We start from the raw sequence: 230686 nt of genomic DNA, 5'->3' as shown, positions 1-230686 counted from the left end.
TTAAGGGTTAAAGCAGTAACCTTGGCTTACAATCTTCCAGCTTCAGTGCTTAAGAAAGTAAAAATTGAAAGAGCAAGATTTTATGTAAGGGCACAAAATTTATTTACTATCACCAACTATAAAGGATGGGATCCTGAAGTAAATGCCGATTATTCTGCTTCCAACATTACACAAGGTGTAGATTTCTATTCTGCCCCTCAGTTAAAAACAATTGTATTTGGCTTTAGCCTTGGTCTGTAACCCTTATACACAACTAAAATCTATTACACATGACACGAAAAATAATTAATATATTATTGCTTACGGCCACCATTAGTGCACTTAGCTGTAGCAAAGAATTAGATACTACTCCTACCCAAAGTATCGATACCAAAGATGCTTTTAAAACAGGTAAAGATGTAGAAGTAGCACTGGTAGGAGCCTATTCTCATCTTGGTGCTTCAAACCTCTATGGTGGCACCATGTTTGTTGCTGCTGATTTATTGGCCAATACCACAGAAATAAGCTGGTCTGGTACATTTGAACAGTTAACACAAATGAAAAATAAAGCTATTCTTATAGATAATAGCTTTGTTGCAGGCACCTGGTTAAGCGGCTATACAGCTATTAACGATGTTAATAATGTGCTTAATCACCTGGATGTGGTTGCCGATGATAAAAAAAACAAAGTAGAAGGCGAATCTAAATTTATCCGGGGCTCCGTTTTGTTCGATCTGGTAAGACTTTTTGGTAAAGCATGGAATGATGGCGACCCCGGCTCAAATGCTGGTGTACCCATTATACTAACTCCAACAGTAGAAATCAATGCAGAAAGCCAGGTGCCAAGAGCAACCGTAGCTGCAGTATATACTCAAGCTATTGCAGATCTTACAGATGCTGAAAGTAAATTACCCGATGAGAATGGGTTCTTTGCTGATAAATCTGCTGCTGCTGCTATGCTGGCACGTATTTATTTGCAAAAAGGCGATTATGCCAATGCAGCCGCCGCAGCCACCAGATCAATTGATTATGCATCAGCAAATGGCAAATTTCTAATGAACCCTTATGCAGATGCTTTTCCACTAACCGATGGTAATACAGATGAAGATGTGTTTGCTATACAGGTTACATCCAGTTCAGGCACTAACGATTTTCAAACCTATTATTCTGCCGATGGTCGTGGCGATATTCAAATTGAACAGGAACATTTAGATTTATATGAGGCCGGCGATGCCAGACTGGATTTGTTTTACAATTCAGGTGGCTCAATATATATCGGCAAATTTGATTATATCTATGGCAATGTGCACCTTATTCGTTTGGCCGAGTTATACCTGATACGTGCCGAAGCTAATTTTCGTTTAGGTACTGCCAATGGTGCTGAGCCGTTGGACGATATTAATGTTATCAGAGAGCGTGTAAATCTTACACCTTTAGGTAGCGAAGAATTATCACTCGATGCTATTTTAAAAGAGCGTAAGCTTGAACTTGCTTTCGAAGGCAATGCCCTGCACGATGCAAAACGCCTGGAGCAAAATGTAGGCTTAATATCCTGGAACGATCCTAAATTGGTTTTCCCAATCCCTCAAAGAGAGTTAAGGGTTAATGCCAATCTAACGCAAAACCCAGGTTACTAAAATACTGGTTTAAAAATTTCAAAAGCCCCGTACCACAATACGGGGCTTTTTTATGGCAGCAAATAATGCAATAAGGGCGTGCCCTTGCAGGTCGGGCTATTCGCTGCAAGTCCTCGCTGCACTTCGTTTCGCTGTGGGCTTTCCGCTGTTATCCCTCACGCAAAATACAGGTGGTAATAAGTTAAATTAATGCATGCGGTTAAACTGCTATTACAAAAGTGCATCCTATGGTGAATAAACATTAACACTCAAAAAAATAGAGTAAGCGTAGTATTGTTTAAAACCACACCATGAAAACACAAATAACCGCCTTATTCATTTGCCTATTTGCTGTAGCGCAGGCACAAACCAAATATGGGGTGCTGGTAAATGGCGCATTAAGCTTGCCCGATAAAATTGCAGTAGCCAAAAAACTGGATGTTCCAATTGTTCGCGATGCCATTATAATGCAAAAGTGGAATGGTCATGATGAAAGCTATAGTAAGTTTTTAGAAGCTGGTTTTACAGTAATACCCAATATAAACTGGGGTGTTGCGCAAAATAGAGAGGGCGGTAAAACCCCCGTGCCCTACCCAACAGATACAGTGGTGTACAAAAAAATACTCAGTAATATTTTACAAACCTATCATCCACCCTTAATTGTAATAGAGAACGAAGAGCTTATAAAAAAATACCATAGCGGACCGGTAAGAGATTATATCAATCAGCTTTCGGCAGCTATAAGTGTTGCGCATGCAAATGGAGTTAGAGTAACCAATGGAGGTTTAACCAATAAAGAACTTTGTTTATTGGTGTACAAAGATTTTTTGCAACGCGGTATGCCGGCGCAGGCCAATACATTTGCCGGTTTATGCATAAAACCAGCCATATTAAAAGCCGTCCAACACCCAGGTTCCAATCCCGAAGTAGATGGCTTAATAGCAAGGGCTGATAGTTTAATAAAGGCATACAAAATTTTGCCACTGGATTATGTAAATATTCATATTTACGAGCCCATTAAAAACAGCGATGGCGGTACCGATGAGTCGGTCGTGAACATAACGCCAAATGCTATTGCAGCCATAATTGATTTTGTAAAAAATGCCACCGGTAAAAAAATTATTTCTAACGAGAGTGGCACCCGAAGCAGTTCTGCGGCATTAACCAAAGCCATGCTAAATGCTTTTAATACAGCCGGCCTGGAATATTGTATTTGGTTTAGCGGCGATGGGGAAGGTGGCGCAAAAGCACTGCAAAATACAGATGCAAGTTTAAGAGCCAATGGTGAAGTGTTTAAACAATTTATGGCCCAACAAAAGCAACAGTAGCATGTTGAAAATCAAAACTGTACTTGTAATTAGTGCATTGAAATAAGGGCATAAATACAATGCGATTTAAAAAGTGAAACTGCCACTTGATATGGTAAATAAAAAACACTGCATCATTCAGTTGAAAATTGAACAGAACGATGCAGTGTGCGACGCAAGTAAAGCTAAATAGTAAGTTATTGCCCGGCTAACAAATTTGCCTTTATTTATTGCCCATTATTTTATGACCCATTTTATCACGTTTGGTTTGCAGGTATTTTTCGTTGTGTTGGTTGGATTTTATTTCTATGGGTACCACATCCACAATTTCTATTCCGTGGCCACCAAGTCCGGCCCTTTTCTTGGGATTATTGCTCATTAATAATAATTTGGTAGCGCCCAAATGCCTTAAGATTTGTGCACCCACTCCATAATCTCTTTCATCCATTCCAAAGCCAAGATGTAAATTAGCTTCTACGGTATCCATGCCTTCTTCCTGCAATTTGTAGGCCCTTAGTTTATTAAACAGGCCAATTCCGCGGCCTTCCTGGTTCATGTATAGAATAATGCCCTTGCCTTCGGCGTTTACCATTTGCATGGCTTTGTGTAACTGATCACCGCAATCGCACCTTAAGCTACCCAATATATCACCGGTAAAACAACTGCTGTGAACGCGTACCAATACTGGCTCATTGGGTTCCCATTCGCCTTTTATCAGGGCCAGGTGCTCTGCACCAGTGGTTTTTTCTTTAAACGCAACTAATTTAAAATGGCCATACTTGGTAGGCATATCAACACGTACCTGTTCATCAATTAATGATTCTGTCTTAAGCCTGTATTCAATAAGGTCTTTAATGCTAATTACCTTAAAGTCGAACTTTTTTGCAATTTCCATCAATTCGGGCAGTCGGGCCATGGTGCCATCTTCGTTCATTATTTCAACAAGCACACCTGCTGGCTCAAAGCCGGCTAAGCGGGCAAGGTCAATAGTAGCTTCTGTATGCCCGGATCTTCTAAGTACGCCGCCTTTTACGGCACGTAAGGGAAATATATGGCCGGGTCTGCCCAAATCAGCAGGTGTTATAGCCGGATCTATCAATGCCTGAATGGTTTTAGACCTGTCCTGGGCACTGATACCAGTAGTACAACCATGACCTAACAAGTCTATGCTTACAGTAAATGGGGTTTCGTGTAATGCGGTATTATCTCGAACCATTAAACCAAGTTGTAGTTCCTGGGCCCTTTCTTCAGTAATGGGCGCACAAATTAAACCACGCCCGTATTTACTCATAAAATTAATTACTTCAGGTGTGGCATTGGCAGCGGCAGTAATAAAGTCGCCTTCATTTTCCCTGTCTTCATCGTCTACCACAATTACCAGTTTCCCTTTTCTTATCTCCTCAATTGCACTTTCTATGGTATCAAGCATAAATTTTATTTGAAGTGGCAAAATTACAGTTTAATATCCTTTTTTAACCAATGTGAATTTGTACAATAGTAATGCATGTGTAATTTTCTCAGGCTGCTACCATGGTCAGGTTGATTATTTAGTATTTAAACATCCTGATATTGCCTATTGTTTATTATTTAAATCGGTAGTTTATAGGTCAGGTAATTTTATTATAGAATAGTTAAAACAATAAGCCAGCAAAGGTTAATGGATGCTTTTTTATAAATGGTGTTTTTCAACTATATCTTGGCGTTATCTTCGCCCAACGCAATATGCTGATATGAGAAAAAATATACTTACCCTGTTACGCTGTTTTTTATTCGCCTTAATAATTGCCGCTATTGGTAGTAAAACCTACGCCCAAACACCGGCCACTTATAGTAGCGCAGACATTTACCTGCAATTACAAAAGCTAAATGTATTGGGTAGTGTATTATACATTGCTGCACATCCTGATGACGAGAATACGCGTCTTTTGGCCTATCTGGCGAAAGAAAAACAATACCGCACCGGTTATTTAAGCCTTACCCGGGGCGATGGTGGACAAAACCTGATTGGCGATGAGCAGGGCATTGAGCTGGGATTAATTCGTACACAGGAATTACTTGCTGCCCGCCGTATAGATGGTGCAGAGCAGTTTTTTAGCAGGGCCTTTGATTTTGGCTTTTGCAAAACAGCAAAAGAAGCCATGGATACCTGGGGCCACGATAAAATATTAAGTGATGTGGTTTGGGTAATTCGCAAGTTTCAGCCAGATGTGATTATTACCCGGTTTCCAGGCGATGAAAGGGCAGGGCATGGGCATCATCAGGCATCTAATTTATTGGCAGTAGAAGCTTTTGCCGCCGCCGCCGACCCCAATAAATTTCCCGAACAACTGCAATACGTGCAGCCCTGGCAAGCCAAAAGAATTCTTTGGAACACATTTAATTTTGGCACTACCAATACAACGGACAGCACGCAGTTTAAAATGGATGTAGGTGTTTATAATAACCTGCTGGGCAAAAGCTATGGCGAAATTGCCAGCGAAAGCCGCAGCCAGCATAAAAGTCAGGGTTTTGGTGTTCCCCGCCAGCGTGGGCAGGCAATGGAATTTTTCAAGCCATTGGCCGGCGCCCCCATTCAAAACAATTTAATGAATGATATTACCACTACCTGGCAAAGGGTTGCCGGTGGCGATGATATACAAACTCAAATCAATCAAATTATTGCCGGTTATAGTTTTGAACATCCTGAAAACTCCGTTGCTCCTTTAACTGCTTTGTATAAAACCTTGGTAAATGGTACTGCAGGATATTGGCAACAACAAAAAGCCGAGGAAGTAAAAAAACTCATTATTGCCTGTAGCGGCATTTTTGCCGAAGCTACTGCCAATGCAGAATATGCAGTAATGGGCGATAGCATTAAAGTGCAGCTTTTTATAAATAAGCGAAACAATGTTCCGGTTACCCTAACTGCAATTAAATTAAATGATTTTGATTCCAGTATTCAATTGGCTTTGGAAACAAATAAGAACAATAGCTTTAATAAAACTATTGCTACCACCAACCAGGCTACACAGCCTTACTGGCTGGCAAAACCGATTGAAAAGGGCAGTTACGATGTAGAAAACCAGGAACTGATTGGTAAAACTGAAAGTGATGCGGCTTACAATGCAATATTTACCTTTTCGCTGAATGGTACGCTGCTACCACTAAAAGTGCCGGTAAAATATAAATACACCGATCCGGTTAAGGGAGAATTATACGAGCCTGTAGTTAATATTGCCCCTGTTATTGTATCTGCAATGCCGGCAGTAATGCTTACCAATATATTACCCGGTACCGCAGCTACTGCCAACCCTATGATGCAGGTAAAATACAAAGCCAATATCAATGCCGCTGATGTAAAACTGTCTATTCATATAAATCAGGGTACAACAATAGTATATACAAAAGATACCACGGTAAATTTTGAAACTGGTAAAACTTTTACCAATTCCATTGCTGTTAAAAAAATATTTAAGCATAGTCTTTCTCAGCAATTAACGGTGGATGTAACTACCACCATTAAAGGTGTAAGTACAGTGTATAGCAGTTTTCTGCGTACTATTCAATACGATCATATTCCCCATATTAACTACACATACCGCGATAATGTAAAAGTGATAAACGATACCATTAAAACCACAGGTAAAAAAATTGGCTATATTACCGGTGCCGGAGATAAAGTGCCGCAGGCCCTTACCCAAATGGGGTATATTGTAACCTTGCTAAACGAAGCCGCAATTACACCAGATAACCTAAAACAATTTGATGCCGTAATTGCCGGCATACGGGCCTATAATACACAGGATTGGCTTACTGGCAAATACGATATTCTTATGGCGTATATAAAAGCCGGTGGTAATTATATAGTGCAGTATAATACCAATAATTTCATCAGTAATGTATCAGATAAAATTGGTCCTTACCCTTTTACTATAAGCCGTACAAGGGTTACTGATGAAAATGCAACAGTGCAAATACAAATTCCCAAACACAGTGTATTGCATTATCCCAATACTATTGGTGATAAAGATTTTACTGGCTGGATGCAGGAACGCAGTATTTACCATGCAGAAAAAATAGACAGTCGTTACGAAACACCTTTTGTAATGAACGATGCCAACGAACCCGCTTCCAACGGCAGCCTTATAATTGGCAAATATGGCAAAGGAAATTTTGTATATACCGGGTTGGTGTTTTTTAGAGAGTTGCCAGCCGGTGTGCCGGGTGCCTATAAATTAATGGCCAACTTAATTGCCTTGCCCAAAACCAAATAACCCAATGAGTGAGTATAAAAAAAAGCGCAGAAAGGTTAGCATTTGGTTTTTGGTAATACTGGGTTTGGCAATTGGACTGTTGTTAAGAAATGTGCGTTTGGGTTTAATTATTGGCTTAATTATTGGGCTAATGGCAGGGAGTTTATCGGGTGGTAAAAAGTAGTGGTAATAAATAAATAGTTGCTATTTTTTTGGCCCGGCCAAGTAACCAATATTAAGCATCCGTTGCGTCGCACACTTCAGGGTACGGTACTATGGTCAGCTTTTTATAATTGCAAAATGGATAACCGATTTTATTACTTTATAAACTGTATTCATTGGCCGGGGTATATTCCAGCCGCACAAGAGTGCGACGCAAGTAAAGCCATATAGCAGTGCAATTGCCAGGTTAAAAAAAAATTGTCTAACGATGATGAAAGAAAACGAACATATACCACTATTTAAAAAATGGAGCTACTGGTACCTGTTGGTATTTTTAGTATTGCTGGCATTAATTATTTTCTTTTACTGGTTTACAAAATATTTTGCATGAGCAGTATTGATTGGATAGTACTTGTGCTAACACTGGCAGGCATTGTAGCTTATGGCTTATACAAAAGCCGTACGTCAAAAAACTTGGAAGGTTATTTTTTAAGTAACCGCAGCATGCCATGGCACCTGGTATTGTTAAGCATTATGGGAACACAGGCCAGTGCCATTACTTTTTTATCGGCACCCGGACAAGCATTTACTGATGGGATGCGATTTGTTCAATATTATTTTGGCCTTCCGCTGGCAATGATTGTTATCAGCATCAGTTTTGTGCCGCTGTTTAAAAAATTAAAAGTATTTACCGCCTACGAATTTTTAGAACAGCGCTTTGATGTAAAAACCAGAACTTTTACCTCCTTCTTGTTTCTGTTATCCAGGGGTTTTTCTACTGGTATTAGCATTTATGCCCCTTCTATTATTTTATCCTCCTTACTTGGCTGGGATATTTTTTGGACCAATATAGTAATGGGTGGTATACTAATTATTTATACCGTAAGCGGGGGCGCCAAAGCCGTTGCATATACACAGCAACTGCAATTGTTTATTATATTTTCGGCCATGTTTATTGCCGGGTATTTTATTGTACACAATTTGCCGGCCAATGTAAGTTTTACTGATGCACTAAAAGTAAGTGGCGCATCGGGTAAGTTAAATGTAATTACTACAGGCATTAACGAAAATGGCTTTGAATGGAAAGACCGCTATAATCTGATCAGCGGGCTTGTTGGTGGTTTCTTTTTATCCCTCTCATATTTTGGTACCGATCAATCTCAGGTGGGCCGTTACCTTACTGCTAAAGACAATACCGAAAGCCGCATTGGCCTGTTAATGAATGGGCTTGTAAAAGTACCTATGCAGTTTTTGATATTATTGTTGGGTGCATTGTTATTTACCTATTACCAGTTTAATACAGGTCCTGTGTTTTTTAACAAAGCAGTAGATGAAAAAGTATTTACCTCCACCTACGGCGATAGCCTCAAACAGGTACAGGAACAATATAACAAACTTTCAGCCACCCAGTCCAACACGGTACAACACTATGTAGATGCTGTGCATGTAAATAATACAGCTGCTATGGCATTGTTTAAGGATAGGTTACAGCGCAATAATACCAGCATCAATGCATTGCGTAATCAATACAAAACCTATTTACAAAAAGCAGATAAGGGCACTGATACCAATGATACCAACTATATATTCATAAGGTTTGTGGTAGATAATTTGCCGGTTGGGCTGGTAGGATTATTAATTGCCATTATTTTTCTGGCCTCCTGGGGTTCTATAGCAGCAGCACTTAATTCACTGGCATCCTGCACCATGATTGATTTTTACCTGCGGTTTAAAAAGCACCATGCCCACCCCGAGCCACAGGATATTGCCGATCTTAAAAAATACAATCAATCTAAATGGGCCACATTGGGCTGGGGTATTTTTTGTATTATAGTGGCAGAATTTAGCACTAACCTGGGTAGTTTAATACAAGCCGTAAATGTATTTGGCTCATTATTTTATGGGGTAATTCTGGGCATATTCTTAGTTGGGTTTTATATAAAAACTATTGGCGGCAATGCGGTTTTCTGGGGTGCCTTACTCGGCGAAGCTTTAGTAATATTATTGTTTGTGCTGGATAATAATGGCACTATTGGCCTTGGCTTTTTATGGCTAAATGTTGCTGGTGCTGTGGCGGTGGTTACTCTCAGCTTGTTAATACAGGCTATATTACCCAAACGGGCCTTGCATTAGCGGCAGTTTTTTATTGAGTACTTTTACTATTACACAAATTGAACTAGGTTTGCACATTATAAAAAAACGTTATGATCGAAATAAAAGTTCCGGCCATTGGAGAATCTATAACTGAGGTTACTTTACTTAAGTGGACAAAAAAAGAAGGTGAATATGTAGACCGTGATGAAGTGATTGCAGAATTGGAAAGTGAAAAAGCCACTTTTGAAGTAAATGCTGAACAGGCCGGCACACTTAAGCGTATTGCTACAGAAGGCGATGCATTATTAATTGGTGCTGTTTTGGCACATATTGATGAAACAGCCGTTAAGCCAGCCGCAGCACCTGTTGCTGAAAAACCTGCGGCTGCTGCACCTGCAGCACAACCAGCCCCTGTGGAAGCACCAGTAACTGCCGTGCCAAACGATATTAAAGCCACACCTGTTGCATCAGCTATTATTGCAGATAAAAAAGTAGATCCCAGCAGTATAACACCATCCGGCTTTGGTGGTAAAATAATGAAGAACGATGTAATTGAAGCACTTGCTCACCCGGGTAAAAAAGCATTTGCCGGGCAGGAGCTATTTACGCGTAATGTGCGTAAAGAAAAAATGAGCAACCTGCGTAAAACCATTAGCCGCCGTTTGGTAGAAGCTAAAAACACCACTGCTATGCTTACCACTTTTAACGAAGTGGATATGACACGCATTATGGAAATAAGAAAGCAGTATAAAGATAAATTCAAAGAATCTCATGGTGTAAACCTGGGCTTTATGAGCTTTTTTGCCAAAGCTTGTGCCATTGCACTTAGCGAGTGGCCTGCTGTAAATGCCTATATTGATGGCGATGAACTGGCTTTTCACGATTATGCCGATATTAGTATTGCTGTAAGTACCCCGCGTGGTTTAACTGTACCAGTAATACGCAATGTAGAAAGCCTTAGCATGGCCGATGTAGAAAAGAAAGTAATAGAACTGGCCGGCAAAGCAAGGGATAATAAACTAACCATGGACGAATTGCAGGGTGGCACCTTCACCATTACCAATGGTGGTGTATTTGGCAGTTTAATGAGTACTCCCATCATAAATGCGCCGCAGAGTGCTATTTTGGGTATGCATAAAATTCAGGACAGGCCAATGGCCATAAACGGTGCAGTTGTAATACGCCCCATGATGTATCTGGCACTTAGTTACGACCACCGCGTAATTGATGGCCGCGAAAGTGTTAGTTTTCTGGTACGCGTAAAAGAATTGCTTGAAAGTCCGGAGTTATTGCTTATTGGCAAAGACCCCGTAAAAAGCTTACTGGAACTTTAAATAAAAAACTATGCATAAAAAAAGCCCGTTATAATTACGGGCTTTTTTATTTGTAGCCAGGCAAAATACCAATTGCTATTTGGCTTTACTTGCGTCGCACACTTGTACGGTAGAATGTTTTATCAGCAGTTAAATACCAGAAAAAAATAAGGCAACTGTTAAGCTGCCTTATTTTTTAAAATTAAATACTAATGCTGGTGATACGATTGGGGGCTTTCTTTTTCTTTTTCCCTTTCGTAAGCTTTAATAATGGCTTTTACCAGTTTATGACGCACCACATCTTCCTCGTCTAATTCTATATGCGCAATGCCATCAATATTTTGTAAAATACGAATGGCTTTATCCAAACCACTACGCTGGTTTTTGGGTAAATCTATCTGCGTAGGGTCGCCGGTGATAATAGCTTTTGCATTGGCACCAATACGTGTTAAAAACATTTTTAACTGCAGGTCGTTGGTGTTTTGTGCCTCGTCTAAAATAATAAACGCATTATCCAGTGTGCGGCCACGCATATAGGCCAATGGCGCAATTTCAATAGTGCGGGTACTCATATAATAGCCCAGTTTATCTGCAGGTATCATATCATCCAAAGCATCGTATAATGGCCGCAGGTAGGGGTCTATTTTTTCTTTTAAGTCGCCCGGTAAAAAACCAAGGTTTTCGCCAGCTTCTACTGCCGGCCGGGTTAAAATTATTTTTTTAACCAGCTTGTTTTTTAAAGCACGAACTGCCAATGCTACAGCGGTATAGGTTTTACCAGTACCGGCGGGGCCAATAGCAAAAACGATATCGTTTTTATCGCTGGCGCCTACCATTCTTTTTTGGTTGGCCGTTCTTGCCCTTACGGTTTTGCCATTAGGGCCAAAAACCAATACATCATTGGGATTGCGCTCTACAAAATTGTCGATTGTTTCTGCATCGTCACCACCTAAAATCTGTTCAAAATAATTAGCACTTAAGTCTCCGTTACGCTCCATGTATTGAATGATGAGTTCAATTTTTTCACGGGCGTTTTCAATATGTTCCGGGGCACCACTTATTTTTATTTGTGTGCCGCGGGATAAAATTTTAAGCAAAGGAAATCGCTTCTTCAGCAAGTCGAGTTTTCTGTTATTTACCCCAAAAAATTCTATTGGGTTAACAGAGTCGAGGTTAATAATTGTTTCAGTCAATGCTTTTCTTTTTAGGTGAATAATATGGTTATTTTTTACGCACGTTTAACTACTCACAATTTAATTTTTAAATGGGCGGGGCAGCATGTTTATTATTAACAATGTGTGGATATATTTTTACCATGTAGCACAATGCCAACTGCCGCTTACCGCGTTAGGGATTGCAGCGGAAAACCCGCAGCGCAGCGAGGACTTGCAGCGTAAAGCCCGGCCCGAAGGGAACGCCATTAATTTACTGTTATTTATGTAGCAGTAAGCACTATGTATTAACGTTAACCATTAAAGCTTATACAACAGCAGTGGCAAATTTACGTTCGCCTATTTGCTGGCGCCACATGGCATAATACAAACCTTTTTCGGCCAGTAATTCCTGATGCGAACCGGTTTCTATTACCTGGCCTTTTTCTAAAACATAAATGGTATCGGCATGCATAATGGTACTAAGCCTGTGTGCAATTAAAACGGTAATTTGTTCCCTTTGAGCTGATATATTTTTGATGGTGCTGGTAATTTCTTCTTCAGTAATAGAATCGAGTGCAGAGGTGGCTTCATCGAAAATAAGCAATCTGGGATGTCTTAATAAACTGCGGGCAATGCTGATGCGTTGTTTTTCGCCACCACTTAGTTTTAGTCCGCCTTCGCCAATAACTGTTTCTATGCCTTTTTCGGCACGGGATAACAGCCCTTCGCAACTGGCTTTATGCAATGCATCGGTAAGGTCTTCTTCTGAGGCATTGGGGCTTACAAATGTGAGGTTTTCTTTAATGGTGCCGGCGAATAACTGTGTGTCTTGTGTTACAAAGCCAATCTGGCTGCGCAACTCGTCAAAATCTATTTCCTCGCAATCGATATTATTGTATTTAATGGTGCCGGTTTGCTGGCGGTACAAACCTACCAACAACTTAACCAATGTGCTTTTACCCGAACCAGAAGGGCCAACAAAAGCAATGGTTTCGCCGCGTTGTATAGAAAAATTAATATTGTCTAATGCTTTAAAATGCGCAGTTTGGTGTTTAAATGATACATTGGAAAAATCGAGTGTTTCTATATTGCCTACTTTATGTGGAGCAGTAGGTTTTGGTTCTACTGTGCGTTGCATTAGGTTATGGAAATTATTTAAGGAAGCTTCTGCTTCGCGGTAGGCGAGTATGATATTGCCTATTTCCTGCAATGGACCAAAAATAAAGAAGGAGTAGAATGTAAGTGTCATTACTTCACCTGCGGTTAACTCACCACTAAATACCAGCCACAATAAGGTGAACATAATTACCTGCCGTAAAAAATTTACAAATGTGCCCTGAATAAAACTTAATGTTCTAAGACTTTTTACCTTACGCAATTCAAGGCCCAATATTTTGTAAGTGTTTTTATTAAGGCGATCAATTTCCTGAGTAGTTAACCCCAGGCTTTTTACCAGTTCTATATTACGCAGAGATTCTGTAGTAGAACCAGCCAATGCAGTTGTTTCTTTTACAATATTCTTTTGAATTATTTTTATTTTCTTACTAAGTAAACTGGTTAATACACTTAAAAAAACTATGCCTGCCACATAAATGGGCATAATACTCCAATGCAGGTTAAATGAATATACCGTAATAAACACAACACCTACAATAATGCCAAACAGCACATTGATAAAGGAAATAATAAAACGTTCTGTATCACTGCGCACTTTGGTTAAAATAGAAAGTGTTTCGCCACTGCGTTGGTCTTCAAAATCCTGATAGGGCAATTTCATTGAATGCCTAAGGCCATCAGTAAAAATTTTTGCACCAAATTTTTGCACAATTACATTGCTGAAATAATCCTGAAATGCTTTGGCAATACGGGATACCATGGCTACACCTATCAGCATCAATAAATACCACAGTACGCCGGTAATATACTCATGCTCGCTGCGATCGGCAATTTTTATAAATTGTTTATTGTTATCAAAATGGCCGTACTCGTGTGGGTGGGTAATATATTCATCAAATAGTTTCCCAAAAAAATAGGGGTCAAGCATTGAAAATGACTGGTTAATAGCTGCCAGCAATAAAGCAAGTACTACCAACCATCTGTAAGGTTGCAAATAATGTAAGAGTATTTTCATATATCCGGTTTCTGTAAAAAATAAAGTATAAAGAAAGTCAATAATTATACAAAGAATGGTAAAATGACATAATTGCAGTATATAATAACATTAAAAATGATTAATGTTTATTGTGTACCCGTTGCAAGCTGCCTATTATAGCATAGCTACTGCTGCCAATACAGGTAAACAGGGTTGTTTTATTAATTATACCTAGCATATTTGTCTATCATTAGCACATTCTGGCTGAACTGAATTAATAGAAACCTGGTGTAAACGGTAAAAACGCGGCTTATTTCATCATTTGCTTGTAAATTACAAATCCAAAAGTTATTGCATGAACAAAGAAATTGCCAACGCCGAAAAAGCAATATCTGCAGCCATAAAAAAGGCAGATTTTAAGAAATACCTGATAGCGTATGCCATTGTAAATCTGCTTTTATGGATAATTTGGTGGTTTGCCGAAGGTGATAATAAGGAAGCGCAATCCTCTCCCTGGCCTTTATGGATTATGTTGGGTTGGGGCCTGGGTATGGTGTTTAAATTTATTGATGCCTATACCGGGCATAAATCTTTGCCAAATAATACTGTTACACCAGAAGTAAAAAATGAAACGGCAGAATAACCATCTTTCTTTTCCTGTTATATTTGTTTATTGATAGTTCACCCCAACGATTGCATATTATGAATAAGCCTACACGACTGTTTGACTGTATAGAATATCAGGTTCAAGCATTTGGAGAAAAAACCATGTTTGCTGCCAAAGAAGGCGGGCAATGGAGAAAATACAGCACTACCGAAGTAAAAGCAACCGCCAATAAATTTAGTGCCGGACTTTTACAACTGGGTGTAGGTGCTAATGAAGGCACAGATGAAGGCTGCGATAAAATTGCCATCATCAGTAATAACAGACCTGAATGGCTGTTAACAGATTTTGCCGTACAACAAACCGGGGCTGTTTTGGTGCCTATTTATCCTACTACTAACCCAAATGAATTACAGTTTATTCTAAGCGATGCTCAGGTAAAATATATTTTTGTAAGCAACCGCGAATTATACGACAAAGTAAAAAGCATTAGTGGCTTTGTTACTTCTCTTAAAAATATATATTCCTTTGATAAACTGGAAGGTGTAGACCATTGGACAGATGTGCTGGATATGGCCAGCCCCACCAAAATAGCCGAGTTGGCAGAAATTAAAGCCAATATCAGTGAAACTCATTTGGCTACCATCATTTATACATCGGGCACTACTGGCACACCAAAGGGTGTAATGTTAACACACAAAAATATTTGTACCAATATTCAGGGTACTATTAAAAGCTTTCCATTTAACGACAGGCCCGATTATAAGAGCCTAAGCTTTTTACCACTCAATCATATTTTTGAAAAGAATGTGGTATACCTGTTTATGACCGTGGGTGTGCAGATTTATTTTGCCGAAAGCTTAGAAACCATTGGCGATAATTTGAAAGAAATTAAACCGGATGTATTTACCACCGTGCCACGCTTATTGGAAAAAGTATACGAGAAAATAATGGCCAAAGGCATGGAGCTGGAAGGCATAAAACGTAAACTCTTCTTTTGGGCCGTTGGTTTGGCACAGCGGTACGATACGGTAAAAAGTGGAGGTGCATTCTACACTATGCAACTGGCTCTGGCCAATAAAATAATTTTTACTAAATGGCGCGAAGCATTGGGAGGTAATATAAAGGCTGTAGTTACCGGAGGTGCTGCCTGTCAGGAAAAACTATTACGCACTTTTAATGGTGCAGGTATTCCCGTATTTGAAGGCTATGGCCCTACCGAAAACAGCCCTGTAATATGTTTAAACCGTATGGAACCAGGTGGCAATGTTTTAGGTACTGTTGGCCCCACTATTGAAGGCGTGGAAATAAAACTGGAGGCCGATGGAGAAATATGTGTGCGCGGCACCAGTGTGATGAAAGGCTACTACAAACGCCCCGATCTTACTGCAGAAACCATCATCAACGGATGGTTGCATACTGGCGATATTGGTACCTGGGTAAACGATCGCTTTCTTAAAATAACCGATCGTAAAAAAGAATTGTTTAAAACCAGTGGTGGCAAATATGTGGCGCCGCAACCAATAGAAAACAGGTTAAAAGCCAGTTCTTTTATTGAGCAGGTAATAGTGGTTGGTCCCGAACGTAAATTTGTTGGTGCACTTATTGTGCCCTCTTTTTCCAATTTAAAAGCATGGATGCACCACCACCATATGGATGAATTGAGCAATGAAGAATTGATACATCATCCCAAAGTGCTGGAGAAATACAAACACATTGTAGAAGAAATGAACCAGCAAATAAATCATGTAGAGCAAATAAAAAAATTCGAATTGCTACCCCGCGAATGGAGTATTGAAAGTGGAGAAATGACACCCAAAATGAGCCTTAAGCGCAAAATAATTATGGAGAAATATAAAGATGCCATTGAGCGTATTTATGCCTGATAAACACTTCTGCATTAGTATAAGGCCGTTTATTTATAAAGCTGTACGGGCAATATAACTGCTGATATTTTATGATGCTGGCAATAGTACAATGCCCGGCAGCAGTTGTGTCACTCACTTTTACGCCTGTAATGCTATTCGGCATAAAACAGTTTATTTATTTGAAGGCATTCACTTTTTTAAATACTGTTATTATGTAGGCAAAAATATTGGGCGTCCATACTAAAATGCAAACTGTAGCAGTTGTCTCTTCCGGTATTGGTAAGCAGCCCAAAGTATCTAACCGTACAAGTGAGTGACACAAGTACTGTTGCCTGCTGTTACCATAGCCGGTCCCCACAAATTTTCACTCCCCCCTTTCCAAATGTGCTTATGTTGTGTATGCAAAAAGCAGCATTTAATATACAGCACTTATCTTTGCGCAAAATTTTTAGTTCATGCAGAGAGATACGTTGGTCTTCGACCTTATTCGCCAGGAGCTGGAACGCCAGCGCCACGGTATTGAATTAATTGCCAGTGAAAACTTTACCAGCTTGCAGGTAATGCAGGCCATGGGTAATGTAATGACGAATAAATATGCCGAAGGCTACCCCGGCCGCCGCTACTATGCCGGTTGCGAAATTGTGGATCAAACCGAACAATTGGCCATAGACCGCCTGAAGCAGATTTTTAATATTGAATATGCCAATGTGCAACCGCATAGCGGGGCGCAAGCCAATGCAGCTGTAGCTTTGGCCGTATTACAACCCGGCGATGCTACCCTGGGTTTAGACCTTAGCATGGGCGGCCATCTTACCCATGGCTCGGCTGTAAATTATAGCGGCAAAACCTACAAACCATATTTCTATGGTGTTACCCGCGAAGAAGGTTTGGTAGATTATGAGATGCTGGAAAGCCAGGCACGTACCATTAAACCAAAACTTATTTATTGTGGTGCCAGTGCTTATAGCCGCGACTGGGATTATGCACGAATAAGAAAAGTAGCTGATGAAGTGGGTGCTTTGGTTATGGCAGATATTGCACACCCTGCAGGTTTAATTGCCAAAGGTTTACTTAGCGATCCGTTTGATCATTGCCATATTGTTACCTCTACTACACACAAAACCTTGCGTGGCCCACGTGGTGGTATTATTATGATGCGTAAAGATTTTGAAAATCCATGGGGGTTGAAAGATGTAAAAGGCAATATACGCATGATGAGCAATGTGCTGGATATGGCTGTTTTCCCAGGTATTCAGGGTGGTCCGCTGCAACACGTAATTGCTGCCAAAGCAGTGGCATTTGGTGAAATTTTAAGCGATGATTTTACAGCATACGCCAAACAGGTGCAATTAAATGCACAGGCATTTGCAAAAGCACTGGTAGAAAAAGAATATCAAATTATTAGCGGCGGTACCGATAACCACCTGGTATTAATTGACCTGCGTAATAAAAACATCAGCGGTAAAAAAGCGGAACAGGCGTTGGTAGCAGCCGATATTACAGCCAATAAAAATATGGTGCCTTTTGATGATAAAAGTGCATTTGTAACCAGCGGTATACGTTTTGGCGTGCCTGCTATTACAACCCGTGGATTGGTTGAAAGCGATATGCAATTTGTGGTAAATGTGATTGATAATGTGTTGATGAATGCCGATGATGCCAATGTGATTAGCGCTGTAAAAAAGCAGGTAAATGATTTTATGAGTCAGTTTAAATTATACCCTGAAATGGGTTAAAATAACCGGATAAATTAAAAAAGCTGCAGCCTAGGTTGCAGCTTTTTTAATTTATGTTGGGCCTGTTTTGTTACCGGCAAGGGTTTTTTATGGCAGCATCCTTGCGTCGCATTACGTTCATCTCCATCACTTCTATTGGGCTGAATAAAATAGAGTAACAGCCAAGGCAAATAAGAAAATACGGGTAGGTTTTAAAAAAAAGCCGGCATTTGCCGGATGGATGAGGTATTAATTTCTGTTATTGATAAATACAAAAGGCTTTGGATTTTTCTCACGCAGAAATTGCTTGATAAAGAGTGGTTTTTGAATAATCTTGTATTTGTTAAGGTCAATAATCTCATTGGCCACGCAAAAAGCGTCCAGGTTTTCAACATGAAATAAAATGTCTACCAGTAGCTCAACCTCATGTTCAAGCTCTTCGGGATTCATTGAATCCCGTTTGGTTAGTACTAGTAAATCCCTGTTTTGATGGCTCATAACAAATGTTATTTTCAATCGCTCATTTACTTATTAAAAGGCATTGTTTATAATTTAGGGCATTTACATTTGCCCACGTTTACATCACTGGCATGCCTGTTTACTCCACAGGATGCACACAATGCACAAACTAATAACAATAAAATAATGGTTTGGTTTATCTTTCGCATTAGAAAAAATGTTTTTAAAATTAAAGGAATTTTATATAACAAAACTTTTTAAACGCACATTGATTACAAAATTTAATACAGGTAAAAAAGTACTTATCGCTCCGCTCGATTGGGGTTTAGGCCATGCTACGCGTTGTATTCCCATCATTCGGTTGCTATTGGATAGTGGGTTTGAGGTAATTATTGCTGCTGGCAATGCACCCAAAGCGTTGCTGCAACAAGAATTTCCAGATGTACAATGTGTTGATTTGCCGGGCTATAACATCGAGTATACCAAAGATAAACGCTTACTTCCCTTAAAAATTTTATGGCAGGCACCAAAAATATTGATTAATATTTACAGGGAACAGCGCTGGCTGCAAGGGTTTATTACCACTTACCAGCCAGATATAGTTATTGCCGATAATCGTTTTGGGCTTTACAGCAAATTGGTGCCCTGCGTTTTTATTACGCATCAGCTGTCTATTTTAGCCCCCGTAAAATGGATTCAGGTATTTATTCAAAAAATTAATTACCGCTGCATAAACAGGTTTACCGTTTGCTGGGTGCCCGATTTTGAAGATGCTAACAATAATATTGCAGGCCAATTATCCCATCCAGCCATTAGGCCTGCCATACCTGTAAAATACATGGGTATGCTCTCCCGTTTCAAAAAAGACCAGCCGGAGATTAGCCACAAATTTAAATACCTGTTTTTGCTTTCAGGTCCCGAACCACAACGAACATTACTGGAGGAAAAAGTGATGGGAGTTTTGCCTTTTATACAAGAGCCATGTAGTATTGTGCGTGGTTTGCCAGCTATACAAAATACAATTGAAGTTCCAGATAATTGCGTAGTATATAATCACCTCGCAACCGATGCGCTGGAACAGCTTATTCTGCAAAGTGAATTAGTTGTTTGCCGTTCTGGATATACTTCTGTTATGGAGTTGGTGGCATTGCATAAAATGGCTTTATTAATACCAACACCCGGACAAACCGAACAGGAATATTTGGCCAGAAATTTACAGGAACAGGGATGGTTTGCTACCTGCAATCAGGATGATGACCTATTAAAAGCTATTCATATTGCGCTTTCAAAAAATTACCATTTGCCACGAATGCAGCACCATCTTTTTGAAGAGAGCATTCTTACATCCGTTAACACATTAATAAAGCAGCGCTTGCATTAATTTAGTTGATTCATCAAAGCTAAACTGGATTGCATATTTAGCATAGGCAGTCCTAAATGCCCGAAAAAAAATGTTTTATGATGGGTTAAAGAGTTTCTTATAAATGGCCTGTTCGGATAATTCTTTTATTTCTCCGGGTTGCAGGTTTTGCAGGGAAAGATGTTCAATATTAATGCGCACCAATCGTAATGTGGGGAAGCCAACTTTTGCAGTCATTTTTCTTACTTGTCTGTTCTTTCCTTCGGTTAGGGTTAGTTGTATCCAACTGGTAGGAATTTCCTTTCTAAACCGTATCGGCGGTTTTCTATCTGGCAGCAATGGTGCATCATTCAACAGCTGAGCAACGCATTTTTTTGTGGTATACATTTTACCATCAATATTAATCTCCACACCATTCTCCAATTGTTGCAATGCCTCTGTTGTAATTGCACCATCCACTTGTGCAAGATAAGCTCTCTTGTGTGCAAAGGAAGGGTTAAGTAAGCGATGATTTAATTGTGCATCATTTGTTAATATCAACAACCCTTCACTGTCTTCATCAAGCCTGCCAACAGGATATATATCTTTCGGAACCTTAAAAAAATCAGCCAGTGTTTGCTTATTGTTTTGAGCACTAAATTGAGATAGAACTAGGTAAGGTTTGTATATGATAAAATAGCGCTTCATCATTAAAACTAAAATCCCGCCGAAGCGGGATTTTGTATATAGATGGGTTAGTAAGTAATGGGAAAAAAATTCCCATCACAATATTATAAATAGTTTTTTCTAACACAAAAAAAAATTACAACTATTTTATTCACATTTTATTTGCCAATGTGAATTACCTGCATACAAGTAGAGTAACTGATATTACAAATTAACTATGTGCACTCAATAATTTCGCAACTTATGTATTTGTTTATATATTGATGAATGTATTGCAAACACTGTGTTCTAGCTATATACTGTAGATTTAATTGCAGCAATTCTTTTTTGAACTTGCTGCATAATAACTACAGTAATCAACAATAAGTACAGGCACAATAAAAAAGGAGGAGCCCAAAAATAATTGAGCAGTTTTACTAAGCATAAGCATATTGTTCCTGCTAACAGCAGGGTAATACCTAAATGTGCAATTATATCTGTTGCTTTCTTTTTCTTTGTCAATGCGGTTGCCGTTAAAGGAAGCCATATCCAATACAGTACATTTAATGCAGGTATGTTAAAATGGTAGGTGTTACAAAGTTGTACAATAGCTTTATCAAATATATAGGCAGATAAACTGTATGTAATTATAATCAGTATCAAACGCCAAAAAAAACTGTAATCGGGTGTACAGTCAAAACTTGTAGAATTTGCATGTTTTGAAGCAGCAATTATTTTTCTGTTGTACGAGATCAGTTTATACAGCCATTTAAAAAATAGATTAACCATTTTCACCTCCAACAATGGTTTTATCCATCTCCATTTTTTAGACAATATGTTTACCAGTGCTTCTACACCATAGCTTACCTCTCCTGTTTGTAAATTAATCAATGGTATTTCATGTCTTGCTTTATTCCAGTCAATGGAAAACTGCTGCATATTTACTTCAGAGAAGGAAATCCTGCCTTCCTTTTGTAATAAACCTCCTTTTACAAAGGCAGTTGTGTATGCACTGCATAAGGGGCAATTATCATCGTATATCAATGCATTTTCGGTTAGTGGTGACATATGTACATTGTTAGATAACAAAAATACTTAAATTTATTATATTTTCAATAAATACTGAAAAGAAGAAAATAAAACAGCTTCTTTTTCTGGGTTTACATTTGCATAAATTTATTTGTATGCGGTTTCCTCAACCATTAACCATAGAATGGGTAGCCAACCTTATAGGTGCAACAGTAATTGGTAATACTGCTGCATTGGCAACAGGCATTAACGAAATTCACAAGGTAGAAACAGGTGATATTTGCTTTGTAGATCATCCCAAATATTATAATACCTGTTTACAAAGTGCCGCCACACATATCATCATAAATACAGGCGAAGTAGAAGTACCTGCGGGTAAAACCTTATTAATTGTTGCAGAGCCTTTTGAAGCCTACCTTACTATAGTTAACTATTTCAGGCCTTTTAATGCAGCTGCCGCTCCTATTAGCCAGTCGGCAGTAATTGGGCAGGATACTATTATTATGCCCAATGTTTTTATTGGTAAGGATGTTGTTATTGGCAATAACTGTGTTATTCATCCCGGGGCCTGTATTATGGATTATACTACCATTGGCAACAATGTAGTAATACAGGCGGGTACCGTTATTGGCAGCGATGCATTTTACTATAATACCAAAAAGAACAGGGAGGTTTGGTACAAGCGTATGCAAAGTTGCGGCAATGTTATAATAGAAGATTTTGTTGAAATTGGTGCCGGCTGTACCATTGATAGGGGAGTTACTGCCAGTACACGTATTGGCATGGGCACCAAAATTGACAATATGATTCATATTGGTCACGATAGCGATATTGGCCGCAATTGTTTAATAGCTGCCCAGGTAGGTATAGCAGGCGCTGTTATAATTGAAGATGGTGTAACTATTTGGGGGCAGGTAGGTATTAGTAAAACACTTACCATTGGTGCCAATGCGGTTATATTGGCACAGGCCGGAGTGCCTTCTTCGCTGGCAGGAGGCAAAGTTTACTGGGGTACTCCTGCCGAAGATGCACAGCAAAAACGCAAAGAGCTGGTTTGGATAAAGCGTATTCCCGAACTATGGAAAAAAGTGATGCAGCAATAATTGTTATAGGCCCGGCTGTAGGCTGTTAATGTAGCTTTACTTGCGTCGCACACTTCAGCTGTTGGATACTATGTGGAGCCAACGCGTTTAACCAGTTGTATACCATTCAGATTTTAGATTGTATTTCCTCACCTGTTGCATAGGGTTATACCGCACAAGAGTGCGACGCAAGAGGAGTTGAATAGTACTCGTATTGTTGGGCTTATAATACAAATATGAGCAGTTGGTGTGGCTAAAATAAATATTTACTGCTATTAAAAATACCTGCAATTAAAGCTTTGCCGACTTTAAGTAAGCTGATATTTTTGTTTAAACTCATTACATATTCGCTGCACTGTTTCGGGTATGCTTCGATAGGTAAAAGCAGGTAAATATTGCAGCAATTTACTGTTGTTAAATTCAACTTTTGCCTGCGCTGTTGCACTTGTTTCTTTGGTTAATAAAGGATTACTGCCCGTAACCATGGCTTTAATGGCTTCAACACGCCAAACCAATTTTGCCATTAGTGGACTCACTTTTTTATGAGGTTGTTTTTTACCAAAAGCAGTGGCGGCCAGGTTAAACAATTGCCTGTAGGTAATATTATCTGCACTTACAATAAAGCGTTCACTGCTAATATTGCTATGCATCAGCGCTACCATGGCATCAACTACATCGGCTACATCAACAAAGCCGGTTGTGCCTTCTGTATACCAGGGAAATTCGTTATAAACATTTTTAAAAATAGCTGCGGAGCCTTTATTCCAATCGCTGCAACCTAAAATAATGGTGGGGTTTACAATAACTATATTTAATCCTTCACCCGCACCACGCCATACTTCCATTTCGGCCAGGTATTTTGTTTTGCCATATTCGCTGTTGCTCGTGTCGGCAGTCCAATGCATTTGCTCTGTAATGGGCGCTCCTTCGCGAATACGCCCCAAGGCTGCTACCGAACTTACGAATAATAATTTCTCAATGCCTGCATCAATACAGGCATTCACCACATTGGCGGTACCTTCTACATTGGTTTTATATAAAATATGTTTGTGTGCCGGATTAAAAGACACCATTGCAGCGCAATGATACACCTGACTAACACCTGCTAAAGCATCTTCCAGGCTTTGTATATCCAGTATGTCTCCTTTTACCCATTGTATCTGTGCTGCATGTTGTATGTCAGGTATTTGGCTACGGTATAATGCTTTTACCTTTTTGCCCTGATTAACCAAATTGGCAATTAAATGACTGCCCACAAGGCCAGTTGCCCCTGTTACTAAAATACTGCCTGATTCTTTAGTTGCAGCAGCAGAATTAAAATCTTGCATGAGTATATTATTTGCTTAAAGCTTATCCACGATAGCTATAAAATCCTTTACCTGTTTTTTTACCCAAATCTCCTGTATCAACTTTTTGTTTTTGCAATGCAGATGGGGTAAGTCTTTTTGGCTTTCCTAAAGACTCCCATACAATGTTACTCACCGCATAATTAATATCCAAACCAATTAAATCCATTAAAGCAAAGGGGCCCATTTTAAAGCCTGTGGCTTCCATAATGGTATCAATTGTTTTCATATCTGTATGTCCTTGTTCTACCAATAACATTGCTTCCAAATAATAATGCCTGGCCACCCGATTCACAATAAAACCGGGAGCGTCTTTGCATAATACCGGTGTTTTGCCCATTTGCTTTGCCAGACGTAACAATGTATCGGTTACCTGGGTATTAATAAAGGTAGTTTGTACAATTTCTACCAGTTGCATGATAGGTGCGGGGTTAAAAAAATGCATGCCTGCCAATCGGGAAGGCATAGCCGTTTTTTCAGCAATGGCAGTTACAGATATAGAAGAAGTATTGGAAGCATAAATAGTAGCAGGCTCATTTACTAACATAAGTGCATTGAATAATGCAACTTTATGATCCAGGTTTTCTACAATGGCTTCAATTATCAGGTTGCCGCGGCAATGGTGTATTTCGGTGGTATAAGTAATGCGGCCTGCAATGGAATCTTTTTCCTCAGTGGTAATTTTTTGTTTGTTTACCAGTTTGTCTAATGCAGCGTTAATATGATCCCTGCTTTTATCCAGCATGGCTTGCTGCACATCAAATTGTATGGTGGTAAAGCCTGCCATTGCCGCCAATTGTGCAATACCACTACCCATGGTGCCGGCCCCACAAACGCAAATAGTTTTAATTTCAATATCAGGCATTGTGCAAACTTACATGGTTCCTTATAAAACAACATATCCTGATGCAAGAATTAATGGTACAGGTTATTTTTATTATATATGTCAGTATATCAAATGTCTACTGTTGCAACGGATAATTTAAAGCACATAAATTATTTAACTGGCTGATGCATGATAAGCTGCTCAATAGTATTGGCAATTGTTTCAGGTGTTTGTTTAAAACCCAGGTAAGTGATTTTATCGCCGGGTATCAAAACATTTTTACCATCGGCTTCTACATCAAAATGTAGCTGCCGTGTATTAAACCAGGGTTCTATTCCACGCACTGCCACCAATACGGCGGTTTCATCCCAGCTATTACGTCCAAGTGTATTATTGTCTTTTGTAAGTGCTACAGTAAATGCATCTTTAACCGGACTGTGCTGAATAGCTGCATTATGGATAAGCGGAATACCGGTAAGGATTTTTTCGCCAATTTCAAAGCCGCTCATTACTATTTGGGTGGGCCAGTTTGCAAAAACTTTTTTAGAGGCTGCCGCATCTACCATTACATTAAATTCATAACCTGTTTTGCCATCGTCTCCTATTCTGGCTGCCATGGATACCAGTTTTTTTACTTTTTTCTTTACCAGCGTGGTACCATCCAAAGGTGAATATGTATCTGCAGATGAGCCCAGTAAATTGGCCAGATTGGTAAAAAAGCCTACAGAAACAATGGTTACACTATTGTCGGGTTGCGCTGCCAGTATTTTACGGTATAATGTAACCGCATCGGTTGCCATGCTATTTGATGTTATGACGTGTGGGTAGCTGGCAATAATGGCCTGTGCCCACTGCTGAGAGCAATCTTTATTTGGAAAATGTCCCTGTACTATGCCTATCGGTATTTCGGGTCTGTTAAAGTAGGTGTTTAATACACTAAGGGTGGGTACCGTAGTTTCAAAAGCATTACAGGAAATGGTAGCCAGTATTTTTGCTTCTCCCATATCGGCAAATGCATGTAATAAAGCCATGGCGCCTACATCATCGTAATCGGGTGCAATATCTGTATCAAATATAATGGCAACAGGTTTTTTGGGGCTGGTGTATGCACCAAAAAATATCATTAAAGCGCAACAAACAAATATTCTTTTCATAAAGCAGGTATTGATAAATAATTGCATTGAATGTAAGTCAATTTTTTTAACTACTATCTAAATACCAATGGCTGCCATTACTGCAGCCATTGGTACAATCTTTATTATGGAAAGCCGTACATAAAGTGTAAATGTTTTGATTGCTAAAGAGAGATTTACAAACTGTTGGCCTCAAAAATTCTAATGAAATTACCGCCCAGTATTTTATAAACATCCTGCTTGCTATAACCACGGCGTAACAACTCTTTTGTAATTAGCGGAAACTTTGTTACATCATCTAATTGTTGTGGGGGAGATTCTATACCATCAAAATCTGAACCAAGGCCAACATGGTCTACGCCAATTAGTTTTACTATATAATCCAAATGATCAAACAGCAGGTTAAAAGGTGCCCGTATTTCATTGGTTTCGGCAGCATATTTTTTAAACATATATTCTTCCACCAAATAAGATTCTTTCATAACCGCCAATAATGAGTCTGTTTCAGCTTTATGGCGTTGAGTAAATGCATCACTTTTTTTGTGATAGTTGCCATCTAAAAATCCAGAATAAAAATTAAGGTGTATTACGCCGCCATTTTTGCCAATGGCTTTAATCTGATCGTCTTTTAAATTGCGAAAAGCCGGACATAAATTATACACACAACTATGCGATACAATCACTGGTTTTGTGGTGGTATTAATTGCATCCCAAAAAGTTTTTTCGCCTACATGCGATAAGTCTACCAGCATACCCAGTGCATTCATGCGATGCACCACTTGCTTGCCAAAACTACTTAATCCTTTAGGTTGGTGTAATAAGGTATCATAGGTTTCTTCCATGGCAGAGGTTGCCCAGGGGTTAGAGTTGTTCCAGGTAAGTGTCATATAACGTACGCCACGGTTAAAAAGGGAATCTAATTTATCCAGACTATTCTCTATCATATGGCCGCCCTCAACGCCCATCATGGCGGCAAGCTTTTTGCCTGCAACAGCCTGCTGAAGTTGGTCAGGCGTTTTTACAATCATCATATTATTGGGGTTTCGGGCTACGGTAGCATAAAGTGTATCAATTTCGCGATTGGCGAAATTGTATGGATCTTTTTGTTCCCCACCGCAGAAAATAGAAAATATTTGTACATCTATTCCCCCTTTTTTCATGCGATAAACATCTGAGTGTGTTTTGCCATCGAGGTGTTGATCGAAACTGTACCCGTTACCAATCAGCGTACTTAATGCATCGTTATGCGTATCTACTACAATGGCTTTATTGTGTATTTTTTTATACGATTGGGTTTGGGCAGTTGCAGTATGCAGGAGGAATAAAACTAATATACAACATGATATGAAAAGTCGGCTGTGAATGGGTAGCTTCATGTATTTATTTTTTGTGTGCAAGAGTAGTATTTATTTTTTATTAGTTTCTGTTTTGCTGAAACAAGATATGCAGTACAAGTGAGTGACACAAGGAACGCTATATGCTTGCACAACTGCTAAGTGCCCATTATTCTTTTTTGCCTGCACCATATAACACTTTGCCATTGCGTAGCTGCGTTTGTTTGCCATTGTATAAGGCAATAGCGCCATTTACAAGAATATACTGAAAACCCGTTGAATATTGATGGGGCTTTTGATAAGTAGATAAATCACTAACCGTATCGGCATTAAATACTACAATATCTGCGGCAAAACCAGTACGTAATAGGCCCCGATTGGTGAAATGATATTTTTGTGCCGGCAGGGATGTCATACGGCGGATCGCTTCCTCCAAGGTGATTATTTGCTGTTCTCGTACATATTTACCCAATACCCTTGCATTGGTGCCGTAACCACGGGGGTGTGGTATGCCTGCATATAATATGCGTATACTGGCATCGCTGGCAAACATATTAAAAGGGTACTGCATTATGCGGTTAATATCTTCCTCACTCATGCCATGAAAAACCATGCCGGCATCGCTTTTTAGCAGGAGGTCTATTACCGTTTGTGCCTCGCTTATAGCCGTATGTTTGCGATGCCATAACAGATTAATGGCTTCTATGTTTTTGCCATTGAGTGTGGTATCGGGCGGGTAGTTGGCCACAAAGGCATAACTGTAATGCGCCAGTTTTCTTTTTTGCAAAGAGGCCAGCATTTGTTTTTTTACCATAGCTGCTATGGTAGGGTTTTGCAAACGTGTTCTTAATGAGTCTTCTCCGTCAGACTGCACCCAATCGGGCAATAATGTGCTTAGCGAAGTGCTGCTGGCGGTATAGGGGTATTGATCAATGGTTACATCAATGCCCTCCTGCCGGGCTTGTTGAATAAGGGCCAGCGTTTCTTTACTGCGGCCCCAGTTATTTTGTCCGCTTACTTTAAAATGCGAGATTTCAACGGGTATATTGGCGGCTTTGCCAATGGCCAATGCTTCCTGTATGGCGTATAATACGCTATCGCCCTCATAACGCATATGGGTGGTATACACGCCATTGTATTGGGCGCAAACTTTGGCAAGTGCAGTAATTTCAGCAGTGCTTGCATAAGTACCCGGAATATAAATTAACCCGGTTGATAAGCCTACGGCGCCACTTTGCATGGCCTGTGTAACCAATTGCTCCATTTGTGTTAATTCATCTGCGGTGGGTGGGCGGTTGGCACGGCCCATAACTGCTTTACGAATATCATTATGCCCAATTAGGGTAGCGGAATTTACGGCTAGATGCAAACTGTCTAAAAAATACAGATAGGCTTTTGTGTCCACTTTTGATAAACCGCAATTGCCTGTAATTACAGTGGTTACGCCATCGTATATAAAGTTAGCAGCAAGGGGGTTTTTAACTTCATCTCCCTCAATGTGGGTGTGCACATCTATAAAACCGGGTGCAATGTACAGTCCTGTAGCATCAATAGTGGTGGTGGCGGTGTAGTCCGTAAGCTGGCCTATATCGATTATAATGCCATTTTTAATGGCTATATCTCCATAAAACCAGGGATTGCCGCTGCCATCAATAATTTTGCCATGGGTAATAAGTATATCTGCCAGCTTTTGTGCAGGTAACGATGTGGTAAAAAGCAGAACTATTAACCAGCCATATTTCATAGTGTTAAGTTAGGTAAACTACCAATAGTAAGTACTTTATTCAGTTAATGTATAAGTGGAATTATAATGAAGCGCACCAGTTTTATACTTCTTTTGGGGCTATCTTCATTATTAGCCCAACAATTGTACAGCCATTAAACCCGCTTGCGTCGCACTCTTGTACGTTCTGTTCGCTACCCGGCAAATAAGAAATATTTTTTTATTAAACCATCTCAATTAACAACTGTTGATAATTTCAGCATTAGTTTACCAATATGCACGGGAATGTTCTATTTTTATTATTAGATTTGTTTCAGTGGTTTTTTTGTACTTTAGATTTTACGAAAAATAGCATTTAGCAGTATATTAAAGAAATTTATACATAAAGAATAAATAAATATGAAGACCATTATTGTACCAACGGATTTTTCTGATACTTCTAAAAATGCAGCACGTTTTGCGGCAGGTATTGCCTCGCAGGCGGGTGATGTGGAAATTATTTTATATCACGCATTTGAAGAAAAATATGAAGACCGTATTACTACAATGGAAACTGCTTTAAATGAAATAAAAGATGAATTAATAAGCAAAGCAGCTTACCTGAATGTAAGCGTACTTGCTGTTGCTGAAGATTCTTTTACCGAAGGACTGGAAAGGGTAATACGCCATCGTGAGGCAGATTTGGTGGTAATGGGTACCACCGGTGCCACCCCCCTGCAGCAATTATTTGTAGGTAGTAATACACTTACTATGATTGATAAAAATATTTGTCCTATTATGGTAATACCACCCGATGCAGCTTATTCAAATATTAAAAAAGTAGCTATTACCTGTGATTATAAAGATGTATATAAAACCATTCCTGTAAAGCCATTGCATAAAATACTTGATTTGTTTAATCCTTTTGTACATGTTATCAATATTGATACAGAACATTATGTAGAACTAACCGAAGAGTATAAAGCAGAGAAAGAAAAACTGGAAGAAATATTAAAAGATTATAAACACGACTTTAGCTTTATAAGGCTTTATGATTTTATTGAAGCCATCGATTCTTTTACTGAAGATTACAATATTGACCTGATTATTACATTCCCTAAAAAGAACTCATTCTTTGGTGGATTGTTTAAAGAAAGTACTACCAAAAAATTAAAGTATCACACAGATATTCCCATGATCACTATTCATGAATAGCTGAATAGTGTTGTTTTTTTAAGTGAAAGGCGCTTCTAAACAGAAGCGCCTTTTTTTATTGATGCCATTTATACTTGCGGTAATACAGGTTTTTTACATCAATAATCCATAAAACCGTATCCGCTGTATTTACTTTTTCTGCATTGGTACTTATTAACGCCACCTGATTGGCATTTAGCCAACAACTGTTTATCAGCGTGGCTGCAGACCCTAAATATAATAACCTAGCTTTTTGTTTGGTGGCCGGGTTTAATAAAGAAACTTCAGTATCAATATCTCCATCGGCAATGATGGTTACCCCGTTTTTACCGCGCAGTAATACCGCATTTAAGCTGCCTTTATCCAGAATATAACTGCTATCCGGCGACCATTGTAATAAAAGCTGGTATTGCTTATAAAAATTATTGTTGGCAGTGTAAGCTATGGTGGGTAAGCTATCCTCGTACCAAAAAGCACTAAGCGAAAAATTACTCCACTTTAAGTTACTTGCTGTTACGTTGTTTTTAAGTAAGGTATCTGCCTTATATGTATAAATTAGGGCGCTATCTTCAAAAGCAATGCTTTTTTCAGCGGTTAAGGTATCTGTTATTTCAACAGGGGTATCTTCTTTTTCTGTTGCATCGTTATTACATGCTGCCAATAGTATCGTAAAAAATGCCAGCATGATTCCTGGCATAAAATAATTGCGTGTTATTGTATTTTTCATGGTAACATAGGTTTTAGTAGTTAATGAATAAAGGTACTGCTTACCATGCAGTATATTTTGCCGCCATAAAACCGGAACCCCGAACCGAGCATGGCAAGAGGCGATGCCATATGGCCCAAATGCCTGGCTCATAAAAAATAGTAGCAAATACTTAGCCAGTTTAAGAATAAATTTGCTGGCATACATGGCAGTTATCAAATTAACAATTGAAGATTTTTTGCAAAAAGCAGCTTACAGCCCCGTATTGGATGTACGCAGCCCCGGCGAATTTGCCCATGCCCATATACCTGGGGCACACAGTTTTCCCTTGTTTACTGATGAAGAACGGAAAGTAGTGGGCACGGCTTACAAACAACAAAGCAGGGAAAAAGCCATTAAAATTGGCCTGGTATATTTTGGCGTTAAAATGGAGCCCATGGTTACGGCTGCAGAAAGCATAATTGCTGAGGCCCATAAAAACAATCCGCAAAACGCTAAAACAGTATTGGTGCATTGCTGGCGCGGTGGTATGCGCAGTGCTGCCATTGCCTGGTTATTAGATTTATATGGCTTTAAAGTATACACGCTGGCAGGCGGTTATAAAGCATTTAGAAACTGGGTATTGCAGCAATTTCAGTTAAATTATCCTTTTAAAGTATTAGGCGGGTTTACCGGCAGTGGTAAAACAGAAGTATTGCAGCAAATGGCGCAGCATAAAGCCATTGTAATAGACCTGGAAGCATTGGCGCATCACAAGGGTTCTGCCTTTGGTAGTCTTGGTCAGTTGGTACAACCCTCGCAGGAAATGTTTGAAAATAAACTTGCCCTGCAATTGTACTCTGCCATGCAGCAAATAACCGAAAATCAAATGGAAAGCGCTGACAGGTTTATTTGGTTAGAGGATGAAAGTCAGCGTATTGGCACCGTAAACTTAACTGCCCATATATTTCAGCAAAAGCAGGCGGCGCCGGTGTTTTTTATAGATATACCTTTTAATGAAAGGCTGGATTATATACTAAGCGGTTATGGCAAATTTGATAAGGAGCAACTGGTAAATGCCATTATTCGCATCAAGAAAAGATTGGGTGGTTTAGAAACAAAAAATGCCATCAATTTTATACTGGAAGACGATATAAAAAGTGCTTTTGCCATTTTATTAACTTACTACGATAAACTATATACAAAGGGCTTGCACCAACGCAATAATTTAAACGAGTTGTTACATAAAATTAACTGCCCAATGGTAAATGCAGCAATCAATTCAAATGCGGTGTTACACCATAATGCCAGTATGGGCCAGGCTGCCACTCAGCCATAAGACCCGGTTGCGTCGCACTCTTGTACACCATAACCGGTGGCAGCAAAAAATATACATTGCACTTAAAATATTAAGCATACAAATAATGGAAACCAATTCTATAAAACTTACCCAATACTCACATGGCGCAGGTTGTGGTTGTAAAATATCGCCAAAAGTGTTAGATCAAATTTTATCTACCAGTCTTGCCATGCCCGATAACGATAAACTTATAGTAGGCAACCATAGTAAAGATGATGCCGCTGTTTATGATATGGGCAATGGTACCGCACTCATTTCTACCACCGATTTTTTTATGCCTATTGTAGACGATCCCTACAATTTTGGCCGCATTGCCAGCGCTAATGCGATTAGTGATGTTTATGCCATGGGTGGTAAACCCATACTGGCCATTGCTATTTTGGGATGGCCCATCAATGTGTTGGCGCCGGAAGTGGCCCAAAAAGTAATAGAAGGCAGCAGAAGCATTTGTATGGAAGCTGGGATACCATTGGCCGGCGGACATAGCATCGATTCCCCCGAGCCTATTTTTGGCCTTGCTGTAAACGGTATTGTTGCTATTGATAATATAAAACAAAACAATACAGCACAGGAAGGCGATGTATTGTTCCTTACCAAAAAACTGGGTGTAGGTATTTTAACCACAGCCGAGAAAAAAGGTATTTTAAAAGAAGCACATGCTGCACTTGCCCCCAACCAAATGATGCAGTTAAATAAGGCCGGTGAAATATTGGGTGCATTAAACACCGTGCATGCCATGACAGATGTTACTGGTTTTGGTTTATTGGGCCACCTTACAGAAATGGCCGAAGGAAGCCATCTAAGTGCTACTGTTACACTTGCCAATGTACCGCTGATTACGCCTGAACTGGATGCCTATATTGCGCAAAAATCCATACCGGGTGGTACCGGGCGTAACTGGGAAAGTTATGGCCACAAAATTGAATTTGCTGCAGGTATAGATATTAACAGGGCCAAAGCTATTTTAGCCGACCCGCAAACCAGTGGCGGCTTATTGGTGGCTGTTGCCAGGGATGCAGCAGATGATATAGCCCGTTTGTTAAGCGATTTGGAATTGTACGCCGTGCCAATTGGCACTATTGGTGCTAAAAATGATTATGCTGTACTTGTAAATTAGATTTTAATGGTGTTAACAGTAAACGACTATATTGGTTTTGCAGGTGTATTTATTTTATTAATAGCGTTTTTATTAAACCTGGCTAATAAAATTGATAAGGATAGCTTGCCATATATTGTAATGAATATTATTGGTGCCGGACTTGCCTGTGCTGCATCCTGGTTAATACATTATATGCCTTTTGTTTTGCTGGAAGCTACCTGGACATTGGTTTCGATAGGTGCTTTAATATCACAGATGCGCAAACCTAAGTAGTGGTATTTTGCTGCCACAGGTTATGCAGTACAAGTGTGCGACGCAAGGGAAGTATTATTTATTTACTGCAGCCTGGTTCATAATAATTACAACTTTTTATAATGAAAAAGACCGGACAATCAACTGTCCGGTCTTTCTTTTTATTGGGAGTAATATACTACTGAGGCTTTTTTCTTAAGAGGCTATCGGCCGGGTAATTGGCTTTAATAGTATCTCTTAGAGCATTGCACCAGTTGGTAACAGCCTGTTTTTCTTCATCAGTTAAAATGGCATTTCTATGAATGATGGTGTAAGAAAACAAAGGCATTTCACCTTCATCCAACTGCTCGGTTATTTCCTCCAGTTTTTTGTATTTTCTGCCAATGGTATAGCTAGCAAATTCATCAAAATTTAATTCATCCTTGCCCTCAACTACATGGTCGTTTAACCACCAGGCCACCGGTTGTATATTGGCATACCATGGGTATACGGTGTTATTGCTATGGCAATCGTAACAGGAACGAACGAATACATCACTCACCTGTTTTGGCGGATGGTATTGGTTGTTAATATTATTTACCATTGGCCCGGCAGCTATATTTTTTTCGGGTTTAAAGAATTGTATAATTACCAGCAGGGCAATTAATACAATCAGGATTTTCTTTTTCATGATGGTTGTTGTATTAGGATTTTATCAAAATATCCCCGGTCATTTCTTTTGGTATATCAATGCCCATCATGGTTAAAATGCTTGGAGCTATATCGCCCAGTTTACCGGGTAATACGGTGCCATGCCAGGCGTTGTCTATCACAAAAAGAGGAACCAGGTTTAAAGTGTGTGCTGTATTGGGTGATCCATCTTCATTAATCAGGTAATCTGCATTACCATGGTCTGCGGTAAGAAAAACAGTGTAATCATGGGCCAATGCTGCAGTTACTACCCTGTTAACACAGGCATCTACTGTTTCAACGGCTTTTATAACTGCCTCCCAAACACCTGTATGGCCAACCATATCGGCATTGGCATAGTTAAGGCAAATAAAATCGGCTGTTTCATTTTCAATTTCAGGTACCAGTTTATCGGTTAATTCTACGGCGCTCATTTCGGGCTGCAAATCGTAGGTGGCTACTTTGGGAGATGAAGCCATAATACGGCTTTCCCCTTCAAAAGGTAACTCTCTGCCACCGCTAAAGAAAAAAGTAACGTGCGGGTATTTCTCGGTTTCTGCAATCCTGATTTGTTTTTTACCATGCGCTGCCAACACCTCGCCCAATGTATTGTTAAGATTATCTGTTTCAAAAACTACATGCACATTTTTAAAGGTTTTATCATACTCCGTCATGGTAGTATAATGCAGGTCAAGAGTATGCATGCCAAAATCCGGTTTGTCGGCCTGGGTAAGTACATCGGTAATTTCACGGCACCTGTCTGTACGGAAATTAAAGCAAATCACTGCGTCACCGTTTTTAATGGTTGTGTCGGCAATATTGCTGTTTATTATGGGTTTAATAAACTCATCGGTAACACCGGCTTCATAAGAATCGCTAACTGCCTGTAACAGGTTATTACTTTTTGTACCAATACCTGCGGTTAATGCATCATAGGCCAGTTTAACACGCTCCCAGCGCTTATCCCTGTCCATGGCATAATAACGCCCTGTAATGGTAGCAATTGCGCCTACAGAGCCATCTAAATGTTGTTGCAGACTGCTTAGGTAGCCATGACCGCTTTTGGGGTCGGTATCCCTGCCATCGGTAAAAGCATGGATTAAAACTTTTGTTAAACCTTGTGCTTTGCAAACATCGCAAAGGGCTTTTAAGTGGCTGGTGTGGCTGTGTACACCACCATCGCTTACCAAACCCAGTAAATGCAGTGTTTTATTATTTTGTTTGGCATATTCAATTGATGCCAGTAAAGCTTTATTAGTAGCAAAAGAACCATCTCTTACTGCCACATTAATACGTTGCAATTCCTGGTATACTATGCGGCCCGCACCCAGGTTTAAATGGCCTACTTCGCTATTGCCCATTTGCCCATCGGGTAAGCCTACTGCTTCGCCGCAGGTAACCAGAGTGGTATTGGGATATTTGCTGTATAAAGAACTTACAAAGGGAACGTTGGCGTGTTGAATTGCATCAGAGGATTGTACCTTGCCCAATCCCCAACCGTCCATAATTACGAGGATTACTTTCTTATTTTTCATGGCATAAAGTTACATTAATTTGGGTAGTTAACAGAACATGCTATTTTTACCAAATACATTCAACACACAGATTGGCATACTTTTGGCGTAATAACAGTTAAATCACAGGATATGAAAAAGATTATTTTTTTAATGGGCTTGATGGCAGCGGTAGCAGTACCCGCTTTTGCAGGCGATAACGACAATATCATCAGCGCATTAAAACAGGGCAATGCAGCACAGTTTACCGCCTATCTCGACAATTTTATCGATCTTAAACTACCCGGAAAAGAGGAAATAAAAAATATAGGTAAAACTCAGGCTTCCATCACCGTTAAAGGTTTTTTTGATGATAATAGTATTAATGGGTTCGACCTTAGTTCTCAAAGAGAAATGGGCGGTACCAGCTATTTAACCGGTAAATTACAAGGTGCCGGAAAAACCTATAATATAACCGTGTTAATGAAGGCCAAGGGCGATAAATTGTCTATCATCACCGTTCGTATAAATTAGTTGTAATTATATGTTTTACAAAGCCTGGCTATTGGCCGGGCTTTTTTTGTATATGGTAGTTTTATGGGCCAGGCTTTAGTACAATGGTGATGCTTTACTTGCGTCGCACACTGGTACTGTATAACACAAGGCAACTATAAATACACGCAAAATCTATTCCTTTTCAAAAGTAAAATAGGGTGTTTTTACATCGTGATAGAATAAAAAGGTCCAGCCTTGTTCCTTACCCTGCTGCCACCATAATTGTCTTAACTCCATACATTTTTTGCCATCAAAATCGTATTTGGCAATAAACTTGTTTTTCATTTGCTGCAGTTGTGGTGCATCATCGCCGCCAAAGAAAATGGTTTCATTATTTTCTTTTATCCAGTACACCTGGTGGTATTTACTATGTGCGCCGGTAATATGGTAATGTATATAATCATCAATAATGCCATCGCCATTAAGATATACTACCTGTTTATTGTTTTCCAGTACAGAAATTTCTTCGGCCATATACGATGGAAAGCCAATATCCATGGCATATTCCAATTCCTTTTGTTGTACATAATACCTAGCATTGGGAAATGCCAGGTGGTAATTGCCCAGTTTGTCTTTAATACTAATACCGCCGGCATGGTCTTTATGCAAATGTGTCATTAACACTTTTGTTATATCGCCGGGTGCTATACCATTGGCCTGCAAATTGGCATATAATTGTAATTGCCCGTTGGTAGAAAAGCCCAGACCGGCATCCAGTAGCAAAATATCTTTTTCGGTTTTTACAACAAAGGGTTGTACTTCTACCAACAGGCTGCCAACGGCCCGTTGCTGTAAATCATCGGTTGCCAGGTTAAAGGGAACAAATATTTTGGTTTTATCTATGGTAAATACACCTTCTGAAAGCGGAATAATTTGCATGCTTGCCTTTTAACAATGAGGCGCAAAAATAAACGCTATTGCGCAATTAAGCCGCTTTCTGTTTGCTGTTATGGCTGTAATTGATTTGTACAGCCTTACTAAGACACACATTCTAATGATGCTTACTGCCTTTTTCCGACCTGGTTGCAGGTGCACAAGAGTGCGACGCAAGCGGTGCTGCTTTTTGTAACAATGCCTGGCCAATACATATTACTACAGTTTTCAACGGCAAAGTATTAATTGGCTATTAAAAAGGATTTATAGGGTATAATATTTTATTCGGGGTGTCTTATACATACTAGGATTGCATGCATATCTATTTTCATTGTGCAGTTAACTGATACCACATCCTCACTACCGTATCAATATTAGCCGTAAGATGGAGCACCATGAAAAGCATGTAAAGGCATTTTCACCAAATAATATTCCTGCTTTATGAATGAACTTTCGCGTTATACCAACCTTCCCAAAGGAAGATTGAAGCTGGCACTGGCTATTGCTGCTGCACTATTTTTCTCGTGCCTGCTTACTGCAAGGGCGCAAACACTTGTTTGGCAGGATAATTTTGATTCGCCTGCAATTAACGGCAACAGCTGGACATATGATTTTGGCGATGGCTGCGAAAGGGCATTGTGTGGCTGGGGTAATTCGGAACTGGAGTATTATACCAGCCGGCAGGAAAATGTACGTGTAGAAAATGGTAGCCTGATTATTGAAGCCAGAAAGGAAATGTTTGGTAATAGTGCTTTTACATCGGGGCGTATTAAAACAGAAGGCCGCATACACTTTACATATGGCACTATTGAAGCAAGAATAAAAGTGCCCGATATTAAAAATGGCCTTTGGCCTGCTTTATGGACATTGGGAACCGTAGGTGGCGTATGGCCAAATATTGGTGAAATTGATATACTGGAAATGGGCGCCCAGGCTGCATTACAAGCCAACCTGGCCAATAAAAGAATTAGCGCTGCCGCGCATTGGGATAATGCGGGTACCAAGGGTGATACTGTAGCCGCATATGATAATGCCACTGATTTATCAGCTGATTATCACCTATATAAAATGGTATGGACAGCACAAACCATTACCATGTTTATTGATGATATTCAATATTTTTCTTTTGACATAAGTAACCCCAATAATAGCCGGGAGGAATTTCATAACCCGCATTTTTTATTGTTAAACCTGGCCGTGGGTGGCGCTTATACTGGTATATTTAATACCAATGCCATCACTGCCCCTTTACCGGGTAAAATGTATGTTGATTATGTAAAACTGTACCAGAATAGCGGTGATGAATTGTATATTGGCACCGATCATGCCCCCGCCGGCAATTTTGGTGTTTTAACCGAAACAACACCTGTTACCGATTCTTTGCATTTTGGTACTGAAGCAACTTTGTATTACTGGAATAATTTAACCAATATTACCAATCCGGCACCCACACCTTTTGAAGGTAATAGCCTGCTGGCCGTGCATGCTGCCGCCAACGACTGGTTTGGTATGGGTATAGATAACAGGTATGTTAACCTTACGAATTTTGCTACCGGCTCATTAAAATTTCATTTTAAAACCACTTATGCAGGCCAGTTTAAAATAGGTATTAAGACCGGTCATGGAGAAACCTGGATGAACTTTGCCGCCGGCACCCAAAAATATGGACTGGTAAGGGATGGCAGCTGGCATGAGATAAGCATACCGCTTGCCGATTTTAGCAACCCTGATTTGGGTATGAACATCGATTTGTTCTCCATAAAAAGTGCATTTATGTTTGCGGGAGACCCGGCCGCAGGAAATGCAGATTTTTACTTTGATGATATTTATTACACGGGTGGCGTTTCGCCAAATCCGCCGCCAACGGTTGCCATAGATGCACCACTTAACAATGGCATTATAAATACCCCTGCGAATATTACCATTAATGCCACCGCTGCAGATGAAAATGGTACAGTAACAAAAGTAGATTTTTATAGCGGCAGTACATTATTGGGTACCGATAACACCAGCCCTTATAGTTATACCTGGAACAGTGTACCAGCAGGTATTGATACCCTTACCGCCAAAGCCACCGATGATGAGGGTGCAGTAACTACTTCGGCAGCTGTGATTGTATTTGTAGCAGCACCTGGTAATATAGCACCAACTACAAGTATTAGTCTGCCTGCCAATAATGCCACCTATCTAACCCCTGCTGCAATAACCATTAATGCTACTGCTACTGATGGTGATGGCAGCATTTATACAGTAGCTTTTTATAATGGGAATGTTTTATTGCATACCGCCACCAGCAGCCCCTATACCTATACCTGGACCGGCGCCACAGCGGGTAATTATGCACTAACTGTAAAAGCAACTGATAATGGTGGATTAACCACTACATCGGATATTATCAATATTACGGTATCAGATCCTGTTGTGCCGGCGGTAAGTATTACTTCGCCTGCTACCAACAGCAGTTTTTCACCACCAGCTACTATTACCATTAATGCTACAGCCACAGATGCTAATGGCACCATCACCAAAGTAGATTTTTACAATGGCGGCTTATTATTGGGAACTGATAATACCAGCCCCTATAGTCTTATCTGGAGCAATGTAACCTTAGGTAATTACACCTTAACAGCAAAAGCTACCGATAATGATAACAATGTAAGTACCTCCACGCCTGTGGCTATTTCTGTAAAACCAGTGGCTTGTACCGGTGTGGCCGTAAGTGGAGACTATAGTTATGAAGTGTATACCGCTTCTGGGACCGTGTATTATACTTTTCACCCATTAGCACCTATTGCAGGTAGTTCGTCTGCCATTATTTATGTAAGGGAAGGTGCAGGATCCGGTGCCTATCCCGGTTATAATATGACTGCTTCAGGTGCTGATTTTACCTTTAGCAAATCCATTACCGATGGCACACTTACCAGTTTTTATTTTTCGTATAATGTGCCAAGCGGTGGTGAAAGAAATTCCAGTGCCGACCCACACTCGTATATTACAGGTACTGTATGTGTGGCAGGCGCACCAACGGTTTCAATTACTTCGCCTGCAGAAGCAGCCAGCTTTACAGCGCCAGCCAGCATTACCATTAATGCCAATGCATCTGATGCTGATGGTAGTATAACCAAGGTAGATTTTTACAACGGCGCTACCCTCATTGGCACCGATGTAAGCAGTCCCTACAGTTTTACCTGGACCGATGTTGCTGCCGGCAATTATGCATTAACGGCAAAAGCTACCGATAATAGCAGTCTTGCTACCAGCTCAATACCTGTAAATATTATTGTAAATGTGCCTAATACCAATGGCTATTGCGGCACCGCATTTAGTGGTGATTATGAATACAAGGCAGAAACCACTGGCGGCATTGTTACATTTACTTTTCATCCTTTGGCGCCTATTGCAGGTAGTGCCTATGCCCTAATTTATGTGCGGGAAGGGTTAACCGGTGGTTACCCCGGCTATAGCATGACAGCATCCGGCAGCGATTTTATTTTTACCAAAACCATTGCCAATGCAACACCTATAAGTTTTTACTTTACTTATAATATTCCAACAGGTGGTGAAAGAAATAGCAGTGCCAACCCGCATAGTTATATCGTGGGCGATAATTGCACCGGCATTACCGGTACGCCGCCATCGGTAAACATTACATCCCCAGCCAATAATGCCATTTATACTGAACCCGCTACCATTACTATAAATGCCAATGCTACAGATGTGGATGGCACCATTAGTAAAGTAGAATTCTATAACGGTGCTACTTTATTGGGTACGGATCTTAGCAGTCCCTATAGTTTTACCTGGACAAATGTGCCGGCCGGTAATTATATTATTACCGCCAAAGCCACTGATAACAGTGCTTTTACCACTATTTCTTCCATTGTAAATGTGGTGGTAAATATTAATAACGAGGCAGGTTTTTGTGGTACTGTTGATAATGGCGATTATAGTTATAAAGTAACTACGGTGGGCGAAAATGCAGTATTCCAGTTTCATCCTTTATCGCCTATACAAGGCTGCTCCTATGTGTATATTTATGTACGCGAAGGCCTTACCGGTGGCTACCCCGGCTATGCCATGACGGCCATTGGTGCAGATTTTACATTTACCAAAGCCATTGCCAATGGCACACCGCTTAGCATTTATTTTACCTATAACGTACCATCTGGCGGCGAAAGAAATTCCAGTGCTACACCACATAGTTATACCGTGGGTACAATTTGCAGTGGCTTATTGCCTGTTAACCTGTTGCAATATGCTGCGGCATTGCAATCCAATGGAACGGTAGCTATTACGTGGACAACCTCTGCCGAAATAAATAACGATCATTTTATAATTGAGAAAAGTATAAACGGCAGCCAGTTTACGTTGTTGGCAAATGTAGCAGCACGGAATGCAACAGCCAATATGGCTTCCTATTCCTTAACCGATCAGCACCCGGTAAATGGACTTAATTATTACCGCCTAACACAGGTAGATAAAGATGGTCGTTTTACCATTTATGGGGTAAAAACCTTACAGGTGCAGGGCAAAAATGCTGGTATTATTGTGTATCCAAATCCGGTAAAAGGCAATATTGTACAGGTGGTATTACCAACAAATGCCGTACAGGCATTAAAGGTGCAGCTATTCAATATTACCGGTAAACTGGTGTATAGTGGCAACCTGTTACCAACTGCCAATACCTTGCAACTTAGCTTGCCGGCAAAACCAGCGGCTGGCGTGTATATGCTATCGGTAGAAGGGTATGCGCCTGTAAAATTAATTGTACAGTAAAAAAATATCATGCTCTAAAAGCCATTGATCATTTGGTCAATGGCTTTTTTTATTGGCCCGGCTCTAAACCTGTTATCCCGCAGCCGTTGCGTCGCACACTTGTACGGCTGGATCATTTATGCAGCTAAACAGAATATTGGTATTTGGTAAAATATATTTGCAGGTAATATTTATAACCTATTTTTAAAAAGTGCAGCACTATTCATGTGTAATTGCACCTATATTCACCAGTATAAACACCAGCAAAATGGCAACCAATATTTCAGTTATTCATATCAATGCATCAAAAGAAAAAGTGTGGCATACCATTACCCATCCTGCCATGGTAAAACTTTGGCAATATGGCAGCGACCTGATCACTACCTGGCAAGTGGGCAGCAGCATACGCTTTAGTACCGAATGGCAGGGTAAGTTATTTGAGCAATGGGGGCAGGTGCTGGAGCTGGTGCCCAACCAACTGGTAAAATATAGTTTGTTTGCACCCCGGCCAGATTTGGAAGACAAACCCGAAAATTATTTTATCATGCATTATGTGTTAACGGGCGAAAACGGTATCACCACACTTACTATTATACAGGAGGATAATCGACCCAATGCTGTACAGGAAGCACCTCAGGGTGAAGAAAATCCCGTATTGCAATTGTTAAAACAGATTGCAGAAACGGCAGATTAAGCCGTTAAATGGTTCAGACAAAATGAAGTTGCCGCTACTAATTATCATGCATGTCATTTTATAACACAACACCATGTATCATCCAGTTAAAGGTTATGTTTTGCTTACGCAAAAAAGCTTTACCCTAAAGTTTAAATTACCGTATTGCCCACCTCGAACTACAAACTATTCTTTAGCTTTTAGTACTTTAATCAACAATACCTATTTTTAGTATAAATAGCATTCATGAATGAAAAAGCAGGTGCAACTAAAGGACTAAAAAAAGCATTAGGATTTCCCTCATTGTTTATAATAACCATTGGCATAGTTGTATCTCAAACCTCTGTTGTTTCCATATTGCAGGGTGCAGGCATGGGTGGGGGCGCTTTTTTTATCGCTATTTTCATTGCTTTCCTCATCGCCTTATGTTATATTTCAACTTATTCTGAGTTGGCCTTAATGATGCCAAAAGCAGGAAGTATTAGTACGTATACTGCCGTTTCCATAGGGCATTTTCCCGCTATTATTGCTGCGCTTTCGGCCTATGTGGCACCCGCTATCTTTGGCTCACTGGGAGAATTACTGTTGTTGCAAAATGTAGTTGATACCATTTCTCCCGACACGTTTACGCATGTTGCCCTGGTAGTGGTATGGATATTTACCTTACTTAATATTTTGGGTATAGATCTGTTTGCTTCTGTACAAAGTATCGTATCCTTTATTATGTTGGTAACCCTGTTAGTGATTGGATTTGCGGGCTTATCAACAACTACTAATGAGGGCACCGCCCCGGCGGAAATATGGCAACAGCTTACCTATCCTGATAGTGCTGTATTTACGTTAATCCTGGTAGCACTCTGGCCTTTTATTGCATTTGAAATGGTGTGTGATTTTATAGAAGAGGCAAAAAATCCCGCAAAGCATATTCCTAAAGCCATGTTTAGCGCATGCATTGTTTTAATGTTTGCATATAGTTTGGTAGCATTTGTTGCCATGAAATCAGTGGCAGCAGATCAACTTGCCGGCTCAGCAATCCCTCATCTGGTTGTAGGAAAAATGATTTTTGGTGATGCCGGAAAAATGGTGGTTTTAATTTTATCAATCACCACTACTTGTGGGTTTATCAGTACAGGGTTTGCTACAACACCCAGATTATTATATGGTATGGCACATCACAAGCAGTTACCACCCATATTTATGCGCTTGCATCCAAAATGGCGCACACCATGGTTTGGCATATTGTTTCTGGCAACAATCATCACCATTGCCCTTTTATTGATTAAAAACAATACAGATGGCTTATTGATGCTGGTCATTTCAGGGGCAAGCTGTTATTTGCTGGCTTACATTATTACCCATATAGATGTAATGGTATTGCGAAAAAGATATCCCAATTATCCGCGGCCGTTTACATCTCCCTGGTTTCCTTTATTGCAAATTATTGGCATATCCGGAATGGTGTATGCGTTTATCAATAATTCTCCAAGTCCTGAATTAAGAGCAGAGGTTTTTATCAATGTAGCCTTGTTTATTGGCCTGTCAGGGGTATTTGCTTTTTGCTGGGTAAAATTTAAAATGAAAAAGGGACTGTTTCAACCTGAAGCAATTGAACAAGCCATTAAAGATTAGCTGTAAATATTTGCAGCTTTACTTACCTAAAAGCGGCAATCATTACCAATTGTAGAATTGTATCATATTGATAAAGTGACAGGTTGTATATTTTTTTAGCCATGCAGCATAACAGCTATCCCGCATCCGTTGCGTCGCACTCTTGTACGGCTATAACTTAATGGGGCTTTTTTGTTTTGGGGTTTTAAGAATAATATACTTTGTGTACAGGAAACAAGGCAAAAAAACTGTGGGCATGAAAATTTTATTTTAAATTGTATTGCTGCTGTTAACAACACAAAATGCTGCTTTGATACATATCAATAGCTTTCCAGAGTGCCGGTTAATAGCATACATCTTTGGGGTTGCAGTCATTAGAAAGTCAACACCCAAACCAGCAAGAAGCCGACAAATACCAATAAATTTTTAAATCCTGGAAATGAAATCAGCAATTCTATATTTTTTATCTGTGCTTTTTTTGTTTACAAATTCAGCATTTGCCCGGGACGGGGTAAAATTAATTAAAGCCAATTCCCCTAAAATATCCATCAGGGATGGTTCGGAGGGTAAAACGCGGTATTGGAATCATCTAATAAAATCCCAGTCACCCATTGTATATCATTTGGCTAAAAATGGCAAAATGAGGCAGGTTGTTTTCTATACCGATGTTGATTCCATCTCTATGCAGGTAGAAGCAGAAGCAGATTATTCTTTTAAAGTATTATTAAATGAATCAGATACATGTACAGTGATTTTAACCACAAAAAATCATCAATATGTAAAACAGAACAACCCTCAAAATGAAACAGACACAATACCTTTCACATTAAATCAAAACAAGCAAATAATCATAAAAGGGAGTATCAATAATAGCCCCAAAATAGATTTTTGTTTTGACTTGGGTGCCAGGGTTGCTTATGTTATTGGTAAGAATTTTGACAAACCGAATAAATTGGTCCTTGATGGATTAATGGAAGATGAAAGTGTTACCGGGCTATCTACTGAAAAAACAAGTAGCAATAATACTCTTCAATTAGGTAATTTGAATATCAGCAATATGCCAATATGCTATATTGATGAAGCAGGATTTCTTGAAAACGGAGGCGCCCTGGTTGGGTTTAATGTATTCCAAAACAAAATTTTAGAAATAGATTTTGACAATAAACGGTTGATTATACATAATAAACTACCTGAAAAAATCAATACGTATACACAAATAGAATTTAAACAAACCACAGGTGGCTTATATGTACCAGTTACAATTTCTAACGGCAAAAAAATAATTACGGGTTGGTATTTTTTTGATACCGGAGCTGACAATGCTTTAACTTTTGATTCAAGATTTGCAAAAAAGGAAGACCTGTATAATACCATGGCCGTAATTGGCAAGGCCGGAATTGCATCAAGTGAAAACAGGGTTGTTGAGGCAGAAATTTTGGAAGTGCCAACAGTATCAATTGCAGGTTTTACAGTAGAAAATGTACCTGCTTTGTTAGCAAATGAATCCAATGCAGAATCGGCATTTGAAGATGGCGTAATTGGTATTGGTCTGCAATCCAGGTTTAATTTCATAATAGATTATCCAAATAGTAAAATGTATTTACAAACTAACAAATACTTTAATGACTCATTTCTAAATAAAGACGACAGACCAATTAATTTAATTATAGGTATTTCAATTGCAGTATTACTTTCAGCTGGATTTTTCTTCTGGTTTAAAAGAAGAAATTCAAATAAATTAAACAAATAAAATGAAGCATTTAATCGCCGGTATATTCATTATCTGTTGTATAAAAAATGCTACTGCACAAGAAGGTAATCTGATATCTCCCAATATTGAAAAAAAATATTCCCTTTCCTACAAAGAATTGAAAGAATACGAAGGACTTTATCAGTACATTAATAACACAACGCTGAAAATTGCAGCTTCACCAATTGACACTATTTTGCTTTGCATTATTAACGAGAGCAGATACCCATTTACAACAATAGGCAAAGACATATTTTTAAATGCAGTAAAAGATAGTGTGGTTTTTTTAAGAAATAGTGAAAATAAAATTGTTGGCATTAAATCAGGCAAAGACACTTTTAATGCATTACCACAAAAAGTAAGTTTTCCAAAACAAATGTGGTATGCAAGACCTGATATTCCTGCAAATTTTACCTATGTATACCAGCAACCCGAGGATGACAATGACGGATTGAAAACAGGTAATTTAGTTAACACGGGATTAGACAAGGCGCTGCTCAGCGAAATGGTAAAAAAAATTGTTGATGGCACTTATCCTAATGTTCATAGTGTGTTAATAATCAAAGATGGCAAGCTAGTGTTTGAAGAATATTTTTACGAACACAATAAAAACAAGCTACACGAACTTCGTTCTGCCACCAAAAGTTTTATTTCGGCACTCACTGGTATTGCCATTGAAAAGGGTTATATCAAAAGTAAGGAGGAAAAGGTACTTCCCTTTTTTCCTGAATATACTTTTAAACATAATACAGATGCAAAAAAGCAAATCACAATTGAAAATTTGTTGACCAATAAAAGCGGATTAGATTGTGATGTGTACAATCCAAAGGCTGTGGGTAATGAATCGCAAATGGCATACGAGAATGATTGGATTCAATATTCACTTGACTTGCCTATGGTAGATAGTCCAGGCGGCATTGGTCAATATTGTTCCAGTAATCCAATCATTATGGGACGTATTATTGAGAAAGCAACCAAAATGACCTTGCCCGGATTTGCAGCACAAACACTTTTTAAAGACATTGGAATTAAACATTTTGAATGGAACTTTAAACCAGATCCATCAAGTGGAGAAACATTTTGTCAATTAAATATCCGATCAAGAGATATGGCAAAATTTGGTTTGTTATATCTTAACAATGGCTTGTGGAATGGCAAACAGGTAATCCCAAAACAATGGGTACAGCAATCATTAGATAAACATTCCGTAGTGGCAGGGCTTGATTATGGTTATTTATGGTGGACTAAATATTTAGATGCCAATGGAGTGAGGTATTACGGGAAATTGGCGCAGGGTAATGGCGGTCAAAAAATATACATTTTTAAAGAACTAAATTTGGTAACGGTAATTACAGCAGGGCATTACAATATGCAATCCTCAAGCAACGAACTCAATGCAAAGTATATTTTGCCTGCATTTAACAAGAAGTAGGCCATAACCGTTAAAGCAACAAACCGCTAACATGTGGTTTGTAAAAAGCAGGAAGGATGGAATACCACGCAATATTTGTATATCCTGTCCGGAAGTAGATTTACTATAACCTAATTGAAATAGACAATAAAGGGCGGCCAATTACAGCAGTATTTTATTAGCCGGGCAGCATAACTGCTATCTGGCATCCGTTGCGTCGCACTCTTGTACGGTTGGATTATATACGCAGCATGTACTGAGCAATAAAATTGATTATAGGAGTTGAATACGGTTTACCTTCAGCGGAGACACTGATGGTTGAACTGTTCAAACACCAGCTGCAGCCAGATGCTATTATGTTGCAAAACCAACCAAAATATAAATGAAGGCCTTTAGGATTATTATTTATTGCTGGTTCCAATAAACACCCACAATAATTTCATTTCTTCTTCCCCAAAACTGATAGGGTGCATTGTAACCCAAAAAGCGAAAGTTTCCGTAATGCTCAATTCCTTTTGCCGTTAAAGCAGTTGCTAATTTGGCGGCATATGTTTTAATCAACTCATCATTGGCATAACCACCAAACCTGATGGCCGCAACATATTCTTCAGCAGTGGTTTCAATGGCTATAGTTGCATCATTTGGTTTGGGTAAATTATCTTTATTATAGTTCGATGGCATTACAAAACTCATGGAGGATTGCGCTTCATTGATGTTCATATGTACAGGCGTTGTCATGGCAATATTTTTATTGGCATTATTCCCTCCAAAAATAAATGAAGCTAATTTTCTAAATCCCGGAGAGGATAATTCCTTATATGTTTTTGCGGCCATTGAAATGGTTGCCATGGTAGCCGGAGGATACAGGCGTATTTCAAAATCTTCTTCCCTTTTAACAACCTGGTACGGCTGTGTTTCTGTATTTGCCATGGTAAAATAGATGTAAGATGAAATAAATAGAGCCGCAAAAAATACAACGATCAGTAAAATTTATTTTGTGTTAAATTATTTTGCAACCAGCATAAATGTCATTCCAAAAAAACGATGTAACAATACATCAACGTCAATTTTTCAATATTGTTAAAGGTAACTGTTACCAAAGTGAATAAATGGATTATAGTAGTTTAATTTCGTTTGCCGTTGGCGGGAACGCCTACGGAAGCACAGCGGACACCAACAGCAGGAAAGTCTTTGTTGGACAGGCGACCAACAAAGGCGAAGAGCAAAACGCAGACACCAACAGCTGGGAATATTCCGTTGGTCAGGCGGCCAACAAATGCGTAGTGGTGTGCAATTCAACTTTGGGCTTTTGTTCTTAACTTCATCATAAACATCAAAACCTGGCTTTATTCGCAGGGAAATGCTTATAAAATTCCAGCCTTGCAGTAAGCCTTTTTTCGTTGGCTGAAATTGTTAGCTGAGCACGCTTAAATAAATAATAAACCCATAAAAATAAAGCAAGCTATCAGTTCAACTTAAACTTATTATATTTCCTCTTAAAAGTGTGTATGGCCACAAATTTAAAAAATATTATCCTAACAGCACTGGCAATTTGCGTAGTAACTATACTACCCCATCTTGAAATAATTCCACTTCCTTTTGGTTATGTAATTCCGATTCTTTTATTTATTTGGCTGTACCTTAAATTTGATAAAAAGAACTTCTCTTCTTTAGGATTTAGCTTTAAGACATTCAATCTGAAAAGTTTTTTAATTGGTACTATAGCCGGAGTATTAATTTTCTCCTTCCTATATTTTATCTTTTTCCCTCTTTTAAATTATATAGTAGAACTTCCTGATACCAATGTAGAATTATACGACAATTTAAAAGCTAATACAGGATTATACATATTTCTTCTTATTATGGGTTGGCTGGTTGGTGGTATATATGTAGAAATAGTTTTTCATGGTTTCATATTTACTTATATAGAAAAATTACTGCCACGGAGAATTTCACTTACTGTTGGTTTTCTAATTACAAATTTAATTTTTGCACTTTATCATTTTCAACTCGGATATGATGGTGTTATAAATGCATTTTTAGCTGGCATCGGTTATCATATTGTAATACTCATGAATAAGAAAAATTTGTGGTATGGGATAATTTGCCATGCCATATTTGATACAATTGCATTAACATTTCTTTACCTGGGATATATTTAAATAGATAATCGCAAATAATTTTTATTTAACTTCCATTAAAAGCAATTTCAGCCAACATGGGTATTACTGGCAGGAAATGAATAAATGAATTATAGAAGTTTAATGTCGTTTGCTGTTGGCTGGGGCGCCACCGGAAGCTCAACCCTTACAAGAACAGCATTAGGAAATTCTTTGTTGGGCAGGCAATCAACAAAGTCGAGTACAGTGGACACCAACATCAGGTATTTCTTTGTTGGTCAGGCGACCAACAATGGCGAGGCTTTTTTAATACAACCCTAAAGGAAAATGCAACGGATATGGATTTATTGTTGTCAAATATTCATACAACATAAAATTACGCTTATGAAACCTTGGTTATTTATTTTCGCAATGCTGGCCATAACAACTATTGCATCTTGTAAAAAAGCAGATATTATTGAAAATGTTGGCATAGTAGGAAAATGGCAACTGATAGAAGTTTTTAATGGATATGCTAACGGTGGAGATTTTACGTGGAGCCCTGTTTCAATTGATAATGCTCATACCATCACATTTACTCAGAATGGAGAATATAATAAGAAAGAAAATCTTAACGGTAACAATCAGGAATGTATTGGTACATATAGCTTTCAAACTTCAAATAATTTAGAAGTAAATTCTAACTGCAATACAATCACAGAAAAAATGTTTGTTAGTGAGTTGTCAACAAATTCACTTATACTTGACCAATCGGTAATTGAAGGGAAAATTAGATACAAATATTCAGCTTCAAGATGAATACACAACACACAATAAGGGAACGCCAATAGTGGGGCTGGATGGAAGTACAATCATCGGTAGTTCCGGGTTAACGGAATACTAATCCTATCACCATAGGATATACCTACTCGATGATGGCAATTTTAAGCCGCATTTGTTAAGAACAAAAAAGAAACACAAAAAATACCCTTTTGCTTTTGTTGGCGTCCCCGCCAACAAGTTCTTTTTTATCGGTATTCACAAGTAGAATATATGTTTTGGGGGTGCAGTAAACAAGGCAAATAAAACTGACCGCATGCTATTTTTTTATACATTGTATCTACTGATAAACTATGCAAAATGTATATTGCTGGTTTCTTTATTTTCAATAGCTTTCTATTATACAGTTTAACGCCTGATAATTTCAATAAATGAGTTGGCAGTAATTTTATGAAGACCCTACTAACTATAATTGTTTGTTTTTACTACAGCACTTTGTTCGCACAAACAAAGAGGTTTAGCAATGTAACCTATTCAGATGGCGACACTACTATTTGGTATCATATTACACAAAACCTGGTTAAAGACTTGTCACTTATTCGAATTGACACATCATCATCTACTTACTATTTTAGGCTTTGGAATACAACTCAGGTACTTGAAATTTGGAAAAATATTGACAGCTCCTTTTCTGGACAATTAACTACCTGGGTGAGGGAACTTACTCCTGCTAATGAAAAACCTACAGGCCGTATTCAAATATCCAAAAGAATATTACAGGTTGACACGGTTAAGCTAATGCACAATTTAATAGAGGAATCTCAAATGGTATATTTACCTACCGAGGATTCAATTAAGGGTTGGAGACAGGGATTTGACGGCATTACTTACAAAACTGAGTTTGCATCCAAAACTAGCTATGACTTTAAAACATATTGGACACCAAAGGCCCAGGATTCAACTTTACAGGTGGCAAAATTGGTTCAATCATTTGTTGACACTTTATTTCAATCATGTAATGCAAATGCTATATGGAAAGAATTTAGGAAGTCGATTCCATTTGAGAGTTATAGATATGGAATTACAAATGTTAGTAAAGTAGTAACAAAAAAAGAGAGGAGGAGATTTGCAGCAGAACGTAAAAACTACCGCCAACAAAAGTATTTGCAATAGCAGGGCTTCCTCTGCTGCAAAGTAAACTACTATAACCATTGTATTGCACCAGCAATTCGGTTGGTGGCAGCAAATGTTCTTTTGTAACATTTGTTACAATAAGAATATTAATTTTTCAGCACTTTTATATGATGGATAATACATTGCAACATCATTGGGATACAGTTTACAAAACTAAAAACCCGGATCAGGTAAGTTGGACACAGGAAATGCCCAAAACCTCATTGGATTTTATCCATTCATTTGGTATAACAAAAACCGCAAAAATTATCGACATTGGCGGCGGCGATAGTAATCTGGTAGATTATTTACTAAACGAAGGCTTTGAAAACATTACCGTACTCGATATTTCCTCTCAGGCACTGGAAAAAGCAAAAAAGCGTTTGGGTAGCCAGGCAGATAAAATAAATTGGATTGTAAGTGATATCACCGAATTTAAACCAACCACCACCTTTGATATCTGGCACGACAGGGCAACTTTCCATTTTTTAACCACCGCCGAACAGGTTGCAAAATACCTGGAGCGGGCAAGAAACGCTGTTTCAGGTTTTTTAACTATTGGTACATTTTCAAACAATGGTCCGGAAAAATGTAGCGGTTTACCCATTACACAATACAGCGAAGAAAATTTAACCACAGCACTTCAAAACGGGTTTCAAAAAATACGTTGCATAACGGAAGACCATATAACCCCGTTCGCTACCACACAAAATTTTCTGTTCTGTAGTTTTAAGCGGCAACAAAATTAACTGGCACAACTATACGCAGGGTATAATACAACCCATACAACCCCGGCTCATTCTCCAACCACCCAGTAAATCCCGGGTGGGAAAATATAGCAAAATCAACCACCAAAAACCTAACATTTTAGGTTATATAACCTAAACGTTTAGGTTTGGTAACCTAAAATCTCCCGTCCTTAACCCAACAGCTTCGGTGTATAACCCAACAGATTAGGTGTTTAACCCAAAAATTTGGGTCAAATACCCAACATTTTAGGTTGGGTAACCTAAAGTTTTGGGTTGGGTAACCTAAAAATTTGCGTTATTAACCCTAATTCTCTTGTTAAAAACGCAACGTTTTCCCACTTTATCCAAAAAGCATTCGTTTTTAGAGAAATAAGGGGCTGCCAACCAAAGTGGTATTTTTTTGGGCCAGGCAGGGTAGCTGCTATCCCGCATCCGTTGCGTCGCACACTTGTACGGTTGGATATGCTATTGGGCTTTTTTGGGTGGGGGTTATCTAGAATAATTTTATTTGGGTGCAGTAAACAAAACAAAGAAAATTGAGCGTATGATATTTTATTATAAATTGTATTGCTGCTATAAAACAATAGAAAATGTATAAAGCCAGATTGTTGATTATCAATAACTTTCCATTATACAGTATAATGTCTAATGGCATCAATCCTTGAGTTAGCTGTAATTTCCCCTTACTGCTTAATATACATTACATGAGTAAAACCCTAATAAAAATATTTTCATGCAAATTTCAATATTATTCCCTCTAATCATATTATTTTATAATTACAAAAACTCAATATGAAACTTTTTAATTTAACAATACTATTATTCCTGTATATAGGAATTTTATCAGCACAAAATAAAAGTAGTAATGTCAAGAACGAAAATGTAATTAAACTAACTACTAATAAAGGTATCGTTCTTATAAAACTATACGATGGTACTCCACTACATCGAGATAATTTCTTAAATCTTGTCAACAAGGGATTTTATAATGGTCTAACATTTCATCGTATAATAAAAGGCTTTATGATTCAAGGCGGAGACCCTAAAAGCAAAAATGCAACCAACGAAACAATATTAGGAGAGTCAAGTAATGATACAGTTAGAATTCCTGCGGAATTAAAATTGGAATATTTTCATAAACGAGGAGCATTAGTTGCAGCGAGAGACTTTAATCCAGAGAAGGCAAGCGACCCTTATCAATTCTATATTGTACAAGGAAAAATCTATACCGATTCTGAAATTGATAAAATTGAAAGTCAAAATTCAATTAAATATACCCAAGAGCAAAGAGATATCTATAAAAATGTCGGAGGCACTCCTCTCTTAGACCAAAAATTTACAGTATTTGGAGAGGTGATTGGTGGGTATGAAGTGATTGAAAAAATTGCGAACTCTCCTACTAATGGAGATAATAAACCATCTATAGCTATTACAATGAAAATGGAAATTAGTAGCTTTTCAAGTAATAGTGAGTTATCTCGATTGAACAAGAACCCCGAATTTAACAAAATAGAATTTTCAGAAGTTCAAAACTTCAAGATTGATGACTATGTGTATTCGGGGAGAGTAAAAGGCAGAAATCCGGATGGACATGGAAAGTGGACTAAATCCGATGGCACTTGGTATGAGGGAGAATTCAAGGACGGGATTGAAAATGGGATTGGTACATTAAGGCAGCCAAATGGATTAAGATATACAGGAAATTTTACCAATGGCTTGCCAAATGGACAATTTAAAATTGAAAGATGGACATTAATGGGTATTGCCAAAGATGAATGGACAGCAATATATAATGATGGCGAGTTAGTAAGTTCATCCCAAACAGAAACAGGAATGACAGATTTTTTGAATAGTAAACCGACAACTTCAAGTTCATCAACTAAACAAGAAAATAACAGCAACAAAACTATTAAGGAAATCCCAACTGTAAAAAAGATTGAATTTGAGCAAACTAAATCATCCTTTGTAATGGGTGAATCTGAAAAATATTATGTAACATTCAGTGATGGTACAACGGGATATTTATTTTTTTCAAAAAAATATAGTCAATGGTATATCAACGATGGTGCAACTAATTTTGGTTATGACTCAAAAGACAATGCACTTTCAGCATTATACGAATACAAAGACAAAGGAACAATAAGAAAAACAGGACGGAAGTAATAAAACTACAGCCAACATTTGTATTGCCAATAGTGGGGCTTGACATTGAAACAATCAGCATCGGGTTTGTCTAGACCTGAAATATGTTGACTAAAACTCAACTTAAAAGGGTCAACAATGGAGCTGCCAACCATACTAGTATTTTTTAGCCATTTAGGGTAACTACAATCAGGCATCTATTGCGGCGCACACTTGTACGGTTGGATACGCTATTGGGCTTTTATGAATGGGGTATGTAGAGTAATTTTATTTGGGTGCTGGAAATAAGGCAAAGAAAAATCGAGTGTATGATATTTTTTTATACATTGTATTGCTGCTATAAACAATACAAAATGTATAATGCTAGATTGTTGATTATCAATAGCTTTCCATTATACAGTATAATGTCTAATAGCATCTTTCCTTGAGTTATAGCCAATGGTAAAACAGCATCCGTCTCCGAAATGAATAATATGACACTTCACGAAGCAATAGAAAGACTTTTACGCCAAACCGGACGTCCAATGACAACCCTGCAAATTGCTGACGAGTTGAATAAAAATGGGTGGTATCAAAAAAAGGACGGTTCGGCAATTCAAGCTTTTCAAATTCATGGCAGGACAAGAAACTATGCAAACATTTTTGACCGTGACGGCTCGACAGTTTCTTTAATCGGTCAATCAAAAACTAAAGTAGTAGCAAGGACGACAGATAAACCAAAAGCAACAAAACAATTGCCAAAAGCAGCCTCGACACACACTAAAACTTCATTCGACCCAATTTCAAATGCTGACACGACCATTTTGATTTTAGGAACTATGCCTGGCGACAAATCACTTGAACTTGGTGAGTATTACGGACATTCAAGAAACCGATTTTGGAAAATCATATCAACAATTACAAGCAATGAATTACCATTGATCTACTCGGACAAAAAAGCACTTTTACTAAAATCAAAAATTGGAATTTGGGATGTAGCTCATAAAGCAAATAGAAAAGGCAGCCTTGACAGTGCAATCGAAGATGAAGAGCCTAACGACTTAGACAGTTTTATATCAAACCACAAGAATTTAAAAGTAATTGGTTTCAATGGAACAAAATCTAAGTCACTTTTCGACAAATATTTCGACAGAAAAAGCGGAATAAAATATATTGCTTTACCAAGCACAAGTCCAGCAAACACAGGAATTGACTTTGAAAATATTTGCAAACAATGGCGGCTCATTTTGACCAAATAATTGACGGTCGACCAAAACCACTGGCTATAACATCAGGTTTGCTGCAAGGCTGGCTAGACATTGGAGCAATGGTCATTTTATCGCTGTTATGCTTCATCTGGGCTGGACCTACATTGATGGGCTTTTGTTTGTAAACCTGTACTTTTATATCTTTAATCAGAAGCGGTTCCGGGCAGGATGAGAAATGAATACCAGCCCTGCAACAAGCCCTGCCCGTAAGCGGCTATTTTAAGACAGACACCAATGAAACATCAAGCAATACCAAAATAAGAAATGACAATAGGCGTAAACCAGACAGTATCACCAATAAAATTATGTTTTCTAATTGAGCCTAACTCTGAAAGTAAATTTGAAAGAGCGATTAAAATTGGGTTCTCGTATTGGGGCGGAATTTTCAGTCCAATTTTACCTCTTTACCCAGTTTTGCCAAACGAATTTAAAAGTGAATATGGTATAGAATATGACGCTTTAGATTATTATATAAATACAATAGACAATTTTGATCCCGACATTATTCTTTACGACAACTCCTTGGATGTAGATTATATTAAGACATTAATTGGCGACAGAACCTTACTGACAATAGAAGACTTTCTTTCTGACACAGAAAAGGGAGAAATTAGTTATGGAATAAGCATTCTTGAACTAATTTATAATATCATCGAAACAGAATTTAAATTTATTAGAAATGACAACTTAAAACTTACTCTGGCATACACTCAAAATTCTTGTTTATTTTTGAAATCATTTATTGGTTGCTTTGTTGACGGCTTTCAAACGGAAATAGGTAATCAATTAAAATCATCTTCATTTTTTGAACAGCCTGAAATATCATTTGACAACATTGGTGACCATTTTCCAAATCGCAATATTGATACATTAAATATCAATATGAAAGGAATAAAAGCATATCCTGTAAGACACTGGTACAAGGGCGAAGGCATATATTTTATAAATGATGAAAGGCTAAATGATATTATTAATTATTGGAACTTGAGGGCACTTGGTTGGAATGTAATTCCCATACCTCTTAAACAAATTAGCAACAAATATTTTAGTGGTTTAATAGAACGATATTGTCAGCATCATTTAAACAAGCCTGAAAGTTTCTCATTAATTAATTATCTAATCAGCACGACAACAACAGTAGAGCAAAAACAAAGTATTGACCTTAAATTTAAAGAAATTAGAGAAAAAATTGGAGACAAGTTAAATATCGCTTTTCAAGGTTGGTTTCCACGATTTTGGGCAGCAGACCGGTCGGTATTGGAAGCCGACAAAGTGTTGTGTGAAAAAACAGAAATTAATTCTACGTATTCACAAGTAGAAGTACAAGAAAATCTTGTAAAGTTTAAAACTGACAACTTACCGTTCAAGCTTAATCACAATTACAATATTCAAGCTTCACATAAGGTCAATCTTTCATTTAGTTACTTTGATGAATATTTAAACGATGCAGGACTGATATACGGTATAGAAACAATTGATTGGGTAAGATTAACACATTCATACAGTCTAGATAAATGGCGCCTTTCTAAAACGGGCTTAAGCTACTACCTAAGCAAATATGATGATGAGGTGTATTTTTTTATTCCAAAAGCGAAAGATTTTTTTATGGTGTTTTTTGCTAAAAGTGGAAATATACTAAAAGAAACTTCAAATGGCCGTCTCGCAAATGAAGTATTAAAGAACATTGGAGGCATACGAGGTTCACATTTTTTACAAAATAAGTCTTCGCTTAAAATTCTTGAATTAATTGAAGACAGTAAAAACGTTTATCACCCGGCATTAGTTGGAGAAATAAAGAAAAGTTTGAAGAACAACAATAATGAACAAGTCAATTATTACATTAAAAGAATAATAGAAAATAAAATAATTGAGTTTGGTTCGATTCTTCAATGTGAAGTTTGTCATCAACACGCTTTTTATCTTCCATCTGAATTAAAAGAAATGATGACTTGTGCTATTTGCAGAAATAATTTTAGTCTGCCAATGCACCAACCAACTGAAATAAAATGGGCTTATCGTGGAATTGGACCTTTCAGTAAAAACAATAAAGTTGGTGGTCTAATAACGGTATTTTTAACTCTCAAATTATTTAATCAAGAATTTGCCGACATTTCAGGTAATATGTCTGCATTAATCGGCTTTGAACTTCTAAAAAACAATAAACCAAAGGAAGTTGACCTTGCAGTTCTGCTCCAAGAAAAACATAAAGAAAATATTCCGCCAGACTTAGTTTTTTGTGAATGTAAAACATACAAAAACTTTACAACTGACGATGCAAATAGAATGATTGAGTTAGGAACGGAATTCCCCAACTCAATTCTGACATTTGCAACACTAAATGAAGAACTAACAGAAAATGAAAAAACAGAAATTTTAAGAGTTGTAAATAATTTTAGAACAGGTTATGGGCACCGACCAACAAATCCCATCCTTATTTTGACTGCAAAAGAATTGTTGCCAAATCGTTTTAGGGGTCATTTTGACGAATACGAAAAAGATTCTAAACCTTATCACAGACGCAACGACTGGATTGGAAGTTTATGTGAATTTACGGTAAAGAAACACCTGAATTTAAAAACTTGGGGGGAAATACAAGGTGAATTATGGCAAGTTGAAATGAAAAAACGAAACGAAGCGATGAAAGACAAACGAACGACAGAATAAAACCAGCCGCTAAGATTGCATTGGCAATATGGCTGGTAGACGAATATATTTTCAACTTTTTGTTTGTTAATCGGCCTGAGTTCCAGCAGGCGAATAATGCCGGGCAACAAAATAATAAATGAGCTTTTGTATCTTTAATCAGAAGCGGAACCCGGCGGAAGGAACAAATAATACCGCCACATCGCCAATGCTTTAATTCGCTGCACCCTGAGAAAGTCCGCAATTGGATTAATAATTTAATTTCAATATTACCTAATATGACAAGAATATATTTACTCATCATTTTTATTTTAGGTTCCTTTAAATCTTTTTGCCAAGAAAGCCCTTTGCCAGGTGACTCTTTAAGCAAATACTCATATTCACTTTTGGGCTTTTCAAATAGCCCAAATGCAGACTTCGGTACTTGCTTTTTTATTAAGCAAAATGACAACCTTTTTTTAGTTACCGCCAAACACACTTTATATAATTGCGACACTGTTACAAAAAGGGAATATGCTGCTTTTAAGTATGCCATAGTATTTATACCAACCCTATTTAATGCTATTCAGTTTTCAGTACCACAAACTATTGACACATGCTTTGGAATAGAAAGGGATACCGACTTGCTTGTTTTAAAAGTTGATAAAACCCTTTTTAAAGATGTAAATACAGTTGAAAAATTTGTATTGCCACCCTTCAAAAAATTAGGCGACATAGAAATTTTCGGACAAGGCATGCGGACTGATTCATCTTTTGTTGGTTTTGACAAACAACATCACATTTACTTGCCTCGCAACACATTTAAAGTGTTTACAGCTATGCCAATTTTAAATACCAAGTACATTGACAATATTCATTACATTATTGAGATTGAAAAATTTAGGATTGACAATTGGCTAAAAGGATTTTCAGGTTCACCAACCTTTCTTCAAGATGATGAAACAAAAAAGTGGAGACTTTGCGGCGTTCTTGTTCAAGGTTTAATTCCTGACAGCAACGAACATAAAGGTGCAATTTTAGTGGTCAAACCAGAATATATATTCCAGTCAATAAATAGATTTCAATGAGCTTTTAAGAAAAAATCAATTTGACGCTTAACTTTTCCCCTTCCTTAGAGTTCTCACCCTCCACCCTCATCTACCCTTCCATACCTGCTCCACAACATTCCGAACGTACAAGTGTGCGACGCAAGTAAAGCTGCATATGGTATCCACTTGTTGGGCTCCATACATTCAATTAGTTCTTGTACCCATGGGCATAGCATACTGTTTTGCAGTGCTGTAAACAGCGGGGTAAAAACGGTGCGCATGGTATTTTTTTATACATTGTATGGCTGCTATATAACGTGCAAAAGGGATAGGCCTGGTGTGTTTATGGTGAGGGCTTTTTTTGTACGGTATACATTTTAATAGCAGCAGGTTTTTGCGTTACCGCTACTAATAGCAAATAGTACAACAAAAGAAATGGAATAATGGCTACAATATACACTACTAAACTGACCTTGATTGCCTGCTTTTTTTTGGCGCTTGCAGGTAAAGCCTATTGCCAGCCAGGCTATGGTACCAATAATGATGGGTATAAGGTAATGGCAGATGCAACAGGCTACTATATAAAAAATAGCCACTTTACTGCGGATAAGTTATTCCCTAAAAATGCGTGGACAGGAGATTGGATATGGCTTAATCCAACCACCTTTAAGGCATACCAGGCAACAAAAATAGACTGGAGCGATAACCCGGCCTATACAAAACAATACAAAGCATTATTTAGAAAAAGCTTTGTAGTAACTGCATTGACCAATCAGCTAATACTAAGTATAACAGCAGATGTGGGCTGCCGCATATATATCAACGGCAGTTTTGTGGCCCAGGATCCTGCCAATATTGGCAACGATTATAATGATGGGGTTGCACCCAAACATTGGTTTTATAATACCCATAACGTACAGCCATTTTTGCATGTGGGTACCAATACCATTGCGGTAGAAGTGTATAGCCATAGCCGGGAAATTGCTGAAACCAGCAGCGGACAAGGCCTGTTTATTTGCGATTTGGATGATGGCCTGCATAAAAATATTGTTGCTACAGATAGTACCTGGAAATGTACTGTTGATACAGCTTTCACCATAATGGGCGGCAATTATAGTTATAACGCAAATGTGGCAATACCTAACTGGAGCAAGCCCGGTTTTGATGATACCGCGTGGGAGTATGCAGCCATAAAAAATTTCCCCAAAAAAGGGTATTTAATTAGTAGCAAAATTCCAGTTCCATTCAGGTATGACGTAAAACCCAAACAAGTTTGGCAGCTTACCAATGCCACTGAAATGGCCGGTATGGCATCTGCTGTTTTTAATAAGCCACTGCACAAAGCAGCATTCACCCTTGACTACAACCGAAACATGACCGCCTATTATGGTTTTGAACTAGTGGCCCACAAAAATGATACACTAAAAATGTATCCCTACGAGAAAAAATATGCCTCACAGAATAGGGCATTAACCTTTGTTTGCAAAGAAGGTATAAATGTTTTTTATGCGCCATATGTAAGCGTATTCCGCTACCTGAAAGTAGAAGTAGCATCAGAGAAAGGATTAGTGATAAAAAATATTCGGGCAGATTTTTCTTCCTATCCGGTTAACTATGCAGGTAGTTTTTCCTGCTCTAACCAACAGCTTACTACACTGTGGGATATGACCCGTTGGACCACCCAACTATGCATGAACGATATGTTTTATGATTCTCCCAAACACCAGGAGCCCATTGCCTGCACCGGCGATTATTTAATTGAATCGCTAATTAACTATTATGCTTTTGGAGACCCCTGGCTTACGCGGCAAACCCTGGTTAAAACAGCTTTGCTACTGGAGAAAAATAAGTACGATATGTTTCATACCAGCTACTCATTATTATGGGTACAAATGCTGCGTCAATATTATCAATATACCGGCGATATGCAATTGGTAAAAGAACTGTTACCCCATGTAAATAAATTAAATCAATTATTTACAACCTATTTAGACAGTAATTATCTGGTAAGCAATGCCCCGGATTATATGTTTATGGATTGGATAAAAATTGACCAGTTTAATGCGCATCACCCACCGGCTGTAATAGGCATGGGGTATATGACTGCCTTTTATTATAAATCTTTATTGGATGCTGCCCATCTAAATCAGCTTGCAGGCAACCACATACTACAAGATGAAAACCTGCAACTCGCCGGCAAAATAAAAGCGGCGATGAACAATTTACTTTGGGATAAGGAAAAGCAACTGTATAAGGATGGAATCCCCTTCCTGTCAAAAAGAGAAAATCATTATTTTTTTCCAAAAGATACCGCTATTGTTACGTATAGTCCGCATGTAAATACGCTGGCGGTATTATATGATATTGCTCCTCACAATCAGCAATCAGCCATTTTGAATTATGTGGTTAGTCAACAAGCAATAGACCTGCAGCCCTATTTTATGTTTTTTGTTTTATCGGCAGTGGAGCATGCTAACCAATACAATACACTTGGGTTGGCATTAATGAAAAAATGGGAGAATGGTATTAACAGGGAAACCTACACCTTAAAAGAAAACTGGCAGGACCTAACGGAGACGGGCTATGGCGGCGACTATAGTCATGCATGGGGTGGATCTCCTTTATATTTTATGTCAAAAAATATACTGGGTGTACAACCGGCAAAGCCGGGCTATCAGGAAATAGCAATCATTCCTTTTCAAAGCGAGAGCATTACCTGGGCCAGGGGGCGGGTTCCAATGGTACAAGGAAAAAGCATGGGAATAAGCTGGGAGAAAAATAAGGAGCTTACCTACCATTACCAATTAGACATTCCGGCCGATCAGCCATGTTTTATGGAGATTCCCAAAGATTTGCGGAAATCAGGTTTTACAATAAATGGCAAAACCTACCCAAAAGAAACCACCAGGGTGCCATTGAAAACCGGTACGTATACAATTGCATTTACCCACTAAAGAATGCATACAGGTAGGCAATGGGTCTTTGGGATTGTCTACAATTATCTTCGCTTAATACATGCTCTTTTGAGCCAGGCAGGGTAACTGCTAGTAGGCATCCGTTGCGTCGCACACTTGTACGTTTGGATACGCTACTGGGCTTTTATGGGTGGGGGTAAATAGATTAATTTTATTTGGGTGGAGGAAACAAGGCAAAGAAAAAGGTACAAGTGAATGGTATAAATAGACGCAGCATATATTTAAAAACGCACTATACAAGTATTGAATATCAACAGTTGATTTTATTTGGTATGGCTATTTAGTTCGTCTATTTTTGAGTTGGTGGTCAGGCTAAATTACACACTGCAATGACAAGACGATTAATAATTATGGGGCTTATAGCGACAATCTTAAACTTGTTTGGCTGTTCTGGACAGACAAAGAAAAATGATATTGGACTTAGCAAGGAAATGGAAGAACAACTTGCCCAATCAGTTGAAGCATTTAAGAACAGACCTATACATAAAGAATTGACTGAACAAATTATTGACACAACTCCGGATGACAATTTATTGCAAGTAGTTTTTGACAACCTATCCGAAAAGCAACCGACAAACTACGAAAAGGAATACGAAACCGTAATGAGTTGGAACAAATCACGACAAGCTATTTATATGATTTGGGCTTTAGAAGCAGAAGTAAATAATGGCGGTTACAACCAATTTTACTTCAACTCAAGCGGACAATTTTATAAACATTTACCAGACGCTTTAAGACTTGTCGGAGCGACAAAGTTTGCTGACTTGACCAAAAGGGCCAATGAAACTTTTGAAAAAGAAAATCCTAAAATAACTCAACATCAAGACGGAACATTAGAAGGTTTCAGCAAATCGTATGACGACAACCCTTTAAACAAATATGACGATGAGTTTTATGACCTTTACAAAATGGAAAACCTGCAACAAATTCAAGTGGCCTACATAAGGAAAAACAAAAAAGAATTTATAGACAAATGACACGAGTGAAAGAAGCCGAACCGCTAACATCGTATTGGCAATAGTGGGGCTGACAGTTGTAAACTCAACATTTGTAATTCTATTGGGCATTTGTGCAAATGTTGAGCTTACGTTTTTCAAATACACCATCATTGCCAATACGTAAACCGTTGGTAGCAAATTTTGAATAACATTCTACGCTTATGAAATATATACTCACACTTCTTTTGCACTTCGTTGTTACGACAACTTCTTACGGGCAAATAATAACATATGACGACTTTAAATCTGTTATTCCATTTGTTCAAAAGGAAGACTTCAAAGCGGCTTTTGAAAAGACTAGCGAACTTTTAAATTCAACCCAAAATGACAGCTCTGATTTACGTGGTATCGTTACATACATGAATATTTTTTCTGCAGCAGGTATGGTAACACTTGACCAAATGACACATGCTGACTTTTTAAAAAATGCAAATAATTATATTGGTCAAAGACTTGTCATGTCTGCACATCTATGTGTTGACAGTTCTTCTCAAGCTACCAATTCTTTACAATTTGTAACAATTGACGGACAAATGCAAGGCTTGACAATTACCAATAATAGAATAAGGACAAACATTCTTTGTTTTGAGTATTTTAAATATAAAGACGTAATAAATCCGTCTGAACTTATCGGAAAGAACATAAGATGCGGCGGGACTTTAGAGAAAGTTGAAGTAAATCCAAACAATTCAAAAATATGGATTTCAAGACTTAATATAACTAATGCTTTTGCAAGGGAAATGTCTCCGAGATAAATCTGCTAACAAACGGTTTGCAAAAACTGGCTGACCGAATAAGCTTGGCATTTAGTTCTTTATTTTGTTTAGGTTTCAGCGGAAGGAATACTTTGGAGCAGCAGAACAAACAACGAACTTTAAACTATAATTTAGCTGGCGTTATCGGCTGACGGAATATGAATTCCAGTTTTTCGACAATCTGTGGACGTTGCTGGCATCTCAAACTATTAATTAAATTATATTCAACTGCCTAAAAATGATTTCAAACAAAAATCTAGCACGCATTGCCGGTCTGTTATACTTAATAGTTATTGCAACAGGTTTATTTGCAGAAGTATTTGTAAGGCAAGCATTCAACGTTTCAGGAGATGCTTTGAAAACAGCCAATAATATACAATCGTCAGAAACGCTTTTTCGATTAGGGATTGTTGCAGATATAGTCAATTTTATTTTTGGGTTACCCTGTGTTTTAATTATTTATTTTTTATTTAAACGAATCAATAAGTTTTTACTTCAATTGGCGCTGCTGTTTGTTATCGTTCAAACGGCTATTATTGGTGTAAATCTTTTACATCAAACCACACCCTTATTAATGCTGGGTAACAGTGCTTACTTACAAACATTTCAACCCAGTCAACTTGCCACCCTTTCGCAATTATCACTAAACATACAGGGAGTAGGCTATGCGATAGGCCTGGTATTCTTTGGGTGTTATTGCTTGTTGGTTGGCTATGTTATATTCAACTCTAAAATAGTACCTAAACTACTTGGCATATTGTATATGATTTCAGGAATAGGATACCTGATAAACAGTTTCACCATGCTACTCTCAAAAGGATTTGCAAATCCGATATTTTCATACGTAGCCATCCCCATTTTTATTGGTGAATTAGCATTTTGCCTGTGGTTATTGATAAAAGGCATTGACAATTCAGAAGTATTTAATCCTAATGACTGAGAAAACTGCTCGCCTTTGTTAGAGTAGTCACCATCTACCTTCGCACTCATCTACGGTTCAATACATGCTCTTTTGAGCCAGGCAGGATAACTACTATCCCGCATCCGTTGCGTCGCACACTTGTGCGGTTGGGTAGGCTATTCGGCTTTTATGGGTGGGGTAGGTAGATTATTTTTTTGTGCAGAGTAAACAAGGCAAAGAAAAAAGTACAAGTGGTTTATAAAAAATAGACGCACCATCTATTTGAAAAAACGCAATATACAAGTATTGATTATCAACTGCTGATTTTATTTGGTATGGCTATTTAGTTCGTCTATTTTTGAGTTACATACCATTTTAAAATGACACAACTCGTAAGTTTAAAAGTTAGTATATACAATTTCGCAATTGAAACAAATCGAATTTCACAATTAATAGATTCTAGGTTTACTAACTTAATATTCTATCCAAATATTTTAGAGGCAGACATCGATTATAAAAATTATTGCAACCAACTTGACGCAATAAAAAAATACTCAGACCAATTGACAATAAACGACGATACAATAATCATAAAAGAGAAAATTTCCGAATTGCCAACAATTTCACAATCAGATTTTCAGATTTATTCTTGGGGAATTAATCAATACATGCTTTTTATTTTACTTCCACTTGGCCTTATTGGTTGGACAAATACATACTTTAAAATTATCAAACTTCAAACTAAACTAAAAGACACTGAACGGACAATTGGCACATTAAGTTTCATGCTTAAAGCCTTGACTAATTCAAACTAGATGTATATAAATGTATTATGACAAGAAATTCTCAATAGACATCCTTAAATATTGCCATAAAAATATTAGCTTAATAAAAACGGCATGTAACAAAAGGTTTTACGTCAGCAGGGCTGACGGGTCAAGCCTCCCAACTTTTGTTTTTCAATTGGGCTTTTGTTCTTGGCTTGACCGAACGCTATTGAGCAATAGAATTTATTTGTAACTACATATCTTTATTCAACTCCAGTTCCAAGCAGGACGACTAAAGCCGTCCTGCTAACGTAAAGCCTGGGACGTTAGCGGTCATTGCAGAGCGAAATCCAAACCGACAATTAAACAACAAAATCTCAAAGACAATTTAAAGAATTAAAAAAGTCACACAAATGCAATTTTTTACTATTCTTACAATACTACTTTTGGGCACTGCCTGCAATGGAGAAGTTAAAAAAGATTTGCCAAAAGAAGAGGATGCTTCAAAGCTAATAAAAAACATAGAAAATGGCGTTGTTCAACGTTTTCTACAAGACAAATCTGGTAACCTTTGGTTCGGAACCACAGATAATGGACTTTATAAGTATGACGGAAAATCTTTTAAACAATTTACAATAAACGATGGTCTGGATTGTAATAAAATTTATTGCATTTTGGAAGATAAAGATGGTAAAATTTGGGTGGGTACTGAAGTTGGACTTTGTCTTTACGATGGAAAGGCATTTTCCAAAATCCAGATTCCTTTACCAAAAAATCTGCCTCCTAATACGAACCCCTACAATCAAACCCACTGGGTATACAATATGTTACAAGCTAAAAACGGAAAACTATGGTTTGTAACAATTGATGGTGTCTATATTTACGATGGCAAATCTTTTACACATTTTCCAATCAATGAAGCCGCAAATGGCTTTTTAACCAGTAATGATAAGGTGGAACGTATTTTAGAAGATAATACTGGTAACATTTGGTTAGGTGGACGAACCAATGAAGGTGTTTTTCAATACGATGGAAAATCTGTAACCAACCTCAAACCAATGGATTTATTTCAGGATGGACCAAAGCCAAAAGCGCATAATTGGGGGTGGCCTCAATTGCAAGACAAAAACGGAAATATTTGGTTCAGTAATTGGGGTGGAGCCTATCGGTATGATGGAAATACATTTACAAGTTTTACAACAAAAGATGGTTTGCCAAGTGAAGTCACCCGAATTATAGAAGACAAAAAGGGAAATCTTTGGTTTGGTGCCAGTGATGGTCTTAGACGTTACGATGGTAAAACCTTCACCTATTTTAAAGATGGGTTAATCAATCCCTGGATCTGGGAAATTCTGGAAGATAAAAACGGAAATCTTTGGGTGGGGACCAGAGAATCTGGTATCTACTTTTTCGATGGGCAAAAATTTATTAGTTATTCAGAATATAAACAATAGCCTCCAGCAAAGTAACAATCAAAATTTGCAACAACAAACAAAAGCAACGAACCGTAAACAAGAGATTTTGTGCAAATGTGGCATAACGGAATAAGCCTCAACTTTTGTACTGGTTAGTCCTGAAATAGGTTGACTAAAAATCAACTTAAAAGGGTTAAAAAGAGGCTGCCAATTATACCAGTATTTTTTAGCCATGCAGGGTAACTACTATCCCACATCCGTTGCGTCGCACTCTTGTACGGTTGGATACGCTATTCGGCTTTTATGGGTGGGGTAGGTAGGATGATTATTTTAGTATATGAACCCGGGCAAAGAGCATAATACAATTGAATGAAAAAAAATAGACATACCGACTATTTAAAAAACGCACTATACAAGTATTCATTATCAACAACTGATTTTATTTGGTATGGCTAAAAAGTTCGTCTATTTTTAAGTTGGCTGCTATGCCAGAATAACCTGCAATGAAAATTAATTTTATGCTACAATTCAAAACAATATTTATATCGCTATTTATTTTGCTAATGAGTAATTGCATATCTGCACAGTCAAAGGCAGACAGCATAAGTATAATATTTCCAAAAGTTCTTGTAATGAATGATAAAAAACAAGTCTTGCTATCTTTCGACAATAACAGAAAAGCATTTGAAGTGCCAAGCATGGGGACAATTGACGGACCAATTTCGTATAAATCATATATTGACTCTGATGCAAAAGATATGGGAATAAAATATACAAATTTTAGGCTTGGTGGACTATTCACCTATATTTTCCCAACAGAGTATAGCACCTACATCAGGCCATATTTTGTGGTAAAATTTGCCCAATATGCTAATGGACAAAATTTGGCTGACTCATCTTACAAATGGTTTTCATTTATAGAGGCAGTTAATGAAATTCCATATCCTGCTTCATCAAAAATTGTAGAAAAAATATTATTTCAACCTAGAACTGTTTGGGGTGCAACATTTGAAGAGTTTGGGTATACAAATCCTGTTGACAAATCGAAAATAAAATTCAAAATTTTAGAAGACTTTTTTAAACTAAATTAAAACAAATAGGCACAAGCAGCCAACATATGGTTTGGCAATATTTGGGCTGAACGGTATACATTTGGCTTATGGATAAAACATCAGCAATATTGCAATTATTAGGCTTCAGTTATGGTTAGTCGGAACGTTAATTCCCCAACAACGCCAGGCCTTTTTCATTATATCCCATTTTATGGCAAGTCTTCAAACTAAGCTTTTCCTATTTTTATTACTTTATAGTTTGACAACATTTGGGCAAAAGAAAAGCAAGGACTATTTACTTCTATTTGCTGACACAACAAAGGATGAATATGGGTATAAAAATCAAAATGGCGACACAGTAGTTAAACCTGGCAAATACAATTTCTGTTTTACAGATACTTTCAGAACTTATGCAATTGTTGAAGACAAAAACTTTGGCTTTATTGCAATTGACAGACAACAAGATATATTGTATAAAGTGTTCCCTTTTGATAATGGACCTGACTATGCCAGCGAAGGACTTTTTAGAATTATATCAAACAATAAGATTGGCTATGCTGACGAAGCAACGGGGAAAATTATTGTCAAACCTCAATTTGACTGCGCCTTTCCTTTTCAAAATGGAGTTGCTAAAGTTGGAATGAATTGTAATACTTATGCTGATGATGCAGCGCATCATACCTGGACAACTGACAAATGGCTTTACATTAATAAAAGAGGGAAACTAATAAAACCACCAAGTTCAAAAAAGTGACTGAGAAAATTTTATAACATTGAGGTTTATTCAAGTTGGTATCGAGATTGTAACATCAGTTAATTGCAAATCCCTGCTGGAAACAAGGCAAAGAAAAGCTGAGCACATAATATTTTTTATATATTGTATTGCTGCTATAAACAATACAACCTATATAATGCTGGGTTGTTGAGGAATAATATCTTTTGATTATCCGGTATAATGTTTAATACCATCAATCGTTGAGTTGGGAATAAGTAAAAACAGACACTATGCTAAAACGAGGTTTGACATTTTCTATTATTCAAATTATTGCTATTTTACTTTCATTATTTGTCTTAGGTTTTGCACTTGCAGGTAGTCACGGAAGACTTTATTTTTCTAATGTTGGTGGGATAGTAGCTTTAGTACTCACAATTATACTTAGCCTTCCATTATTGTATCTATTTATTCAAAGACACAAACTTCAAAACAAAAAACTCTTGTTCATTATAGCGATACTTCTATTTGTTTTGGGTTTGACAGCAATTTATGTAGGCATACCTAATATGACTAAACAGTTTATTATAGATAAAAGCAACATAAACAATGTTTCAATTCATAAGGATAATGATTTGACAATTGATTTTAAATTGGAAGAGGAAATGTTTGACAGAGTTGGAATAGAAGCAAGTGTTAGCAAATCAAGTAGTATCGAATTGAGAAAACTCCTCATGACTATTTACAACAATAAGAAAGAAATAGTTAGGCCAGTGTTTCCTCCATTAGCGTGGGACTCCTTACATCATGAAACAATACAAATGGATTCATTCTTTGAAATGAATAACTACACTAAACTGAATCAATTTGCATTGACAGGAGAATATTCGATTGAGCATACTAATTCTTTAGAAATGCAGGTTGACTATACTTTTACAAAGAACGGGCAGATAATTTCAAAAAATAAAAGGGTTGGAATTAGCATAGCAAATCAATTGGTGTTGGAGAGACTTATAGAATACTAATTGCCTACTAACAACATTGGGTTTTTTTCAAGTTGGGCGGACAGAATAACAATGGGCATTTGTAATTCTCTTCGCCCTTGTTAGGGTTGTCTCCAACGACCTTCGTTCTAACCTGCGCTTCGATACCTGCTCCACAAAATTCCGAACGCACAAGTGTGCGACGCAAGTAAAGCTGCTATATTGCCATTGCTAGGCTCATAAAAAAACCACCAACTTTTAAGGGTTGATGGTTGTGCCACTATTGCTTGCCTTTACAAAAATGCTATTGGATTATTTTGTACACCCGCACATAATCTATCACCAGTTGCTGGGGGAAAATACTATCGTCAACACCCTGTGCACCGCCCCAGTTGCCGCCAACGGCAATATTTAAAATCATAAAGAAATTTTTATTAAAAGGCCATGCCGATACGCCGGTATTGGGATTGATATAGGTAAAGTATTTTACATCATCTACATATCCTGTTACAGAATAGGGCGTCCAATCTACCCGGTAGGTATGAAATGCGGTAGAAGCACCGCTTACAATGGTGCCCGCCGATTTTTGTGTATTTAATTGTCCGTTAAAAGAAGCGGTATGTATGGTACAGTGTACATTGTCCTGATCGTACCCAACATGCTCCATAATATCTATTTCGCCTGAAGTTGGCCAGGGGCCGTAAAAATTGTCGGAGTTCAACAACCAGATAGCAGGCCATGTACCACGCCCGGAAGGGAGCTTGGCCCGCACTTCGTAACGGCCATAGGTCCAGTCTCCTTTTGCTTTTGAGATAAGTCTGGCAGAAGTGTAGTTTCTACCTGCGTCGGATTCTTTTTTAGCCGTAATAACCAGGTTGCCATTTTCTACTGTGGCATTACCGGTGGCTTTATAGGATTGCAGTTCGTTATTGCCCCAACCACCGGCGCCTACTTCTGCCGTCCATTTAGCGGCATCGGGTGTAGTGCCATTGTCAAAATTATCTTCCCAAACAGGCGTGCTTTCAAATTGCCAGTTTAAGTCTATTACAGGCGATACCGGTTTAACAGGTGGTATAATCTTTTCATCGGTACAGGAAACGGCTGCCAGCAGCAGCAAAATGGGTAAATACTGATATATTTTAGTTTTCATATTGCTTTCGTTTATTTAGCTATAAATTTCATGGTCCAGATAGTACCGCTGCCATCGCCGGCACGAACAATCATTTTGGTATCGCTTATTTCCAGTATTCTGTAGAGGTTAACTCCATTGGGCGAATCGGTGGTGCCAAAGAAAATATTGGTAGTAAGGGGCAACCTGAATTGCGCAATACCTGCAACACCGCTTACGGCGCCATAGGTAAAGTCGATATTGTTGTAACTAAGATCTGCACCACAGGAATAAGGTGGCGCTATAAACGTACTGCCATTGGCGTTGTAGCTTATTTTTTTATCGGCGCTAAAACTATATTCATCATCCATTTGGCAATCGGCCAATGGGCCGCCGGCAAAATAGGCGGTGGGGCTGGCTTCAATACCTACCACAATGGGGGCTGCATCAGCTGCATCCAGTTTCCAGGGATGGGCACTAAGTTTGGCCAGTATTTGGTCTAAAGTAAGGTTCACTACTTTTTTAAGTTTAACATCCAGCAAAGCGCCATCGGATAATGTGCCACGGAGGGTCATATTATTATCGTCGTAGCTCATCACCGTATATTTATTGCCGGCAATTTTATCATTGGTACCAATAAAAGGAAAGCGGTTACTGCCTTCGATCGCATCCAGTATAATCTCTGGTTTTTGTCCGGTTTTTGCTACTACATGAAAGTTTTTGGCATTGGGTATATCAGGCTGGCAGGAATAGCCTGACTGCACATCGAAGGTAGTGCCATTGGCATTGTAGGTTAAACTGCCATCAGCACCAAAAGTATAAATATCATCTACCTGGCAGGATGCTGCGGCACCTGCAAAGTATACCTGGGTAGCATCAGGAGACCAGACTTTAATGGCATCTCCATCGTTACTCCAGGTCCATTGTGTGGTGTTGCCACACTCAGCCAGTTTTTTAAAGAAATCGAACTGGCAGGCGCCTTCGATATATAGTTTTTTTGTAACGGAGTTATTGCCGTTGCTACCTACTGAAGTTAGGCGCACATCGTAAGTGCCGCCACCGGCATAATAATGCACAGGATTGGCTACGCCGGAAAGGGAAGTATTGTCGCCAAAATTCCATTGGTACATAAATGCTTCGGTGCTGTTATTGGTAAAGGTGATAGCGATAGGATAAGGCAGTGTATCTGACACTGCAGTGTTTTCCACAAAGCTAAAATCTGCTACCGATGCGGTACCTGTTAAAGAGGGGTCTGTTTTTTCGCAACTGCTGTTAATAAGTGGCAGTGCGGCAAGCAGCAAGAACGCAATGAGAGAATTATTTTTCATACAACCAATATTTTAAATGTTATTAATAGCCTTCATTTTGAGAAAGGTTGGGATCTTTATCCCGCTCAGTTTGCGGAATAGGTAAGTACCTGTGTTTGGCAGTAATATTGGTTTTGCCACTTGCCTTCATTACATTGATAAAGTAATTAGGATCAGGATACCTTAACAGATCGTACCATCTGTGCATTTCAAAAGCAAATTCATGACGACGCTCAGTATAAATAGCATCCAAGTACTGTTGATCAGTTAAGGCATCAGGTAAAGCTGCCAGTCCGGCACGGGCCCTAACTTTATCAATAGAAGATTTACCAAGTGATTTGCCGGCAGCTTCTGCATAAATGAGTAAAATTTCTGAGTAGCGCATATAGGGAACATTGAGTGCGCAACTCCAGCCACCTACGTCGCCGGCAGTATTGTAAATGGGTACAAAGAATTTACGGATATTAAAACCATAAGGAGAGCCCACCAAAGAAGCTGGTTGCGTATAGCCTAGTTGTTCCTCTTTGTCGCCTGGCATCCACATAGAGCCGGGTCTGCGTTTATCTATGATGGTATTAAGGTCGGCAGGATTGGTACGTTCGTATGATTGTACAAGGCCAAGTGTTGGCACATTCCAGCCATACCCGCCTGAAGCAACAATATATTGGAAACGGGGACCGAAGAAGGTATTTAGTTTTTGTCCCTGGCCATAATCGCTAAAGGTTTGGTTACCATTGCGGTATTGTATTTCGAAAATGGATTCTTTGCCATTCTCGTTTTCCAGTTGAAAATTATCCGCATAATTATCCCATAAGCTGTATTGATTGCTATTGATAACTTCAAGTGCTTTAGCAGCTGCATTGGTATTGTCGCCCATCCATAAGTATACATTGGCTAAAAGTCCTTTTGCTGCGCCACTGGTAGCACGGCCTTTATCATCTGCCTGATAGGAGAGTGGTAAAACGGTTTCCGCATCTTTCAGGTCGGCAATAATTTGAGCATAAACATCTGCTTTGGGGCTTCTGGAAATGGTAGAAGCATCGCCTAAAGAAATTACATTGGTATATAGAGGAACATCGCCAAATAATCTTACTAAATGGAAATAATACAGGGCCCTTAAAAACTTAGCTTCGGCCAAACTGCGTTGGCGAATATTATCGTTCATTACGGGTACCTGTGGTATTTTTTCCAGTACCAGGTTGGCACGATAGATACCAAAATAACACTGGGCCCACATTAAAAAGCTGATGGGATTAAAAGCGTCTAAAGTGAAATTATCTAATGCAGCAGTTTCTAAACCATCGCCGCCGCCGCCACCACCCAGGTCGCAGTCGTCGCTCATAATATCACCTATATGCCAGGCCGCACCATTATACATGGCCTGCAGGGGTGTATAAGTGGCAGTAACGGCCGTTAAGGCTTCTGCTTCGGTTTGGTAATAGTTTTCTACCGTTTTGTTAGGTATGGTGGGGTCTATCTGTAACAGGCTTTTTTTACACTGTATTGAACTGGCGGCAATCAGCAGTGAAAAAGCAATTATTTTAAAATATTTTGTACTCATAATTTTTGGCTTTAAGAATTTGGTAAGAATTAAAAATCAATTGCAACACCTAAAAGAAATGTTCTTGCCTGTGGGTAAAATCCATAATCCACGCCACCGCCAACTTCAGGGTCAAGACCAGTATATTTGGTGATGGTTAAGAGGTTTTGCACACTGCCATATACTTGTGCTTTGGTAAGCCCGGCTGATTTTGACCATTTTTCCGGAAGGGTGTAACCAAGTCTTAAACTTTTAATTCTGATATAAGAAGCATCTTCTACAAATCGGTCTGATACGCGGTTATTACCATTGGGGTCATTCAATATTAAACGGGGCATATCATTACTGGTGCCGCTACCGGTCCAGCGATTGATTACATCTTTTGAATAATTGCCATTACTTACCCCGCCTTCGGTATACCAGCGGGTAAAATTGAGCACTTTATTGCCCTGAGAGCCCTGTATAAAGATTCTTAGTTCCAGGCCTTTATAGGTAATAGTATTGTTAATGCCATAGGTAAACTGAGGGAAGGAATTACCCAGATTGGTACGGTCTTTATCATCAATAATGCCATCGCTATTGATGTCTTTAAACTTTATATCGCCAGGGGCAGTACTGGTGGTGGGGTCTGTGCCGGCAGTTTGTACGGGGCTTTTGGCAATTTCTTCGTATGACTGAAAAATACCATCGGTTTTAAAACCATAAAAGAAATTGGCCGGCATACCAATATCAGTTCTTAAACTACCGCCGTTAATACGGGCAAAGCCACGATCAAAGGCGGATCCAAGACCAAATGAAACTACTTTATTGGTAAATGTTCCCATCACAATGCTGGCGTTCCAGTTTAGCGCTTTAGATGATACAATAGTACCTGAAATGGTAAGATCTACCCCTCTGTTCTGCAGGGTACCTGTGTTGTATGGTACAGAAACATAATTACCTGATACATTGATTGGCACTACATACAAAATCAAATCCTTAGAGCGTTTTTGATAGTAGTCGATATTTACCGTTAATTTATTGCTGAATAAGGATGCATCTAAACCGATATCCAATTGTTCGTTTTTCTCCCACTTAATATCCGGATTAGATGGGGCAGTTGGTGCAGCACCTTGTGTGGCACCTTCTGTACCTGAGCTATTGCCAAATGGATATTGAAAGCCCTGATCTATCCTGGTTAAATAGCTATACGGGTTAACATTGGGGTTGCCGGTATATCCAAAACTGGTTCTGAATTTTAAATCGCTAATCCATTGAATATTTTTTACAAAACCTTCTTCAGAAAGCCTCCAGGCTGCAGAGAAGGATGGGAAAATGGCGAATTTATTTTTAGGCGCAAAATTAGAACTGCCATCCTTTCTTATAGAACCTGTAAAATAGATTCTGTTATCAAACGTATAATTTAACCTGCCTATATAGGAGATAAAACGGGAGGTAACATCATCCTGACTGTAGTTATTTATTTCACTGGTATTCTGCGGAAGAAAAACAGCATTGTTTAATACTGGTATCAGGTAATTGAAAGTGCCGCTTCTTGAACCTGATAAAATGGAGTATTGTGTTTCCTGGTAAGTATAGCCCAGTAATGCGTTTAATTTATGTTTCTCTTTTATGGTTTTATCATAATTCAGCGTATACTCAGCCAAATAATCTGGTATCACTACTTTGGTGGCGCCATAACCTGTAGTGGTGATGGGCTGTCCTCCGGTTGAAGGTGTAGCAGGCGAGAATGATTTAACATCGTTATAGGCATAATCTGCGCCATAGGTAGTTTTAAACTTTAGGCCTTTTATAATTTCCCATTCTGCATATACATTACCTGTAACCCTGTATTTTGTGTTACTTGATTGGGGTACTTCCAGATTATAAATAGGATTAGGTTCACTAAAGCCATCCACGTTACCATTACCACCGGCATAAGTGCCATCTTCATTTCTTGGTGATACTGTTGGAGGTGTGGTTAACGCAAGTATGATAACACTGTTAAATGCGGAGTAGGTATCTGCTCCATGCTCAATGTATTTACTAAGAGAAAGGGTATTACCTAATTTAAGCTTGTTGTTTACTTTTATATCGCCATTAAACCTGAAATTAAATCTTTCAAAATCTGTTTTATACACAATGCCATCTTGTTTAAGATAGCCTACTGATAACATATAAGTTGCTTTATCTGAACCACCCGATGCGTTAAGACTGGCACTTTGAATGGCGGCTCTTCTAAAAATTTCTTTTAACCAGTTTGTGCCGGTGCCATATTGTTCTTCTATGGCATCTGCATTAGCCAGTTTTGGCAATACATCCAGCCCGCTGGCAATCCTTGCTTCGCTGTTTAAAATGGCATATTCTTTTGCATTTAGCATATTGGGTAGCTGCCATGCTTGCTGCAAGCCCCTGTATACATCCACATTCATTTTTGCCTGTCCGGCCCTTCCTCTTTTTGTGGTAATCATAATTACACCGTTAGAAGCCCTTACACCATAAATGGAAGCTGCTGCTGCATCTTTTAATACATCTATAGACTCAATATCATTGGTGCCAAATGAATTCAATACGTTATCAGCACCCTGGTCGGGCAGGGGATAACCATCTACTACTATCAATGGGTTATTGGTACCTGTTAAAGAGGTAATGCCCCTTATCCTTATCTGTGTACCACCGGTACCACCGGGTGCGCCACTACCCTGTACAATAGTTACACCCGCTACCTTGCCCTGCAAGGCCTGAGCTGCATCTGCTACAGGCAAAACTGCAATTTCTTTTGAGCCAAGTGATGAAATAGCCGTAGTTAATTCTTTTCTTTTTCTGGTGCCATAACCTACCACAACAACATCATTAAGTGTTGCGGCAGTACTAACCATACTTATTTGTAAATTATTATTGCTGCCTACCAGCATTTCCTGCGGGGCATAACCTATAATCGAAAACACCAGTATTGCATTTTCATTGTCAACAGCTATTTTAAAAGCGCCGGTTCTATCACTGGTAGTGCCTTGCTTGGTGCCTTTAACTGCAACGCTTACCCCTTCTATGGGTAAGCCAGATTTTTGATCAGTAATCATGCCCTGAATGGTTTTTACCGGGGCAGCAATAATGGGGTCGGGCTCCAGTAAATCAGCTGGTATATCCACCAGGTTTTGTGAGCGCATTACTTCCACCATTTTTTTAAGGTCTTCGGTGTTTTTATACAATACAAATGTTCTGGATAATACTTTCTTGTATTTAAGCCCATATGGCTTTAAAAGCTCATCCAAAAAGCTTTCTACTGTTTTGTATTTGGCAAGGTCTACCATCAATTTAGTGTCAGGTAGAATATTGGTCTCATACACAAAATCAACATCAAATGATTTGCGGGCATCCGATAAAATCTTTGGGATAGAAGTAGCCTCAATTTTTTGTACTGCTTCTTTGCCCTTTACCTCAATTTGTGTGTCGAGGCTATTATGCTGCTGTGCATAAGACATCGTAGAACTGGTTATACCCAATAAAAGAAACGCATGGAGCAATAATCTCCCGACAGGTGTTGCTGTAATCATAATGCAGTTTTAATAATAACCGTTAGAAAATAAAAGCTATGGTTGACTTATAATAATTGTCTTTTTATCAATGGTCATTTTCAGACTAAACGTGGCTTGCAGCACATTTACAAATGCGTCAATATTTTCTGCACGCAGGTCGCCGGAAATAGAACGTTGTAGCAATGTAGAATCCTGTACAATCATTTTATATCCATAAGTGTCTTCAATAATACCGGCTACCGTACCCAGTGAAGTATTATCAAAATGATATTCGTGCTGTACCCACGATGCGTAGCGGTCTATATTGGTATCTTCAGCTACGCTAACATGTAAGGTAGAGTCTACTTTTGCCACCTGGCCCGGCTTTAATACCAGCGATGGCATGTTCAGGTCTTTTATTACTGTAACGCCTTTTTCTTTAATGGCCAGTTGAACCTTTCCCTCGGCCAATGCAACAATCGATTCGCTGCGGCGGGTATTTACGTTAAACCTGGTACCCAATACCTCTACATCTACCTGATTGGTGTGTACAATAAATTTCTGTCCGGTCGCAATTTTTTTGGTTACTTCAAAATAGGCTTCCCCTTCCAGCCATACTTCTCTGTTACCGGTTGTTTTCCAGTCTTTAGGAATTTTTACTGTTGAGTTGGCATTTAAAATAAGTTTAGAACTATCTGGTAAAAGCATAATTTTTACTTTACCATAGCCAGTTGCATAAGTGGTAAGTTCGGGTGGGGTTTCACGTATGGTAAAAAACCATATTGCGCCAATTACTACCAAAAAAACAGCTGCAAAGGAAATATATCCCATGCGCTTATTTTTGCCTTGCAGCATATTTTCGTCTATGCCATTGCTTATGGCATGCCAATTATTTAATCGTTTTACATCGGTTACCTGTTTAGGTTTAAAGTAAAACGGAAGGTCTTTATCCTCCTGACCGGGAATAAGATGATTATCCATGCAATTGTATTACAACTAAGACACAGCAATTATTTTTTTATACCCTGTTTAATGCAATTTTTAATGCATTTTTTTGCCCGGCAAAAAGGCCATGGGCAGCTTTACTTGCGTCGCACTCTTGTACGTTCCTCATTTATGGCAGCAATACACAACAGTTATACATTGCAACTCAATTTTGTGGTGTAATACAATACCAGCTTAGCAATTGAAACAAGCATTTTATATAAGCAGGCATCTGTATAACATAAATCACCTAATCTTGTTCGGCAAATTTTTTATTAATCGGTTATAAAACAACACCTGTATTTAATTCAGGCTGTTGGTTTTAAAGGCTATATATTTTTGCTTTGTGATTACTGTGTATGCCGGCTGTTAAAATCCATTTATTTTAGAGTTACTTATCCAATTATTTATAATATGTGGACCTTTTTAAAGCCAATTCTTGTGGCACTCTTATACGGTATAACTACATTCGGTTAAAGGGTATTTGGCTGTTGTTTACAGCTGAATAGCATTACCTAAAGCACAAGAGTGCGACGCAAGTAATGTTGCTATTACTACAATAGCTGGGCTAATAAAAATGAGCTTTGACTTAAGGATATTTTTAATGGTGCGTTTCCTGATATAAGGCCGCAATGGCAAGGAATAATTGCAGCAAACCGGCATTGCGCATTTTATCAATGGCTTTTTGTTTTAGGTTAGAAACAGATTGGTAATTGATGCTCATTACTGCGGCAATCTGGTTATGATCCATACCGGCAAAATAGTGCAGGTATATTACTTCTTTTTGTCGTTTAGGCAATGTGTTTAAAAGCTCCAGGATTTTGCTGTGCAAAGCACTGTCTTCTTCTTTTTTCATTACAATCTCATCCTGCGAAAATTCTATGTCGGGCTGGCGGGTAACACGCACTTTTAATTCGTGCAAATGGCGGCTGCGGATATTGTTGAGAATTTGCCTGCGTAGTGCCGTCATCAAATAGGCTTTTACCGATCGTACTTCGGGCAGTTTTTCGCGTTTAATCCAAAGTTTTATAAAGAGTTCCTGCACACTGTCATCGCATAATTCTTCATCGCCAAACTGCATTTTAAGCGCATAGTTATACAACATGGCAAAAAGCATTTTGTGTATTGCTTCAAATGCCTGTTCATCGCCCTTTAAAAAAGCCTGCCAGTAATCGTTTAATACAATATTATCTGTTTTATCAGACATGTGTTCTTAGGGAAAATTTATTGTACCCTTCAAACCTACAAAATAACAGGCTTAAATGAATTTGTTATTTACAGTAAATTGTATTGTCTAATTTTTTATCCAATTTGTACGCTAAAAAATAAAACAAAAGCCGTGATTTCTAACAGTTTATGTAGAAATCACGGCTTTTAAAATTAACAAATCAAATAAAGCGTGTGCTTAATTCAATAACAGTTTGGCAGTTTGCTGTGTAATGCCATCTGATAATTGTACAATGTATACGCCTCTTTGTAAATTACTTACATCAAGTGTTTGAATGGTATTGGCCTGTGCCTTGCCAAATGTGCCCGATTTAGCTATTTTGCCATCTGCACTTATTATGGTGTAGCGGGCATTATTGCCATTGATAGCTCCAATGGTAATGGTTACCTTATCTTTTGCAGGATTAGGGAACAATACCAATGTAGCTGCATTCGCCTTATCAAAACTTAAAGTTTGTGTAGAGGAATATGTTGCATGACCATCAATATCAATTTGTTTAATGCGGTAATAATTGGTACCTGCCGCAGGAGAAAGGTCTGTAGCTGTATAAGTACGGGCACCGGTACCGCTTACTGCACCGTTTACAAAATTAATTTGTTTCCAGGTAGTAGCATCGCTGCTGCGTTCTATGCTAAAGCCTTTATTGTTTAGTTCAAAAGCAGTGCTCCATTGTAACAATGCTGTGTTGTTTTTACGGGTAGCCGTAAAACCTGTAAAGCTTACAGGTAAAGCAGTATTGTACAGATACACATTGTCAACAAATAAGGTAATGGTGCTGCTTACAAATAGCAATTGTGCCAAATGCTGTTTGGTATCCAAACCGGTAAAGCTGGTTAAAGGAATATCGTAGCTGGCCCATGCGCCAGGTGTTGGTGCAGGAGATAAAACATACTCAATAGAATTTTTATCATCACCGCCGCCATCATAAGTGCCATTGGCGCCAAAATCAACCAGTTTTACTTTAACTTCTGCAGCCCCTGGTGTCCATACATCTACATGGAAATGATCCATGGTGGTGGCATCAATGGTAGGGGCAGTAAATTCTGTACCAGAAAATACCAGGCTGGTGTATTTCTTAGTATCGTTACCAGCAATCTGTACATCTTCTACATTAGCATTATCCCAATCGGTACTCCATGTATTTACAGGCACATCAGTATAGGCATTGCTAAACAGGGAAATAACGCCAGCCGCATTACGGGTTGGTGTTGGGGCTGCCGTGGCAGGTTCACTTATAACTACGCCCTCTTTATAGAAATAAATATTATCCAGAAATACAGTACTTCCGCTAAATGGTGCACCTACAAATTTTAACTGTATAATGCTGCTTAAAGGAATAGTGTAGCTGGATAAACTAATATCAAAACTGTTCCAGCCGGCAACCGGTGTTACCGTTACTTTTTGTTCTGGCTGGCCGGTTACAATTGGATACACCTCAAAAGCGGTACAATCTGGTGTCCATAAGTCAATATGCAATTTGGTCATACCAGAAGCATTGATAGCAGAGGCAAATTGTACACCCTGATAATTAAAAGTTGAATATTTTTTGGTAGCATTACCTGCAATAGAAACCTCTGTAACTACAGTAGATTGGCTCCAGTTAGGGAACCAGTCAGTGCCCGCCACATCAGTATATGCTCCACTGAAAAGTGAGATTACATCTCCGGCATTTCTAATGGGTGGTGTTGGTGCGGCAGTAGATGGAGATACAGCTGCACTAACATTTACAGTTAAAGTACCTGCTGCGGTAACAGCGCCTAATTTACCGGTAACGGTTGTGCTGCCGGCAGATAAACCTGTTCCTACACCTTCAGCATCAATGGTTGCTACGGCAGTATTTGAGCTTGTCCATGTAAAATAAGCTTTTGCTGTTTGCATAGCCTGGTTTACACTATTCACCGGAAAAGTGGAAGTGGTTCCGTTGGCACCAAAAGTGGCACCTATTTCTTTATTCTGTGTTTCAGTAGCAAAAGATGCGGTAGGCGTACCAATTACACCACCAATAACATTCTCGTACTGTACATCATCTATCCAAATGGTATAAGCACCCTCTCCAGAACCTTCTGCAAAGTGAAATAAACCTGTTTCTGCGGTTAATTTAGACGCTACCGGAATAGGTACATAATATTTTACCCAGCCCGAAGTTAAAGCCACGCCATTGCGCTCTACAGCGTAAACGGTAGTAGTAGCATTATTACCTAAACCCACTGCATCCAGCAGGTAGGGCGAGCTTTCTTTTGCCCAAAAAGTAACGGCATTATAAGTGGATAAATCTTTTGGTGTAGCCGAAACAAATGCACCGCCGGTATAGCCAGAAGTTACATTAATTTTTAGCGAGGCAGTACCCGAATGATGTTCGGTATTATCCAGCGACATGGCATTGGTACTACCACCAAAAGCGGCAAAAGAAACGCCCGGAGCATAATCATCTCCAAAAACAACCAACTGGGCATTGGTTTTACCTAAAAGCAGGAGAGAAGCAAAAAACAACAAGTAAACTTTCTTCATTGTATAGATTTTTTAGTACTAGAAACTGGTTTTAAAAAAAGGAAACAGTATGATCAAAAACTGGGTTGCGATTATTGAAATGCAGGCTGTGTGCGGTTTTCGCATAGCTAAAAAAAAGTGCTGGCAGTAAAATTTCCGTGTAAACATGCAGTCGTATTACAGGTAAGACACCTGTTCTTCTTTTTTATACCCTATTTTTTTTAAAATACTTACGCTGTTTTACCAGAAAAACAAGGGGTGAGCCCAACAGCAGCAAGTAATGCAGCTTTACTTGCGTCGCACACTTCGGGGCCTGGATGTTTGGTCGGCAAATAATAACAGACTAAAATGGACTAATATGACTGATTTACAATGGATTAGGAGGAGATATGGGTTCCTTAAAAGTTTGGCTGGAGTAACGGGTTGGTAAATTGGATGGTAAAAAGGGATACCTGCCAATATGCGGTGCTTTTGGGCTGTTTTATAACAGCTGCATATTGGTTTAGCCGTACAAGAGTGCGACGCAAGGATGCCTGATGGTAGTACAAAAGTTGGGCTCAACAACATAAAAAAAGCTGAGACGAAACAATCGCCCCAGCTTTTTACAGGTATAGTACTTTATTTTTTAATAGCCATAAAGCTTAACTGGCGGATACTGTTGATATTGCTGTAATCGTATTGATACAGCCCATCGGCAGCTACAACCATGGCTTTATTGTTCATGGCAATAACATCGTAGGGGTCTTTACTGTTTATTTCGTTTATAAGTACCAGCGCAGCCGGGTTGGACGCATTAAACACTTTTACCTTATCACCATCGCAAATAAAAAGCAGGTTATCATCCTTGCTTAGTCCGGTAGGTTTGGTAAGCGGGTAAGTTTTAACCAGGGTGGAATGTTGAATGTCCTGCACATTAATCACATTTAGTTCGTTTTGATCTCCGCCGCAGGATTCGCCGGCATGCAGGGTAACATAGGCATAATCCCCATCGGTTATAACGGGATCGCAGGCACGGCCATGCGAAAACTCGCCAAGCGAAGTGGGTTGTTGCGGGTTGCTAACATCATACATAAACATGCCAATGGCCGAGCCGAGAAAAAGCTTGTCTTCAAAAGGGTAAATGGTTTGCAGATCGTAGCCCGCAAAAAAGGCAGAATCTAATTTGGGGTATGCGGCATTAGAAATATCTACAATACCCAAACTATGCATTTCGGTAATGGCATATAAATAATCATTCATCAGCACCATGCCCGCCATAGAACCGGCCACGCCACTGGTAGATTTTACCATTGGGTTGGTGGCTCCATCGGCAAACATGCAACCATTGCATTCGCCATAAACATTCTCCTCAATAAAAACGGTGGTGTCTTTTTCATTCCAGTCTATGGCTACTTTATCTTCCGTATTGGCAAAAAATCCATTTACATACATTCTGCCATTAAAGAAACCCTTTAAGGTACTGGTAATTTTTGCATGGTGTGGGTCGGTAATATCAAGTGCCAATAAATCGTCATACATGTCTGCATACAAAATATTGTTTTTTATGGCAATATCCAGGTTGCCGGGAATGGACAGAAATGCGATTTGAACCGGGAGGCTGGGATTGCTGTTATCAATAATATGAATGCCTTTATTTACCTCGTTCAGGTAAATAAAATTGTCTTTAATATACAGTTTGCCAGCATGCTCAATGGCCTCACTGGCTGAGCCGTTGATGGAAGCCAATACCTGTGCTTTTGATGCATATACCGGGCTATAAATAGTATAGGTTTGTGTTTTTCTGTTGTTTTTGGTACAGGCAGCAAAAAGCAATACCATGGCCGCAATGGCCAGCAACTGTATGGGTAATTGAATACTATATTTTTTCATACAACAAAGTTTTGCAAGCTGACAATGGGTTTAACCTTTGCGTTGCATATGACCATTAAGATATTTTTACCCTTTTGTCTGCTGCCTGTATTGCTGCAGTACAAGTGTGCGACGCAAGATAGTTGCACCGTGAGGTGTAGCCGGGCTCAAAATTAACTATCTGCTATTTTGCAGCCGGAAAATTAGCTACCACCGGCAATAATATATGACTGCTGTATTTACCGCCATGATAAATTGTTTGTTGTGCTACCCTTACTGTGGCATTACTACCCAAAGGTGCGCCGGTATTGGGGTTGCGGTCGAACTGTGGAAAATTGCTTGACGTAATATCTACCCGTATACGATGCCCTGGCTGAAATACATTGGCAGTGCCGGTTAATTCTATATCGTACTCATATACTTCACCGGGTTTTAGCAATTTCATTTTATCCAGCCCTTCTCTAAACCTTGCCCTTATAATACCTTCTGAAACCGGCATGGCAAACCCGTTGGGGTAAACGTCTATCAGTTTAATCATCCAGTCTGTATCGGGGCCATCGGTAGCAGCAAATAGTTTCATTTTTACAGGGCCTGCAATGGTTAATGTGCTATCTAAATAATTGCTGGTATATACCAGTACATCCTGTCTTTGTTCCAATGGGCGCTGGTCTTTTGGCCCCGCAAGTGTGGGCGTGCCGCAGCAGTTATTGCCGCCCAGTGTTTTAATCGGGTTGTCGGGGTCGTACCTATACGTATCAGTACCGGTTTTTGAGGGTAATTGTACGCCTATGCTTCCATCTCCGCGTACAGCATTCGCTGCGGTTTGGCTGTTTAGGTACAGGGGTTTGTACACGGTACCTGGTATGGGCCAGTCGGTTTCGCTGCGCCATTTATTGGCACCCATATAAAACAGTTTTACCGGTTTTTCATTGTCTAGTCCGTTGGAGATGCCTTTAAGATAAAAGTCGAAAAAACGGAGTTCGGTTTCAAACTGGTCAATTTGGGCATCGGGGGTAAAATCTACATCCCCATAACTTTGAGATGAGCCATGACCCCATGGGCCTATAATCATGCGGGCACCTGCACGTGCCTGCGGGCTGCCTCCATTGTTTTTCATGCCGGTATAGCCATTAATGGTGCCCATTAAAAAAATATCAAACCAGCCGCCAAAAGTGTGTACGGGTACTTTTATTTTATCAAATCGTTCTTCATCGCTTATTGCCTTCCAGTAAGCATCATAGCTTTCGTGTTGTATCCAGTCGCGGTAATGTTGGGTGGCATATCCGGCACTTTGCAAATCGCCATCTTTCAGAGGCAGGTGCATCAGAATATTATCGTATTTCAATTCTTCGGTACTAAAAGCTTCTGTATGCCAGTATTGGGGTAGCATAATTCTGTTGGGCATACGCACTACACCCCAGCCATAATTAAAACTAAGGCGAAATGCGCCGCCCATGGTAATCCAATTGGCGTAAATATTGGTAGAGGCCAGTACCGGAAATGCGGCCACCAAATGCGGCGGATTTTGCGATGCCGCCTGCCATTGGTTATGCCCCAGGTAGCTGCCGCCCTGTGTGCCCACTTTGCCATTGGAAAAAGATTGAGCTGCTGCCCATTCAATGGTATCAAAGCCATCATTGGCTTCATCCATAAACGGCACCCATTTGCCCTCGCTTTCATAGCGGCCACGTACATCCTGCAATACAACAGCATAACCGTGCTGTGCATATTTTATCATGGTTTGGTGCATGCCATCCCTTTGCACGCCATAAGGGGTGCGTACTACAATGGTGGGGTATTTGCCTTCAGTTTCGGGTAAATAAATATCGGCGTAAAGTATTACGCCATCCCGCATTTTAACTGCTACATGGCGCTGTATTCGAATGCCATTCAGGGGGGCATCTTCATCGGTTATATTTTTAAAAGATGCACTGCAAATAAGTGTAAAGGCAAGGCAGGCCATAGCAGCAAAACGCCCCAATTGCTTTTGATGTATTTTTTTAAAAACAGCTGTAATGGGTGTACAGAAAATCTGTTGCAGCAAGTGGTTACTCATATATAGTGGTTTGACTGTAATGTAAAAAAAATAGCGCAATAAAGTGATTTTCAGTAAAATACATTTTTAATGCCGGTGCTTTGCTGCATTTTTTTTGGAGCCCAACAAAAGTGCAGGAATGGGGCTTTACTTGCGTCGCACTCTTGTACTGAAGAATAAGAAGCGGCAAAATTTAACGATAATAATTTTTAATAGAAAGGCACAAGTATGGCATGCAAAAAGCTATACTACCTTTCGCCAGGTTGGGAAGATGTAATTTTATAGATCATTTATCGAAGCAAAGAATAGAGCGAAGGTCGTTGGAGACAACTCCAACGACTGCGAGGGCAGCTATAATGAATGATGATGTTTTTTGTTGGTGAGGCACAAGTATCGCTTGCCCATAAATCTATGCTACCATACTTGCGCCAGCACTGTGTCAATGGTCATATTAAAAGGTAATTCGTGGGGACACGAACCTTGGCAAGGTTATTTGATATTTATCGCTTCCAATAAATCTTCTAATTGTTTTGCGGCAGCAATACCTTCTTCTGTAAGGTAAAGGGATTTTGCAGTTTTGCTTTGGGCAATAAACCCATCTTCTTCCAGTTTATTTAATGCATCAAAGTCGTGGCCTTTCCATGAACGGCGAAAAGATTGGGCGTTTTCTTTTTCTTCCCAACTATTTAGGAAAAGTAATAGCAAAGTGAGTTTGTTTATTTGTTCCTGTGTCATAGTTTATAATTTTAATATCTGATATTATGACAAAGCAATTACTAATTTTGATGCATGAGCAAAAGGTTAAAAACGATTCCTGTTACTGTGGAGGACGTAGCTTTCATTTTCAATAATGATCTTACTAGTTTTCATTATCTAACCGTTCATAGTTTTTGCAGCCAGTGCGAAAATAAATATAACAGAAAATTATTGACTACAGCATTGTATTGAATGAGATTCTGGATATTGTATTGCAGGGTAAATGTGCTGATTGTGGCAATGCTGTGGGCCGCTATATAGAAACTGGCGATAATGTTGCTACTGCAAAAAATGCAGAAGCGATTTGGCGAACCAGCAAAGCTTTGAAGGAATTGAAGATAAAGAGGACAAGGTGATCTAATGCACAATAAGGGCAAACAGATGGCGGCAAATGATTATATTGAATGGTGATTCGTGGGGACTCGAACCACTGCCAGGTAAAATATTCAATTTTTGAAGTACGATACAAATGGGTAGGTTGTGGAAATTGCAATAATAAATCATTTCTAATTTTAAGTTTCAAATTTGAAAATGTAAAAATATGTATCAATGAAGTTCTCTATTGGCGAACTTTTAATAATTACCCTTAACTTTGCTATGAAAATTCATTTAATAAGAAAGGAATCAATCGAGGATTTTGTAAAGCAGCATGCCAGGAGCCGGGTTACATTTCAGGGGTGGCTGGCTAAGTTGAAATATGCCGACTGGGATCTGCCTTCAGATATGATGGCAACTTTTGGCAGTGCAGACCTGCTTGGCAACAATTCTAATAGAGTGGTTTTTAATATAGCAGGCAATACATACAGAATGATTTGTAAATATGCTTTTGGAGATAAACAGGTGCATTTGTTTGTTTGCTGGATTGGTACCCATGCGGCTTACGATAAACTTTGTAATTTAACTGAACAATATACGGAGAGTGATTATTAAACTTAATATTATGGCAGAACTGAAATATACCATCATTAAAAACAAAACACAATACAAAGCTTATTGCAGTATTCTGGAAAATCTTGTTTTGTCCGGAGCCAACAATAAAGCGATAAAGGATGAGATTGATCTGCTTACTTTATTAATTGAAAAATGGGATGCAGCGCATAACAGTTTACATGAAGTTGACCCTGTAACACTACTGCGTTCATTTATGGAAGAGCAACAGCTTAAAGCTACAGACCTTGTGGAACTGTTAGGTGTAAGTAAAGGCTATGTTTCTGAAATACTCAATTATAAAAAAGGGATGAGCAAAGAAGTAATACGTAAGTTGGCAGCACGTTTTAAAGTTTCTCATGAAGCATTTAACAGGGTGTATGCGTTAAAAACTGCTATTACTATTCCTGACAATACGCAAACAGTTATACTGAGGAAAAAGAAATTGGCTATGGGTTAAATGGTAGCTAATTTATATGGTAATACATAAGGCTTAGTTACTTGAAATTTTACTGTTTGTGGGAATTGGCAATTTTAAACGATAATAATTTTATAAGAGAGGCACAAGTATGGTAAGCACACGGGCTATGCTACCAAACTTGAGTTGGCGTCTGAATTTGCTTATTCTTGTATTCTCTTTTATTCGAAAGGTTAATAGGATGGAGGTTTGCTTTCTTTTAATTCAACTCTAAATCGTAATATTAATTATATGAAATTAAAAATTTGTTTGATTGCCCTTATTGGTACATCAATATTCGCTAATGCTCAAAGTGAAATTGATTCGGCCCTGGCAAAAAAAATAACAGTCTCTGGTTTTTGTCTTTGCAAATCTACAATTGAGGATTTACGAAAACTTAGTATTGATTTTAAACCTGTAGAAGTAGAAGAAATGGATATGGGGAAAAGATGTATGGGTGGAGATTCGCGTTATGTGAATGAGAAAGGTTATGCTTCAGAAAAATATCCAGGTCTTATATTTCAAAAGGATCCGGATGAAGACTATATTAGTAAAATAAGACTTACAAAAGATTTTGTTGGCCTTTTACCTGATGAAACGCACATAGATATGCATTCACTTCTTTTAAAGGATGTATTAAAATTATATCCTGAGTTTGATTCGAATTGGCATTCCAGAGATTGTTCCGATTACTGGACTTTGTCTAACGATACTATTTCTTTTTATGTGAAGATTGATAAAAATAAAACGCCACAGTACCCGATTGATGAAGCATATTATTTAGAAAGACCAGTAGATGGAATTGATATTTTTATTTCATGCTATAGCATTTATCACAAGTCAGAAGCATTTAATTTATTTGAGCCAGATGAGCCAGTTTATTTTCTTGACAGCATAAGGGTAAATCAGGGAGTATTAAAATATTATAAACCATCTGAAATTGCTTTAGTATCTGTTTATAAAGACTCAACCGCTATAAAGTTAGGTGGAGAACAGGCAAAAAATGGATTGATTTATATAACTACAAAGGCTTTTGCAAGAGATCATTACAGAGATTATTTTAAATCCAAATCAACAGATTATACCAAAGCCGCTGCTAATGATGCAGAAGAAGAAAAGGCTATTTATATTTTAAACGGAAAGGTATTGACTACAAATATTGAAAGCGACTTGTTTTATATTAATGATAGCAATTTTGTTCAATTAATAATAATTGACAAAGGCACATTGAAGAAGAATTATCATGTTTCAACTAAATCATTTGGAGTTATTATCACAACAAAATAAGGGATGATTTATATTCGACCGCTCCAGTGTGCGACGCAAGGATGCTTAATAGTATTCCTGCAGCTAAGTACACAAAAAAACAAACAACGTAAAAAATCACGTTGTTTGTTTTTTTATTATTCACCTTCCACCGCTTCTTTCTTGCCAGGCTTTCTTGTTCGGTTGGTTTCTGCACCACACATTTTTACAATTTTTGGCGTAAACTTGCCTACCACATCTACCAGGGCTTGTTGGGATTGCATCACCGCTTCGATATCCTTGTAGGCAAATGGCGCTTCATCTAAACCGCCGCCGAGCAATTTTACATGGTGTTTGGCCAGTATTTCTTTTAATGCATGTTGCGTTATATTGGTCATGGCTTGGGTACGGCTCATTTTACGTCCCGCACCATGAGAGGCAGAGTTGATGCTGGCTGCTTCGCCCTTGCCTTTTACAATAAAGCCGGGCGCCGTCATGCTGCCTGGAATAATACCTAACACATTTTTACCCGCCGGCGTGGCACCTTTACGATGCACAATTACTTCTTTGCCTTCATGCATTTCTTTCCAGGCAAAGTTGTGGTGGTTCTCCACTATTTTTACCGGCTTGCGGCCTAACTGTTTGGCAATTTTATCGTGCATGATGTGGTGACAGGCACTTGCATAATCACCCGCCAAATTCATGGCCAGCCAATATTCTATGCCTTCAGCTTCCTCCATTGTAAACCAGGCAAGGTGTTTTGCTTCCTGCGGTAAACGGCGTTTGCTGATGGCCAGCTTTGTATAATGATTGGCAATATTGGCACCTAATGCACGGGAACCGCTATGCGTTAGAAAACCTACATATTTACCTGCCGGCACATTTAATACCGCATCTGTTTCTTCAATTTCAATAATGCCAAACTCAGCAAAATGATTACCACTACCGGATGAGCCCAACTGTTTCCATGCACGGGTATGCAGGCTTTTTAGCAAGGGCATTTCAAAAAATAATGGGTTGTCCATTACTTCATGATTGGCCGCCTGTTGAAACTGTGCACCGCTGCCAAACAAGGTGGCTTCGCCCAGTTCACGCATAAAGAATGCTTCCCGCTGCGTGAGGTCTCTAACATCAATATCAAAAATACTAAGACACATACGGCAGCCAATATCAACGCCTACGCCATAAGGTATTACTGCATTCTGTGTTGCCAGCACACCGCCAATAGGCAAGCCATAACCATGATGCGCATCGGGCATTAAGGCACCGGCCACTGCCACCGGTAATTTTGCTGCTGCATACATTTGATGTAAGGCACCCTGTTCAATATAATCGGCACCAAATATGTTGAAATGTATACCGCTATTGTTTAGCGAAATTTCTGCTTCTTCCGGTTTTTCTTTTGGCAGTAATTTTTCGGCGATTATGGCCAGCACAGCATCATTGGTATATTCCACCGGTGCTGCCAGCACGGCTTTTAAAATATCTACCGCTTCTTCTTTTGTGTGATGTTTATAATTTTTTTCCATCACATGCATTGCCACAGGAATTACCGGACTTTCGGGATAACCGATAGCCCGCAATTCTTTGGCTGTTATTTTTAACTTTCCCATTTTGTTGTTTTTTATAATGCCTGCAATTGATTCGCATGGCATCGTGTGTTTTGCCAATTTGCCGTTTCGACAAGCAAATTGCTCAGTTGTACATTTGGAACATTGTTCCAAAACGAAATACTTTCTCTAATTTATTTTGAACTCAGGTCATTCGATTTAGATTGACCGGTTAGATAGTACACGCATAATAGCCTCCTTTGGGTTTGCAATTTTTTGTAAATTGCATTTATTCAACAATGAACTGTTTAGTTTTAAATTTATTTTATGGTTAGTTCTAATATACGCGACCAAATTCATAAGCTGATTGATAAAGCCACCGATACACAACTTGATGCTGTACTGCAGGTATTGGCATCCTCTTCTGTTGAAAACAAATACACAAAAGAAGAGCTAGATTTATTTTATGAGCGCATTACCTTGTTTGAAGCAGATGGAAGCAAAGGATACTCTGTTGAAGAGTCTCATGCAATGATCCGTAACAAACGAAAATAGTATGGCGCATCAAATTATTATTTCCCCTTTTGCGCATAATGATACAGATGAAGCTTATGCCTGGTATGAAGCACAACGCACCGGTTTGGGTGAGGAACTATTAAAAGAACTGGAAACAGCTTACCAGAAAATCTCCAATAATCCAGCACATTACAGTTTTATAGATGAACGAAAAGAGTTAAGAGATTTTATCCTTCACCGCTTTCCTTATCTTATTGTTTACAGGATCACCGGCAATGTTGTTGAAATCATTGCTGTGCATCATGGCAAGAAGCATCCATCAAAAAAGTATGGTGGTCCGAAATTTTAAAATTTTTCATAATAGCTTTCTCTCATTTCAATTAATAACTTGTTGATTTTTTCAAAGTCAGGTGTGTCAGGTAGTGCTGAATTTCGAAATAATGTAGGCAATTCATCCTTTAATGCCTCAGCTTTTGCAAGTAGTTCATCATATTCATATTTACCCTCCCTGATTGATAAAAGAAATTCTCTGTCTTTTCTATACACATTAATCTTACCATCACTCCCTATTTCTTTTGCCATCAATAATAACCTGAAAACATGCATCATATTTTTTGAATCATAACTTTTACCGTGAGACATGGTTGTGTTGTAACGTGCTTCATTTCTTTTACCCACCCATTCCCAATATTCTTTATACTTTTTGCAGTAAGCTGAATAACCATCTTTATTGAAATATAACAAGCCAATAGGCTTTTCTTCTTTTGGTATTGTACTTAATGTCACATCATTTGCATTTTCAGTTCTTATTATACCCCTATATGGTAAACTTTCTGAATGAAACAAGTTGTAACAATCTTTGAGATGTGTTATAGCAGAAAGACCTATTTTGTTTTGGTCCCATCCTTTTATTTCAAGAAAATGCTTTAGGATTATGGCTTCTTTTTCAATATGCACAAAACAAAAGTCCATCACAGATTTTCTTTTAGCTTCAACCGGGTTTACTATTTTTTTTTCCAGTCCGTATGCCTTTTTTATTTGGGAAAAAGCATAATTGGCAAAAGTTTTTTCGCAAAGTTTTGACAAGAATATATTGTCTTTCAAATATTCCATTATTTCATGCCTTTGTAAAACAAATTGCTCCGGAATATTAAGCATTTCCATGATGTTAGGATTATTTTTTGCTAACAGTTCTATGAACCTTTTTAATTCATAATATACTATATCATTCGTTTCATTTGCAACTTGTGCAGAGTATTCGAGTGAGTAGAACATGTCTTTTGGCAATATAAATACTCCTCGAATGTCTGTATCTGATTCAGCTGTGTTAAGGCCATAAGCTTTACTACCAGTTATTACTTCGAATACCAATAAGCCGTTTTCCTTTATCCAATCAATTGTCAATGTTTTCATATAACACTTTTATTAAAAAGCTATCCAATAATGCATAATTCATCTTGTTTGATCCAAGTTTGTCTTTTGATGCTTCAATCATTATCCACAATTCCATCAGCCATTTATGTAAACTTTCCTCTCTTTTATGGCTATGCTTTTCACCAACTGTTGCTTTTTTGGCAATTAATTTTTTTATTTCTTCTTTCCTGAAATCATCTAATACTTCCATTAATCCTTCCATATGCATCGGGACTACACTATTATTTTGTAAAATCCAGTTACAGGAAAGTAATGATCGTATAAGATAGAAATACTGCTTCAACTTTACCGAATCTGTATCTTTTAAATCTTCCCAGAACTTCTTTGCCAGAGAATAATGATGAAAGAAAACCGCTGTTGGTGAATAATAATCTGTTATTAGTTTTTTAAACTCATTATGGAAGTTAGGTATAGAAAAATATTCAATGGGTGATTGAAACCTTTCTATCAAAGCTGCATTTGATTTTTTCAATAGAACTAAACTCTTTTTCAGATCCCAGCCTGTAATATCCAATTCTTCATTCAACATAAATTCGATAGTATCTTTTCTTTCTGATAAGGACAGATACCAATCTATCTTATGCATATAGATGAAACGTATATCGTAATCACTATCAGGAGATGGAAAGCCCCAAGCTCTGCTACCGGTTTCACAAGCATGCAAAATTCTAACATCGTATTTTTTTTCTATTTGTGCAATTATGGTAGTTATATTTTCCATTACATTAAAATTTAAATTTCTTGAATAATACCTAATATTCTATTTTGAATGATCAGCAATTTTGCAATTGTTAACTTTAGAATTTAATAAGCCTTTTACTTTTTGTATTCCATTGCATCTATCACTCACAGCTGCAAAAAGTACCCTAAGTACAAGTGTGCGACGCAAGGATGCTTATTACTTGGTCAAAAGCCTGGCTCAAAAATTTACTAATTCTTTACACTTTCACTGTTCTCCATTTACCTTTTCTAAATAAGATAAATGCCATAATTGTAATGGCTGTTTCTGACACTGGTATGGCAATAAATACGCCGGTTGGCCCCATATGTAAGCCCATGTCACTGGCTAAAAAATAAGCCAGAGGTACCTGAAATGCCCAAAAGCCAAGCAGGTTAATCCAGGTGGGTGTCCATGTATCTCCGGCACCATTAAAAGCACTTGTCATTACCATGCCAATACCATAAAAAATATAGCCGGTAGTTATAATACGCAATGCCTGTACCGCTATTTGTTGTACTGCCGCATCGTTACTAAAAATGCTGATGATGGGCCCCGGCATTAGTAAAAATATTAGCGATACCACGCCCATAAAAATGGCATTATATTTAGCCGTTTTCATTACCGAGTCGTACGCCCTTTGTGGATGACCTGCGCCCAGGTTTTGTCCTACCAGGGTGGCGCCTGCATTACTCATACCCCATGCTGGTAACAGAAAAAACATGACTACCCGCAATGCGGTTTGATAACCCGCAGATGCTGTGCTGTGGCCTGTTTCGGCCACCAGCCTTGCCAGTAATATCCAGCTGCACGACCCAATAATAAATTGTAAAGTGCCCGGCGATGCAATGGTTACTACTGTTTTAACTACCGGCCAATCAAGTCGTATATTTTTTCGTCCCAGCCTGATATTGCCATCGCCTTTAAACAAATGATATAACTGGTAACAAACACCTATACCACGACCAATGGTGGTTGCTATGGCGGCACCTGTTAAACCAAAACCTTCAAAAGATCCAATGCCATTGATCAATACCGGACAAAGAATAATATTGCAAAAATTGGCGAGCCATAAACTCTTCATGGCCATAGACGCATCACCGGCGCCACGAAAAATACCATTGATTAAAAACAGCAGCATAATTACTGCACTGCCGCCCATCATAATACGAGTATAGGTAGTGCCCATGGCTACGGTTGCTTCATCGGCACCCATAATGCGCAATATATCTGCGGCATAAACAAAGCCCACAAAGCTTATTAAAGCGGTTAATGCCAGCGATATAAATATGGCTTGCATACCTGCTGTTGCGGCTGCTTCCTTATTTTTTTCGCCTATGCGCCTTGCCACCACTGCGGTGGCCGCCATGCTCATACCAATGGCTAATGAATAAATTATGGTTAATACCGATTCTGTTAAGCCTACTGTTTGTACCGTGTGCTCGCTGTTTTCCAGATGACCCACAAAAAACAGGTCTACCAGCGCAAACACACTCTCCATGCACATTTCAAGTATCATGGGTATGGCCAGTAATAATACGGCGGTGCGTATACTGCCCTGTGTATAATCCATATGTTCGCCCTTCAATGCACGTTTTATAAAGCTATATATGCGCATCAGGCTTGTTGGTTGTGCTGTTTTCATATAATTCAATTTACGAATGATTAATGTTTTTTGCTGTTTTTACAGTGTTTATCTGTATGTTGTTTTTTTTATGAACCCGGCTACAGGTTATTGTATCATCGCCGCTTGCGTCGCACTCTTGTGCGCTTTGAACAAGTGGCAGCCTATACATCATCAGTTTAAAAAATTGCCTTCTGCTTCCAGTTCTGGTTCCCTTCTAAAACCAATGGTATTTACCTGTTTGGCTTGATAATTGTTTTCGTTCTGGTGGCTGATCTCTGCCAATGTCATGGGCTTTGAAATGGTGTTGGCAAAGCCCAGGTAATTGCTTAGTTGTTGTGCTTTGGTAATGCTTAGTTTACCAAATTCGTATTTGGCAATCAGGCGGCCTTTGCGCAGCAATGCACTATCAATTAAAGTAAGCGAACTGTTGAAGGTGCAAATGATTTGCACATTCAAAAAATCAGCCATTAAACCATCAGAAATATTCAACAGGTTTGATACGGATGAATCGGTACTGTTGCGCCTGTCCATGATAATATTTTCTGCATCTTCAATAATCAGTACAGAGTTGGGATTATCAATTAACAGGTCAACAAATTCCGGGTTCATTAAATTACCGGCTACGCTGGGCGATAAGAACAAAACTTTCTTTTTCATCTTACCAATCAGGTAGCGCAGATAAGTTGTTTTGCCTGTGCCGGGTAAACCATGCAGCATGATGATGCCTTTATCGTTATTCTTATTTAAGCGGGCTCTTATTAATTCGTCAACAGGTTTAAAATCGTCTTCATAAAAAAGATCCAGGTTTAATTTTGTTCTTTTTATTTCCATTGATTTTAACACCATATTGCCTGCACCGCTAACTATAAGATTTATTTCCAAAGGCTCTTTTCTTTGCCGCTCTTTACACTGATCTATATAGTTGGTTATTTCTGTTAAAAAAGCTATATAGTTGGTATTGAAATGGGCTATTTCACAATAATTATTTTTAAACTCAAGAACACATTGGTTGCTGAGGATAAAAATGATGGTTGATTGCTCATAACGTTTTTTGGAACGGTTATACCAGGCATCTTCAAATTCATGCTGTATTAAACCAGCATATTTTTCCCTGAATTTTATGGCTGCAGCCGCACTATTAATATTGTTGATATAATGCAGGCTTGGAAATGCATTAAAATAATGCAGGTATAATTGATTCGTGTCAAGGAATCCGTCGCCAAATATTTTGTTTAGGCTAATGGTTCCCTGGTGTTGGGTATTGTCCATTTTAGTTGGTTATTTGTTGTTGTTAATTGTTGCACAGCATTGTTGCCGTACAAGTGTGCGACGCAAGAGCAGTTGCTAAAAGCTGCTTTTGCCGGGCACCTGTTTATGGTATTTTTTCTTTCTTTTTTTGTTTGCTTTAGCATTGTATTTTTTTTGTAAGTGCAGCTTTATTTTAACGCCGCACTTTGGTTATTTAATTCATTTCTGCCTGCCGAGCAAAGCCGATTACCTGCTTTACTACAGGAGTTTCTGTTGTTTCTGCTGTACGAAAATCTGCAAGGGCAAAAAGCATTTTTTTGGCCCAGGCATAATCTATATGACTGAACAACAGGTGGCAATAATTATTGCCCAATTCTATTATACGTTCATTTGCGAGCACAAAGATGGTATTGTTGAAATGCGTGCTTTGTGTTTCGTAACTGAAATAGGTATGCTGATAGGTAGATACGATATCGCAGCCACAGGTTTCGCGTATATAGGCAAAGGCATTTGTTGCATCTAATTCGCCAATAAAGCTTACACTTGGAATATCATTGTACAGTTGTATATATAATGTTTTTACATCGATATAATGACCGTTGAACAGTGTTGCAGTATTTCTTATTTTTCTGCCGAATATACATCTCCTCATCGCATACCTCCTTTTTATGGGTATTGTGTTTTGTTTGGCTTGTTGTTGTTTTGGTTGTCCGTTTGTATTGAGCGTGGCTATTATTAACCTCACCAGCAATACAAGCAGTACAGGTAGAAACATTGTCATATAAATTACTGTTGATGGTGAATAATAAAAAACCCGGTCAAAAATATTTTTGTTGACCGGGTTGTACATCGCAGACTGAAGTATGTTCAGTTTTTTACGTTATACAAAACGGTCGTATGTATTTACATGGAACAGGAAATGAGTTGTAAGCGGGCATATCTGTAGCTATAACCTGCACTGCTGTGATGCAAGTGGTGCTGTTAAAAAAATCTATTGATATGTTTTGCTTATTGTTATGACGCATTTCCGGAATTTATTGCTGAGTATTGGCCAACAAAAAACCCCGCTTGAGAGCGGGGCTTTGTATAATCAGTTAGTTTTCTTTGCATGTATCTAACAGTAAACACTATCCCCGCTAAAGAGCATATCCAGCAAAAATGCTGAGCCTCTTTTTGGATTGTTATATGTGATTACCATTTTCATTTGCTTTTATTTTTTGGTGATGTAAAATTGTAATTATTTTTTGATAGCTGCCAAATTATTTTTGAAAATTTTATGATTTTATTTTGAACAGGCGCTGAAAGGCCTGTAAAATCAATGGTTTTAGCGAAATTAAATTTTGCTAAAAAGCAATTCCATCTATAAATACACCATTGATATACCAATATCCATCTTCATCATCATAATGAAAAAGTACTTTCCATGTATTGTTGAAATGTATTTCATCGCGGTCTATTTGCATAATGGCTGTATAGTTGCCGGTAACGGTACAGGTAGTTTCTTCGATGGTGCAACTGCTGGCATCTATATGGGTGAGATTGATTTTATCGTATGCCTCTTTAAACTGGTTGATAATTTCTTTAAATTGTTTATCTGTTAGTGAAGAGTGGCTATTTAATTGAAGATTATTTTTGGCCAGTTGGGGCACATATTCCAGTAAAGGTTTTTTTAGAATGAGTTTGATACAATCATCTATGGCTGCATTGGTATTTTCCATTTCATAATCGGGGTAGAATTCGTCGTATACAAAACCACTGATCATATCTGGCATATCGATGTCATCAATTTCGTATTCAAATAATTCTTCTGTGGTAAAACGGTATAATTCACGCACGGTTACTTTGGGGCTGATGACGGAAAGCTCTACCCCATGTTTGCGCATATGCTTTTGCAGTTTAACCCAGGCAGCAGCAATTTCATTATCTGTAAGGTTTTCTGCCGGGGAAAAATGATCTGGTTGGCCAATTTTATCAAATACGGTGGTGGTGGTTCTTTTTTCAAACTGTTTTTCAAATGCCATTACGTTTTTTAAAAAGGAGTTTTCCAGCGATGCAGAAATATCGTTGAGTTCCTGGTTGTTCTCGAACTGGGCTCCGTTTTCGAGCATCATTTTCATTTTGAGAAAATCATTTTCGGCTTTCAATTTCTCCTGTTCACTCATGTTGTCAAGTTCGTCCATGGCAAATGTTTAAACTACAATATACTTAAGTTTCTGATTTATTTAAAAATTCTGTTATACACAATTGGGGGGTATCGCTAAAATTGGGGAGGGATATGTGGAAGTGCTTACTACAATTTTTTGTTGGCTGTATTGGGCTGCTATGAATGGGGAACCCCAAACCGAGCGTGGCAAGCGGTGATGCCCAAAGTGCTGTTGCCGGTAAACATACACTAAGATGGCATGGCTGGGACCGATATCGGCAAAGCAAGCGTTTGCATGGTTATTTATGGATAAAAAATATGGGGTAACAAATTATTTGCGTATCATTGAAATGCCGAAACTAACGCAGGCTTTGCCATTAAAATCCGATCTTTTTTATTTGGTATGGCTTTGCGCAGGTAGGTGTATATTTAGAACAATCATCCCATTATGCAATCTAACAACGAAACCAAGGGCATCTGGAAAGTAATTGGTGCATCTTCAGTAGGTACTTTAATTGAGTGGTACGATTTTTATATTTTTGGCAGTCTGGCTACGGTTATTGCCAGTCAGTTTTTCCCCAAAACCAATCCTACCGCAGCTTTGCTGTCTACACTGGCTACTTTTGCAGCTGGCTTTATTGTGAGGCCTTTTGGCGCATTGGTATTTGGCCGGCTGGGTGATTTAATTGGCCGTAAACATACTTTTTTACTTACACTGATTATAATGGGCGGCTCAACTTTTGCCATTGGTTTGGTGCCGGGTTATGACAGTATTGGTTTTGCTGCTCCCATTATTGTTTTGGCTTTGCGTTTATTACAGGGGCTGGCATTGGGTGGCGAATATGGCGGTGCTGCTACCTATGTGGCGGAGCATAGTCCGGCTCACAAAAGGGGTTATTATACATCCTGGATACAAACTACGGCTACGCTGGGATTATTTGTATCGCTGGGTGTAATTTTAATTACCCGCCATAGCCTTGACGCTGATGCAGTAAAATCTGTTGCCAAGTTTAATGAGTGGGGCTGGAGAATTCCCTTCCTGGTGTCTATTATACTGGTGATTGTGTCTATTTATATTCGCCTTAAAATGAATGAATCGCCTTTGTTTGCCAAATTAAAGGCCGAGGGTAAAACATCTGTAAATCCACTAAAGGAAAGCTTTGCTCATAAGGGAAATTTAAAAATGGTTTTAATTGCATTATTTGGTGCTACCATGGGGCAGGGCGTAGTATGGTATACCGGTCAGTTTTATGCACAATCGTTTATTGAGAATGTATGTAAGGTAGATTTTGATCAATCGAGAACCATTTTAATTTGGGCTATTTTGTTTGGTACCCCGTTTTTTGTAGTGTTTGGTACATTAAGTGATAAGATTGGCCGTAAATGGATTATGCTGGCAGGTATGTTGCTGGCAATTGTATCGTACAATACGTTGTTTGGCACTTTGTTAAACACTGCCGATGTAAAAAACAAAACAGAAATAACTGCACAAAAGAATATTAGCATTACACTTTCAGCGGTTACCAATACCGGCGACTCACTTCGCAAAACTGTAACCAAATCATTTTATACTGATGGCATGGTAATGACAGAGACCAAAACCGATACCGTTTATGCCGATGCCACAAAAACTATTAGTAAACCTGCTGTAAAAATTAATAAACTAATAAATAGCAGCGATTACTGGACAATGGTTTGGATAGTATTTATAATGATTGTGTATGTAACCATGGTATATGGCCCCATAGCTGCCTTTTTGGTAGAAATGTTCCCTACTAAAATAAGGTACACTTCCATGTCTTTACCTTACCATATTGGTAATGGCGTATTTGGCGGGTTAACGCCTTTTATTGCCACTTTGCTAACTACTATTTATACCGATAATAAACTGGTAGGGTTGCAATACCCGATTATAATTGCTGCGCTTTGCCTGGTAATTGGAACATTGTATGTTTCTAACAAGATAGACGAGAACGTAAACGATTAATATTAACTGCCAACATAAATAATTATGAATAAAATTAAACGTGCAATGGGCATTATCTGGATATTACTGGGCCCTGTAGCTATTTTTTTTCTTATACAAACTGCATTGGCCGAAATAGCTAAAAAGCCGGTGATAGATACCAAAATTCAATGGGGCGTATTTATAGTGGTGTTTATACCTATTGCTATTGGCTTAATGATTTTTGGTTACTATGCCTTAATGGGCGAGTACGATCATTTACCCGAGAATTCTGCTGAACTGGAGGATTAGGTATAAAGTAAATGCAACTATTGGCTGGATGTTTAACAGCCATTTTTTTTTGAACCCGGCTATGCATGTAATGCAGCTTTACTTGCGTCGCACACTTGTACTTTGGGAATTTTTTTGGGCAGTTTAATAAGGCCTGATAACAAATTTGTACTACTAATAAATTCTTTTTAGCCAATCTTTTTTTCCATACAAACACTGTTCTCTACATGTTCGTATTGGCCATAATTTTTTATTTGAGTATAACCTGCTTTTTGGTAAAGCGCAATGGCTTCGGGTTGTTTTTTGCCGGTTTCCAATACGCAGGAGGTGTTGTTTAATACAGCTGCCCATTGTTCCAGAGCCGCCAGTACTTTTTGTGCAAACCCTTGTCCCCGGTAGGTTTCTGCCACATACATTCTTTTTATTTCTACAGCGGTATCGGTATAAGGTTTAAAAGCACCACAAGCTACGGGTATATTATTCACATAGGCTACTATAACATGTTTTATAGCATCAATATAATTAAACTGGGCATAAAACTGATGGTCATCACCATCCCTTTTTGCGAGGTCAGCATCTAATAATTGTACCAGCAATTTAAAATCGGTATTACTGCTATCAGTTTTTAATAGTTGCAACATATAAACAGTTATATTGGTTTAATCAGCATGCTTTTTACTAAAACAGCTGTTGGAATTTGTACCTAAAATTTAAGATAATAAATTTTCATGTGGGTTATAATATTGAAATTGCAAATTGTGGAAAATCAATGCTGTTCTTCATTTTCATCTTCCCATTTTTTTAAATCCCTGTTTTCAATATGCTCACGATATAGGTGAACCAATATATAGCCACAGAAAATACCGCATACAAAAATTACAGCACCTGTAATAAGTATATCATACCAGCTTAGGTTATAAAAGCGCATCAGAGTTGGGTTTGAAAGTTTAAATAGGTAACAACGGCTATACGGAAAATGCGAAAGTATCATATACGCTTTATACAACAAAGCGTGATTTATCACGATTTTTTTGGCGTGATAAATCACGATAGCTGTGATTTATCACGTTTATTGAAAAGGTATAATTGTAATAATTGGGAGAAATAAAGTCTATGTAATTGGTAATAATGCGTTTATCTTAATCCTGTTGCAATAAAAACCCAAAATGCAGCAACACTTTTTCTACATCTTCTCTGCTTGCGCCGGCCCTGAATGAGGCGCCTATAAAGCCTTCCCTGATATTATTATCTTCGAGCAAGCGGCAAATTACCATATCTCCGTCATCGAGCAGGGTAGTATTGGCGGTTGATTTTTTTGTGCCGTTTTGGTGTGAAGACATTTGCTGTGGGAACTTTTATAATGAAGACATAAATCTATGCCATAGTTGAGTTTTAGCTTGTTAAAGTTTGTTGGTGCGTAATTTGCTATTAGCCCTACATGTAATTGTATTTTTTGTTGCCATTACGTGGAACGACGAACCGAGCGTGGCAAGCGGCGATGCCATAACCTATCTGCAGCCGGTTTCAAAAAAAAATTTTTACTACCCGGCCAGTGATGATTAGTGCGGGTGTTTCGTATGGTGGTCATCAACTTCTGTAACACCACCGGTTACGGCAAATTTCATAGCCTCGGCTGAGGATACATGATCGAGAGGTTTAATTTTTTCTTTTGGCACAAAATAAGTTACGCCGGTAAGGGCATACGACAGTGGAATGTATACTACAACATGTGTATGTAATTCAAAATCTTCGGCTGATTGGCGGGTGATAAAGCCAATGCGCCACACATCGGGTGCATCTACATTGGCCAAAACGGGTTTATCAAATTTGCGTTTATTTCCCGTAAAAGCCTCTAAAAAATCTTTTACCGAGGAGTAAATAAGTTTGATACCTGGGGTACGTTCGAGTAAACTATCCAGTAGGTCAACCAATCGGCTCATTACAAAGGAGGAGGAAATTCTTCCAAAAAGTATAACAATCAGGATAACTACAACAAAGCCCAGACCCGGGAATTGCCTTAACTCGCCACCGGTTCCAGTGCCCATTAAGCGGGGGAATAAGGAATACAGCAGGTTGGGCAGGATGCTATCTACCATATTAAACAGGGTTAATACTACATAAATGGTAATGCCCACCGGAACAATAATTATAAGTCCCTGAAAAAAATATTGTAATAGGTTTTTCCAGTGAAATGAGGTGCCCAGGCGTTTTTTGAAGCTGCTCATAAGTTATAATTTGGGCTAAAGTAAATACATATTTGCCATTGAGCGGGCAGATTTTCCTGTCATCGTAACCGAAAGCCGTTTATACAATTAAGGAAAAGATTAAAATAAATTCATATTGGAAACTTGCATTACAAAAAAAGTTTCCATAGTTTTGCCCAGCTTTTAAATATTGAAAGACCGTGAAAGAAAGAATACAGGAAAAAGCAAAGGATTTATTTATGCGATATGGCTTTAAGTCTGTTACGATGGATGAAATTGCCAGTCAGATGAGGGTGAGCAAAAAAACCATTTATCATTATTTTGTTGATAAGGATGCATTGGTTGAGGCGGTAATGTTATCGGAAATGGAGCAGATGCAAGCCGTGGGCATTAACCAATCGAAGGGTGCTGTGGATGCCATTGATGAAATATTGAAAGATATGGACATGATGGAAATGGTAATGAAAACGATGAATCCTCAAATTATTTTTGATTTGGAAAAATTTTATCCGGGCACTTATTCCAAGTTTAAAAATCATAAAAACAGCTTTATGCTTGACCTTATAAAGCATAATCTGAAGAGGGGAATAGAAGAAGGTTTATACCGGCCTGAGATTGATATTGATATTATTGCTAAATTCAGGCTTGAAAGTGCATTTATTGCACTCAATCAGGAAATATATCCCTATGGAAAATACAGTCTTATGAAAGTTTCTTCTGAGATATATTTTACTTATTTACATGGTATTGTAACTGTTAAGGGTAAAAGCCTTATTGAAAAATACATTCAACAAAGAGAAAAAAACAAATCGATTACGGTATGAATTTAAGAACTGGAATTATGCTGGTTGGCTGCTTAGGTTTGCAGGTAACCGGATGGGCACAAAAGGATAGTGCTGTTACAGTACATTCTTTTACTGTGCAGCAATGTGTAGAGTATGGGTTAAAGAATAATTTACAGGTAAAGAATGCTTTATTGGATGTACAAATACAGGAACAAACCAATAAAAATATTACTGCCATGGCCTACCCGCAAATAAACGGAAGCCTTGGTACTACTCATTTTCCGAATGTGGCTGTGCAAAGCTTTCCCAATTTTATTGCTGCTGCCACTTATGGGGTATTGGCACTGGAAGGGGTTAAAGATGGCAATGGAAATACCATTGTACCTCCATCAGATTTTGGGTTTGTACAGGCGGCTTTTGGTACAAAGTGGAATGCTTCTGCAGGTATTACTCTTTCACAGATTTTATTTGATGGACAGGTATTTGTTGGCTTACAGGCCAGACAAACTTCTATGGATTTTCAGCGCAAAGCCGTGGATGTTACCAATGATGCCATTAAAGTAAATATTTACAAAATTTACTACCAGCTGGTGGCAAGTAAAATACAAACAGACCAGATTGATGCGAATATTTCAAGACTTGAAAAATTGAAGCATGATGCAAATGAATTATTCAAAAACGGATTTGCTGAAAAACTTGATGTAGATAAGGTGGTGGTACAACTGGCAAATTTGCAAACAGAGCGTACTAATTTGCAAAAAGTAATTGACAACGGATACCTGGGACTAAAATATTTGATTGGAATGCCTATAAAAGATAGTCTGGTGTTAACAGATGGTATTACAGATGAGAAAATTAAAGAAGGTTTATTGAATGAAGGAGTGTATGATTATAAAGACCGGAATGATTTTCAATACCTGCAATTGGCCAAGCGCTTAAATGAATATAATATAAAGCGTTACCAGTTAACCAAATTGCCATCTGCCAATTTAAATGCCAGTTATAGCAAAATAGCACAACGTAACTCATTTAGCTTTTTTGGTAAGGGAGACTGGTTTGCCAGTTCTTTTGTAGGATTAAGTATTAATGTGCCCATTTTTGCAGGGCTTGCTAAAAATGCGAGTATACAAAAATCAAGGCTGGAATTAAAGCAGACAGAGAACCAGTTGGATAATTTGAAGAATTCAATTGATAATGACGTGGCAGCTGCTACCAATAATTTTAAGAATGCCATTTTAACACTTGATTTCCAGAAACAAAATATGGCATTGGCTGAAAAGGTATATGATCAATCGAAAAAGAAGTATGAAATAGGTACGGGCTCAAATACAGAAATAAACAATGCCCAAACTGATTTAAGAATTGCCCAGAATAATTATGTAAATGCTTTATATAATGCCATTATAGCCAGAGTGGATTATTTAAAAGCGGTAGGTAAACTATAAAAATAAAACAACAACATAAAGAAGAAAAATATGCAAAAGACTGTACCTGTTGTATTGTTAAGCGTGTCAATATTACTTGCTTCCTGCGGACCAGCATCTGATAAGAGTGTGGTAGGTGAGAAAAAAGCTAAACTGGAAGCATTAAAGAAACAACAAATTGAAATAGCACAAAGCATTAGTACCCTTGAAGAGGAAATTGTAAAGCTTGACCCATCCAGTAAAAAGGAAAAAACCAAGCTGGTAAGAATTGCTGCTATAACCCCTATCAATTTTGTACACTATATTGACTTACAGGGAAGCATTGAATCAGAAAATATCTCATATGTGGCCCCTCGTAATGGACAAGGCGGTTTGGTAAAAGCTATTTATGTTAAAAAAGGTGATGCCGTTAAAAAAGGGCAATTGCTTTTAAAACTGGATGATGCGGTATTTTCAAAAAGCCTTACCCAATTGCAAACCCAATTAAATTTTGCCCAGGATATTTACCGCCGGCAGAAAAACCTGTGGGACCAGCAAATTGGTACCGAGGTTCAGCTGATACAAGCCAAACAAACTGTAGACCAGATTACCGACCAAATTGCAAGTGTAAAAGAGCAACAAAGCATGACAAGCATTTATGCTGAAGTAGCTGGTATTGCTGATCAGGTAAATATTAGGGTTGGTGAATTTTTCTCTGGTTTTATGGGCAATGCGGCTCAAATTACTATTGTAAACAATACTGATTTAAAAGTAACTACTCAGGTGCCTGAAACTTATATTGAACGTGTAAAGACAGGTGGTAATATTTTGATTTCTTTACCTGATGTAAATAAAACCTTTAATGCTACCATTGCATTAACCGGCAAAACAATTGACCCCTATAGCCGTGCATTTTATGTTGAAGCCAAACTGCCTTATGATAAGGACCTGAAACCTAATCAAATTGCTTTGGTTAAAATTCAGGATTATGCAGCCAATAATGCCATAACTATTCCTGTAAATACTTTGCAAAATGATGACAAAGGCAAATTTGTAATGGTTGCTGTTACGGAAAATGGTAAAATGCTAGCACGTAAAAGAACCGTGGAAGTAGGCCAGTTATACAATGATAAAATTGAAATAAAAACAGGCGTGCAATCAGGTGAACAATTGATTACAGAAGGTTTCCAGGGATTATATGATGGGCAATTGCTTGCTTTGGCAGATTAATACCAGCCTATGCAGCTGGAAACGGCTATCATTTGTTTTGGATATGGTAATAATGAACTGTTGAGGAAGAGAAGGTTTTTTGAGGATAAATAGTTGATTATTGTTATACAGTACAAGTGAGTGACACAAGGAACGATGCGTAATGCATTAAAGTTGACAAACAAACTAATTCAAAAGTATTGCTATGAGCGTATTAGAAAATTTTACAGGTTCATTTAAACAGTTCGGCCCCACTACCTGGAGTATAAAAAATAAAACTTCTATATACCTGCTAATGATATTTGTTACCATAGCAGGTGTATTTCAATTTGTTACTTTACCAAAGGAAAGATTTCCGGATATTGTTATTCCGCAAATCTATATTCAAACGGTATATGTAGGTAACTCGCCAAAAGACATTGAGAATCTGGTTACCAAGCCAATTGAAAAACAGATTAAAAGTATTACCGGTGCTAAAATTATTAAGACCACCAGTACATCGCAACAGGATTTTTCGGCCATTATTATTGAGTTTAGTACCGATGTAAATACAGACGTGGCTAAACAGAAAGTAAAAGATGCAGTGGATAAAGCCAAAGCAGATTTGCCAACAGATCTTACCCAGGAACCCAATGTGGTGGAAGTAAGTTTGTCTGACCAGCCCATTATGTATGTAAACGTGAGTGGTAATATTGATTTGTTGCGTTTGAAAGGGTATGCAGATGATTTGAAAGATAAACTGGAAGAGTTGCCACAGTTAAACAGGGTAGACCTGGTGGGTGCACCTGAACGTGAGTTTCAGATAAATGTTGATAATTACCGTATGCAAAGCAATGGCATTACCTATGATGATATTAGTAATGCGGTGCAAAGAGAGAACCTTGATATTTCCGGTGGTTTATTGGATGTGGGTAATACAAAAAGAAATCTACAGTTAAAAGGACAATTAAAAACTGCAGGCGATATTGAGAAAATAATTGTACGCAATTTTAATGGCCAGCCTATTTACCTGAAAGACATTGCTACAATAAAAGACACGGTTAAGGAGAAAGAAAGTTATGCCCGTTTAAATGGCAACAATGTTATTACACTTAATATCATTAAAAGATCCGGTGAGAACCTGATTGAAACTTCTGATAATGTAAAAGCTGTTGTTGATGAATTAAAAGAAGCCAGTTTTCCTAAAGATTTGAATGTTGTGATTACAGCAGACCAAAGTACTGCTACCAAAACATCCTTTACCGATCTGGTAAATTCTATTATCATCGGCTTTGTATTGGTATTGATTATTCTGATGTTTTTCATGGGGGTTTTAAATGCATTCTTCGTGGCATTGAGTGTGCCCCTAAGTATGTTTGTTGCCTTTGTATTTATACCTGGAGCAGAACTGATTGTAGGTTCAAGTATTACATTAAATTTTATTGTACTGTTTGCGCTTTTATTCGGCTTGGGTATTATAGTGGATGATGCCATTGTAGTAATTGAAAATACACACCGCATTTTTGTGGAAGGTAAAGGTAAAGTAACGGCTGAGCGTTCTGCCATGATGGCTGCAGGTGAAGTATTTATACCAGTATTAGCGGGAACGCTTACTACCCTGGCACCCTTCTTCCCGCTTTTGTTTTGGCCGGGAGTGATTGGTAAGTTTATGATATACCTGCCTACCATGTTGATATTTACACTGGTAGCATCACTTATAGTTGCGTTTATAATGAACCCTGTTTTCGCGGTAGATTTTATGAATCACCCTGAAAACGATAAAAAAGAACCTAAGACAGCCATTTTTAAACAACCCGGTTTATGGATTGCATTAGGCCTGGGTATTTTGTTGGATGTATTTCAAATCACCTTCTGGGGCAATTTATTATTGTTGCTGGTATTGCTGGGTTTGTTCAACCGCTTTTTGCTGGAAGATATGATTCACAGCTTTCAAAACAGGGTTTTGCCATGGATCATGAGCCATTACGAAAACCTGTTACGCTGGGCATTAAATGGATGGAAACCAGTATGGCTATTACTAGGCACCTTTGGATTACTGATAGTATCACTGGTAATATTTGTTGCATCAGTAGTTAGTGGTCGTGTACCTATTGAATTTTTTCCGCTGGGCGATCCTAATCAAATTTATGTATACTTAAAACTACCGGTAGGTACAGCGGTATCTTATACAGATTCTGTTACCCATGTGCTGGAAGAAAAAGTACAAAAAATTGTTGGGGTAGATCATGGTAAAACCAACGCCATTGTAGAAAGCGTTATTACCAATGTTGCCATTGGCGCCAACGATCCTATGAGCGGCGACCAGAGTGCACACCCCGAATTAGGTCGTATACAGGTTTCATTTGTAGAATTTGGTAAGCGTAACGGTGTAGGTACTGCGCCCTATCTCGATTCTATCCGGCAAGCTGTAAAAGGTATTCCCGGTGCGGAAATTACGGTAAGTCAGGAACAAAATGGCCCACCTACAGATCCCCCGGTTAATATTGAAGTAGCCAGTGAAGATTTTGATAAACTTATTAAAACTTCAGTAGCGCTTAAAAATTACCTCGATTCTATTCAGGTGCCGGGCGTAGAAGAACTTAAAATGGACGTAGACCTTACTAATCCTGAAATCACCTTATCGGTAGACAGGGAAAGGGCCCTCATTGCTGGTGTTTCAACAGCACAAATTGGCCTTGCAATAAGAACGGCATTATTTGGTAAAGAGGTTTCCAAAATAAAAGATGGCGACGATGAATATAAAATTCAACTACGTAACGATGTGCTGCAACGCAAAAGCATCGATGAACTGTTGAATATGAATATCACTTTCCGCGATTTTGCCAGTGGTGGTGCTATCAAAAATGTACCCATCAGCTCATTGGTTAAGGTAGATTATACCAACACGCTGGGTAGTGTAAAAAGAAAAAACCTGAAACGCACCATTAGTTTACGATCAAACGTGTTAAGTGGTTTTACCCCAACTGCTGTTAACCAAATACTAAAAGGTCATATAGATAATTTCAACGGCCAAAGCGATGATGTAACCATCAAGCAAACCGGTGAAGGTGCCCAGCAGGCCGAAACAGTAGCATTCCTTGGTCAGGCCCTGATCATTGCATTAATGCTTATCCTGTTTATATTGGTGCTGCAGTTTAACTCCATCAGTAAGCCGGTAATTATTCTTACCGAAATTGTATTTAGTATCATCGGTGTATTGCTTGGTTTCTCTATTACTGGAATGTCAGTTTCTGGTGTAATGACGGGTATTGGTATAGTAGGCCTCGCAGGTATCGTGGTTAAAAACGGTATCCTCGTAATTGAATTTACCGATGAATTAAGGGCACGTGGCTTAAAAACCCGTGAAGCTGCTATTCAGGCAGGTAAAACACGTATCATCCCGGTATTGTTAACAGCATTGGCCGCTATTCTTGCTCTAATACCATTGGCTGTAGGCTTTAATATAGATTTTGTGGCCATGTTCTCCGAACTAAATCCACATATCTTCTTTGGTGGCGATAATGCAGTTTTCTGGAAACCATTGGCCTGGACCATCATCTTTGGTTTAACCTTTGCTTTCTTTATGACATTGATTATCGTACCAAGTATGTATCTCATTGCCGAGCGTTTACGCAGGCCCATGCGCAGAACATTTGGTGGTAAATGGATTAGTTTGTTGGGCATACCGCCACTCACTTTATTATTCATGCCATTAATGATCTTTACTATGCTGCAACACAGGGCCGCAAAAGCCCGCAGAAGAAAAAAATTACAAGGTAAAAATGTAAGCGAATCCTTTATAGGCAGCTGGTTCTAAACCAGTACAAATAAAATTGCTGAACTTATAACCCCTATGTTAGAACCTCAGCAAGCCGTTCTGCACCAGCGTTTACGCTGGCTGTAGAACGGTTTTTTTTGGCCATAGGTTTAGCTATGCATGAGGCTTTACTTGCGTCGCACTCTTGTACCGCAGCACTCAAAGCAGCAATAATAGATTTAGCGGCAACCGCGCATGATTTTTAAACATAAAATTTATCCCATACCTTACTTATGGCTTTCGCCACCCACTCATCCCATTTTCCCAATCATCTCCATTCTAAGAATTGCCTGTTCTTACTGCATCAAATAGGCTACACATTGCACATTCGCATTGTTTTTCACCACTTTATGTGTACGGCTAGTTTCGCAAACGATTGCATAAGGGTTGGCGGCATCAATTAAAAAATCTAATTTGAACCTCCTTTATTTTCATTCATTTCATTAAAATTATCATCATGCAGGAAAAGCGCCGATCATTGATCAAGAAATTATTTGGCTCCATTGTAGCCACTACCGGTTTAGGTTTTGCTGCCAAAGCTGCCAGCCATACAACTGACGAAAAAGAAGCGCATAATGTAGTTTACGACCAGGATATTCCTCTCTTCTCCGGTCACACCATTTTAGGCAATATGGTTTTTATTGCTGGTAAAGGCGCACACTTTGTAGGCGATATCACTTCCCATACCGATCATGTGTTAAAAGAACTGGAAAAAGAACTGATAGCCGCCGGCTCTTCAATGGATAAAGTACTAAAAGTAAATGTGTATCTCGACGATATTAAAGATTACAAAGGAATGAACGAGGTATTCAAAGGCCGCTTTGGTAAAAAACCACCTGTACGTACTACAGTAGCCGTAGCAAAAGGAGGCGTGCCTGGCGATTCACTGGTAGAAATGGATTGTATTGCTTACATCTCTTAAATAGTAAAATGGTATTGTACGCATTATCTGTTCATCACTTAGTTCCAAATTAACACATATGAGAAGAAGAGACCTACTCAAAAATTTATCCTTACTGCCGGTAGCTGGTGCAGCAGGCGCATTTATATCCACCGATGCTGCCGCAGCGCCGGTGCCTGCTGTTAAACGAGACTTGTTTAAAGAGCTGGGCGTTCGCACATTTATTAATGCTGCCGGTACTTATACATTTATGACGGGCTCCCTAATGCGCGAAGAAGTAGTAGAAGCCATCCGCTCTGCCACCCACGATTTTTGCCTGCTGGATGAACTACAGGATAAAGTAGGCGCCAAAATTGCCACCATGGTACATGCTGAATCTGCCGTTATTACTTCCGGGTGTTTTTCAGCACTTACATTGGGACTGGCCGGTGTGCTCACCGGTATGGATCAAACCAAAGTAGAACAATTACCGCATCTCGCCGGCACCGGCATGAAATCAGAAGTGATTATTCAAAAAGGCCATAGCATTGGTTATTCTCATGCACTTACCAATACTGGTTGCACTATAGTAACCGTAGAAACCATTAGCGATGTAGAAAAAGCCATCAGCGATAAAACTGCCCTGCTCTGGTTTTTAAATGTGCAATCCGATAAAGGCTTAATCAACCACGAACAATGGGTAGCACTGGGTAAAAAATATAAAATCCCCACTATGATAGATATTGCTGCGGATGTACCCCCCGTAGAAAACCTGTGGAAGTTTAACGATATGGGTTTCGATCTTGTTTGTGTGTCTGGCGGCAAAGCCATGCGTGGCCCACAAAGCACAGGCATTCTCATGGGTAAAAAAGAGTTGATTGCTGCAGCCCGTTTAAGCATGCCGCCACGTGGTACCACCATTGGACGCGGTATGAAGGTGAACAAAGAAGAAGTATTGGGCATGTATGTGGCACTGGAACATTTTGTCAATGCCGATCATGAAAAAGAATGGAAAGAATGGGAAGGCCGTGTAGCCACTATCCAAACGGCTATCAAAAATATTCCCGGCCTTACTACAGAGGTAAAAGTGCCCACGCTGGGCAATGTAACGCCTACCTTGCATGTAACCTGGGATAAAACCAAACTAAAACTAACTACCAAAGACCTGCAGGAAAAATTGCGCAACGGCAGCCCATCCATAGAAATCGTAAATGGTGGCGATGAGCACATCAGCATCACTACATGGGTAATGCTGCCGGGGCAGGAAAGAATTGTTGCCAAAAGGTTATCAGAAGAATTGGCTGCAGCAACAGCCTAGTTTTTATTGCCGGCAGTTGTACATTACCCGGCATCCGTTGTGTCACTCACTTGTACGTTCGCCTATAGGGCAGCATATTTTGTTTGATGCCATGCTTGTTGCCGTACAAGAGTGCGACGCAACGGATGTTGAAATGTATTACGGCAGCCGGGTTCATATCTATTCAATACCCCTATTATTTAACTGTATATATTTTGCTGAAATGGTGAATCAAAGAATCGTTGCTTACAAACGATACACAACATCTACATTTTTTGTTGCCCTTTTTACAGGCGCATTGGCTATTTTATTTTCGCAGTGCAAACCAGGGCAGCTTAAAGGCGATGCTGATAATGGCGGACTTACGCTGCCCGGCGGTTTTGAAGGATTGGTAGTGGCCGATAGTGTTGGCGCTGCAAGGCATCTGGCCGTAAATTCCAATGGCGATATTTATGTAAAACTACGTGGCTCTTATGCCGATGGCAGTAACGTGGCTTTACGCGATGAAAATGGCGATGGAAAGGCCGATGTTATTAAAAAGTTTGGGGTTTATACCGATTCTATGGGCTATGGTACTGCCATGCGCATATACAATGGCTACTTGTATTATAGCTCCACCGGGGATGTATTTCGCACCAAGCTGATACCAGGCGAACTGCTGCCCGAAAAAAATAGCGAACTTATTCTGCACGATGATTACCAGAACGACCCGCATGGCTATAACCACACCGCAAAGCCTATCACGTTTGACGATAAGGGCAATATGTATGTGCCTTTTGGTTCACCATCTGATGTATGCCAGCAGTTAGACCGAATACCCGAATCTCCGGGGCAGGACCCATGTCCGCAACTGGCAGAGCATGCAGGTATCTGGCAATTTAATCCCGATAAAACCAATCAAACCATAAAAGATGGTAAACGCTATGCCACTGGTATAAGAAGTGCTGTAGCCATTACCTGGAACCCTCAGGATAAGGATATTTATATTGTACAACATGGCCGCGACGAAATGCATAGAACATGGCCCGGCATGTATACCAAATGGCAAAGTGCATTATTGCCTGCAGAAGAATTTTTGCATATAAAAGAAGGTGCAGATGCTGGCTGGCCGTATTATTATTACGATTGGATGCAAGGCAAAAAACTGCTAAACCCCGAATATGGCGGCGATGGAAAAAAGGAAGGCAATGGCAGTAAATACGAACAGCCACTTATTGGTTTTCCTGGCCATTGGGCCCCCAACGATATTTTGTTTTATACAGGCAACATGTTTCCGGCACATTACAAAAATGGAGCTTTTATCGCTTTTCATGGTTCTACCATTAGGGCGCCGTATTCTCAGTCGGGCTATTTTGTAGCTTTTGTACCCTTTAAAGATGGTAAGCCCAGCGGCCCATGGGAAGTATTTGCAGATGGCTTTGCCGGCATGGATACCATTCTGAATACCACAGACGCAGCTTGCCGCCCTATGGGTTTGGCACAGGGCCCCGATGGTTCTTTGTACATCAGTGATTCTCGTAAGGGTAAAATTTGGCGCATAATTTACAAAGGCTATACCGCTAATTTTGGCGCACCTCAACTGGCAGCAATGGAAAAACTTAAAACTACCAGTGCCCACATTAAAAACCCCGATGAAGTAGCCGATAACCTGCAAAAAACAAAGCTAACGGGTGGGGCGGAAATTTATAGTACCTATTGCGGCGTTTGCCATTTAAGCAATGGCAAGGGCGACGGTAGCCGTTTTCCACCATTGGATAGTTCCGAATATGTATTGGGCGACAAAACCCGCCTCATCAATATTTTACTAAATGGTTTGCAACAACCCATTACAGTAAAAGGCAAACAATTTAATAACCTAATGCCCAGCCATAGTTTTTTAACTGATAAAGATCTGGCCCTGGTATTAACCTACGTACGGCAAAATTTTGGCAACAATGCCACCGAAATTAACGAGGAAGAAGTAGCAGCATTAAGAACTAAAATCAGCGCTCAAAAAAAATAAATTATTACAGTATGAAAGCAATCATCAGTTGCATTAGTTTTTTGTTGCTTGCCAGTGGTATTTGCCAGGCACAGCAAACCAATGTAAACCCCGAAGCAAGGATAAAAGAATTGGGTATACAACTTATAACGCCTACACCGCCCATTGCCAATTATGTAAAAGCGGTTCGGGTGGGTAATATGGTGTATCTCTCCGGTCATGGTCCCGATAAACCAGAAGGTGGTCTGGTTACCGGAAAAGTGGGTAGCGATCTTACGCTGGAACAGGCAAGGGATGCAGCCAGGTTAACAGCTATTTCCCTGCTGTCTACACTTAAAGCCGAAGTGGGCGATTTGAACAAAGTAAAACGCATTGTAAAAGTTTTGGGTATGGTAAATGCCATCCCAACTTTCGAGCAGCACCCCAAAGTAATCAACGGTTGTTCCGATTTGTTGGTGCAGGTATTTGGCGAGAATGGTAAACATGCCCGTTCGGCTGTAGGCATGGGTTCCTTGCCCAATAATATCGCTGTAGAAATAGAAATGATTGTAGAATTAAAAGAATAAAAAGCCGGTATGCATTGCCGTTTGTATGATACCGGCTGCAGTACTCCGGTTAAACATCCTTGCGTCGCATTACGTTCATCTGTAGTATCACTATTGGGCATATAACAGCCGCAATACATTTATTAACAACCATTACAATCATTCGTATGAAACGCAGACATATTTTAAAAGGTATTACCCTGTTACCATTGGCCGGAACACTGGCTCCCCTTAAATCGCTTTTTGCAGCGCCGGCGGTGGATAACCTACAGCAGCTTTCCGTTGCAGGTGAGCTGGCTATAGGGCCCAATATATTTCAGTCGATAGGAGTGGAGCCGATTATTAATTGCAGGGGCACTTTTACCATCATCGGTGGCTCCATAGAACGCCCCGAAGTGCGTGCCGCTATGGAAGCCGCCTCCAAAGATTTTGTACAATACGATGAACTGGCTGATGGTATTGGCAAGCGTTTATCAGAGATTACGGGTGCAGAATGGGGCATGGTGTCATCTGGTTGTGCTGCCGGTATGAAGCACGTAACGGCTGCCTGCATTACCGGCGGCAACCCCGAAAAATTAATTCGTATTCCAGACCTTACAGGTTTTGATAAAACCGAAGTAATTATCCCCAAAACATCGCGTAATGTATACGATCATGCTATTCGTAATATAGGCGCCAGAATAATTGAAGTAAACAGTCCGGAAGAATTGAAAAGTGCCCTAAATGAAAGAACCGCCATGATATACATTATGGCTTATGATGAATCGCAACCGGGGCAACCGCTTTCTTTGGAAAATGTTGCTGCAATTGCAAAACCCCATAAAGTACCCATACTGGTAGATGCAGCTGCCGAAGTACTTACCATTCCCAATATTCATTTACAACGTGGTGCTGATGTAGTGGTTTACAGTGGTGGCAAAGCTATTTGTGGTCCCCAATGCGCCGGTTTGGTATTGGGAAGAAAAGATATACTCATGTCTGCCTGGCAGGCCAGCTCACCACACCACGGGCCGGGCCGCGATAATAAAGTTGGGCGTGAAGAAATGATGGGCATGTTGGCAGCGGTGGAAGCATGGACCAAACGCGACCATGCCGCAGAATGGAAAACCTGGCTTTCCTGGCTGGATGTAATTGCAAAAAAGCTTTCTTCTATCGAAGGGGTTTCCACATCGGTTTTTGAACCTACTGAATTGTCTAACAGGTCTCCGGTATTAAATGTTTCCTGGGATCCGGCAAAATTCAATATTACCGGGGATGAAATGGCAGAAGAGCTGGGTAGAAATAAACCCAGGGTAGCTATAGGCAGCGATAATAAAGACGGTAAAACATTTATCAATATTACCACCGGGCAAATGCAGCCGGGGAATGAAAAAGTGGTGGCTGACAGGGTTTTTGGTGTGCTTACCCAAAAGCGGTCACCTAAAAAAGCTGCTACTGTACAGCCATCGGCAAATCTTGCTGGTAGCTGGGATTTGAGTATACAATTCTTTAGCAGTACCAGCCAGCATATGTTGTTTATACAGCAGGATGGCAAATGGATAAAAGGTTCTCATAAAGGTGAGTTCTCTACCCGTGAACTTACCGGAACAATAGAAGGCAACGAAATTAAATTACGCAGTGTTGACCGTCATCCGGCAGATGCCATTACGTTTACTTTTTCAGGTACGGTGGCCAATGATGCATTTGCAGGCTCGGTATATTTGGGCGAATACCGTACCGCAACTTTTACCGCGAAACGCAGCGGCTTTAAAATAAAACCACAGGAAATTGTTGTGCCCGGCGGTCCGCCATTGGCCACTTAATAATGGCTGCATAGTATTGTTGCCGTACAAGAGTGCGACGCAAGGATGATGATAATGGTGCTTTGCCGGGCTAAAAATTATTTAAACAATTTGTTATGTTGTACAATGTAAAAAGGTTGAACAGAAACGCTGCAAAAGCCATTTGCTTTTTACTGGGAGTATTGTTTTTTTTTACTGGGCATGCACAACAAATTGATATTTTGTTAAAAGGAGGCCATGTAATTGACCCTAAAAATAAGATAGATACCGAAATGGATATAGCCATTATGAATGGCAAAATATGGCAGGTGGCAAAAGATATTCCCGTTACTAATGTTAAGCAGGTGATTGATGTAAGCGGTTTGATTGTTACACCCGGCATTATTGATATGCATGTACATGTTTTTGATGGCAAGGATTTGAATGCTTACATCGCAAATGCGCCCACGAGTTTGCCGCCGGATGGTTTTACCTTTAGGGCAGGTGTAACAACGGTGGTTGATGCAGGTTCATCGGGCTGGCGCAATTTTAGAAAGTTTAAAGAGCAAACCATAGATAAATCTCAAACCCGTGTGTTGGCTTTGCTGAATATTGTAGGTAATGGTATGGTAGGCAGGTTTGAGGAACAGGATACCGCCGATATGAACCCGCAGCAAACGGCCTACATGATAAAGAAATTATTTCCCGATATTATTGTAGGTATAAAAGCCGCCCATTACTGGGGTGGTTTTACGCAGGTTGACCGTGCGGTGCAGGCGGGTAACATGGCAAATGTGCCTGTGATGGTTGATTTTGGTGAGCACCAGCCACCCAATTCTATTGAGGCCTTGTTTATGCAGCGCCTGCGGCCGGGAGATATTTTTACCCACACATTTTCCTATGGCCCCACAGTACGCGAAACCATTGTGGATGATAGCGGAAAAGTAAAACCTTTTGTATTTGCTGCCCAACAGCGGGGAATTGTTTTTGATGTGGGTCATGGTGGTGGCGCATTTTCGTGGCGGCAGGCTATACCTGCCATGCAGCAAGGTTTTAAGCCCAATGTAATAAGCACAGATTTACATGCAGAAAGTATGAATAGCGGTATGAAAGACATGAGCAATGTAATGTCTAAATTCCTGAATATGGGCATGAGTTTACCCGATGTAATTCTGCGTGCTACCTGGAACCCCGCCAATGTAATAAAGCGCCCCGATCTGGGTAATTTAAGCGTTGGTGCCGATGCTGATGTTACGGTATTTAATGTGCGAAAAGGCAATTTTGGATTTTTGGATATTCGTAAAACTGTTTTGAAAGGCACGCAAAAACTGGAAGCCGAATTAACCATACGCGCCGGTAAAATTGTTTGGGATTTAAATGGACTCAGTGCACCGGGATGGGAAGTTGAAATGAAAAATAAAAAATGAGAAACCAGCTAATATATCTGCACACTTCTTCTGGCCGCAACAATGTGGCCGGGAGAGGTTTTTGTGTGTTGGTGTTCCTGTTCCTTTCTTTCATTACCTGCGCACAGCAGTATGATTTACTGTTAAAAGGCGGTCATGTATTTGATGCCAAAAATAAGATTGATGCCATAAAAGATATTGCCATACAGGATGGGAAAATTGGCAAAATAGATAATTCGATAGCTGCATCACTGGCAAAAAAAACAATTGATGCAACAGGTTTATATGTGGTACCCGGATTAATTGATATACATACACATGTTTTTGTTGGTAGTAATGCAAACACATTTGCCGATGGTATCAACAGTGTATCGCCTGATGATTTTACTTTTAAAGCAGGCATCACCACAGTGGTAGATGCAGGCACATCGGGCTGGCATAATTTTACTTTGTTTAAAAATCAGGTAATAGATAAATCGCAAACCCGCATACTTGCTTTTGTAAATATTGCCGGCGATGGCATGAATGGTAAACCCATGCAGGAAGATATCAGCACCATGATTACCGATTCGGCAGTGGCCATTATTCAACAATACAAAAGCCTGATTGTGGGCGTTAAAATTGGCCATTACGAAGGGACAGATTGGGCGCCATTTAACAATGCCCTGGCAGCCGCAAAAAAGTCTAATACACCGTTATTTGTGGAGTGCCATCTGCCTCAATATAGTTTGCAGGATCAGCTAAGCAAGTTGCGTCCCGGCGATATTATCACCCATTCATTTGAACAAATTACAGAACGGTTGCCCATAATAGATAGTGCCGGTAATTTGCGCCCCTTTGTATTGGCAGCCCAAAAAAAAGGAGTGCTGTTTGATGTTGGCCATGGTGGCGCCGGTTTCTGGTTTAGCCAGGCCCTGCCTGCATTTCAGCAAGGCTTGGTGCCCAATACATTTGGTAGCGACCTTCATCGTTTTAGCATGAATGCGGGTATGAAAAGCATGTTAAACATTATGTCCAAATACATGGCAATGGGTATGCGTTTGCAGGATGTTATTGCACATGCCACCTGGAATGCCGCCACTGCAATTCATAGGGAAGACCTGGGTAATTTAAGTGAGGGTGCTGTGGCGGATATAGCTGTGTTAAGTATGCAGCAAGGTGTATTTGGTTTTATAGATGCCGCTGGAATTAAGTTGCCCGGCACACAAAAATTAGAAGCAGAACTAACTATACGTGCAGGCAAAATTGTGTGGGATTTAAATGGTATTTCGGCACAGCCATATAAGCCTTAATATTATTTGTAGCCCGGCAATAGTAAGCTACTGCAGCTTTACTTGCGTCGCACACTTGTACGTTCAGTAAAGCTATGCAGCAAAATAAAATGTATCAATAAAGCAACACATCATCCTTATGTATTACAGGCATCATTTATCATTACAAAAGCTCAGTGCAATTTTATGCCTGTTGTTATTTGTTTTGGCGCAGTGTAATACTGGCAACCCGCTGCCAAAGGGCGATGCAGATAATGGTGGTCTTTTTTTGCCCGGTAATTTTGAAGCAGTGGTGGTAGCAGATAGTATTGGTCCGGCACGCCATTTAGCCATAAACAACAATGGAGATATTTATGTAAAGCTGCGCTATTCCAAAAAAGGGGAAGGCGGTAATGTAGCTTTGCGGGACACCAATAACGATGGCAGGGCCGATTCAATTGTATACTTTGGTGATTATTATAATGAAGGTAGTTTGGCCAATTGCATGCGCATACACGATGGCTATTTATATTTTGCTTCGGAGCTGGTGGTGTATAGAAACAAGTTAACACCAGGCAAACTAATTCCCGAATCAAAAATGGATACCATACTTACTGAGGATGATAACCGGGGCTCGCACTGGCATATTACCAAACCTGTCGCTTTTGATGATAATGGCCATATGTATGTTCCTTTTGGGGCACCAAGCAATGCCTGCCAGGATTTGGTAAGAACCCCGGGTGGTACACCCGGTTTTGCCGGGTTGAATCCCTGTCCCGAATTAGAAAACCATGCCGGCATTTGGCAGTTTGATGTAAATAAAACAGGCCTTACCCAAAAGGATGGAAAAAAATTTGCTACAGGTATAAGAAGCGTAGTTGCTATGGCCTGGAATAAAGAAACCAAAAATTTATACGCAGTTATGCATGGCCGAGATGACCTGCATTTATTATGGCCCGATAAGTTTACGCCCTGGCAAAGTGCAGTGTTGCCTTCAGAAGAATTTTTAAAGGTAGAGGAAGGCAATAATTTTGGCTGGCCCTATAGTTATTACGACCAGATACAACACAAAAATATACAGGCACCCGAATATGGTGGCGATGGTAAAATGCCAGCCAAAGATAGTAGCGTTCAAATGCCGGTAATGGGTTTTCCGGCGCACTGGGCACCCAATGATTTACTGTTTTATGAAGGTGACCAATTTCCTGAACATTATAAACATGGTGCTTTTATAGCATTTCATGGCTCTACCAACAGATCGCCTTACCCGCAGGCAGGTTATTTTGTTTGTTTTGTACCTTTTGTAAATGGAGCACCCTCCGGTGAATGGGAGGTGTTTGCCGATGGTTTTGCCGGAGTAGATACCATTGTAAATACCGATGATGCGCAATACAGGCCAATGGGCCTTGCCGAAGGGCCAGATGGTTCTTTGTATGTGTCAGACTCAAAAAAAGGAAAAATTTGGCGCATTATGTACAAAGGTGATAAAGGCAATTTTGGCAAAGAACAACTAGCGGCAATGGAGCAAAGAAAATTAAATGCCAATATCCGCACACCGGATGAAGTTGCCGATAATTTGTATAAAGACAAAGCCATTCCTGGCGCACAGGTATACAATACGTATTGCATATCCTGTCACCAGCATAATGGTCATGGCGACGGTAACCGGTTTCCCCCGTTGGATAGTTCTGAATGGGTAAATGGTGATAAGCAAAAATTGATTGATGTAGTATTAAATGGGTTGAATATTCCCATTACTGTTAAAGGCAAACCTTATAATAACCTGATGCCTCAACACAGTTTTTTACGTGATGAAGATATAGCGCAGGTATTGAATTATATAAGACAGCATTTTAATAATAATACCGATGTTATTACTGTTGGGGAAGTGAAGAAGGTGAGGGGGAAGTAGTGAGTAGTGAGTGGTGAGTGGTGAGTGGTAAAGGGGGAATGTTATTTGGGGGTGGTGAAGGGTTGATGGGATTGAAAAATTCCTTGCTGCCTGTTGTGATGCTGTACAAGAGTGCGACGCAAGCGGTGCCTCATATAGAACAATAGCCGGGTACAAAAAGAATGCTTGGTTTAATATTTATACACTTAAAAATAAAAATATGAAACGCAGAAATGTATTAAAAGGATTATCGCTGCTGCCGTTTGCAGGTGGTGCGTTGGGTAGTGTACTGCCTTCTTCTGCAGCGGTGGCTGCCACCACTGTAAAAAGAGATTTGTTTGCAGAACTGGGGCTGCGCACTTTTATAAATGCTGCGGGTAATTATACATCTATGACAGCATCGCTGATGCCGGATGAAGTAATGGAAGCTATTAACAGCACGGCTAAAGAATATGTAATGCTGGAAGAAGTGCAGGATAAGGTAGGGGAAAAAATTGCTGCTATTTGCCATGCCGAAGCGGCTTTTGTAACAGCCGGTTGCTGGTCGGCATTGGTATTAGGTATGGCAGGTGTACTTACCGGAATGGATCAAAAAAAAGTAGCCCAATTGCCTAAGTTGGAAGGCACTGGTATGAAATCGGAAGTGATTATTCAAAAGAGCCATATAAACGGGTACGACCATGCTTTAACCAATACAGGTGTTACCATTGTTACCGTAGAAACCATGGAAGAAGCCATTGCGGCCATTAACGATAAAACTGCGATGCTTTGGTTTTTAAACAGGGAAGCACCCATGGGTAAAATTCAACACCGCGAATGGCTGGAGCTGGCTAAACAACATAAACTGCCTACCATGATTGATATGGCTGCCGATGTGCCACCGGTGGAGAATTTATGGAAGTATAACGATATGGGTTTTGATCTGGTTTGTATATCTGGCGGCAAAGCCATTTGTGGTCCGCAAAGTGCCGGTATATTAATGGGTAAAAAAGATTTAATAGCAGCTGCAAGGCTTAGTGCGCCACCCAAGGGCGGTAATATTGGCCGTGGCATGAAAGTGAATAAAGAAGAGATAATTGGCATGTATGTGGCTTTAGACAGCTATGTAAAAAGAGATCATACCAAAGAATGGAAAATGTGGGAAGACCGTATTGCCTATATTAAAAATACACTTGCCAATATTGCCGGTGTTACTACTGAAGTAACGATACCAGCTGTTGCCAACCACAATCCATCTCTCATCATTTCCTGGAACCCGGCTATAGTTAAAATTACCCGTGATGCCATGGGCGAAAAGCTGCGAAAGGGTAGCCCTTCTATTGAAACAATTGCCTGGGAAACAGAGAATAGCATCAGGATTACTGTATTTATGTTAAAGCCCGGGCAGGAAGTAGTGGTAGCAAAAAGAATTAAAGAAGAACTGTTACAGGCTGCTGTATAAATTAAGAACAAATTGAAAAACCTTGTTTAGATAAAAACGATCATATGAAAAAAGTATACGGTTTATTATTGGCAGTTATTTTTTTGGGGAACACCGCCATGGGGCAGTTATACGATATTGTAATTAAAGGCGGCCATGTTATAGACGCTAAAAATAATATTGATGCAGTGATGGATGTAGCCATTGCCGATGGAAAAATTGTTCAGGTAGCCGCCAATATTGATGGTAAACAGGCGGCACAAACTGTAGATGCCAAAGGCTTATATGTAACGCCGGGTTTAATTGACCTGCATGCGCATGTATTTTTTGGTACCGAGCCCGATCATTATTTAAGTAATGGACTGGTAGCAATAGTGCCCGATGGTTTTACTTTCAGGGTGGGTGTTACTACCGTGGTAGATGCAGGTGGTGCCGGTTGGAAATCTTTCCCTACGTTTAAAAAGAATATTATAGATAATTCGCAAACAAGGGTATTGGCATTATTAAATATTGTTGGCGAAGGCATGCGTGGCGGAGCATATGAGCAGAACGAAAATGATATGGATGCCAAGATGAGTGCTATTGTAGCCAAACAAAATAAAGACATAGTTGTAGGCTTTAAGGTAGCACATTTTAACGGTCCGGAATGGACGCCTGTTGACCGCGCCGTGGAAGCAGGCAAACAGGCCAACATGCCTGTTATGATTGACTTTGGCGGTAATAACCCACCTTTATCTATTGAAGAATTATTTATGAAACACCTGAGGCCCGGTGATATTTATACCCACACATATACGCTGCTTGATGGCAATGTACGGGAAACAGTGGTTGATGAAAAAACAAGTAAGGTAAAACCCTTTATTTGGGATGCCATAAAACGTGGTATTATTTTCGACGTTGGCTATGGCGGCGCCAGCTTTAATTTTTCGCAGGCTATTCCCGCATTGCAGCAGGGATTTTTCCCCAACACCATAAGTACCGATTTGCATACCGGCAGCATGAATGCCTCAATGAAAAGCCAGATAGATGTGATGTCTAAATTTCTGTTAATGGGTATGCCTTTAAAAGATGTAATAAAAGCCAGCACCTGGGCCCCCGCACAAGTAATAAAACACGAAGAGCTGGGTAATCTTTCCCCTGGGGGTATTGCCGATGTAGCCATATTGGATTTGCGTCAGGGTAATTTTGGCTTTTACGATAAAACCGGTTATAAGGTGGATGGAAAACAAAAATTTGAATGTGCCATGACGATCAAGGGCGGCAAAATTGTGTACGATCTTAATGGTATTGCCAACCCCATTTATCCAAAGCCAAAAACCAAATAGCTATTATTGGCCGTGCTGTATAACAACAGGCATCACCGCTTGCGTCGCACACTTGTACGGTTGGTAATGCTGCGCAGCTTTCAACAGCCGGTTTATCAAAAAATGCGGCTAATAACATCTAATCAACCAATAGAAATGAAAGTACAACGCTTCTTATTTTGTTTAATAGTATCAGGCGCATGTTGGGCCTGTAACACAACTGAACCAAAAAGCATGACCAACGAATTATACACAGCTGCTGATTTTACAGCAGTAAATACATTTACCACCGGTGCCGAAGGCCCTGCTGTTGATAGTGCAGGAAACTTATATGCAGTAAACTATGCACATGAAGGTACCATTGGTATTGTAACACCATCCGGCGACAGCAGTATTTTTGTGGAATTGCCCAATGGAAGTATTGGCAATGGTATACGGTTTAACAGCAAGGGTTTAATGATGATTGCAGATTATACCAATCATAATATTCTGCAGGTAAATATGGCTACCAAAGAAATTAGTGTGTATGCCCATAATGCTGCCATGAACCAACCCAATGATATTGCCATAGATAGCAAAGACCGCCTCTATGCCAGCGACCCAAACTGGAAAAATAACTCCGGACAAATTTGGCGGGTAGATACCAACGGACAAATATTATTGCTGGAAGATAGCATGGGCACTACCAATGGTATTGAAGTAAGTCCTGATGGAAAAAAATTATATGTAAACGAATCTGTACAACGCAAGGTTTGGGTATATGATTTATCTGACAGTGGTACCATTAGCAATAAACAATTGCTGATAGAATTTCCTGATTTTGGTATGGATGGTATGCGCTGCGATATTGATGGTAATTTGTACATTACAAGACATGGCAAAGGCACGGTGGCCAAAGTATCGCCCCAGGGTAAATTGCTTACGGAAATTACTTTAAAGGGTTCAAAGCCCAGCAATATTGCATTTGGTGGTACCGATGGCAAAACAGCCTATATTACTTTGCAGGATAGTTGTAATATTGAAACTTTTAGGGTAGAAAAACCGGGCAGAGAATTTAAGCAATTCTAAATGTATTGTTTAGCTGCCTATTGATATGCCGTACAAGAGTGCGACGCAAGTAAAGCCAGATAGCAATATCATGTTTGGCTCATAAAAATTAAATACTAAATGCTTACCAGTATGATGAATAGAATTGTTTTTTTATGTGCACTGATAATAATGTGCGGCAATGGTTTTGCACAAACCATGCAAAAGGATGAGTTGATATTTCTTACCTCGGAATGGAAGGGTGAACGCTTTGCCGATGGGCGGCCCAAAGTGCCTGATGAGTTGATAGAAAGAGCCAAACATATAGGCTTTGAATCGGCCTGGACGATACTTAAAAACCTGGGCTATAATAACCAATACGAAGGTGGCTGGAAAACGGTAAATGATACAGTAAAAGTAACCGGCCGTGTAGTTACTGCACAATACATGCCCAGCAGGCCCGATGTGGAGAAAAATATTAAAGATCGTGGCAAGGCAGAAGGTAGAAAAGGTAATACCAATTCATGGCCGATAGATGTGTTGGTAAAAGGCGATGTTTATGTGGCAGACGGCTGTGGTAAAATTGCCAAAGGCACTTTAATTGGCGATAACCTGGGCAATTCCATTTATGCTAAAAGCGGCAATGGAGTTGTTTTTGATGCATCGGTGCGTGACCTTACCGGCTTATCGGAAATAAAAGGTTTTAATGCCTATGTACGTGACTTTGACCCATCGTACCTGGAAGATGAAGTGCTGATGGGATTGAATACACCTATTAGAATTGGTCACGCCATTGTATTGCCCGGCGACCTGGTAATATCAGACAGGGAAGGTGTAATTTTTATACCTGCACATTTGGCCGAGAAAGTAGTATACACTGCTGAGTTTATAGATTTACGCGATATGTTTGGCCATGAAATGTTGAAAAAAGGTAGTTTTTCTCCGGGCCAGATAGACAGCGACTGGACAGATGAAATAAAAACCAGTTTTTTAAAATGGCTGGATGCGCATCCCGGATCTACCAAATTAACCAGGGCACAGTTGGATGCGCTTATGTCTAAAAGAACCTGGTAAAAGCAGCATCGCATTTGGGTGGTAACCTATTTTTTTTGATCAACTTTATTATTGGATTATGTATAAAATTTCGCTAACGGTTGCAGGTGTTTGTTTGTTGGCAGCACTGGTATTTTTCTTAATGGGTAACACTGTTGTTGCCGGCCCTTTATTGGTGGCATTTTTTATAGCACTCGCTATAGGTTTTCGTGGATATGTTGCACTGAAAGGATTTGCCTATACCACTACCATTTTTGCAGCGGTAACGTCTGCCTTATTGTACCCGCAATTTTTTGTAGAATGGGATGGGTTTAAACTGGCTACCCTAATTACGCCCTTAATACAATTGATTATGTTTGGCATGGGCACTTCCATGAGCTTTAAGGATTTTGCTGGGGTGGTTAAAATGCCCAAGGGTGTTTTTATAGGCGTGTTTAGTCATTTTGTAATTATGCCATTGCTGGGTTTTACGTTGGCAAGCGCCACCAATTTTCCACCCGAGATTGCGGCTGGTATTATTCTTATTGGTTGCTCGCCCAATGGTATGGCCTCTAATGTAATTTCTTATCTGGCTAAAGCCAATCTGGCATTGTCTGTTACTATAACGGCTGTTTCTACCATGCTGGCCCCATTTATTACGCCCATGTTAATGAAACTATTGGCCGGTGCATTTGTAGAAATACATACGATAGATATGATGTTTGATATTTTTAAAATGGTGATTATACCAATTGGAGCAGGACTGGTATTTAATCATTTTTTGCATGGCAAATTAAAATGGTTAGATAATGCCATGCCGCTGGTATCTATGTTTGGTATAGCTTTTATTATTGTAATTATTACTGCCGCAGGCAGGGAAAGCCTTTTAACCATTGGCCCTGCTTTAATACTGGTGGTATTAATACATAATTTATGCGGGTATACATTGGGATATTGGAGCGGAAGATTATTTAAAATGAAAGAACGCGATTGCCGTACTATTGCCATTGAAGTAGGTATGCAAAATGGCGGTCTGGCATCGGGGCTGGCAAAAGCAATGGGTAAAATGGCCACAGTTGGTTTGGCGCCTGCTATATTTGGTCCGCTAATGAATATTACAGGTTCGGTATTGGCATCGTACTGGCATCGCAAACCGGTTGAGGATGAACTGACAGAAGCATAATTAATGAGCATTTAAAATAACTTGCATACATGAAAAAAAATTTGTTGTTGGCAGCTTGTGTATTGCTGTGTATGGGCACAATGGCACAATCCAAAGAGGAGCAGGCAGTTACTACTGCTGTAACAATGTTTAATAAAGCCATTGTAGATGCTGATTCTGCAGCATTGGTAAACCTTACCGCCGCCCAATTAAGTTATGGCCATTCTAATGGCAAATCAGAGGATAAAGCCACTTTTATACAAACCGTTTTGCATGGCCCGCTGGATATGTTAAGTATCGACGTATCGGCGCTGCAAATAACCATTGCCGGAAAAGAAGCTATTGTAAGACATATTTTTTCAGCAAAAATTACCAATAACGGTACCCCCGGTGAGCTAAAAATTGGGGCATTACTGGTATTTACCAAACAAAAAAGCAAATGGGTTTTACTGGCCAGGCAGGGATATAAATTATAAAAGCAACATCATTATGTGTACAAACAGGAATTACAAAGCAAGAGGGATAATAGTATTAGCGGCATTAATTATTACAGCACTGGCAAATGCACAAATTAATAATAGCGGCCATATTTTAAAAGTGGGCAAAACCACCGATTTTACCTTCACCGGAGATGGCAGCAGCAATAATTGGAATAATACCGGCTGGCAAACTATTACCGAAAGAAATACCAGCCTGCTGCAACAAAATAAATGGAATATTCCCGCCGATAAAGCACGCAATCTTTTGCATTATAGTACCCAGTTTAAAATTATGTATTCCGATAAAGGGATTTACTGTTTATACCAGTGCGAGGATAGTGCCATTACCGCCACGCTTACTGAGGATTATGCCAACCTGTATGATGAAGATGTGGTAGAAGCTTTCTTTTGGCCCGATTCTGCTATGCCATTGTATCTGGAGTATGAGTTATCTCCCTTGAATTACGAGTTGCCCATTTTAATACTCAATAACAAAGGCAATATCATGGGTTGGAAACCCTGGCAGTACAACGATGGACGAAAAATTATACATGCCATTCACATCAATAAAAATGCAAATACCAGCGGCAGAATTAGCTGGACAGCCGAGCTGTTTATACCTTTTGCTTTGTTAGGCCCCATGAATAATGTGCCCCCCAAAAAAGGTACCCAATGGCGGGCAAATTTTTACCGCATAGATTACGATAAAAACCCGGCTTACAGCAGCTGGCAACTAACACAAAGCAATTACCACGATTACAAAAGTTTTGGTACGATAGAATTTAATTAGTCAATTTTTAGCCCGGCAATTCAACAAGTATGCAGCTTTACTTGCGTCGCACTCTTGTGCTTTAACAAGTGTGGCAGCTAATAAACCTGCTTGTATGTATGCTGTTGGTAGTTGCAAAAGTATTTGCCAAAACAGCTATTTGGTTGTTGGCCCTTACTGTTGGGTAAAGAACCAACCGTTGCAGTGTGCGACGCAAGTAATGTTCAATAGTTATGCTGTGGATTGGCTAATAAAAAAACATGGCCTGCTTTATAGTTAAGTGCAGTGGGTACTGCCTAAAGCGGCCATGTTTTATTACGAGGTGAATACTATAATCTGCCTGAAAACAGTTGCATAAACTGATTTATTTTAAAATGGCATTTATACGGTCAAGTTCTTCGCTGGTAAATGAATAATTTTCCAGACAGCGAATAGAATCCAGTACCTGTTCCGGTTTGCTTACACCAATTAAGACAGAGCTGATACGTGGATCTTTTAAAATCCAGGCCAGTGCCATTTGCGCCAGGTTTTGGCCACGTTCTTCGGCCAGTTTATTTAATGCCAGTACTTTGTTTAAAGTTGCCGGTGAAATAGCATCTTCTTCAATTGCGCCATTACCCCTGTGGCTGGCGGCCCTTGAACCTGCAGGAATGCCCTGTAAATATTTGTTGCTTAATAAACCCTGCGCCAGCGGCGAAAAGGGAATACAACCCACTTTGTTTTCTTCCAGTACATCCAGCAATCCATCCTCTACCCAACGTTCGAACATGGAGTATTTGGGCTGGTGAATAAGGCAGGGTGTGCCCAGTTGTTTTAAGATGGCAATGGCTTTGGCAGCTTCTTCAGGCTGGTAGCTGGAAATGCCTACATAGAGGGCCTTACCCTGGCGTACCATCAGGTCTAATGTACCCATGGTTTCTTCCAGCGGGGTGCCGGGATCGGGGCGGTGATGGTAAAATATATCTACATAGTCAAGCCCCATTCTTTTTAAACTTTGGTCAAGGCTGGCTACCAGGTATTTTTTTGAACCCCAGTCGCCATATGGGCCGGGCCACATACCCCAGCCTGCTTTTGAGGAAATAATCAGTTCATCGCGGTAGGGTAAAAAATTATCTTTTAAAATTTTTCCAAAATTCTCTTCTGCAGAACCCGGAGGCGGGCCATAATTATTGGCCAGATCGAAATGGGTGATGCCTTTATCAAAGGCGGTACATAAAATGTTACGGGCATTTTCCAGTTTATCAATATGCCCAAAGTTGTGCCATAAGCCAAGAGAAATGGCAGGCAGTTTTAGTCCGCTGTTTCCACACCTGCGGTATTCCATGGAGGCATAGCGTTGTTCGTTTGCTAAGTATTGCATTGTATTTATTTTAAGTTGTTAGTGCCTGTTGATATGTGTTAAGCCTCCTGTGCCAGATCAAGCGCTTTTATCATTATTTCAATATCGGTAGTTCCTCTAAAACCACTAAAGCCAACTGCCAGTATTTCTCCAGATTTTGTGGTAAGTGGTTGGCCTCCTTCCCAGCCAATCAGGTCGGGGGCTTCAATGCCATTGGCATTCTCGTCTACTTCCCTGGTAAATACCATCCGCTCATATTCGCCCGTTTTAACGCCGGTAAGCCAAACCTGACTGGCTTTTGTCCAGGCCACTTTATAGGATTGTCTTAGCCGGGGTTTATTGGTGCCAAACATTTTGCCATGTACTAATCCGGTTTCATCAATGATGCAAACCGCCACATTGCCATTTGAAATAATTTCATCTGCCGGCAATGCCAAATATAAGGGGATTAATTTTTCAATGGCATTGAATATGCCGGCAATAAGGGATTGCATATCGTTCTGTTGCATGGTAAACAGGTTTAATTATTTATGATGAGACTGTTAAATTCATAAAAAATGAGAAGCGCAGCTTATTTTACAGGGTATTTATTTGCTACAACGTTGTAGTGGGTTTTGTATATTTCAACATTATTTAAGTACAGGCTTTGCTAATATGGCTATTGCTGGCTGAGTAGCGAACAAAGCCCTGAAGTGTGCGACGCAACCGGGCCTGATAGAAGTACTACTGACGGGTACATAAAAATTATTATTACTATTGCTGGCGTGCAGGAATAAATACAGGAGGACTTTATGAATTTAAAACTACTTGCCCGGGAGTTGAATTTGTCTTTCAGCACCGTGTCTAAAGCTTTACGCGACAGCCACGAGATTAGCGCTGCCACCAAGGCCAGGGTATTGGCCAAGGCCAAAGAATTAAACTACCAGGTAAACCCATTGGCCAGCAGTTTTAGAAAACAACAATCAAAAACCATTGCGGTAATCATACCAGAGGTGGTGAATGATTTTTTTGGTCCGGTAATAAATGGCATTGAATCTATTGCGCAGGAAAAGGGCTATCATGTTCTTATTTATCTTACCCATGAGGATATGCAAAAAGAACAATCTATCACCCGGCTTTTACAAAATGGAAGGGTAGATGGGATCATGATTTCTTTATCAGAAGAAACATCGGATACAGCCCATTTGGAAGCCTTGCAGCAAAAGGAAATACCGCTCGTTTTTTTTGACCGTATTGCAGAACATATAGCTGTGCCTAAGGTAATTACCAATGATTATGAGGCCGCCCTGGTGGCCACCTCGCACCTGATTAAACATGGAGGAAAGCGTATAGCTTTTTTGTCTATCTCGCAAAATCTATCCATTGTTAATCAACGGATGAATGGGTATTTGGCAGCTTTGGAAAAGCATGGCATAGAGCAGGATAAAAACCTGATCATTTCCTGTGGCCGGAATGAGGAAGATAATCTTAACCTGATTAGAAATTTATTAGTAGGTAAAAACCGGCCCGACAGCATTTTTGCATCGGTAGAAAAATTGGCGGTAGCCACGTATCAGGTTTGTAGTGAACTTGGGTTGCGAATACCACGGGATATTAAGGTAATTACATTTTCCAATTCGAATATGGTGCCTTTTTTACAGCCATCGCTAACTACTATAACACAGCCTGCCTACGAAATGGGCCGCGAAGCTGCAGCCATATTGTTTAAGCTGATAGAAAAAAAGAGGCACTCATTTTTACCCGAAAAAACCATTATAAATTCCATATTGGTACAGCGGGATTCTACGAGGCAATTGCAATAGCAAAGCAGTAGTGAATTTTTTGAGCCCGGCTGCAGCACAATGATGTAGCTGCCGTTGCGTCGCACACTGGAGGGTTCGGTTAGAGATTGGGCTAAGAAATATATGAGATTTTGTCCATTATAAACCATTGCACAAAAAAATCCCCATTCAAACGAACGGGGATTTTGTATTTGTTAATCTACTTCCAGTAAATCTTTTGATGGCAATGTGGGGAATGGGTTATGCGGTTCTGTCTGGTACCAAAATGCGGTAGATGCTATATCATCCTGTAATGGCAGATAGCGACCACCATCCCTCCAGCCCAGGGCCTGTATAGTAACTTTTAAATCTTTTTCAAAACGGATAGGGTCTGTAATATGCCAGCGGTATAATCCAAATCGCTGCGATACATCATAATGCCCATCGCCTCTTAATACCTGTGGCAGCCCACTATAGGCAGTTGAAAATTCGGTGTAATTGGTTTCCTCTACACCGGCTGCATTTTTTTTGCGGGTATCAAAATCGTACGAGCCACAAAAATAATCCTCTGTGCCTGTACCGCAAATGGTAGGGTAATTGGTATCGCCATCCATAAAAAATTTTATCTCACCTTCACCCCACCAGCCATTGTTATGTACGCCCCAGGCTATATAAGTGCCAACATATTGTCCACGGCCCTTTATATTATTTACAATGGTATAATCCTGCTTATACGGCAGCGGATTTACGCGGTTAAACTGTGCATGAAAATAGGCCGCGTCCGATGGTACTTCAGTTAAAATATAATCTACCTGATAATACAGTACCATATCTTCTGTATTAATATTTTCCATGGTAATCCTGCACTTTTTTCTAAAAGGCATGGGCCAGTAGCAATTAAATGCACTGCCCGGGTTTACACAAACAGCCAGCGAATTTAGTGGCGAGTACCTGCCCCAACCCATTCCAAAAAAATCACCTACAGGTACTTCTACCGATGGGGTGGTTTCATCATCCCAGTAAAAACGCAGTATAGAATAACGCCAGTTACCGGTAGGCGTCATCCAAATATGTTGTATCGATCCGGGACCGGTTATTTCTGCTACGGTGTACGTGGTTTTAGATTTTATTACCACACTTGGGCTCACTTTCCAACCCTGCCCCAAATCTCTCGACGGGCCGGCACCTGTACCCGTGGTGGCCTTTCCGCCCTCGCCTTTGGCACCGTTAAAATTCTCCGGACTAATAGAACGTGTTTTAGCATCGCTGAGCCTGAAAATATTACCCATATTGGCATCTATGCCATTGTATTTTTGCGACCATGCACTGCTGCCAATCAGGGCAGTAATAAGTACACTGTACAAAATTCTTTTCATGATGGTAAGTGTTTAACTGTTTATGAATATATGTTGTAGCCGGACTATAGAATATGCATGTAACTGCACTTGCGTCGCACTCTTGTACGGTTGGTATGCCATTGAGCAAATCAACTGAATAGCAAGTGTACCAAATACTTTACAATCCTTATGCTTAGCCCTGAGCTAAACGTACAAGAGTGCGACGCAAGTAAAGCTGCATTTGGCTATTCAGTTGGGTCAATAAATATCTATGCTAAAAACGCAATAATAATTTATGCAACAGCTTTTATTTTATGCGCTTTCCAGCCAAAGTAAAATATAAAAGCAAAGCAGATCAAAGGCACAATATAGGCCGATTGTATACTGTTGGTACTATCGGATATTTTACCCATAATAAATGGAATGATACCACCGCCTACTATAGACATTACCAGGAATGATGAAGCAATTTTGCTTTCTTCACCAAGGCCTTTTATGCCCAATGCAAAAATGGTTGGGAACATAATAGACATAAAGAATGGTACCGGCAATAATGCATAAGTAGCCATACTGCCCGATGTGGTAAGCGCCACTGTTAACAATAAAATATTGATGATGGCATATGCGGCCAATAGCTTTTGCGGCTTAATATATTTCATAAGGAAAGTGCCAGCAAAACGGCCCAGCATAAAACCTACCATGGCAAAGCCCCACCAATAGGCGGCTTCTCTTTCCGGGAGGTCCATGGTATAGCGGGAGAAACGGATAAAGAAACTACCCACACCTACCTGCGCGCCTACATAAAAAAACTCGGCAATTACTGCCCAGCTTACATGGCTGTGGCGAAATACTTTTACAGAAAAAGATTTATGCCCGTGCCCATCGTCTATAGCATCTTCTTCTTTTATTTCGGGTAGTTTGGTAAATACAAACAGGATGGCTACCAGTAATACTATACCGGCAATAATCATGTAGGGTATTTTGATAGTGCCTGCTTCAAAAGAGAGATAGCTATTGAATTGCTCGGATGTCATTTGCTGCATTTCGGCCGGGGTGTGTTCAATACCTGATAATATAAATTGCCCGCCGATGATGGGTGCAATAAAAGCGCCTACACCATTAAAGCTTTGTGCAAAATTTAACCGTTGTTCGGAGGTGGATTTGTCGCCCAACTTGGTGATATAAGGATTGGCCACTGTTTCAAGAAAAGTAGCACCGCTGGCGCTGATAAAAAGCGCAAACAGAAAAAATTCGTAACTGCGTGAAGATGCTGCCGGAATAAATAATGCAGCACCGGTGGCATATAATAATAAACCAATTAAAATTCCTTTTTTATATCCGTATTTATGCATAAACCAGCCGGCTGGTAAAGCAATAGTGAAATAGCCAAAGTACACAGCCGTATCTATAAGCGAGGATTGAGTATCAGTAAGCTGACAGGCTTTTTTTAAATGCGGAATAAGTATGGGATTGATATTGTGTAAAAAAGCCCAGAGAAAAAATAAGCTTGTAATTAATGCAAATGCAACGGTATTACTGGTTGCCTGCTGGTTTGGTTTTGGCATGCTTGAGCGTTAAAGTTTTAAGTAATTAGATTGGTTTTGATATTGCTGCTATAAATATACAGTACAAGTGAGTGACACAACGATGTTTAATTGAAATACAAATGTCTGCTTACAAAAATTAAGGTTGTTTTATGGCAATGGTATTGGTTAATACGCCAATGCCATCGATGCTGATGTTTACAATATCATCTGTATGCAAAGTGAAATTGTTGGGAGGCACTACGCAGGTGCCCGTCATTAAAAAGCAACCATGTGGAAAGTTCATTTCTTTGTATAGCCAGCCGGCAAGTTCTGTAAGCGATCTTTTCATTTGTGCCAGTGTAGTGGCGTCGTCAAACATTTTTTCGGCGTGGCGGTAAATATTCATATGAATGCAGGTATTGGTTGCAATGGGTGCTTCGGGCACATAAAGGCAGGGACCAAGTGCGGCCGACCTTTCGTACATTTTTGCCTGTGGCAGATAGAGTGGGTTTTCGCCTTCAATACTTCTTGAACTCATGTCGTTGCCAATGGTATAGGCTTGTATACTGCCTTGTGCATTGATGTAGAGCGTTAGCTCGGGTTCGGGAACATTCCAGGTAGAATCTTTACGGATATACACTTTTTCTTTATGGGCTGCCACGCGGTGGGGTAAGGATTTAAAAAACAGCTCTGGTCTTTCGGCTTCGTACACACGCTGGTAGCAATCTGCCGCACCAGTATCTTCTGATTCCTCCATTCTGGCATCGCGGCTGCGCAAATAGGTAACGCCGGCGGCCCAAACTTCCTGACTACCGATAGGTGCCAGTAAAAAATTATTGATGCTGTTTTCGGCATGATCAGGGCTTATTTTTTCAGCCGTAGTTATTTGTGCTAACAGGTATTGATGCAAGTTGGGCTGATTAATAAGTGCATCCCAATTGGCATTTACCTGAAAATAATTGATGCCTTGTTTAAGGATATTACCCCTTGAAGTTTTGTACAAATACATGGTCTTATTTTTTTATAGTGTCAAGATCTACGCCCAGTAATTGTTTGGCGAGTTGTTTTAATACATCATAATTGCCCATGAAATGGCAGGTGGTTTGCTTGTAAGTGCCTGTTGCACCCTTTTGTAATGCAAGCGCAGGTGATGAGGATTCTACTTCGTAAAAAGGCCCCATTTGGGTGCCATCTGCCAAAGGGCCGTCGTTATATGAATTGATCACATCGCCTTTGTATGGGTTTTGCTGCATTTCCCATTTGCTGTTTACATAATCTGCATTTTTATTTACCTGTGGCAATATAATGGTTAATACATTTTTTTGAAAATCGAAACTACCGGCAATGGGTTTTGCAATAAAGGGCGATAGCCCAATTTTGCTTCTTAATTTACCATCGCAGGTAAAATATAAAATGCTGTCTTTTACCTGTAACCTTTCTGTAGGTATGGTGCCAAAATAATTGTCGGTAATAAAACTACGTGCATTTGGTATGGGGTAAAAAGGAATGATAACCGTAGTGGCAGGTGTAGGTGTAAACATGCCCAACAACCATACTGATAAAAGGCCTTTTTCCTTTGTCCAATCGGCAGTACCTGTATTAGTAATGGCATTATTGGTTTCAAAGCCTACAAACTGCACACCGGCAGGAATGGTTGTTTGTAAAGTAGCGGCCAACTGATCTTTTGATAAAAGCCTAACTGTTCTTTCTATGGCTATATCAAAACGGGTACCGCTGTAATTGGTAATACTGGCGGTTTTTGAAAAAGTGGCCGAGCTATTATCTGATTTTACCACTGTATACATTTCCGTATCAATAAATGATGGTACCTGCCAGTGGGCAATATTAAATGAGTCGCCGCCTTTAAAATAAATGGAATATTGCCCACCTTCGGGGCCCATCCAAAACCTTTCTTCACCTCCTACAGGGTTAAATTGTTTTTTCTTTTCCGGGGCAGCAATCAGGTCGTAATTTAACCAGCCAAAACTGGTGCCGGTATCACCCGTTGCGGTGCTTGTCATTACCCGGCCCTGATAATCGGCAGATAATAATATTTTGCTATTGCCATCAGTACTGCTAAGTTCCAAAACCTGGCTGGTGTGCTGTTTTAAAAAAGCAGCATCGTAGGCATAACTGCCTTTAGCTGCAGTGCCGGCACTATCAGTAATTGCTGTTTTTTCAGTGGCTGTATTGCAGGCGATGGTGATGCTTACAGCAAATACCCAGGCTAATTTGTATCTGTTCATATGGCTGTTTTATTTATAGAGAAATACCTCTTTTCCAGGGTATAAAATCATCATGACCTAGTGCATCGGCTTTGGCTGTGCAGGTTCCGCTGGCTACATTTATTACATATTCCAGGATTCTTTCTGCGGCCAGTGCTACGGTTTCGGTGCCATTGATGATGGTGCCAGTATCAATATCAATGATATCTTTCATTTTTTCGTATAAAGTGGTGCTGGTGCTAAGTTTTATAACGGGTGTAATAGGGTTGCCGGTAGGCGTGCCCAAACCGGTGGTAAATAATACAATGTTGGCGCCGGCACCCACTTCTGCTGTGGTAGATTCAATATCACTGCCGGGAGTGCACAATAAATTTAACCCTGGCCGGCTTACTTTTAACGGGTAATCCAGCACGTCAGTAACAGGCGAGGTGCCGCCTTTTTTGGCAGCGCCGGCACTTTTCATCGCATCTGTTATCAGGCCATCTTTTATATTGCCTGCGGAAGGATTGGCATCAAAGCCGGAGCCCACTGCTTTTGCCCTTTCGTGGTAAATATGCATCAGGTGAATAAACTTTTCTGCTGTGGCATCATCAATGCAGCGGTCGCTTAAATTTTGTTCTACCCCGCACAACTCAGGAAACTCTGATAATATTACCGTTCCGTTTAATGCTACCAGCATATCAGAAAAATAACCCAATGCCGGATTAGCCGAAATGCCCGAAAACCCATCCGAGCCACCACATTCAAGCCCTACACATAATTTGCTTAAAGGGGCAGCACTGCGTGTACATTCATTTGCTTTTATTAAGCCGGCAAATGTTTGTTTAATAGCCAGTTGCAACATGGCTTGTTCATTGCCAATTTTTTGTTGCTCCAATAAAAACAGGGGCTTAGAAAAATGGCTATCCCGTTTATTTATTTCTGATTCCAGTATGGCCAGCTGTGCATTTTGGCAGCCCAGACTTAATACCGTAGCACCCGCAACATTGGGATGCGTAATATAGCCTGCCAGTAAACCACATAGGGCAGTTGTATCATCTTTGGTACCTGCGCAACCGAGGGTATGATTCAATATTTTAATGCCATCTACATTGGGAAATACTTTCTCTACTGTTGCTGCACTATCTTCTTCAAAAACAGTTGTTTCCAAAAACGCATCGGCTGTTTGTCCGGCCTTGTATTGGTGAACCATTTTTTGTACTATACTTTCATATTTCGATTTTGATGGTGTATAGCCAAGTGCTTTTAATAATCCCTCCTGTAATACATCTACATTTTTGTTTTCACAAAAAACCATTGGAATAATTAACCAGTGGTTGGCCGTACCCACCAAACCATCGGCACGATGATAGCCCATAAATGTGGCATTAGCCCATTTAGAAACATCTGGTTTTTGCCACTGCGTATGGCGTTCCTGTAATGCAAATCCATTGGCGGCATGCGCCACATTGTGTACACTAATTAAAGCACCTTGTGCAATATGTTTTGTTGCCTTGCCTACCAAAACTCCGTACATAATAATATTGTCGCCCGCTGCAATGGGTGCTATGGCAAATTTGTGTTTGGCGGGTATATCATCAGCCAACACACAGCTATAATTTTCCTGTTGTATAAGCGTGCCTTTGGGTAGCCCCGTAAGGGCTACTTCAATATTATCAGCAGCATCAATTTTTAAAGTTTGTAATTGCATTTCATATTTTTTTAGCAGCAATTGCTTTTTATTATTGGTGTACCCGGCAGCAGGTACTATTGGCATCGCCTCTTGCGTCGCACTCTTGTGCTCTAGCAAAAAGGTCGGCAAATGCCTGTTTTAAATGTTTAATATACTACCTGTTTATAGTATATATGCATTGTTGTTTTAACAGATGCCATGAAACCCGAACGATGAACCGAGCGTGGCAAGTAAAGCCTAATGGTACAACAAATGCCCGGCTACAAATAGGTTTTATGTATCTATTCTATTGAATCATTGCTATAAGCACCGTTCACCAGCCGCCATAGCTGTTGCTGGTTGTTATTTTGTAGAGCCTGCGGCAATAAATGCTGCGGACAGTTTTGATAACATACAGCTCTGGTAAAACGGTAAATGGCATTGGTACCCACCGATGTTGTTTTGCTATCGGTAGTAGCCGGGTAGGGACCACCATGTACCATAGCATGTGTAACTTCTACACCTGTTGGTACATTATTAAAAATAATGCGACCCGCTTTTAATTCAAGTATTTGCACCAGAAGGGCATTGGCTGCCAAATCGGTTTCGGTACCCCAAAGGCTGGTAGTAAGCTGCCCGCTTAATTGCGTGGCAACTGCATATAATTCGGCTTCGTTAGCTGCCATAATATGTATGCTGGACGGGCCAAAAACTTCCTCTAAAAGTGTTGGTTGTGCCAATGCAGTTTTTGCACTTACAGTAAATAGGTAAGGCGTAGCCTGCAATACACCATCATTTATTTTGCCTTGCGCAAGTGCAGTAACAAGTGGCGATTGCTGTAATTGCTGTATATGTTTGTAATAGTTATTGGCAATGCCGGAGGTAAGCATATCATCTGCCCCGGCATTTTGTATGCATAGAGAAAAATGTTGACTAAACTGGTGTGTGGCCGGGCCCTCTATAGAAACAATGATACCCGGATTGGTACAAAATTGCCCAGCACTTAAGAGGTTGGATGCGGCCAGTTTTGCTGCCAGTGTATCGGGTTGCTGTTGTATTATTTCAGGCAAAATAAATACGGGATTTACACTACCCATTTCTGCATAAACGGGAATGGGCTCTTCTCTTTTTGCTGCTGCATCAAAAAGTGCCTTGCCACCTGTTAGCGATCCGGTAAAGCCAATGGCTTTTATAGCCGGGTGCGATACCAGTTGAATGCTGGCTTGGTTTTGCCTTGCCTGTAGTAAGGAAAACACTCCATCGGGCATATCAGTTGTTTTGGCGGCTTCCAATATAATGGAAGCCACCATTTCTGATGTGGCCGGGTGGCCGGGATGCGCTTTGCATACTACTGTACAACCGGCAGCCAATGCCGAAATGGTATCGCCACCTGCCACTGAAAATGCAAAGGGAAAATTGCTTGCACCAAATACCCCCACCGGACCAATACCTATTTGCATTTGCCTGATATCTGGTTTTGGCAGTGGTGCACGGTCGGGTTGTGCTGTATCGATAATGGCTTTAACCCAACTGCCTTCCTGTAAAAAGCCTGCGAATAATTTTATTTGGTTAATGGTGCGTTGCACTTCTCCGTCCAGTCTTGGTTTGGGCAAGTGAGTTTCGTGCATGGCCATGGCCACCAGCTCGTCTTTTTGTGCTGTTATAATGGCTGCTATGGTTTCTAGAAAATCTATTTTTTGTGCCGGACTTTTTTGGCGATAAATAGTAAATGCCTGCCCGGCAAGTGTTGCCGCTGCATTAATTTCTGCTGCTGTTGCCTCGTAAAAGGAACAAGGGGTAGCTGTATTGCCGCTACCTGGTATGGTAGATAAAAATGGAGTGCTGGTATTTGCAGAGGCTGTGTAGCCAATAAAATTTTTTCCGGTAATCATATGCAGGCAGTATTTCTTGTACGCAATCTATAACAAAGAATGCAATGAACCGCATTATAAAACCTTGCAATATTACCTTCTTCTGTTACTTTATTGTCTTTGATAAATTTTGGATAGCATTACTTGTTTATCGGCTGTGTATACTAACAACAGCAGTTGGGGCCGCAATTATTTTCCTGTACTGGTTTTGCCGGTTTGCCTTGTTGAATTTCCTGCTGTGTGGCTGGCCTGATGGCATCGATAATTACTTCAAATTGAAAAGGTTGATTGTCATTCAGATGGATGGTGAATGATTTTTCTGCACCAGGTTCTGCGCCGTCTAATTCGGTTTCCAGGGCGGGTAAAATACTGCCGGCACCATGCAGGTATTGTATGGGTGAGGAAGCTATATTGCTTTCTATAATTTCACCCTGATTATTTTGCATGGTATAACGTAATGATACGACTGTATGGTTAGTTATTTTCATGTAGTGGTTTTTTGTTTGAATTTGTTTTATGGGCTGTTTGCTGCCATGAAAACAGCACCCCGAACCGAGCGTGGCAAGTAAAGCTTCATTATTGTACAAAGGCTGGCTCCCACATTTTCTTTCTTATTTTTTAAGGTAAAACTATTGCTTGCCATCGCTAGCCTTTGGCAGGCAAACTGGCTGGCTTACCTGAAACAAATACTTTCTGAATATCGATAGTGCCATAAGCCATATGTACAGTGGGTATTTTGCCCTTTAAGCTTACGGTGCCAAAACCTGTTTCGGTAGAAAGAAAGCTGGTGAAATCGCCAATATTGGATGCGATGTATAAGGTTTTATCTACCGCATCGTAACGTACACCTGTAAGTGCCTGCAGGTAGCCATAACTGGATAGGGCACGTGCATACCAATGCCCGCATTCGTACTCGTTAAACGGGTTTCTGATGCGGCCATCGTACCGGTTGCGGGAGGTGCGTACAATATCCAGGCCCTGTTGCACATTACCTGTGGCCATCAGGTGTGAAGCCACCTGGTGTTCGATACCCGTCCACACTTCATCGCTATACACAAAGGGTAAAGAGAGTTTGCCACCTTTTGGCCAGGAACAGAGCAGTAAACCACCTTCATCTCCCAGGGCATAAGATGGCCGTTGGGGATTGGCATGTTCGCTAAGATTGTGTTTTAGGTTGTATTTGTGTACCGCCAGTAAATGGCTTTTTATTTTATTCCTGTCCATACCGGTTTCAATGCCACACATGGCGGCAATCCAGGCACCCAGAATGCCATCTGATAAGCAGCCTTTACCATATTGGTATTTCGGGCCTTCTTTTTCCAATAATTCTTTGGCTTCTTTGGAATATTCGCCGCCAAAGGATTTGGCGGTGGCAGGGTTGGGTGCATTTAACCCTTCTACTTTTATTTGTTGAATAAAATATTCGCCATCGTATAAAGCGGTTTCCAGCATGTTGATACCTTCTTTCGCCAGTTGTTTATATAGATCAACATTTTGGCCTAAATAACTGCCCATGGCAATCATGGCATGCAGGGCACCAATATAAAAACTGGTATGCATACCATCGGGTCCCCAAAATTCTATGTCGTAGGTATTGTGGTGTGGTTCTTCAACAACTCCTTTATGCCGCGGATCCCAGGTATTGATACAGTAATCCATACTGGTTTTAATCATGGGATACATTTTTTGCAGCCAGTTATTATCGCCGCTTATGCGCCATTCCCGGTAAGCTTTCATTATGCCACCCAGTTGCCCGTCGGCGGCGGAATGAAAGTCGTGTGTATTAGGTTCAATGGGCAAAGTGGCCCTAAAATTCTGATGCCCTTCCTTGTTTTGGTTTTCACAAAACTCAGTATGGCGTAAGCTGCGCTCCAATGCAGGAAACAGGTGAGGAATGGCTTGCGCATAGTTCCACACATGGGTACAGGAGCCATGGCAGCAGCCCCAGCTATCACCACATCCTTCAAAGCTCCAGAGTCGCCCATCGTACTGACGCATTACGGTGGGTGATTTTAATATGCTGAGATTGGAGGCAACTGCTTCTATTACTTCGGGTGCTAATGTACTGGCATAAAATGCCTTGGTAAACAGGCTGGATTTTTTTTGCAGCTCATCATAATTGTTTTTCCAATAATCCGCAACTGCTTCCAAATTCGCAAACTGACTGCTATACCAGGGTTTGTAAAATTTTTCATTAAAATCCTTATCATATTTATCAATGGCTATATCCGAAGGTGAATTGCAACAACCGGTATTGGGGTCGCAGTTTTCTTTCCGGGGGCCCATTTCGCCATAGGTTTGTTCAGAGTCAGGCGTATACCAGGCCATCATTACTTTAATGGTTTTTACTCTGCCGGGGGCCAGGGTAAAGGGGACGTAAATAGAAGCACCTGGAGCATTTTTTTCTACAGGTGTATTTGTTTTTACTTCGCCGTTTTTTACAGTATTCCATGCCATGGTAAGTGGGTCCCACCAGCCGCCGCGAAACCAGCAATAATCTACCGCTGTATGCTCCGCATTTGTATAAATTGCAAACTCCGATTTAAAAGGTTTTTCTTTTGTGCCGGCTTCAGAAAGTATAAATCCGTTTTCTATTGCACGTATACTATTTAGCCCATCATCCACCTTTAAAAAATTCTTGGCGTTAAACGAGAAAACAGCCTCAATGGTTTTGGTGCCAGTATTGGTAAATTTATATTCCATTGCACCAACAGGTAAGCTGGAATTGTTTTCATCAGTTGGTATAAAAGGGCTCCAGCCTTTTACCTGTACTTGCAGTGGTAAATCAGTATCGCTAATATCCAATGTAGCAAATGGAAACTGTACTTTAAACGCAGCTTTTCTAAAACGGGGTAATCCTGTAGTAGCGCCTTCAGATCCATTACCGGCATTACTTAATCCAAATTTTTTCCAGTTGGGTACAGGCCCTTCCAATAGTTTGGCACCATTGGTTAAGCCCTTAATGCAAATGGCGGCAAACATACCAGGCTCATTAAATATCTCGGGCTTATTACGTACCGATACATGCGAAACAGATCCGGTTCCCTCCATACAAAACATGCCAGCACCTAACCCGCCAATAGGAAATGCTACTCTTTGTAAAAATTCACCGGTATAGGCGCTATTATAGGCCCTTGCACCGGCAACAAATTCATTTTGTAGCTCCTGCTGCGCATCGGCCATTTCAGTAGCAGCACCTGCGGTAGCAGGTACCAATGCAGCGCCAATACCGCCAATACCCATATGTTTTAAAAAGGAACGGCGGCCAGATGTTTTTTTCATACCTAAGATTGATTATGGTTACAATTGTTCGCAATACCATTGCATGTATGCTGTGGTGCAATACTTTATGACAAGCAGAATAAAAGTAATCAAATTTGCAGGTAAAAACGTCTGTCTTTTCTTTCTCAGATAGCCTGTATTTTAGTAATCACTAAAACAAGTATTGCGCTGTGCGTCTATTCAGCCAAATAGATAATTTTATTGCAGTAAAAGTTAATTGCCAACCACTTAAATCTTATTTTTTTGGGCCCGGCAATGGAAGCATTTGGCTGGCTTTACTTGCGTCGCACTCTTGTACTGTAGTAATTCTATGCAGCCATCAAAACAGTTATTGCAAATCGACAGTCCATTCTTTTTTTGTGCAGGTATAAACCGTATCTTACCATTTCATAATGGCAATTATCATGAAACGTTTAATCAGCATTTTTGTATCGCTCTTGTTGCTTTATACAGCAACCGCCCAGCAATTTTCTCCCGATTTATTCAACGCCATGCAATGGCGTATGATTGGCCCATTCCGTGGTGGACGAACTGTTGGCGCTGTAGGTGTGCCACAACAACCCAATGTTTTTTATATTGGTGTAAATAATGGTGGCGTATGGAAAACAACTGATTATGGCCGTACCTGGTTTCCTGTTTTCGACGATCAGCCCACAGGCTCTATCGGCGATGTGGCAGTAGCGCCATCAAATCCAAATATCCTGTATGTAGCCAGCGGGGAAGGCATCCAACGCCCCGACCTTTCAGTAGGAGATGGCGTATATAAATCTGCTGATGCGGGTAAAACCTGGGTAAACACCGGGTTAAAAGATGGTCAGCAAATTGGCGGACTGGCAATAGACCCTAATAATGAAAATCGTGTTTTTGCAGCAGTGTTGGGCCACCCATATGGCCCAAATAAAGAACGTGGATTATTTAGAACCACCAATGGTGGCAACACCTGGGAAAAAGTATTGTATATAGATGAAAATACAGGTGCCGTACAAGTTGCCATCGATCCCAAAAATCCCTCCATTGTATATGCCGATTTATGGGCAGGACGTCAGGGCCCCTGGGAAAATGGTCGTTGGAGCGGTAGTGAAAGTGGCCTGTACAAATCAACAGATGGTGGTAATACATGGAAGCATTTAATCGAAGGTTTACCTACGCCGCAACAAGGCTTAGGCAGAATTGGTTTCACCATCGCCCCCACCAATACCAACCGATTATATGCTACCGTAGACGCTGGCCAGTTTGGTGGTATTTACCGTAGTGATGATGCCGGCGAACATTGGAAAAAAATGACGAGTGATGAACGTTTCTGGGGTCGTGGCGATGATTTTGCCGAAGTAAAAGTAGATCCCACCAACGAAGATATTGTGTATACTGCCGATGTGGTGGTATGGAAATCCGTTGATGGTGCCAATAAATGGTCTGCATTTCGTGGCGCTCCGGGCGGCGATGATTATCACCGCATTTGGATCAATCCTAATAACCCGGATATTATTTTGTTAGCCGCAGATCAGGGTGCTATTATTACGGTGAATGGTGGACAAACTTTTTCTTCCTGGTATAACCAGCCCACTGCTCAGTTTTACCATGTAAGTACTGATAATGCATTCCCCTATAATGTATATGGCGGTCAGCAGGAGAGTGGCTCTGTAGGCATTGCCAGCCGCGGTAACGATGGACAGATAAGTTTTAGGGAATGGCACCCCGTAGCGGTGGAAGAATATGGGTATGTGGCAGCAGATCCCAAAAATCCGGACATTATTTATGGGGGCAAAATAACCAAATACGATAAACGCACAGGCCAATTCCAGAATATAGCACCTGAAGCGGTTCGCAGCGGTAAATACAGGTTCCTAAGAACAGCACCCGTATTGTTTTCACCTATCGATCCATCAGTATTATACTTTGCTGGTAATGTGATTTTTAAAACAAAAGATGGCGGTAATAGCTGGCAAACAATTAGTCCGGATCTTACCCGGGAAAGCTGGGATATACCTGCCAGTGTTGGTGTATATACCAAGGAAGAAATGAAAAAAATGCCCCGCCGGGGAGTGGTATATACCATTGCTCCTTCATTTAAAGATATCAATACCATTTGGGCAGGTACGGATGATGGATTTATACAGGTAACAAAAGATGGTGGCAAAAGCTGGAAAAATGTAACACCCCCAGCTATTACTGCATGGAGTAAAATATCAATGATAGAAGCCAGCCATACCAACACGAAAATAGCTTATGCAGCAGTTAACAGAATTCGTTGCGATGATATGCAACCGCATATCTATAAAACCATGGATGGCGGCATATCCTGGAAGGAAATTGTAACCGGGTTGCCCAATGATCCCATTAATACAGTAAAAGAAGATCCATTACGCCCCGGACTTCTATTTGCTGGCAGCGAAAGGGCTGTGTATGTTTCATTTGATGATGGAGAGCATTGGCAATCACTACGGATAAATATGCCAGCTACCTCAATTCGCGACCTGGTAATTAAAGACGATGACCTGGTGGTAGGCACTCATGGCCGCGGTTTTTGGATATTGGATAATATTACTCCGCTCAGGCAATTGTCTAATAACCTGGCCAAAGCAAAAGCCGTTTTATATAAGCCGCAAAACACTTATCGCGTTCGCTGGAACATGAATACCGATACGCCAATTCCACAGGAAGAGCCAGCCGGCCAAAATCCACCGGATGGTGCGATGATTGATTATTATTTACAGGATGCTGCTACTACTCCCGTTGTGTTAACCATCAGTGATGCAAAGGGAAATGTGATTCGCACCTTTAGCAGCAGCGATACGTTGTATACCATTCCGCCTGTTAATATTCCATTGTATTGGGTAAGGCCGCAGCAACTGTTATCTGCAGGTGCCGGCGCCCACCGCTTTTTATGGGATATGCGATACGAGCCATTGAATATACCCGCATCTTACCCTATAGCTGCAGTATTTAAGAACACTTCACCGGTGCCAACTGCGCCTTATGTAATGCCCGGAGTATATACAGTAAAACTTACTGTAAATGGTGTAAGCTTTACCCAGCAGTTTACCATTAAAATGGATCCCCGGGTTAAAACCAGTATTGCGCAATTGCAGCTGCAACACGATCTTTCCTTGCAATGTTATCAGTCGTTAAAACAATCTTTAGAGGCACTTAAAAAAATTCATAGTACACAGGCACTGCTTCCAGTGGCAGGCACTGAAAAGGAAAAGCAATTACTGGCCACCTTAAACGATTTTGAAAAACATAACGGATTTGCGCAATCGGCAGCTGTGTGTGGCACACTGTTTAATATTTTGCAGGAGAGCGATATGCCACCTACATCGCAAACCATTGTTGCCGCTAAAGAGGCAATAGCCAATTTTAAAATACTACAGGCTAAATGGGCTGCCCAGAAAACGTTTATAGACATGGCAGAAAAATAATTGTAGAAAATATTTTTTAGGTAGTCATCGCTATATCCATTGGCATCGCCGCTTGCCGCAGTTTACCCCGATAATTTCGGGGATCGGTTCGGGGTGCTGTTTTCATGGCATCTGTGGCGAAACAGCCAATTCTATTAGCGCAGCTTTTGTTGCCATATTGTTACAGTACAAGAGTGCGACGCAAGTAAAGCCTGATTTGCTTTATACAGTCTGGCTAATAAAAAACCGGCTTTATAATAATGCCCTGATGCTGGCCCGGCCAATATTAATAGTTCGGCCTTCGCCAGGTTTGCGACCTTCGTACTCCATGGTAAATTCCAGATTATTGATGAGGCGTTTGGTGAGTGAAATATTCCATAAATAATTTTTACCCGGCAGCAAAGCATCCAGCATAATATAGCTTACCGTGGTATTGGTTTGCCCGGTAAAATTGATATTGCTTAGCGTAAATTTGCCCGTAATACTGGTATTGGAAAATGTGTTATACCGCGTTTCCAGATTAAGTGCATGTATACTTGCTTTTTCGCCTCCATATGCCACACTGTTTGTTTTTTGCATATACTGGTAACCCGCCAGCAACCTGAATAAAGTGCCTGAAGTATAGGTAATACGCGGTTCTGTGGTTTGGGTATTTATTTCGTAATTGCGGTTTTTAAAAGAAGGTGTAAATAGATTAACATTGCCGGTTTTTTGTATTAGCTCAAACGTATATGCCTTTGAGAAGTTGATACGCAGCTTGCCCACCCATTCTTTAAACTGTGTTGACTCAGTACCATAAGTTAGCAACGATTTATTATAGTTGGTAAGATTAGTAATGTCCATTCCCCATCTGGTGCTAAATCGGTTAAAGGAAAGCGTATTGTTAACTATATAATTCAAATTAAGCAATGCACTATCTGCAATATTGCCCTGAAATGGATTAAATAATGGCTTGCCCGCAGCTATTTGTTTGGTATAAGTTTGCAATGAAGATTGCAGCATAAAACGGGTAATAAAGTTTTTCCATTTTACATGTTGCATGGTAGCTGCCAAAGCCTTTGGCAATAATGATATGGAATAATTGAACTGGGTATAATTGGCTTTTATATACGTAGTGGTGGGTGTAAACACACGTATATATTTAGCCTGATCTGCAAACAGCGCCAATACAAATTCGTTTAACTGTGGTATGTCATCGGCATTATAATCAATCCAGGCATATTGCCCCTGCCCGGCAGGCACTTCAATGTAGGAGAAATTGCGTTTAGGTTCCTGGCCGGCCCCTAGCTCGTACAATAAACTGCCTTTTAAAAAACCATTCCATTCATTCACCAGATACTCAGCACGGCCCAAAATGCTATTATCGGCTTTTTGAGTGGTGATATTGCTGTTTATAATATTTAACTGCCGGTAAGTGACATTAAACCTTAACTGGTGTTGTTGGTTTTTTAAAAACTCAGCCTGCAGGTTAAAGTTTTGGCTTCTGTCGCTTTGCAGCAAACCTTTTCCGTAGGGCAGCTTATCGCTGCGGGTAAAATAATTAAAAGACCATCTGTTGGCTTTGCTGGCATCAGAGCGTAAATAGGCAGTAATATTTTCAAATGCAAAACTTAAAGCAGAAATGCTATCTGTTTTTTTGTTATTGATTTCATTATGCTCCAAAGCATAGGTTGCGCCAATTGTATAATGGTAAAAATGGTTTAATACCTTACTAATGTTAATGGTTGGCCTTACATAAAATCCTTTATCCTGCGGGGTATTTATGTTGGTTAAATTAAACATACTGCTTAGTTGTATACTGCCAAGCTGTTGATTTTGTATAATGGTATTTCGGGTGCCTTTAAAACCATCGCTGCGTATATAGCTGTTATACTTGTATTGTACGCTATTGCCTTTACTATCCATTAATGCAATGCCCAAAGATGGTAATTGCTCATCTGCTGCATTTGTTAGTAAGGGCAAGCCCCAGTCGCGGCTAAATTCTACCGGTCTTAATCTTTCAACGGGCTTAAAGCGTTGGTTTACATATTCATAACCTGCGTTGGTATTTAGTAATAGGCGTTTTCCGGAATGGGTGGTAAGGCTATCCGTACGTTCTATATTTAGTTTGCCGGCAATGCCACGGTTATTGTTTTTGTCTTTACCCGAGAAAGTATTTATATCATAGTTGCTACCTGCAAATGCCGCTTTTACCAGCATTTTTTTATTGAGTATATAATTGGCATCAATACTAAATACCTGTTGTTTTTTTGGGGTAACCAAAAAGGCAGCCGGCTCATAATTGCCCTGGGCCACGCCGTTTACAGGCGCCACCCATTGAAATACCTGCCCATTGGCAGCATTAAAATAAGGAATATAATTACCCTTATTAGCACCCACGTCGGCAAATGACAAATTATAGCGGGCATTGTCCTTGTCGGTAGAGTACACATAAATGGAATCGTGCAGGCCATTATATAAAGTATCTATTTTTTTATACAATATCCTGCCTGTAGAAAACGAGTCTATAGAAGCGTATGGGTAATACGCTTGTTGTATACTATCACCAATATTTGACAGGAATTTTTTTTGTGCATTATCCAGCGTTTGATTTAATGGAGAATTCTTTGCATCTGAATTATTATATGCACTAATATTTAACTGCAACCGTTTCCCAATATTTATTTCATTGGCTATATACAACATTGAGTTTAAAAAATTTCGGTCGGCATATTCAAATTCTACCTGTATCCTTTTGTCTTTGGTTATTAGTTGTTTTGGAGTGAAAGTAATTTCGGCGGTATTATAATTAATCACATAATCCTGGTCTTCGCCTCTTTGTAATTGTATGCCATCAACAAATACTTTTTCGGTGCCGGCCAGTATAATAAAATAGAGTTCGTTATTATTGCCCTGCAGCCGGTATGGCCCCTGATTACCTTCGGCACCAGTAAATATATTACGGGCAAATTTGCCTTTGGCAACAGCTGCACTCATCAATGTTTTGCCGTTGCTATTTTTGCCAAGCTGGTATTGCTGCTCATAGCTTACGCCTTGTAATCTTTTATAAAAATTAAGAAAATAAGCATCTTTTCTGCGCAGGTCAATATCGCCCAAATTAATAGCCCATGTTTTTTTGCTAAACTGCAGTAAAACCCGGTCAAACTCGTTTAATTGCTGGGTGGTGCCATCAGGTTGTATGGGAATATTATTATCTGTTATGGCAGCAGCAATGGCAATACTATCGCCCAAAAAGCCATTGAGCTGTAAATTAAATTGAGAGTTAAATACCGCATCCTGGCTATTTCCAAAACTAAGGCTGCGGCCAAAGCTGCCATTATAGTTTAGCTTGCCAAAATTAAACAGGCTAGTGCCAGTATTGGGTTTAGGTGTATAAGCAGGGGTGGCTATAAAATTATTGCGAATACTATCGTAATTATACCGTTTGGTTATAGCGTTTAGTTTAAAAGGAAATACGCGGTAAACAATTACAATACTATCGGTTGGTAAAGCTTTCAGCCAGGTAATGCGGGCATTTACAAGATCGATTGTATAGGCACTGCTGTCTGCTGCTAGTTGAATAGTGCCGGGCACCATGCTCAACGTGTCTACTGATACCATTCCCCTGGCAATAATCTTTTTTTTACGCAAGCCAGCTACCTGTGCGTTTGTTTCTACGCAGCTTAAAGCCAGTGCCAGCAAAAAAATGATATGTAGTATGCGCTGCAAAAATTGGTTTTATCAATAACAGGATTTATACAAAATTATTGTTACCCAAATCAAAGGTAGCGCCTTTGGCCGGCAGCCGTAACATACTTGTTACCCGTGTAATGGTAATAAGTGTTTTTTTGAACCGGACAAATGAATAATAATGTGGCACCGCTTGCGTCGCACTCTTGTACTGTAGCAATTATGGCGTCAATGCCGGGTAATTAAAATTTCAGGTAAAACTGCTTGGTATTCCCCAATTACTGAAAGGCGGTACCCTGTATTTTGTCTTTCTTCCGTAGCCGCCATGAAAACAGAACCCCGAACCGAGCGTGGCAAGTACAGCTGCCCAATGCGTTGCTGCCGGTAAACAAAAATGTATTGTATTTACAGCTATAAAAGCCGCCAGTCATACATCTTTATCATTTGCTTTATGGTTCTACTTATTAACTTCGTGGTATGCCATTTACACTACATAAATTGTACGAGCCCAGTGGCGACCAGCCCGATGCTATTCGCCAGCTAACCGAGGGTATTAATGATGGGGAAAAGTTTCAAACCCTGCTGGGTGTTACAGGCAGTGGTAAAACTTTTACCATGGCCAATGTTATTGCCAATACGCAACGCCCTACTTTGGTACTAACCCATAATAAAACCCTGGTAGCGCAATTATATGGCGAGTTTAAACAGTTTTTTCCGGATAATGCTGTAGGGTATTTTGTAAGCTATTACGATTATTACCAGCCCGAAGCCTATATGCCCGTTAGTGATACTTATATTGAAAAAGACCTTAGCATAAATGAAGAGCTGGATAAGCTGCGTTTGCAGGCCACCAGCGAATTACTAAGCGGCCGCCGCGATATTATTGTGGTAGCCAGTGTAAGCTGTATTTATGGTATGGGTAACCCTACAGAGTTTGAGAATGGTATTGTGCGTATTCATAAAGGCCAGGTAATTGCCCGCCAGGCATTTTTACATTCCCTGGTAAATGCTTTGTATAACCGCACCCAAATAGAATTCAAACGTGGCACTTTCAGGGTTAAGGGCGATACTATTGATATTAACCTGCCTTATGTAGATTTTGGTTACCGCATTACGTTTTTTGGCGATGAAATTGAAAGCATTGAAAGCATTGATGTGCAAACCAATAAACGCATTGGCGCCATGGAAAATGCCGCCATTTTTCCTGCCAATTTATATGTGGCACCAAAGGATATGCTGCAAAATGTAATACACGAAATTCAGGACGAAATGATGGCGCAGGTGGAGTATTATAAAGCCGTCGGTAAATTTATTGAAGCACAACGTATTAAAGAACGCGTAGAATATGACCTTGAAATGATTCGTGAACTGGGATATTGTAATGGCATTGAAAACTATTCCCGTTTTTTTGACAGGCGTAAGCCGGGCACAAGGCCATTCTGCCTGCTGGATTATTTCCCCAAAGATTTTATTTGCATGATTGATGAAAGCCATCAAACCATTCCACAGGTGGCAGGTATGTATGGCGGTGACAGAAGTCGTAAAATGGTATTGGTTGATTATGGGTTTCGGTTACCCAGTGCCATGGATAACCGGCCGTTAAATTTTCATGAATTTGAAAATATGATTGGCCAAACCGTATTTGTTAGCGCCACCCCCGGCGATTATGAACTGGAGCATACTGGTGGCGTAGTGGTAGAGCAGGTGGTGCGTCCTACCGGTTTGCTGGATCCTCCCATTGAAATAAGGCCCAGCGTAAATCAGATTGATGACCTGCTGGATGAGATTGATAAAAGGGTTAAAATGGGCCACCGAACACTGGTAACCACACTTACCAAACGCATGGCCGAGGAAATGGATAAATACCTGCATCGTATTAATATCAAATCCAAATATATTCATAGCGATGTAGATACGCTGGAACGTATAGAAATACTGCGCCAGCTGCGTTTGGGCGAAATTGATGTGCTGGTAGGCGTAAACTTATTACGGGAGGGTTTAGACCTTCCCGAAGTATCGCTGGTGGCCATATTGGATGCCGATAAAGAGGGCTTTTTGCGTAACGAACGCTCTTTAACCCAAACCGCAGGCCGTGCGGCCAGAAACGTAGATGGGTTGGTTATTTTTTATGCTGATAAAATGACCGAAAGCATGCAGCGCACCATTGATGAAACCAGCCGCAGAAGGGAGAAGCAAGTTGCCTATAACATCAAACATGGTATTACGCCTAAAACGGTTATTAAGTCAATAGAGCAGATCATGAAACAAACTTCCGTGTTGGATATAAAAGGGTACGACCCCAACAAACCCTATGCATTGCCAATAGATGGAAATGTGAATGCCGCTGCCGAAGAACAGGAGACATATAAGACTATACCGCAGTTGGAAAAGGCCGTTAATCAAACCAAAAAGCAAATGGAAAAAGCGGCACGTGACCTTGATTTTATAGAAGCCGCCCGTTTACGCGATGAGATGTTTAGAATGCAAAAAGAATTAGCCGCCATGAAATAAGGGATGTTCCAGACTCCAGGTTTTTATGGCATCACCTGTTGTGTCACTCACTTGTACTGGCTGTTTTTATAGCAACAAATTGGGCCGCCAGTTTGCTTAGCGCATCATATAAATCAACTTCAACGGCTTCGTCATTTACCGGAGCATATAGCTGCTCGTTACAGGTATTGTATAAGGTGGTACAACTAGTGGCAAAATCTCTGGTGCTGCTATGATTGTTAAGTTGTTGTACCAGTAAACTCATCTCTGTTGAAGTATCTCCGGTAACATATTGCATTGCCAGTAGTATAAAGCTTTTGGCTTTTGTAAAAAATGCTGTGCTGTTATTAGCTGTTTTAATATGTCGTAATGCGGCCATTAATTGCTGCTCGGTTATGGCTGCCGGTATTTTTATGGTTTGCATTGGTTGTGGAGCCGGTGTATCAGGTATTTTCTTTTGTTGTTTTTGTTTGCGCCGGCTGCTAAGGCTAAATGCAGTTAGTACGGTAATGCCGATGCCTGCAACTATCCACAGGTATTTGCTATTGCTTACTTCCTCTGTAATGATGCCCTGCATTTGCTCTTCGTGAGAAATGGCTTTTGTAACATGGATGGTAATGGCATTGGAAACTGTTGTTTTGTATTGCTGTGTAAGTGGGTCAAAAAAACAAAGTGGTATGGCTGGTATGGTTATATTACCGGTGGCCGTACCAATAAAGGGAATATCAAAACTGGCAATACCCTGTACCGGAAAATTATCCTGGTTTACCTGCTGAGAATCGGTGGCATCAAAATGCTCGGTATGGGCGGGCCATTTTACCTCAGGTAAATGTGCCAGGCCAATATTGCCTGTGCCGGTAATATCTACATGTAATAAAATATTTTCTCCAACAGGTATAGTGTTCGTATCTACACTGGCAGCAATGGTATAATTGCCAATTAAACCTGAAAATCCAGCTGGCTTATTATTGGCCGGTAATGGAATTACCTGGACCGAAAATGGCTGATTGCTAATATTGCTAGTATAGCTGTTAACCGTATTATTAACGGTTAACTGTACAATGTTTTCTACTGTTACATTGCCCAGCGTCAATTTGCCTTCCTGTAATGGGGTTATCTGCACTTTACGCACCGTAAAAACATGAAACCTTTTGCCATTTATTATTTCTTCAAATTCTTCTTTTTCATTGGTTAATTCTATTACACTGCAACCATTAAATGAAGGTTGTTTACTTACCCTGCCCTGGCTGCTTAATGCCGTGTATAATTGATAGGTAACCAATACCGGCTCGCCTACAAAAACAGTAGGTTTACTAAGGCTGGTTTTAATGAATATGTTTTTTTTAATAATGGCTTCTGGCGTTAGCTTGCCGGGGGTATTATTTTTTTCTCCATTTATTAGCGATGGCAATTGGGCAGGTGGCTGTTGTGCCTTTATGGTTATGGCAAGACACAAAAAAAAGAATATAAAATAAAGTTTCCCCATTATGTTGTTAGTGTTACAAAAATAGCCGTGTTGCCCCTGCTTTATCATTAATGCCGGTTAAGGAAGGGTTAAAGAATACAACAGGGCTTTATGGAATTTGTTTTTTGGTGGTACAAAGCAATAGCAATATCACCTATCTAAGCCGATACATGTTGTTGCCGTACAAGTGAGTGACACAACGGATGCTGCAAAGCATTACCTGTGCCGGTAACAAAATGAATAAATGCTAAAATTTTTTACCCCAATAGGCTATTTATTACTACCTTTTAAATCCAGTTTTTTATGAATTAATCTATTTCAAACAAACGAACATGCCACAAAAGAAAATTTTTTTGAACGAATCTGAAATGCCTTCGCACTGGTACAATATTGTAGCAGACATGCCCAACAAACCCTTGCCGCCATTGCATCCCGGCACCAAACAACCGGTTGGTCCGGATGATTTATCGCCCATTTTTCCAATGGATTTGATATTGCAGGAAGTAAGTACCGAACGCTTTATTGAAATTCCTGATCAGGTACAGGATATTTATAAAATTTGGCGCCCAACACCCATGATGCGTGCTTATGGCCTGGAAAAATTATTGGATACTCCTGCTAAAATTTATTATAAATATGAAGGTACCAGCCCCAGTGGTTCGCATAAGCCCAATACGGCCGTGCCACAGGCGTATTATAATATGAAGGCTGGCGTAAAAAGATTAACTACCGAAACCGGTGCCGGCCAATGGGGTACTGCCCTAAGCTTTGCCTGCCAGCAGTTTGGTTTGGGTTGTGAAGTGTATATGGTGCGTATTAGTTACGATCAAAAGCCTTACCGCAAGTTTATGATGAATACTTTTGGCGCAGAGGTTTTTGCATCGCCCAGCAACCGCACACAGGCGGGCAGGGATATTTTGGCGCTCGACCCTACCTCAACCGGCAGTTTGGGTATTGCCATCTCCGAAGCCATTGAAAGGGCTGTGGGCGATGAACATACCAAGTATTCTCTCGGGTCGGTATTAAACCATGTACTTATGCACCAAACCATTATTGGTCAGGAATGCCTTAAACAACTGGAATATGCAGGCGACTACCCCGATATTGTAATTGCACCACTGGGCGGCGGAAGTAATTTTGCAGGCATCTCATTTCCGTTTTTACGTCAAAATATAGTGAATGGTAAAAAAACAAGGTTTATAGCCGTTGAACCTGCATCTTGCCCCAAACTAACCAAGGGCGTATTTAAATACGATTTTGGCGATACTGCTGGTTATACCCCTTTATTGCCCATGTATACACTAGGTCATAATTTCAGGCCCGCAAGTATACATGCCGGTGGTTTACGCTACCATGGCGCCAGCGTATTGTGCAGCCAGTTACTACGCGATGGGCTTATTGAAGCCAATGCCCTGCAACAATTGGAATGCTTTGATGCCGGTGTAAAATTTGCCCGTGCCGAGGGTATCATCCCAGCACCTGAAGCTACCCATGGCATTGCGCAGGTCATCCGCGAAGCAGAACAAGCCAAAAAAGAAGGGGTTGCCAAAACCATTTTATTCAATTTATGCGGACATGGTTTTGTAGATATGCAAGCCTATGCTGATTATTTTGAAGGTAAACTAAACGACCACTTTTTTACCAATGAAGAATTAACTGCCAACCTTGCCGAAATTGAAGCACTACAACCGGCATAGGGCCATATAGTTTCGCTAAAAACGCAACGGCCATTTTGCTGTTGCGTTTTTTTATGCAGGTAAGAATACGTGCAGCTACTACACCTAAAATAGGAAGTAGATTTTTGGGCCCGGCAATATAGTATTTTGGCGGCTTTACTTGCGTCGCACACTTGTACTGCGGATGATATGGCAGCTTTTAACAGCCATACAATCAATGGCCAAATTAGGTTTTAAGTGGGTGGAATGCTAACAAGTCAAGCCAGGTAAAACATCCCTTTTTGCCTTCCCGTGAAAACTTTTTATACATTTTTTGCAATCAATTACGGTAATTCGTGGTATGAAATTCTTGGTAATTCGCTTTTCTTCTATTGGGGATATTGTTCTTACAACGCCGGTAATACGTTGCCTTAAACAGCAGGTACCCGATGCAGAAGTACATTTTCTAACAAAAAAGTCCTATAGGGGTATTCTGGAACACAACCCCTATATAGATAAGCTACACCTGTTGGCAGACGATTGGACTGTGATGCTAGGCGACTTGCAGGCAGAACAATTTGATGTAGTAATAGACCTGCACCACAACCTGCGCACCTGGCGAATAAAACGTGCATTAAAGCAAGCCCGGGATTTTTCCTTTAATAAATTGAATTACGAAAAATGGCTTTTAACGGCACTTAAAATAAATAAACTACCCAATACCCATATTGTAGACCGTAACCTGGCTACTGTAGAAAGCTTTGGCGTAACAAATGATGGTCGTGGACTGGATTATTTTATTCCTGAAAAAGATGTAGTGGCCGTTTCTGATTTGCCTATGAGCCATATGGCCGGTTATATTGGGGTGGTAATTGGCGCAGCCCTGCGCACCAAACAATTACCGGAAGAAAAACTAAAAGCGCTTTGTGCAGGTATCAATCACCCCATTATTTTACTTGGTGGCCCCGAAGACAAAACTATGGGTGATAGTATTACAGCAGTTGACCCAATAAAAATCTATAATGCCTGTGGTAAGTTTAACCTAAACCAAAGTGCCGATTTAGTACGCCGGGCCAAAATCATCATTTCGCATGATACCGGATTAATGCATGTGGCCGCCGCATTTAAAAAACGCATTATTTCTATTTGGGGTAATACGGTGCCTGGCTTTGGTATGCAGCCTTATTATGGTAATGCAACGGTAAAAAGTGTGATTGCCGAAGTAAATAATTTATCCTGCAGGCCCTGTAGTAAAATAGGGTATAAGAAATGTCCGCGTGGCCATTTTAAATGTATGCAATTACAGGATATAGCCGGCATACAACAACAAGCTATGGATTTGTTATAATGTTTTTCCGAACCTTTGTTTTCGGTGCCTGTCCACTTACATAAGGATTGTCTTTAATAAAAAAGCGGTAGGGCAACAAAGCATCTTCCCCTGCATAATCTACGCCTATTCTTGGGCTGGTTAAAATCCTATCGGTTGCGTATGTATATCCATCATTAATGATATACACGGTTGGGCTGGTAAGGCTGGTTTTATCTAATGCGGTGGTAATACCCAGTGCTTTAGATAGGTTGCCGGGGCCACGGGTAAGGCTATTATCCAAAGCAGGTTTTTTGGTTCTCTGCAGCATGATATCTATCCCATAAACAGGCTCTGCGCCGCGAATCAACACCGCATGTGGTATGCCGGTGGTGTTGGTAACCACATTAAATAAATGATGAATGCCATAGCATAGGTAAACATAAGCCAACCCGCCATTGCCATACATGGTTGCTGTACGGTTGGTTCTTCGGTCGCCAAATGCATGGGAAGCTTTATCCGTAATGCCATTATAGGCTTCTGTTTCTACAATGCGGGCTGCAGTGAATACCTCATCCAGCCGGGTTACCAGTATTTTACCCAACAGCGCTTTGGCAATGGCCAACACATTTTCATTGGTGTAAAATTCTGCATCAAGTCGATTATTACTATCCAATAATAGGGATCTTTCAATTTTATTATGGTATAAAAGTTTCAATTCCATTACATTTAACCGCAAAATACGCAGCATTGCTTAAAGAGATCATTATAGCATTTCAAAGTTATTATAGGGCCCACCAGTTTATAAAACAACATAAACTGTGGAAATGGATAATTATTCCCGGTATTATTTACATGATACTGTTTGTGGTATCTATGTATTATTTTAATCAGACCGCCAATGCATTTATTGAGTGGCTTAGTTTAAAAACCGGTTTAAAAACCTGGCTCGATCATATGAAAAGCGGGTTATTGGGTTTCTTTTTTACCCTGGCCGCCTTAACACTTTGGTTAATACAAATGCTTTTGTATTTTTCGTTGTTTAAGTATGGGTGGCTTATTTTGGGTTCTCCTGTTTTTGCATACTTAAGCGAAAAAACAGATGCCATTTTACAAAATAAAGATTACCCTTTTACCCTGCAACAGTTATTAAAAGATATGGTGCGGGGCATTCAAATTGCCTTGCGTAATGCCCTTTGGCAAACCGTATATTTGGTTGGTATTCTTATTTTAAGCCTTATACCCATACTCGGATTGGCCACTCCATTGCTGGCTATTTTGGTAGAGTGCTATTATTATGGGTTTAGCATGCTGGATTATAGTTGCGAACGCCGTAAAATGAATGCAGCTGAAAGCATTTTTTATATTGGTAACCATAAGGGCTTGGCTGTGGGCAATGGCATTGTATTTTATGTGTTTCAGTTAATACCTTTTTTTGGTTGGATGCTGGCACCTGCCTACGCCGTAATTGCTGCTACCATGAGTATGCACGAAATAAATAAACCTGCCCCGGCCGGTAGGCCTGATATTACTCCAATATTGCATTAAGCTATTTATGTAACCGGCTGTAACAGATTGGGCAGCTGTGCTTGCCACGCTCGGTTCGGGGTTCAGTTTTCATGGCAGCGAATGCAGAGCTGCGTTATTATTTATTTCATTTTGCAAAAGACATTTACATTTTTTGATTTTCGGAGGTTTTAATTTCAATTCTACTAAATTCAGCATGCGAATAATTTTATTTATAAAAATCCTGATTTAATTAAAGCATTTTTAATTTCATTAAATGTTGTTATAGGTACAAGTTTTTTTGTTTGGGTTATTTTAAAACATAAATACTTATTCATAAATAGTCGAAATGCATACTTTATTTTTGGAACATTACAAAGCATAAATAGGCATTTATGCCTAATGCCTAAAATGAATAATAGCATTAAGGTTCAGCTGTAAAAAATATACTACTTTAATCTGCATAACCTTTTCATATTAAGCAAGACAAGTATCTTTGAATAATAACTATTTAAGAGGAATGAAACTTTATATAATATTAATTTGCTTAATGTTTTTTAGTTCCTGCAATCAAAAGCAGGGAAAATTGCCTTTTTTGGGAAATCCAATTATTACAGAAACAGATACCATTTATCCCACAATTGCCGACTTTATTCTTACAAATCAAGATGGGAAAACAATTACTAATGAGACTTTCAGAGATAAAATTTATGTAGCCGATTTTATTTTTTTATCCTGCCCAACGATTTGCCCTAAAATGACAAAAGAAATGTACAATGTCTATTTGTCATATGCAACCGATGCCAGAGTCGGTTTTATTTCTCACACAATTGACCCAGAACACGATACCATACGAAGGCTAAAATCTTATGCAGAAAATCTGGGAGTTTCATCAGCAAAATGGCAATTCGTAACTGGTAATCAGGATAGTATATTAAGCCTTTCCGAGCATTCTTATTTCTCTGCAGCTTATCCCGATAGTACCTCACCTGGAGGGTTTACCCATAGTGGTGGATTACTTTTGGTTGATATGCATCGGCATATACGTGGGGTATATAATAGTACAAATCCCAGTGAAACCAAACGACTTATAAATGATATAAAAACACTTCTAAAAGAACAATTTTAAACTTACTTTTGCAGCATTGAGAAAAATAGTTTCCATATTACTAATTGTTGCTTTTTTTGTACAATGTACAAGTCAACTATGGATTTTAGCTGCATTTAAAATCAATCAGGACTATATTGCAAACAATCTTTGTATCAATAGATTCGAATCTATTCCTGTTTGTAAGGGTTCCTGTATCCTTGAAAATCAATTGAATAAGGACCAAAAGCAACAACAGCAAATACCTGATTTGAAAGCAAAAGAAATTAGCCTTTTTTGTCAGGATTATTCATCAAAATTATCTTTTGAGGCAATACTTTATAATACAAATATTGCATTCCCTTCTTTTAAAACAGCTTTTATAACCTCCGCTTATCTGGAATCTGTTTTCCATCCGCCATCTTATTTTGTTTAGCTCAATTGAATTTTTAATAAAACATTCAATACTATTTAATGGGTATAAAAACAGCCAATATAACTGTTTACCCAATTAGTGTTTCCATTCAAATAACAAATCGTTTTGTTTTGGTTCTTTGGAAAGGATTTTTGATCACTATCCTTTCTTGATACATTCTCGCAAGCATACATTTTTCATGTAGCTTTTTTTTTTAAGCGATTGGTATTGTAGTGTTAAATAATAGCTCGATAAAGCTTGATGAACCAAAAGTTATTAGTATAAACCTAATTGCGTATTCAGCTTAGATATTAATAGGTCGGCTAAGGGCTTGGCCATTTGCTTACGAGAAGTTTTTTTTCAAAGCGATAGAACAACAATGAATTACATCATTTTGCATTTCTTAAAATAGGAGCAGACATTTTGTTCGCCTTTCAGCAATGCAAATAGAATGCTGGAGCACCATTTTGCAAATGATGCTGGAAGAAAATAAAGCAGAACAAAAGGGGGTAGAAAAAGTATTTCGTTGGTATCTCAATATACTTCTGTTTGATTTAATTAGAAAGTTTCTCTGACACCCCTTATTGGAGAGTGGGAATTCAAAGGATGTGAAAATAATTTTGTTTGACAAGCTGTTGGAGGAGAATTATAATAAGCAAAAACACCTTTCTTTTATGCAAAAAAGTTACATATAACCACTAACTTTTTAAATAAACTCTGCAATGATTACAGATATGTTACAGAATGAGAACTTATCAGAAAGAAAATAGCAATAGAATCCAAACGGCTACTTCATCATATCTCTTCTTCTAAGGCTGAAGTATCATATAAACTGGGTTTTGAAGGCACTTCTTTTATAAATACTTTCTTCAAAAAAATGAATGGAACAAGACCAGAATATTTAAGAAAAAATTATCATTAAATGAAAAATCAAACAATATATCCAAAGCCAATTAGGATAGAAATCATAAATGGAAAAATAAACATCATTAAATACCATTTGGTAATCATTAAACCAGTTTGCTATAATTAAAAACTTAATATAATGGAAACAACCGAAGTAATAAAAAAGCATGAAAAAGGATTTAAAAAAATTCGCCGGATGCTACAGCTTTTGGTGGTGCTTACTTTATCCTTAATAATCCTTTTACAATACGGAAATATCACCCTATTCTTTAAATGGATATGGACTAATATTTAAACAATTATAAACAGAAATCAAAACAATGAAAAAATTCACGATTACTTTACTACTGCTAAGTTCATTGGTAATATTGCACGCACAATCTATTACTGGAAAAATCAAAGATGTCAATGGCAATGGCATTGACGCTGCAACTATTAGCATTCTAAACTCTAACAAAACTACCATAGCTGATGCACAGGGTGCATTTAGTTTTAAAAATATTGCACCAGGGGTATACCAGTTAAGTGTTAGTTCAATTGGGTATGCGGCGCAATTAAAGGAAGTTAAAGTTACATCTAATCAAACTACCGAGATAGCCATTATATTGAATGAACAAAACCAACAATTAGGCGAAGTGGTTGTTACAGCCAACAAAAGAGAGGAAGATATTATTAGGGTGGCAACATCAATTACCTCGCTTTCGGCTAAAAAAATTGAAGATACCAGAACATGGGGGCTAAAAGATTTAACTGCATTGGTGCCTAATTACTCCTATCAGGAACTAGGGGTAGCAAGTCAGCAATTACAATCAATCAGAGGTATTCAGGCATTTAGTGAGAATCCAGCTGTTTCAACCTATATAGATGATGTAAACAACCTCGATATTTTAGCAAATGGTTTTGCCTTTGCAGATATTGAACGCATTGAAGTTTTGAGGGGACCACAGGGCACCTTATTTGGACGAAATGCTATGGGAGGTGTGGTTAATATAATCACCAAAAAACCTACAAATAAAGCATCCGGATTTGTAGAAGCGGGAGCAGGAAATCAAGGTTTGCAACGATATAGTGCAGGATTTAAAACACCTATCATAAAAGATAAATTATTTTTAGGCTTAACAGGATTGTTTCAAACAAGGGATGGATATTTAAAAAATGACACAACGGGTACCGGTGCATCAGATGGAACTGTTAATGGAAAACTGGTAGGTGGTGAAAAAAATCTTTACGGCAATTTATTTTTAAAATGGTTGCCCTCAAATCAATTTTCACTCACCCTAAATGTAAAGGTACAAAGCGATTGGAGCAATAACACCGGCTTTATGATTTCTCAACCAAGCGATGCTATTGCATTTGCTAAGCCTGATAATGTGTATCTAAGAAGAATTGGTGAACACAAAAGGAATATTATTAACAATTCTCTGGTAGCAAAATTTTACGGCAACAGTTTTACATTCACTTCTATTACTGCATATCAAAATATTCGTCTCGGGTATAGTGATGTTGATTTCCCTGGATTTTACAGCACTTTTTATGATAAAAATGTTGGAGAATTGTTACCCCCTCAAGAAGTATTTAGTCAGGAATTGAGAATAAGTTCAAATGCTGCAAAAAAATTGCAATACACGGCTGGTTTTTATGGATTTTTGCAAAAAGGTTTTGAGCCTACCACAAACTTAGTTTATGAATTGTCTGATGGGGAATCTGCTTTCTATGGCTTGCCATCTGGTTCATATATTATTTACAGAAACAGAAGCGAAAATTATGGTTTGGCCGGATTTGGAGAGCTTGGTTATTCTTTAACAGAAAAATTAAAAGCTACTGTTGGCTTGCGATACGATTATGAAAAAAGGCAATCAACTTTTAACGGCTTTGGTGATGCAGCATTAATTGGTGGTCAAATAACAGATTTCGTAAAAGATACAACTGCAAAAGGAAATTATTCCGCTTTATCTCCAAAACTCAGCCTGAGTTATTCAGTTAATGATAGATCCAATGTTTTTATAACATACAACCGTGGCTTTCGTTCCGGCGGTATCAATGCCCAGCGATTCTCCTCCGCTTCTGGTGTACAGCAAACTTTTGATCCGGAATATTCTGATAATTTTGAATTTGGGTACAAAACTCATTTTGCAGATAATAAGGTTAGTATAAGTGCATCAGCTTTCCTTATTGAATGGAAAGATATGCAGCTGTATAATCTTGTGGCACCATTTACTTATGCAAGAGAAAATGTGGGTAAGGCACAGTCTATGGGTCTAGAATTGGAAATTTCAACAATACCAGTAAAGGGCTTGCAATTGGATGGTAGTTTCGGTTTTGATAAAACTAAATATAAAGACTTTGCATTAACAAGGGTCAATTATGGAACAGGCGTTGAAACAAAAACCCAAGTAGGCGGAAACAGTTTGTCAAATACACCTAGTCATACCATTTATTTAGCCGCTCAGTATGAGTTGCCTATAAACAACAAGTTAAAAGCAATTGCTCGTGGGGAAATAAGAAATATTGGCAATTATTACGCCGATATGCAAAACAGCCTTAAGCAACCTTCCTATACTTTGGTAAATACCAGGATTGGATTAACCTGCAACAATTACGGTTTGTTCTTTTGGGGCCAAAACCTAACCAATGAGCGATACCTGTTATATGGACCCTCCGATACCAGTTTTGGAAGAACTGTTTTAATGGCATCCCCGGGAACTTATGGGTTTACTTTAAGTGCAAAGTTTTAGTAATCATAAAGCCAAAGACAATCCTGTCTTTGGCTTTTAATAATTATACAGCATTGGGCAGTAAAACACTAATTGGAATTTTTTAATAATCAACGTAACAATTATGAAAAAGCTTTCGCTGATAATACTTATAGTCTTTGCGGTATTTACGGCCAATGCACAGGTAAAACGCTACATCGAGGCACGCGGCAGTGTTGATTTGCTGGGCAATATCACCATTTCAATTATAGATCCGCAGCCCTCCAAAAAAGGCAGAGATAGTATCATTAGCCGTAAAAAAATCCTGGAGATACTTAACCAAAGCAACGATGCTGTAGATGTGATAAATGAACTCTCTGCATTAGGTTGGGAACTGGTAACTGCAGTAAGAATAAATAAAGACTCCCAGGGAACGCCCAATAGCGAATTTATCGTCTATTACTTTGGTAAAAAATTTCAATAATAAAATAACAAATTTCATTATCATTCAATTAATACATTTATGAAGAATCAAAAAATAACTATCAGCATTTCCATATTTATTTTGTTTGTAACTTTTAGTTTTGGCCAATCTGCAAATAAAGACTCTCTTGAAAAACGGCATAATGAAATGATGGCTATCATTATGAAACAGCCCAAAGTGCCCATTAAAACAATCGGTATTTTAGTATATGACGGATACAACACCCTTGATGCAATGGGGCCCTATCACACCCTGGCCGAAATCATGGGTGCTAAAACATTTTTTGTTGCCAAACAAAAAGGGATGGTAAAAAACCAACGGGGTTTGCAAACCAAAATTGATACTTCTTTTAGTGAAGTAAAAAACCTGGATATATTAGTAATCCCGGGTGGTGCGATGGAAACCTTTATGCAAACAAAAGATACTGCTACCTTAAACTGGATAAAAGCTATTGATAAAACAACTGCCTACACCACCAGTGTTTGTACCGGCTCCTGGATATTAGGTGCAACTGGCTTATTAAAAGGTAAAAATGCAACAAGTAATTGGTACAGGGCTGATGAAATGATGACATTTTATGGGGCCAACTTTAAAGATGAACGTTGGGTAAAAGATGGAAAATACTGGACTTCGGCAGGAGTTACAGCAGGTATTGATATGTCTTTGGCAATTATTGATGACTTAATGGGTAAACAATATACCGAAGGGGTAATGCTGGATCTGGAATATAATCCTAAACCTCCTTATGATGCGGGTACGCCAAAAAAAGCCGAACCAATAGTGGCTGATATGATGAAAGAAATGTATGACATGTTATTGCTTCCTCTTATTGATGCGGAGAAAAAAAATGCAGCCACCCAAAAACCATCTGTCTTTTCTCAATGGCCTGCTCTGGATGAATTTCACAAAGTAATGTCAGCAACTTTTCACCCTTCAGAGGAAGGAAATTTGTCTCCACTTAAAAAAAATGCCGAAGATCTTTCAGCTAAAGCAAAACTATTAAACCAGTCTGCTATACCCTTAAATTTTCAAAAAAATGGCATGAAGGAGCTGCTTACTAAATTGGAGATGGAGTCTGCTGTACTGGCTAAAATGGTTACCGGAAAAAACACCGATGAAGTTTTGAAGAATGCAATATCCGCCTTGCACAATCGGTTTCATGAAATTATAGGCAAGTGCAGCGAGTAATAACTATTCTATACGTTACCCCGCTAAAAAATGTACAATGCTTTTTATGAACCAGGCTATAATGCAACTATTCAACTTTACTTGCGTCGCACTCTTGTACTGTTGAATCATGCTTCGGCACTATACCGTAAGCCTTCTTAACATTGCGCAGTTTTATTGCAGCTTCTACTATCACTTTTTTAATTAAAATAAACGAATATGAAATATCCACTTATTAAAATCATCGCCTTCGGTTTAATCATAACAGCGTTGTTAAGTTTTGTCAATCCGCCAAAAGCTAAAACCAATGGTACAATGGTATTAAAATTCAATAATCTTTTTAACAATCAAGCTGTTGAGTTTGGAAAGGAATATACAAATGCACACGGTGAAAAGTTGACTTTAAAAACACTAAATTATTTTATAAGCAATATCAAACTTACACTTAAAGGCGGTGGCGAATATGTAGTGCCTCAGGATAGTTGCTATTTCCTTGTAAAGCAAAGTGATATAGGCACACAGCAAATTGTGCTGCACAATCTGCCTGCAGCAAAATATACCGCCATCAGCTTTATGGTGGGCATTGATAGTACCCGAAACACCACAGATATAAGCAGGCGTACAGGCACACTTGATGTGGGTAGCACTGCCAAAGTAATGTATTGGTCTTGGAACTCAGGCTATATTTTTTTTAAAATGGAAGGACAATCACCTGTAATACCTGATTCAGCTGGCAATAACTTTTATTACCATATTGGTGGCTTTGGAGGGTTTCAATCCAAAACCATAAACAACATCAGAACAAAATCAATATCGTTTAATGAATCTGTTTCCAATAAAAATAAAATCCCTGTAATTAATATCGATGTAGATGTTGCTGCACTATTTAATTATAAAACACCAATACTTCTTGCAAAAGATCCAGATGTAATGTGGGGCGAATTATCGGTAAAAATATCAGAAAATTATATTTCCACTTTTAATTTGGGCAGCATTGATTATGCTACTGCCACAAATTCAGACAAATGAAAATAAATAAAACTACCATCGCATTTGTTGCAATAATTGCCGCAATTTCAGTTGGGTTTACCGGTATAAATAAGCCTAAACCTATTGAAATAAAAATACCTTCCAATTTTCCAGATCCTGTTTATGATTTAAAAATTAATCCTGTAACAGAAGAGGGTTTTGAACTTGGCAGGAAATTATTCTACGAAACAATGCTTTCAAGAGATAGTTCTGTTTCCTGCGGCTCATGTCATCAGCAACAAGCTGCATTTATACAGGCAGGGCATAATTTTAGCCATGGGGTAGGAAATAAGCACGGCCGGCGAAATTCTTTGCCAGTGTTTAATGCACTTTTTAATCGAACATTTTTCTGGGATGGTGGTGTACATAATCTAGATATGGTGCCTATCAATCCTATTGAAAATAAACTTGAAATGGATGAGCATATTGACGAAATATTATTGCGATTAAATAATGCTGCTTTGTACAGGCAACTATTTAAAAATGCATTTTCTGTTGATACCATTTCAACAAAAGAATTTTTGCAGGCACTGTCGCAATTTTTGGCAGCTATGATTTCTGCAGATAGCCGTTATGATAAATATATACGGCATGAAGGGGTGCAACTTACGCCTGAAGAATTGGCGGGATTGCAACTTTTTAAAATGAAATGCAGTAGTTGCCATGCTACAGATTTATTTACTGATGGCAGCTATAGAAACAATGGCATAACCAATGACTTTCGTTTTGATAAAGGAAGAGCCGAGATTACTTTAAATCAGAATGACAAAGGGAAATTTAAAGTTCCCAGCCTGCGAAACGTTGAATACACAGCACCTTATATGCATACTGGAAGCCTGGAAACTTTAGAACAGGTTTTGGAACATTATAACTCAGGCATAAAAGAAAGTGAAACCTTAGACAGTATTTTCAGAAACAAGGATGGGGTTCCGCGAATAGCACTTACTCCAGATGAGCAGAAAAACATTATTTTATTTTTAAAATCACTTTCAGATACTGCCTTTATTAATGATAAACGTTTTTCTGAATACAAGTAAAGCTGCTTTGAAAATCTTTTGTTGTATATTTTTTTGACGCCATAATTTATACTAATGAAAGGATTGCAACGCAACAGGCTATGGCATAAAAACCATTACCGGTATTTATAACAGATATATAAATCGGCTTTACATTTATTACTTTAAAAAATATTAAAAATGAGTACTTTAAAAAAAATATTATTTATTTCTGCAACTGTTATTTTGTTTAGCGCATGCAATAGCAGTACAGATGAAACAAAAGATATTGATAGTGCTGCATCGCACGATATGCACAAAATGCCAATGGCATCTTCCGGCTATGCTGATAGTGTGAACAATGGCCTGATTACACAGGACACGATGAAGAGTAGTCCCGAACGAACAGCTATGGCATCGGTTGGTAAAACACATTTGCATATTACCTATCATGCTCCCGGTGTAAAGGGCAGGATTATCTGGGGTGGATTGGTTCCCTACAATGCTGTGTGGGTTACTGGTGCACACACAGCCACCAGTATTCAGATTAACAATGCAATTGAAATAAATGATAAGAAAATTGAAGCAGGCACTTATGCCGTCTTCACTATTCCCGGAGAAAAAGAATGGACATTCATTTTGAATAAAAATTATCAGCAGCACCTTGCAGATGATTATAAAGAAACGGAAGATGTGCTTCGAATGGCAGTAAAGCCCATAGAAAATAAAATGATACAAAGATTGACTTATACTATAAAAAATACCAGTGAAAATAGTGGATCTATATCAATGGAATGGGAGAAAATAAAAATTGAAGTTCCATTCAAAGTGCTGTAGAAATAGTTAAGGAAATTGCACCTTTATGCCTAAAGTATATCCGCCTGGTAGCAAAAAATGATTAAAGTAATGACATAGCATTGATGCCATTAATCCAAAAGCAAATAAAAAAAGAAATAAAGTAAGATGAATGTACCCGGATTCACAACATGATTCAGCTTGCGTTGCGTCGCACTCTTGTGCTTTATATTCTTTGCTCATCAATGATATGCAGTACAGGAGTGCGACGCAACTATGTTTTATTGAAATGCTTTAGTTTGGCATATAGATGAATTGAAATTTTTATGCCGCATATTTGTGGTTTATTTTGGCTATACTTATTTTACTATTTAATAGATGAGGCACCATTATGAGAAAAATTGCTATTCTGATATTTAACGATGTGGAAGTACTTGACTTTGCAGGTCCATTTGAGGTTTTTTCTGTAACTGGAAAAAGAGGTATTGGGGAAGCATTCGAAGTTTTTACAGTGGCCGAAACGCAAATAGTAAATGCAAGAAATAGGCTTACCATTTTACCAACCTATACATTTGAAACCTGTCCGTTTGCAGATATTCTTCTGGTGCCTGGTGGAGGTGGCTATCATTCTGATGGGGCTGCATATGGTTCCAGAAAAGAAATGAATAACCCGCTACTTTTAAAATGGATACAAAAAAGGGCGCTTAAGGCTGAATTAATACTGTCTGTTTGTTCAGGTGCGCCTATTTTGGCAAAAGCAAATTTATTACGGCACAAAAAAGCGACTACCCATTTTATGGCTATTGAATCATTGAAGGAAGCAGAACCTACTATAACCGTTTATCCAGAGGAACGATTTGTTGATAATGGTAATATCATTTTATCTGCAGGTATATCAGCAGGCATTGATATGGCATTGTATGTCGTAAAACAACTTTCAGGCAAGGAAGCTGCTATTGAAACAGCAAAGTATATGCAATACGAATATTTTAATGTAAACTATATGCCAGTATAATGCACCCATTTAATCTATTTATTCCAATTAGTTATTTTATCTGCTTTTTTGCAGAAATATTATTTAAAAATTAAAACCTGTTCATATGAAATTATTAGTCAGCATTTTTATATTTAGCATTGTTGTTGTAAAAGCGAATGGGCAGCAGGCGCAACCAGATTTATCAAAACCTGATACAACAAAAAAAATTATAATCGCAGAAGTGTCATGTGGAGAATGTAAATTTAACTTGAAAGGTGAAGGATGCGACCTTGCAGTACGTATAAAAAGGAAAGCATATTTTGTTGATGGCGCAGACATTGATTCTTTTGGAGATGCACATGCAGATGATGGTTTTTGTAAAGCTATCCGTAAAGCGGAGATACAGGGTAAGGTGGTTAAGCATCGCTTTAAAGTTACTTATCTGAAGATGCTTCCCTGATAATGCAAATGCTTTTGTTGATTTTATTTACACTCAAGTGAATTGCGGTAGTTGGCATAAAGAAAAGATAGCTGGGTCTCCAATAACTGAAATGGTAGCTATTTATTTAACAAATAAAAAAGGCATTATACAATTGATAAGAGCGCTGGTAAAAAACTTGCTGACTATCCTCAAATGCCAACTTTGTCCAGGCTTACTGATGATAATAGGGAACAATTAGCGAAATATATTTTATAAATAAAACAATAAACTATGTATTCCACCTATTTAATTGCCTCTTTTATCATAGTCGTTTTTGTTTTGGTAATCCAATTAATAAAAATGAATATTATTTTAATTAGGCTTATAAGGAATAGTGATCTATACAAGCTAGAATTGAAAGAAGATAAAAATTGGGAATTTATAAAAGGACTTTATTAAAGTTCATAATTAGTTGTCGTATGTGATTTATGGAAATGCATACGTAGCCAGTGTTTCTAGACTGGCTTTTATTTTATTTTAGTTTTAACTGCTAAAAATAAGATGCTTTATACAATTTATTAATTCGTTTTAATAGTGCATAAATTGGCTGTTTAAAGCCCCGGTTTTTGCTGTAGATCAAGTGTGCGACGCAAGGATGCTACATGGAAGTTCTGCTGCCCGGCTACCAATATTAGAAAAGATATTCGCGGCGGCCAATATTCCAGCGCAGGCTTAGCGTTACCATTTTGGTTTGCTGTTTATCTGCAACACTGGCCAAAGAATAATTGCGAAATAGCCCGGTAATATCTGCAAAAAGATTTTGCGCCAGTTCGTACGACGCTACTACCTGCAGCATGGTGCAAGTGGCTTTATCGCCATCGCCAATGCTAAAGCCATAATCTCTTGGTCTGGAATTATAGTTGCTAAATACATTGCTGCCAAAATTTACGCCGGCACTATCCATACCCTGGTAATAATAAATGGCGGTGGCACGCAGATACACTTTTTTATAAGGTTGTGCTTTTATAATAGCAATAAACTCCCTGAAATTAGCCCCCAGCGGGTGCGCCAGCGGTTGATTATAGTGCGTGTAATTGGCCACACTGTCAAAGTGGGCATAGGTATAAGGCCTTACATTATTGGTTTCCAGCTGCAGGTCCACATTCTTTAAACCAAAAACGTCTATGTATTTCATGCCGAATTGTATGCCTTGTTTATTGGCCCACCAGCCGGTACTATGCAGCACTTCTTTTACTTTTAGTTCGTCGATTAATAATTGTCCGTACAGTTGTATACGGCCGGCAATATTGGCTTTGGCATCAAAACCAACCATGGCATTATCGGCGCTGCCGGCATTAGATTCGGCCGGGCGTAAAAACATAACGGGATTTAAATAGGCAAAATCAAAATGGTCTTTCCGGCCAAAACTTACACCCTCAAAAATGCCGAGGTTAAGCCATTTGTTTAGGTTCATGCTCAGGTAGTTCATGCGGGCATACTTGCGTGGTGCCAGTGAATTGCCGGTATAATTGTATTGGGGGTGTAATTCAAAATAGAGATTCTGGTAATCAAATTTCCATATGCGGGTATTGATTTTAAAGAAGGTAGCCGCATTGGAGAAGTCGCTAAGAAACAGGCTGCGGTAACCTGCGCCCAGGCTGTTTTTATCGTAACCAAACTGCATGTCAATAAATTTAGCCACATTCCAGGTGACTGAGCCCCGGGCATCAAAATAATCTACTGTACCTTTTGTGGCCAGGTTACTGCCCTTGTAAAAACCTGCGCCCGGCACCGCATCGTATTTGGTAATAAAATTATTTACATACCTGGGAACGCTTTCCTGGTTATCGGTAAAATAAATATTAAAGCCCACTTTACGGCTAATCATGCCCCTAACAGCCAGGCCACGGGTATTTTGAAATAAGGCATTTTCATTATCCCCTTCTTTGCCACCGGCAAAATAAACAACAGGGTCTATCGCCAAAAAAAGGTCTTTATTGTTTACTTCCAATAAATGACTTTTTGTTTTATAAAGGGCATTCCATACCGGCTTTTTGCTGTTAAAATAATCGCGGTGGGTAGTAAATTCTGAATGGTTCATTAATTCACTTTCCAGATTATACTTATCAATGGCAGTTAGGTTGCCATAATTGCTATTGGCTTGTGCCAAACTATCTGCATAGGCCAATTGTAATGCGGTAAGCCTGCGTGGATAAGGTTTTATATTGGAGAAATACAAATCCTGGTTACGGGTTTTTATTTCCAGCCGGTCTAAAAAATCATAGTCCTTTAATCCGGTTTGTATATAGTTGGTTTGGGCATGTAAAAAAATGGGGAAACCAAAAACAAAAATGAACAAGCAGGAATAAATAATTTGCAACAACTTACCTTTAGCGAAATTCATAAATAATGGATTATATCATTAAAGATACATCAATAGTAAATGAGGGCAAGATTTTACAAGGTGATGTTTTAATAAAGAAAGGCCGCATAGAACAAGTACTACACAGCGGCAATGTAAAATATGCAGTAACTGAAATTGATGGTAGTGGTAAACATTTACTGCCGGGTGCTATTGACGATCAGGTGCATTTTAGGGAGCCAGGGCTAACGCATAAGGCCAATATTTATACTGAGTCAAGGGCAGCAGTAGCAGGTGGCGTTACCAGCTTTATGGAAATGCCCAATACCAGCCCACCTGTATTTACTCAAGACTTGCTTGAAGATAAATATGCCATTGGCGCCCAAACCTCGCTGGCCAATTATTCTTTTTTTATGGGTACTTCCAATGATAATATTGAAGAAGTACTAAAAACCAATAAAAAGAAAAATGAGGTGTGCGGGGTCAAAATATTTATGGGCTCTTCTACCGGTAATTTATTGGTAGATAATCCGCTGGTACTGGATAAAATATTCGCCAATACAGAACTACTGATTGCCACCCACTGCGAGGATGAGCAAATCATTAAACATAACCTGGCCGAGCTTAAAAGAATAAAACCGGTACTGGAACCCTCCGATCATCCGGTTATACGAAATGAAGAAGGTTGTTTTGAATCTTCATTTAAAGCCATACAATATGCGAAGAAAAATGGCAGTCGTTTACATATTCTGCATATTAGCACAGCTAAAGAATTGCAGTTGTTTACCAACCTGATTCCTCTGGCAGATAAACGTATTACTGCCGAAGTTTGTGTACACCACCTGCATTTTACCAGCGACGATTATGCCTCTTTAGGCAACTTAATAAAATGCAATCCAGCTATTAAAGCGCCGCATAATAAAGCCGCTTTATGGGAAGCATTGCTGGATGACAGGTTGGATGTGATTGCTACCGACCATGCGCCACATACCTGGGCCGAAAAAAATGAACCTTACGAAATTGCGCATGCCGGTTTGCCATTGGTTCAACATTCGGTATTACTAATGTTGCACTATGTACAGCAAGGCAACATTTCCATTGAAAAAGTAGTACAGAAAATGAGCCATGCCGTAGCAGATTGTTTTCAAATAAAGGAACGCGGATATATCCGGGAAGGTTATTTTGCCGATTTGGTTTTGGCAGATATGCAACAACCTTCTACCGTAAAAAAGGAAAATATCTATTATAAATGTGCTTGGAGCCCACTGGAAGGTTTTACTTTCCCGGCCACCATCAATAATACATTTGTAAATGGAAATATGGTTTATGGAAATATGCAGTTTGATGAATCTAATAAAGGCATGCGTTTACATTTTAACCGGTAAAAAGGTACAGCCAGCAACCATAATTTTCTATGCAAGTAGATACTACCACACTTAACGATTTATCCATTTTTGCGCATGAGGAAAACCAATCGGTTTTACATCATCTTGATTTTAGCAGAACCATTGGCGGCCGGGAATGGTTAAAATTCCTGCTGGCAAGGCCGCTGGGTTCAATAAAAGAAATTGAAGAAACCCAGGCATTGCTTAGCTGTATTTTACGCGTTAAAGAACAATGGCCCCAAACTATTACCAATGGTACAATCATGGTAATAGAAAAGTTTTACGAAACACCCGTTGATAATATTCCCCGCAAACCCAGCAGCCTGGATGCATTTATGTATAAGCTGCTTAATAAAGAAGATTACTCCCTTATAGAATATACCCTTACCCATTTTACGCAATTTGTAAAAGGGCTGCAAGCCATTATTCAATCTTTGGGCAATGAGCAAATGCCGCCTTTATTGCTAACCATAACCGGACAAATACAACTTTTGCTGGCTAAGCCTGTAATACAGGCCATTATACATCATCCGGTAAACGAAAAGCTGTCTATTACCCAACAACAGCAGTATGGACATTATATACGCAATGGGTATAAATCTGCCGCTTTAGAATTGGTAGAAATATATAGCCGACTGGATGCTTATTATGGTATGGCCATGGCTTGTGAGCACTATCAATTTTCCTTTCCTTCATTTTCGGGTAAAAAAGAACCCTGTTTGGCAGTGGAGCAATTGTACCACCCCTTATTGCCCACACCGGTGGCATACGATATTAACCTGGTACAGGAAAAGAATTTTTTATTTCTCACCGGCGCCAATATGGGTGGTAAAAGCACTTTTATAAAAGCAGTTGGTTTGGCAGTGTATATGGCACACCTGGGTATGGGCGTGCCGGCCAAAAAAATGGAATTGTCTTTATTCGATGGCTTGCTTAGCAATATACAGGTAGCCGATAATATTATTAAAGGCGAGAGTTATTTCTTTAACGAGGTACAGCGTATACACAAAACACTTACCAAAATTAGCGATGGTAAAAAATGGCTGATACTGATTGATGAACTTTTTAAAGGCACCAATGTACAGGATGCCATGAAATGCAGCACGGTGGTTATAGAAGGACTTAGAAAAATGCAGAATGCCTTATTTGTCCTCTCCACCCATTTATACGAAATAGGAAACGATCTTAAACAATACCCCAATATACAGTTCCGCTATTTTGAAACCGAGGTAAAAGACGATCAATTGTTGTTTAGTTACCAGCTAAAAGAAGGTATTAGCAACGATAGGTTAGGCTACCTTATTCTTAAACGCGAAGGGGTGGTAGACATGTTGCAGCAACTATAACCCGCTGTATTACACCATTATTTTTATTAAGCCGGCTGTAGATTATCTATTTAGCTTTACTTGCCACGCTCGGTTCAGGGTTCCTCTTTTATGGCAACAACAAGGCAACTGGTTTTTCCATAACATTTTCATTTGTATGTAGGTTTTGTGTAGTAAGTAATTTATATTCAGTTAGTTATAAGTTATTTTCCTATACTGGCAAACCTTCGCTTTCTGTTAAAATTTTATCAATAAATACTTTGGAGTAATATTCTACGAATTCAATCGTACATTTATACGAACAAATTCGTAAATAAATATCACCAAAAAACTAAAACAATGAAAAATGTATTTAACCGTCCGCAAATTATTATGGTGCTTGGGCTTTTTATTATTGCTGGCAGCGCTATTGCCTGGCAAACTGTTGATGGAAACAGCAAAAAAGAAAGCGCCACAAAAACACAATACGAGCAACGAGATACTACCCGCCCCGGTAAATCTAATAATGACAAGGCTGAACTTAGAATGAAAGAACTGGATAAAGCCATGAAACAACTGGATGCTCAAATGTCTCAGCTGGATGTGCAGCTTAAAGGACTGAATATTACCATTTCAAAAGAAGTAACAGAAGCTTTGTCTAAAATAGATTTTGACCAAATTGGCAAACAGGTAAATGAAGAACTAAGAAAAATAGATTTCGAGAAAATTGGTAATGATATCAATATCGAACTTAATAAAATTGATAAAGAACAAATTAAGGCAGATGTAAAAAAAGCATTGGCCGAAGCCCAAATTGAATTAAGCAAGGTTGACCGTGAAGCCATTCAAAAAGAAATTAAAAAAGCCCAACTGGAAATAAATAACCCTAAGCTTAAAAAAGAAATTGAAAACAGTTTGAAGGAAGCCAAAAAGGAAATTGAAAAAGCTAAGAATCAGTTGATGATGTATAAACATTTTACTGAAGAGCTGCAAAACGATGGGCTGATTAATACCGCAAAAGATTATAGTGTAGAATGGAAAGCCAATGGTAATTTATTGATCAATGGCCAGCAACAATCAAAAGAAATTACTGATAAGTACAGGAAATACTTTAAAAAGGGCGGCTATAAAATACATAGCAGCGATGAAGATGATTTTAATATCGATAATGGGGAAGATATGTAATTAACGGTTTTGCTTTTTGCCCGGTAACGATTGTATAAAAAGGATTTGCTGCATAGTATTACTACCGTACAAGAGTGCGACGCAAGTAAAGCCACTTGCTGTTTTACTGCCGGGCTAAAAGAAATACTTCACTGTCTGTTAACATAAAAAAAGCTGATTCATTTTTTGAATCAGCTTTTTTTATGAAGCAATAACTGTGTTATTGTTTTATTATTTTCTCTGTTTGTATCAGTTTGCCATCCTGTATAAAGTTCATATAATAACTACCTGCTGCCAATGAACGAATATCTATTATTGAACTCATGTTGTTTACAATAGTGCGTTTAACAACAGCACCACTATTTGAAATAATATTGGCCTGAATTGGTTTTACAAGCATAGATGCCGGTACCAATATTTTTACTGGTCCATTGGTAATATTACCCAGTACACTAATGCGTTCTACCCTGCCACTTAGCTTAAGATTAATTACCTGAGAATATTTAAAACTACCATCGTTATCTACCATTTTAATTCTGTAGTAGAAGGTATTTATTTTTACCAGGGCAATATTATCTGAATAAGTATAGGTGGCTCCGGTTGGATTGTTTTTAGAAGCTACGCTGGCAAATTTTTCAAAATTGCGGCCATCAAAACTTCTTTCCAGCTCGTAACGGTTGCTATTTATTTCTGAGCCGGATTTCCATTGCAGTGTATTTTTATCGCCACTATTAAATGCGGTAAATGAAATTAAATTAACCGGTAAGGCATTTGGCGGTCCGTCTAATGAGAAATCATCAACTGCCAAACCTGCATCAACCGAGGCTGGGTCAGATTGGAATACCACCCTGAAAGCTACATTTTCATTACCTGCAAAATCTGAAGTGGAATAGGTGCATAAAGTATAACTAGTTTTATTTACGTTTGAAAAATAAGCTTCTCCAACCGGGAATGGCCTATCGGTTAGCGGGTTATCATAATCATACCAATTGGTTTGAACCGTAGTGCCCAATGGCAGCCAGGTATCTCCTTTATCGGTGGAGTATTCTACCCTGAAACCATCCCAGGTATTTTCAATTTTGTATTTGGCATATAAGTTAACTGTATAAGTGCCTGGCGCAGTACAGTTATAGTTGGGGCTGTATAAATAGGCGGTGGAATTTGGTGTGTATTGCGCACTGTTTATATCAATTACCCAGGCAAAACTACCACTATGCGTACCGTTTTTACCGGCTTGTACAGAGTTGCCACGGCTAAATGCAGATGTGCCTATATTGTCTGCAGCAAAATCGTTTGGATTACTATCAAAATCTCCACCATCTGCTAAAGCATAAGGGGTAGCTTTATTGGGCAAAACGGTTACAGTAATAGTTTTCTCCAAAGCGGCACTGCCGTTTATTCTTAATCTAACGGTGTACACACCAGCGGTAGAGAAAGAAGTGGTTGGGTTTTGTGCGGTAGACTCATAAGAACCATCGTTGGAATAATCCCACTGCCAGGAACTTGCTTTTGTACTGGCATCGCTAAAGCTAACAGGTTTATTAACGTAGGTTACTATTTTAGAAGCGGTAAAATTAGCAGCTGCAGACATAAATACATCGCTGGTAAATAAACCACGGCCATGTGTAGAGGCCAATACCAGGCTATCGCTGCTTCTTAATTTAAGTTGGGTAATCCTTGTATAGGCCATATTGGCACTGGTAGGTACCCAGTTAGGGTTGGCATCCTGAAAATTACTGGTGCTGTACACACCCAGCTCAGTACCAATTAATACATTGTTTGCTGGATTTGTTGGATCTGGCAGCACACAATATACCGGCATATCGGCCAGGTCGCCGTCTTTTGCTGTCCAGGTGGGGGTAGCAGCCCCGGCATTTTTGGTCTCCCAAATATTGGTTACCCCGTAGTTGGAATAAATAGCAATAAGGTTGGTGCTATCAGTAGGATTTTCCCAAATAGCATTTACATAGCCATTACTAACCGGGGTACCCAAATTTTTTGAAGGTGCTGTACCTGTTACTGTAGCAGCTTTATTTACCGAAATTATTTTACCATTTCCCAAACCAAAATATACCTTACCTGCTACTGCTTTAGATACAGTAACCGCCGAAATTGTTGAAGTTATAGCCGTTACACTTACCGATTGAAAAGTAGAGGAAGTGGTTGCATTTACCCAACGTAAATATTTACCGGTATTGGTGGCCGCAAATAAGGTTTTAGTAGTGCCATCATAATCAGACGGATTGATAAAACGTCCGGTATTGGCAAGTCCTCCAGAGCTTACAGTATTAAAACTGGCGCCTCCATCTGTGGACCGATAGTAATTATTATACACATATTGTGTAAACTGATAAGTAGGATCTACCTTGTCAATATTACAATAGGCACCATCTCCACCTGTTGCAGCCTGTGTGGCACCTACGCCTGCAGTAGTGAATTGTTGTGTACCATTATCCTGCGCACCCGCTAAAAAATAATTACTACCCTTGGTAGGATTATAGTCGCAGGCATAAAACTGTGTTACAATATAATTAGTGTTTATTGCCTTAATAGAAGGCATATCATCTTTTGCATTTGTAGTTTGAAAAATACCACCATCATTGGTAAAATACATAATGTCAGACTTTTTACCTTCAAAGGTCATTCCATGCTGATCCGCATGAGCGTATTGCTTGGAAAAGCCACCATACCAATGTGTTAATTGAACCCATGATTGGCCGTAATTATCGGATTTGAAAATATCTATACCCCCTGCATAAATTACGTTACTTCTGTCTGGATCTACAGCTAAAATTAGGTCATACCAGCCCTGAGACCGGGTAAAGTCAGGATCCGGAATTCCGGTATCCTCATCATTGGGACTGCTTCCTCTGGTAAAGCTTGCCCCTCCATCGGTACTTGAATATATAGCCACTTTTGAAGTATAGGAACTTCCGCCTTGTGTATAACTGGTAGTATCCTGGTAGAGCATTGCATATACTGTGTTGGGGTCACTGGGGGAAACAGCAGCTTCTACACGTTGTGTTTTATTGGTATTAGAGTCCAAACCAATTTTAGCTAGAATTAAATCTGTCCAACTGCCAGCATCGCCGTTTGTAGAACGAAATAAGGAACTATTAGAACCTTGTTTACCCGCATAAATTACGCCATTACTGGCAATTTCTACATCACTAACATTACCTGCAATTACCTGTGTAAAGCTGGCGCCGGCGTTTTGAGAACGGAATAAACCCTGGCTGGTTGCAGCATACAAATCCCCATTACTGTTTACCAAAACCTTGTTAACAAAATAGTAATTGGAATTATTGGTAGCCGATAAAAAGCTCCAGGTAGTACCACCATCGGTAGATTTTAAAATACCTAAACCTCTTGCAGCATCTGCATTGCCAAAACCTTCCCCAGTAGCAGCATAAAATATGCTGGTATTAGCAGGGCTATAGGTGATATAGGTAATAGCCAGATTAGGTAAAAAATCATTTATGGCAGACCAGGTAGGCGTAGCAGATTTCAGGTTAGTGCTTTTCCAAAGTCCACCACCAACACCGCCTGCAAAACCAGTATTACCGGTAGCATCCAATGGCGATATCATAATGGCCCTTGTTCTGCCACCCACATTATTGGGGCCGCGGTTAACCCAGCTTACACCAGCTACCCCATTGGTAAAGCTGCTTATGGCTGACCTGTTTAACAATTGTTTGGTGCGTTGATAGGCGGCTGTTAATCGTTCTACGGGTACCGTTCCTGTTACGGGATCACGCTGCATATCGTCCCATTGTTTAAACATATCTTTTAATGCGGCGGCTTTATCATATTTGCCGTTATTCTCTTCCTCTTCGGTAATGCCTCTTTTCTTCATGGCCAGTTCACGTTCTTTTTCTGCGGCGCTATCGCAGGCAACATTGCCGATGCATATTAGCAGCATTAAAAAACCAAGAACAGTGTAATTCGATAGTGCTGAAATTTTTCTCATAATCAAAATTTAAATGGTGGGGGTACCTTTTTATAAATGCGTTACAATTTAATTAGTTGTACTGATACTGCCGATATTTTGGTCAATTAAGTTTACCTATTCTTAAATTAAGGTAAGAATTAAGCCGAATATCCATCTCGTTTTTCCTCATTGTGTGCGTATACATATATTAATACGGATAATCTAACGATAATGTTTGCTGTGGGTAAAGATAAATATGCGCTGTTTACCCATTTATTTTAACCATTATGTACCCGGCTTTAAGGCCTTGGGCAACTGTACTTGCGTCGCACACTTCAGGGTTCCTCATTTATGGCAACAGAAGCGTACAAAAAAAATTACCAGTTATTGGATTTTTGGAGCTTAAGCAGATGCGCAAATGGTAAAGCTGCAATGTATTCTGCTGTACAAGAGTGCGACGCAAGTAAAGCCGCCTCCCGATTTGCTGCCTGGCCAATACCGGTTATTTGGCATCTGTATAGGCCATTAACTTTTCTACCATTTTATAGGTGGCCGGACAGTATTGAATATTTTGCTGGTGCACATGCACATAATCTACCATTTTCTTTTTGGCCAGGTGTGGAAATCCGGCACAGTCGGCAGGGCGCACTTCGTAAATAGAGCACATATTACTTTTTAGGTCTAAAAACTGGCAGGGCTGTGTGGTATTCATCCAGTCCTTGCTTTTTTTATCGTAGAACAGCCATTTATCTTTAAACTCGGCGGGCTTCATGTCAAAATGGGCGGCAATGCGATTAATATCTTTATTGGTAAAAGTGGGTGTCATTACCTTGCAGCAATTGGCGCAGCTAATACAATCGGTTTCCTGCCAAACTTCTTTATCAATTTTAGCGGCCAGTGGGTCTAAACCACGTGGTGGGTTTTTAGCTAATTTTTTAAGAAAGCGTTTAAAAGCGGCCTGGTGATATCGTACCTTTTGCTTGAATGAACGTAGATTTACAGGTTGCATGCAGTTGTTGCGGTTACTAAATTTTGGAATGATGTTATGAAGCCCGAATTTAGCGTTTATTCATCATCAAAGTTCGCAGTATAAAAAAATCAACAGAAGAAAATGTGGGAACCATATAAAAAAGGGTTTAAGGCCTACCTGCAGTTAGAACGATCGCTTAGCGATAACTCAGTAGAAGCTTACCTGCATGATGTAGATAAACTTACCCAATACCTGCAACTTACCAACAACCATGCTGGCCCCGAAAGCCTTGAATTAAAAGTATTACAGGGCTTTATACAATCGGTGGCAGAGTTGGGGATGACACCCACCTCGCAGGCCAGAATCATTTCGGGCATCAGAAGTTTTTATAAGTATTGTCTTATTGAGCAAATTGTAAGTGCAGATCCCTCCGCCTTATTGGAAGCCCCTAAGTTAAAAAGGGCATTACCCGATTTTTTAAGCTTTGAAGAAATAGAAAAAATGATTGCCGCCATAGACCTTAGCAAACCCGATGGCGGCCGTAACAAAGCCATACTGGAAACTATGTATAGCTGTGGTGTTCGGGTAAGCGAATTAATTGGTTTAAAAATAAGTTGCCTGTATTTGGATGTAGGTTTTATTCGTGTTATTGGCAAAGGCAATAAAGAAAGGCTGGTACCCATTGGCAGCGATGCCATAAAATATATTAACCTGTATAAGGATAGCATAAGGGTGCACCAGCCATTAAAAGAAGGCTATCAGGATATTTTGTTTTTAAACAAACATGGCCGCCCCCTTAGCCGAATTATGATATTTTACATTATTAAGGATTTGGCAAAAAAAGCAGGCATCACCAAAAGTATTTCACCACATACCTTTCGGCATTCTTTTGCCACGCATTTGGTAGAAGGTGGCGCCGATCTTAGGGCCGTGCAGGAAATGCTGGGCCACGAAAGTATTACCACCACAGAAATTTATACGCATTTAGACAGGGATTATCTGCGTTCTACGCTAAATGAATATCATCCGGCATTTAAAAAATAGCCGCCGCGCAGCGGCGGCTATTTTAATTATTTTGTAAGTACGGTTACTTTTTTGCCACTAAGTAAGGCGGCATTTTCTACCATTTGAACAAACTCTTTTCTATACCCCTGTTCATCAGCACCTACTGATTTACGTGCCAAGGATAGGATCATATCATAAGCAGCATCGCCTTTAAAATTAGAATTGCGCAATAACATGCCAAATCCCGCCACTGCTGTAACAAACCTGCAATTTTCTGAGGTGTTTTCGATATTGCCATACTGCTCCATTACCGGGTGTTCTATTAAAGCACTTTTATCTTCATCGGGTTTTTTGTAGCGGAGTTTTATATTCATTAGCTCCTTGCCAAATGCCGTACTGATTTTTTCTTTTTCCGTTGTTTGATACCTGAGCGCATCTACGGTTTCTGTATCATCTTCCTTATTGGATGCAGGTACAATTTCGTACAATGCGGTAACTGTATGGCCGCTGCCTAATTCACCGGCATCCTTTTGGTCGTTATTAAAATCTTCTTTGGCCAGCATCCTGTTTTCGTAACCAATAAGGCGGTAACTTTTTACCTGGGCAGGGTTAAATTCAATTTGCAGTTTTACATCTTTTGCAATGGTAAAAAGTGTACCGCCAAATTCGTTAATCAGCACTTTTTTGGCTTCGTTAATGCCATCAATATAGGCATGGTTGCCATTGCCTTTATCGGCCAGTTTTTGCATTTTACTATCCTGATAATTACCCATACCAAAACCAAGCACCGTTAAAAACACGCCAGATTTTCTTTCCTGTTCAATCAGTGCTTCCAGGGCATCATCGCTGCTAAGGCCTACATTAAAATCTCCATCGGTACAAAGTATTACGCGGTTATTACCTTCTTTAACAAAATTATCTTTGGCCACCTTATATGCCAGTTGTATACCCGCACCACCAGCTGTAGATCCACCGGCGCTTAGTTTATCAATGGCATCTTTAATGGCTGTTACATTATCGCCTGTTGTAGAAGGCAATACCAGGCCGGCACTGCCGGCATACACTACAATGGCCACTTTGTCTTCTGCCCTTAATTGCGTGGACAGCATTTTTAATGAAGCCTGCACCAGTGGTAATTTATTGGCGTCATTCATACTGCCGCTAACATCAATTAAAAATACCAGGTTAGATGCAGGCAGGTTTTCTGTGGCAACTTTTTTGCCTTGCAAACCTACCATTACCAATGCATGTTTTTTATTCCAGGGGCAGGTAGCCATTTCTGTTGTTATGCCAAAGGGTTTATCATCAGTTGGTTGTGGGTATTGGTAAGAAAAATAATTAATCATCTCTTCAATCCTTACGGCATCAATTGGCGGCAATTGGCCGTTATTAATAAACCTTCTAATATTGCTGTACGATGCAGCATCCACATCAATGGAGAAAGTGGAAAGGGGATTTTCTTTTACCCGTAAAAATGGGTTTTCATTTATTTTATCATAGCCTTCGGAGTTGTTGGGTGTATTGAAATAGTCGTTAAAGCTATCCTTGTTATTGGGTGAATAATAATATCCGTTATTTTTATTTTGTTGCACCTGCACACCCGCAAGCTGGCCGGTTAATGTTTTTGTTTTTGCTGATGGGGCATAATAGGATGTATATTTATCAGTGCTGGTGCCATAACCTACCACTACAACCTCTGATAGGGGCGATTGTGAGGGCTTTAGAGTAACATTGTATTGCAATGGAGTACCTAGTTTTATTTCTTTACTTTCATATCCAACATAAGAGATTACTAGTACAGCTTTTTCTTTGTTAACAACAATACTGTACTCGCCGTTTATATTGGTAACAGTGGCGGTTGAAGTACCTTTTACAATAACAGTAGCCGCCGCAATAGGGTTTCCATTTTCATCGGTAACTTTTCCGGTAATAATGCGCGAAGCATCAATAATAAAAGATAGTAAAAGCATACTGCATAAGGCAGTTGCGGCAAATACATATTTCATAAAAAAGTTTTTATTTGTTGATGTAATAAAATTCCTACTCGTGTGCCCGGCTATGACGCATATGGCATCGCCGCTTGCGTCGCACACTTTTACGTTTGGTTATTATGGCAGCACCTAAGCCGCCTGAAATACATAAAATTTATTGGCCAATACAGAACAGATGCAGCCATTGATTTTTTTACATAAGCGGAATGATATTTTTTATTATTTTATTTTCTGCTGCATTATTTTCCGAACCTGGAAGTGAGTGACACAAGCGGCGATGCCATTACCATCTGCAGCTGGTAACATAAAAATGAAGCGCTTATAACGGGCAAAAGAATCACGTAATTTTTACCCTACATTTGTACACATATATATACTGATTGTTACCCATTAAGCACATAGAGCAAGCACAGGAAACCGATGAAGCATTGCTGCAACAATTTAAGCGCAGCTTTGACCAGGATATTCTGGCACGCCTTTTTATGCGCTATTATGAGCTGGTATATGGTACCTGTTTAAAATACCTGAAAGATGGCGAAACAGCTAAGGACGCTGTGATGAATATTTATGAGGAATTGGTGCAAAAACTACCTAAACACGAGGTAGATAATTTTAAAAGCTGGCTATATGTGCTATCTAAAAACCACTGTCTGATGCAATTAAGGGCGGGTAAAAAAATGATTACTGTAGAATTTCAGCCCACACTTATGCAATCAGACGATTTTGCGCATCTTGATACCATATTGGACAGGGAGCAGGATTTTATTAAACTGGAAAATTGTGTAGAACAGCTGCCCGAAGAACAAAAACAAAGTATACAATTGTTTTACCTGGAAAATAAATGCTACAACGAGATTGTAACAATAACAGGTATGGAATGGAATAAAGTACGCAGCCTGATACAAAATGGCCGGCGAAACCTGAAAATTTGTATGGAAACAAATGCCTAACCAACCCGAACATATTATTTATTCTGCTGCTGATATAGAACGATATCTGCGGGGCGCCATGTCGGCAAAAGAAATGCACGACATGGAACGTGCTGCCTTGCAAGATCCTTTTTTGGCCGATGCCATAGAAGGCTTTAATGAAGTGCCCGATTTTACTATTGCTGCCAAACACCTAAACGAAATTGCAGCCCATATACAAGGGAAGCAAACCCAAGCGGTTGTGGTTGCCATGCCCACCAAAAACGGAATTGGCTGGTGGCGAGTTGCCGCTGCCATTGCAGTAATTGCCGGCATAGCTTTTACTGGCTTTTTTATGTGGGACAATAATAATACACCGGAAAATAAGGACATTGCTTTTGTACCACCTGTAATTATAGATACCACCACCAATGTGGCAACCCCCATACCAGATACAGCACAATTACTGGCCCAGCAAATAACTAAAGACCACCAAGCGGCACAATATCTTGCCAACCGAAGTAAAACCTTAGCCAATAAACAGTTACCCTATACAATAGCCACTGACACACCACTTGCGGCAAAACAGCCAACTACAGATGATGTGGCCAAAGCAAATAATACCGATGCACTGGAAACAAAATCGGCTTTTACAAGTGGCAATCCTGCGTATAGTATTCCGGCTGCAGCTATGCCAGCATACGATTCCGGTGCAACTGCCAACCTGCTTAGTTTTAAGGGAAGGGTGCTGGATAACAATCTTAATCCGGTGGCTAATGCTTTGGTAAATGCTACCGGACAAAAAGCCACAGTTACCAATGCTGATGGGTATTTTACCATACAGGCACCTGATACCAGCCTGTACGTAACTATATCCTCTATTGGGTTTAGTCAGCAACAGGCGCAGTTACAGGCCAATGCTGCCAACAAAATAGCATTAGCTCCAGATAATCAATCCTTATCAGAAGTAGTGGTAACGGGTTATGCTTCTAAAAAGAAAGCAAGTATGCGGTCTGTTACTGCTGATAGTGCTTTTCCGGCTGGTGGCTGGGAGTCTTTCCAGGATTATGTATACAAAAAATTGCACCAGAAATTAGACAGCACCAATAATGGCCCCAAAGTAATGGGCAATGTAGAAATTGAGTTTCAGGTAAATGAAGATGGAAAGCCTTTTAACTTTAATATTGTACAATCGCTGGATGAAACGTCGGATAAAAAAGCCATTACCATTTTAAAAGAAGGCCCACGCTGGATAGCCAATACCAAAAGAAAGAAAGCCCGGGTTACCATCCCTTTTTAATATTTTCCCATAATAATAATCAGTACAGCTACTTAGCCTGTATTTTCGCAACTACAAAAAATGTACACAATGAAAAAACTAACGTTGTTATTGGCTGCTCTTGCTTCTGTTGCCATAGCTGTTGCCCAGGTGCAAATGCCTGCGCCAAGCCCCACACAAACCATTACGCAGGATTTTGGTATTGGTAAAATAGTATTAACTTATTCCCGTCCGGCTATTAAGGGCCGCACCCTATTTGCTGAGAACAGTGATCTGGCCCCTTTGGGTAAATTATGGCGTACAGGTGCCAATGCTGCTACCCGCATTAGTTTTAGCGATTATGTAACCATAGGTGGTAAAAAGCTGGATACAGGTACTTATGTTATTTACACCATTCCCAATAAAACAGAATGCACTATAATTATTAACAAAGGTGTTAATAACGCTGGTACCGATGGGTATAAGGAAAGTGAAGATGTAGTTAGATTTAACGTACCAGTTAAAAAAATGGAGGGTGTTGCAGTAGAAAACTTTACCATGCAGTTTGCCAATATTCAGCCAGAGCGTTGCGAATTAAATTTGGCCTGGGGTAATAATGCTATTTCTATTCCCATTAGCACCGAAATTAAAGAACGTATTAAAGCCCAAATTGAAGCTGCTTTACAAACCGATAAAAAGCCTTATTGGCAGGCAGCTAACTTTTATTTTGATTGGGATAAAAACAATGCCAAAGCCCTGGAATATGTAACCAAGGCGGTAGAAGAAAACGCAAATGCTTTTTGGATGTTTTTGTTAAAAGCCAAGGTAGAAAAAGCAATGGGCAATAAGGCTGCCGCTAAAGAAAGTGCAAAAAAATGCATAGAAGTAGCTACAGTTGCCAAAAACGATGATTATGTAAAACAGGCCAACGACCTGATTAAAGGATTATAAACATATAATTTTATCAATATAGCCGTAGCAATAATATGCTGCGGCTTTTTTGTGGGGTATGGTTTGTACCCCGGCAAACCGGTAAAAATGAGGCATTACTTGCGTCGCACTCTTGTACTGTAACAAATATGGCAGCTATTTTATTTGGGACAATAGACTGTTTTTGCCGCCATAAAAGTAGAACCCCGAAGTGTGCGACGCAAGTAAAGTGGCTATTTAACCTGCTGTTGGGCCAACACTAAAAACAAAAAGGTAGCGAATTGCTTCGCTACCTTTTACATATAGTTGTAATGGATAATTACATAATATCCATTGCTTTAGCAAAATAAGTTACAGTGCCTGGTAAAGCCATCCAGAAAAACTGGCGAAGAAAAACAATTAATACAAGCATAACTATTAACCAGAAAAAAAATAATGCCCAGTATTTGGCGGTAGATCTTTTAGCTTCCATGAATGATTCTTTTTGCAAAAGTAATGTTCAATATAATATAAGCATAGTTTATTTACTAAAATATTCTTCGCTTATTGGAAAAGGATTTTAGTAAATGGGGTGCTTATTTAAATGTTTCTTTATATAACCTAATGGCATCTTCAATAATAAGCAAAGCCTGGGCTTTATCTCCAAACTCTTCTACTTTTACGGTTTTGTTTTCGAGTGTTTTATATTCCTCAAAAAAGTGTCTTAACTCGTTAAAGAAGTGTTTGGGTAACTCTTCAATATTGTTAATATAGTTAATAGACTGGTCGTGTGCAGCAACGGCAATAATTTTATCATCAGCATCGCCGCCATCAATCATTTGCATTACACCAATTACTTTGGCGTCTACAATACACATGGGCTGTATGCTATGCCCAGAAAGTACCAGGATATCCAGTGGATCCTTATCATCGCCATAGGTTTGTGGTATAAAACCATAGTTGGCAGGGTAGTGGAAAGAGGAGTAAATAACCCTGTCCAGCTTTAATAAACCACTTGGTTTATCAATTTCATATTTGATACGGGAACCTTGAGGGATTTCAATTACCGCGTTTACAATTCTCGGGGATTGTTCACCGGAATTAATGCCATGCCATGGGTGAAGTACTGTCATCATGATGTTTAGTTTTAGTTAATGGATTGGTGTTTAAAAAAACTGTTCACAGGGTATTGGTACGATCTATAAACAGAGTTGACTATTTAAATACGTTATTGTATTATAAAAATTTTAATTTGTATTATTCCTAGAATTGGTACGGTTAATTTGTGTTTTTCTGGTTAAATGAACTAATTAAAGTGCAAATATACCCGAAAAATGCCGATTTAAGTATGTAGTAGAAAATCTACAGCATAACTTAATAATGGAAACTGCTTAGAGGTTGCCGTCAAAAGTGTATTTAAAATCTACCAGCCAGCTATTATTTCGTAATATAACTTTTACTTTCCGGCCCGTTTTATCGTAAGAGTTTTGGTAATTAATAATATGGGTGCTATCATTTAAAACAGCATCTTCGTTTATAATAATACTGGCGGCATTATATTCCTCTTTTACTGATTTGGGCTCTTTTTCATAATTAATTTGTTGGGTATCCAGCAAATTTTTATTGCGTTCATCCGGTATCATATAATAGGCTGCTTTGGCAAAATCACCCTTTAAACAGCCATCAATAAATTCCCTGCCTGCATCCAAAGCGTCTTCTGCTTTTGGATATACTTTTTCATTGTTACAGGCTATGCAACAAAATCCTGCAAATAGAACAAGAGAAAAAATTATTGTACGCATAAGTTACCTTTCTGATGTAAGAGAACAAATAATTGAACTGGTTATTTACCTGAAATATAGTGTGTAGAATACTATTTACTTAATTGGCTAACCAGCTCTTCTTTACTAACAATACCCTGCTTGCGCCAAACTTCTCTACCTTTTTTATAAATAATAAAAGTGGGTAATGCTGCTACATTAAGTTGTTGCATAATATTGGTATTAATACCGCCATCTACTTTAGAAAGTGTTATTTTACCAGCCATGCTTTGCTCCACATCAGCAAGAACGGGTTCCATTTTTTTACAAGGTGGGCACCAGGTGGCGCCAAAATCAATTAGTACTACATCTGAAGAAATAGTAAGTGAGTTATAGGCATCAATAGTTAGTTGCGGGGTATTATCACCACCTTCAACAGGTTTGTTATCCAGTTTCCATTGGGTAAATCCACCCTGCAGGTTTTCTACGATGGTAAAACCATTTTGTGCAAGCCATGTAGCCGCTTTACCGCTTCTTCCACCACTGGCACAATACACCATAACAGGCTTTGATTTATCCATATATTGTATCCTGTCTTTAAATTGTTCCTGTTGCAGCCAATCTGCCTGCAATGCATTTTTGATATGGCCATTCTGGTATTCTCCGGCGGTGCGTACATCTAAAATTTGTACACCGGGTGTGGCCAAATGCTCCTGAAATGTGGTGGTATTTACATCTTTTTGCTGGGCAGGAGCAGAGCAGGATAAACTGCATATATAAATGGTAATGGCTAAAATACGTTTCATAAAAATTAAAATTTATTGATGATATTCCACATGGAGAGGGAAGCGGTTAGTGCTGATTTTTAAAACGGCAGCAGCAGCTTCGTTTATGCGAAAACGCAGCCCGGTATTCAGTTTCATTTCATCCAATGTCCATAATACTTTAGCAAAAACCACGTTGCCATTATCAGCGGTAATTTTTACAATACTGCCTGCAGGGGCATCATTTAAAAGAATATAATATTTTTTGTCTTCCCATCCACTGGCGGTTTTAAATGTCATTGCATCACCATCTGCCTTTTGTATAGCACCGTATTGCGTATGGTACTCATTTGCAAAATAACTATCGCTGCCATCTTTTTTAATGCCTGCAGGCAGGGTATAGGTTATGGCACTTTTATTTTCAGGTACCGGAACAATGGGTTGTTCTTTTATTTCGGTTGTTGTTTGTTCTTCTGTAATAGTTTTTTGAAGGGCTGGTTTTGAAACAGGTACTGTGATTTGTTTTGTATCCGTTACTATGGTTTTTGCGGCATTGGCAGCAGCAATACCATCCGCACTAACTGCCAGTGTTTGCCCAATTTCAATATGTAAATCAGGCATATTATTCCACTCTTTAATCTGGTCTATGCTTACGCCATATTTTTTGCTTAAAGCGTATAAGGTTTCGCCTTGTTGCACAATATGTGTACTAACAATAGTCTTTTTAGGCGTTTCAGCTGGAGATTTTGCAGCAACTGCTGGCGGTACAATGGTTCCTTCTGCAGGTATTTTAATTTTTACGCCTATTTTCAGCTGGCTTTGTGCATTCATACCGTTAAGCCGCATGATATCACCAACGGTAGATTTATATTTGGCGGCTATCATTGATAAGGTTTCGCCTTTTGCAATTTTGTGGGTGCTATATTTTATTTCCTGTGCAAAACACAACACCTGAAATACCATTAAAAATCCTATTAATAAAAAAATTCTTTTCATCATTTTAATTCATTGCTGCGGGTAAAATTACTCTTTTAAAATTCTCCACTCGGTAGGATAATAATTATTTACCCTGTTGTGTAAAACTTTTACCCATCCCAGTTTTACACCAAGATAATCTATTACCGCCCATCCCTTTATACCATCGGGCAGGGGTATTTCTTTCTTTCTTAGAAATTGCAAAGCAGCTGTAATATCTAATTGAACTATAGGTATGGATGGAGCTAACCAATTGCTAAGTGCAAGGTCGTGGGCTGGCACCAGGTCTTTACCCTTGATAGTTCCAATGGTTACACCCGCTTTTTTTATGTATAAATGCTTTTGTAAATAAGCAATAGCATTATTCCATTTAGCGGCAATGGCAATAATTTCTTCTTTTTGTTTAAACAGAAATAGCGCTTCATGGGCATGCACCCAGGGAGCAGCAAGGGCATTTTCTGTTTTTGAAATGGCTGGTAAACCATAATCTGCATCTGGCTGTATATCGCCGTCTTCTTTTACAAAGCATGCTATAAAAAAGCCTTCCCCTTTAATTTTATCGGGATAAAAGCGGTATCCAAAAGCGCCGGAATTGTTTGACTTTGTTTCAATAATACCCCATGCTGCCTGAATGGGAATTTGGCAGCTGCTCACCGCATGGTTTTGCATTATCCAATCCAAAATATCTTCATCTTCCTGCTGTGAATAGGAGCAGGTAGAATATATAATAATCCCTCCTCTTTTAACGGAGCTATATATATCAGTAAATATTCTTTGTTGCCTGGCACTACAGTGGGCTACATTTACCTCACTCCATTCCGTAATAGCATTATTATCTTTTCTAAACAATCCACTGCCACTGCAGGGTGCGTCTATTACCAACACATCAAAATATTCGGTTATCCTGGCAAAGTGCAGGGGATCGTTATTGGTAACTACTACATTACCCGAACCCCATTTGGTAACATTTTCAGTTAAAATAGCTGCCCGACTTTTTATCACTTCATTGGCAACTACCAAACCATCATTAAAATAGGAAGCAAGTAAAGTGCTTTTACCACCAGGTGCAGCACAAAGATCAAGCACTTTTAACCCATTGGTTTTCTCTCCAATAGTGGTTTCTAATATATGCCATAAAAACATGCTGCTGGCTTCCTGCACATAATAGGCGCCGCCATGCAACAAAGGATCGAATGTAAAAAAGGGTCTTTCAGAAAGATACCTGCCATTGGTACACCATGGTACCATTTCTGTGTTTGGTAAAACTGATTGTGTTGAGGTAATGGGCTTATTGGTATTTAACCTGATAGAAGTTACCTGTGCAGTACTGGCATGCACAGCTTCAAATGTGGTTTTGTTAAAACCGGTTACCTGCTCTAAAGATTGCAGCAATGCCGGTGGTAATGGATAAGCCAATGTGAAAATGATTAAGCCACAAAAATATTATAATACATGAGTTATAATTATTTATTCTGGTGCCAATTGTTTGGTACGGTTGTTAATATTGTATTTGCTGATAAAAGTTTTGAACCCTGAAGTGTGCGACGCAAGTAAAGCTGCATATGGCTTTGTCGCCGGGCTCAACAACTTTTTTCACCATCTAAAATGGAATTGTGTTTTTTTAATTGTTAAAGCGTTTAAAAAGTGTTCAGCCTTTGTAAACCTCACAAAATAGTTGTCGTCTGTTATTTCGTAAACAAAAAAATTACAACAACTTAAAATTTTAATTATGAAAAAGATGCTTTTTTTATTGGCTTGTGTAACAGTAATGGGTGCTGCCACTGTGCATGCACAAACCCCCAACGCAACTTCAAAAAATAGTGTGGCAAAAAACAAGGTGAAAGATGTAAAGAAAGATCAGAAAAACGTAAAAGGCGATAAGGCTGCATTAAAATCCGACAAGTCAACCGCCGCCACCCCGAAAAAGCAAATTGGTAAAGACCGGCTGGCTTTGCGAAAAGACAGACACAATAGAAATAAGGATATAAAAAAAGATGGTAAAAAACTGGCAGACCGCCGTGCCAAAAAACGCGATTCAAAATCTGGCGGAGCAGCTATACCAGCACCGGCAAAATAATTAGGCAGTAAATAATGCGCAGCCTGTAATCTTTAGGTTACAGGCTGTTTTTTTATATACCCGGCAAAAGGTACGCTAACAGGCACCGCTTGCGTCGCACTCTTGTACGTACAAATCTATGGGCAACAAATAGGGAAAATTTGTACCGTAAACCCAAAAGGCATCGGTTGGTCAGGATTGGTACGAGGTTTTTACGGCCCGAAAATGCCGTTTTTTTAGTAGTTTTAGCAGGTACGAAAAATGGCAGAAATATTAAAAAAAACGATAAACCTAACAATCGTTCGGATGCAAAAATGCAGAAAATAGCCATATTTATGCGTTTTCTTCAAGCTTTTGAGCTATTATTTGAAAAGCATCAATAAAATTTGCTGTTTCTTTCGTAATTTTAGCCGATTGCCTGCCAATACTTTTATAATAATTAAGCGAACTGTGTATGAATGAACAAAACAGTACGGTAGGGTTGTATGATCCCTCCTTCGAGCATGATGCCTGTGGAATTGGTTTTGTAGCCAATATAAAAGCAAATAAAAGCCACAAGATTATTTCTGATGCACTCACTGTTCTTGAAAATATGGAACATCGTGGTGCCTGCGGATGTGAGAATAATACCGGCGATGGTGCCGGGATCATGATTCAAACACCACACGAATTTTTCTTCGACGAATGTATTAAATTAGGTGTGCATCTTCCTGCATTTGGCAAATATGGTGTTGGTATGGTGTTTTTCCCCCGCGAAATAAGGCTTCGCGAAGAATGCCGGGAAATATTTAACCGATGTGCCGAGAAATTGGGTTTAGAAGTGCTGGCTTATAGAAAAGTACCTGTAAATCCATCCAATATTGGTCCTACTGCTCTTTCAGTAGAGCCTGAAATGGAACAGGTATTTATTATATGCCCGGATCATATCAATAATCCCCTTGATTTTGAAAAGAAATTATTTGTATTGCGTAATTACGCAACACATACCATCAATAATTCTGTAAAGAAGGATGCTATTGGTTTTTACCTGGCTTCTCTTTCTTATAAGGTAGTTATATACAAAGGCCAGTTAACCAGTACACAGGTAAGAGATTATTTCCCTGATTTGAGCAATAAAAGGGTGGTATCCGCTTTTGGATTGGTGCATTCCCGCTTTGCTACCAATACATTCCCTTCGTGGAAACTGGCGCAGCCATTCCGTTTTATAGCCCATAATGGTGAGATCAATACTTTACAGGGTAACCTTAACTGGCTTAAAGCTGGTGAACAAGGTTTTAGTTCTCCTTTCTTTAGTAAGGAAGAAATGGATATGGTGTTACCAATTGTAACAGCAGGTCAAAGTGATTCGGCTTGTTTGGATAATATGATTGAACTGCTGGCTTTAACCGGCAGGTCGTTACCCCATGTAATGATGATGCTGATACCAGAAGCCTGGGATGGTAACGAACATATGGATCCTGTTAAAAAAGCATTCTACGAATATCATGCAGCTATGATGGAACCATGGGATGGGCCAGCTTCTATCTCTTTTACTGATGGTAAAATTATTGGTGCTACTTTAGATAGAAACGGTTTACGTCCTTCCCGCTATTGTGTAACAAGCGATGACAGGGTTATTATGGCTTCAGAAACCGGTGTATTACCTGTTGATCCATCGATGATTATTGAGAAGGGGCGTTTACAACCGGGTAAAATGTTTGTAGTAGATATGGAGCAGGGCCGTATCATCAGCGATGAAGAATTAAAACAAACTATCTGCTCTCAAAAGCCATACAGCGAATGGCTAAATAAATATAAAATAAGACTGGAAGAATTACCCGAACCAAGGGTAATGTTTACGCACCTGGAATCAGAGCAGATTTTTAAATACCACAAAGCTTTTGGTTATACCACCGAAGATCTGGAAACCATTATTGCGCCAATGGCAGTTGATGGTAAAGAGCCTATTGGTTCTATGGGTACCGATGTGCCACTTGCCATTTTGAGTGATCAGCCACAGCACCTGAGTGCTTACTTTAAACAGCTTTTTGCACAGGTAACCAATCCTCCCATCGATCCGATAAGGGAGCGCATGGTAATGTCTCTGGCTGCTTTTGTAGGCAACAATGGCAATTTATTGGAAGAAGATCCATTGGCTTGCCATACAGTTGCATTAAAACATCCAATTATTAATAACCATGAACTGGAGAAAATCAGAAGTATCGATACGGGTATTTTCCAGGCCAAAACCTTGCAAACCTATTTCCGTGCAGATGGTAAACCGGGTTCATTAAAAAAGGGTTTGGATCGTTTATGCCGCTATGCAGAAGATGCTGCCAACGATGGTTTTGAAGTAATTATTCTTTGCGACCGGGCCGTTGACAGCGACCATGCCGCTATGCCTTCTTTACTTGCTTTATCTGCAGTGCATCACCATCTTATTAGAAAAGGCTTGCGTGGCCAGGTGGGAATAGTTGTAGAAGCAGGTGATGTTTGGGAAGTACATCATTTTGCCTGTTTATTGGCATTTGGTGCAACTGCTATCAATCCTTATATGTCTTTGTCTACTATCCGCGACATGAAAATAAGAGGTAAACTGGATACAGATCTGGATGTAGAGCAGCTTAAAAAGAATTATGTAAAAGCGGTGTGCGATGGGCTGTTGAAAGTGTTCTCTAAAATGGGTATTTCTACCTTGCAGTCTTATCAGGGTGCCCAAATAATGGAAATTATTGGCCTTAACAGAGAAGTGGTTGATAAATATTTTACAGGGGCTACCTCACGTATTGAAGGTATGGGACTGGATGAAATTGCCCGTGAAACATTGATCAAACATTATTTTGCATTTAGCCGTAAAGAAATTCCAATTGAACGTTTGCCGGTAGGTGGTTTATATCAGTGGAAACGCAAAGGTGAATTCCATTTATTTAATCCGCAAACGATTCATCTGCTGCAGCATGCCACAAAAATGAACGACTATCTTACTTTTAAGAAGTATTCTAAAGTGGTGAACGAACAAAGCGAAAAAGCATGTACGCTGCGTAGTTTATTTAAGTTCAAACGTAACAGGGAGCCAGTTTCTATTGATGAAGTAGAACCGGCTGAAAATATATATAAAAGATTTGCTACCGGTGCTATGAGCTTTGGCTCTATTTCCTGGGAAGCACACACTACATTGGCCATTGCCATGAACCGTCTGGGTGGCAAAAGCAATACCGGTGAAGGTGGGGAGGATGAAATACGCTATACCCCATTGGCAAATGGCGATAGTATGCGTTCCTCCATTAAGCAGGTGGCTTCTGCCCGTTTTGGGGTAACCAGTTACTATTTATCCGAAGCAGATGAGCTCCAAATAAAAATGGCCCAGGGTGCAAAACCAGGCGAAGGTGGTCAACTGCCAGGCTATAAGGTAGACGACTGGATTGGCAGAACCAGACATTCTACTCCGGGCGTAGGTTTAATTTCTCCACCTCCGCATCACGATATTTATTCCATTGAGGATTTGGCCCAGCTAATATTCGATTTAAAGAATGCCAACCGTGCAGCCCGTATAAATGTAAAACTGGTGTCAAAAGCCGGTGTAGGTACAATTGCGGCAGGTGTTGCCAAGGCTAAAGCCGATGTTATATTGGTTTCTGGTCACGATGGTGGTACCGGAGCTTCCCCAATCAGCTCCATTAAACATGCTGGTTTACCTTGGGAACTTGGTTTGGCAGAAACACACCAAACACTGGTTAAAAACAAATTACGCAGCCGCGTAGTGGTACAAACAGATGGCCAGTTAAAAACCGGCCGCGATGTGGCTATTGCAGCATTATTAGGTGCAGAAGAATGGGGTGTAGCAACGGCTGCACTGGTGGTAGAAGGTTGTATCATGATGCGTAAATGTCATATGAATACCTGTCCTGTTGGTGTTGCTACCCAGGATCCCGAACTGCGCAAACGCTTTACTGGCGATCCAGACCATATCATCAATTTCTTTAAATTCATTACACAGGAATTGAGAGAAATTATGGCCGAGCTTGGTTTTAGAACCATCAACGAAATGATTGGCCAGGTAGATTGCCTTGAAAAAAGAGATAATATAGATCATTGGAAATATAGCAAACTGGATTTGTCTCCCATCCTGTACAAAGAGCCGGCTTCTGAGTATGTTGGCTTGTACAATACAGAAATTCAGGATCATGGCATGAGTGAATTACTCGACTGGAAATTACTCGCCGCCGCACAACCTGCTATCGACTCATTGCAAAAAGTAACTGCCTCTTTTGATATCAAGAATACCGATAGAACAGCGGGCACTATTTTAAGCAACGAAATATCCAAAAAATATAAGGCAGAAGGCTTACCCGATGAAACCATTCATTTTAAATTTAGTGGTACCGCAGGTCAAAGCTTTGGAGCATTCAATACAAAAGGCGTAACACTCGAGCTGGAAGGCGATGCCAACGATTATTTCGGCAAGGGTTTAAGCGGCGCCAAATTGATTGTATATCCGTTTAAGCAGGCCACTTTTACACCCGAAGAAAACATACTTATAGGTAACGTGGCGTTTTATGGCGCAACAGATGGTGAAGCCTATATCCGCGGTAAAGCCGGTGAACGGTTCTGCGTGCGTAATTCAGGTGCCAGCGTTGTGGTAGAAGGTGTAGGCGATCATGGTTGCGAATACATGACCGGTGGTACAGTTGTTATTCTGGGTGCCACAGGCCGCAACTTTGCTGCAGGTATGAGTGGTGGTATAGCCTATGTATACGATACACAAGGCACATTTGCCAGCATGTGCAATCCCGAAATGATAGACCTTGATCCACTGGATGCCGAAGATGCATCTATTTTAAATGACATGGTTGCTAAACATGCCAGTCTAACAGGCAGCACCGTTGCGCAGTTTGTATTGGCCGATTTTGAAAATCAGCTCAAAAACTTTGTAAAAGTGTTTCCTAAAGATTACAAAAAAGTATTGCAGCAAAAAAAGGCGGCTGTGGGTGTCAGCAAATAGTACTATGGGCATCGCCGCTTGTGTCACTCACTTGTACGTTCAGCACAATAATGAGCAAAGCACAAACAAATGCCCTGTTTTAAACAAATAACTTATAACGTAAAACTTATAATACATCATGGGTAAACCAACAGGATTTTTAGAGTTTACAAGAGAACTGCCTTCTAAAAGGCCCGTGCAGGAGCGTTTACAGGATTATAAAGAATTTGTACAGCGTTTCCCCGATGAAAAATTAAATCAGCAGGCCAGCCGTTGTATGAACTGCGGAATTCCCTTCTGCCATAATGGTTGTCCCTTAGGCAATGTAATTCCCGAGTTTAATGATGCCGTGTACGATAAAAACTGGAAAGAAGCATACGATATTCTTACTTCCACCAATAATTTCCCTGAGTTTACCGGCCGCATCTGCCCCGCACCATGCGAAAGTGCTTGTGTACTGGGTATCAACCAGCCGGCAATCGCTATCGAAGAAATTGAAAAACATATTATTGAAATAGCTTTTGATAAAGGTTTTGTAAAAGCCCGTAAGCCCAATATTCGCACAGGCAAAAAAGTGGCTGTTGTAGGTTCTGGTCCGGCAGGTTTAGCCGCCGCCGCCCAGCTTAACTATGCAGGGCATACCGTTACCGTATTTGAAAGAGACGATGCCGCCGGCGGTTTACTACGTTATGGCATACCCGATTTTAAAATGGAAAAATGGGTAATAGACAGGCGGGTAGCTTTAATGGAAGAGGAAGGTGTAGTATTTAAATACAATGCCAATGTGGGCGTAAATGTTAGCCTTAACGATCTGATGAGGGAATACCATGCCATTGTACTATCCGGTGGTTCTACCTCTCCAAGAGATTTAGCCATTTCCGGACGTGAACTTAGTGGTGTTTACTATGCCATGCAGTTTTTAAAACAACAAAACAAACGCGTTGCAGGTAAAGATCCATTGGCAAACCCAAATATTGAAAGCAATATTCATTTCGAAGAATTAAGCGCAAAAGGTAAACATGTAGTGGTTATTGGCGGTGGCGATACCGGCAGCGACTGTGTAGGTACTTCAAATCGTCATGGTGCAGCTTCCATCACACAATTCGAGTTATTGCCCCAGCCACCGGCAGGCCGCACACAACATATGCCATGGCCAACATATCCTATGACGTTAAAAACATCTTCCTCCCACGAAGAAGGTTGTGAACGCCAATGGGCGGTTGCTACTAAAAGTTTTATTGGCGACGAAAATGGTAAACTTAAGGCCTTACGTATTGTAGACCTTGAGTGGAAAATAACCGAAGATGGCCGCCCTGCCAGCTTTATAGAAAGAGAAGGCAGCGAAAGGGAAATACCTTGCGAACTTGCATTACTGGCCATGGGTTTTGTACACCCGCAACACGAAGGCATGATTGAAGAACTTGGTGTTGAACTGGATGAGCGTGGTAATGTAAAAGCTGGTGAAAAAGCATTTCAAACCAATATTTCAAAAGTATTTACTTGCGGCGATATGCGCCGTGGCCAATCGCTGGTGGTTTGGGCCATTAGCGAAGGCCGTGAATGTGCCCGTAAAACCGATGAGTTTTTAATGGGCTATTCCTTACTTGAAAGTAAAGATGAAAGCTTTGCAGGTCATGTGCCCTTAAAGCCAATTGGATACTAACAAGTACTACTTTTTTATAAAAGGCAATCAGTTAAATGGTTGCCTTTTTTTATTGTTTTTATTCCATTATTATTGGCCAAATAGTAATACTTAACCTGGCTTTACTTGCGTCGCACTCTTGTGCTGGCAGATACTTTATGCAGCAGTTTTACATTCATTATGGGCGTTACAAGCAGGTTAGTTAATTAGTATCAGTTTGGAGTTTTTTCTACTTTTCTTTCAGGATGGAATTTATAATAATCATGTTCAGGATTTTGTTGCCATATAAACATATAACCGGTTGCTATTACTTCCATCTTAAAATTGCGCTTTACATAAAACAGGTTTTCTGTAAATGCTGCTACCCAAATACTAAATATAGCAATTAACATAGCTATTAAAATCATCGGAATTATAATTAGTTTGGGTATTTTATTTATGTGCAAATACCGCATAATCAACCAAATTAACAGGTAGGTAGCAGCAAAGTAAACAAGCCAGTCAATTAAAAACTCCATTACAAATATTTGTAATGACATAGAAGTATGCCATCCATTACAAACAAAGGGTAATGGAAAACCAGTAAAAACAGTATCGGGTGCATCTTCTGGTAAAGTGTACCACCATTTGGTAAAACTAAATATCAAAATAATGCTTAATGGAAGTGCCAGTTTCCATACCTTTTTTTTCATTAAGTTGATGCTTTTATTACTTTTTTTTTGAGCTTAATACCGATGCCATTATTTAAATATTAAAGGAATAACCTGCTGTTATTCCTTTAATAAACTAATTGTATACAATCAGGTTTTACCTTGGTAAATAGCTTTGTAGCTGCATAAACTCATTGTGCATAAAATCACTTTGTTCTGCAATTTTGCATAAGTTAAGCTATTGTATTAAAAAAGCTCCTTATATAATCCGGCAGTACAAGTGAGTGACACAAGTAAAGCCAAATAGTTATTCTACAGCCGGCTACCACATTACTAATCTATTTAAGATAAGTATTAAACCAGTTTACATAACGGGTGTATTTATCTACCTGATAGCTTGGCGTGCTAATACCATGGTGTTGCCCAGGATAAATGACCAATTGCGTAGGCACCCCGTTTGATTGTAAGGCCTGGTACATTTGCTCGGCACCAATAGTTGGTACATTAAAATCTTTTTCGGCTGCCATAAAAAGAGTTGGCGTTTTTATTTTATCGGCTTTAAAGAAGGGGTAGGAGAGTTTAATCCATTTGTCCATATTTTTCCATGGCACACCCAGCTCGGTTTCGTATTGGGTAATGTACTGGTCGTACCCATACATGCTTAGTTGTAATGCACTGCCAGCACCGCTGCAGGCGGCTTTAATGCGGGTATCGCTGGCAATTGTATAATCGGTGAGTATGCCACCATAACTCCATCCGCACATACCTATACGGTTGGCATCGGCAATGCCCTGTGCAACCAGGTAATCGGCAGCCCCTAAAATATCCATTACTTCTTTATTGCCCCAATCGGAATAAATGGCACGAATATAATCCAGCCCACGGCCATCACTGCCCCTGTAATTTACTTGAGCAACAGCATAACCGGCACTGGCCATAGTTTGCGCAATAATGTCGAACTCAAAATTATCCTGTGCCACAGGGCCGCCATGTATATATAATACCAATGGTAATTTGGCGCCGGCTACTGCATTTACCGGTTTGTATAATATACCTGATACAATAGTACCATCTTTACTTTTGCTTTTAAAACCGCTTGCAGTAGCTATTTGCAGTGGACTTGTAAAGGAATCCTGCACATGGGTTATTTGGCGGTTATTGCCGTTTTCTAAAGCGTAAATTTCAATAGGGGTGGTTATATTGGTGAATAAGGTTGCATAGGCGCCGCTGGCGGGGTTTAGCTGTATATCGTAAAAAGCCTGTTCGCCGGTAAATAATTTTTCCATGGTGCCGCTACCGGTTTTAAAGGAAACAATATTTACACTGCGGTCATCATCCATTAAACCAACAATGGCTTTGCCATCTTTACTCCAGCATATATTGTGTATATTTCTATCGGTATTTTTTGATAATAATACCGGGCTGCCACCTGAAACGTTTATAGTAGCAACCATATTTAAGCCATACATGTTAAAAGCCTCGCTGCTGGTGCCTTGCAGGTAAGCAATGGTTGTACCATCAGGGCTAAATATAGGTGAATGGTCTGTACCCGGCCAGGTTGTTAATTGTTGCATTGCAGCACCGGGTTTTGTATCCATTATATAAATATCTGTATTCTCATTTTTATCCGGCTCTGCGGTGCGGTTACTGGCAAATACAATGCGTTTGCCATCGGGACTAAAATCGGGATCAACTTCATCATATTTACCGGTGGTTAGGGTATCGATGGTTTGGGTGTTTATATCCAGCAAATACAAATGAGTAGCCCGCCTGTCAAGATAGCCCACATAATCCTGTTTAAAATGGTAGCGGTCTATTACATATGGGGTACGCACTTCTGATGAAGCGGTATCGGTAAAATCTTCGTCTTGCATTACCAATAAAACTTTTTTACCATCGGGGCTCCAGATATAATTACTAATATCTCCTTTTACGCTGGTAATTTTTTTACCCTCGCCGCCACGCCTGTCTAAAAGCCATAACTGGTTTTGGTCGTTTTTATCATCATCACCTGTTTTACGGTCGGATAAGAAAGAAATAAAACGGCCGTCCGGACTAAACTTAGGCGATGATTCGCTGCCTGCGCTATTGGTTAATTGCAGCTGTTGAGTGCCATCCCAGCTAATCATCCACAAATGGGTATTGCGTTTGTCCTTGGCGCTATCTACAGTGCTTAATTCGTAGGCAATCCACTGGCCATCCGGCGAAACCTGTGGGGCATTAATATCCTGTAAGCGATATACATCCTTTGGTGTAAGCGGTCTTTTGGTTTGTGCCTGAACTTGCACCACAGCCAAAACAATCAAAATAACTATATACTTTTTCATGAACAATGGTTTTTAAAATTATTTGGAGCCCAACTTACGTAATTCTATGCAACTTTACTTGCCACGCTCGGTTTATCGTTCGGTTTTTATGGCAACTATTTCATGGGCAATCAATAAAACAAAATCATAGCCGCATTTAATGCAATGCAAATAAAAAAATTAAGCAGTTGTGCATACGTAAAATAAGATGTATAAATAGCAAGTTTTAGAATAGCGCTTTAACATATGGGCACCTAAAAAGTTTTTTGTTGCCTGTATAAAAAGGCAACAAAAAGCCCATTGCAAAAATGCAACGGGCTTATACCAAATAAACCAAACAAGAAAAATGTATAATGGAGTAATTATATTTTTTCAATATCCTGTAGCAAGGAAACTTCATCATTGCTAATGCTGATGGTTTTATACGAACTGGCATTTTCCAGATAGGCAATATATACATCGCTATAACCCGGCTGCTCAATTTTTTGAATACCGCTAATGGTGTATTTATCAAACACAGTTTTTATTTTATCAATCAGTTGTTTGTCCAGATTATCCATGTTAAACTGCTGAATGGTATATACCCACTCGCCCTTGTGGTTATAGGCTACAGTAGCATCTCTGCCTTCTACAATTGTGTGTACGGTGTAGCCATTGTCTTTTGTTTTTGTAGTGGCTGCAAAGCTGGTATTTACCATTAATAATGCGGCCAAACCCAATGTGATGCTGAATAATTTAATTTTCATGATTGCTTTTTTTTTAATGTTTATTGAATGTTTTTTTTGATAGAAAATGGTTGCTGTAACCAGCTTTGTTTTCTTTCGTAACACAAAACTAGCTGGCATTAAAAGTTAAGAAATGCTAAAAGCGTTCAATACCAAAAATGCCGCTACCAATTAGCGTTTATTTTCTACAAGTAGTATTTAAACGCATTGATTGCTGGTTGATGGTGAAGAAATAAATAGTGTATATGGTGCAATACATTTTATTGTATTAATGCCGCCACAAAGCTGGAACCCCGAACCGGGCGTGGCAAGCGGTGATGCCAGATGAACCAATGCCGGTAACAAAAAATAGTTGCTTTTTTCTGTAATAATTGTAGCCCTGCTGCAACAGATAGTATAAAAAATAAATTATGACACAGGAACAACCCATTAAAAACGCTTCCTCAGCTAAACAGGTGCCAGCCGCATTTTACAAATGGGCATATGGTTTTTTTGTAGTAGCCGGCTTATGCTGGATTATTTTTTCTGATGATTTTATGACAGGTGTTAGCCAGTTGGGAATAGCACTTATTTTTGATCCATTTGACCAGAAAGTGCGTTGGAACAACCGGCCATTATACCAACGTGTTTGGCTAATAGTACATGTTTTTTTAGTGCTGGGTTTATTTGCCTATCACCTTTTCGCGTAGTAATTATGGTGTTGCTAAGCAGCATAATTACAATAAAAAGCTGCTTTTTTTGCACTCATCCTTTTTTAGGGTTTTATTCCATTGCTTTTTTGGCAACGAGGTTTTCTTTCAATATTTTCACCGCTTACAATATTGATTATGAAAAAATTACTCGTTGTACTTTGCCTGATTGGGTCGTTTAGTTTTACGCATGCACAAACAGTGCCTTCTCCGGAACAATTTCTGGGTTATAAAGTGGGTACCCATTTTACGCGCCACTATCAGGTGCTTAACTATTTTGCTGCAGTGGCTGCCGCCCGGCCCGATATGATTAAGTTACAACAGTATGGTGCCACTAATGAAGGCCGCCCCCTTATGGTGGCATTTATAGCTACACCCGAGCACCTGAAAAACCTGGAATCTATCCGCTTAAATAATTTGCGACTGGCTGGACTTGCAAAAGATAAAATGGCCCCGGTAACTGATGGCACCCCCGCTATAGTTTGGTTTAGCTATAATGTACATGGTAACGAGCCGGCATCCAGCGAAGCATCTATGTTGATGTTGTATGCATTGGTTGAACCGAATAATACACAAACAGCCGCCTATCTAAAAAATACCGTAGTGGTTATTGACCCTTGTATTAATCCAGATGGAAGAGACAGATATGTAAACTGGTTTAATAATGCGGTGGGCACCAACTATAATGCGGATCCTTCTGCAAGAGAACATATGGAGCCATGGCCGCAGGGAAGAAGTAACCATTATAATTTTGACCTTAACCGTGATTGGGCCTGGCAAACACAGGTAGAAACCCAGCAACGCATGCAATTATACAACGCCTGGTTGCCTCAAGTGCATGTAGATTATCATGAGCAGGGGTATAATGAACCTTATTATTTTGCCCCGGCCGCAGAACCTTATCACGATGTAATAACGCCCTGGCAAAGAGATTTTCAAACATTGATTGGTAAAAACAATGCCCGTTATTTTGATGCCAACGGATGGTTATTCTTTACCAAAGAAAGGTTCGATTTATTGTACCCTTCTTATGGCGATACTTACCCCATTTATAATGGTGGTATTGGAATGACCTTTGAACAGGGTGGAATAAGGGCAGGTCTGGGTATTAGAACAAGTGATGGCGATACCCTAACCCTTGTTGACAGGGCACAACACCATTTTACTACGGGTATATCTACCTTAGAAGTGGCTTCAAAAAATGCTGACAAGCTAATTACCGAGTATAAAAAATTCTTTGATAATAATAGAAATGCAGTTGGATCGGATTATAAAACCTATGTACTTACCGCCGCAGATGCCGGTAAATTACAGGGTGTGGCAGATTTATTACAGCGCAACGGTATTGAATTCGGTACCGTAAATACTACCAGTTTTAAAGGGTATAATTATTTTACGGGCAAGGAAGAAACCTATAGCGGCGAAGGCTTTCAGCTGGCAATTACCGCCTACCAATCAAAAAGTAAATTGCTGAAAGTGTTGTTTGAACCTAAAACCTATATCAGTGATTCTGCTACTTATGATATTACTGCCTGGAGCATACCTTATGCATATGGCGTAAAAGCCTATGGGGTAAAAGAGAGGCTGGATATTGCAGCCTATGTTCCGCTTGCTGCTGCTACTGCAGTTAGCACCGAGTATGGGTTATTACTGCCATATAAATCTTTAAATGCAGCAAAAGCACTTAGTTACCTGTTGCAGCACCATGTAAAAGTGCGTTTTAACGAAAAGCCATTTACCTATAATGGCAAAAATTACGACAGGGGAACGCTTATTGTTTTAAAAACCAGTAATGTACCCAATTGGAAAGAGATTACCAACCAGGCATGCAGCCAATACAATATACAGGCTGATGCCATTGCCACCGGCATGGTAGATGCGGGTACCGATTTTGGTTCGCCCGATATTAAATTTGTAAAAGCACCTAAAGTGGCTTTGCTTACAGGTAATGAGGTATCTCCATATGCAGCCGGTGAAATATGGAACTTTTTTGATCAGTCGCTGCATTATCCTATAACGCAGATTATGGCAGATAATTTGGGCAATGCCCTTGCCAACTATGATGTGATCATAATGCCTGATGGTTATTATGGCTCATTCGACGATAAAAACATAGCTACCCAGTTAAGAAGCTTTTTACAGCGAGGTGGTAAAATTATTGCATTGGAAGGTGGTGTGCAGCAACTTGCCGGTATGGATATGGGCATTACATTAAAAAAATCTGATGACGATACCAGTAGTTTAACTGCTGCTGATGCCATGCAAAAAAAATATGCCAACAGGGAAAGAGATGATTTACCCAATGCCATACCCGGTGCCATTTTTAAGGCGGTGCTCGATAATACGCATCCGTTGGCATTTGGTTACCCCGATTTTTACTATACACTTAAACAGGATGGCAAACTATACGACTATTTAAAAGGTGGCTGGAATGTAGGTGTACTGCCTGCTGCAGGTTATGTGAGCGGTTTTGTTGGCAGTAAATTAAAGCCAACCATACAAGATGGTTTAGTGATAGGTGCTACAGAATATGGTAATGGCAATATTGTATTTTTTGCCGACGATATAATTTTCAGAATGTTTTGGGAGAACGGGAAATTGTTGTTAAGCAATGCTGTTTTTTTAGTGGGTATGCGTTAATACTTGTTATAGCCCGGCAGTAGTTTTTTGGGCAACTTTACTTGCGTCGCACACTTGTGCAACAGAATGGATGGCAGCTTATAAATACAATACATGATTTGTGTTTGGATGTTATAGCAGTTGCACAAAGTATCCAACAGCACAAGTGTGCGACGCAAGTACAGCCGATTAGCTGCCTGTTGCCGGGCACATCATTTTTTGCTTAATTATCTTTAACGGGGGAATTTTAATCATCTACACCCTGCAACACAATTACAATTTCGCCTTTTACGGTTTTGGCTGCAAAATGATCGTGTACCTGTTGCAGGCTGCCACGAAAGGTTTCTTCAAATAGTTTGGTTAGTTCGCGGCTAACACTACATGGGCGTTCGGCGCCAAAATATTCAATAAATTCTTTTAACGTTTTTACCAGCCGTACGGGGCTTTCGTAAATAACCATGGTACGCTCTTCGGTAGCCAGTTTTTTTAGCATGGTTTGGCGACCTTTTTTCAACGGCAAAAATCCTTCAAATACAAAGCGGTTAATGGGCAATCCGCTGTTTACCAGCGCCGGCACAAAAGCGGTAGCGCCTGGCAGGCATTCTACCTTTATATTTTGTTTTACACATTCCCTTACCAGCAAAAAAGCGGGGTCGCTAATGCCCGGGGTTCCGGCATCGGTAATAAGTGCCATGGTTTTACCGGCAAGTAACTGATCGGCAATATGCTGTACAATTTTATGTTCGTTGTGCTGGTGATATGGGGATAGTGGTTTTTGAATATTGTAATGCTGCAGCAGGCGGGAGGAGGTTCGGGTATCTTCACATAAAATTACATCGGCCTGTTGCAATATTTCCAGCGATCGCAGGGTAATATCTTTTAAATTGCCCAGTGGTGTGGGTACGAGGTATAACATGGTTGGGGAAGCGATAAATGGAGATACAGAAAGCAATAACAGGTATTGCTTTCTGTATCAATATGGCTAATTGATCATTTCAATTTCGTAGAACTCCATTACCGGATTAGCCAGTAATTTTTTGCAGGCATCATCAGCAATGGCTTTGGCAGCATCTGCAGAATCGGCTTCAATTTGTAAAGTAATATGCTTACCTATTCTTACATCTTCGATGGTACTGATGCCTAAATTTTTTAAACCGCCCATTACCGCTTTGCCTTGTGGGTCTAATAAATCTTTTAAAGGCATTACTTTGATTTGTACATTATACGTCATGATTGTTGCTGTTTATTGAGCAAAGATAAAATTACATAGGCTATAAATGTTACGGGTACTGCCATCCATTGAAAAATAAATGCAGATACCAGCGCAATTGCGGCTATAATGATAAAAGGCATTAATTTTTTTACCGTTGGCGCTTTAAATTTTAATGCCATCATGGGCAGGGTAGAAACCATCAGGTAGCTTATAATAGCAATAACGGCCATCCAGAACCACTGATTTTGCATAAGTTGTATTACCCATGCATCGTTGCTAAACCAATAAATTAAAGGAAATGAGGCAATTAGCAGGCCTGCCGCTGGTATGGGTACCCCCTTAAAACCATGGCTTTGGGTGGTATCAATATTAAATCGGGCCAGGCGGTACGCACCGGCGCAGGGTACAATAAATGCGGGTAATAACCATAGAGTGCTAATGTCTAAACCATCTTCCTGCTGGGCATAGCTAAGGCGTAAAAACTGGTAAATAATAAGTCCGGGTGCCACACCAAAACTTACCACATCGGCTAAAGAATCCAGTTGTTTGCCCATTTCGGAGGAGGCTTTTAATAAGCGGGCTACAAAGCCATCCAGAAAATCTATAACAGCCGCACAGGCAATACAGATGGATGCCATATATAATTTTTCAGGCAGAATTATCAGCGATTCGCCACTATCAGAACCGGTTAAGATAAGGCCATTTTGCATAATAAATACAATTGCCATTGTACCAAAAACCAGATTGAGTAAAGTAAAAATATTGGGAATTTGTTTCATGCCCTATGCGCTTAAGCTTTGTTGATTAGTGAAAATTAGTTTGTGTTTGCAGCGCTTAACGCTTCATCAGTTTTTCTATTTCTTCTGCAGTAATTGGTATGTTTTTCATTAAATCAATATGGCCGGTTTTGGTTAGCCAAATATTGTTTTCAATACGTATGCCCATTTGTTCTTCTTCTATATAAATGCCTGGTTCTACGGTTAACAACATACCGGCTTTTAATGGTTCGGTTTTGGTACCCAGGTCATGTACATCTACGCCCAGATGATGCGAGATGCCATGGTATAAATATTTACGATATGCCCTGTTATTTTTGTCCTCATTCTTTACATCTTCTTTTGTAATAAGGCCAATCTTTAAGAATGTTTTGGTGGCTTCGTCGCCTACTTTATCGTGATAGGCCAGAATGGTAATGCCCGGCTTTAAAATACTTTTTGCATAATTGTGTAAATGCAGGCAGGCATTGTATACTTCTTTTTGTCTTTTGGTAAACTTGCCATTTACGGGTACGGTCCGTGTTAAATCTGCTGCATAACCGCCATAGTTGGCGCCAAAATCCATTAAAATCAGTTCGCCATCCTTACATTCCTCGTTATTGCTAACATAGTGCAGGGTGCGTGCCCTGTCTCCGCTGGCTAATATGCTGCCATAGGCTTCGCCACGTGCACGGTTACGCAAAAATTCGTGCACAATTTCGGCCTCAATTTCATATTCCATAACACCTGGCTGTATAAAACCCAGCAGGCGGCGAAATGCTTTTTCAGTTATATCAATGGCTTTTTGCAGTACAGCGGTTTCCAGCCTGGATTTTACTGCACGTAATTGCAGCATTATTTTGGCTGAGCGTTCAAATTGATGCAGCGGATAGCGGGCTTGTATTTCTTTTATAAAGCGATAATCACGGGTTTCTATCAGGCTGCCTTTACGATCGTTCTCGTTGGTGTTTAAATAAATTATATTGGCTAAATGAATCCATGGTTGCAATAATGCATCCAGGCTATCGAGCCATACAATGGTACCAATACCACAAATGGCGGTAGCTTCATGGGCACGGTGCCTTTTGCCATCCCATTTTTCTTTTAATTCATTAGGCCTTACCAAAACCAGTACTTCTTTGTATTTAGGGTCGGGACAATCCGGAAATAAAATCACCATAGTATCTTCCTGCTCAATGCCGCAAAGCCAATATAAATCGCTGTTTTGCTGAAAACGATATAGCGCATCGCCATTGCTGGGCACTTCATCATTGCTGTTAAAAATGGCAATGCTGTTGGGTTTCATGGCGGCCATAAACCTTTTACGGTTGTCTATAAATATCTGAGGATTAAGTGGCAAGTGTTTCATATATGATTGTATTATTCCGGGTGATTAACGTGGTTGTTTTTATTTTATTTTGATACTTGCAATATACTGTAATTGTTCCTGCAGCTTTTATTTTATTAACCAACTTATCTATAAACCCTTTTGCCGCCAAAAGATATGGTGATGAAAGGATTGCGACGCAAGTAAAGCTGCTATACTAACTATAGCTGGTATTATGATTTAAAAAACAATGCCCTTAATTCACTGGCATCGTCGGGGTTCATTTTACCTGCCAATATAAGGCGTAACTGGCGCCTGCGTAAAGCGCCATCGTATAAGGCCTGTTCTTCGGCAGTTTCTGGAATAAGTGCAGGCACTTTGCGTGGTTTGCCATTGGGGTCCAAGGCTACAAAAGTAAAATAGGCTTCGTTGCTTTCGTAGCGGTATTGGTGTAAAGAGTCTTCGCCCCATACCCTCAGGTGTACTTCCATAGAGGTATTAAAGGCGCGGGAAACCTGTGCTTCTATATGTACAATATTACCCAGTTTAATAGGGTTTTTAAAGCTAAGATTGTCTACACTGGCCGTCATACAAGGGGCATTGCAATGTTTGCCACTGGCAATTCCGGCGGCAATATCCATCCAATACATTAGCCTGCCACCCATAAGGTTGCCAAAAGTATTGGTATCGTTAGGCAGTACCAGTTCGTTCATAATGATAAAACTTTCACTAGCCGTTTTACTTTCCATTTTATTCATTTGCGGCAAAGATAAATGCAAGCCTTTGTTTTTGTGTAATGAGGTTAGTAAAACAACAATATTGGGCCGGGCAATAGTGCCATAATGCGGCTTTACTTGCGTCGCACTCTTATACTTTCTGTACAATGGGCGGCAAATAAATAAATTTGATGTGTAAGTTGTACACATTAAATTTATCAATACATTTGTTCAGTTTTACAAACTATAAAATCTAACGCATATGCTACCGCTAAAAAAATTATTATTGGCCCTGTTTGTTATGGCCGCAATGGTATCTTGTAACTCAACCGGCAACTCAGCTGATGGTGCCGCAGCAAATACCGACAGTGCCGCCAAAACAGATGGTCATCCATCCTGGATTATGCAAGGCAATATTTATGAAGTGAATGTACGCCAATACACTCCCGAAGGTACTTTTAACGCCTTTGCGGCCAACCTGCAACGACTGAAAGATATGGGGGTACAAACACTTTGGTTTATGCCAATTACCCCAATTAGCAAAGTTGACAGAAAAGGGGAGCTGGGAAGTTATTATGCTGTTAGCAATTATACGGCGATCAATCCCGAGTTTGGTACTATGGACGATTGGAAGGCGTTGGTGAAAAAATGCCACGATTTGGGTTTTAAAGTAATTATCGATTGGGTACCCAACCATACCGGCGGAGATCATTACTGGCTTACAGAACATCCTGATTTTTATGTACAGGACTCAGTAACTGGTAAAGCTTTATCGCCTTATGATTGGTCTGATACCCGCAAACTAAATTATGCAAATCCTGTGTTAGAGGATAGCATGATAAATGCCTTAAAATTCTGGATTAAAGAAAGCGATATTGATGGTTTCAGATGCGATGTAGCCGGCGATGTGCCGGACGCTTTCTGGAAAAAATGTATCCCTGCCTTACGTGCCGAGAAAAATATTTTTATGCTGGCCGAGGGCAATAAAGCCTCCTTGCAAGAGGATGGATTTGATGCCACTTATACCTGGGATGAATTTTCTATGATGAAACGTATTGCAAAAGGAGAGCGCCCTGCATTTGCATTGGATAGTGTACTTAACAGGGTAGATAGCACCTTCCCTAAAACAAGATTGCTGATGTATTTTACCAGCAATCATGACGAGAACAGCTGGAATAAAGCTGATTACGCCACCATGCCAGGTGATAGCCATGCTCCATTTGCAGTGTTAACACAAACCATTGGTAAGTCGGTTCCATTAATCTATAGTGGCCAGGAAGAACCTTACCTGGATAGCATTAGTTTCTTTTATAAAGACACAATTAGTTTTAGCAAATTTGGCCGTGCTGATTTTTATACCAAGCTGTTAAACCTGCGTAAAACCAATACAGCACTGGCTGCCAATGCAGCATTTACAAAAATTGCTACCAGTAATGATGGGGCCATTTATGCATATAGCCGGGAGAATGGAAAAGATAAAGTGGTTGTTTTATTAAACCTTAGTGCTACCCCACAAACTTTTACATTAACAAGTGCTGATATTAGCGGCAATGCCACTAATATTTTTACCGGAAAAACGGAGGCTGTAACTAAGGGCCAGTCATTTAATTTGGCTGCCTGGGGCTATTTAGTGTTGAGTTATTAACATAGTTGATCGAAAAGCAATATGAGCGGAAGTTTAAGTACTTTTGTGGGGATAGGAATTGCATTGATTATATATACGTTCTAATGATTTCTAAGAAGACTAAATACGCCATTAATGCCCTTGTTTACCTTGCCAGGCATCACAAGGAACATGAACCCATACAAATTAGCAGGATTGCTGAAAGTGAACATATACCACGTAAGTTCCTGGAAGCGATATTGCTTGATATGAAGAATGCCGGCATTTTAAGTAGCCGAAAAGGCAAAACCGGTGGATATTATTTACACAAAACTCCCGATGAGATCAATATAGCAGAAGTAATGCGGTTGTTCGATGGACCAATCGCATTACTGCCCTGCGTAACCCACAACTACTACGAAAGGTGCGAAGAATGTAAGGATGAAGCCACCTGCGGTATTCGTTCTGTTTTTGCAGATGTGCGCAATGAAACAGTAAATATGCTTAAAAATGCCACATTGCAAGCTATTATGGACCGTTCTGAAGCTATGCAAAAGGCCCTGGAAAAATAATTTTTTCTTCTGAAATGCCCTCAAATCCTGAAAAAAAAAGGAAATTCTAAAATTTTATTAAATTTTAATTCCTATTAATCCGATGGGATATGTATGTTTGCTAAAACATTTTAACATATGGCAAACCACAGAAGATCAAAACTAACCCTTATTGCTTTTGCATTGTTCGTTTCTATTACTGCATTTTCTCAAGACTCAACCAAAACAAAACTTAGTTTAAGTGACTCATTAAGAATAGCTTATGCAAAGATTGATTCTTTGAAAATTGCCACAACCCCAACCAAAAAGGAAAACTCACTAACCATTTCCCTTGATTTAAGAACCAGAACTGAATTAAAGCATGGTTACAGAACAATCCCTACACAGGATACCTTAGCAGCTGTTTTTACCAATCAGCGTACCCGTATCAATTTTGACTTTAAAGGTAAAAGGCTTGATTTCTTTGCCTCCTTACAAGATACCAGACAGTGGGGCCAGCAAGATCCCCGTGAAGGTCAAACAGTATCATCTCCAACACCAGCTACTACTTACCCGTTATACATGTTTGAAACATATATCGAACCCCATTTTAATGATAAATGGTCTGTTAGAATTGGCCGCCAGCGTGTTATGTATGACAACCAGCGTTTATTTGCTGAAAATGATTGGCGCCTCCCAGGTAATTCTCATGACGCGGTTAGACTTATCTATAACAACAAAATAAACTTTACCAACGAATTTCTAGGTGCATATAACCAATATGGTGAAAATACATTTACAAGTAACTATAAACCAACTGGTTTCTCCAACTATAAAGTGTTATTGGTAGATTATTTAAACTGGAAAATAAGCGACAAAGTAAATTTTCTAACCATTAACACCGCCGATGGTTACCAAAGCTCTAAACCCAATGATTATAAAACCACTTATATGCGTTTTACCAATGGCGGCCGTTTAGAATATTCTACCTATAACTGGTATGTAACTTTTAGTGGTTATTATCAACATGGTAAGGATTCTTCTGGAGTAAAAATGAAAGCTTTCTATATTCAGCCAGAAATAAAATATACCAACCAAAAACTTACAGTAAGGTTAGGTATGGAATATGTTAGCGGTCAGGATACTTCCAAGCATGAAACTGTTGATAAAAACTTTGTACCATTATACGGTGTTGCGCACAGATTTATGGGTAATATGGATTTCTTTACCACCTTCCCTACAGATTTAAACAAAGCTGGTTTGGTAAACCCTTATCTGTTTTTCTCTTACCAAAAGAAGAAAGTATTAATTCGCTGCGAAAATCACCTTTTCTACTCACAATCACGGTTCCTGAACAAAGGGGTAGAAATCAAAAAATACCTTGGATTTGAAAACGACTGGCGCATCAACTACAAACCAACATCTGTAATAGATATTGAAGGTGGATTTTGCTGGGCGGTTCTTACCGAATCTGCTACCATTATCAAAAAAGGCGGAGATACCAAGGCTTTCCCTTATTTCAGCTATCTAAGTCTCAAGTTTACACCAACATTGGGCAAATTCACTTTCTAATTAGCTGATAAACAATTTACTAAGACGACTAGATCAGGTTATGCCTTAAAAGTCTATTAAGTATATAGAATTAAATGAAAAAACTTAAAAAGTAAACAAACATGAAAAAAAGAACATCCCTGCTGGCAACAGCACTGTTTGCCCTACTGCTCAGCACCACGGCAAGCCCTAAACACAACCCCGATGGTACACCCGATGATAGTGTAACCACTGTATCTATTTCTTTTTCCGGCGCATTTGCCTTGTACCCGTTGGTACAGGTTTGGGCCGAGGAATACAATAAAACACATCCCGATATCCGCTTCGATATTCAGGCGGGTGGTGCTGGTAAAGGATTAACAGATTGTTTAACAGGCGCCGTAGATATCGGCATGTTTTCCCGTGAATTAACCGATGCTGAAAAAGCAAAAGGTGTTTGGTGGCTAGCACTTTGTAAAGATGCGGTACTGCCAACAATGAATGCCAAAAACCCCAATTTAAAATCATTACAAATACGGGGTATTAAAAAGGATGAGTTCAAAGGCATTTTTGCTGATAAAACCATTGATACCTGGGACGATTTACTAGGCACTACCAGCAAATCAACAAAGAAAATTAATGTTTATACAAGGGCTGATGCAGCAGGTGCAGCCGATGCCTGGGCTGGTTTCTTTGGTAAAAAGCAAGAGAACATGAAAGGTATTGGCGTATCAGGCGATCCTGGTGTGGCAGATGCTGTACGTAAAGACTTAAATGGTATTGGTTATAACAACACCCTGTTTGTATACGATGCCGCAAGTGGTAAAAAACTACCGGGTATTGAAGTAGTGCCTATCGATGTAAATGGCAATGGAACCATTGATGCTGATGAAAATTTTTATGGTAACCTAAGAAGTTTTCTTAAAGCTGTAAACGATGGTAAATACCCTTCGCCACCAGCCAGGCAGTTATACTTTATTACCAAAGGCAAAACACAGAAAAAAGAAATTCTCGATTTCTTTAAATGGGTATTAACCGATGGTCAAAAATTTGTAAACAGCGCCGGTTATGTGCCTTTGCCAAAAAATACACTTGGAGAGCAATTAAAGAAAATAGCTAAATAGTTATTGCATCAACCAACCAAAGGCAATGCCTGTATGTAGCCCGGCTATGGCTTTATATGGCATCGCCTCTTGCGTCGCACTCTTGTACTTCATCACATTTGGCAGCATATAACAGCTGCATAGCATTGGTACAGTTGAAGAGTGCGACGCAAGTAAAGCCCAATAATAGCTGTATTGCCGGGTTAATAAAAAGAACAATACTCAGTAACAAGCCATAACGCTCTTAGGTTGTATGGTTTGTTGCCGGGTTGTACTAAAACTTACAACTTAAAGAAAATGACAAAAAGAAATTTAATTGATAACATATCATCAAAATGGATGATTGTTTGCTTAAGTTTTTTTCTGCTATTACCAGTGGCTATTGCAACCGGCCTGGTACTTAAATCAGAAGACCTCTTAAGTGCACATTCATTATCCGATTTGATTTTTTCTTCAGATTGGTCACCCTCCGAAGGGCAATTTGGCTTTTGGCCATTTATCCTCAGCTCCTTGTGGGTTACTATAATTGCCCTCATAATTTCAATGCCGCTTTGTTTGCTGGCAGCTATTTACCTGTCTCAATTTGCTCCTAAATGGGTGCTGGAATTTATGCGCCCAGTAATTGATATCCTGGCCGGTATACCTTCTGTGGTATATGGGGTTTGGGGCGTATTGGTAGTAGTGCCTTTTGTTGGCGAAACAGTGGCACCATTTTTTAATAATGAGTCTTTGGGATATAGTATCCTGGCAGGTGCATTGGTATTATCGGTTATGAGTATCCCTTACATTTTAAACATGCTGCTGGAAGTATTCCGTCAGGTGCCCATTCAATTAGGCGAAGCTTCGCTGGCATTGGGTGCTACCAAATGGGAAACCATTAAGCATGTATATGTAAGAAAAGGTGCCACCGGTATCCTATCAGCATATGGTTTAGGTTTCTCAAAGGCATTGGGAGAAACCATTGCTGTTATGATGGTAATTGGTAACGTGGTACAGGAGCCTGCTTCTGTATTTGATGCCGGTTATCCATTACCTGCATTAATTGCCAATAACTATGGCGAAATGATGAGTATTCCGTCTTACGATTCGGCACTCATGTTTGGTTCGCTGCTGTTATTTGTAATAATCCTGGTCATCAATATTGTATTCCGTTATCTCATCTATAAATCTGAAGAAAAATGACACTAAGAAGAAAATGGGAAGAAACTTTTTTTCGCGTATTATCAGCAGCCGTTGCATTAATTGTTGTGCTGGTGCTGGCGCATATTATTTATACTATTATCAGTAAAGGTTTTTCAGCCCTATCCTGGGAAATATTATCTCAGGAACCTAAGGGTGGCTTTTATATGGGCGGTGGCGGTGGTATTTTAAATGCTATTGCCGGATCGTTCTACCTTGCTATTGGCGCCTCTTTACTGGCATTTGTAGTTAGTTTACCAGTAGCATTATTTATCAATATTTATTTAATCAGGTATAGCCGCCTGTTAATAGGTATTCGCTTTTTTCTGGATGTTTTGTGGGGCATACCTTCTATTGTATATGGTGCTTTTGCCTTTACCATTATGATTTATTTTGGCCTTAGAAATTCACTGGGTGCCGGTATTGTAACTGTTGGTGCATTAATTGCCCCCATTATGATCAGGGCCATGGATGAAGTACTAAAAACCATCCCCATTGGTTTACAGGAGGCATCCTACGCACTGGGATCTACCAAAACCGAAACAGCCTATAAGATTTTCTTTAAAAGGGCTTTGCCAGGTTTCGCTACCGCCGTATTACTTGCTTTTGGCCGCGGTATTGGCGATGCTGCTTCTGTGTTATTTACCGCTGGTTATACTGACCATGTGCCCCGTAACCTGAGTGACCCTACAGCCACATTGCCTTTGTCTATTTATTTCCAGCTGGGTTCTCCCATTGAGGCAGTACAGCAAAGGGCATACGCAGCTGCTATTATACTTACCATTATTGTATTGGTAATCAGTATAACAGCCAGGGTATTAAACAAGGGCAAGAATAAAAAGAAATTCAAAACATTTATTGCTTCTAAGCGCAAAAAAGCAAAAGCTTAGTAAGGGATATAACAAAACTCAAACAATTAAACTTATTATCATGTCAAACATCATCACATCAACAGATATAAATGCAGCACTGGGCAATAATGCCGGTAATGAAGTGCCTATTGTAAACATACGCAACCTTAATGTGCGCAGTAAATCTGCCCATATTTTAAAAGATATTAACCTGATTATTCCAAAAAATAAAATCACTGTTTTGTTAGGTCCATCAGGTTGTGGTAAAACCACTTTGTTAAAGTGCATGAACCGCTTAACCGATTTGTACAGTGAATTAAAACTAGATGGTTCAATAGAAATTGACGGAGAAGATATCTTAAGCGGTAAATACGATATTACCCAAATCAGACAAAAAATGGGTCTGGTGATGCAACGCCCTTTTCCTTTGCCAATGAGCATTTACGATAATATTGCTTACGGACTAAAATTAAAAGGCGTTACCAATAAAGCCATCATCAAAGAAAAAGTAGAAAAGCACTTAAAGGAAGTGGCTTTATGGGATGAGGTAAAAGACCGTTTAAAAACCTCTGCACAGCGTTTGTCAATTGGTCAGCAACAAAGATTGTGTTTGGCAAGGGGTCTTGCTGTGGAGCCGGAAATTATCCTGGCAGATGAACCAACATCAGCACTTGACCCTATCTCCAGCCGCGTTATTGAAGAGGAATTTTCAAACCTAAAAGATGATTATACCATCATCCTGGTAACGCATATTCTTCGTCAGGCAAAACGCCTGGCAGATTTTGTAGTATTCATGTACTACGGTGAAATTGTAGAATACGGGCCTGCAAATGAAATCTTCGAAAATCCTAAAACGGATATTTTGAAAGAGTATTTACAGGTAGGCCATTAATCAATATTATGGAGCGTGAACATACTAAAACACTATTAGTTTTTTCTTAAGTTTGAGTTTTAGTTCTACTAAAAGCGAGCTGCATTTCTATGCGGCTCTTGTTTCTTTTTTTTTAGCATTTTTTGCGCCTATACTTAAGGTGTCTGTTTGTAGAAATTCAACTCAAATTATTTTCAATACAATGTTTTTGGCAGCATCTTAAACAGTTCTAATGTATAACTACTCAAAACATGCAATATGAAAAAGCAAACCATTTTATTGTTGGCCATACTGTTTTCTTGTATCGCCAATGGGTGTAATAATTCAGATAATCAATCAGGCGAACAAGTATCCATCAGCGTTTCAGGGGCTTTTGCATTATATCCACTCATGCAGCAATGGGCGGATGCTTATCAGAAAATCCACCCCGAAGTTCGTTTCGATATACAGGCTGGTGGCGCCGGCAAGGGCTTAACTGATGTAATGATTGGTTCAGTAGATGTAGGCATGTTTTCCCGTGAATTAACCAATGTCGAAAAAGCCAAAGGCGTATGGTGGATTGCCTTATGTAAAGATGCCGTGTTGCCCACCGTTAACCCGCACAATGCCTATATGGAAATGCTGCAATTACGCGGGTTAAAAAAAGAAGAATTTAATACCATATTTACAGCGCATTACCCTTCTACCTGGGATAGTATTTTTAAAATTAATAATGTGCAAAAACATCCCATTAATGTATACACCAGGGCCGATGCGGCTGGTGCAGCAGAATCATGGGCAGAGTATTTTGGTAAACACCAGGATGATATTAAAGGAATAGGCGTATCCGGAGATCCGGGTGTGGCCGAAGCGGTGAAAAAAGATATCAACGGCATCGGTTACAACAACACTTTGTTTGTGTACGATATAAAAACCGGTGATAAAATTCCCGGACTGGAAATAATTCCTATCGATATTAATGGCAATGGAAGAATTGATGCCGATGAAAATTTTTATAAAGATCTATCTACTTTTCAGCAGGCATTAAAAGATGGCAAATATCCTTCGCCACCTTCCCGCAACCTCTATTTTTTAACCCGTGGCCGCACCCAGAATAAAGCCATCCTCGAGTTTTTTGAGTGGGCTTTAACCACCGGTCAGCAATATGTAAGTGGTGCAGGTTATTTACCCCTTACCAAAGAAGTTATTGATGAGCAGTTAAAGAAAATTGCTCCGGAATTACAATACGAACATTAATTGCCAATAGCTTTTTTTATTAGCCCGGCAATAAAGCAGTAATCTGCTTTACTTGCGTCGCACACTTGTGCGGTTGGAAAGTAAACTCAGCAGGAAAGGCTACAAAAAACTCATAGGTATTGCCGATGGTAATTACCGAACGTACAAGTGTGCGACGCAAGCGGTGATGCACCATGTACCACCGCCCGGCCAACATTATTTAATTACTTCTATCGGAAAGTCATTGCCATAACCATAACTGGCCGGGTATTGCGGACTACCCTTGTATTTCTGAGACAATTCGGGTACCTGTATTTCCAGATAAGCTTTAAGTTCGTTTACAGTAATTTGTTTATCGCCATTGGCAGCACCACCTTTTAAACCCTGTAATAAAGCATAGGTAAATACCCCATGCCCCAGCTGCGAAAATTCAGCTGCAAACTGCTCGCTACCACTTGCTGTAAGCCAATGGCTGCCTGTGCTTCGGGCTAATTGGGCAATAGCTTTTTCTTCTGCTGCACCTCGCATGGCAATGGCATCTATCATACCTGCACTTTGGCAGGCATCCAAAATAAATAATTGCTTTTGTGCCGGAATCTTTTTACTATAGTCCTGCAACTCTGTGGCCGAAATACCTTTTTGTTCTAACGCATCTTCGGCGCCATATAATTGTGTTACATCGTAGGGGACAATAAAAAATTCCTTGTTGTTTTTTGTATTGCTCATTACGCCATGGCCTGCATAATAAAATATAAACAAATCTTTTGGTTTAGCTTCTTTTATCACCGTTTGAAAAGTGCTTTCTATTTTATCTTTTAACGCATTCTCATCGGTAATAAAGTAAAGCTTGGTTTTTGAGAAAATGCCATTATTATTTTGTTGCATTTCATCTTTAAACGAACTGGCATCTGCTTTGGCATAATTTAAATTATACTTTGGGTTTTTGTAATTATCTATACCTATAACTACCAGGTGCAGTGTAACATCATCTATTGTTGGTGCCGGAATATTTTTGGCAGGTATAAAATTTACATCGGTTTCATCGGGCTGGCTTTCGGTGCGTTGTGTATTTAACGCAATGGCTTTAAAATTATTTATACCAGGTGCCAGTTTTATGGTAAATGTTTTGGTTAAACTTTTTTGATTATCATCTGCCACCACCAGGTTTCTGTTGGTGCCATCTATTAATTTTCCATTTAGGTACAGCCTTATTTCATCAATGGCATCTTCGTTGCATTCGGCCGTAACTTTGATGCTAATGTTTTCGTTGGTCCAGTCAATTTTTGCTATATCATCACCAACTACCAAATTGCGGGCTGCATCAAAACTCATTTTAACTTTTGGTGGTGCAGCCAGTTTATTTACATCTACATCAGGTGCGGGTAATGCATCATTTTGCATTATTCTGGCCAACAGGTTGGGGGTAAAAAATTTCTCGTATAAGTTATCCAATGGTATGGTTTCAATACCCTGTACATAATACAATTTTTTCATGGCATCTTCTGATGCATCAAATTGTCCGTTAGGTGTAACAATAACCCAGCTGCCATTGGTAAACATTACCAGTTTGGCCAGTTCAACACCTTTTTTGGCATCCCAAAAGCGCATGGTATTATCATTACCCGATGATACCAGAATGCCATTCGCCAGCCAGCGTACCTGTCTTACATAAGATTGGTGGCCTTTTAAAAATGCCGTATTTACAAACTCTTTTCTATTGTATACCCAAATTTCTTCATTGCGTACATAGGCAATTAAATTTAAGTCAGGCGATATAGAAACATTGGTTTTTTGTACATCAAAATCACTAATGCGTTCTTCGGTAAGGCTTAGGTTTAAGGAAGTTCCAACAGGTGGTTGCGGATGCGCCACATCATATTCAAACCACTTAGCTACGCCATATTTTTCTCCCTGAACATAATATAGCTTTTGTCCATCGGCAGTTAATTTTATTGCTTCCACATTATAGGCCTGGTAAAGATCTGCCAGTGATTTATTTTTTGCCAAATCAAAAACTACTGGCCTTTCTACTTTTACCGCCACAAAATTCCCGTCGGCAGAAAAGGAGCAAACACTTTTATCATCATTTAAATATTCATCCTTTTTTATTTTTTCTTTACCAAACATCATAACATCATTTGGTATTTCATTTAACAGGCTTCCGGTGGCCATATCATACACATCAATATAGTTTTTATAAGCCACCACCAGTTTTTTCTTATCCGGCGATATACCTAATGCGCCAACCTGCTTATCGGGTACACTAAAACTTAGATATGGTTGGTCAAATACCGGTGCTTTATACAGCTGTACTTCTTTTTGATTGTAGGTAGCTGTTAGGCTGGCATCAGCCGAAATGCCCACAATGCTCATTAGCTCATTGCTTTCTTTTTGAAAAGCGGCTGCGGTTACTTTGCCATTTTCCTGGCTACTGAAATACCCACAGGGCGAGTCGAAAACACCATCCAGTATAATACCCGTTGTGTTATTGGTAGCTGCTTCCCAAACCACAGGGGCAATGGCATCTTCTCCATAAATGCGTACCAGTTTTCCGGTGTTTAAATTGTATTGTTTAAGCGTGCCCTTAAATTTATCTCCGGCTACCAGCATATTACCAGAGGCGGCCATGCAAATAATATCTTCATCAGGGGTTTTAATTTCGCGTATTTTTTTGCCGGTTAAATAATTGGCAATACTAATAGCACCATCATCAGATAAGCATACCAAATCATTTTCACCAAAAGCAATTTGGTTTTTTAAAGAATTAAAATGATAAGAAGTAGGTATTTTAAAATCAAAACTGCGTACTGGGGATAAACTGGCTGCATCGCTTGTGCCAGGTACTGATTTATTCTTGCCTTTGTCAGTAAATCCTATCAGGCTGCCGGTGGGGGTAAAGCCCAAAAATATCTTCCCTGTTTCGGGCGAAAATGAATTGATTAGGCTGCCATTGCCTATATTAATTACCCTGATATAAAAGCCCGAAGCCACAAACAATTTATCTCCCTGTGGCGATAGGCTAATCACATCAGCGGATGCATTGGCATCAGCAAATAAAGCTTTCTCCCTATAGTTGGAAACATCTATTGAGGCGGTATTGAATCCATTGGTGTTTTCTTTATAAAGAATATACAAATTATTGCCACCCAAAACAGCATCGGTAGCGCCATGTTGTATGGTGTTTAGCAATTTAAAAGAAGGGAATGCATAAAAATAAATCCCTGATTTTGTGGTAACAATCAATTGTCTGTCATCTGTCGTTATTTGCATACTGGTAGGGAAGTCTTTTACTGGTAGGTTTTTTAGCAAACGCCCGTTTTTGGTATCCCATATTTTCACCCCCTTTGCCCCGGTGCCCACTGAGAAAAGAAATTTTCCATCAGCCGAAAATTTGGTAAGATATACCTGATCGCCATGGCCGGCGGGCACAATCAATTCAGGTGCCTGCGCTATTACTAACCGGCTTAACAATATGCACACAAATAACATTATTCTTTTCATGATCTTGTGGGTTTTAACCGTTCTAAAGATAGGGCTAAACTATACAATTTTAATACCCAATGCAAGGTATATCCAAGTGTTAAAAAGTTTGCATTTTTGGCCGGGCAACAGATACTATGGGCATCGCCGCTTGCGTCGCACTCTTGTGCGTTCAGGTAACATTGCAGCTGAAAATGGATGCTTATTTTTCCAATGTTAACACTAACTTTCTGCATTGTTTTGTAAACATATACTAACATTGTTTATTATGTTTTTTAAGTTTTTAGTTTAAATAAATCACCCTATATGAAAAGCCCCAAATTCCTGTAAAAACATAAGTGTGCAATGCAAGTAAAGTTGATGGTGGTGCTTTAGCCGGGCTAATAATAATCCCGGTTGGAAGGCCCAAGTTCCTGCACAGCATATTCCTCTTTTTTTTAAGGAACCCTAATGCCAACTTTCCACTGTTTTTAAATAATTACTTCCTCCAGGCAAAACATACATATGAGAAAAAATTTACTTATTACCCTGTTTGTGTTAGCAGCCACCACCATTAATGCACAGTGGAAATCAGATACTTTAAGTGTTGCAAGAAATGCAATACCAATGGGCGTATTCGCTAATAAAATTGTATTTGGCAGCACATCCGGCAATGCCTGGGATGTTTTTGATTTTAATACAAACAGCCATTCAACGGGCATTTTTTCCATATCAAGAGCCAGTATCAAATTTACACAGGCAGGTCATAATGCATATTTTGCCGGTGGCAAATATGGGCCATATACAGATCCGCTTTACACCAAAAATATTGATGTATATAACGATAGCTTAAATACATGGTCTGTACTAAACCTTTCTTTGGAAAGGATTGTAGGTGGCGCCGGTACAGTAGGTAGTAATGTACTATTTGCAGGTGGAATTGGCCGTGGATTTGGCGGCCCCGTTTATATATACAATCGTGTAGATATTTTTAATACTAATACAGGTGTGCGTACAACTGCAAGTCTATCTAAAGCCAGAGATAATATTGCTGTAGGTACGGCCGCAAATAAAATTGTTTTTGCCGGGGGATGGTTTTGGGATATTTATTACAATATGGTGCAAACTAATGCGATAGATATTTATGACGATGCTACTGGTTTATGGTCAAATGCCAGCTTGTCTGTTAAACGTGAAGGTATTGCTGTGGCTACTTTAGGCAATAAGATCTTGTTTGCAGGTGGTACTGCTTATACAAATACCACCAAAATATACACCAATGTAGATATTTATGATGCCGTGGCTAATACCTGGACTGTGAGTTATATGCCCAATGCACGGTCCTATGCTACCGCTGTTACTGTAGGTTCTAAAGCCTATTTTGCAGGTGGAGCCAAAAAAGTAAATGCGATAGATGTGTATGATGCAGGGACGAATAGTTGGAGCCAATTATTTATGCCGGTGGCATTAAAAGGGTTTTCGGCCACAGCCGCAGGGGATAAAATTTACTTTGCGGGCGGTTATGATAGAAGAAATTTTATTTCCGGATTGGTGCAGGTGTATAATACGGTAACCGGTACATGGGCTATTGAACAACTTTCACAGCCACGTTATGGTGTTTCTGCGGTTGCAAAGGGTAGCACAATATTCTTTGCAGGTGGTATAAAAGCACCTTACAGCACTATTACTTATAGCAATATGATAGATATTTTTCAACCATTGCCAATGGCTGTGAAAGCCAATGCCAGTCAAGCTTTGCAAAATGAAACGTTCGGCATATATCCTAATCCAGCCAAAGATGTGGTGTATATTAAAACTGGCAATACATTATTGCAAAATGCAACTATTAAAATTGTAAATAGTGCCGGGCAAACAGTTTTGTATAAATCGCAAACCGGCAATTTGCTGGATATAAGTGCACTTCAAAATGGATTATACCTGATGCATATTATAAACAATGGAAAAACAGCAAGTGCCAAATTGCTAATTGCGCATTAAACTGCATTTTATAAATAAAACTTTTCTTAATGCATTAGCTTCAAGCCCCTAAAGCAATAGGTGTTTTTAGCTGATGGGTAATCTGAACGCACAAGTGTGCGACGCAAGTGGCGATGCCATTTTTGTTAATGCCGGGTACATAAACATTTATTCTAAGGCCCGCTTTAGCAATGTTCCCGGGTATTGATGCGTGGATTGTTTGTTGTGGTATACAATTTTACCATTTACCCACACCTGCACTATACCCTCTGATAACGCTGTGGGGTTTTGTATGGTGGCATTATCCTTTACTGTGGCGGGGTCTAGCAAAACAAGATCGGCATAATAACCAGGGGCAATTATACCGCGATTGGCTAACCCTACATGCTCGGCTGCCAAACCTGTCATTTTATAAATGGCATTTTCCAGGCTCATAATTTTTCTTTCGCGAACATAGTAGCCCAATACCCTTGTAAAAGCGCCATATCCGCGTGGATGGCCACCATCACCTCCATCGGAGCAGATATTGGTATTGGCCCATGATAATAGCTGAATGATGTCTTCGTCTGTCATGGATTTGCCAAGTATGCCTTCGGCATCTATACCGGGGTTTTTACTTTCAAAATCGTTTACCATTTCGATAAGATCGATAAGGGTTTGTGCAGGCGATTGATTGCGCATGGCGGCGATGGCACTTAAGGTTTTGCCTTCATAGGCTTTATTGGGCGCAAAGGGAAATACTACCGAGCCGGATGGATCGATGGTTTGCTCTACTGCAAATAGGGCACTCTCCATATTGGTAAAATCTGTTTTAGGAAAAAGTACCCGCAAAGTGCTGTACCAATATTCGTAGGGGTAGCAGTCGGCTGTGATATTTACATGTTGGTTTTGCCTCATCTTTTCCAGGTTGGCCAGTATGGCGGGTGCAGTACCCCAATCGTTCTTAAGGGCAATTTTAAAGTGGGAAATTTGTACAGGTATTTTGGCAGCCAGCCCAATGTTTACTACTTCATCAATGGCATCGGCAAGGCCAATATCTTCGCTGCGCATATGGCTGATATAACGGCCATGGTATTGCGCCGCTGTTTTTGAAAGTTCTACCACTTCGTTGCGGGAAGAGAAATGTGCACCTTCATATTCCAGTCCGGTAGCCAGCCCCAGCGAACCTTTTTTCATTTCGCCGGCAAGTATTAGTTGCATTGCTTCCAGTTCTTTTTCATTGCTTATCCTGTGAAGATCGTTATCACCCATTACCATTGCTCTTAAGGTAGTATGCCCGGTATACGATGCCAGGTTTATGGCAACCGGTGTTTTTTGCATCCATGCCTGTATAGAATCTAAAGAGTCGCTTTCGCCATCCTGTCCAACTACAATGGTGGTTACGCCCTGGTTTACAGCCGGTATGCCTTCGGGTTTTTGCCAAATGGTTCGGTCAAGGTGGCTATGCGTATCTATAAAGCCGGGGGTTAATATTTTTCCTCCACCATCTATCACTGTTTCACCGGGGTAAGGGGAAAGGTTGCCTACTGCAATAATCATATTGTCTTTAATACGTACCGATGCTTTTCTGGCAGGTGTATTGACACCATCAATAATGGTAACATTGGTAATCAACTGCAATGCTGGCAGGGTATAGGGAATGCCCTCAAAAATGTTTTTTGTAAGTTCTCTTGGCAGGCTATTGGTGTTATTGCTTAGCAGGATAAGTGTTCGGTTGTTTTTGGTATCCCTGCAAATAATATTTCTAAAACCGGCCCAGCTGCCGGTATGATAATAGTACTCATTTTGCTTGCCAATAAACCATCCAAAACCGTAGGGGTAAGTGTTGCCATTGCTGAGTGTTACAGGTTTTAATGCATCTGAATATGTGGCTTTTTTTACCAGCTTTTCACTGTATAAACTTTGCTCCCAGATATAGAGGTCTTCTACTGAGGAATACAGGTTGCCATCTCCGGTTACACCATCCAGATAAAATAAATCGTTTAGTTGTTGCCGGCCATTTGTTTCTTCAAAACCAAATACCCGGTTATTGGGCGATGGCATATACACGTTGTACAGATAGGTTTGATGTAAGCCAAGCGGTTTAACAATATTATTATTGATAAACTGTGCGGTAGGCATTTTTGCAATGCGCTCTATTAGGCTAGACAATAAAATGTAACCGGTATTACTATATTCCCATTTTGTGCCCGGTGCAACATTTAGTGGCGGGTGCAGCGTTTCCAGCATTTTTATCATGCCTTCGTTGGAAAGTGTATCCAGCGGCCCACGTGTGTTTTGAAACAATACATCATATTCCGGCAGGCCCGAAGTGTGGGTCATCAGGTGGCGGATGCTAATGCCTTTATAAGGTAATTCAGGAATATATTTTGTTATATCATCTTCATAACTAAGCCGGCCTTTTTCTTTTAGTAGCATGATACACATGCAAATAAATTGTTTGGTATCTGATGCCAGATTAAAAGCCGAGTTGGTTTGCAACGGCTGCCCAGTTCTGCTGTCGGCTATGCCAAATGCTTTTTTATATAATACTTTGCCGTTTTCTGCATAAAGCACTGTGCCGTTAAACTGGTGGGTGGCATATAAATAGTTCAGCACGCTATCCAAAGCATACACTGTGCTGTTTTTTTGTGCCGATATAAATAATGGTGATGCCGCCAATGCCAGCAATGCAAATAATTTTCTCATAATTGCTTATTGAAGAAGATCAAGTTGTTCCCGATAAATGTAAACCAATTCCTTGTATGATTACTGTTTAAAGCTATTTTAGGTTCCCGGCAATGGATTATTTAATGGGCATTCTTGCGTCGCACTCTTGAACGGCTGGTACTATTGGCAGCCTATGCCCATGAGCACCCCGAACCCTGAAGTGAGTGACACAAGTGGCGATGCCATTAGCACTATTGCCGGTAAAAAAATACTACTCGCCCAACATTAATGCACTAATATATTTTACAGGGGCACTGCCATAACTAAGAAACTTTTCATGAAAATCTTTTAGGCTATAGGCATTACCATTTTTTTGTTGATAGGCATCCCGTAAAGCATTTATTTCTGTGGCGCCGGTATAATAGCTGCACAACTGCACCTGCGAAATGGTGGCACGGTGGTATTTCTCCTCAATTTGTGCATCTTCCTGAAAAGCCTGGTATTTCAGCATTTGTACCACATCGTCTTTAGAATAATTAAGACAGTGAATACCATAATCGGTAATTACATTGCAGCACTCACGCAGGCTCCATTTATAAAACATCAGCCACATTTCCGGTTGGTTGCTGGCCCAGCCATTGTCTAACATCATGCGCTGCGTGTATACGGCCCAGCCTTCTATCATGGCGCCATTGCCAAATACTGCTTTTACAATGCTGCGGGATTTATTGCTATACCAGCCCTGCAGGTCGTGGCCTGGCATGGCTTCGTGTATCGACAGTATTTGTAAGGTATAATTGTTGTGCTCCCGCAAATCGCTTTCGGCAACGGCAGCAGGCAGTTTGGTAAGATCGGTAATATTGTAGTAAGCCACGCCCTGTTTATCGTAAGGGCCGGTATTGCTGGCCGATGCCAATGTGGCGCCACTCATAAATGCTGGCATAATGCGCACTTTTAAAGGCGTGGTAGTATCGTAGGCAAAAAGATCTTTTTGAATAATAAATTGTTTTAAATCGGTTACCTGTTTGGTAATGGTATCAACAAAATTGGCAGGACTTACATGTTGCAATGCAATTTTATCAATCATCATTTTAATGGCGGCAAGTGTATCGGCTGGCATGGTTTGGGCGGCAAAGTATTTGGGCCATAACTGTTTAGTAATGCGATACATTTCGTTATGGTAATATTTTTTTGAAGCCACTGCTTTATTAAATATTTCGTTGGCTGAGTAATTGGTTACAATATCGTACCTAAACTTTTGGTTAAACAGGGTATCTCCAATTCTAAAGCTGCGGAATACCTGATTTTTATTGCCCAGGAAATTGTTTAAATTGTTTACATAAGTTTTTATGGCATTTTTGGCGCGGCTTATTCTTTGTTGCAAACTATCTAACTCTGGTGGAGCTAGTGTGGCGTTTTTAATAGAATCCTGCAGCATATTGCCAAAAACTTCCAGACTGCCATTGTTTTGTGTAATGGCCAGTTGGGTATGTTCTTTTGTTGGTTCATGAATCATATTGGCGGCTGCAGCATAATACGCATCGGCATGGGCAATATGATTGCTGAGGGTGCGTAATCTATCGTTTAGTGGCGCATAAGGGTTGGTAATAATCTCGTAACATTCGCCGCCAATATTATACACGGAGGGGTCCCATTCCTGTTGTTTAAAACTATCTATATACCAAATGCTGCTGTGAAACTGGTTTTCAAGAATGCGATAATCTATTTTGTTACTGCTGGAAAGTGTTGCATAGTTAAACTGGTGCAGCGAATCCAGAAAACGATTTGCAAATCTGATATCGCTATCAAGCGCCGCCGCATCTGGTATTTTTAATACATCGTAATACTTGCCATAGCCGGCATAAATGGCCGAAGATGGATTTTGTTGCCAGTAGGCATCAATAAAACGGTTTTCAAAAGCGGCAAATAAGCTGTCGTTTGTAACTGAAGCATTCGTATTATTTACTGGCTGCTGATTATTGCAGGCTATTACCGATGCAAAGGCAATGATTACCAACAAGTACTTCATAGTATGGTTTTGCCAAATGTAGTTAATAGCCTTGTAATGGGGAAGAATAATAAGGTACCCGGCTGCCGTTAAAGTGGCATCGCCTGTTGTGTCACTCACTTGTACGCTTAGCCAATAGCTGAGCAAAGAACAGCACCCTGAAGTGTGCGACGCAACGATTGCTGATAGTAGCAATTGGGCCTGGTACAAAAAATTTGTTGTTGTGCTTTTGCATAAAAAAAGCCGCCCGGTTTAGGCGACTTAATTTTTTGAACCTACCTGAGCTGATTATTTTATGATGCTCATTTTTTTGGTATCAATTATTTTATTGTCAATGGTTAATGTATAACTATATGTGCCGGCAGCAAGCTGATTGGTTTGCACATATATACTGCCATTGCCTGTTCCGTTAAGTTTTACGGTTTTAATTAATGCTCCAGAAACATCATAAATGTTGATGTATGCATTACCATTATTTACAGGAAGTGTGTAGAGAATGGTAGTAGTACTGTTGGCAGGGTTTGGAATATTCTGTTGCAATTTTGCGGCTGTGAAAACGGGTGAAACGTTTATGCTATTATCTGTATTGGCAGTAATTGCTTTTTCTGTAATCGCAGCTTTTAACTCAGTTATTTGTTTTTGAAGATCTTCATTTTGTTTGCTTAGTTCCTGTACTGCTTTTACAAGTGGTACAACAAATTCTGCATAACGAAGGCCATATAAATCATCATCGTTTTTAGGTGCATCTACACCACTGAAATTATACCCTAATTTTTTTGCAGCTTTTTCTACATCCTGTGCTATAAAGCCAGATTCAATCACTGTTTCTTTTGCAGCAATGGCTTTATCATCATCTTTTGGTTGTGCAATCATTTTTCCACTTGCATCTTTTTGGGCTTTGTTATTTTTTGTTAAATGTGTATTGATGCCTTTGATATCTAAGTTGTAAGTAACAGGTTGTAATGCATTTATAAAGGCAAGGCCGGGTACATTGTTTTTAATGTTTTTCTTGTAACGGCCATCGCTGATATTGCTCCAGTTTACATAACCGCCAATACTGGTAACACTGCTATTGCCAATACGCACCTGGTTGCTGGCAGTGTTTGTTGCAAAATATCCCAATGCAGTGCTGTTAGAAAAATTTGTGCCGGTTGTGCCGCTTTGTGCGCCTATGTAAGTATTATTAAAACCTGTTGTATTTGTTCTGCCAGCGCTTTTACCTAGGGCTGTATTATTACTGCCTGATGTAATATCATACATAGCATAAGCACCAGTTGCCGTATTTTGCGATCCGGTTGTACTAATCCACATTGCTTCATACCCGGTTACAACATTTTCAATACCTGTTGTGTTATGAAGCAATGCAGCGTTGCCTACTGCAATATTGGCATCTCCGGATGTATTTGCATTTAAAGCAGAAACCCCAATAGCAACATTTGCCGATCCATTAGTGTTAGTATACAAAGACTGACGTCCGACTGCTGTATTACTCTGCCCGATTGTATTAAAATCAAGCGCTTCTTCTCCTATTGCGGTATTAGCTGAACCTGAAATATTCTGGCTAAGCGCCCCTGCACCATTTGC

Annotated in this window: 176 protein-coding genes (2 of these 176 running past the window's edge); 105 read left to right on the top strand and 71 right to left on the bottom strand. The window is 39.5% G+C overall.

From position 1 onward, the window contains the following. From GD597_RS01735 to GD597_RS01725, 3 genes are all read left to right on the top strand, one after another. Window positions 1–240, top strand: the end of a protein-coding gene (locus GD597_RS01735; RefSeq protein ID WP_171606062.1) for a SusC/RagA family TonB-linked outer membrane protein. 2865 nt of this gene lie to the left of the window's left edge; only the last 240 of its 3105 coding nucleotides appear in the window; the start codon falls outside the window, past its left edge; the stop codon is at window positions 238–240. A gap of 29 nt (window positions 241–269) precedes the next feature. After that, window positions 270–1616 (top strand): RagB/SusD family nutrient uptake outer membrane protein, encoded by a 1347-nt coding sequence (locus GD597_RS01730; protein ID WP_171606061.1) that lies wholly within the window; start codon window positions 270–272, stop codon window positions 1614–1616. 290 nt (window positions 1617–1906) lie between these two features. Continuing rightward, window positions 1907–2923 (top strand): hypothetical protein, encoded by a 1017-nt coding sequence (locus GD597_RS01725; protein WP_171606060.1) that lies wholly within the window; start codon window positions 1907–1909, stop codon window positions 2921–2923. 202 nt (window positions 2924–3125) lie between these two features. On the opposite strand, the gene GD597_RS01720 is transcribed toward GD597_RS01725, so the two are convergent. Beyond that, window positions 3126–4331, bottom strand: a complete 1206-nt coding sequence (locus GD597_RS01720) for a bifunctional 3,4-dihydroxy-2-butanone-4-phosphate synthase/GTP cyclohydrolase II (RefSeq protein ID WP_171606059.1) — start codon at window positions 4329–4331, stop codon at window positions 3126–3128. Between the two features lie 301 nt (window positions 4332–4632). Between GD597_RS01720 and GD597_RS01715 the strand changes: the two genes are divergently transcribed. The 5 genes from GD597_RS01715 (at window position 4633) to odhB (ending at window position 10724) form a co-directional block, all read left to right on the top strand. Beyond that, window positions 4633–7155 carry a PIG-L family deacetylase gene (locus GD597_RS01715; protein WP_171606058.1) on the top strand — a complete coding sequence of 841 codons (2523 nt, stop codon included), beginning with the start codon at window positions 4633–4635 and terminating at the stop codon, window positions 7153–7155. Between the two features lie 4 nt (window positions 7156–7159). Further along, window positions 7160–7318: a hypothetical protein gene (locus GD597_RS01710; RefSeq protein WP_171606057.1), complete on the top strand. Its 159-nt coding sequence runs from the start codon at window positions 7160–7162 to the stop codon at window positions 7316–7318. Window positions 7319–7564: 246 nt separating this feature from the next. Then, window positions 7565–7687, top strand: a complete 123-nt coding sequence (locus GD597_RS22055) for a hypothetical protein (protein WP_262888828.1) — start codon at window positions 7565–7567, stop codon at window positions 7685–7687. After that, window positions 7684–9429 (top strand): sodium:solute symporter, encoded by a 1746-nt coding sequence (locus tag GD597_RS01705; RefSeq protein ID WP_171606056.1) that lies wholly within the window; start codon window positions 7684–7686, stop codon window positions 9427–9429. Before GD597_RS22055 ends, GD597_RS01705 begins: the two co-directional genes overlap by 4 nt. 71 nt (window positions 9430–9500) lie before the next feature. Beyond that, window positions 9501–10724, top strand: a complete 1224-nt coding sequence (odhB, locus tag GD597_RS01700) for a 2-oxoglutarate dehydrogenase complex dihydrolipoyllysine-residue succinyltransferase (RefSeq protein ID WP_171606055.1) — start codon at window positions 9501–9503, stop codon at window positions 10722–10724. Between the two features lie 188 nt (window positions 10725–10912). Here the strand turns inward: odhB and GD597_RS01695 are convergent, their stop codons facing one another. Both GD597_RS01695 and GD597_RS01690 read right to left on the bottom strand, forming a co-directional pair. After that, window positions 10913–11896, bottom strand: a complete 984-nt coding sequence (locus GD597_RS01695; RefSeq protein ID WP_171606054.1) for a PhoH family protein — start codon at window positions 11894–11896, stop codon at window positions 10913–10915. Between the two features lie 286 nt (window positions 11897–12182). Continuing rightward, window positions 12183–13988, bottom strand: coding sequence for an ABC transporter ATP-binding protein (locus GD597_RS01690; RefSeq protein WP_171606053.1), 1806 nt, complete (start codon window positions 13986–13988; stop codon window positions 12183–12185). Between the two features lie 316 nt (window positions 13989–14304). Between GD597_RS01690 and GD597_RS01685 the strand changes: the two genes are divergently transcribed. The 3 genes from GD597_RS01685 (at window position 14305) to glyA (ending at window position 18157) form a co-directional block, all read left to right on the top strand. Then, a complete protein-coding gene (locus GD597_RS01685; RefSeq protein WP_171606052.1) occupies window positions 14305–14592 on the top strand; it encodes a 2TM domain-containing protein in 288 nt (95 codons plus the stop codon). 59 nt (window positions 14593–14651) lie between these two features. Beyond that, window positions 14652–16439, top strand: coding sequence for an AMP-dependent synthetase/ligase (locus GD597_RS01680; protein WP_171606051.1), 1788 nt, complete (start codon window positions 14652–14654; stop codon window positions 16437–16439). Between the two features lie 437 nt (window positions 16440–16876). Next, window positions 16877–18157 carry a serine hydroxymethyltransferase gene (gene glyA / locus GD597_RS01675; protein WP_171606050.1) on the top strand — a complete coding sequence of 427 codons (1281 nt, stop codon included), beginning with the start codon at window positions 16877–16879 and terminating at the stop codon, window positions 18155–18157. Window positions 18158–18385: 228 nt separating this feature from the next. On the opposite strand, the gene GD597_RS01670 is transcribed toward glyA, so the two are convergent. Beyond that, window positions 18386–18634 (bottom strand): hypothetical protein, encoded by a 249-nt coding sequence (locus GD597_RS01670; protein WP_171606049.1) that lies wholly within the window; start codon window positions 18632–18634, stop codon window positions 18386–18388. A 229-nt stretch (window positions 18635–18863) separates the two neighbouring features. Between GD597_RS01670 and GD597_RS01665 the strand changes: the two genes are divergently transcribed. Next, window positions 18864–19976 (top strand): glycosyltransferase, encoded by a 1113-nt coding sequence (locus tag GD597_RS01665; protein ID WP_171606048.1) that lies wholly within the window; start codon window positions 18864–18866, stop codon window positions 19974–19976. 75 nt (window positions 19977–20051) lie between these two features. Here GD597_RS01665 and GD597_RS01660 read toward each other — a convergent pair whose 3' ends face one another. Next, window positions 20052–20645 (bottom strand): pseudouridine synthase, encoded by a 594-nt coding sequence (locus GD597_RS01660; protein ID WP_235954149.1) that lies wholly within the window; start codon window positions 20643–20645, stop codon window positions 20052–20054. A gap of 264 nt (window positions 20646–20909) precedes the next feature. Next, a complete protein-coding gene (locus tag GD597_RS01655; protein ID WP_171606047.1) occupies window positions 20910–21668 on the bottom strand; it encodes a DCC1-like thiol-disulfide oxidoreductase family protein in 759 nt (252 codons plus the stop codon). Between the two features lie 116 nt (window positions 21669–21784). Between GD597_RS01655 and GD597_RS01650 the strand changes: the two genes are divergently transcribed. Then, window positions 21785–22732, top strand: a complete 948-nt coding sequence (locus GD597_RS01650; RefSeq protein WP_171606046.1) for a UDP-3-O-(3-hydroxymyristoyl)glucosamine N-acyltransferase — start codon at window positions 21785–21787, stop codon at window positions 22730–22732. 287 nt (window positions 22733–23019) lie between these two features. On the opposite strand, the gene GD597_RS01645 is transcribed toward GD597_RS01650, so the two are convergent. The 5 genes from GD597_RS01645 to GD597_RS01625 form a co-directional block, all read right to left on the bottom strand. Then, window positions 23020–24039: an NAD-dependent epimerase/dehydratase family protein gene (locus GD597_RS01645; protein WP_171606045.1), complete on the bottom strand. Its 1020-nt coding sequence runs from the start codon at window positions 24037–24039 to the stop codon at window positions 23020–23022. 22 nt (window positions 24040–24061) lie between these two features. After that, window positions 24062–24922, bottom strand: coding sequence for a 3-hydroxyacyl-CoA dehydrogenase family protein (locus GD597_RS01640; protein WP_171606044.1), 861 nt, complete (start codon window positions 24920–24922; stop codon window positions 24062–24064). Between the two features lie 131 nt (window positions 24923–25053). Then, on the bottom strand, window positions 25054–26037 hold the full coding sequence (locus GD597_RS01635) for a nucleoside hydrolase (protein ID WP_171606043.1): 984 nt from the start codon (window positions 26035–26037) through the stop codon (window positions 25054–25056). A gap of 155 nt (window positions 26038–26192) precedes the next feature. After that, the gene (locus tag GD597_RS01630; RefSeq protein WP_171606042.1) at window positions 26193–27392 is read right to left on the bottom strand and encodes a dipeptidase; all 1200 of its coding nucleotides are present in this window, start codon (window positions 27390–27392) and stop codon (window positions 26193–26195) included. Between the two features lie 127 nt (window positions 27393–27519). After that, window positions 27520–29094, bottom strand: a complete 1575-nt coding sequence (locus GD597_RS01625) for an N-acyl-D-amino-acid deacylase family protein (protein WP_171606041.1) — start codon at window positions 29092–29094, stop codon at window positions 27520–27522. 378 nt (window positions 29095–29472) lie between these two features. Here GD597_RS01625 and GD597_RS01620 point away from each other — a divergent pair, with 378 nt between their 5' ends. After that, window positions 29473–30267: a universal stress protein gene (locus GD597_RS01620; protein ID WP_171606040.1), complete on the top strand. Its 795-nt coding sequence runs from the start codon at window positions 29473–29475 to the stop codon at window positions 30265–30267. A 55-nt stretch (window positions 30268–30322) separates the two neighbouring features. Here the strand turns inward: GD597_RS01620 and GD597_RS01615 are convergent, their stop codons facing one another. After that, a complete protein-coding gene (locus tag GD597_RS01615; RefSeq protein ID WP_171606039.1) occupies window positions 30323–30973 on the bottom strand; it encodes a hypothetical protein in 651 nt (216 codons plus the stop codon). 184 nt (window positions 30974–31157) lie between these two features. Between GD597_RS01615 and mnmH the strand changes: the two genes are divergently transcribed. The 3 genes from mnmH (at window position 31158) to GD597_RS01600 (ending at window position 33663) form a co-directional block, all read left to right on the top strand. Then, a complete protein-coding gene (gene mnmH / locus GD597_RS01610; RefSeq protein ID WP_171606038.1) occupies window positions 31158–32270 on the top strand; it encodes a tRNA 2-selenouridine(34) synthase MnmH in 1113 nt (370 codons plus the stop codon). An 85-nt stretch (window positions 32271–32355) separates the two neighbouring features. Further along, a complete protein-coding gene (gene selD, locus GD597_RS01605; protein ID WP_171606037.1) occupies window positions 32356–33408 on the top strand; it encodes a selenide, water dikinase SelD in 1053 nt (350 codons plus the stop codon). 6 nt (window positions 33409–33414) lie between these two features. Further along, window positions 33415–33663 carry a CBU_0592 family membrane protein gene (locus tag GD597_RS01600; RefSeq protein WP_171606036.1) on the top strand — a complete coding sequence of 83 codons (249 nt, stop codon included), beginning with the start codon at window positions 33415–33417 and terminating at the stop codon, window positions 33661–33663. Between the two features lie 157 nt (window positions 33664–33820). Here the strand turns inward: GD597_RS01600 and GD597_RS01595 are convergent, their stop codons facing one another. Both GD597_RS01595 and gpmI read right to left on the bottom strand, forming a co-directional pair. Continuing rightward, window positions 33821–34312 carry a heme-binding domain-containing protein gene (locus GD597_RS01595; protein ID WP_171606035.1) on the bottom strand — a complete coding sequence of 164 codons (492 nt, stop codon included), beginning with the start codon at window positions 34310–34312 and terminating at the stop codon, window positions 33821–33823. 13 nt (window positions 34313–34325) lie between these two features. Further along, a complete protein-coding gene (gene gpmI / locus GD597_RS01590) occupies window positions 34326–35846 on the bottom strand; it encodes a 2,3-bisphosphoglycerate-independent phosphoglycerate mutase (RefSeq protein ID WP_171606034.1) in 1521 nt (506 codons plus the stop codon). 111 nt (window positions 35847–35957) lie between these two features. On the opposite strand from gpmI, the gene GD597_RS01585 reads away from it, so the two are divergent. Next, window positions 35958–36338, top strand: coding sequence for a DUF4783 domain-containing protein (locus tag GD597_RS01585; protein WP_171606033.1), 381 nt, complete (start codon window positions 35958–35960; stop codon window positions 36336–36338). A gap of 153 nt (window positions 36339–36491) precedes the next feature. On the opposite strand, the gene GD597_RS01580 is transcribed toward GD597_RS01585, so the two are convergent. Beyond that, a complete protein-coding gene (locus GD597_RS01580; RefSeq protein WP_171606032.1) occupies window positions 36492–37238 on the bottom strand; it encodes an MBL fold metallo-hydrolase in 747 nt (248 codons plus the stop codon). Between the two features lie 435 nt (window positions 37239–37673). On the opposite strand from GD597_RS01580, the gene GD597_RS01575 reads away from it, so the two are divergent. The 5 genes from GD597_RS01575 (at window position 37674) to GD597_RS01555 (ending at window position 47450) form a co-directional block, all read left to right on the top strand. Continuing rightward, window positions 37674–42008 carry an Ig-like domain-containing protein gene (locus GD597_RS01575; protein ID WP_171606031.1) on the top strand — a complete coding sequence of 1445 codons (4335 nt, stop codon included), beginning with the start codon at window positions 37674–37676 and terminating at the stop codon, window positions 42006–42008. Window positions 42009–42255: 247 nt separating this feature from the next. After that, complete coding sequence (locus tag GD597_RS01570; protein WP_171606030.1) at window positions 42256–42681, top strand: SRPBCC family protein; 426 nt, start codon at window positions 42256–42258, stop codon at window positions 42679–42681. A 225-nt stretch (window positions 42682–42906) separates the two neighbouring features. Next, complete coding sequence (locus GD597_RS01565; RefSeq protein ID WP_171606029.1) at window positions 42907–44289, top strand: APC family permease; 1383 nt, start codon at window positions 42907–42909, stop codon at window positions 44287–44289. Between the two features lie 418 nt (window positions 44290–44707). Next, entirely contained in the window at window positions 44708–46018 is a 1311-nt protein-coding gene (locus GD597_RS01560) for an aspartyl protease family protein (RefSeq protein WP_171606028.1), read from the top strand. A gap of 1 nt (window position 46019) precedes the next feature. Continuing rightward, the gene (locus tag GD597_RS01555) at window positions 46020–47450 is read left to right on the top strand and encodes a serine hydrolase domain-containing protein (protein ID WP_171606027.1); all 1431 of its coding nucleotides are present in this window, start codon (window positions 46020–46022) and stop codon (window positions 47448–47450) included. 384 nt (window positions 47451–47834) lie between these two features. On the opposite strand, the gene GD597_RS01550 is transcribed toward GD597_RS01555, so the two are convergent. Beyond that, window positions 47835–48359 carry an SOUL family heme-binding protein gene (locus GD597_RS01550; RefSeq protein WP_171606026.1) on the bottom strand — a complete coding sequence of 175 codons (525 nt, stop codon included), beginning with the start codon at window positions 48357–48359 and terminating at the stop codon, window positions 47835–47837. Window positions 48360–48937: 578 nt separating this feature from the next. On the opposite strand from GD597_RS01550, the gene GD597_RS01545 reads away from it, so the two are divergent. The 18 genes from GD597_RS01545 to GD597_RS01455 all read left to right on the top strand — a co-directional run bounded on the left by GD597_RS01545 (window position 48938) and on the right by GD597_RS01455 (window position 69890). Beyond that, on the top strand, window positions 48938–49591 hold the full coding sequence (locus GD597_RS01545; RefSeq protein WP_171606025.1) for a CPBP family intramembrane glutamic endopeptidase: 654 nt from the start codon (window positions 48938–48940) through the stop codon (window positions 49589–49591). Window positions 49592–49675: 84 nt separating this feature from the next. Then, window positions 49676–49870: a hypothetical protein gene (locus GD597_RS01540; protein WP_171606024.1), complete on the top strand. Its 195-nt coding sequence runs from the start codon at window positions 49676–49678 to the stop codon at window positions 49868–49870. Between the two features lie 63 nt (window positions 49871–49933). Then, the gene (locus tag GD597_RS01535) at window positions 49934–50347 is read left to right on the top strand and encodes a hypothetical protein (RefSeq protein ID WP_171606023.1); all 414 of its coding nucleotides are present in this window, start codon (window positions 49934–49936) and stop codon (window positions 50345–50347) included. Between the two features lie 411 nt (window positions 50348–50758). Beyond that, window positions 50759–51481 (top strand): hypothetical protein, encoded by a 723-nt coding sequence (locus GD597_RS01530; protein WP_171606022.1) that lies wholly within the window; start codon window positions 50759–50761, stop codon window positions 51479–51481. Window positions 51482–51609: 128 nt separating this feature from the next. After that, on the top strand, window positions 51610–52230 hold the full coding sequence (locus GD597_RS01525) for a class I SAM-dependent methyltransferase (protein ID WP_171606021.1): 621 nt from the start codon (window positions 51610–51612) through the stop codon (window positions 52228–52230). Between the two features lie 792 nt (window positions 52231–53022). After that, a complete protein-coding gene (locus GD597_RS21845) occupies window positions 53023–54393 on the top strand; it encodes a peptidylprolyl isomerase (protein ID WP_216368493.1) in 1371 nt (456 codons plus the stop codon). A gap of 452 nt (window positions 54394–54845) precedes the next feature. Next, entirely contained in the window at window positions 54846–55610 is a 765-nt protein-coding gene (locus tag GD597_RS01510; protein ID WP_216368492.1) for a DNA-deoxyinosine glycosylase, read from the top strand. A gap of 273 nt (window positions 55611–55883) precedes the next feature. Beyond that, window positions 55884–58283 (top strand): hypothetical protein, encoded by a 2400-nt coding sequence (locus GD597_RS01505; RefSeq protein WP_171606020.1) that lies wholly within the window; start codon window positions 55884–55886, stop codon window positions 58281–58283. A gap of 257 nt (window positions 58284–58540) precedes the next feature. Then, window positions 58541–59329 (top strand): hypothetical protein, encoded by a 789-nt coding sequence (locus GD597_RS01500; protein WP_171606019.1) that lies wholly within the window; start codon window positions 58541–58543, stop codon window positions 59327–59329. Between the two features lie 404 nt (window positions 59330–59733). After that, the gene (locus tag GD597_RS01495; RefSeq protein WP_171606018.1) at window positions 59734–62244 is read left to right on the top strand and encodes an alpha-L-rhamnosidase-related protein; all 2511 of its coding nucleotides are present in this window, start codon (window positions 59734–59736) and stop codon (window positions 62242–62244) included. A 350-nt stretch (window positions 62245–62594) separates the two neighbouring features. Beyond that, on the top strand, window positions 62595–63242 hold the full coding sequence (locus tag GD597_RS01490; RefSeq protein ID WP_216368491.1) for a DMP19 family protein: 648 nt from the start codon (window positions 62595–62597) through the stop codon (window positions 63240–63242). Between the two features lie 182 nt (window positions 63243–63424). After that, window positions 63425–64018, top strand: coding sequence for a hypothetical protein (locus GD597_RS01485; protein WP_171606017.1), 594 nt, complete (start codon window positions 63425–63427; stop codon window positions 64016–64018). A gap of 238 nt (window positions 64019–64256) precedes the next feature. Next, a complete protein-coding gene (locus tag GD597_RS01480; RefSeq protein WP_171606016.1) occupies window positions 64257–64958 on the top strand; it encodes a DUF4386 domain-containing protein in 702 nt (233 codons plus the stop codon). A gap of 341 nt (window positions 64959–65299) precedes the next feature. Next, a complete protein-coding gene (locus GD597_RS01475; RefSeq protein WP_171606015.1) occupies window positions 65300–65734 on the top strand; it encodes a hypothetical protein in 435 nt (144 codons plus the stop codon). 365 nt (window positions 65735–66099) lie between these two features. Then, window positions 66100–67140, top strand: a complete 1041-nt coding sequence (locus GD597_RS01470) for a ligand-binding sensor domain-containing protein (protein WP_171606014.1) — start codon at window positions 66100–66102, stop codon at window positions 67138–67140. 479 nt (window positions 67141–67619) lie between these two features. Further along, entirely contained in the window at window positions 67620–68192 is a 573-nt protein-coding gene (locus GD597_RS01465) for a hypothetical protein (protein WP_171606013.1), read from the top strand. 172 nt (window positions 68193–68364) lie between these two features. After that, on the top strand, window positions 68365–68907 hold the full coding sequence (locus GD597_RS01460) for a WG repeat-containing protein (RefSeq protein WP_171606012.1): 543 nt from the start codon (window positions 68365–68367) through the stop codon (window positions 68905–68907). Between the two features lie 251 nt (window positions 68908–69158). Further along, complete coding sequence (locus tag GD597_RS01455) at window positions 69159–69890, top strand: hypothetical protein (RefSeq protein WP_171606011.1); 732 nt, start codon at window positions 69159–69161, stop codon at window positions 69888–69890. Window positions 69891–70152: 262 nt separating this feature from the next. Here the strand turns inward: GD597_RS01455 and GD597_RS01450 are convergent, their stop codons facing one another. The 10 genes from GD597_RS01450 to GD597_RS01405 form a co-directional block, all read right to left on the bottom strand. Continuing rightward, the gene (locus GD597_RS01450) at window positions 70153–70998 is read right to left on the bottom strand and encodes a glycoside hydrolase family 16 protein (protein WP_171606010.1); all 846 of its coding nucleotides are present in this window, start codon (window positions 70996–70998) and stop codon (window positions 70153–70155) included. Between the two features lie 11 nt (window positions 70999–71009). Beyond that, on the bottom strand, window positions 71010–72284 hold the full coding sequence (locus GD597_RS01445) for a PKD domain-containing protein (RefSeq protein WP_171606009.1): 1275 nt from the start codon (window positions 72282–72284) through the stop codon (window positions 71010–71012). Between the two features lie 22 nt (window positions 72285–72306). Further along, window positions 72307–73824 carry a RagB/SusD family nutrient uptake outer membrane protein gene (locus GD597_RS01440; protein WP_171606008.1) on the bottom strand — a complete coding sequence of 506 codons (1518 nt, stop codon included), beginning with the start codon at window positions 73822–73824 and terminating at the stop codon, window positions 72307–72309. A 29-nt stretch (window positions 73825–73853) separates the two neighbouring features. Then, window positions 73854–77264 (bottom strand): SusC/RagA family TonB-linked outer membrane protein, encoded by a 3411-nt coding sequence (locus GD597_RS01435; protein ID WP_171606007.1) that lies wholly within the window; start codon window positions 77262–77264, stop codon window positions 73854–73856. A gap of 108 nt (window positions 77265–77372) precedes the next feature. Continuing rightward, window positions 77373–78278 (bottom strand): FecR family protein, encoded by a 906-nt coding sequence (locus GD597_RS01430; protein ID WP_171606006.1) that lies wholly within the window; start codon window positions 78276–78278, stop codon window positions 77373–77375. A 604-nt stretch (window positions 78279–78882) separates the two neighbouring features. Then, window positions 78883–79488, bottom strand: coding sequence for an RNA polymerase sigma factor (locus tag GD597_RS01425; RefSeq protein ID WP_171606005.1), 606 nt, complete (start codon window positions 79486–79488; stop codon window positions 78883–78885). A 198-nt stretch (window positions 79489–79686) separates the two neighbouring features. Further along, the gene (locus tag GD597_RS01420) at window positions 79687–82017 is read right to left on the bottom strand and encodes a T9SS type A sorting domain-containing protein (RefSeq protein ID WP_171606004.1); all 2331 of its coding nucleotides are present in this window, start codon (window positions 82015–82017) and stop codon (window positions 79687–79689) included. A 597-nt stretch (window positions 82018–82614) separates the two neighbouring features. After that, the gene (locus GD597_RS01415; RefSeq protein WP_171606003.1) at window positions 82615–83865 is read right to left on the bottom strand and encodes an LVIVD repeat-containing protein; all 1251 of its coding nucleotides are present in this window, start codon (window positions 83863–83865) and stop codon (window positions 82615–82617) included. 163 nt (window positions 83866–84028) lie between these two features. Further along, entirely contained in the window at window positions 84029–85900 is a 1872-nt protein-coding gene (locus GD597_RS01410; protein ID WP_216368490.1) for a CocE/NonD family hydrolase, read from the bottom strand. A 468-nt stretch (window positions 85901–86368) separates the two neighbouring features. Continuing rightward, on the bottom strand, window positions 86369–86614 hold the full coding sequence (locus GD597_RS01405) for a DUF6429 family protein (protein ID WP_171606002.1): 246 nt from the start codon (window positions 86612–86614) through the stop codon (window positions 86369–86371). 570 nt (window positions 86615–87184) lie between these two features. Between GD597_RS01405 and GD597_RS01400 the strand changes: the two genes are divergently transcribed. From GD597_RS01400 to GD597_RS01390, 3 genes are all read left to right on the top strand, one after another. Then, window positions 87185–87565 carry a type II toxin-antitoxin system HigB family toxin gene (locus GD597_RS01400; protein WP_235954148.1) on the top strand — a complete coding sequence of 127 codons (381 nt, stop codon included), beginning with the start codon at window positions 87185–87187 and terminating at the stop codon, window positions 87563–87565. 10 nt (window positions 87566–87575) lie between these two features. Next, window positions 87576–88022: a helix-turn-helix domain-containing protein gene (locus GD597_RS01395; RefSeq protein WP_171606001.1), complete on the top strand. Its 447-nt coding sequence runs from the start codon at window positions 87576–87578 to the stop codon at window positions 88020–88022. Window positions 88023–88271: 249 nt separating this feature from the next. Further along, entirely contained in the window at window positions 88272–89306 is a 1035-nt protein-coding gene (locus GD597_RS01390; RefSeq protein ID WP_171606000.1) for a hypothetical protein, read from the top strand. A gap of 116 nt (window positions 89307–89422) precedes the next feature. Here GD597_RS01390 and GD597_RS01385 read toward each other — a convergent pair whose 3' ends face one another. After that, window positions 89423–90877: an RtcB family protein gene (locus GD597_RS01385; protein WP_171605999.1), complete on the bottom strand. Its 1455-nt coding sequence runs from the start codon at window positions 90875–90877 to the stop codon at window positions 89423–89425. A 264-nt stretch (window positions 90878–91141) separates the two neighbouring features. On the opposite strand from GD597_RS01385, the gene GD597_RS01380 reads away from it, so the two are divergent. Then, on the top strand, window positions 91142–91369 hold the full coding sequence (locus tag GD597_RS01380) for a hypothetical protein (RefSeq protein ID WP_171605998.1): 228 nt from the start codon (window positions 91142–91144) through the stop codon (window positions 91367–91369). Window position 91370: 1 nt separating this feature from the next. Then, on the top strand, window positions 91371–91679 hold the full coding sequence (locus GD597_RS01375; protein WP_171605997.1) for a type II toxin-antitoxin system RelE/ParE family toxin: 309 nt from the start codon (window positions 91371–91373) through the stop codon (window positions 91677–91679). Here GD597_RS01375 and GD597_RS01370 read toward each other — a convergent pair. From GD597_RS01370 to GD597_RS01345, 6 genes are all read right to left on the bottom strand, one after another. Further along, window positions 91676–92743 carry a DNA polymerase beta superfamily protein gene (locus tag GD597_RS01370; protein WP_235954147.1) on the bottom strand — a complete coding sequence of 356 codons (1068 nt, stop codon included), beginning with the start codon at window positions 92741–92743 and terminating at the stop codon, window positions 91676–91678. The genes GD597_RS01375 and GD597_RS01370 overlap by 4 nt on opposite strands. Further along, on the bottom strand, window positions 92724–93485 hold the full coding sequence (locus GD597_RS01365; RefSeq protein ID WP_171605996.1) for a nucleotidyltransferase domain-containing protein: 762 nt from the start codon (window positions 93483–93485) through the stop codon (window positions 92724–92726). Before GD597_RS01365 ends, GD597_RS01370 begins: the two co-directional genes overlap by 20 nt. 217 nt (window positions 93486–93702) lie before the next feature. Continuing rightward, entirely contained in the window at window positions 93703–95127 is a 1425-nt protein-coding gene (locus GD597_RS01360; protein WP_171605995.1) for an MATE family efflux transporter, read from the bottom strand. A gap of 153 nt (window positions 95128–95280) precedes the next feature. After that, on the bottom strand, window positions 95281–96378 hold the full coding sequence (locus tag GD597_RS01355) for an AAA family ATPase (protein WP_171605994.1): 1098 nt from the start codon (window positions 96376–96378) through the stop codon (window positions 95281–95283). Window positions 96379–96571: 193 nt separating this feature from the next. Next, a complete protein-coding gene (locus GD597_RS01350; RefSeq protein WP_171605993.1) occupies window positions 96572–97138 on the bottom strand; it encodes a hypothetical protein in 567 nt (188 codons plus the stop codon). A 562-nt stretch (window positions 97139–97700) separates the two neighbouring features. Continuing rightward, a complete protein-coding gene (locus GD597_RS01345; protein ID WP_171605992.1) occupies window positions 97701–98537 on the bottom strand; it encodes a hypothetical protein in 837 nt (278 codons plus the stop codon). Between the two features lie 411 nt (window positions 98538–98948). On the opposite strand from GD597_RS01345, the gene GD597_RS01340 reads away from it, so the two are divergent. Next, complete coding sequence (locus GD597_RS01340) at window positions 98949–100487, top strand: MFS transporter (protein WP_171605991.1); 1539 nt, start codon at window positions 98949–98951, stop codon at window positions 100485–100487. A 24-nt stretch (window positions 100488–100511) separates the two neighbouring features. After that, a complete protein-coding gene (locus GD597_RS01335; RefSeq protein ID WP_171605990.1) occupies window positions 100512–100757 on the top strand; it encodes a DUF6814 family protein in 246 nt (81 codons plus the stop codon). 167 nt (window positions 100758–100924) lie between these two features. On the opposite strand, the gene GD597_RS01330 is transcribed toward GD597_RS01335, so the two are convergent. The 3 genes from GD597_RS01330 to GD597_RS01320 form a co-directional block, all read right to left on the bottom strand. Continuing rightward, window positions 100925–101377: a GNAT family N-acetyltransferase gene (locus GD597_RS01330; protein WP_171605989.1), complete on the bottom strand. Its 453-nt coding sequence runs from the start codon at window positions 101375–101377 to the stop codon at window positions 100925–100927. Window positions 101378–101875: 498 nt separating this feature from the next. Then, entirely contained in the window at window positions 101876–102076 is a 201-nt protein-coding gene (locus GD597_RS01325; RefSeq protein WP_171605988.1) for a hypothetical protein, read from the bottom strand. Window positions 102077–102295: 219 nt separating this feature from the next. After that, window positions 102296–102961: a DUF502 domain-containing protein gene (locus GD597_RS01320; protein WP_171605987.1), complete on the bottom strand. Its 666-nt coding sequence runs from the start codon at window positions 102959–102961 to the stop codon at window positions 102296–102298. Between the two features lie 179 nt (window positions 102962–103140). Here GD597_RS01320 and GD597_RS01315 point away from each other — a divergent pair, with 179 nt between their 5' ends. The 19 genes from GD597_RS01315 (at window position 103141) to GD597_RS01225 (ending at window position 128356) form a co-directional block, all read left to right on the top strand. Further along, window positions 103141–103764 (top strand): TetR/AcrR family transcriptional regulator, encoded by a 624-nt coding sequence (locus tag GD597_RS01315; RefSeq protein WP_171605986.1) that lies wholly within the window; start codon window positions 103141–103143, stop codon window positions 103762–103764. Further along, window positions 103761–105170, top strand: a complete 1410-nt coding sequence (locus GD597_RS01310) for a TolC family protein (protein ID WP_171605985.1) — start codon at window positions 103761–103763, stop codon at window positions 105168–105170. The genes GD597_RS01315 and GD597_RS01310 overlap by 4 nt, the downstream gene beginning before the upstream one ends. 30 nt (window positions 105171–105200) lie before the next feature. Continuing rightward, window positions 105201–106358 (top strand): efflux RND transporter periplasmic adaptor subunit, encoded by a 1158-nt coding sequence (locus GD597_RS01305; protein WP_171605984.1) that lies wholly within the window; start codon window positions 105201–105203, stop codon window positions 106356–106358. Between the two features lie 184 nt (window positions 106359–106542). Beyond that, on the top strand, window positions 106543–110133 hold the full coding sequence (locus tag GD597_RS01300; protein WP_171605983.1) for an efflux RND transporter permease subunit: 3591 nt from the start codon (window positions 106543–106545) through the stop codon (window positions 110131–110133). A 457-nt stretch (window positions 110134–110590) separates the two neighbouring features. After that, complete coding sequence (locus tag GD597_RS01295) at window positions 110591–111055, top strand: RidA family protein (RefSeq protein WP_171605982.1); 465 nt, start codon at window positions 110591–110593, stop codon at window positions 111053–111055. A 58-nt stretch (window positions 111056–111113) separates the two neighbouring features. Then, a complete protein-coding gene (locus GD597_RS01290) occupies window positions 111114–112331 on the top strand; it encodes an aminotransferase class V-fold PLP-dependent enzyme (protein WP_171605981.1) in 1218 nt (405 codons plus the stop codon). Between the two features lie 202 nt (window positions 112332–112533). Next, window positions 112534–114312, top strand: a complete 1779-nt coding sequence (locus GD597_RS01285) for a PQQ-dependent sugar dehydrogenase (RefSeq protein ID WP_171605980.1) — start codon at window positions 112534–112536, stop codon at window positions 114310–114312. Window positions 114313–114323: 11 nt separating this feature from the next. Beyond that, window positions 114324–114857, top strand: a complete 534-nt coding sequence (locus GD597_RS01280; protein WP_171605979.1) for a RidA family protein — start codon at window positions 114324–114326, stop codon at window positions 114855–114857. Between the two features lie 146 nt (window positions 114858–115003). Next, window positions 115004–116638, top strand: a complete 1635-nt coding sequence (locus GD597_RS01275; RefSeq protein WP_171605978.1) for an aminotransferase class V-fold PLP-dependent enzyme — start codon at window positions 115004–115006, stop codon at window positions 116636–116638. Window positions 116639–116733: 95 nt separating this feature from the next. Further along, on the top strand, window positions 116734–118023 hold the full coding sequence (locus GD597_RS01270) for an amidohydrolase/deacetylase family metallohydrolase (RefSeq protein WP_171605977.1): 1290 nt from the start codon (window positions 116734–116736) through the stop codon (window positions 118021–118023). Further along, window positions 118020–119294 carry an amidohydrolase/deacetylase family metallohydrolase gene (locus tag GD597_RS01265; protein WP_171605976.1) on the top strand — a complete coding sequence of 425 codons (1275 nt, stop codon included), beginning with the start codon at window positions 118020–118022 and terminating at the stop codon, window positions 119292–119294. The genes GD597_RS01270 and GD597_RS01265 overlap by 4 nt, the downstream gene beginning before the upstream one ends. A gap of 118 nt (window positions 119295–119412) precedes the next feature. Continuing rightward, the gene (locus GD597_RS01260) at window positions 119413–121164 is read left to right on the top strand and encodes a c-type cytochrome (RefSeq protein WP_171605975.1); all 1752 of its coding nucleotides are present in this window, start codon (window positions 119413–119415) and stop codon (window positions 121162–121164) included. Between the two features lie 199 nt (window positions 121165–121363). Further along, window positions 121364–122584 (top strand): aminotransferase class V-fold PLP-dependent enzyme, encoded by a 1221-nt coding sequence (locus tag GD597_RS01255; protein WP_171605974.1) that lies wholly within the window; start codon window positions 121364–121366, stop codon window positions 122582–122584. Window positions 122585–122628: 44 nt separating this feature from the next. Continuing rightward, the gene (locus GD597_RS01250) at window positions 122629–123888 is read left to right on the top strand and encodes an amidohydrolase/deacetylase family metallohydrolase (protein ID WP_171605973.1); all 1260 of its coding nucleotides are present in this window, start codon (window positions 122629–122631) and stop codon (window positions 123886–123888) included. A 213-nt stretch (window positions 123889–124101) separates the two neighbouring features. Then, window positions 124102–124935, top strand: coding sequence for an SMP-30/gluconolactonase/LRE family protein (locus GD597_RS01245; RefSeq protein WP_171605972.1), 834 nt, complete (start codon window positions 124102–124104; stop codon window positions 124933–124935). A 111-nt stretch (window positions 124936–125046) separates the two neighbouring features. Next, window positions 125047–125967 (top strand): RraA family protein, encoded by a 921-nt coding sequence (locus GD597_RS01240; protein WP_235954144.1) that lies wholly within the window; start codon window positions 125047–125049, stop codon window positions 125965–125967. A 58-nt stretch (window positions 125968–126025) separates the two neighbouring features. After that, a complete protein-coding gene (locus GD597_RS01235) occupies window positions 126026–127108 on the top strand; it encodes a bile acid:sodium symporter family protein (protein WP_171605970.1) in 1083 nt (360 codons plus the stop codon). A gap of 29 nt (window positions 127109–127137) precedes the next feature. Then, complete coding sequence (locus tag GD597_RS01230) at window positions 127138–127563, top strand: nuclear transport factor 2 family protein (protein ID WP_171605969.1); 426 nt, start codon at window positions 127138–127140, stop codon at window positions 127561–127563. 13 nt (window positions 127564–127576) lie between these two features. Next, entirely contained in the window at window positions 127577–128356 is a 780-nt protein-coding gene (locus tag GD597_RS01225; protein ID WP_171605968.1) for a carbohydrate-binding family 9-like protein, read from the top strand. A gap of 343 nt (window positions 128357–128699) precedes the next feature. Here the strand turns inward: GD597_RS01225 and mgrA are convergent, their stop codons facing one another. Continuing rightward, entirely contained in the window at window positions 128700–129695 is a 996-nt protein-coding gene (gene mgrA, locus GD597_RS01220) for an L-glyceraldehyde 3-phosphate reductase (protein WP_171605967.1), read from the bottom strand. Between the two features lie 38 nt (window positions 129696–129733). Next, a complete protein-coding gene (locus tag GD597_RS01215; RefSeq protein WP_171605966.1) occupies window positions 129734–130183 on the bottom strand; it encodes a GlcG/HbpS family heme-binding protein in 450 nt (149 codons plus the stop codon). Between the two features lie 282 nt (window positions 130184–130465). Here GD597_RS01215 and GD597_RS01210 point away from each other — a divergent pair, with 282 nt between their 5' ends. Beyond that, window positions 130466–131476, top strand: coding sequence for a LacI family DNA-binding transcriptional regulator (locus GD597_RS01210; RefSeq protein ID WP_171605965.1), 1011 nt, complete (start codon window positions 130466–130468; stop codon window positions 131474–131476). Between the two features lie 173 nt (window positions 131477–131649). Here GD597_RS01210 and GD597_RS01205 read toward each other — a convergent pair whose 3' ends face one another. The 8 genes from GD597_RS01205 to GD597_RS01170 form a co-directional block, all read right to left on the bottom strand. After that, entirely contained in the window at window positions 131650–132810 is a 1161-nt protein-coding gene (locus tag GD597_RS01205) for a glycoside hydrolase family 172 protein (RefSeq protein ID WP_171605964.1), read from the bottom strand. Between the two features lie 254 nt (window positions 132811–133064). Then, the gene (fucP, locus tag GD597_RS01200; RefSeq protein WP_171605963.1) at window positions 133065–134336 is read right to left on the bottom strand and encodes an L-fucose:H+ symporter permease; all 1272 of its coding nucleotides are present in this window, start codon (window positions 134334–134336) and stop codon (window positions 133065–133067) included. A 118-nt stretch (window positions 134337–134454) separates the two neighbouring features. Beyond that, a complete protein-coding gene (locus GD597_RS01195; protein ID WP_171605962.1) occupies window positions 134455–135306 on the bottom strand; it encodes a fumarylacetoacetate hydrolase family protein in 852 nt (283 codons plus the stop codon). A 4-nt stretch (window positions 135307–135310) separates the two neighbouring features. After that, the gene (locus tag GD597_RS01190; RefSeq protein ID WP_171605961.1) at window positions 135311–136543 is read right to left on the bottom strand and encodes a DUF6786 family protein; all 1233 of its coding nucleotides are present in this window, start codon (window positions 136541–136543) and stop codon (window positions 135311–135313) included. A 13-nt stretch (window positions 136544–136556) separates the two neighbouring features. Continuing rightward, the gene (locus tag GD597_RS01185; protein ID WP_171605960.1) at window positions 136557–138212 is read right to left on the bottom strand and encodes a UxaA family hydrolase; all 1656 of its coding nucleotides are present in this window, start codon (window positions 138210–138212) and stop codon (window positions 136557–136559) included. Between the two features lie 263 nt (window positions 138213–138475). Beyond that, window positions 138476–140065, bottom strand: a complete 1590-nt coding sequence (locus GD597_RS01180) for an aldehyde dehydrogenase (NADP(+)) (RefSeq protein ID WP_171605959.1) — start codon at window positions 140063–140065, stop codon at window positions 138476–138478. Between the two features lie 143 nt (window positions 140066–140208). After that, window positions 140209–140532 carry an FKBP-type peptidyl-prolyl cis-trans isomerase gene (locus GD597_RS01175; RefSeq protein ID WP_171605958.1) on the bottom strand — a complete coding sequence of 108 codons (324 nt, stop codon included), beginning with the start codon at window positions 140530–140532 and terminating at the stop codon, window positions 140209–140211. Between the two features lie 157 nt (window positions 140533–140689). Continuing rightward, on the bottom strand, window positions 140690–143326 hold the full coding sequence (locus GD597_RS01170) for a GH116 family glycosyl hydrolase (RefSeq protein ID WP_171605957.1): 2637 nt from the start codon (window positions 143324–143326) through the stop codon (window positions 140690–140692). Window positions 143327–143730: 404 nt separating this feature from the next. On the opposite strand from GD597_RS01170, the gene GD597_RS01165 reads away from it, so the two are divergent. Then, the gene (locus GD597_RS01165) at window positions 143731–146745 is read left to right on the top strand and encodes a VPS10 domain-containing protein (RefSeq protein ID WP_171605956.1); all 3015 of its coding nucleotides are present in this window, start codon (window positions 143731–143733) and stop codon (window positions 146743–146745) included. A gap of 231 nt (window positions 146746–146976) precedes the next feature. Here GD597_RS01165 and GD597_RS01160 read toward each other — a convergent pair whose 3' ends face one another. Beyond that, the gene (locus GD597_RS01160; protein WP_235954143.1) at window positions 146977–150432 is read right to left on the bottom strand and encodes a hypothetical protein; all 3456 of its coding nucleotides are present in this window, start codon (window positions 150430–150432) and stop codon (window positions 146977–146979) included. A gap of 438 nt (window positions 150433–150870) precedes the next feature. Here GD597_RS01160 and uvrB point away from each other — a divergent pair, with 438 nt between their 5' ends. After that, window positions 150871–152904 carry an excinuclease ABC subunit UvrB gene (gene uvrB, locus GD597_RS01155; RefSeq protein ID WP_171605955.1) on the top strand — a complete coding sequence of 678 codons (2034 nt, stop codon included), beginning with the start codon at window positions 150871–150873 and terminating at the stop codon, window positions 152902–152904. A gap of 43 nt (window positions 152905–152947) precedes the next feature. Here the strand turns inward: uvrB and GD597_RS01150 are convergent, their stop codons facing one another. Then, window positions 152948–154369 carry a BatD family protein gene (locus tag GD597_RS01150; RefSeq protein ID WP_171605954.1) on the bottom strand — a complete coding sequence of 474 codons (1422 nt, stop codon included), beginning with the start codon at window positions 154367–154369 and terminating at the stop codon, window positions 152948–152950. A 311-nt stretch (window positions 154370–154680) separates the two neighbouring features. On the opposite strand from GD597_RS01150, the gene GD597_RS01145 reads away from it, so the two are divergent. Beyond that, window positions 154681–156045: a TrpB-like pyridoxal phosphate-dependent enzyme gene (locus GD597_RS01145; RefSeq protein WP_171605953.1), complete on the top strand. Its 1365-nt coding sequence runs from the start codon at window positions 154681–154683 to the stop codon at window positions 156043–156045. Between the two features lie 319 nt (window positions 156046–156364). After that, the gene (locus GD597_RS01140; RefSeq protein ID WP_171605952.1) at window positions 156365–157351 is read left to right on the top strand and encodes a glycosyltransferase family 9 protein; all 987 of its coding nucleotides are present in this window, start codon (window positions 156365–156367) and stop codon (window positions 157349–157351) included. On the opposite strand, the gene GD597_RS01135 is transcribed toward GD597_RS01140, so the two are convergent. After that, window positions 157335–158033 carry a DNA-3-methyladenine glycosylase gene (locus GD597_RS01135; protein WP_171605951.1) on the bottom strand — a complete coding sequence of 233 codons (699 nt, stop codon included), beginning with the start codon at window positions 158031–158033 and terminating at the stop codon, window positions 157335–157337. The genes GD597_RS01140 and GD597_RS01135 overlap by 17 nt on opposite strands. A 26-nt stretch (window positions 158034–158059) precedes the next feature. Between GD597_RS01135 and GD597_RS01130 the strand changes: the two genes are divergently transcribed. The 12 genes from GD597_RS01130 to GD597_RS01075 all read left to right on the top strand — a co-directional run bounded on the left by GD597_RS01130 (window position 158060) and on the right by GD597_RS01075 (window position 169822). Continuing rightward, complete coding sequence (locus tag GD597_RS01130; protein WP_171605950.1) at window positions 158060–158857, top strand: EI24 domain-containing protein; 798 nt, start codon at window positions 158060–158062, stop codon at window positions 158855–158857. A gap of 553 nt (window positions 158858–159410) precedes the next feature. Next, on the top strand, window positions 159411–159944 hold the full coding sequence (locus tag GD597_RS01125) for an SCO family protein (protein ID WP_216368488.1): 534 nt from the start codon (window positions 159411–159413) through the stop codon (window positions 159942–159944). Window positions 159945–159960: 16 nt separating this feature from the next. Beyond that, window positions 159961–160338 carry a hypothetical protein gene (locus tag GD597_RS01120; protein WP_171605948.1) on the top strand — a complete coding sequence of 126 codons (378 nt, stop codon included), beginning with the start codon at window positions 159961–159963 and terminating at the stop codon, window positions 160336–160338. A 1024-nt stretch (window positions 160339–161362) separates the two neighbouring features. Then, the gene (locus GD597_RS01115) at window positions 161363–161518 is read left to right on the top strand and encodes a hypothetical protein (protein WP_171605947.1); all 156 of its coding nucleotides are present in this window, start codon (window positions 161363–161365) and stop codon (window positions 161516–161518) included. A gap of 25 nt (window positions 161519–161543) precedes the next feature. After that, the gene (locus GD597_RS22050) at window positions 161544–163958 is read left to right on the top strand and encodes a TonB-dependent receptor (RefSeq protein ID WP_171605946.1); all 2415 of its coding nucleotides are present in this window, start codon (window positions 161544–161546) and stop codon (window positions 163956–163958) included. Window positions 163959–164061: 103 nt separating this feature from the next. Continuing rightward, on the top strand, window positions 164062–164400 hold the full coding sequence (locus GD597_RS01105) for a hypothetical protein (protein ID WP_171605945.1): 339 nt from the start codon (window positions 164062–164064) through the stop codon (window positions 164398–164400). A 39-nt stretch (window positions 164401–164439) separates the two neighbouring features. Next, the gene (locus GD597_RS01100) at window positions 164440–165588 is read left to right on the top strand and encodes a DJ-1/PfpI family protein (RefSeq protein WP_171605944.1); all 1149 of its coding nucleotides are present in this window, start codon (window positions 164440–164442) and stop codon (window positions 165586–165588) included. A gap of 198 nt (window positions 165589–165786) precedes the next feature. Then, complete coding sequence (locus GD597_RS01095) at window positions 165787–166596, top strand: MbnP family protein (protein ID WP_171605943.1); 810 nt, start codon at window positions 165787–165789, stop codon at window positions 166594–166596. Next, window positions 166593–167633, top strand: coding sequence for a cytochrome-c peroxidase (locus GD597_RS01090; RefSeq protein WP_171605942.1), 1041 nt, complete (start codon window positions 166593–166595; stop codon window positions 167631–167633). The genes GD597_RS01095 and GD597_RS01090 overlap by 4 nt, the downstream gene beginning before the upstream one ends. A 159-nt stretch (window positions 167634–167792) precedes the next feature. Continuing rightward, window positions 167793–168428, top strand: a complete 636-nt coding sequence (locus GD597_RS01085; protein ID WP_216368487.1) for a DUF2911 domain-containing protein — start codon at window positions 167793–167795, stop codon at window positions 168426–168428. Window positions 168429–168777: 349 nt separating this feature from the next. Further along, window positions 168778–169401 (top strand): DJ-1/PfpI family protein, encoded by a 624-nt coding sequence (locus GD597_RS01080; protein ID WP_171605941.1) that lies wholly within the window; start codon window positions 168778–168780, stop codon window positions 169399–169401. Window positions 169402–169486: 85 nt separating this feature from the next. Continuing rightward, window positions 169487–169822, top strand: coding sequence for a DUF6370 family protein (locus tag GD597_RS01075; RefSeq protein WP_216368486.1), 336 nt, complete (start codon window positions 169487–169489; stop codon window positions 169820–169822). 652 nt (window positions 169823–170474) lie between these two features. On the opposite strand, the gene GD597_RS01070 is transcribed toward GD597_RS01075, so the two are convergent. Then, complete coding sequence (locus GD597_RS01070) at window positions 170475–172187, bottom strand: hypothetical protein (RefSeq protein ID WP_235954142.1); 1713 nt, start codon at window positions 172185–172187, stop codon at window positions 170475–170477. 5 nt (window positions 172188–172192) lie between these two features. Here GD597_RS01070 and GD597_RS01065 point away from each other — a divergent pair, with 5 nt between their 5' ends. The 3 genes from GD597_RS01065 to GD597_RS01055 all read left to right on the top strand — a co-directional run bounded on the left by GD597_RS01065 (window position 172193) and on the right by GD597_RS01055 (window position 176019). Then, window positions 172193–173530, top strand: a complete 1338-nt coding sequence (locus tag GD597_RS01065; protein WP_216368485.1) for a dihydroorotase — start codon at window positions 172193–172195, stop codon at window positions 173528–173530. Between the two features lie 29 nt (window positions 173531–173559). After that, the gene (locus GD597_RS01060) at window positions 173560–174876 is read left to right on the top strand and encodes a MutS-related protein (RefSeq protein WP_171605940.1); all 1317 of its coding nucleotides are present in this window, start codon (window positions 173560–173562) and stop codon (window positions 174874–174876) included. A 318-nt stretch (window positions 174877–175194) separates the two neighbouring features. Then, complete coding sequence (locus GD597_RS01055) at window positions 175195–176019, top strand: hypothetical protein (protein ID WP_171605939.1); 825 nt, start codon at window positions 175195–175197, stop codon at window positions 176017–176019. A 199-nt stretch (window positions 176020–176218) separates the two neighbouring features. Here the strand turns inward: GD597_RS01055 and GD597_RS01050 are convergent, their stop codons facing one another. Together GD597_RS01050 and GD597_RS01045 are read right to left on the bottom strand one after the other, a co-directional pair. After that, entirely contained in the window at window positions 176219–179968 is a 3750-nt protein-coding gene (locus GD597_RS01050; protein WP_171605938.1) for a PKD domain-containing protein, read from the bottom strand. 463 nt (window positions 179969–180431) lie between these two features. After that, the gene (locus GD597_RS01045; protein ID WP_171605937.1) at window positions 180432–180938 is read right to left on the bottom strand and encodes a YkgJ family cysteine cluster protein; all 507 of its coding nucleotides are present in this window, start codon (window positions 180936–180938) and stop codon (window positions 180432–180434) included. A gap of 102 nt (window positions 180939–181040) precedes the next feature. Here GD597_RS01045 and xerD point away from each other — a divergent pair, with 102 nt between their 5' ends. Next, window positions 181041–181943: a site-specific tyrosine recombinase XerD gene (gene xerD, locus GD597_RS01040; protein ID WP_171605936.1), complete on the top strand. Its 903-nt coding sequence runs from the start codon at window positions 181041–181043 to the stop codon at window positions 181941–181943. Window positions 181944–181969: 26 nt separating this feature from the next. On the opposite strand, the gene GD597_RS01035 is transcribed toward xerD, so the two are convergent. Then, the gene (locus tag GD597_RS01035) at window positions 181970–183910 is read right to left on the bottom strand and encodes a vWA domain-containing protein (protein ID WP_235954141.1); all 1941 of its coding nucleotides are present in this window, start codon (window positions 183908–183910) and stop codon (window positions 181970–181972) included. 365 nt (window positions 183911–184275) lie between these two features. On the opposite strand from GD597_RS01035, the gene GD597_RS01030 reads away from it, so the two are divergent. The 3 genes from GD597_RS01030 (at window position 184276) to GD597_RS01020 (ending at window position 187012) form a co-directional block, all read left to right on the top strand. Beyond that, window positions 184276–184845: an RNA polymerase sigma factor gene (locus GD597_RS01030; RefSeq protein WP_235954140.1), complete on the top strand. Its 570-nt coding sequence runs from the start codon at window positions 184276–184278 to the stop codon at window positions 184843–184845. Continuing rightward, entirely contained in the window at window positions 184838–186103 is a 1266-nt protein-coding gene (locus GD597_RS01025) for a carboxypeptidase-like regulatory domain-containing protein (protein ID WP_171605935.1), read from the top strand. The genes GD597_RS01030 and GD597_RS01025 overlap by 8 nt, the downstream gene beginning before the upstream one ends. A 69-nt stretch (window positions 186104–186172) precedes the next feature. After that, a complete protein-coding gene (locus GD597_RS01020) occupies window positions 186173–187012 on the top strand; it encodes a DUF2911 domain-containing protein (protein ID WP_171605934.1) in 840 nt (279 codons plus the stop codon). A 298-nt stretch (window positions 187013–187310) separates the two neighbouring features. On the opposite strand, the gene GD597_RS01015 is transcribed toward GD597_RS01020, so the two are convergent. The 6 genes from GD597_RS01015 to GD597_RS00990 form a co-directional block, all read right to left on the bottom strand. Further along, window positions 187311–187463: a hypothetical protein gene (locus tag GD597_RS01015; protein WP_171605933.1), complete on the bottom strand. Its 153-nt coding sequence runs from the start codon at window positions 187461–187463 to the stop codon at window positions 187311–187313. A gap of 103 nt (window positions 187464–187566) precedes the next feature. Next, window positions 187567–188106, bottom strand: coding sequence for an inorganic diphosphatase (locus GD597_RS01010; RefSeq protein WP_171605932.1), 540 nt, complete (start codon window positions 188104–188106; stop codon window positions 187567–187569). A gap of 255 nt (window positions 188107–188361) precedes the next feature. Continuing rightward, window positions 188362–188772, bottom strand: coding sequence for a hypothetical protein (locus GD597_RS01005; RefSeq protein ID WP_171605931.1), 411 nt, complete (start codon window positions 188770–188772; stop codon window positions 188362–188364). A 71-nt stretch (window positions 188773–188843) separates the two neighbouring features. After that, the gene (locus GD597_RS01000; protein WP_171605930.1) at window positions 188844–189536 is read right to left on the bottom strand and encodes a thioredoxin domain-containing protein; all 693 of its coding nucleotides are present in this window, start codon (window positions 189534–189536) and stop codon (window positions 188844–188846) included. A 12-nt stretch (window positions 189537–189548) separates the two neighbouring features. Beyond that, a complete protein-coding gene (locus tag GD597_RS00995) occupies window positions 189549–190493 on the bottom strand; it encodes a LysM peptidoglycan-binding domain-containing protein (protein ID WP_171605929.1) in 945 nt (314 codons plus the stop codon). 24 nt (window positions 190494–190517) lie between these two features. Beyond that, on the bottom strand, window positions 190518–191885 hold the full coding sequence (locus GD597_RS00990; RefSeq protein WP_171605928.1) for a methyltransferase RsmF C-terminal domain-like protein: 1368 nt from the start codon (window positions 191883–191885) through the stop codon (window positions 190518–190520). Window positions 191886–192198: 313 nt separating this feature from the next. Here GD597_RS00990 and GD597_RS00985 point away from each other — a divergent pair, with 313 nt between their 5' ends. The 3 genes from GD597_RS00985 to GD597_RS00975 all read left to right on the top strand — a co-directional run bounded on the left by GD597_RS00985 (window position 192199) and on the right by GD597_RS00975 (window position 199148). Continuing rightward, complete coding sequence (locus GD597_RS00985; RefSeq protein WP_171605927.1) at window positions 192199–192546, top strand: hypothetical protein; 348 nt, start codon at window positions 192199–192201, stop codon at window positions 192544–192546. Window positions 192547–192979: 433 nt separating this feature from the next. After that, window positions 192980–197506 (top strand): glutamate synthase large subunit, encoded by a 4527-nt coding sequence (gltB, locus tag GD597_RS00980; protein WP_171605926.1) that lies wholly within the window; start codon window positions 192980–192982, stop codon window positions 197504–197506. Window positions 197507–197624: 118 nt separating this feature from the next. After that, on the top strand, window positions 197625–199148 hold the full coding sequence (locus GD597_RS00975; RefSeq protein WP_171605925.1) for a glutamate synthase subunit beta: 1524 nt from the start codon (window positions 197625–197627) through the stop codon (window positions 199146–199148). Window positions 199149–199339: 191 nt separating this feature from the next. Here the strand turns inward: GD597_RS00975 and GD597_RS00970 are convergent, their stop codons facing one another. The 3 genes from GD597_RS00970 to GD597_RS00960 all read right to left on the bottom strand — a co-directional run bounded on the left by GD597_RS00970 (window position 199340) and on the right by GD597_RS00960 (window position 202829). Then, window positions 199340–199819 (bottom strand): hypothetical protein, encoded by a 480-nt coding sequence (locus GD597_RS00970; protein WP_171605924.1) that lies wholly within the window; start codon window positions 199817–199819, stop codon window positions 199340–199342. Window positions 199820–200115: 296 nt separating this feature from the next. Further along, complete coding sequence (locus tag GD597_RS00965) at window positions 200116–202104, bottom strand: S9 family peptidase (RefSeq protein WP_171605923.1); 1989 nt, start codon at window positions 202102–202104, stop codon at window positions 200116–200118. 341 nt (window positions 202105–202445) lie between these two features. Continuing rightward, complete coding sequence (locus GD597_RS00960) at window positions 202446–202829, bottom strand: hypothetical protein (protein WP_171605922.1); 384 nt, start codon at window positions 202827–202829, stop codon at window positions 202446–202448. A 389-nt stretch (window positions 202830–203218) separates the two neighbouring features. On the opposite strand from GD597_RS00960, the gene GD597_RS00955 reads away from it, so the two are divergent. After that, a complete protein-coding gene (locus GD597_RS00955) occupies window positions 203219–203497 on the top strand; it encodes a hypothetical protein (protein WP_171605736.1) in 279 nt (92 codons plus the stop codon). Window positions 203498–203635: 138 nt separating this feature from the next. Continuing rightward, window positions 203636–206137: a M14 family metallopeptidase gene (locus GD597_RS00950; protein WP_171605921.1), complete on the top strand. Its 2502-nt coding sequence runs from the start codon at window positions 203636–203638 to the stop codon at window positions 206135–206137. Window positions 206138–206363: 226 nt separating this feature from the next. On the opposite strand, the gene rsmI is transcribed toward GD597_RS00950, so the two are convergent. The 5 genes from rsmI to GD597_RS00925 all read right to left on the bottom strand — a co-directional run bounded on the left by rsmI (window position 206364) and on the right by GD597_RS00925 (window position 210160). After that, entirely contained in the window at window positions 206364–207032 is a 669-nt protein-coding gene (gene rsmI, locus GD597_RS00945; RefSeq protein WP_171605920.1) for a 16S rRNA (cytidine(1402)-2'-O)-methyltransferase, read from the bottom strand. Between the two features lie 66 nt (window positions 207033–207098). Further along, the gene (gene purS / locus GD597_RS00940) at window positions 207099–207347 is read right to left on the bottom strand and encodes a phosphoribosylformylglycinamidine synthase subunit PurS (protein ID WP_171605919.1); all 249 of its coding nucleotides are present in this window, start codon (window positions 207345–207347) and stop codon (window positions 207099–207101) included. Then, the gene (pssA, locus tag GD597_RS00935) at window positions 207344–208108 is read right to left on the bottom strand and encodes a CDP-diacylglycerol--serine O-phosphatidyltransferase (protein WP_171605918.1); all 765 of its coding nucleotides are present in this window, start codon (window positions 208106–208108) and stop codon (window positions 207344–207346) included. Before pssA ends, purS begins: the two co-directional genes overlap by 4 nt. A 55-nt stretch (window positions 208109–208163) precedes the next feature. Further along, a complete protein-coding gene (locus GD597_RS00930) occupies window positions 208164–209453 on the bottom strand; it encodes an aminopeptidase P family protein (protein WP_171605917.1) in 1290 nt (429 codons plus the stop codon). A 191-nt stretch (window positions 209454–209644) separates the two neighbouring features. Beyond that, entirely contained in the window at window positions 209645–210160 is a 516-nt protein-coding gene (locus tag GD597_RS00925) for an acyl-CoA thioesterase (protein ID WP_171605916.1), read from the bottom strand. Between the two features lie 229 nt (window positions 210161–210389). Here GD597_RS00925 and GD597_RS00920 point away from each other — a divergent pair, with 229 nt between their 5' ends. The 8 genes from GD597_RS00920 (at window position 210390) to GD597_RS00885 (ending at window position 219030) form a co-directional block, all read left to right on the top strand. Next, window positions 210390–211772 (top strand): alpha-amylase family glycosyl hydrolase, encoded by a 1383-nt coding sequence (locus GD597_RS00920; RefSeq protein ID WP_171605915.1) that lies wholly within the window; start codon window positions 210390–210392, stop codon window positions 211770–211772. Window positions 211773–211855: 83 nt separating this feature from the next. After that, window positions 211856–212302, top strand: coding sequence for an RrF2 family transcriptional regulator (locus tag GD597_RS00915; RefSeq protein ID WP_171605914.1), 447 nt, complete (start codon window positions 211856–211858; stop codon window positions 212300–212302). 117 nt (window positions 212303–212419) lie between these two features. Beyond that, window positions 212420–213832, top strand: coding sequence for an alginate export family protein (locus GD597_RS00910; protein WP_171605913.1), 1413 nt, complete (start codon window positions 212420–212422; stop codon window positions 213830–213832). 101 nt (window positions 213833–213933) lie between these two features. Next, window positions 213934–214914 carry a PstS family phosphate ABC transporter substrate-binding protein gene (locus GD597_RS00905; protein ID WP_171605912.1) on the top strand — a complete coding sequence of 327 codons (981 nt, stop codon included), beginning with the start codon at window positions 213934–213936 and terminating at the stop codon, window positions 214912–214914. Between the two features lie 276 nt (window positions 214915–215190). Continuing rightward, on the top strand, window positions 215191–216075 hold the full coding sequence (gene pstC / locus GD597_RS00900; protein WP_216368484.1) for a phosphate ABC transporter permease subunit PstC: 885 nt from the start codon (window positions 215191–215193) through the stop codon (window positions 216073–216075). After that, window positions 216072–216962, top strand: a complete 891-nt coding sequence (gene pstA, locus GD597_RS00895) for a phosphate ABC transporter permease PstA (RefSeq protein ID WP_171605911.1) — start codon at window positions 216072–216074, stop codon at window positions 216960–216962. The genes pstC and pstA overlap by 4 nt, the downstream gene beginning before the upstream one ends. 40 nt (window positions 216963–217002) lie before the next feature. Further along, window positions 217003–217815 carry a phosphate ABC transporter ATP-binding protein gene (locus GD597_RS00890; protein ID WP_171605910.1) on the top strand — a complete coding sequence of 271 codons (813 nt, stop codon included), beginning with the start codon at window positions 217003–217005 and terminating at the stop codon, window positions 217813–217815. Window positions 217816–218052: 237 nt separating this feature from the next. Continuing rightward, window positions 218053–219030, top strand: coding sequence for a PstS family phosphate ABC transporter substrate-binding protein (locus tag GD597_RS00885; RefSeq protein WP_171605909.1), 978 nt, complete (start codon window positions 218053–218055; stop codon window positions 219028–219030). A 195-nt stretch (window positions 219031–219225) separates the two neighbouring features. On the opposite strand, the gene GD597_RS00880 is transcribed toward GD597_RS00885, so the two are convergent. Then, entirely contained in the window at window positions 219226–222510 is a 3285-nt protein-coding gene (locus GD597_RS00880; protein WP_171605908.1) for a caspase family protein, read from the bottom strand. A gap of 483 nt (window positions 222511–222993) precedes the next feature. On the opposite strand from GD597_RS00880, the gene GD597_RS00875 reads away from it, so the two are divergent. After that, window positions 222994–224466 (top strand): T9SS type A sorting domain-containing protein, encoded by a 1473-nt coding sequence (locus GD597_RS00875; RefSeq protein ID WP_171605906.1) that lies wholly within the window; start codon window positions 222994–222996, stop codon window positions 224464–224466. A gap of 147 nt (window positions 224467–224613) precedes the next feature. Here the strand turns inward: GD597_RS00875 and GD597_RS00870 are convergent, their stop codons facing one another. The 3 genes from GD597_RS00870 to GD597_RS00860 all read right to left on the bottom strand — a co-directional run. Further along, window positions 224614–227133, bottom strand: a complete 2520-nt coding sequence (locus GD597_RS00870; protein ID WP_171605904.1) for a serine hydrolase — start codon at window positions 227131–227133, stop codon at window positions 224614–224616. Window positions 227134–227365: 232 nt separating this feature from the next. Continuing rightward, window positions 227366–229123 (bottom strand): DUF885 domain-containing protein, encoded by a 1758-nt coding sequence (locus GD597_RS00865; RefSeq protein ID WP_171605903.1) that lies wholly within the window; start codon window positions 229121–229123, stop codon window positions 227366–227368. A 267-nt stretch (window positions 229124–229390) separates the two neighbouring features. Beyond that, window positions 229391–230686, bottom strand: partial view of a tail fiber domain-containing protein gene (locus tag GD597_RS00860; protein ID WP_171605901.1) — the 3' portion only. The gene runs 819 nt beyond the window's last position; the window shows 1296 of its 2115 coding nt (coding positions 820–2115); the start codon falls outside the window, past its right edge — the gene reads right to left on this strand; the stop codon is at window positions 229391–229393.

The sequence above is a fragment of the Limnovirga soli genome (assembly GCF_013106755.1).
Classification (GTDB): domain Bacteria; phylum Bacteroidota; class Bacteroidia; order Chitinophagales; family Chitinophagaceae; genus Limnovirga; species Limnovirga soli.
This window is presented reverse-complemented; position numbering and strand designations above follow the sequence as displayed.

Coding starts and splice junctions, on each gene's coding strand:
- GD597_RS01730 (WP_171606061.1), top strand. CDS start 270: ATGACACGAAAAATAATTAATATATTATTGCTTACGGCCACCATTAGT.
- GD597_RS01725 (WP_171606060.1), top strand. CDS start 1,907: ATGAAAACACAAATAACCGCCTTATTCATTTGCCTATTTGCTGTAGCG.
- GD597_RS01720 (WP_171606059.1), bottom strand. CDS start 4,331: ATGCTTGATACCATAGAAAGTGCAATTGAGGAGATAAGAAAAGGGAAA.
- GD597_RS01715 (WP_171606058.1), top strand. CDS start 4,633: ATGAGAAAAAATATACTTACCCTGTTACGCTGTTTTTTATTCGCCTTA.
- GD597_RS01710 (WP_171606057.1), top strand. CDS start 7,160: ATGAGTGAGTATAAAAAAAAGCGCAGAAAGGTTAGCATTTGGTTTTTG.
- GD597_RS22055 (WP_262888828.1), top strand. CDS start 7,565: ATGATGAAAGAAAACGAACATATACCACTATTTAAAAAATGGAGCTAC.
- GD597_RS01705 (WP_171606056.1), top strand. CDS start 7,684: ATGAGCAGTATTGATTGGATAGTACTTGTGCTAACACTGGCAGGCATT.
- odhB (WP_171606055.1), top strand. CDS start 9,501: ATGATCGAAATAAAAGTTCCGGCCATTGGAGAATCTATAACTGAGGTT.
- GD597_RS01690 (WP_171606053.1), bottom strand. CDS start 13,988: ATGAAAATACTCTTACATTATTTGCAACCTTACAGATGGTTGGTAGTA.
- GD597_RS01685 (WP_171606052.1), top strand. CDS start 14,305: ATGAACAAAGAAATTGCCAACGCCGAAAAAGCAATATCTGCAGCCATA.
- GD597_RS01680 (WP_171606051.1), top strand. CDS start 14,652: ATGAATAAGCCTACACGACTGTTTGACTGTATAGAATATCAGGTTCAA.
- glyA (WP_171606050.1), top strand. CDS start 16,877: ATGCAGAGAGATACGTTGGTCTTCGACCTTATTCGCCAGGAGCTGGAA.
- GD597_RS01670 (WP_171606049.1), bottom strand. CDS start 18,634: ATGAGCCATCAAAACAGGGATTTACTAGTACTAACCAAACGGGATTCA.
- GD597_RS01660 (WP_235954149.1), bottom strand. CDS start 20,645: ATGATGAAGCGCTATTTTATCATATACAAACCTTACCTAGTTCTATCT.
- GD597_RS01655 (WP_171606047.1), bottom strand. CDS start 21,668: ATGTCACCACTAACCGAAAATGCATTGATATACGATGATAATTGCCCC.
- GD597_RS01650 (WP_171606046.1), top strand. CDS start 21,785: ATGCGGTTTCCTCAACCATTAACCATAGAATGGGTAGCCAACCTTATA.
- GD597_RS01645 (WP_171606045.1), bottom strand. CDS start 24,039: ATGCAAGATTTTAATTCTGCTGCTGCAACTAAAGAATCAGGCAGTATT.
- GD597_RS01640 (WP_171606044.1), bottom strand. CDS start 24,922: ATGCCTGATATTGAAATTAAAACTATTTGCGTTTGTGGGGCCGGCACC.
- GD597_RS01635 (WP_171606043.1), bottom strand. CDS start 26,037: ATGAAAAGAATATTTGTTTGTTGCGCTTTAATGATATTTTTTGGTGCA.
- GD597_RS01630 (WP_171606042.1), bottom strand. CDS start 27,392: ATGAAGCTACCCATTCACAGCCGACTTTTCATATCATGTTGTATATTA.
- GD597_RS01625 (WP_171606041.1), bottom strand. CDS start 29,094: ATGAAATATGGCTGGTTAATAGTTCTGCTTTTTACCACATCGTTACCT.
- GD597_RS01620 (WP_171606040.1), top strand. CDS start 29,473: ATGAAGACCATTATTGTACCAACGGATTTTTCTGATACTTCTAAAAAT.
- GD597_RS01615 (WP_171606039.1), bottom strand. CDS start 30,973: ATGAAAAATACAATAACACGCAATTATTTTATGCCAGGAATCATGCTG.
- mnmH (WP_171606038.1), top strand. CDS start 31,158: ATGGCAGTTATCAAATTAACAATTGAAGATTTTTTGCAAAAAGCAGCT.
- selD (WP_171606037.1), top strand. CDS start 32,356: ATGGAAACCAATTCTATAAAACTTACCCAATACTCACATGGCGCAGGT.
- GD597_RS01600 (WP_171606036.1), top strand. CDS start 33,415: ATGGTGTTAACAGTAAACGACTATATTGGTTTTGCAGGTGTATTTATT.
- GD597_RS01595 (WP_171606035.1), bottom strand. CDS start 34,312: ATGAAAAAGAAAATCCTGATTGTATTAATTGCCCTGCTGGTAATTATA.
- gpmI (WP_171606034.1), bottom strand. CDS start 35,846: ATGAAAAATAAGAAAGTAATCCTCGTAATTATGGACGGTTGGGGATTG.
- GD597_RS01585 (WP_171606033.1), top strand. CDS start 35,958: ATGAAAAAGATTATTTTTTTAATGGGCTTGATGGCAGCGGTAGCAGTA.
- GD597_RS01580 (WP_171606032.1), bottom strand. CDS start 37,238: ATGCAAATTATTCCGCTTTCAGAAGGTGTATTTACCATAGATAAAACC.
- GD597_RS01575 (WP_171606031.1), top strand. CDS start 37,674: ATGAATGAACTTTCGCGTTATACCAACCTTCCCAAAGGAAGATTGAAG.
- GD597_RS01570 (WP_171606030.1), top strand. CDS start 42,256: ATGGCAACCAATATTTCAGTTATTCATATCAATGCATCAAAAGAAAAA.
- GD597_RS01565 (WP_171606029.1), top strand. CDS start 42,907: ATGAATGAAAAAGCAGGTGCAACTAAAGGACTAAAAAAAGCATTAGGA.
- GD597_RS01560 (WP_171606028.1), top strand. CDS start 44,708: ATGAAATCAGCAATTCTATATTTTTTATCTGTGCTTTTTTTGTTTACA.
- GD597_RS01555 (WP_171606027.1), top strand. CDS start 46,020: ATGAAGCATTTAATCGCCGGTATATTCATTATCTGTTGTATAAAAAAT.
- GD597_RS01550 (WP_171606026.1), bottom strand. CDS start 48,359: ATGGCAAATACAGAAACACAGCCGTACCAGGTTGTTAAAAGGGAAGAA.
- GD597_RS01545 (WP_171606025.1), top strand. CDS start 48,938: ATGGCCACAAATTTAAAAAATATTATCCTAACAGCACTGGCAATTTGC.
- GD597_RS01540 (WP_171606024.1), top strand. CDS start 49,676: ATGAATTATAGAAGTTTAATGTCGTTTGCTGTTGGCTGGGGCGCCACC.
- GD597_RS01535 (WP_171606023.1), top strand. CDS start 49,934: ATGAAACCTTGGTTATTTATTTTCGCAATGCTGGCCATAACAACTATT.
- GD597_RS01530 (WP_171606022.1), top strand. CDS start 50,759: ATGAAGACCCTACTAACTATAATTGTTTGTTTTTACTACAGCACTTTG.
- GD597_RS01525 (WP_171606021.1), top strand. CDS start 51,610: ATGATGGATAATACATTGCAACATCATTGGGATACAGTTTACAAAACT.
- GD597_RS21845 (WP_216368493.1), top strand. CDS start 53,023: ATGAAACTTTTTAATTTAACAATACTATTATTCCTGTATATAGGAATT.
- GD597_RS01510 (WP_216368492.1), top strand. CDS start 54,846: ATGACACTTCACGAAGCAATAGAAAGACTTTTACGCCAAACCGGACGT.
- GD597_RS01505 (WP_171606020.1), top strand. CDS start 55,884: ATGACAATAGGCGTAAACCAGACAGTATCACCAATAAAATTATGTTTT.
- GD597_RS01500 (WP_171606019.1), top strand. CDS start 58,541: ATGACAAGAATATATTTACTCATCATTTTTATTTTAGGTTCCTTTAAA.
- GD597_RS01495 (WP_171606018.1), top strand. CDS start 59,734: ATGGCTACAATATACACTACTAAACTGACCTTGATTGCCTGCTTTTTT.
- GD597_RS01490 (WP_216368491.1), top strand. CDS start 62,595: ATGACAAGACGATTAATAATTATGGGGCTTATAGCGACAATCTTAAAC.
- GD597_RS01485 (WP_171606017.1), top strand. CDS start 63,425: ATGAAATATATACTCACACTTCTTTTGCACTTCGTTGTTACGACAACT.
- GD597_RS01480 (WP_171606016.1), top strand. CDS start 64,257: ATGATTTCAAACAAAAATCTAGCACGCATTGCCGGTCTGTTATACTTA.
- GD597_RS01475 (WP_171606015.1), top strand. CDS start 65,300: ATGACACAACTCGTAAGTTTAAAAGTTAGTATATACAATTTCGCAATT.
- GD597_RS01470 (WP_171606014.1), top strand. CDS start 66,100: ATGCAATTTTTTACTATTCTTACAATACTACTTTTGGGCACTGCCTGC.
- GD597_RS01465 (WP_171606013.1), top strand. CDS start 67,620: ATGCTACAATTCAAAACAATATTTATATCGCTATTTATTTTGCTAATG.
- GD597_RS01460 (WP_171606012.1), top strand. CDS start 68,365: ATGGCAAGTCTTCAAACTAAGCTTTTCCTATTTTTATTACTTTATAGT.
- GD597_RS01455 (WP_171606011.1), top strand. CDS start 69,159: ATGCTAAAACGAGGTTTGACATTTTCTATTATTCAAATTATTGCTATT.
- GD597_RS01450 (WP_171606010.1), bottom strand. CDS start 70,998: ATGAAAACTAAAATATATCAGTATTTACCCATTTTGCTGCTGCTGGCA.
- GD597_RS01445 (WP_171606009.1), bottom strand. CDS start 72,284: ATGAAAAATAATTCTCTCATTGCGTTCTTGCTGCTTGCCGCACTGCCA.
- GD597_RS01440 (WP_171606008.1), bottom strand. CDS start 73,824: ATGAGTACAAAATATTTTAAAATAATTGCTTTTTCACTGCTGATTGCC.
- GD597_RS01435 (WP_171606007.1), bottom strand. CDS start 77,264: ATGTCTTATGCACAGCAGCATAATAGCCTCGACACACAAATTGAGGTA.
- GD597_RS01430 (WP_171606006.1), bottom strand. CDS start 78,278: ATGGATAATCATCTTATTCCCGGTCAGGAGGATAAAGACCTTCCGTTT.
- GD597_RS01425 (WP_171606005.1), bottom strand. CDS start 79,488: ATGTCTGATAAAACAGATAATATTGTATTAAACGATTACTGGCAGGCT.
- GD597_RS01420 (WP_171606004.1), bottom strand. CDS start 82,017: ATGAAGAAAGTTTACTTGTTGTTTTTTGCTTCTCTCCTGCTTTTAGGT.
- GD597_RS01415 (WP_171606003.1), bottom strand. CDS start 83,865: ATGAAAAAATATAGTATTCAATTACCCATACAGTTGCTGGCCATTGCG.
- GD597_RS01410 (WP_216368490.1), bottom strand. CDS start 85,900: ATGAGTAACCACTTGCTGCAACAGATTTTCTGTACACCCATTACAGCT.
- GD597_RS01405 (WP_171606002.1), bottom strand. CDS start 86,614: ATGACACAGGAACAAATAAACAAACTCACTTTGCTATTACTTTTCCTA.
- GD597_RS01400 (WP_235954148.1), top strand. CDS start 87,185: ATGAAGTTCTCTATTGGCGAACTTTTAATAATTACCCTTAACTTTGCT.
- GD597_RS01395 (WP_171606001.1), top strand. CDS start 87,576: ATGGCAGAACTGAAATATACCATCATTAAAAACAAAACACAATACAAA.
- GD597_RS01390 (WP_171606000.1), top strand. CDS start 88,272: ATGAAATTAAAAATTTGTTTGATTGCCCTTATTGGTACATCAATATTC.
- GD597_RS01385 (WP_171605999.1), bottom strand. CDS start 90,877: ATGGGAAAGTTAAAAATAACAGCCAAAGAATTGCGGGCTATCGGTTAT.
- GD597_RS01380 (WP_171605998.1), top strand. CDS start 91,142: ATGGTTAGTTCTAATATACGCGACCAAATTCATAAGCTGATTGATAAA.
- GD597_RS01375 (WP_171605997.1), top strand. CDS start 91,371: ATGGCGCATCAAATTATTATTTCCCCTTTTGCGCATAATGATACAGAT.
- GD597_RS01370 (WP_235954147.1), bottom strand. CDS start 92,743: ATGAAAACATTGACAATTGATTGGATAAAGGAAAACGGCTTATTGGTA.
- GD597_RS01365 (WP_171605996.1), bottom strand. CDS start 93,485: ATGGAAAATATAACTACCATAATTGCACAAATAGAAAAAAAATACGAT.
- GD597_RS01360 (WP_171605995.1), bottom strand. CDS start 95,127: ATGAAAACAGCACAACCAACAAGCCTGATGCGCATATATAGCTTTATA.
- GD597_RS01355 (WP_171605994.1), bottom strand. CDS start 96,378: ATGGACAATACCCAACACCAGGGAACCATTAGCCTAAACAAAATATTT.
- GD597_RS01350 (WP_171605993.1), bottom strand. CDS start 97,138: ATGACAATGTTTCTACCTGTACTGCTTGTATTGCTGGTGAGGTTAATA.
- GD597_RS01345 (WP_171605992.1), bottom strand. CDS start 98,537: ATGGACGAACTTGACAACATGAGTGAACAGGAGAAATTGAAAGCCGAA.
- GD597_RS01340 (WP_171605991.1), top strand. CDS start 98,949: ATGCAATCTAACAACGAAACCAAGGGCATCTGGAAAGTAATTGGTGCA.
- GD597_RS01335 (WP_171605990.1), top strand. CDS start 100,512: ATGAATAAAATTAAACGTGCAATGGGCATTATCTGGATATTACTGGGC.
- GD597_RS01330 (WP_171605989.1), bottom strand. CDS start 101,377: ATGTTGCAACTATTAAAAACTGATAGCAGTAATACCGATTTTAAATTG.
- GD597_RS01325 (WP_171605988.1), bottom strand. CDS start 102,076: ATGTCTTCACACCAAAACGGCACAAAAAAATCAACCGCCAATACTACC.
- GD597_RS01320 (WP_171605987.1), bottom strand. CDS start 102,961: ATGAGCAGCTTCAAAAAACGCCTGGGCACCTCATTTCACTGGAAAAAC.
- GD597_RS01310 (WP_171605985.1), top strand. CDS start 103,761: ATGAATTTAAGAACTGGAATTATGCTGGTTGGCTGCTTAGGTTTGCAG.
- GD597_RS01305 (WP_171605984.1), top strand. CDS start 105,201: ATGCAAAAGACTGTACCTGTTGTATTGTTAAGCGTGTCAATATTACTT.
- GD597_RS01300 (WP_171605983.1), top strand. CDS start 106,543: ATGAGCGTATTAGAAAATTTTACAGGTTCATTTAAACAGTTCGGCCCC.
- GD597_RS01295 (WP_171605982.1), top strand. CDS start 110,591: ATGCAGGAAAAGCGCCGATCATTGATCAAGAAATTATTTGGCTCCATT.
- GD597_RS01290 (WP_171605981.1), top strand. CDS start 111,114: ATGAGAAGAAGAGACCTACTCAAAAATTTATCCTTACTGCCGGTAGCT.
- GD597_RS01285 (WP_171605980.1), top strand. CDS start 112,534: ATGGTGAATCAAAGAATCGTTGCTTACAAACGATACACAACATCTACA.
- GD597_RS01280 (WP_171605979.1), top strand. CDS start 114,324: ATGAAAGCAATCATCAGTTGCATTAGTTTTTTGTTGCTTGCCAGTGGT.
- GD597_RS01275 (WP_171605978.1), top strand. CDS start 115,004: ATGAAACGCAGACATATTTTAAAAGGTATTACCCTGTTACCATTGGCC.
- GD597_RS01270 (WP_171605977.1), top strand. CDS start 116,734: ATGTTGTACAATGTAAAAAGGTTGAACAGAAACGCTGCAAAAGCCATT.
- GD597_RS01265 (WP_171605976.1), top strand. CDS start 118,020: ATGAGAAACCAGCTAATATATCTGCACACTTCTTCTGGCCGCAACAAT.
- GD597_RS01260 (WP_171605975.1), top strand. CDS start 119,413: ATGTATTACAGGCATCATTTATCATTACAAAAGCTCAGTGCAATTTTA.
- GD597_RS01255 (WP_171605974.1), top strand. CDS start 121,364: ATGAAACGCAGAAATGTATTAAAAGGATTATCGCTGCTGCCGTTTGCA.
- GD597_RS01250 (WP_171605973.1), top strand. CDS start 122,629: ATGAAAAAAGTATACGGTTTATTATTGGCAGTTATTTTTTTGGGGAAC.
- GD597_RS01245 (WP_171605972.1), top strand. CDS start 124,102: ATGACCAACGAATTATACACAGCTGCTGATTTTACAGCAGTAAATACA.
- GD597_RS01240 (WP_235954144.1), top strand. CDS start 125,047: ATGATGAATAGAATTGTTTTTTTATGTGCACTGATAATAATGTGCGGC.
- GD597_RS01235 (WP_171605970.1), top strand. CDS start 126,026: ATGTATAAAATTTCGCTAACGGTTGCAGGTGTTTGTTTGTTGGCAGCA.
- GD597_RS01230 (WP_171605969.1), top strand. CDS start 127,138: ATGAAAAAAAATTTGTTGTTGGCAGCTTGTGTATTGCTGTGTATGGGC.
- GD597_RS01225 (WP_171605968.1), top strand. CDS start 127,577: ATGTGTACAAACAGGAATTACAAAGCAAGAGGGATAATAGTATTAGCG.
- mgrA (WP_171605967.1), bottom strand. CDS start 129,695: ATGCAATACTTAGCAAACGAACAACGCTATGCCTCCATGGAATACCGC.
- GD597_RS01215 (WP_171605966.1), bottom strand. CDS start 130,183: ATGCAACAGAACGATATGCAATCCCTTATTGCCGGCATATTCAATGCC.
- GD597_RS01210 (WP_171605965.1), top strand. CDS start 130,466: ATGAATTTAAAACTACTTGCCCGGGAGTTGAATTTGTCTTTCAGCACC.
- GD597_RS01205 (WP_171605964.1), bottom strand. CDS start 132,810: ATGAAAAGAATTTTGTACAGTGTACTTATTACTGCCCTGATTGGCAGC.
- fucP (WP_171605963.1), bottom strand. CDS start 134,336: ATGCCAAAACCAAACCAGCAGGCAACCAGTAATACCGTTGCATTTGCA.
- GD597_RS01195 (WP_171605962.1), bottom strand. CDS start 135,306: ATGTATTTGTACAAAACTTCAAGGGGTAATATCCTTAAACAAGGCATC.
- GD597_RS01190 (WP_171605961.1), bottom strand. CDS start 136,543: ATGAACAGATACAAATTAGCCTGGGTATTTGCTGTAAGCATCACCATC.
- GD597_RS01185 (WP_171605960.1), bottom strand. CDS start 138,212: ATGCAATTACAAACTTTAAAAATTGATGCTGCTGATAATATTGAAGTA.
- GD597_RS01180 (WP_171605959.1), bottom strand. CDS start 140,065: ATGATTACCGGAAAAAATTTTATTGGCTACACAGCCTCTGCAAATACC.
- GD597_RS01175 (WP_171605958.1), bottom strand. CDS start 140,532: ATGAAAATAACTAACCATACAGTCGTATCATTACGTTATACCATGCAA.
- GD597_RS01170 (WP_171605957.1), bottom strand. CDS start 143,326: ATGAAAAAAACATCTGGCCGCCGTTCCTTTTTAAAACATATGGGTATT.
- GD597_RS01165 (WP_171605956.1), top strand. CDS start 143,731: ATGAAACGTTTAATCAGCATTTTTGTATCGCTCTTGTTGCTTTATACA.
- uvrB (WP_171605955.1), top strand. CDS start 150,871: ATGCCATTTACACTACATAAATTGTACGAGCCCAGTGGCGACCAGCCC.
- GD597_RS01150 (WP_171605954.1), bottom strand. CDS start 154,369: ATGGGGAAACTTTATTTTATATTCTTTTTTTTGTGTCTTGCCATAACC.
- GD597_RS01145 (WP_171605953.1), top strand. CDS start 154,681: ATGCCACAAAAGAAAATTTTTTTGAACGAATCTGAAATGCCTTCGCAC.
- GD597_RS01140 (WP_171605952.1), top strand. CDS start 156,365: ATGAAATTCTTGGTAATTCGCTTTTCTTCTATTGGGGATATTGTTCTT.
- GD597_RS01135 (WP_171605951.1), bottom strand. CDS start 158,033: ATGGAATTGAAACTTTTATACCATAATAAAATTGAAAGATCCCTATTA.
- GD597_RS01115 (WP_171605947.1), top strand. CDS start 161,363: ATGGAAACAACCGAAGTAATAAAAAAGCATGAAAAAGGATTTAAAAAA.
- GD597_RS22050 (WP_171605946.1), top strand. CDS start 161,544: ATGAAAAAATTCACGATTACTTTACTACTGCTAAGTTCATTGGTAATA.
- GD597_RS01105 (WP_171605945.1), top strand. CDS start 164,062: ATGAAAAAGCTTTCGCTGATAATACTTATAGTCTTTGCGGTATTTACG.
- GD597_RS01100 (WP_171605944.1), top strand. CDS start 164,440: ATGAAGAATCAAAAAATAACTATCAGCATTTCCATATTTATTTTGTTT.
- GD597_RS01095 (WP_171605943.1), top strand. CDS start 165,787: ATGAAATATCCACTTATTAAAATCATCGCCTTCGGTTTAATCATAACA.
- GD597_RS01090 (WP_171605942.1), top strand. CDS start 166,593: ATGAAAATAAATAAAACTACCATCGCATTTGTTGCAATAATTGCCGCA.
- GD597_RS01085 (WP_216368487.1), top strand. CDS start 167,793: ATGAGTACTTTAAAAAAAATATTATTTATTTCTGCAACTGTTATTTTG.
- GD597_RS01080 (WP_171605941.1), top strand. CDS start 168,778: ATGAGAAAAATTGCTATTCTGATATTTAACGATGTGGAAGTACTTGAC.
- GD597_RS01075 (WP_216368486.1), top strand. CDS start 169,487: ATGAAATTATTAGTCAGCATTTTTATATTTAGCATTGTTGTTGTAAAA.
- GD597_RS01070 (WP_235954142.1), bottom strand. CDS start 172,187: ATGAATTTCGCTAAAGGTAAGTTGTTGCAAATTATTTATTCCTGCTTG.
- GD597_RS01065 (WP_216368485.1), top strand. CDS start 172,193: ATGGATTATATCATTAAAGATACATCAATAGTAAATGAGGGCAAGATT.
- GD597_RS01060 (WP_171605940.1), top strand. CDS start 173,560: ATGCAAGTAGATACTACCACACTTAACGATTTATCCATTTTTGCGCAT.
- GD597_RS01055 (WP_171605939.1), top strand. CDS start 175,195: ATGAAAAATGTATTTAACCGTCCGCAAATTATTATGGTGCTTGGGCTT.
- GD597_RS01050 (WP_171605938.1), bottom strand. CDS start 179,968: ATGAGAAAAATTTCAGCACTATCGAATTACACTGTTCTTGGTTTTTTA.
- GD597_RS01045 (WP_171605937.1), bottom strand. CDS start 180,938: ATGCAACCTGTAAATCTACGTTCATTCAAGCAAAAGGTACGATATCAC.
- xerD (WP_171605936.1), top strand. CDS start 181,041: ATGTGGGAACCATATAAAAAAGGGTTTAAGGCCTACCTGCAGTTAGAA.
- GD597_RS01035 (WP_235954141.1), bottom strand. CDS start 183,910: ATGAAATATGTATTTGCCGCAACTGCCTTATGCAGTATGCTTTTACTA.
- GD597_RS01025 (WP_171605935.1), top strand. CDS start 184,838: ATGCCTAACCAACCCGAACATATTATTTATTCTGCTGCTGATATAGAA.
- GD597_RS01020 (WP_171605934.1), top strand. CDS start 186,173: ATGAAAAAACTAACGTTGTTATTGGCTGCTCTTGCTTCTGTTGCCATA.
- GD597_RS01015 (WP_171605933.1), bottom strand. CDS start 187,463: ATGGAAGCTAAAAGATCTACCGCCAAATACTGGGCATTATTTTTTTTC.
- GD597_RS01010 (WP_171605932.1), bottom strand. CDS start 188,106: ATGATGACAGTACTTCACCCATGGCATGGCATTAATTCCGGTGAACAA.
- GD597_RS01005 (WP_171605931.1), bottom strand. CDS start 188,772: ATGCGTACAATAATTTTTTCTCTTGTTCTATTTGCAGGATTTTGTTGC.
- GD597_RS01000 (WP_171605930.1), bottom strand. CDS start 189,536: ATGAAACGTATTTTAGCCATTACCATTTATATATGCAGTTTATCCTGC.
- GD597_RS00995 (WP_171605929.1), bottom strand. CDS start 190,493: ATGATGAAAAGAATTTTTTTATTAATAGGATTTTTAATGGTATTTCAG.
- GD597_RS00985 (WP_171605927.1), top strand. CDS start 192,199: ATGAAAAAGATGCTTTTTTTATTGGCTTGTGTAACAGTAATGGGTGCT.
- gltB (WP_171605926.1), top strand. CDS start 192,980: ATGAATGAACAAAACAGTACGGTAGGGTTGTATGATCCCTCCTTCGAG.
- GD597_RS00975 (WP_171605925.1), top strand. CDS start 197,625: ATGGGTAAACCAACAGGATTTTTAGAGTTTACAAGAGAACTGCCTTCT.
- GD597_RS00970 (WP_171605924.1), bottom strand. CDS start 199,819: ATGAAAAAAAAGGTATGGAAACTGGCACTTCCATTAAGCATTATTTTG.
- GD597_RS00965 (WP_171605923.1), bottom strand. CDS start 202,104: ATGAAAAAGTATATAGTTATTTTGATTGTTTTGGCTGTGGTGCAAGTT.
- GD597_RS00960 (WP_171605922.1), bottom strand. CDS start 202,829: ATGAAAATTAAATTATTCAGCATCACATTGGGTTTGGCCGCATTATTA.
- GD597_RS00955 (WP_171605736.1), top strand. CDS start 203,219: ATGACACAGGAACAACCCATTAAAAACGCTTCCTCAGCTAAACAGGTG.
- GD597_RS00950 (WP_171605921.1), top strand. CDS start 203,636: ATGAAAAAATTACTCGTTGTACTTTGCCTGATTGGGTCGTTTAGTTTT.
- rsmI (WP_171605920.1), bottom strand. CDS start 207,032: ATGTTATACCTCGTACCCACACCACTGGGCAATTTAAAAGATATTACC.
- purS (WP_171605919.1), bottom strand. CDS start 207,347: ATGACGTATAATGTACAAATCAAAGTAATGCCTTTAAAAGATTTATTA.
- pssA (WP_171605918.1), bottom strand. CDS start 208,108: ATGAAACAAATTCCCAATATTTTTACTTTACTCAATCTGGTTTTTGGT.
- GD597_RS00930 (WP_171605917.1), bottom strand. CDS start 209,453: ATGAAACACTTGCCACTTAATCCTCAGATATTTATAGACAACCGTAAA.
- GD597_RS00925 (WP_171605916.1), bottom strand. CDS start 210,160: ATGGAAAGTAAAACGGCTAGTGAAAGTTTTATCATTATGAACGAACTG.
- GD597_RS00920 (WP_171605915.1), top strand. CDS start 210,390: ATGCTACCGCTAAAAAAATTATTATTGGCCCTGTTTGTTATGGCCGCA.
- GD597_RS00915 (WP_171605914.1), top strand. CDS start 211,856: ATGATTTCTAAGAAGACTAAATACGCCATTAATGCCCTTGTTTACCTT.
- GD597_RS00910 (WP_171605913.1), top strand. CDS start 212,420: ATGGCAAACCACAGAAGATCAAAACTAACCCTTATTGCTTTTGCATTG.
- GD597_RS00905 (WP_171605912.1), top strand. CDS start 213,934: ATGAAAAAAAGAACATCCCTGCTGGCAACAGCACTGTTTGCCCTACTG.
- pstC (WP_216368484.1), top strand. CDS start 215,191: ATGACAAAAAGAAATTTAATTGATAACATATCATCAAAATGGATGATT.
- pstA (WP_171605911.1), top strand. CDS start 216,072: ATGACACTAAGAAGAAAATGGGAAGAAACTTTTTTTCGCGTATTATCA.
- GD597_RS00890 (WP_171605910.1), top strand. CDS start 217,003: ATGTCAAACATCATCACATCAACAGATATAAATGCAGCACTGGGCAAT.
- GD597_RS00885 (WP_171605909.1), top strand. CDS start 218,053: ATGAAAAAGCAAACCATTTTATTGTTGGCCATACTGTTTTCTTGTATC.
- GD597_RS00880 (WP_171605908.1), bottom strand. CDS start 222,510: ATGAAAAGAATAATGTTATTTGTGTGCATATTGTTAAGCCGGTTAGTA.
- GD597_RS00875 (WP_171605906.1), top strand. CDS start 222,994: ATGAGAAAAAATTTACTTATTACCCTGTTTGTGTTAGCAGCCACCACC.
- GD597_RS00870 (WP_171605904.1), bottom strand. CDS start 227,133: ATGAGAAAATTATTTGCATTGCTGGCATTGGCGGCATCACCATTATTT.
- GD597_RS00865 (WP_171605903.1), bottom strand. CDS start 229,123: ATGAAGTACTTGTTGGTAATCATTGCCTTTGCATCGGTAATAGCCTGC.